Annotated in this window: 193 protein-coding genes, 4 tRNA genes, 3 rRNA genes and 2 pseudogenes (2 of these 202 only partly in view); 94 read left to right on the forward strand and 108 right to left on the reverse strand. The window is 39.5% G+C overall.

Translation table 11 applies throughout. The features are described 5' to 3' along the window. The 7 genes from DMP02_RS05755 to DMP02_RS05790 form a co-directional block, all read right to left on the reverse strand. On the reverse strand, nt 1-1,273 hold the 5' portion of the coding sequence (locus DMP02_RS05755) for a 3-hydroxyacyl-CoA dehydrogenase NAD-binding domain-containing protein (RefSeq protein WP_232019628.1). The gene continues 698 nt to the left of window position 1, outside the view; 1,273 of the gene's 1,971 nt are visible here — the first part of the coding sequence; the start codon lies at nt 1,271-1,273; its stop codon lies beyond the left edge, outside the window. Beyond that, nucleotides 1,270-2,598: an acetyl-CoA C-acetyltransferase gene (locus tag DMP02_RS05760; protein ID WP_126323202.1), complete on the reverse strand. Its 1,329-nt coding sequence runs from the start codon at nt 2,596-2,598 to the stop codon at nt 1,270-1,272. The genes DMP02_RS05755 and DMP02_RS05760 overlap by 4 nt, the downstream gene beginning before the upstream one ends. Before the next feature lie 51 nt (nt 2,599-2,649). Further along, nucleotides 2,650-4,911, reverse strand: a complete 2,262-nt coding sequence (locus DMP02_RS05765) for an acyl-CoA dehydrogenase (protein ID WP_126323203.1) — start codon at nt 4,909-4,911, stop codon at nt 2,650-2,652. 27 nt (nt 4,912-4,938) lie between these two features. Next, nucleotides 4,939-5,409, reverse strand: coding sequence for a pilus assembly PilX family protein (locus DMP02_RS05770; RefSeq protein WP_126323204.1), 471 nt, complete (start codon nt 5,407-5,409; stop codon nt 4,939-4,941). Nucleotides 5,410-6,182: 773 nt separating this feature from the next. Continuing rightward, a complete protein-coding gene (locus tag DMP02_RS05780; protein WP_126323206.1) occupies nt 6,183-6,524 on the reverse strand; it encodes a hypothetical protein in 342 nt (113 codons plus the stop codon). A gap of 142 nt (nt 6,525-6,666) precedes the next feature. Beyond that, nucleotides 6,667-7,515, reverse strand: coding sequence for a PilW family protein (locus DMP02_RS05785; protein WP_126323207.1), 849 nt, complete (start codon nt 7,513-7,515; stop codon nt 6,667-6,669). Next, the gene (locus tag DMP02_RS05790) at nt 7,512-7,892 is read right to left on the reverse strand and encodes a type IV pilus modification PilV family protein (RefSeq protein ID WP_126323208.1); all 381 of its coding nucleotides are present in this window, start codon (nt 7,890-7,892) and stop codon (nt 7,512-7,514) included. Before DMP02_RS05790 ends, DMP02_RS05785 begins: the two co-directional genes overlap by 4 nt. A 160-nt stretch (nt 7,893-8,052) precedes the next feature. On the opposite strand from DMP02_RS05790, the gene DMP02_RS05795 reads away from it, so the two are divergent. Further along, nucleotides 8,053-8,424 (forward strand): hypothetical protein, encoded by a 372-nt coding sequence (locus DMP02_RS05795; RefSeq protein ID WP_126323209.1) that lies wholly within the window; start codon nt 8,053-8,055, stop codon nt 8,422-8,424. A gap of 66 nt (nt 8,425-8,490) precedes the next feature. On the opposite strand, the gene DMP02_RS05800 is transcribed toward DMP02_RS05795, so the two are convergent. Then, the gene (locus tag DMP02_RS05800; protein ID WP_126323210.1) at nt 8,491-9,981 is read right to left on the reverse strand and encodes a leucyl aminopeptidase; all 1,491 of its coding nucleotides are present in this window, start codon (nt 9,979-9,981) and stop codon (nt 8,491-8,493) included. 147 nt (nt 9,982-10,128) lie between these two features. On the opposite strand from DMP02_RS05800, the gene lptF reads away from it, so the two are divergent. The 4 genes from lptF to DMP02_RS05820 all read left to right on the forward strand — a co-directional run bounded on the left by lptF (nt 10,129) and on the right by DMP02_RS05820 (nt 14,680). Then, a complete protein-coding gene (gene lptF, locus DMP02_RS05805) occupies nt 10,129-11,241 on the forward strand; it encodes an LPS export ABC transporter permease LptF (protein ID WP_126323211.1) in 1,113 nt (370 codons plus the stop codon). Nucleotides 11,242-11,381: 140 nt separating this feature from the next. Continuing rightward, complete coding sequence (lptG, locus tag DMP02_RS05810) at nt 11,382-12,449, forward strand: LPS export ABC transporter permease LptG (protein WP_126323212.1); 1,068 nt, start codon at nt 11,382-11,384, stop codon at nt 12,447-12,449. Nucleotides 12,450-12,594: 145 nt separating this feature from the next. Next, entirely contained in the window at nt 12,595-14,214 is a 1,620-nt protein-coding gene (locus tag DMP02_RS05815) for an NAD+ synthase (protein ID WP_126323213.1), read from the forward strand. A 241-nt stretch (nt 14,215-14,455) separates the two neighbouring features. Then, nucleotides 14,456-14,680, forward strand: coding sequence for a DUF807 family protein (locus tag DMP02_RS05820; protein WP_126323214.1), 225 nt, complete (start codon nt 14,456-14,458; stop codon nt 14,678-14,680). 449 nt (nt 14,681-15,129) lie between these two features. On the opposite strand, the gene DMP02_RS05830 is transcribed toward DMP02_RS05820, so the two are convergent. Continuing rightward, complete coding sequence (locus DMP02_RS05830; RefSeq protein WP_126323216.1) at nt 15,130-15,888, reverse strand: outer membrane protein assembly factor BamD; 759 nt, start codon at nt 15,886-15,888, stop codon at nt 15,130-15,132. A 124-nt stretch (nt 15,889-16,012) separates the two neighbouring features. Beyond that, complete coding sequence (locus DMP02_RS05835; protein WP_126323217.1) at nt 16,013-16,228, reverse strand: YgaP-like transmembrane domain; 216 nt, start codon at nt 16,226-16,228, stop codon at nt 16,013-16,015. A 134-nt stretch (nt 16,229-16,362) separates the two neighbouring features. On the opposite strand from DMP02_RS05835, the gene rluD reads away from it, so the two are divergent. From rluD to DMP02_RS05850, 3 genes are all read left to right on the forward strand, one after another. Continuing rightward, complete coding sequence (gene rluD / locus DMP02_RS05840) at nt 16,363-17,331, forward strand: 23S rRNA pseudouridine(1911/1915/1917) synthase RluD (RefSeq protein ID WP_126323218.1); 969 nt, start codon at nt 16,363-16,365, stop codon at nt 17,329-17,331. Continuing rightward, entirely contained in the window at nt 17,324-18,055 is a 732-nt protein-coding gene (gene pgeF / locus DMP02_RS05845; protein WP_126323219.1) for a peptidoglycan editing factor PgeF, read from the forward strand. Before rluD ends, pgeF begins: the two co-directional genes overlap by 8 nt. 154 nt (nt 18,056-18,209) lie before the next feature. Continuing rightward, nucleotides 18,210-18,767, forward strand: coding sequence for a hypothetical protein (locus DMP02_RS05850; RefSeq protein WP_126323220.1), 558 nt, complete (start codon nt 18,210-18,212; stop codon nt 18,765-18,767). A 197-nt stretch (nt 18,768-18,964) separates the two neighbouring features. Here DMP02_RS05850 and DMP02_RS05855 read toward each other — a convergent pair whose 3' ends face one another. The 3 genes from DMP02_RS05855 to DMP02_RS05865 all read right to left on the reverse strand — a co-directional run bounded on the left by DMP02_RS05855 (nt 18,965) and on the right by DMP02_RS05865 (nt 21,200). Further along, nucleotides 18,965-19,309: a hypothetical protein gene (locus tag DMP02_RS05855; RefSeq protein WP_126323221.1), complete on the reverse strand. Its 345-nt coding sequence runs from the start codon at nt 19,307-19,309 to the stop codon at nt 18,965-18,967. A gap of 160 nt (nt 19,310-19,469) precedes the next feature. After that, on the reverse strand, nt 19,470-20,744 hold the full coding sequence (locus tag DMP02_RS05860) for an HlyC/CorC family transporter (RefSeq protein ID WP_126323222.1): 1,275 nt from the start codon (nt 20,742-20,744) through the stop codon (nt 19,470-19,472). Nucleotides 20,745-20,762: 18 nt separating this feature from the next. Further along, nucleotides 20,763-21,200 (reverse strand): cytochrome c biogenesis protein CcsA, encoded by a 438-nt coding sequence (locus DMP02_RS05865; RefSeq protein ID WP_126323223.1) that lies wholly within the window; start codon nt 21,198-21,200, stop codon nt 20,763-20,765. 212 nt (nt 21,201-21,412) lie between these two features. Here DMP02_RS05865 and ffh point away from each other — a divergent pair, with 212 nt between their 5' ends. The 6 genes from ffh to DMP02_RS05895 all read left to right on the forward strand — a co-directional run bounded on the left by ffh (nt 21,413) and on the right by DMP02_RS05895 (nt 25,389). Then, nucleotides 21,413-22,765, forward strand: coding sequence for a signal recognition particle protein (ffh, locus tag DMP02_RS05870; protein WP_126323515.1), 1,353 nt, complete (start codon nt 21,413-21,415; stop codon nt 22,763-22,765). 99 nt (nt 22,766-22,864) lie between these two features. Further along, nucleotides 22,865-23,152: a 30S ribosomal protein S16 gene (gene rpsP / locus DMP02_RS05875; RefSeq protein WP_126323224.1), complete on the forward strand. Its 288-nt coding sequence runs from the start codon at nt 22,865-22,867 to the stop codon at nt 23,150-23,152. 42 nt (nt 23,153-23,194) lie between these two features. Next, nucleotides 23,195-23,704: a ribosome maturation factor RimM gene (gene rimM, locus DMP02_RS05880; RefSeq protein WP_126323225.1), complete on the forward strand. Its 510-nt coding sequence runs from the start codon at nt 23,195-23,197 to the stop codon at nt 23,702-23,704. After that, nucleotides 23,704-24,435: a tRNA (guanosine(37)-N1)-methyltransferase TrmD gene (gene trmD, locus DMP02_RS05885; RefSeq protein WP_126323226.1), complete on the forward strand. Its 732-nt coding sequence runs from the start codon at nt 23,704-23,706 to the stop codon at nt 24,433-24,435. Before rimM ends, trmD begins: the two co-directional genes overlap by 1 nt. A gap of 16 nt (nt 24,436-24,451) precedes the next feature. Then, nucleotides 24,452-24,862: a 50S ribosomal protein L19 gene (gene rplS / locus DMP02_RS05890; protein ID WP_126323227.1), complete on the forward strand. Its 411-nt coding sequence runs from the start codon at nt 24,452-24,454 to the stop codon at nt 24,860-24,862. Between the two features lie 86 nt (nt 24,863-24,948). Beyond that, entirely contained in the window at nt 24,949-25,389 is a 441-nt protein-coding gene (locus tag DMP02_RS05895; RefSeq protein WP_197720794.1) for a methylated-DNA--[protein]-cysteine S-methyltransferase, read from the forward strand. 490 nt (nt 25,390-25,879) lie between these two features. Here the strand turns inward: DMP02_RS05895 and DMP02_RS05900 are convergent, their stop codons facing one another. Beyond that, on the reverse strand, nt 25,880-28,195 hold the full coding sequence (locus DMP02_RS05900) for a DNA internalization-related competence protein ComEC/Rec2 (protein ID WP_126323228.1): 2,316 nt from the start codon (nt 28,193-28,195) through the stop codon (nt 25,880-25,882). 200 nt (nt 28,196-28,395) lie between these two features. Beyond that, nucleotides 28,396-29,406, reverse strand: coding sequence for an inorganic phosphate transporter (locus DMP02_RS05905; RefSeq protein ID WP_126323229.1), 1,011 nt, complete (start codon nt 29,404-29,406; stop codon nt 28,396-28,398). A gap of 236 nt (nt 29,407-29,642) precedes the next feature. Here DMP02_RS05905 and dapE point away from each other — a divergent pair, with 236 nt between their 5' ends. Beyond that, nucleotides 29,643-30,776 (forward strand): succinyl-diaminopimelate desuccinylase, encoded by a 1,134-nt coding sequence (dapE, locus tag DMP02_RS05910; RefSeq protein WP_126323230.1) that lies wholly within the window; start codon nt 29,643-29,645, stop codon nt 30,774-30,776. A gap of 215 nt (nt 30,777-30,991) precedes the next feature. On the opposite strand, the gene DMP02_RS05915 is transcribed toward dapE, so the two are convergent. The 4 genes from DMP02_RS05915 to gltA all read right to left on the reverse strand — a co-directional run bounded on the left by DMP02_RS05915 (nt 30,992) and on the right by gltA (nt 34,432). Then, nucleotides 30,992-31,666 (reverse strand): murein L,D-transpeptidase catalytic domain family protein, encoded by a 675-nt coding sequence (locus tag DMP02_RS05915; protein ID WP_126323231.1) that lies wholly within the window; start codon nt 31,664-31,666, stop codon nt 30,992-30,994. Nucleotides 31,667-31,773: 107 nt separating this feature from the next. Then, nucleotides 31,774-32,355 (reverse strand): SEL1-like repeat protein, encoded by a 582-nt coding sequence (locus tag DMP02_RS05920; RefSeq protein ID WP_126323232.1) that lies wholly within the window; start codon nt 32,353-32,355, stop codon nt 31,774-31,776. Between the two features lie 124 nt (nt 32,356-32,479). Continuing rightward, nucleotides 32,480-32,800, reverse strand: a complete 321-nt coding sequence (locus DMP02_RS05925) for a hypothetical protein (RefSeq protein ID WP_232019629.1) — start codon at nt 32,798-32,800, stop codon at nt 32,480-32,482. Nucleotides 32,801-33,139: 339 nt separating this feature from the next. After that, entirely contained in the window at nt 33,140-34,432 is a 1,293-nt protein-coding gene (gltA, locus tag DMP02_RS05930; protein ID WP_408608714.1) for a citrate synthase, read from the reverse strand. 234 nt (nt 34,433-34,666) lie between these two features. Here gltA and rluC point away from each other — a divergent pair, with 234 nt between their 5' ends. After that, nucleotides 34,667-35,611: a 23S rRNA pseudouridine(955/2504/2580) synthase RluC gene (gene rluC / locus DMP02_RS05935; protein WP_126323234.1), complete on the forward strand. Its 945-nt coding sequence runs from the start codon at nt 34,667-34,669 to the stop codon at nt 35,609-35,611. Here rluC and adk read toward each other — a convergent pair. Beyond that, complete coding sequence (gene adk / locus DMP02_RS05940) at nt 35,608-36,273, reverse strand: adenylate kinase (protein WP_126323235.1); 666 nt, start codon at nt 36,271-36,273, stop codon at nt 35,608-35,610. The two genes, rluC and adk, sit on opposite strands and share 4 nt — an antisense overlap. A gap of 262 nt (nt 36,274-36,535) precedes the next feature. Here adk and DMP02_RS05945 point away from each other — a divergent pair, with 262 nt between their 5' ends. The 6 genes from DMP02_RS05945 to xseA are packed head-to-tail and all read left to right on the forward strand — an operon-like array spanning nt 36,536 to nt 43,800. Continuing rightward, complete coding sequence (locus tag DMP02_RS05945) at nt 36,536-37,315, forward strand: 3'-5' exonuclease (RefSeq protein ID WP_126323236.1); 780 nt, start codon at nt 36,536-36,538, stop codon at nt 37,313-37,315. Next, the gene (locus DMP02_RS07270; protein ID WP_197720795.1) at nt 37,303-38,112 is read left to right on the forward strand and encodes a TRAM domain-containing protein; all 810 of its coding nucleotides are present in this window, start codon (nt 37,303-37,305) and stop codon (nt 38,110-38,112) included. Before DMP02_RS05945 ends, DMP02_RS07270 begins: the two co-directional genes overlap by 13 nt. Further along, a complete protein-coding gene (rlmD, locus tag DMP02_RS07275) occupies nt 38,102-38,632 on the forward strand; it encodes a 23S rRNA (uracil(1939)-C(5))-methyltransferase RlmD (protein ID WP_197720796.1) in 531 nt (176 codons plus the stop codon). Before DMP02_RS07270 ends, rlmD begins: the two co-directional genes overlap by 11 nt. A gap of 5 nt (nt 38,633-38,637) precedes the next feature. Further along, nucleotides 38,638-40,137: a D-alanyl-D-alanine carboxypeptidase/D-alanyl-D-alanine endopeptidase gene (dacB, locus tag DMP02_RS05955; protein ID WP_126323237.1), complete on the forward strand. Its 1,500-nt coding sequence runs from the start codon at nt 38,638-38,640 to the stop codon at nt 40,135-40,137. A 36-nt stretch (nt 40,138-40,173) separates the two neighbouring features. Then, nucleotides 40,174-42,384, forward strand: coding sequence for a GTP diphosphokinase (gene relA / locus DMP02_RS05960; RefSeq protein ID WP_126323238.1), 2,211 nt, complete (start codon nt 40,174-40,176; stop codon nt 42,382-42,384). 57 nt (nt 42,385-42,441) lie between these two features. Continuing rightward, a complete protein-coding gene (gene xseA / locus DMP02_RS07280; RefSeq protein WP_232019630.1) occupies nt 42,442-43,800 on the forward strand; it encodes an exodeoxyribonuclease VII large subunit in 1,359 nt (452 codons plus the stop codon). A 122-nt stretch (nt 43,801-43,922) separates the two neighbouring features. Here the strand turns inward: xseA and topA are convergent, their stop codons facing one another. The 3 genes from topA to ppa all read right to left on the reverse strand — a co-directional run bounded on the left by topA (nt 43,923) and on the right by ppa (nt 48,062). Next, on the reverse strand, nt 43,923-46,226 hold the full coding sequence (gene topA / locus DMP02_RS05970; protein ID WP_126323239.1) for a type I DNA topoisomerase: 2,304 nt from the start codon (nt 46,224-46,226) through the stop codon (nt 43,923-43,925). Between the two features lie 2 nt (nt 46,227-46,228). Continuing rightward, on the reverse strand, nt 46,229-47,467 hold the full coding sequence (dprA, locus tag DMP02_RS05975; RefSeq protein WP_126323240.1) for a DNA-processing protein DprA: 1,239 nt from the start codon (nt 47,465-47,467) through the stop codon (nt 46,229-46,231). A 67-nt stretch (nt 47,468-47,534) separates the two neighbouring features. After that, a complete protein-coding gene (gene ppa / locus DMP02_RS05980; RefSeq protein ID WP_126323241.1) occupies nt 47,535-48,062 on the reverse strand; it encodes an inorganic diphosphatase in 528 nt (175 codons plus the stop codon). A gap of 88 nt (nt 48,063-48,150) precedes the next feature. Here ppa and DMP02_RS05985 point away from each other — a divergent pair, with 88 nt between their 5' ends. From DMP02_RS05985 to nhaA, 7 genes are all read left to right on the forward strand, one after another. Beyond that, nucleotides 48,151-48,492 carry a histidine triad nucleotide-binding protein gene (locus DMP02_RS05985; protein ID WP_126323242.1) on the forward strand — a complete coding sequence of 114 codons (342 nt, stop codon included), beginning with the start codon at nt 48,151-48,153 and terminating at the stop codon, nt 48,490-48,492. A gap of 211 nt (nt 48,493-48,703) precedes the next feature. Next, on the forward strand, nt 48,704-49,258 hold the full coding sequence (locus DMP02_RS05990; RefSeq protein ID WP_126323243.1) for a transglycosylase SLT domain-containing protein: 555 nt from the start codon (nt 48,704-48,706) through the stop codon (nt 49,256-49,258). Between the two features lie 19 nt (nt 49,259-49,277). Further along, nucleotides 49,278-49,718, forward strand: coding sequence for a DNA polymerase III subunit chi (locus DMP02_RS05995; RefSeq protein WP_126323244.1), 441 nt, complete (start codon nt 49,278-49,280; stop codon nt 49,716-49,718). Continuing rightward, entirely contained in the window at nt 49,712-52,486 is a 2,775-nt protein-coding gene (locus DMP02_RS06000; protein ID WP_126323245.1) for a valine--tRNA ligase, read from the forward strand. The genes DMP02_RS05995 and DMP02_RS06000 overlap by 7 nt, the downstream gene beginning before the upstream one ends. Before the next feature lie 217 nt (nt 52,487-52,703). Further along, nucleotides 52,704-53,138, forward strand: a complete 435-nt coding sequence (locus DMP02_RS06005; RefSeq protein WP_126323246.1) for a DUF3757 domain-containing protein — start codon at nt 52,704-52,706, stop codon at nt 53,136-53,138. 176 nt (nt 53,139-53,314) lie between these two features. Beyond that, nucleotides 53,315-54,034, forward strand: coding sequence for a DNA polymerase III subunit epsilon (gene dnaQ / locus DMP02_RS06010; protein ID WP_126323247.1), 720 nt, complete (start codon nt 53,315-53,317; stop codon nt 54,032-54,034). Continuing rightward, nucleotides 54,035-55,201 (forward strand): Na+/H+ antiporter NhaA, encoded by a 1,167-nt coding sequence (gene nhaA, locus DMP02_RS06015; protein ID WP_126323248.1) that lies wholly within the window; start codon nt 54,035-54,037, stop codon nt 55,199-55,201. 254 nt (nt 55,202-55,455) lie between these two features. Here the strand turns inward: nhaA and hemE are convergent, their stop codons facing one another. The 5 genes from hemE to pilM form a co-directional block, all read right to left on the reverse strand. Continuing rightward, complete coding sequence (gene hemE, locus DMP02_RS06020) at nt 55,456-56,526, reverse strand: uroporphyrinogen decarboxylase (RefSeq protein WP_126323249.1); 1,071 nt, start codon at nt 56,524-56,526, stop codon at nt 55,456-55,458. Between the two features lie 3 nt (nt 56,527-56,529). Continuing rightward, nucleotides 56,530-57,666, reverse strand: a complete 1,137-nt coding sequence (locus DMP02_RS06025) for an FUSC family protein (protein WP_126323250.1) — start codon at nt 57,664-57,666, stop codon at nt 56,530-56,532. 149 nt (nt 57,667-57,815) lie between these two features. Next, entirely contained in the window at nt 57,816-59,141 is a 1,326-nt protein-coding gene (locus DMP02_RS06030) for a type IV pilus secretin PilQ (protein ID WP_126323251.1), read from the reverse strand. An 11-nt stretch (nt 59,142-59,152) separates the two neighbouring features. Beyond that, the gene (locus DMP02_RS06035; protein WP_172593996.1) at nt 59,153-59,503 is read right to left on the reverse strand and encodes a pilus assembly protein PilP; all 351 of its coding nucleotides are present in this window, start codon (nt 59,501-59,503) and stop codon (nt 59,153-59,155) included. Nucleotides 59,504-59,698: 195 nt separating this feature from the next. Then, nucleotides 59,699-60,664 (reverse strand): type IV pilus biogenesis protein PilM, encoded by a 966-nt coding sequence (gene pilM, locus DMP02_RS06040; RefSeq protein ID WP_126323253.1) that lies wholly within the window; start codon nt 60,662-60,664, stop codon nt 59,699-59,701. A 327-nt stretch (nt 60,665-60,991) separates the two neighbouring features. On the opposite strand from pilM, the gene DMP02_RS06045 reads away from it, so the two are divergent. Next, nucleotides 60,992-63,421, forward strand: a complete 2,430-nt coding sequence (locus DMP02_RS06045; protein ID WP_232019631.1) for a penicillin-binding protein 1A — start codon at nt 60,992-60,994, stop codon at nt 63,419-63,421. 32 nt (nt 63,422-63,453) lie between these two features. Here the strand turns inward: DMP02_RS06045 and DMP02_RS06050 are convergent, their stop codons facing one another. Beyond that, nucleotides 63,454-63,885, reverse strand: a complete 432-nt coding sequence (locus DMP02_RS06050; RefSeq protein WP_126323254.1) for a TlpA family protein disulfide reductase — start codon at nt 63,883-63,885, stop codon at nt 63,454-63,456. Between the two features lie 360 nt (nt 63,886-64,245). Here DMP02_RS06050 and DMP02_RS07485 point away from each other — a divergent pair, with 360 nt between their 5' ends. The 5 genes from DMP02_RS07485 to uvrD all read left to right on the forward strand — a co-directional run bounded on the left by DMP02_RS07485 (nt 64,246) and on the right by uvrD (nt 69,277). Beyond that, a complete protein-coding gene (locus tag DMP02_RS07485; RefSeq protein ID WP_269471426.1) occupies nt 64,246-64,497 on the forward strand; it encodes an ATP-binding cassette domain-containing protein in 252 nt (83 codons plus the stop codon). Beyond that, the gene (locus tag DMP02_RS06055) at nt 64,484-64,993 is read left to right on the forward strand and encodes an ATP-binding cassette domain-containing protein (RefSeq protein ID WP_269471427.1); all 510 of its coding nucleotides are present in this window, start codon (nt 64,484-64,486) and stop codon (nt 64,991-64,993) included. Before DMP02_RS07485 ends, DMP02_RS06055 begins: the two co-directional genes overlap by 14 nt. Continuing rightward, nucleotides 64,993-65,760 (forward strand): ABC transporter permease, encoded by a 768-nt coding sequence (locus DMP02_RS06060; RefSeq protein WP_126323255.1) that lies wholly within the window; start codon nt 64,993-64,995, stop codon nt 65,758-65,760. The genes DMP02_RS06055 and DMP02_RS06060 overlap by 1 nt, the downstream gene beginning before the upstream one ends. Nucleotides 65,761-65,765: 5 nt before the next feature. Further along, on the forward strand, nt 65,766-66,707 hold the full coding sequence (locus DMP02_RS06065) for an ABC transporter substrate-binding protein (protein ID WP_126323256.1): 942 nt from the start codon (nt 65,766-65,768) through the stop codon (nt 66,705-66,707). Between the two features lie 392 nt (nt 66,708-67,099). Further along, entirely contained in the window at nt 67,100-69,277 is a 2,178-nt protein-coding gene (uvrD, locus tag DMP02_RS06070) for a DNA helicase II (RefSeq protein ID WP_126323257.1), read from the forward strand. Nucleotides 69,278-69,336: 59 nt separating this feature from the next. On the opposite strand, the gene DMP02_RS06075 is transcribed toward uvrD, so the two are convergent. Continuing rightward, on the reverse strand, nt 69,337-69,960 hold the full coding sequence (locus DMP02_RS06075; RefSeq protein WP_126323258.1) for a Smr/MutS family protein: 624 nt from the start codon (nt 69,958-69,960) through the stop codon (nt 69,337-69,339). A 116-nt stretch (nt 69,961-70,076) separates the two neighbouring features. Here DMP02_RS06075 and DMP02_RS06080 point away from each other — a divergent pair, with 116 nt between their 5' ends. From DMP02_RS06080 to DMP02_RS06100, 5 genes are all read left to right on the forward strand, one after another. Further along, complete coding sequence (locus tag DMP02_RS06080) at nt 70,077-71,246, forward strand: penicillin-binding protein activator (protein WP_126323259.1); 1,170 nt, start codon at nt 70,077-70,079, stop codon at nt 71,244-71,246. Beyond that, entirely contained in the window at nt 71,246-71,650 is a 405-nt protein-coding gene (locus DMP02_RS06085) for a YraN family protein (RefSeq protein WP_126323518.1), read from the forward strand. Before DMP02_RS06080 ends, DMP02_RS06085 begins: the two co-directional genes overlap by 1 nt. Before the next feature lie 3 nt (nt 71,651-71,653). Further along, a complete protein-coding gene (locus DMP02_RS06090; protein ID WP_126323260.1) occupies nt 71,654-72,241 on the forward strand; it encodes a phosphoheptose isomerase in 588 nt (195 codons plus the stop codon). A gap of 1 nt (nt 72,242) precedes the next feature. Then, nucleotides 72,243-72,932 (forward strand): M15 family metallopeptidase, encoded by a 690-nt coding sequence (locus tag DMP02_RS06095; protein ID WP_126323261.1) that lies wholly within the window; start codon nt 72,243-72,245, stop codon nt 72,930-72,932. Nucleotides 72,933-73,205: 273 nt separating this feature from the next. Next, nucleotides 73,206-74,195 (forward strand): hypothetical protein, encoded by a 990-nt coding sequence (locus DMP02_RS06100; protein WP_126323262.1) that lies wholly within the window; start codon nt 73,206-73,208, stop codon nt 74,193-74,195. Between the two features lie 19 nt (nt 74,196-74,214). On the opposite strand, the gene DMP02_RS06105 is transcribed toward DMP02_RS06100, so the two are convergent. The 5 genes from DMP02_RS06105 to DMP02_RS07400 are packed head-to-tail and all read right to left on the reverse strand — an operon-like array spanning nt 74,215 to nt 78,564. Then, nucleotides 74,215-75,078 (reverse strand): scabin-related ADP-ribosyltransferase, encoded by an 864-nt coding sequence (locus tag DMP02_RS06105; protein ID WP_126323263.1) that lies wholly within the window; start codon nt 75,076-75,078, stop codon nt 74,215-74,217. Between the two features lie 58 nt (nt 75,079-75,136). After that, a complete protein-coding gene (locus DMP02_RS06110; RefSeq protein ID WP_126323264.1) occupies nt 75,137-75,787 on the reverse strand; it encodes a histidine phosphatase family protein in 651 nt (216 codons plus the stop codon). An 11-nt stretch (nt 75,788-75,798) separates the two neighbouring features. Next, nucleotides 75,799-76,587 carry a 3-deoxy-manno-octulosonate cytidylyltransferase gene (gene kdsB, locus DMP02_RS06115; RefSeq protein WP_126323265.1) on the reverse strand — a complete coding sequence of 263 codons (789 nt, stop codon included), beginning with the start codon at nt 76,585-76,587 and terminating at the stop codon, nt 75,799-75,801. Further along, nucleotides 76,584-78,341 carry an acetate--CoA ligase gene (acs, locus tag DMP02_RS06120; protein ID WP_232019632.1) on the reverse strand — a complete coding sequence of 586 codons (1,758 nt, stop codon included), beginning with the start codon at nt 78,339-78,341 and terminating at the stop codon, nt 76,584-76,586. Before acs ends, kdsB begins: the two co-directional genes overlap by 4 nt. Continuing rightward, complete coding sequence (locus DMP02_RS07400; RefSeq protein ID WP_232019633.1) at nt 78,292-78,564, reverse strand: acetyl-coenzyme A synthetase N-terminal domain-containing protein; 273 nt, start codon at nt 78,562-78,564, stop codon at nt 78,292-78,294. The genes acs and DMP02_RS07400 overlap by 50 nt, the downstream gene beginning before the upstream one ends. Nucleotides 78,565-78,760: 196 nt before the next feature. On the opposite strand from DMP02_RS07400, the gene DMP02_RS06125 reads away from it, so the two are divergent. After that, nucleotides 78,761-78,928, forward strand: coding sequence for a DUF1328 family protein (locus DMP02_RS06125; RefSeq protein WP_126323266.1), 168 nt, complete (start codon nt 78,761-78,763; stop codon nt 78,926-78,928). Nucleotides 78,929-78,961: 33 nt separating this feature from the next. Here DMP02_RS06125 and tgt read toward each other — a convergent pair whose 3' ends face one another. Together tgt and DMP02_RS06135 are read right to left on the reverse strand one after the other, a co-directional pair. Continuing rightward, the gene (tgt, locus tag DMP02_RS06130) at nt 78,962-80,128 is read right to left on the reverse strand and encodes a tRNA guanosine(34) transglycosylase Tgt (RefSeq protein ID WP_126323267.1); all 1,167 of its coding nucleotides are present in this window, start codon (nt 80,126-80,128) and stop codon (nt 78,962-78,964) included. Beyond that, nucleotides 80,121-80,873, reverse strand: a complete 753-nt coding sequence (locus DMP02_RS06135) for an RNA methyltransferase (protein ID WP_126323268.1) — start codon at nt 80,871-80,873, stop codon at nt 80,121-80,123. Before DMP02_RS06135 ends, tgt begins: the two co-directional genes overlap by 8 nt. A gap of 99 nt (nt 80,874-80,972) precedes the next feature. Between DMP02_RS06135 and DMP02_RS06140 the strand changes: the two genes are divergently transcribed. Then, entirely contained in the window at nt 80,973-81,776 is an 804-nt protein-coding gene (locus DMP02_RS06140) for an inositol monophosphatase family protein (RefSeq protein ID WP_126323269.1), read from the forward strand. A gap of 16 nt (nt 81,777-81,792) precedes the next feature. On the opposite strand, the gene secF is transcribed toward DMP02_RS06140, so the two are convergent. From secF to DMP02_RS06185, 9 genes are all read right to left on the reverse strand, one after another. Then, nucleotides 81,793-82,704, reverse strand: coding sequence for a protein translocase subunit SecF (secF, locus tag DMP02_RS06145; RefSeq protein WP_126323270.1), 912 nt, complete (start codon nt 82,702-82,704; stop codon nt 81,793-81,795). Nucleotides 82,705-82,716: 12 nt separating this feature from the next. Continuing rightward, a complete protein-coding gene (secD, locus tag DMP02_RS06150) occupies nt 82,717-84,579 on the reverse strand; it encodes a protein translocase subunit SecD (RefSeq protein WP_126323271.1) in 1,863 nt (620 codons plus the stop codon). 164 nt (nt 84,580-84,743) lie between these two features. Continuing rightward, nucleotides 84,744-85,079, reverse strand: a complete 336-nt coding sequence (yajC, locus tag DMP02_RS06155) for a preprotein translocase subunit YajC (RefSeq protein ID WP_126323272.1) — start codon at nt 85,077-85,079, stop codon at nt 84,744-84,746. Nucleotides 85,080-85,204: 125 nt separating this feature from the next. Continuing rightward, nucleotides 85,205-86,251: a tRNA preQ1(34) S-adenosylmethionine ribosyltransferase-isomerase QueA gene (queA, locus tag DMP02_RS06160; protein ID WP_126323273.1), complete on the reverse strand. Its 1,047-nt coding sequence runs from the start codon at nt 86,249-86,251 to the stop codon at nt 85,205-85,207. Nucleotides 86,252-86,302: 51 nt separating this feature from the next. Next, a 5S ribosomal RNA gene (rrf, locus tag DMP02_RS06165) occupies nt 86,303-86,419 on the reverse strand. Nucleotides 86,420-86,672: 253 nt separating this feature from the next. Next, a 23S ribosomal RNA gene (locus tag DMP02_RS06170) occupies nt 86,673-89,952 on the reverse strand. Nucleotides 89,953-90,459: 507 nt separating this feature from the next. After that, nucleotides 90,460-90,536 (reverse strand) — tRNA-Ala (locus DMP02_RS06175). Nucleotides 90,537-90,550: 14 nt separating this feature from the next. Then, nucleotides 90,551-90,627: transfer RNA gene (locus DMP02_RS06180), tRNA-Ile, on the reverse strand. 140 nt (nt 90,628-90,767) lie between these two features. After that, nucleotides 90,768-92,409: ribosomal RNA gene (locus DMP02_RS06185) — 16S ribosomal RNA — on the reverse strand. The 16S, 23S and 5S rRNA genes sit together here with 2 tRNA genes alongside, the layout of an rRNA operon. Nucleotides 92,410-92,747: 338 nt before the next feature. Here DMP02_RS06185 and nagZ point away from each other — a divergent pair. The 4 genes from nagZ to rho all read left to right on the forward strand — a co-directional run bounded on the left by nagZ (nt 92,748) and on the right by rho (nt 96,261). After that, nucleotides 92,748-93,770 carry a beta-N-acetylhexosaminidase gene (nagZ, locus tag DMP02_RS06190; RefSeq protein WP_172593997.1) on the forward strand — a complete coding sequence of 341 codons (1,023 nt, stop codon included), beginning with the start codon at nt 92,748-92,750 and terminating at the stop codon, nt 93,768-93,770. A 9-nt stretch (nt 93,771-93,779) separates the two neighbouring features. Then, on the forward strand, nt 93,780-94,346 hold the full coding sequence (locus DMP02_RS06195; protein WP_126323275.1) for a hypoxanthine-guanine phosphoribosyltransferase: 567 nt from the start codon (nt 93,780-93,782) through the stop codon (nt 94,344-94,346). Nucleotides 94,347-94,395: 49 nt separating this feature from the next. Then, a complete protein-coding gene (trxA, locus tag DMP02_RS06200) occupies nt 94,396-94,728 on the forward strand; it encodes a thioredoxin TrxA (protein ID WP_126323276.1) in 333 nt (110 codons plus the stop codon). Nucleotides 94,729-94,995: 267 nt separating this feature from the next. Continuing rightward, a complete protein-coding gene (rho, locus tag DMP02_RS06205; protein ID WP_126323277.1) occupies nt 94,996-96,261 on the forward strand; it encodes a transcription termination factor Rho in 1,266 nt (421 codons plus the stop codon). A gap of 61 nt (nt 96,262-96,322) precedes the next feature. On the opposite strand, the gene DMP02_RS06210 is transcribed toward rho, so the two are convergent. The 3 genes from DMP02_RS06210 to DMP02_RS06215 all read right to left on the reverse strand — a co-directional run bounded on the left by DMP02_RS06210 (nt 96,323) and on the right by DMP02_RS06215 (nt 98,092). Further along, a complete protein-coding gene (locus tag DMP02_RS06210) occupies nt 96,323-96,916 on the reverse strand; it encodes a disulfide bond formation protein B (protein ID WP_197720797.1) in 594 nt (197 codons plus the stop codon). A gap of 1 nt (nt 96,917) precedes the next feature. Then, nucleotides 96,918-97,070: a DUF5993 family protein gene (locus tag DMP02_RS07550; protein ID WP_408608707.1), complete on the reverse strand. Its 153-nt coding sequence runs from the start codon at nt 97,068-97,070 to the stop codon at nt 96,918-96,920. A 77-nt stretch (nt 97,071-97,147) separates the two neighbouring features. Continuing rightward, entirely contained in the window at nt 97,148-98,092 is a 945-nt protein-coding gene (locus DMP02_RS06215) for an L-threonylcarbamoyladenylate synthase (RefSeq protein ID WP_126323278.1), read from the reverse strand. A 246-nt stretch (nt 98,093-98,338) separates the two neighbouring features. Here DMP02_RS06215 and DMP02_RS06220 point away from each other — a divergent pair, with 246 nt between their 5' ends. The 6 genes from DMP02_RS06220 (at nt 98,339) to murB (ending at nt 105,000) form a co-directional block, all read left to right on the forward strand. Continuing rightward, on the forward strand, nt 98,339-99,010 hold the full coding sequence (locus tag DMP02_RS06220) for an SCO family protein (protein WP_126323279.1): 672 nt from the start codon (nt 98,339-98,341) through the stop codon (nt 99,008-99,010). Nucleotides 99,011-99,024: 14 nt separating this feature from the next. Continuing rightward, nucleotides 99,025-100,107 carry a tRNA 2-thiouridine(34) synthase MnmA gene (mnmA, locus tag DMP02_RS06225; RefSeq protein ID WP_126323280.1) on the forward strand — a complete coding sequence of 361 codons (1,083 nt, stop codon included), beginning with the start codon at nt 99,025-99,027 and terminating at the stop codon, nt 100,105-100,107. Next, entirely contained in the window at nt 100,094-101,464 is a 1,371-nt protein-coding gene (gene murD, locus DMP02_RS06230; protein WP_126323281.1) for a UDP-N-acetylmuramoyl-L-alanine--D-glutamate ligase, read from the forward strand. Before mnmA ends, murD begins: the two co-directional genes overlap by 14 nt. Nucleotide 101,465: 1 nt before the next feature. Further along, nucleotides 101,466-102,614 (forward strand): putative lipid II flippase FtsW, encoded by a 1,149-nt coding sequence (gene ftsW / locus DMP02_RS06235; protein WP_126323282.1) that lies wholly within the window; start codon nt 101,466-101,468, stop codon nt 102,612-102,614. Between the two features lie 76 nt (nt 102,615-102,690). Next, nucleotides 102,691-104,115 carry a UDP-N-acetylmuramate--L-alanine ligase gene (gene murC, locus DMP02_RS06240; protein ID WP_408608715.1) on the forward strand — a complete coding sequence of 475 codons (1,425 nt, stop codon included), beginning with the start codon at nt 102,691-102,693 and terminating at the stop codon, nt 104,113-104,115. 3 nt (nt 104,116-104,118) lie between these two features. Further along, a complete protein-coding gene (gene murB, locus DMP02_RS06245; protein ID WP_126323284.1) occupies nt 104,119-105,000 on the forward strand; it encodes a UDP-N-acetylmuramate dehydrogenase in 882 nt (293 codons plus the stop codon). Here the strand turns inward: murB and DMP02_RS06250 are convergent. After that, nucleotides 104,995-106,560: an APC family permease gene (locus tag DMP02_RS06250; protein WP_126323285.1), complete on the reverse strand. Its 1,566-nt coding sequence runs from the start codon at nt 106,558-106,560 to the stop codon at nt 104,995-104,997. The genes murB and DMP02_RS06250 overlap by 6 nt on opposite strands. An 86-nt stretch (nt 106,561-106,646) precedes the next feature. Next, on the reverse strand, nt 106,647-107,366 hold the full coding sequence (rph, locus tag DMP02_RS06255) for a ribonuclease PH (RefSeq protein ID WP_126323286.1): 720 nt from the start codon (nt 107,364-107,366) through the stop codon (nt 106,647-106,649). An 89-nt stretch (nt 107,367-107,455) separates the two neighbouring features. Between rph and DMP02_RS06260 the strand changes: the two genes are divergently transcribed. The 3 genes from DMP02_RS06260 to DMP02_RS06270 all read left to right on the forward strand — a co-directional run bounded on the left by DMP02_RS06260 (nt 107,456) and on the right by DMP02_RS06270 (nt 109,606). After that, complete coding sequence (locus DMP02_RS06260) at nt 107,456-108,307, forward strand: YicC/YloC family endoribonuclease (RefSeq protein WP_172593998.1); 852 nt, start codon at nt 107,456-107,458, stop codon at nt 108,305-108,307. 3 nt (nt 108,308-108,310) lie between these two features. Further along, nucleotides 108,311-108,943: a guanylate kinase gene (gene gmk / locus DMP02_RS06265; protein WP_126323288.1), complete on the forward strand. Its 633-nt coding sequence runs from the start codon at nt 108,311-108,313 to the stop codon at nt 108,941-108,943. Between the two features lie 117 nt (nt 108,944-109,060). Beyond that, a complete protein-coding gene (locus DMP02_RS06270) occupies nt 109,061-109,606 on the forward strand; it encodes a phospholipase D family nuclease (protein ID WP_232019634.1) in 546 nt (181 codons plus the stop codon). Here the strand turns inward: DMP02_RS06270 and DMP02_RS06275 are convergent. From DMP02_RS06275 to DMP02_RS06285, 3 genes are all read right to left on the reverse strand, one after another. Next, nucleotides 109,579-112,641 carry an efflux RND transporter permease subunit gene (locus DMP02_RS06275; protein WP_126323289.1) on the reverse strand — a complete coding sequence of 1,021 codons (3,063 nt, stop codon included), beginning with the start codon at nt 112,639-112,641 and terminating at the stop codon, nt 109,579-109,581. The genes DMP02_RS06270 and DMP02_RS06275 overlap by 28 nt on opposite strands. A 51-nt stretch (nt 112,642-112,692) precedes the next feature. Further along, nucleotides 112,693-113,844: an efflux RND transporter periplasmic adaptor subunit gene (locus DMP02_RS06280; protein WP_197720798.1), complete on the reverse strand. Its 1,152-nt coding sequence runs from the start codon at nt 113,842-113,844 to the stop codon at nt 112,693-112,695. Between the two features lie 175 nt (nt 113,845-114,019). Then, a complete protein-coding gene (locus DMP02_RS06285; protein ID WP_126323290.1) occupies nt 114,020-115,513 on the reverse strand; it encodes an efflux transporter outer membrane subunit in 1,494 nt (497 codons plus the stop codon). A 291-nt stretch (nt 115,514-115,804) separates the two neighbouring features. Between DMP02_RS06285 and DMP02_RS06290 the strand changes: the two genes are divergently transcribed. Then, nucleotides 115,805-116,710 carry a DMT family transporter gene (locus tag DMP02_RS06290; RefSeq protein WP_126323291.1) on the forward strand — a complete coding sequence of 302 codons (906 nt, stop codon included), beginning with the start codon at nt 115,805-115,807 and terminating at the stop codon, nt 116,708-116,710. Between the two features lie 45 nt (nt 116,711-116,755). Here DMP02_RS06290 and DMP02_RS06295 read toward each other — a convergent pair whose 3' ends face one another. Genes DMP02_RS06295 through DMP02_RS06305 form a run of 3 tightly spaced genes read right to left on the reverse strand, consistent with a single transcriptional unit; the run spans nt 116,756 to nt 121,138 of the window. Beyond that, nucleotides 116,756-117,559, reverse strand: a complete 804-nt coding sequence (locus DMP02_RS06295; RefSeq protein WP_126323292.1) for a hypothetical protein — start codon at nt 117,557-117,559, stop codon at nt 116,756-116,758. A 47-nt stretch (nt 117,560-117,606) separates the two neighbouring features. After that, nucleotides 117,607-120,246, reverse strand: coding sequence for an aminopeptidase N (pepN, locus tag DMP02_RS06300; protein ID WP_126323293.1), 2,640 nt, complete (start codon nt 120,244-120,246; stop codon nt 117,607-117,609). A gap of 13 nt (nt 120,247-120,259) precedes the next feature. Then, complete coding sequence (locus DMP02_RS06305) at nt 120,260-121,138, reverse strand: DMT family transporter (RefSeq protein WP_145985133.1); 879 nt, start codon at nt 121,136-121,138, stop codon at nt 120,260-120,262. A gap of 194 nt (nt 121,139-121,332) precedes the next feature. On the opposite strand from DMP02_RS06305, the gene dapB reads away from it, so the two are divergent. From dapB to DMP02_RS06320, 3 genes are all read left to right on the forward strand, one after another. After that, a complete protein-coding gene (dapB, locus tag DMP02_RS06310; RefSeq protein WP_126323295.1) occupies nt 121,333-122,067 on the forward strand; it encodes a 4-hydroxy-tetrahydrodipicolinate reductase in 735 nt (244 codons plus the stop codon). Then, nucleotides 122,064-122,702, forward strand: a complete 639-nt coding sequence (rsmG, locus tag DMP02_RS06315) for a 16S rRNA (guanine(527)-N(7))-methyltransferase RsmG (protein ID WP_126323296.1) — start codon at nt 122,064-122,066, stop codon at nt 122,700-122,702. The genes dapB and rsmG overlap by 4 nt, the downstream gene beginning before the upstream one ends. A 148-nt stretch (nt 122,703-122,850) precedes the next feature. Next, a tRNA-Arg gene (locus tag DMP02_RS06320) sits at nt 122,851-122,927 on the forward strand. Nucleotides 122,928-123,187: 260 nt separating this feature from the next. On the opposite strand, the gene DMP02_RS07555 is transcribed toward DMP02_RS06320, so the two are convergent. From DMP02_RS07555 to DMP02_RS06375, 11 genes are all read right to left on the reverse strand, one after another. Next, entirely contained in the window at nt 123,188-123,352 is a 165-nt protein-coding gene (locus DMP02_RS07555; protein ID WP_126323297.1) for a transposase family protein, read from the reverse strand. 53 nt (nt 123,353-123,405) lie between these two features. Further along, nucleotides 123,406-129,351 carry a pentapeptide repeat-containing protein gene (locus DMP02_RS06330; RefSeq protein ID WP_172593999.1) on the reverse strand — a complete coding sequence of 1,982 codons (5,946 nt, stop codon included), beginning with the start codon at nt 129,349-129,351 and terminating at the stop codon, nt 123,406-123,408. A 26-nt stretch (nt 129,352-129,377) separates the two neighbouring features. Beyond that, nucleotides 129,378-130,739 carry a pentapeptide repeat-containing protein gene (locus tag DMP02_RS06335; RefSeq protein ID WP_126323299.1) on the reverse strand — a complete coding sequence of 454 codons (1,362 nt, stop codon included), beginning with the start codon at nt 130,737-130,739 and terminating at the stop codon, nt 129,378-129,380. Between the two features lie 75 nt (nt 130,740-130,814). Next, the gene (locus DMP02_RS06340) at nt 130,815-131,345 is read right to left on the reverse strand and encodes a hypothetical protein (RefSeq protein ID WP_126323300.1); all 531 of its coding nucleotides are present in this window, start codon (nt 131,343-131,345) and stop codon (nt 130,815-130,817) included. A gap of 523 nt (nt 131,346-131,868) precedes the next feature. Next, nucleotides 131,869-134,022: a hypothetical protein gene (locus DMP02_RS06345; RefSeq protein WP_172594000.1), complete on the reverse strand. Its 2,154-nt coding sequence runs from the start codon at nt 134,020-134,022 to the stop codon at nt 131,869-131,871. Beyond that, a complete protein-coding gene (locus DMP02_RS06350; protein WP_172594001.1) occupies nt 133,995-134,171 on the reverse strand; it encodes a hypothetical protein in 177 nt (58 codons plus the stop codon). Before DMP02_RS06350 ends, DMP02_RS06345 begins: the two co-directional genes overlap by 28 nt. Nucleotides 134,172-134,173: 2 nt before the next feature. Further along, nucleotides 134,174-135,970, reverse strand: a complete 1,797-nt coding sequence (locus DMP02_RS06355) for a hypothetical protein (protein ID WP_126323303.1) — start codon at nt 135,968-135,970, stop codon at nt 134,174-134,176. After that, entirely contained in the window at nt 135,967-139,143 is a 3,177-nt protein-coding gene (locus tag DMP02_RS06360) for a pentapeptide repeat-containing protein (protein ID WP_126323304.1), read from the reverse strand. The genes DMP02_RS06355 and DMP02_RS06360 overlap by 4 nt, the downstream gene beginning before the upstream one ends. Then, nucleotides 139,137-139,982 (reverse strand): hypothetical protein, encoded by an 846-nt coding sequence (locus DMP02_RS06365; RefSeq protein WP_126323305.1) that lies wholly within the window; start codon nt 139,980-139,982, stop codon nt 139,137-139,139. The genes DMP02_RS06360 and DMP02_RS06365 overlap by 7 nt, the downstream gene beginning before the upstream one ends. Nucleotides 139,983-140,216: 234 nt before the next feature. Further along, nucleotides 140,217-140,507 carry a hypothetical protein gene (locus DMP02_RS06370; protein ID WP_126323306.1) on the reverse strand — a complete coding sequence of 97 codons (291 nt, stop codon included), beginning with the start codon at nt 140,505-140,507 and terminating at the stop codon, nt 140,217-140,219. Between the two features lie 107 nt (nt 140,508-140,614). Beyond that, nucleotides 140,615-142,843, reverse strand: coding sequence for a hypothetical protein (locus tag DMP02_RS06375; protein WP_126323307.1), 2,229 nt, complete (start codon nt 142,841-142,843; stop codon nt 140,615-140,617). A gap of 560 nt (nt 142,844-143,403) precedes the next feature. Here DMP02_RS06375 and DMP02_RS06380 point away from each other — a divergent pair. From DMP02_RS06380 to DMP02_RS06390, 3 genes are all read left to right on the forward strand, one after another. Further along, on the forward strand, nt 143,404-148,854 hold the full coding sequence (locus DMP02_RS06380; protein ID WP_126323308.1) for an ankyrin repeat domain-containing protein: 5,451 nt from the start codon (nt 143,404-143,406) through the stop codon (nt 148,852-148,854). A 187-nt stretch (nt 148,855-149,041) separates the two neighbouring features. Continuing rightward, on the forward strand, nt 149,042-152,254 hold the full coding sequence (locus tag DMP02_RS06385) for a hypothetical protein (RefSeq protein WP_126323309.1): 3,213 nt from the start codon (nt 149,042-149,044) through the stop codon (nt 152,252-152,254). Beyond that, a complete protein-coding gene (locus DMP02_RS06390; protein WP_126323310.1) occupies nt 152,241-153,914 on the forward strand; it encodes a hypothetical protein in 1,674 nt (557 codons plus the stop codon). The genes DMP02_RS06385 and DMP02_RS06390 overlap by 14 nt, the downstream gene beginning before the upstream one ends. Nucleotides 153,915-154,218: 304 nt before the next feature. Here the strand turns inward: DMP02_RS06390 and phrB are convergent, their stop codons facing one another. Next, entirely contained in the window at nt 154,219-155,634 is a 1,416-nt protein-coding gene (phrB, locus tag DMP02_RS06395; protein WP_126323311.1) for a deoxyribodipyrimidine photo-lyase, read from the reverse strand. A 129-nt stretch (nt 155,635-155,763) separates the two neighbouring features. Here phrB and DMP02_RS06400 point away from each other — a divergent pair, with 129 nt between their 5' ends. Then, complete coding sequence (locus DMP02_RS06400; RefSeq protein ID WP_126323312.1) at nt 155,764-156,426, forward strand: HAD family hydrolase; 663 nt, start codon at nt 155,764-155,766, stop codon at nt 156,424-156,426. Here the strand turns inward: DMP02_RS06400 and DMP02_RS06405 are convergent. Further along, nucleotides 156,413-157,066 carry a riboflavin synthase subunit alpha gene (locus tag DMP02_RS06405; RefSeq protein ID WP_126323313.1) on the reverse strand — a complete coding sequence of 218 codons (654 nt, stop codon included), beginning with the start codon at nt 157,064-157,066 and terminating at the stop codon, nt 156,413-156,415. The genes DMP02_RS06400 and DMP02_RS06405 overlap by 14 nt on opposite strands. A gap of 2 nt (nt 157,067-157,068) precedes the next feature. Continuing rightward, complete coding sequence (gene waaA / locus DMP02_RS06410) at nt 157,069-158,337, reverse strand: lipid IV(A) 3-deoxy-D-manno-octulosonic acid transferase (protein ID WP_126323314.1); 1,269 nt, start codon at nt 158,335-158,337, stop codon at nt 157,069-157,071. A gap of 117 nt (nt 158,338-158,454) precedes the next feature. Here waaA and djlA point away from each other — a divergent pair, with 117 nt between their 5' ends. The 5 genes from djlA to DMP02_RS06435 are packed head-to-tail and all read left to right on the forward strand — an operon-like array spanning nt 158,455 to nt 164,294. Then, a complete protein-coding gene (djlA, locus tag DMP02_RS06415; RefSeq protein WP_126323315.1) occupies nt 158,455-159,285 on the forward strand; it encodes a co-chaperone DjlA in 831 nt (276 codons plus the stop codon). Then, a complete protein-coding gene (rpe, locus tag DMP02_RS06420) occupies nt 159,285-159,968 on the forward strand; it encodes a ribulose-phosphate 3-epimerase (protein ID WP_126323316.1) in 684 nt (227 codons plus the stop codon). Before djlA ends, rpe begins: the two co-directional genes overlap by 1 nt. Nucleotide 159,969: 1 nt before the next feature. Continuing rightward, nucleotides 159,970-160,362 (forward strand): hypothetical protein, encoded by a 393-nt coding sequence (locus tag DMP02_RS06425; RefSeq protein WP_126323317.1) that lies wholly within the window; start codon nt 159,970-159,972, stop codon nt 160,360-160,362. Between the two features lie 38 nt (nt 160,363-160,400). Further along, nucleotides 160,401-162,989 (forward strand): LPS-assembly protein LptD, encoded by a 2,589-nt coding sequence (locus DMP02_RS06430; RefSeq protein ID WP_232019636.1) that lies wholly within the window; start codon nt 160,401-160,403, stop codon nt 162,987-162,989. 9 nt (nt 162,990-162,998) lie between these two features. After that, complete coding sequence (locus DMP02_RS06435) at nt 162,999-164,294, forward strand: peptidylprolyl isomerase (protein ID WP_126323318.1); 1,296 nt, start codon at nt 162,999-163,001, stop codon at nt 164,292-164,294. Between the two features lie 29 nt (nt 164,295-164,323). Here DMP02_RS06435 and DMP02_RS06440 read toward each other — a convergent pair whose 3' ends face one another. The 4 genes and pseudogenes from DMP02_RS06440 to mnmG all read right to left on the reverse strand — a co-directional run bounded on the left by DMP02_RS06440 (nt 164,324) and on the right by mnmG (nt 172,396). Beyond that, entirely contained in the window at nt 164,324-165,133 is an 810-nt protein-coding gene (locus tag DMP02_RS06440; RefSeq protein ID WP_126323319.1) for a hypothetical protein, read from the reverse strand. A 574-nt stretch (nt 165,134-165,707) separates the two neighbouring features. Then, entirely contained in the window at nt 165,708-166,952 is a 1,245-nt protein-coding gene (locus DMP02_RS06445) for a hypothetical protein (protein ID WP_126323320.1), read from the reverse strand. A gap of 90 nt (nt 166,953-167,042) precedes the next feature. Continuing rightward, nucleotides 167,043-170,504, reverse strand: a pseudogene (gene mfd / locus DMP02_RS06450) (transcription-repair coupling factor). Nucleotides 170,505-170,509: 5 nt separating this feature from the next. After that, on the reverse strand, nt 170,510-172,396 hold the full coding sequence (gene mnmG, locus DMP02_RS06460) for a tRNA uridine-5-carboxymethylaminomethyl(34) synthesis enzyme MnmG (RefSeq protein ID WP_126323323.1): 1,887 nt from the start codon (nt 172,394-172,396) through the stop codon (nt 170,510-170,512). A 260-nt stretch (nt 172,397-172,656) separates the two neighbouring features. Between mnmG and DMP02_RS06465 the strand changes: the two genes are divergently transcribed. Together DMP02_RS06465 and DMP02_RS06470 are read left to right on the forward strand one after the other, a co-directional pair. Beyond that, entirely contained in the window at nt 172,657-173,412 is a 756-nt protein-coding gene (locus tag DMP02_RS06465) for an FKBP-type peptidyl-prolyl cis-trans isomerase N-terminal domain-containing protein (RefSeq protein ID WP_126323324.1), read from the forward strand. A gap of 179 nt (nt 173,413-173,591) precedes the next feature. Beyond that, entirely contained in the window at nt 173,592-173,804 is a 213-nt protein-coding gene (locus tag DMP02_RS06470) for a CsbD family protein (RefSeq protein ID WP_126323325.1), read from the forward strand. A gap of 51 nt (nt 173,805-173,855) precedes the next feature. Here DMP02_RS06470 and tilS read toward each other — a convergent pair whose 3' ends face one another. Genes tilS through DMP02_RS06485 form a run of 3 tightly spaced genes read right to left on the reverse strand, consistent with a single transcriptional unit; the run spans nt 173,856 to nt 176,467 of the window. Continuing rightward, the gene (gene tilS, locus DMP02_RS06475; RefSeq protein WP_126323326.1) at nt 173,856-175,211 is read right to left on the reverse strand and encodes a tRNA lysidine(34) synthetase TilS; all 1,356 of its coding nucleotides are present in this window, start codon (nt 175,209-175,211) and stop codon (nt 173,856-173,858) included. A 12-nt stretch (nt 175,212-175,223) separates the two neighbouring features. Further along, nucleotides 175,224-176,171, reverse strand: coding sequence for an acetyl-CoA carboxylase carboxyltransferase subunit alpha (locus DMP02_RS06480; protein WP_126323327.1), 948 nt, complete (start codon nt 176,169-176,171; stop codon nt 175,224-175,226). Nucleotides 176,172-176,173: 2 nt separating this feature from the next. Then, nucleotides 176,174-176,467, reverse strand: coding sequence for a PA3496 family putative envelope integrity protein (locus tag DMP02_RS06485; protein WP_126323328.1), 294 nt, complete (start codon nt 176,465-176,467; stop codon nt 176,174-176,176). Nucleotides 176,468-176,550: 83 nt separating this feature from the next. Here DMP02_RS06485 and DMP02_RS06490 point away from each other — a divergent pair, with 83 nt between their 5' ends. Continuing rightward, nucleotides 176,551-177,135 carry a uracil-DNA glycosylase family protein gene (locus tag DMP02_RS06490; protein WP_126323329.1) on the forward strand — a complete coding sequence of 195 codons (585 nt, stop codon included), beginning with the start codon at nt 176,551-176,553 and terminating at the stop codon, nt 177,133-177,135. Here the strand turns inward: DMP02_RS06490 and DMP02_RS06495 are convergent. Further along, the gene (locus tag DMP02_RS06495; RefSeq protein ID WP_126323330.1) at nt 177,132-177,587 is read right to left on the reverse strand and encodes an Hsp20/alpha crystallin family protein; all 456 of its coding nucleotides are present in this window, start codon (nt 177,585-177,587) and stop codon (nt 177,132-177,134) included. The genes DMP02_RS06490 and DMP02_RS06495 overlap by 4 nt on opposite strands. 266 nt (nt 177,588-177,853) lie before the next feature. Between DMP02_RS06495 and DMP02_RS06500 the strand changes: the two genes are divergently transcribed. From DMP02_RS06500 to speB, 11 genes are all read left to right on the forward strand, one after another. Then, nucleotides 177,854-178,183: a (2Fe-2S) ferredoxin domain-containing protein gene (locus DMP02_RS06500; RefSeq protein ID WP_126323331.1), complete on the forward strand. Its 330-nt coding sequence runs from the start codon at nt 177,854-177,856 to the stop codon at nt 178,181-178,183. Next, nucleotides 178,164-179,072, forward strand: coding sequence for an LpxL/LpxP family Kdo(2)-lipid IV(A) lauroyl/palmitoleoyl acyltransferase (lpxL, locus tag DMP02_RS06505; RefSeq protein ID WP_126323332.1), 909 nt, complete (start codon nt 178,164-178,166; stop codon nt 179,070-179,072). The genes DMP02_RS06500 and lpxL overlap by 20 nt, the downstream gene beginning before the upstream one ends. 11 nt (nt 179,073-179,083) lie before the next feature. Further along, nucleotides 179,084-180,280 carry an amino acid permease gene (locus DMP02_RS06510; protein ID WP_126323333.1) on the forward strand — a complete coding sequence of 399 codons (1,197 nt, stop codon included), beginning with the start codon at nt 179,084-179,086 and terminating at the stop codon, nt 180,278-180,280. Nucleotides 180,281-180,301: 21 nt separating this feature from the next. Beyond that, entirely contained in the window at nt 180,302-181,498 is a 1,197-nt protein-coding gene (locus DMP02_RS06515) for an amino acid permease (RefSeq protein ID WP_126323334.1), read from the forward strand. Between the two features lie 36 nt (nt 181,499-181,534). Continuing rightward, nucleotides 181,535-183,532, forward strand: a complete 1,998-nt coding sequence (tkt, locus tag DMP02_RS06520) for a transketolase (protein WP_126323335.1) — start codon at nt 181,535-181,537, stop codon at nt 183,530-183,532. Nucleotides 183,533-183,552: 20 nt separating this feature from the next. Beyond that, nucleotides 183,553-184,566 (forward strand): type I glyceraldehyde-3-phosphate dehydrogenase, encoded by a 1,014-nt coding sequence (gene gap / locus DMP02_RS06525; protein WP_126323336.1) that lies wholly within the window; start codon nt 183,553-183,555, stop codon nt 184,564-184,566. 152 nt (nt 184,567-184,718) lie between these two features. Beyond that, a complete protein-coding gene (gene rpoZ, locus DMP02_RS06530; protein WP_126323337.1) occupies nt 184,719-184,949 on the forward strand; it encodes a DNA-directed RNA polymerase subunit omega in 231 nt (76 codons plus the stop codon). 20 nt (nt 184,950-184,969) lie between these two features. After that, nucleotides 184,970-187,090 (forward strand): RelA/SpoT family protein, encoded by a 2,121-nt coding sequence (locus DMP02_RS06535; RefSeq protein ID WP_126323338.1) that lies wholly within the window; start codon nt 184,970-184,972, stop codon nt 187,088-187,090. Between the two features lie 157 nt (nt 187,091-187,247). Then, nucleotides 187,248-188,414 (forward strand): type III PLP-dependent enzyme, encoded by a 1,167-nt coding sequence (locus DMP02_RS06540; RefSeq protein ID WP_126323339.1) that lies wholly within the window; start codon nt 187,248-187,250, stop codon nt 188,412-188,414. A gap of 46 nt (nt 188,415-188,460) precedes the next feature. Continuing rightward, on the forward strand, nt 188,461-189,513 hold the full coding sequence (locus DMP02_RS06545) for a 1,9-bis(guanidino)-5-aza-nonane synthase (RefSeq protein WP_126323340.1): 1,053 nt from the start codon (nt 188,461-188,463) through the stop codon (nt 189,511-189,513). After that, nucleotides 189,513-190,394, forward strand: a complete 882-nt coding sequence (speB, locus tag DMP02_RS06550; protein WP_126323341.1) for an agmatinase — start codon at nt 189,513-189,515, stop codon at nt 190,392-190,394. Before DMP02_RS06545 ends, speB begins: the two co-directional genes overlap by 1 nt. A 47-nt stretch (nt 190,395-190,441) precedes the next feature. Here the strand turns inward: speB and panC are convergent, their stop codons facing one another. Then, nucleotides 190,442-191,224, reverse strand: a complete 783-nt coding sequence (gene panC / locus DMP02_RS06555) for a pantoate--beta-alanine ligase (RefSeq protein ID WP_126323342.1) — start codon at nt 191,222-191,224, stop codon at nt 190,442-190,444. Further along, a complete protein-coding gene (gene panB / locus DMP02_RS06560; protein WP_126323343.1) occupies nt 191,208-191,993 on the reverse strand; it encodes a 3-methyl-2-oxobutanoate hydroxymethyltransferase in 786 nt (261 codons plus the stop codon). The genes panC and panB overlap by 17 nt, the downstream gene beginning before the upstream one ends. 365 nt (nt 191,994-192,358) lie before the next feature. On the opposite strand from panB, the gene waaC reads away from it, so the two are divergent. Beyond that, nucleotides 192,359-193,306: a lipopolysaccharide heptosyltransferase I gene (gene waaC / locus DMP02_RS06565; RefSeq protein WP_126323344.1), complete on the forward strand. Its 948-nt coding sequence runs from the start codon at nt 192,359-192,361 to the stop codon at nt 193,304-193,306. Here waaC and DMP02_RS06570 read toward each other — a convergent pair. Further along, nucleotides 193,293-193,862 (reverse strand): hypothetical protein, encoded by a 570-nt coding sequence (locus DMP02_RS06570; protein WP_126323345.1) that lies wholly within the window; start codon nt 193,860-193,862, stop codon nt 193,293-193,295. The genes waaC and DMP02_RS06570 overlap by 14 nt on opposite strands. 64 nt (nt 193,863-193,926) lie before the next feature. On the opposite strand from DMP02_RS06570, the gene DMP02_RS06575 reads away from it, so the two are divergent. Beyond that, nucleotides 193,927-195,936 carry a primosomal protein N' gene (locus DMP02_RS06575; RefSeq protein WP_126323346.1) on the forward strand — a complete coding sequence of 670 codons (2,010 nt, stop codon included), beginning with the start codon at nt 193,927-193,929 and terminating at the stop codon, nt 195,934-195,936. A gap of 5 nt (nt 195,937-195,941) precedes the next feature. Here DMP02_RS06575 and DMP02_RS06580 read toward each other — a convergent pair whose 3' ends face one another. From DMP02_RS06580 to DMP02_RS06615, 8 genes are all read right to left on the reverse strand, one after another. After that, entirely contained in the window at nt 195,942-196,718 is a 777-nt protein-coding gene (locus tag DMP02_RS06580; protein WP_126323347.1) for an outer membrane protein, read from the reverse strand. A gap of 78 nt (nt 196,719-196,796) precedes the next feature. Next, entirely contained in the window at nt 196,797-198,170 is a 1,374-nt protein-coding gene (locus DMP02_RS06585; RefSeq protein WP_126323348.1) for an L-serine ammonia-lyase, read from the reverse strand. A gap of 63 nt (nt 198,171-198,233) precedes the next feature. Beyond that, entirely contained in the window at nt 198,234-199,526 is a 1,293-nt protein-coding gene (locus tag DMP02_RS06590) for a hypothetical protein (RefSeq protein ID WP_126323349.1), read from the reverse strand. Nucleotides 199,527-199,624: 98 nt separating this feature from the next. After that, nucleotides 199,625-200,053 carry a lytic transglycosylase domain-containing protein gene (locus DMP02_RS06595; protein WP_126323350.1) on the reverse strand — a complete coding sequence of 143 codons (429 nt, stop codon included), beginning with the start codon at nt 200,051-200,053 and terminating at the stop codon, nt 199,625-199,627. Further along, nucleotides 200,050-201,444, reverse strand: coding sequence for an amino acid permease (locus tag DMP02_RS06600; RefSeq protein WP_126323351.1), 1,395 nt, complete (start codon nt 201,442-201,444; stop codon nt 200,050-200,052). Before DMP02_RS06600 ends, DMP02_RS06595 begins: the two co-directional genes overlap by 4 nt. 7 nt (nt 201,445-201,451) lie before the next feature. After that, nucleotides 201,452-201,934, reverse strand: a complete 483-nt coding sequence (lspA, locus tag DMP02_RS06605; protein ID WP_126323352.1) for a signal peptidase II — start codon at nt 201,932-201,934, stop codon at nt 201,452-201,454. A gap of 170 nt (nt 201,935-202,104) precedes the next feature. Continuing rightward, nucleotides 202,105-204,951, reverse strand: a complete 2,847-nt coding sequence (gene ileS, locus DMP02_RS06610) for an isoleucine--tRNA ligase (RefSeq protein ID WP_126323353.1) — start codon at nt 204,949-204,951, stop codon at nt 202,105-202,107. A 98-nt stretch (nt 204,952-205,049) separates the two neighbouring features. Further along, complete coding sequence (locus tag DMP02_RS06615) at nt 205,050-205,499, reverse strand: pilin (RefSeq protein WP_126323354.1); 450 nt, start codon at nt 205,497-205,499, stop codon at nt 205,050-205,052. 238 nt (nt 205,500-205,737) lie between these two features. Here DMP02_RS06615 and DMP02_RS06620 point away from each other — a divergent pair, with 238 nt between their 5' ends. Both DMP02_RS06620 and DMP02_RS06625 read left to right on the forward strand, forming a co-directional pair. Beyond that, nucleotides 205,738-205,965, forward strand: coding sequence for a hypothetical protein (locus DMP02_RS06620; RefSeq protein WP_126323355.1), 228 nt, complete (start codon nt 205,738-205,740; stop codon nt 205,963-205,965). A gap of 114 nt (nt 205,966-206,079) precedes the next feature. Next, nucleotides 206,080-206,155, forward strand: a tRNA-Thr gene (locus DMP02_RS06625). Nucleotides 206,156-206,336: 181 nt separating this feature from the next. Here the strand turns inward: DMP02_RS06625 and DMP02_RS06630 are convergent. The 6 genes and pseudogenes from DMP02_RS06630 to DMP02_RS06655 all read right to left on the reverse strand — a co-directional run bounded on the left by DMP02_RS06630 (nt 206,337) and on the right by DMP02_RS06655 (nt 210,680). Further along, on the reverse strand, nt 206,337-206,807 hold the full coding sequence (locus DMP02_RS06630) for an outer membrane protein (RefSeq protein ID WP_232019637.1): 471 nt from the start codon (nt 206,805-206,807) through the stop codon (nt 206,337-206,339). Nucleotides 206,808-207,261: 454 nt separating this feature from the next. Continuing rightward, a pseudogene (locus tag DMP02_RS06635) lies at nt 207,262-207,534 on the reverse strand (ankyrin repeat domain-containing protein); the annotation flags it as partial. Between the two features lie 28 nt (nt 207,535-207,562). Beyond that, complete coding sequence (locus DMP02_RS06640) at nt 207,563-208,567, reverse strand: ankyrin repeat domain-containing protein (protein ID WP_126323358.1); 1,005 nt, start codon at nt 208,565-208,567, stop codon at nt 207,563-207,565. A gap of 335 nt (nt 208,568-208,902) precedes the next feature. Beyond that, nucleotides 208,903-209,451: a peroxiredoxin gene (locus DMP02_RS06645; RefSeq protein WP_126323523.1), complete on the reverse strand. Its 549-nt coding sequence runs from the start codon at nt 209,449-209,451 to the stop codon at nt 208,903-208,905. A 135-nt stretch (nt 209,452-209,586) separates the two neighbouring features. Further along, nucleotides 209,587-210,429, reverse strand: coding sequence for a polyprenyl synthetase family protein (locus DMP02_RS06650; protein WP_126323359.1), 843 nt, complete (start codon nt 210,427-210,429; stop codon nt 209,587-209,589). Beyond that, nucleotides 210,429-210,680, reverse strand: a complete 252-nt coding sequence (locus DMP02_RS06655; RefSeq protein WP_126323360.1) for an exodeoxyribonuclease VII small subunit — start codon at nt 210,678-210,680, stop codon at nt 210,429-210,431. Before DMP02_RS06655 ends, DMP02_RS06650 begins: the two co-directional genes overlap by 1 nt. Nucleotides 210,681-210,843: 163 nt before the next feature. Here DMP02_RS06655 and DMP02_RS06660 point away from each other — a divergent pair, with 163 nt between their 5' ends. Further along, nucleotides 210,844-212,208, forward strand: a complete 1,365-nt coding sequence (locus tag DMP02_RS06660; protein ID WP_126323361.1) for a M16 family metallopeptidase — start codon at nt 210,844-210,846, stop codon at nt 212,206-212,208. Next, entirely contained in the window at nt 212,198-213,520 is a 1,323-nt protein-coding gene (locus DMP02_RS06665) for a M16 family metallopeptidase (protein ID WP_126323362.1), read from the forward strand. The genes DMP02_RS06660 and DMP02_RS06665 overlap by 11 nt, the downstream gene beginning before the upstream one ends. Before the next feature lie 25 nt (nt 213,521-213,545). On the opposite strand, the gene DMP02_RS07250 is transcribed toward DMP02_RS06665, so the two are convergent. Further along, nucleotides 213,546-213,707 carry a hypothetical protein gene (locus DMP02_RS07250; protein WP_172594003.1) on the reverse strand — a complete coding sequence of 54 codons (162 nt, stop codon included), beginning with the start codon at nt 213,705-213,707 and terminating at the stop codon, nt 213,546-213,548. A gap of 583 nt (nt 213,708-214,290) precedes the next feature. On the opposite strand from DMP02_RS07250, the gene DMP02_RS06670 reads away from it, so the two are divergent. Then, complete coding sequence (locus tag DMP02_RS06670) at nt 214,291-214,683, forward strand: hypothetical protein (RefSeq protein ID WP_126323363.1); 393 nt, start codon at nt 214,291-214,293, stop codon at nt 214,681-214,683. A gap of 223 nt (nt 214,684-214,906) precedes the next feature. Here DMP02_RS06670 and hemL read toward each other — a convergent pair whose 3' ends face one another. Next, nucleotides 214,907-216,217: a glutamate-1-semialdehyde 2,1-aminomutase gene (gene hemL, locus DMP02_RS06675; RefSeq protein WP_126323364.1), complete on the reverse strand. Its 1,311-nt coding sequence runs from the start codon at nt 216,215-216,217 to the stop codon at nt 214,907-214,909. Between the two features lie 368 nt (nt 216,218-216,585). Between hemL and mrdA the strand changes: the two genes are divergently transcribed. Continuing rightward, the gene (gene mrdA, locus DMP02_RS06680; RefSeq protein WP_232019639.1) at nt 216,586-218,526 is read left to right on the forward strand and encodes a penicillin-binding protein 2; all 1,941 of its coding nucleotides are present in this window, start codon (nt 216,586-216,588) and stop codon (nt 218,524-218,526) included. A 135-nt stretch (nt 218,527-218,661) separates the two neighbouring features. After that, on the forward strand, nt 218,662-218,952 hold the full coding sequence (gene rpsT / locus DMP02_RS06685) for a 30S ribosomal protein S20 (RefSeq protein WP_126323366.1): 291 nt from the start codon (nt 218,662-218,664) through the stop codon (nt 218,950-218,952). 5 nt (nt 218,953-218,957) lie between these two features. Here rpsT and DMP02_RS06690 read toward each other — a convergent pair whose 3' ends face one another. The 3 genes from DMP02_RS06690 to coq7 are packed head-to-tail and all read right to left on the reverse strand — an operon-like array spanning nt 218,958 to nt 221,554. Continuing rightward, nucleotides 218,958-219,812, reverse strand: coding sequence for a Rossmann-like and DUF2520 domain-containing protein (locus tag DMP02_RS06690; protein WP_126323367.1), 855 nt, complete (start codon nt 219,810-219,812; stop codon nt 218,958-218,960). Nucleotides 219,813-219,828: 16 nt separating this feature from the next. Then, a complete protein-coding gene (locus tag DMP02_RS06695) occupies nt 219,829-220,905 on the reverse strand; it encodes a mechanosensitive ion channel family protein (RefSeq protein WP_126323368.1) in 1,077 nt (358 codons plus the stop codon). A 13-nt stretch (nt 220,906-220,918) separates the two neighbouring features. Then, nucleotides 220,919-221,554, reverse strand: a complete 636-nt coding sequence (gene coq7 / locus DMP02_RS06700) for a 2-polyprenyl-3-methyl-6-methoxy-1,4-benzoquinone monooxygenase (protein WP_126323524.1) — start codon at nt 221,552-221,554, stop codon at nt 220,919-220,921. A gap of 87 nt (nt 221,555-221,641) precedes the next feature. Between coq7 and DMP02_RS06705 the strand changes: the two genes are divergently transcribed. Next, nucleotides 221,642-222,994, forward strand: a complete 1,353-nt coding sequence (locus DMP02_RS06705) for a trypsin-like peptidase domain-containing protein (protein WP_126323369.1) — start codon at nt 221,642-221,644, stop codon at nt 222,992-222,994. A 159-nt stretch (nt 222,995-223,153) separates the two neighbouring features. On the opposite strand, the gene coaBC is transcribed toward DMP02_RS06705, so the two are convergent. The 7 genes from coaBC to grxD all read right to left on the reverse strand — a co-directional run bounded on the left by coaBC (nt 223,154) and on the right by grxD (nt 229,667). Beyond that, nucleotides 223,154-224,350 (reverse strand): bifunctional phosphopantothenoylcysteine decarboxylase/phosphopantothenate--cysteine ligase CoaBC, encoded by a 1,197-nt coding sequence (gene coaBC / locus DMP02_RS06710; RefSeq protein ID WP_197720799.1) that lies wholly within the window; start codon nt 224,348-224,350, stop codon nt 223,154-223,156. An 85-nt stretch (nt 224,351-224,435) separates the two neighbouring features. Beyond that, nucleotides 224,436-225,965: an LbtU family siderophore porin gene (locus tag DMP02_RS06715; protein WP_126323371.1), complete on the reverse strand. Its 1,530-nt coding sequence runs from the start codon at nt 225,963-225,965 to the stop codon at nt 224,436-224,438. Between the two features lie 87 nt (nt 225,966-226,052). Continuing rightward, the gene (locus DMP02_RS06720) at nt 226,053-226,778 is read right to left on the reverse strand and encodes a TerC family protein (protein ID WP_126323372.1); all 726 of its coding nucleotides are present in this window, start codon (nt 226,776-226,778) and stop codon (nt 226,053-226,055) included. A 10-nt stretch (nt 226,779-226,788) separates the two neighbouring features. Beyond that, nucleotides 226,789-227,103, reverse strand: coding sequence for a virulence factor (locus DMP02_RS06725; RefSeq protein WP_126323373.1), 315 nt, complete (start codon nt 227,101-227,103; stop codon nt 226,789-226,791). A gap of 7 nt (nt 227,104-227,110) precedes the next feature. Beyond that, on the reverse strand, nt 227,111-227,326 hold the full coding sequence (locus DMP02_RS06730; RefSeq protein ID WP_126323374.1) for a DUF5397 family protein: 216 nt from the start codon (nt 227,324-227,326) through the stop codon (nt 227,111-227,113). Between the two features lie 133 nt (nt 227,327-227,459). After that, entirely contained in the window at nt 227,460-228,845 is a 1,386-nt protein-coding gene (locus DMP02_RS06735; RefSeq protein ID WP_232019640.1) for an LbtU family siderophore porin, read from the reverse strand. A gap of 498 nt (nt 228,846-229,343) precedes the next feature. Next, entirely contained in the window at nt 229,344-229,667 is a 324-nt protein-coding gene (grxD, locus tag DMP02_RS06740) for a Grx4 family monothiol glutaredoxin (RefSeq protein ID WP_126323376.1), read from the reverse strand. A gap of 158 nt (nt 229,668-229,825) precedes the next feature. Here grxD and DMP02_RS06745 point away from each other — a divergent pair, with 158 nt between their 5' ends. Both DMP02_RS06745 and DMP02_RS06750 read left to right on the forward strand, forming a co-directional pair. Next, nucleotides 229,826-230,410 carry a superoxide dismutase gene (locus DMP02_RS06745; protein ID WP_126323377.1) on the forward strand — a complete coding sequence of 195 codons (585 nt, stop codon included), beginning with the start codon at nt 229,826-229,828 and terminating at the stop codon, nt 230,408-230,410. Next, on the forward strand, nt 230,410-230,686 hold the 5' end (the start) of the coding sequence (locus DMP02_RS06750) for an aspartate aminotransferase family protein (protein WP_197720800.1). Its footprint extends 938 nt past the window's final position; only the first 277 of its 1,215 coding nucleotides appear in the window; its start codon is at nt 230,410-230,412; the stop codon falls past the right edge of the window. Before DMP02_RS06745 ends, DMP02_RS06750 begins: the two co-directional genes overlap by 1 nt.

Below are 230,686 nucleotides of genomic sequence, written 5' to 3' on the forward strand. Positions count from 1 at the left end.
GTTGAATGTCTTCTAATACAATACTGGAAGTATTGGTTGCTAAAATCGTATCCGGCTTAACTTGTGCTTCTAATTGGCGAAATAAATTCTGTTTTACTGTTAAATCTTCAAACACCGCTTCAATCACTAAATCGGCACGACGAATACCATAACCCGCCACATCGGGAAATAATCTATCCATTGCCATTTGAATAGCACGCGGTTTTTTTAAACGTTTTTTAAATAAAGTATATGCTCGCCCTATAGCCGGTGCTAAATATTTAGGTTCCCTATCCTGTAAGGTGACAAAAATACCTTGCAATGCACACCAAGCGGCAATATCACCGCCCATCGTACCGGCCCCTACCACATGAACATGTTTAAAAGTCCCGGTATATTTTTTACCAAGCCGGCTTAAACGTTCTCGTAAAAAATAAATATGAATTAAATGACGTGCAGTGGGTGTCATCGCTAATTGACTTAAGGATTCCGCTTCATCCAAAAATGCTTTATCGGATACGCCGACTTTTCGCCAATGCGCTAACATTTGATAAGGCGCTGGATAATGTTGTGGATTTACCTTGGCCACTAAACCACGATGAAAAATGCTAGCAATTCCATTTCTTACCCATGCAAGGTTACTTAAATTTTTCCAACTAAATCCCGCTGATCGTTTTTGCAAATGGGCATAATATAAAGCAGCTACTTCAGCATGTCGTTCGGGAACAACACAATCCACTAACCCCACTTTAGCCGCCGCTTGAGCAGACAACATTTTTCCGGTTAACATTAATTGCAGTGCATTAACAGCGCCCAATAAACGAGGTAACCGAACGGTACCCCCCCAACCCGGATGAATACCTAATCTCACTTCGGGTAATCCAAAACGAGTCTGTGGATTATCAATAGCAATACGATAACGACAAGCTAGCGCTAGCTCCAAACCACCCCCTAAACAAAACCCTTTGATTAACACAACGGTAGGTATTTTTAGAGCAGCCAATTGATCAAACACTAATTGACCTTGGCGAATAAAATCAAAGACTTCTTTTTCACTGGTTAAAAAACTGATGGTTTGAATATCAGCGCCGACAATAAAGCTATTCGGTTTGCCCGATGTAATAATCAAACCATGAATAGACTTATCTTCTGCAATATCGGTTAATAATCCCGCTAATTCGACTAATACATTTTTGTCGATTGTATTCACAGCACTATTTTTTTTATCAAAATAAAGCCAAGTAATATTTTCCTTCTGTTCAAGTCGCCAATGTTGCGTATTTTTTTCCATCATGCCGCTCCTTTTGCACTAGCTACATTTTCAAGTAAAAGTGCACCACCCTGCCCACCGCCGATACACAAGGTTGCTATACCTAAACGCGCTTGTTTTCGTTTTAAAATATGCGCTAGATGCAAAACAATTCGTGCACCACTGGCGCCTACCGGATGACCCATGGCAATCGCACCACCATCAATATTAATAGTCGATGGATCAAGTTCGCCTAATGCCTGAGATAACCCTAATTCTGTTTTACAATACTCACTGTCTTTCCAAGCTGCTAAGCAAGCCAACACTTGACCTGCAAAAGCTTCATTAATTTCCCAAAAATTAATGGCGTTAAAAGCAAGTTGCTGTTTTTTTAATAAGATGGAAACTGCATGCACCGGGCCCAAACCCATTTCACTGGGATCAACCGCCGCCCATGCGACATCGACAATGCGTGCCAATATCGGCAAGCGGTATTGCTGCACAGCTTTTTCGCTGGCTAAAATTAAAAAAGCCGCACCATCCGTCACCTGAGAACTATTACCCGGCGTCACTAAACCAAAAGGTTTATCAAAAAAAGGTTTTAAGCTGCTAAGTTTTTCTAAACTGCTATCCCTACGCAAACCATTATCATACGCATAATAATGATTATCTTCGTCGTAAATGGCATTGATTTCGTCTTTAAAAACGCCCGCATCCTGTGCTGTGGCCAAACGCTGATGACTTTGTAATGACCACTCATCCATTTGCCGGCGTGTAATACCAAATCGATGGGCAATGATTTCTGCGGTTTGCCCCATGGATAAACCTACAATCGGATCGGTTAATCCGCGTAATAAAGCAATAATGGGTGTTACATAGTTTAATCGAAACTGACTTAAAACGCGTAACCGCACCGCAAAGCTTTTAGCTGAATTCCAGTGCGCTAAAAAAGTACTCATTTCTGGCTTAAATAATAACGGCGCCTGGCTCATCGCTTCTGTACCACCCGCTAAAACCAGATCATAACGCCCACAAGCAATATCTAAGGCGGCACTATCTAAGGCTTGCAATCCCGATGCACAATTTCGTTGCACGGTATAAGCAGGCACCGACTTTCCACAACCTAAACGTAAAGCAATCACACGACTAATATTCGTTTCATCTGGGCTAGACATCACACAACCTGTGACCACTTCACCCAATTGTTCTGGGATAAACGCTTGGCGCGCCAACAAATAACGACTGGCTTGAATAGCGAGATCCGAAGCTGAAAACTTTCCTGGTTCGCCACGCACTTTTAACCACGGTGTACGCATACCATCCACAATATAAACCGGCCGTGCAAAACTTGATCTCACATTTGACTGCATAATTCCTCCATTACCTGGATTGCCACGCGCTTCGCGCTCGCAATGACGAAACTAAAATTCATCGACCTGCATACTGTCTTGTTGCAGCGTTTCAGCTGCCAGAAATTGTTCTGCTTCAGCACGGCTAAGCATATTATGCTTCACTGCGTATTCTAGCTGTTGCTCAATATTCCAGGATTTATCTATGCCGTGTTTTTTTAATTGCCTGATTTTCTGTCTAATGGTCGCTATCTTCATCCATTCCGTAAAAGCAAGTTCCATACGCCCTGTTGTATCTTCCCTACCTCGGCCTAAATAACAATCTTGCGTCATTCGATCACGAAAGGCAGAAATTTGCTTCATAGGCTCAAGCAACTGAGCATCCAGTTTATCACTCGCTAGTTGAAAAGATCGCCCCAAAGGAAACACAATAAAATGTAATAATCGACCTAAAAAATAGGAAGGGGAATTCATAAAGAATTTTTCAAAAGCAATTTGGATATGGTAAAGGCAGTATTTTAAATTCCATTCTAAGTAGTCATCATCTTCTGCGGAAGCATATTCCTGATAATAACGCAACGCACTCGAAGCAAGATAAAGATAGCTTAAGACATCGCCTAAGCGGGCAGAAAGACGTTCCCTACGTTTTATACTTCCGCCTAAAACTAACAACGTGATATCAGTTACGAATGCCAAGGCAGCAGACATTCTCGATAACTGACAATAATAATATCTGAACTTATGCAAAGGACTTTTCACAAACAAACGTCCTATGCCAAAAGCAAAACTAAATGTTTTTATTAAGTTCTTAAACACATAACCAACATGACTGGCTAATAATTTGTCTAAAGATCGAATATCATTTTTTTGAATCGCTTTAACCTCGTCCATTAAAAAAGGATGACAACGCACAGCACCTTGACCAAATATAATCAGGTTTCGTGTTAAGATATTAGCGCCTTCCACCGTGATAGAAATAGGTATGGCGATATAGCCTTGTGCTAAGTAATTACGCGGTCCTAATTGAATCCCGCGTCCGCCATGAATATCCATCGCATCATTAACAATCGTTCGCGCCAACTCTGTCATGTGATATTTTGCAATAGAGGAAGCTAATGCTGGCTTTAATGAAGCATCCACTGCCGTGACCGTAAAGCGACGTGTTGCTTCCATTAAATAAGTTAAGCCAGCCATTCTCGCCAGTGCCGCTTCTACGCCTTCAAACCTAAGCAGCGGCTGATTAAACTGCTCTCGTAAAACACTATAAGCCCCTGTCATTCTATAAGCCAATTGGGTTTGCGCCGCACTCACCGCTGGCAAAGAAATACCACGCCCGATAGATAAACATTCTATTAACATTCGCCAACCTTGGCCTAACATTTTTTCTCCACCAATAACAAAACTAAGTGGAATAAAAACATCTTTACCACGCACAGGACCATTCAAAAAAGCAAGCCCCATGGGCGAATGACGGTGCCCCACTTCAACGCCTTCCAGATTAGAAGGTACTAAGGCAACGGTAATACCTATCTGCGCACTTGAGCCAATTAAATGATCTGGATCAAATAATTTAAATGCAATACCTATCACGGTGGCAATAGGCGCTAAAGTAATATAACGTTTATTAAAACTAAGTCGAATACCTAAAATTTCTTTATCTTTGTATTTTCCTTTACATACAATGCCACTATCGGTAATGGCCGTTGCATCGCTACCGGCTTTTGCAGACGTTAACGCAAAACAAGGAATTTCCTGGCCTGCCGCTAAACGAGGTAAATAATAATCTTTCTGATCTTCGGTACCATAGTGCAGTAATAATTCTGCAGGACCCAAGGAATTAGGAACCAATACGGTGACAGACGCACTGACAGAACGTGTTGCAATTTTTAAAACAACACTCGAATGTGCTAAAGCAGAAAAACCTAATCCGCCGTATTTTTTGGGAATAACCATGCCAAAAAATTTATTCTGTTTTATGTTATCCCATACAGCGGGAGGCAAATCGTGATATTTAGTTAAAATTTCATAATCATTCAACATACTACACAAAGCTTCTACCTGATTATCTAAAAAACTTTGTTCTTCTGCCGTTAATACCGATAAAGGAATTTTATGTAGCGCTTGCCAATCTGGCTTGCCACGAAACAAATCTTTTTCCCACCACATATCGCCGGCTTCTAAAACCACTTCTTCCGTTTTACTAATCGATGGAAGCGCTTTTTTCAACGTGGGAAATAACGGGTTTACCAATAAAGAACGGCGCAATAAAGGGATACTCAAGATCATTATTACGCTTAGAATAACAAGGCCTAAACTAAATAATAGATAGCACATACACTACGATCATCCATTGTATAGAATTTAGTATTTATTTAATTCTCGCCACGAACTACGACCTTCCTTTATCGGCTTTTCTTCATTCTCTGCACATTTTTTATTTATTTTTTTGGCATAAGTCGTTTGCAAGACAAGTGCTTGTCGCTGGGCTTGCTTTGCTCTCGCTGTGATACGGTAGTAATAAACTATTTGTTGAGCACTACAAAAAGGCAACCCGATACGTTCAGCATCATGCTGAACCTGATAACCCGCATAGCTAAAGCTACCCTGCAAATGACTTCTTGCCCCTAGATTAGCTAATTGAACTTCCGCCATTTTCAACCCGGTTTCAGCTGCCCAAAACTGCTGTGAAGCCATAGCGTAATTTTGACCCATCCGCAATTCAAGATGTGTACTATTTAACAAGCTCAACACCATCAAACTTATCATTAAAAGAAAAAACAATACAGTGACTAATATAAAACCACGCTGAATATTTGTACTAAAAAGAGCCATACCCACACTCCACCGCTACTGCTAGCGTTTTTCTATTAGGAGATTATGGTAACGGGGAAATTACCACTATTGCTTGGTTAACGAGAGTCTTGGATAAGTAAATTCTTAGCTATGTTGGCCGAATCAATAGGCCATTTCATTTAAAAATGAAACAATAATAGATTTTTTAGCTAAAATTTTAATCAATTAACTTAAACTTTAAGGTTATTTTCTTATCCAAGACTCGCGTTGGTTAGGCTTTTTTGTGCTTTATTAGCATCAAGGGAAAATTGAGAAGACGCTGATAACCGAGAATCAGCTAGCTTACTAGCTAGCCATTGAGCGTTAGATTCAGGGATCATCCCTTCGAAGCTCGCTCCAACTCGCCAATAACGCTCTCCCCCGAAGAAGGTAAACTTGAAGGGTACAAGCCCAGGTCGTACCGATGGTACCCAAGTTGTCTACTCTGCTCATGATTATAAAAACAAGTAAGATCGCTAGAATTAGATGAGAGAACCATAGTGTCGTTACCAACAGAGGGTATATGGTTTTCAGGCAAATTTGCCCTTTCCTCAACCAAACCTCTCTCAGTCGTTAGGTAAATTCCAATCAATTCCTTAAGGTCTTTTCTGATCTCGTCTAAATTGAGAGGCTTCCAATTTTTACCTTTTATCTTATCCCAAAACCATTGCCCACATTTAGGTGCTAATAAAGATGACAGCGGATGGATAGTTAAAAATAACTTTGAAATTACTGCACTCGTAAAAATAATAACAAGAGAATTTGGCAGCATACTAAAACCAAAAAAAACTAAAACAAACCAATGCAGCAACTGAAGTTAATGACAACCCAACCTCTATCAATCTATGAGCCCAATAACCCGCTATAGTAGAAAAATTGTTTTTCGTATACTTAGCCAATACTTCTAGTAGCTTAGTGTTTTCAGGGTTCTGCTCTAATTTTGCTAACGCTGCCTCAACCAGCGCTAACTCACAATATCGAGGCAGTAAAGACTCTTCTACTGCTAAAATAAACATGCCATTAAAATCCTTTTTAAATTGAAAAGCTAACGACTGTCCTTTTAGATTTAGCTCAAATTTATTTATATAATTTTCTGAGAATCTAAATATTTTCATAGTCAGTAACTTCTCATTTTATAATTTTAAAATAATCTTCTTGTTAATTTAATTATTGCATAATTATGCAATAATTTATACTATGAAACGCTGTGAAATATTTTTGCTCATTTCATAATTTAACAATTAATTTGTTTATAATTTATATACCTCGTTCACGTAATCCAACAACATGCGTCCACTCACTCCCTAAAGATTTTTTATCCTGCAAAACGAGGGTAATTTCAACACTACGCACATCAGACCATTTCTTTATCGGCTGCGGGTGCATATAAAGTAGACGTCCATTCGCTGTATTTCGTACCCCCAATCGAACGGACATTTTTTCTATGCCTTCGACTAACTCAATGGGATTATGGGCAGATCTGTTTAAATTACGACGATATAAAGCAAAAATAGCATTGCCTTTATGATTTAGTCGTCCTGTATTTCCAATATAGTAAACAATTTTATTTAAAAACCCCACTTCACTGTCGCGCTGATAACGATGTTGTAAATTGAATTGTCCCCACTGAAAAGCCTCTGCATGCTGGCAATCGCTAATCAAACATTTATCCTGAGAATGAAACGGCGACTCGCCTACTAAAGAAATAGTGCCGCCTTGCGCAAATTTCACAGAGCGCGTATCTGGATCGAGAAACTGAATTAAAATAATATCGCTATGAGGTTTAGCTTCCGGTAAATAAGGAAGATCCGAATGTGTTGTAGCAAAACCTGCTTGCCAAACTAATAAACTATTATCCGGTGTTAACTGCGTATTGAGCGGAAAAAAATTAATTAATCGCACACAGCCAATTAAACCTGCCATGCGAATATCACGGCTCAACCCATTAAAAGCAATTCGCACACTGGTTTGAACAGCATTTAAACGCTGTATTAAATAATAGGTCTTCTTACACTGCACAAAAATTTCTATTAGCACACTACTAAGAAACAAAGCCAGGGTTAACGCAATGAGTAGCTCAAGTAGCGTATGGCCTTGCTGCCTCATAGCCGAAATAGTAATTGCAATGAACGCTTAAACTGCGGATGGTAATAAAGAGAACGCCAGCTGATTTTATATTGATAATCGTCGCCTTGTTTTGTTAAAAACGCTTCGCCTTCAGGAAAAATTTTAGCAATATTCTCTTCTGCTAAATGCAATTGCGCTTGAATACAGGCTTGATCACCACAACTGTACACACGTTCAGCTAATTCATTATTTTTCAAATCAGCTAAGTTGATAAAATAAGCCTGTTCACTGGTACGCAACGCCATTAATTGACTTTGCGTAAAACCGAGTAACCCAACACTCAAAATAAATAACGATAACATGACTTCGGTTAAACTAAATCCTTGTTGTGCTTTTTTATTTATTAAAATCAACATCTCTATTAATTTAAAAAATCTTTATTGCATTAAAAAATTATTATATAAATAATAAAATAATTACTCAATGATAAACTAACTCTAGAAAAACTTTCTTTTTTCAAAAAATCATAAGTAGAATAGCAAGTTCTATTTTTAAAAATAACAAGGCAATCATGGTATGAAAAAAATATTAGCGAGTTTAGTAATAACCACTTTACTACTTTCTGCTTGTGCAGGAAAAACCCCTAATCCTATTCCTCAACATCAACCTGGAGATGAACTCCTAACGTGTTCCCAAATCAAACAAGAACTGTTAGATAATCGAGTCAAAGTGATGAATCTTATTCCTAAAGAAAATAAGATGGGTAAAAACATTGCATTAGGCGTTGCAGGCGCTTTTGTTATTGTTCCTTGGTTCTTTATGGATTTTTCTGATGCTGAGCGTGTAGAAATACAAGGCTACCAATTACGTGACAATTGGCTTCGATCACTTTCTATTAAGAAAAAATGCGGCGCTTTACCTGCTTCGATTAGATTCCAAGGTCAATAGTCATCTAAATAAAGAGGTAAATAATCATTTATTTACCTCTTTAAAAACCTTCTCCAAACAACGTTTTTAAGAAATACGATTCAATAAAAACTGCACTAACAAGGATACCGGCCGACCGGTTGCTGCTTTATTTTGACCACTTCTCCACGCTGTGCCGGCAATATCTAAATGTGCCCAACGAAATTTCTTGGTGAAACGGGAAAGAAAACAAGCGGCAGTAATGCTTTTACCACCACCAACACCAATGTTTGAAATATCTGCGATATTACTATCGATCTGTTCTTGATAATCATCCCATAAAGGTAAAGCCCATATTCTATCGTGACTCTGCTCACCTGCTTTTTCTAACTCATTTGTTAACGTCGAATCGTTACTCATTAATCCGGTTGCAACAGCCCCCAACGCAATAATAATAGCGCCGGTTAAGGTCGCCATATCGATGACCACATCCGGTTCAAAACGTTCGCTATAGGTTAATGCATCAGCCAAAATCAAACGGCCTTCCGCATCCGTATTAATCACTTCAATCGTTTGCCCCGAAAGACTTTTGATAATATCGCCAGGTTTGACGGCGGATCCGCTAGGTAAATTTTCGGTCAGCGGCATAATACCCACCACATTAATAGGCAGTTTGAGCAGAGCAATCGCTTTAAGCGTACCTAGTACACTCGCCGCGCCAGCCATATCAAATTTCATTTCTTCCAGACCCGCTGCTGGCTTGATACAGATACCACCCGAATCAAAGGTAACACCCTTACCGACTAATACCACTGGTTTCTGATCTTTTTTAGCACCGTTATACTCGAGCACAACAAAGTGTGGCGGCTGCTCTGAACCTTGAGCCACCGCTAATAAGGCACCCATACCTTCTTTTTCTATAGCGTCCTTTTTTAACACCTGAATATCGAGTTCAACTTCTTTAGCTAAGGCTTTGGCTTGCTCAGCCATATAATGTGGGGTACAGATATTAGCCGGTGAATTAGCCAAATCTTTAGTGAGCTTGATGCCGGTAATGATGGCAACTGCCTGTTTTATAGCTTCCTCTGCCTTAGCTGAATCGGCTGAAGCCACATTAAAAACAAATTCTTTAGGCGCAGAAAAAGCAGGTTTATCAGCCTTTTTAGTTTTAAATTGATCAAAGCTATAAAAACAATCTTCGATTAATTCAATGCTTTGCCGAACTTTAGTATAAGCATCTAAGCCCTTTACTTCTAAATCGGTTAAGTAGTTAACCACGCGATCCCATTTCGCCGATTTAACCACACTGGCCACACAGCAGGTTATTTTACGAAAATCGGATGGTTTAAGCTTCCCTTCTTCACCACAGTAAACAAACAGAATACGTGCGCTAGAAACACCGGGGATAGAATACAGTAATAAGCTTCTGCCTATTTCTTCCACCAGATCGTTTTTGGCTAATAGGTTACGGATAGCACCTTGGCTCGCTTGATCTAATTGTTCTGCAATCTTAGAAAGCTTTTTATTTTGAAAAACACCCACGATAAAGCAATCGGCCTGTTCTTTAGCGGGTTCTATTGATGTTAGAGCGTAGTGCATGGGGTTCCCCTTATTCTACTTGATTAAAACTAAGCCTATAGTCTACTCAAATTTTAGTTATTTACTAGGTTTGGCCTTATACTGGATATAGCCCACCCTTTATGAAATAATTTCTACTCTTCTTGGGCTTCGAGCTTAACCTAAAAAATGATCCTTTTTCGCTATCTAACTCGTGAAGTATTAGCCAGCCTTTTGCTCATTACTAGCCTTCTACTCTTTATTTTGATGAGTAATGAGTTTGTGCATTACTTGAACCAGGTTGCCGGTGGAAAATTTGCAGTCGGCATATTGTGGAAATTAATTATCCTGGAATCACCCCGTTTTTTAGCTATTCTACTTCCTTTCAGCCTATTTCTAGCTATTTTATTCACCTATGGTCGACTTTATGCCGATTATGAAATGACCACGCTGAATGCTTGCGGCTTCAGCTTAGGTCAACTCACATTAATGACCTTACCACTGGTTATTTTCCTTAGTGTGATCATCGCAATTTTAAATCTTTGGTTAAATCCCGAGCTATTGAGCTACCGTAATAAGTTACTGGCTCAAACAGGAACAGCGATTGAATTACAAACGGTACAACCCGGCAGTTTTCAACAAACGAATGGCGGACAGCGCATTATTTACGTAGAAAGTATTTCTGGGGATCATAAAGCCGTCAAAAATCTTTTTATGGCACAAATTAATAAGCAGCAACCTGCTTCTGCCATCACACCTTGGACTATACTCAGCGCCAATAGCGGCTATCAAATGATAAGCCCTAAAACAAAAGAAGCTTTTTTTGTGGCTGTAAACGGCAGACGGTATGAGGGAATACCAGGGACAAAAGAATATTATATTACCCAATTTACTAATTATGGCGTCCGTATAGACTCGCACGTCGGCACCGTCAATAATCCGCAAGAGTCTATATCGAGTCTTGCTTTATGGCATGCTGATCAGCCAAACAAAGCAAGCTTTTTTTCTGAATTACAATGGCGACTATCTGCCCCTATTGCCACCTTGCTCTTAGCATTTCTTGCGATTCCTTTAAGCCGTGTTAATCCGCGTCAAGGAAAATATCTACATTTATTACCTGCCATTACTGTTTATATTTTGTATCTTAATCTATTACTGTTTGGACGTAATTGGATTGAAAATGGCGATATTTCTTATAGCTGGGGCCTTTGGTGGATACATGGCTTGTTAATCATTATTATACTCCTTGCCTGGTGTTACGCCTTGGGTTGGAATCGAATCAAATACATTCTTCGCCTTTGAATTTTTGGCGGCGTTCCCGCTCAACTCGCCATCCTCATGTATGTTGTATACACTGCGGTGGCTTCGTTTTGTGCTCGGCCTTGCCAAAAATCCAATTGCTGTGAATGCATCCCATGAATCAACTTAATTAAATTTAGACGATGAAAATAATAGAGCGCTACCTCGGTAAAACCATCATTAGCACGACCTTGTCGGTACTCGGTGTTTTACTCGCTCTTTTTGCCTTGATTCAATTAATCGCTGAAACGCGTGATATTGGTTCGGGGAACTACACCTTACTAAGTGCTTTCTATTATGTTTTCCTCACATTACCTTCACAATTTTATACTTTCTCACCGATTGCTATTTTATTAGGGACTATCCTTGGCCTAGGTTTATTAGCAAGACATAGTGAATTAATTATTTTAAATGCCAGTGGCGTTTCTCTCTATCAAATAGCGTGGTGTTTATTTAAATCTACGTTACTGATTGTTTTTTTCACTGTCTTAATCGGTGAAGGTATCGCACCACGCGCGGCTAATCTTGCCGAAAGTCATAAAACGTTTCTAACTACTCGTGGTCAAACTTTAATGACACAACAAGGAGCATTATGGATCCGAGATGGACATAACTTTATTTACATTCAATCTATTCTAAATCCAACCCATTTGACTCAAGTTAGCCGTTATCAATTCGATGACCATAACAATTTACTGAATGCCAGTTTTGCAAAACAAGTGAATTATGAAAATAATAACTGGCAAGCTTATGATGTTGTCACTAGCCATCTTAGCCCTAAACAAGTGACAAGCCATCAGTCCCAACAGGAAACTTGGCCATTCTCTTTTAGTCCAAAGCTACTCAATATTTCGATTATCTTGCCGGAGCAAATGTCCCTCAGACAGCTCAATGAATATATTCACTATCGACAAAAAAATCTGCTGAATACCAGTCAATATTCGCTTGCCTTTTGGCAACGACTACTGCAGCCCTTTGCTATCTGGCTCATGATGTTTTTAGCCATCCCTTTTACTTTTAAGCATTTAAGAAGTTTAGCCACCAGTTTGCGTACTATTGCCGGTGTTGTGGTTGGGTTTGGCTTTTATCTTTTAAATGAATTCTTTGGCCCTTTTGCTATTGTCTATCAATGGCCTCCTCTCTTAGCAGCTTTACTGCCATTGATTATTTTTACACTCATTGCCGCATTATTAATGTATTGGGCAAAATAGGTTATATTATATATTCACAGCCATTGGATTTTTGGCAAGGCGCCGCGAAAATGAAGCAACCGCAGTGTATTAGTCATACATGAGGATTGCGAATTGAGCGGGAACGCCGCCAAAAGTTCAAGGGCGAAGAGTATAGAGGTTATCAATGTCATCTGTGTTAAAAATCGCTATTGGACAATTTAATTTCTTAGTAGGAAGCATTGAAGCCAATACACAAAAAATCCTTGATGTCATTAAAGAGGCTAAACAAGCCAAGGCAGACCTACTGGTTTTTCCTGAACTTGCACTCTGTGGTTATCCGCCTGAAGATCTTTTGCTGCGTGAGGATTTTAAGCAGCAAATTAAAAATGCCTTAAAAATAATTCAAGCACAAGCAAACGGTATTTCTATTTTATTAGGACATCCTGATTATACTGAACAAGGCATTTATAATGCCGCCAGTTTAATGGCGAATAAAAAAATCGTTACCACCTATCATAAACAGTGCTTACCTAATTACGGTGTTTTTGACGAACGTCGTTATTTTAAACCCGGTAATTCACTTGGCTTAATTAAAATAAAGGATATTTCCATTGGTATCTTAATCTGTGAAGATCTTTGGCATCCTGGCCCTATCTTGTCTGCAAAACATGCCGGCGCTGAATTAATCATTTGCATTAATGCTTCTCCTTTTGATGAAACAAAAGCACAAGAACGCATCAGTGCTTTGCAGATAAATATTGCGCAGACAAACCTGCCTGTTCTTTATGTACACGGCGTAAGCGGACAAGACGATTTAGTGTTTGATGGGGGTTCTCTTGCTTTTGATTCACAGGGTACACTCACTGCACATGCCGGTTTTTTTACGGAAAAATTATGGTTAGTTGATTTTAAACCAACTGAACATGCTTTTATTTCCCAAGCATTACCTGCTGATCAATCCGTCGAAGCATTAATCTATCAAGCGCTCGTCTTAGCCGTGCGCGATTACGTAGACAAAAATCACTTCCCAGGTGTTTTACTCGGTCTTTCGGGCGGTATTGATTCAGCACTAGTGCTAGCTATTGCAGTGGATGCACTCGGAAAAGATCGTGTGCATGCCGTCACACTACCTTCTCGATTTACTTCTGAACTTAGCTTGCAGATTGCATCAAAACTCGCTGAAACACTGGCGGTACAATTGACAACACTTTCTATTGAAGCCAGTTTTTGCGCTTTTTTAACGACATTAAATTTAGATCCGCAACAACCGCCAGCAGGCATCACTACGGAGAATATTCAAGCACGTTGCCGTGCTGTGTTATTGATGGCGCTTTCGAATCAAAGCGGTGATTTATTATTAAATGCGAGCAATAAAAGTGAGTTAGCGGTGGGTTATGCCACTTTATACGGGGATATGGCGGGAGGATTTGCGGTCATCAAAGATGTACCTAAAATGATGGTTTACAAACTTGCCCATTATCGCAATAGCATTACACCTGTTTTTCCTAAAGAACTGCTTGCTCGCGCACCCAGCGCAGAATTAGCATCTGATCAACGCGATGAAGATTCGCTGCCACCTTACTCAGAATTAGATCCTATTCTAGCGCTTTATGTGGAACAAGATAAAAGTGTAGCGGATATCGTAGCCGCCGGTTTTAAGAAAGAAATGGTAGAAAGAATTATTAAATTAGTTGATCGTAGTGAATATAAACGTCGTCAAATAGCGGTAGGTCCTCGTACAACAACACGTGCCTTTGGTCGTGAACGCCGTTATCCGATTAGCTCGGGTTTCTTTCCAGATTAAAAGCCATAGCGAGAAGCAACACACCCTACATCGTTCATTCGCTCATCGAGCATTTTATTTTTTTAAATAATAAACAAATCATCTCTCGTTATTTTTATTTCTTAAAATACCAGCTATAGCAGTAGCCTATTTTGCAGTTTTAACTAAAAAATAAACTTTATACTGATCCGTATAAAAATAATAATTTCATAAAGTTTATCGAAAACGATATCAGTATTTTAATTTAAATAAGGAGAAAATCATGTTAGACGCTGGATTAACGTTCCCGGGAACAGGTGCCATAGGTGCCATGAATGTCAGCAGTTATTTTGGTAATAAAATGGCGATTCAAGCCGTCAACGTAAATAAGATTGCCATTGGCCAGTACTCGGTTACTTTTTTTAGTGCTCGTGACCTCAAACCGACACAACCACCTGCAGTAAATCTTACTATACAAGATAATACAGGAACGATTTTTATTGCTTAGCTGCTACAGCCCGTACAATTTACATTTAATCCCAACGCGAAAGATTTTAAATGGCAACTCCAACTACAAATTGTGTGTCAGAAAATCAATCCTTCCCTCAATGTGTTGATTCTAGGCAATTATCCTGTTCTAGTCGCTGCAGATCCTCAGCAAATTATGGTTTCTATCCAGCAAATGGACAGCATAAGAAATGAGGATGAGGATAAGAAAATGTATAACCCAGCGATGCCTACCAAGTTTCCACCAACAGTTATTACTCATACAGAGGCAAGAAAAGCTTTCTACGATTCTCTAGAAAATGAGGACAATATAATATCGATACCGTGGGGGGCGCAGGCGCAGTTAAGTCAACTAGATTAATTAAAAATATTTAACGCTTCCGCCAGAATAATTTAGATAAAGAGAGAGAGGTACGGTATAGAGATAGCGTTGGCCTGAGTAGGCCGCCTTTATTCTAAAGTTGCATTGGGAAAATTAAGTTGCAATAGCGCTAAACTTTGATTGGCTAGATCTTCCAAACCTAAAATCCGGTAAGCTTTAATCATAATGATTAAAGCCTGCTCCACTTCCGGCGCGCCTTGATACTGTTGCACGACTTCATTCGCCCGATTAGCGGCAGCAACATAGGCTTTCTTTCTAAAATAATAATCGGCAATATGTAGATCATAACTTGCAAATAAATTGCGTAAGTAGATCATACGTTGTCTGGCATCCGCAGCATAACGACTATTCGGATAGCGACTAATTAATTGCTCAAACTCCTGATAAGCCACACGCATGCTGCCCGGATCACGCATTGATAAATCAATAGGCACATAACGTAAATACCAACCTCTATCCTGATCCATATCGGCTAAAGCACACATGTAATACGCATAGTCAATCGCTTTGCTATTCGGGTAAACATGTATAAACCGTTCTGCCGCTGCTTTGGCCGAAGGCGCGTCCCCATGTTGGTAATAGCTATAGATAAGCTCTAGTTGTGCTTGTTCTGAATAGCGATTAAAAGGATAAACAACATCTAACGCTTCATAGTTCTTAATTGCATGCGCATAATTTCGATTCGCCAGTGATTCTTTTGCACTTTGATAAATTTGTCCCACGGACTGCCCTTGATAAGCAACCAGCGGATCACTCGACTTAGTCGCACAAGCACTCAATAAAACAGTCACTAGACTTATAAAAAAAACAAAATTAAATAATTTCACAATATAGATAACGCTCTGGCTAATTATTTTTTATAAGCCATTAAGAAAGTAAACATTAAGTGACTTTGAAATCTGTTTTCAAAGTCACTTAATTTATTATTGTACGATTTGACTTTATGGTTGGTTAGTCCCGCTTACGAAAAATCTCATTCAACTTAAATTTCTCTGCTAATATGGGAATACCACACCATCCGATTATTCCTTCTACGATCAGAATAACACCCACTAAAAACGCAAATAATTTTCCAAGGCCTAATAAGACGCCGATCAATAAAACAACACCAATAACTAAGCGTGTAATACGCTCATTACCTTGGATATTGCTCGCTACATTCAACATAGATAGTATCCTCTATTAAGTAATAACAAAAAGGCATCGCTCCCGAGAACATTATATACCCATAACGCTTAATTTTGCGAATTCACAAAATCAGGGCTAGCTTTTCTAAATAGGGGCGGTATAACTTTACTTTTATGAAAAACACAACCCAAACGGTTAATTACCAGGTTATTGTGCCTGAACACTTAGCCGAAAAACGACTTGACCAAATTCTGAGTGCATTATTCCCTGCTTATTCTCGATCCCGCTTGCAAAGCTGGATTCGCAGCCAACAGATTTTAGTCGACCAACAAATCAAACGCCCTCGCGATAAAATTAAGGCCGGTGCGTTGATTACTATCGCCGCCACGCTGCCAGAAGAAACTAAATGGGAAGCTCAATCTATCCCGCTTGATATTGTTTATGAAGATGAAACCTTACTGGTAGTTAATAAACCAGCAGGTTTAGTCACGCACCCCGCTGTAGGCAACCCTGACAAAACATTGCTCAATGCACTATTGCATCATTGCCCACCACTAAAACAACTTCCTAGAGCCGGCATCATTCATCGGCTTGATAAAGACACATCTGGCTTATTAGTTATTCCTAAAACGTTGAATGCCCACACCCAATTGGTTAAACAGCTTCAGGCGCGGACGATTCAAAGAGATTATTATGCTGTTGTTGAAGGCGTGTTAATCTCAGGCGGAACGGTCAACGCCCCTATTGGCAGGCATCCTAAATTGCGCAAAAAAATGGCGGTCAATACCTTCAGCGGCAAAGAAGCTGTTTCTCATTACCGCGTTATTGAGCGCTTTGCTCACCATACGCTCATAAAAGTTCAACTGGAAACGGGTCGTACCCATCAGATCCGTGTCCATATGGCACATATTCATCATCCCTTAGTCGGTGATAAAACCTACCGCGGTCGTCTTCAATTACCCAAAAAAGCCGGCCCCGAATTGATAAGTTGTTTGCGACAATTCTCTAGACAAGCGTTGCATGCCGAGCATTTAAAACTGATCCACCCTCTGTCGCAGGAAGTCATTGAATGGCAAGCACCGTTACCAGAAGATATGATTAAGCTAATCAATTGCCTGCGTGAAGACAAAAAACATGCTTGATTTCATCATTCCTGATTGGCCTGCGCCACCCTGGATTAAAGCCGCCACCACCACACGTCAGGGTGGATTTAGCGCTGCTCCTTTTGATAGCCTGAACCTAGGTCAAACGGTGGGCGATGACCTTGACTGTGTGCTTAAAAACCAAGCTCTGCTGAAGGAATCGCTCGGGCTAAGTAAAGACCCTCTCTGGCTCAAACAAACCCATGGAACCAAGGTTATTTCAGCTAATCATACTGCTGATCGATCCGCTGATGCGGTAGTTGCCAATGAACCTCAATCCGTATGTGCGGTATTAACCGCTGATTGCCTGCCGCTATTGGTTTGTAGCAAAACACGACACTGTGTCGCGGCCATTCATGCGGGTTGGAAAGGTTTAGTTGCTGGTGTGATAGAAAACAGCATTAAAGCATTAGCCTGTCCAGCTGAGGATTTATTAGTCTGGTTAGGCCCTGCCATCGGCCCTCGAGCCTTTGTGGTAGGAGAAGACGTTTTCTGGCAGTTTGTGAAAAAAAGACCAGAATTCAAGGTGGCTTTTGAAAAAATAGGCAATAAACAATGGTTAGCTAATCTTTACCAGCTGGCCAGACTGCACTTAAATAAGCTAGGAATAGGCGCCATTTATGGTGGTCAGCATTGTACTTACACCAATAAGACGCAATTCTTTTCCTTTCGTCGCGATAAGCTAACCGGACGCCAAGCTAGCCTGATTTGGATCCACCAATAAATACCCCCTCCCTTTAGTAACTCCTTGAGAAACTAAGCAACAGACCAGCCTTTCAAAGCCCATTATTGTTCTTTTATTGTACAAAAATACCCTAATCCCCTATAATATTGATCAATAAAGGCACAATAATTAAAAATAATAATAATCACACGCTATGCCTACTCTACCTCGCTATTTGATAGCCTCCCTATTTGGGTTATTAGCTACACCTCTTTTTGCTACGCCTCTACCCAAGGGAAACTTTTCTGTGGGATCCTCTCAGCCTATCGATGATAAGCGCTGGGGAATACTCGTCTATCACAGCTGGATGACCAGCAATAACATTGGTGCCGTGCTAACTTGGCAAGACGTCCATTTAAAATATGGAACGATGAACTCGGTCGACTTATCCTATCAACTAGCACCGCAAAATCCATTACGTCGCTTTTTTCAACCCCTGGTTAGCACTGTTGAAGTAGCAGGCAATATAACCCAACGACGTGATCCCAATGGCTTAATTTATGAATTTGACCCTTATTTAAATTTTCGCTGGAAAAATTTTCCTTGGAATAATATTGTTGCGACAACGATGTCTATCGGTGATGGGATTTCTTATGCAACGGGTCTCCCGCTGCGCGAAGAACATGATTCAACTAATAATAATGCCAAACATCTACTCAATTTTTTAGTGTTGGAAGCCAGCTTTGCTGCACCCCAACATCCCGATTTATAGTTTGTTGTACGTGTTAATCATCGCTGCGGTGCCTGGGGACTCTTCGGCGCTGGTAATTTAAGTTCTAATGCAATGGGTGTAGGAATACGCTATTTATTTTAATCCTTTTGTAAATTTATATCGCCCCGTACTTGAATTTTCAGCTGTGCTACTGAAAATTCAATGGCTGTGAGATATAAAAAAGAGCAATAAAACCATTAAGCGCTGGGCGTTGGCGCCTTAGACAGCACTTCTGTTTTTAACCCATCTTCTTCTACTTCTTTAAAAAAGGCAGGCTCTCCTAACATTGAAGAAGCTGAAGTTTTCTCTTTTTGTTTCTCTTCACGAGAACCCAACTGAACTTTTGGTCCTTTTGTATTATTTAACAAATTAGCAGGATTAATCATTCCGGTTTTTTTTTCAGAAGAATTTAATATTTCATCTGTTATATGTACTTCATCATTCTTACAGCTACCGTAGCGATAGTTTCCACTATAAGCGCCAGACATACTTCTTCTTCCACGTCCATTTATAAAATTTTGTATCCGTTTAGGGCGACCCATTTTCTCTAACCTTAAATAAAATTAAAATATTAAATAAAATATTAAATAAAATATTAAATAAAATATTAAATAAAATATTAAATAAAATATTAAATAAAATATTACTACTTAGTATAGCAACTATTCATTTTTTTCAAAAATTTTTTTAAAAAAGGAATTTTTATTTTTTAGAAAGAGAAGATGGAAGTAAAGTTGGAAATATTTTCACCGTTTTAATTCGATTGTTTTTTACTGCAATCACTTCCATTCTTTTATTTTCTAAGTGCAAGACAGCACCTATTTTGGGAATGACTTCAAGCTGTTCGATGATAAGCCCACTGAGTGTTTTTGGACCGCGTAGAGGCAAATCGTAATTTAACTGTCGATTTAAATCACGTAACGCGATACCTCCATCCACTAAGTAACTACCGTCCGCTTGAAGGGTAATTGCTCTACGCATTAAGGCAGTATCAGTTGTAAATTCTCCAACGATTTCTTCTAAAATATCTTCTAAGGTAATCAAGCCTTGAATTTCCCCATATTCATTTACAACCAACCCAATACGGTGTTTCTCGCGGCGGAAATTAAGTAATTGACTATTTAATGCGGTTGCTTCCGGTATAAAGTGAACTTCTTCAGCCGCATTAATTAACACTTCTTTGCTTAATTGCTGCTCGCTTAAACTATTTAAAACCCTGCGAAAATGTAAAATACCAATAATGTCGTCGATAGATCGGCGATAAATAGGTAAGCGCGTGTATTGGCTCTTAATTAAATCCTTTAAAATTTCCTCCCAGGGTTTATTGATATCAATACCACTAATTTCCTGCCTAGGTATCATGATATCTTCCACCGTTACTTTCTCTAGCTCTAATACTTTTAACAACATGCTTTGATAATCTCGCGGCATATGGCCTGTGCCTTCCCGTAATAAGCTAGCTAGTTCGTCCCTAGACAACTGCTCAACACGTAGCTTAGGAACTTTCACCCCAAATAAACGCAAACTCGCATTAGCGATTAAACTGGTTATCCATACAAATGGATACAAAACATGTAGTAAAATAATCAGTGGCCAAACCGAAAAAAATGCAATTGGCAAGGGATACAAGGTTGCTAACGTCTTTGGCGCAACCTCACAAAAAACTAATACCACAAACGTTAGTGCAAGCGTTGCAAAAAAAACGCTTCCTTCCCCAAAACATTGGATAGCGATAAGCGTTGCCACCGCCGCTGCTAAGATATCCGCAAATGTTCCGCACAAGAGAATAACACCCAACAAGCGATCGGGTTGTTTTAATAAATCTTGCACTCGCTTTGCTAAGTAATGATTATGTCGAACTAAGTGCCGCAACCGGTATCGATTGATCGATAACATGGCGGCTTCTGCCAAAGAAAAAAAGACAGCGCATAGCAATAAAACGACTAATACGCTAATAAGAAATTTAAGTGAATGCACGTATTAAGTTTTCCCTTTTTAGAGTGTAGGCATGAGTAGAATGGCCCCTAAATAAATTCCCCCAATGAGGCCAACACCTATGAGGGTCCAACGTATAGCTACTTTTCCACGCCATCCAAAATAGCTTCTACCGATTAATAGCATTAAAAGCACGAACCATGCCACTATCGACAAAAGTGTTTTCTGCCATACCCCCTCTAACGAGATGGAATGAAATAAAATTAAACTAGAAACTAAGACCAATGTTAATAAAATAATGGCAATAGAAATTAAAATAAATAAATACGTTTCCATGACCTCAAGAGGCGGAAAATAATGCATAAAACGGATGGGTTGCTTCGCTTTTAGCATCCGCTCTTGGCTCGCTAATAAGAGTGCCTGAAGTGCTGCCATACATAAAACAATGAGCACCAGCGTGGACAAAAAAAAGTGAATGGGTTCAGCGCAGGAAGCCATAATGATGTTTACCTACCTCTAGAAGCTGATACAATAACAGAATTTTTTAGCGCATTCATTATCGCCCTTATCAGTAGCAAGTAAAATTAAGGGTATACTCGCAGCAATGGGATTTTTGGCAAGTGCCGCAAAGAGGATGGCGAATTGAGCGAGAACGCAGCAAAAAATTCAAGTGTGAAGAGTATTTAGAAATAACTGAGAAGCAGGAAACCATGTTTGATAACCTAACTGAACGCTTAACTCGCTCTTTTAAAAATATTCGAGGGCAAGGTCGATTAAGCGAAAATAATATTAGAGACAGTTTACGCGAAGTAAAAAAAGCCTTAATTGAAGCCGACGTCGCTTATCCGGCGGTTAAAGCCATCACTGAGCAAGTGCGGCAACAAGCACTGGGGCAAGAAGTAATGACCAGCTTAACGCCCGGCCAGGCATTTATAAAGATCGTTAACAATACCCTCACCCAAATAATGGGAGAAAGCGTCTCTGAGCTAAATCTCTCTACGACCCCTCCCGCCGTTATCCTAATGGCAGGTCTACAAGGCTCAGGAAAAACAACAACTACTGCCAAGCTAGCCTATTGGCTAAAAGAACAAAAAAATAAATCAGTTTTGGTCACCAGTACCGATATTCATCGCCCAGCCGCTATTTTACAACTTGAAAATCTAGCCCAATCCATCGATGTTGGCTTTCATCCGAGTGATAGCTCTCAAACACCTAGCCACATTGCACAAACAGCTATTCAATCGGCACGAATTAAAGGGATAGATGTCGTTATCATCGATACCGCCGGTCGATTACACATTGATGCCGCAATGATGGATGAGATTCGAACGGTACATAAAGTCAGTGCGCCTATAGAAACCTTATTCGTTCTCGATAGTATGATGGGACAAGAAGCGGCAAAAACTGCCAAAGCTTTCGATGAAACCATCCCACTAACCGGTATTGTTCTGACTAAGCTGGATGGTGACGCGCGTGGAGGAGCCGCTTTATCTGTAAAATTTACGGTAGGAAAACCGATTAAATTTATAGGGGCTGGAGAAAAGATATCAGCCCTTGAACCGTTTTATCCAGATAGAATTGCCTCACGTATTCTAGGCATGGGTGACGTGCTCTCATTGGTTGAAGAAGTACAACGGCATGTCGATCAAAAGTCTGTGCAAAAGCTTAATCAAAAACTTCAGAAAGGGAAAAAATTTGATTTAGAGGACTTCCTAAGCCAGCTACAACAAATGGATAAAATGGGGGGAATGTCACAGTTTTTAGATAAGCTCCCCGGTGGGAATGCAGCTCTACTCGCCTCCGCTAAAAACTCGCTGAATGAAAAATTAACGGTACAGATGAAAGCCATGCTCTTTTCTATGACCAAAAAAGAACGACTCTTCCCTGACCTCATCCAGGGATCACGAAAGCGACGTATTGCGGCGGGTTCCGGCACCCAAATCCAAGACGTTAATCGTCTATTGAAGCAATTTTATCAAATGCAGAAAATGATGAAGCGTTTTTCTAAGCCCGGCAGCATGAGTAAACTCCTGCAAGGGCTACAAAATCAGCACCCTCGATAGCCCTTCCCAAATGGTTAAAATTTGAGTAGAATCGGCGGATTCAATCTAATTGAACCCTATTGATTTTTAGATATTTATAAAGAGAGGAAGACTTATTTCATGGTCACCATTCGTTTAGCACGAGGCGGTAGTAAAAAACATCCTTTTTACCATATCGTTGCAACAGACAGCCGTCAGCCACGTGATGGGCGCTATATTGAGCGCTTAGGCTACTATAATCCTATGCCTGCAGGTAATGACGTGCCTTTAGAACTTAATGATGAGCGGGTTAAATACTGGCTCTCTCAAGGCGCTCAACCTTCGCAAGAAGTCAAAAATCTGATTAAAAAAGCGGCGAAAGCGGTTAAGCCTAGCAAAGACGCCGATAAAACCGAAGCAGCGGCTTAAATATAGATTGCCGCGCGTCTTTGACACTCGCAATGACGATTTATGATAAAGAAGAAGTGGGTTCTCGTGGGTTCCGTAGGCAAGCCTCATGGTATTAAAGGCTGGATAAAAATAAACTCCTATACAGAACCCCTAAGCAATATCCTTCTCTATCAACCGTGGCACTTATCAGCCTCTGAAAAAGAACCATGCGCTGTTGAGATACGACAACATCAAATGCAAGACCAGCGTCTGGTCGTACAATTTGCCGACTGTCAAACCCCTGAAGAAGCTCGCCTGTTTACTAACCGTAAAATCTATGTTGAACGTAAGCAATTTTCTGCCCTTGCTCCTCAAGAATACTATTGGGCTGACCTAGAAGGCCTAGAGGTCTATACCTGCGAAAATACTTATTTAGGTATTGTTCAAAAACTCCTTGAGACGGGTTCCAATGATGTCCTCGTCGTCCAAGGTGAAAAAAGGTACCTCATTCCCTTTTTACTCGATAACACAATCAAATCCATTGATCTAGAACAGAAAAAAATGCTCGTCGATTGGGATCCTGACTTCTAATGGATATCCAAGTTATTAGTTTATTCCCGGAGATGTTTAAGGCATTGGACTCAAGCATTCCAGGCCGTGCGCAAAAACAAGGGCTTATCCAGCTTTCTTATTTAAATCCCAGAGATTTCACCCCTGATAAACACAAAACAGTTGATGATAAACCTTATGGTGGCGGACCTGGGATGGTCATGAAATTTCAACCATTGCAGGCAGCGATACACGCTGCAAAACAACGATATCAAGGCCCTGTCTGTTATCTATCAGCCCAGGGAAAACCGTTTGACCAAGCAGCCGCCCAAACATTAAGCCAACGTAAAAGCCTCATTTTAATAGCCGGTCGCTATGAAGGGGTTGATCAGCGCCTTATTGACCAAGAAGTCGATGAAGAATGGTCTGTAGGAGATTTTATTTTAAGTGGCGGTGAGCTCGCCGCTATGTGCCTGATAGACGCTATCGTGCGTCTACTTGAAGGCGCACTAGGTGACTCGGAATCCGCTTTGCAAGATTCTTTCAGCCAGTCGCTGTTAGAATACCCCCAATACACCCGCCCAGCCGAAATAGACAACCTGGCGGTGCCCGCCATTTTGCTTGAGGGTGATCATGCAGCCATTTCACGCTGGCGCTTGAAACAGGCTCTAGGCCGAACCTGGCAAAGACGCCCTGATTTACTAAAAAAGCATATACTTAGCGCGCAAGAGCAGGTATTATTGGCCGAATTCATCCGTGAGCATAGCGAATAAGATTGGAGTTAGTGAGATGAGTAACCTCATACAAGCAATTGAACAAGAACAAATGACAGCACAAAACTTTCCCGAGTTTCGGGCCGGTGACACTGTAATCGTAAAGGTCAAAGTAAAAGAAGGTAATCGTGAGCGATTACAGGCCTTTGAAGGCGTCGTTATCGCACGCCGTAATCGTGAATTTAATTCGTCTTTTACCGTCAGAAAGATTTCTCACGGTGAAGGTGTAGAACGTGTTTTCGCACTTTATAGCCCTTTAATAGCTGGGATAGAAATAAAGCGTCGCGGTGACGTTCGCAAAGCAAAACTCTACCACTTAAGAAGTCTTCGTGGTAAAGCCGCTCGTATTAAAGAGAAATTAGAAGGCGTTAAACAACAAGCTCCTGTAGCTGTAGAAAACGTCGATACCCCTCCTACCGCGGAATAAATATTCCAATAGCTAAACCGCTGCCCTAGAAAAATCCAGGGTAGCGGTTTATACTCTTCACCCTTGAATTTAAAGATCACCAGGCCTTGTCTAAAAACGACTCTTTTCATATTGCCATTGTTAACACACCCTTTGGAAAAATAAGAATCTCCGCCGGAGAATATCTTACACGCATTGAATTCCTCACAGAGGAGATTCCTTTACGTTCTCCCAAAACCATATTTATTCAGCAAATTGTTTATGAGTTAAACAGTTATTTTAAAGATCCATCTTTTAAATTTACTATTCCTTATCAAATGGCTGGAACGGATTTCCAAAAACGTGTATGGAGTGCTTTAAGTACCCTTCCTATGGGTACAACCATTACCTATGGTGAATTAGCCCAAAAATTAAAAACCGGCGCAAGGGCTATTGGTCAAGCTTGCCGCACAAACCCATTACCCTTATTCATTCCTTGTCACCGTGTACTTTCTCAACACGGACTCGGTGGTTTTAGTGGTGATCGCACCGGAAAAAAATCGCGATAAAACAATGGCTGTTAAATCATGAAGTACGCTAAAAACCAATCATTTCACTGCAAATACAAAATTATTTTACGTGCAATACTGTTTAAAAATATTCTAAACTTTAAAGCACAATTAATTTAAGCAATAACTAAAAAATGTCATTCCGTATTTTATCGCTACACATGCCGTGTAAGTATTAGCGCAAACTTGTGTAAGCGATAACGGAAGCCATCAAACAGCCATTGTAATAAATAATAAATTTGTTAATCTATGTCTTGTGTGTTGCTGATGGTCTTGATGGATCAAGAATTTAGTCTTTCAATAGTAGTGTAATTATTCTTGAATAACTAATTAGCAAAGCACTGGATCGGATAGGATATCCACGCTCTAGTTTATAGGGTGTTAGCAAGGATGCTACAGGGATGTCACCCACCAACACAGATATACCCCCTTGGGCCGTTTTACGGCCCTTTTTATTTTAATAAGTATTAAAATAAAAAGTTTAACTCACTTAATTTTGCCAAAAATGCTGATCCTTCTGGTGGTAACTCTCTATCGGTATAACATTAGAATTTGGGTTTAATTTTAGCATTACCATTCCATCCAAAGCCGTATCATAAGTTATTGATCCTAGACGCTGATAACGCTGTAACACAATATCATGAGGAAATTTAAATTGGTTACGATAACCAGTCGCAAACAATGCTATTTTCGGCTTAACTTTATTTAAAAATTCAATGCTAGACGAGGTTTTACTACCATGATGTGGAACCACTAAAATAGTACTGGATAATTGATCGCTTGCATGATGAACCAAATAATCTTCTGTCTCTTTTTCAATATCACCCGTTAATAAAATACTATTTTTAGTATTACTTATCTTCAATACACAAGAACTATTATTCCCCAAATAAGCTGTATTGGCAGAAGGGTATAATACGGCAAAATCAACTTGATCCCATTGCCAACGAGTATTTTCCTCACAAAATTTAGCGCGTTCCGGCAAAAATTTTTGCGGAACACTACTGATTATCTGAGCGACTGGCATTTGTTTTAATAAGCTTCTTGCGCCCCCTATATGATCATTATCACCATGGCTCACCATCAACATATCAAGCTGGTGAATACCACTGTTCTGTAAAAAGGGAATAAGCACCGCACGTCCCGCATCAAACGATCGATTTGGCCCCGTATCATAAACTAAAATGTGATGCTGGGTTTGTACTACCGTCGCCAACCCTTGCCCTACATCGAGAAGATTAAGCCAAATCTCACCCTGCTTTGGCCCCTCAGGTCTCCAGTAAAATAAAGGTAATAAATAAACCACACTCAAAAAACGTCCTGGAAATCCTTTTGGCGCTAAGAGCAGTAATACGCCTAGTAAACTTGCCGTCAATATCCAAGGAGTTACTATAAAAGTAGTGGATTGTGTCCATTCTAAGGTTGAAAAATACGTCAGCAGTTGCCACAAACATTCAAGCAATCTTTCTGCTAAAATTAACAAATTATTTCCCCAGGAAGGAATTAATAGTGTTAAGAATCCTCCCAAAAGTGCCATGGGCAAGATGATAAAACCGACCGATGGAATAGCTATCGCATTGGCAATAAAACTTAACCAAGAGATTTGCTGAAAAAATAAGGCTGATAAAGGAATCAAACCAATTCCAACACTATATTGTGTCCTTACCCAAGAACGCCAACCCTTTGTTGACTGAACGCGACCTAATGCCGCATAAAAAATAAAAGCCACCGCCATAAAAGAAAGCCAAAAACTAGCTGATAAAACTGAAAAAGGCGAGCACACCAAAATAATCAATAATGCATAATTAAAAGCATAACCTGAAGGAAGATTTCGTCTAGATAAATTTGCTGCTAAAAATACAAGCAGCATCAATAAAGCTCTTTGAATGGGTAAAGCAAATCCAGCCAAGATACTATAAAACACAGCAAACACGCCCGTTAATCCAGCTGCTACTTGAGAAGCAGGCATAAAAAGCGTTGCATAAGGAATACGGCAGTAAACAAAACGTGTTATAAAATAAATAATGCCCGCGATAAAAGCGAGATGCAGTCCTGAAATAGCAAATAAATGATTAGTACCGGTTCCACGCATCACATTCCATTGCGCATCAGTAATATCATAGCGAACCCCTGTTGTTAATGCGCTAATTAGCCCTAGCAAAGGATAATCGTTTAAAGATTTTTTTATATTCCGGGTTAACTTTTCTCTTAAATGATCAATACCATAATAAAACCTTGCCGATTGGATTAAGCGAGGATGAAATTTATCTAAAATATAACCTGTAGCCTGGATATTCTGTTGAAATAATGCCGCTTGATAATCAAAACTACCCGGATTCCAAAATGCACGTGGTCGTTTTAAACGAATAGCAAATTGCCACACCTCACCCTTCTTTAATTGCGGAGGATGATAGGAATGACTATAGCGATAGCCACTTAAGCGAACCCGTAAGGGATAATTGATAGGAAATTTGGTTGCTATTTCTTGAATAAGGAAATCAAAACGAAGTTGATGAACGTGATATTCAGGAATAGAAATTATCGTCCCTGTTACCAACAGGGTTTTTCCCTCCAGTGCTGACGGTAAATAATGCTGCATTCTATGCTGTGCAACTATCAACACCCACAACAGTCCTACCAGGAAAGCAATCAACAACGGGAATAAAAAAACAATGCGACGGCGGAAGAAAATAAGTAAAAAGCTACTGATTGCAACAATACAGCCAACCCGTTGCAGTGAAGGCAAAGAGGAAAGATGTGTAATTCCTATTACAGCAATTAGAAACCCTAACGTCCATCGGGTCATAAACTTTTTTAATCATTATTATTCTTTAAAACTTTAACCAAGTTATGCATTAATGTAAATAGACGTAATAGGCTGTCATTGCGAGCGCGAAGCGCGTGGCAATCCAGTAACATTACTTAACTTTTTCCTGGATGGCCACGGCCTTCACTACTCGTTCCGGCCTCGCCATGACGTGTTTCTATTATTACAAAGAAAAAGTTTTAATGAATGCCTAAATGAAAGAATATTTCGAGCGCCATAACCGCGGCAGCAACAAATCCTGCGGCAGGAATAGTGAGTACCCATGCCCAAACAATACGGCGTACCGTTGGCCAATGTGTATTTAACCATCCATTACTGGTGCCTGCGCCGAGAATAGAACCTGTTACGGTATGTGTTGTAGAAACAGGAATACCCATATCTGTTGCCGCAAACAGTGTTAATGCCGCACCTGACGCCGCGCAAGCGCCACTCAATGGAGTTAATTGCGTCAGCTTGCTACCCATGGTGTGAATGATACGCCATCCGCCCATGAGCGTTCCTAATCCCATCACAAAGTTACAAGAAATAACAACCCAAAATGGGATATAGAAGTGGCCATTCAAAAGTCCTGCTGAAAATAACAAGACCGCAATAATACCCATGGTTTTTTGGGCGTCATTACCACCGTGACCTAAGCTTAATAAAGCCGCTGCAATGAATTGAGCACGCTTAGCCCATCGTTCTGCTTTAATAGAATTCACATCTTCTAATAAAAAATTAGAAGTTTTTATCAGTAGCCAACTGATGAATAAACCTAATACCGGTGATAAAACAATAGCAATTAAGACGGGAAGTAAACCATGCCAATTCAAAACACCCCAACCACCTCCAACAAGCGCCGCACCTACTAATCCCCCTATTAACCCATGCGATGAGCTGGAGGGTAAACCAAAATACCAGGTCAACAGGTTCCAAATAATAGCGCCGACAAGCGCTGCAAGAATAAGGTAAGGCGTCACAATATGTGGCTCAATTAATCCTGAACCAATGGTTGTTGCCACATTGAGGTGAAAAAATAAGAAAGCAATAAAATTAAAGAAAGCAGCCCATAGAACGGCCGTAAACGGTTTTAAAACCTTTGTTGCCACCATGATGGCAACCGAATTGGCAGCATCATGAAACCCATTGATAAAATCAAATACAAACGCTAAAAAGACAACAAAATAAATAAACACAAAGGCGCTAGTCATTCAACGTTTCTTTCCATCCACCTAAATCGCTACCGAGTATACACGACGTTTATAAGCTTCGCACTCGGGTGCTTGTTTTAAACAAAATAGGGAATCATGAGGCACTATCGCAATAACAATAGTTTTTTGGATTTTACCCATTTATTTTAAAAACCTAGTTTTATGTAACATTCTATTATTTCCTCGGGTCTTCGCTTTAACGTACAATTACCCAGAAAAATCATAGGACCTGATTTATGTTATCGCTTATTGAACTCACACAGCAACTTATTGCATGCCCTTCTGTAACACCTAAAGATGCAGGTTGTCAAACTCTCTTAACTGAACCTTTACAGCATTTAGATTTCCGAATTGAACACTTACCGTTTGTAGATGTCAATAATTTCTGGGCTAGACGTGGCACAAAAGCACCTTTATTTGTTTTTGCAGGGCATACAGACGTTGTGCCGCCTGGCCCGCTAGAGAAATGGGATACACCACCTTTTGAATCTAATATTCGTAATGGCCTTCTTTATGGCCGTGGCAGCGCGGATATGAAAGGCAGTCTCGCCGCCATGTTAATCGCTTGCAAAAAGTTTATTTCACAACATCCTAACCACCTCGGTTCTATCGCTTGGTTAATTACCAGTGATGAAGAAGGTCCTAGTATTAACGGCACCGCAAAAGTCATTGAAACCTTAAAAAATAGAAAGGAAAAAATTGATTATTGCTTAGTCGGAGAACCTACTTGCGAAGAAAAATTAGGCGATACTTTAAAAATAGGTAGACGTGGCTCACTATCAGGTCACTTAATCATACAAGGAAAACAAGGTCATATTGCCTATCCACAATTAACTAAAAATCCTATTCATCTCTTTTCCTCTGCCCTGGTTGAATTACTCAACACCGCCTGGGATGACAATCCGATTAATCCAGATTTCCAAACAACCAGTTTTCAACTCTCAAATATCAACGCCGGTACGGGTGCAGAAAACGTCATTCCAGATAATTTAGACGTTAAATTCAATTTCCGTTACTCACCGGTTACCAGCGCTGAAAAATTACAAGCCATGTTAATCCGTTGTTTAGACAAACATAAATTAGATTATCAGCTGAATTGGCAACATGGTGGTAAACCTTTCCTCAGCACTGAAGGTAAATTACGCATGGCAGCGATTTCCAGCATAAAAGAAATAACAGGACATTCACCTTCTATTTCTACAACGGGCGGTATTTCAGATGCGCGCTTTATTGCTGCTGGAGGAACTGAGGTCGTGGAATTTGGACCTTGTAACCGAAGTATTCATCAAATTAATGAATGTGTTTCGATCGCTGATTTAGAAAAATTAGCTTTAATTTATGAATCATTATTAAAAAAAATATTACTTTAAATATCAATTTCACTAAAATTATGCGAGAAGCTGTCATTGCGAGCGCGATCAGCGCGCGGCAATCCAGAAACAGGTAACTAAAAAAATTTAACTTGCTGGATGGCCACGCTCACTGCGTTCGCTCGCCATGACGGTGGTTTTTTTTACTGCCACCAAAAGCCATTTTTTCACAAAAAAAAAGCAGCCCTAAGGCTGCTCTACGTTATCTCAAACGTTTATGAAAGAAACTGAGATTTTGATAACCACGATGGGTCAGGATAGTAAGCAACTACAAGCGTACCGTCCTTAATCGTATGGATTAATGAATCGGCAATCGCTGGAATTACCGCGAAACAACCCCAACTTCTTCCTAAGCGACCATGCGCTTGAGCAAATTGTGCTGTCGCATAATCAGCTCTATGGAAGACGATATCGCGAGATTCCGCTTTATCGTTAAATCCTTTATCTAATCCTTTTACTCGTAATGAATAACCGTGTTTACCACCATAGGTCGACTCGGTTAAAAACACACCTAAACTTGACGCTAAACTTCCTGGATTATCAGAGAAGTTATTCGCATAGTTAGCACCACTATTTTGTCCATGAGCAACGTAATCGTTGAAAAGGACCGTGTGCTTGTTTAAGTCTAATACCCAAAGTCTTCGAGCCGTTGAAGGCTTCGTAAAATCGACAATAGTTAAGACTCGTTGTTTATCTAAACCTTGTTGTCTTGCTTTGGAGTAAGCCTCTAAACCAACCTGCAAAGCTTTAGGACTAAGTCCTGGGGCTTTACTACGAAACTGATTTATCTCATTCTGGACGTTTAAGTCGTTTGTAGGGCTAGCGCTTACAGCCATCGTAAAAAGACCACTGGCTAGGAGTAACAAACTCGTTATTTTCTTTGATATCACTATAACAACCTCCTCCCCGCTATTAAGCAAAGGAATAGCCACTATAGCACAATTCGCACAAAAAATGAACGTTTTTGTCCCACAAACCCGCGTAAAAGGCTTACATTTTACCCTTTGTAAGCCCTTAAAGCAGAAAAAAACTCGGGGGAATTTAATTTGAGCATATCGAAAATCTGAGTGGCTTTAGCCCAAGCCTGCTCTAAATCAATACTTTCTAAAACAAGCTGATAGCCTTTTTCCAGGTTAGGTTTACTTCCCCAGCCATGGATATAAGCCATTCCTAATAAACGACGTGCTAAAGGATAGCCCTGTTCGTCAGCCGCTTGTAAATAGACCCTGGATTCCTCAAAAAAAGACTGAGCATAGGCTTTAGGCTTATTCGTCTTATAGAGTGGGTTCCGAGCGATACCCTCCCAAAATTTCCCATAATTCAATAAACACTCAGCAAGCAAATATTGTGCCCTGGAATCCCCAAAACTAGCAATGACCCGATAACACTCTAAGGCATGGAATTCTGCATAAGGTAAGTCTTTATCAAAGCGGCATTTTTCATAGAATTCAGCCATCGCATAAAAGGCCTGAATTAATGCCTTAAGTCGACTATCTGACCCTTCTGATTCATAAAGCTTATGTAATTTATGAAGTCTTTTTTGCAGTCGATTGAACTGTAATTTTTGGAGAATATTCATAAGGTGTGTGAAATACAAAAAAGGGAACAAAAAATCATTTTCTTTTCCCTGCTTAAGTATTTTGGATCTATTTATTTTAATTGATGCGACACAGTTTTTTCAGAATACCTGACCCTACTACCATTTAGGACATTTTTCTTGGCCTGCCACGTTTTCTCATACCAGAGCGTTTATTAGCTGTTTTAGCACGTCGACCTGCCATTATCATTCGCTGCGAGGCTTTGGAAAGCTTTTTCCCAAACTTAGCCTTGGCAAGGGCTAGTGCCTTATAGTTAGCTTCCATCTTTTTACGCTCTATTTTGACAACCTTTTCTAGCGCTTTTTGATAAGCTTCTTGTGATGCAACCTTTAGCTTCTCTTTAAAATCTGCTTTTAACAACGCAATTTTAGTACGTAAAGCTTTATGGATTGCACGGGCATTCTGAGCTGCTTTATTACGCTGCATTTTTTTAGCTGCGCTGAGAGGTGGTCTACCTCGTTTCTTTTTTATTTGTGTTAAAGTTACCATAATTTTAATTTCCTTTTGTTTAAGTTAATAGAAAGAAATTAGCGTCCTCCTGTAAATTAAAAGTAATTATCCGGGTTTTACACTCCATTTTAAAGCTAAGAATATAACTCTCTACTTTAATGCGCAATATTATATATACTTTAAATGAAGTTCAGCAATAGGCTAATTGCAAAATACTCGGAACGCTGAGTAAATTAAACGACTTTAATTTACAAATCCTCAGTAGTTTAACGCATTAACATTAATTAATGAGTATATGATCCTATTTATGGGGATTTATTTTCTATTTTCAAGAGAAATAAAATCGCGTTGCATTTCTCCACAATACAATTGTCGTGGTCTTGCAATACGACGTTTAGGATCGGCTATCATTTCTTCCCAATGTGAAACCCAGCCCACCGTACGTGCCAAGGCAAAAATAACCGTAAACATATTCGTTGGGATACCTAATGCACTTAATGTGATACCTGAATAGAAATCAACATTAGGATAGAGCTTCTTCTCAATAAAGTAAGGGTCTTCTAAAGCAATTTTTTCTAAAGCTAGAGCAAGCTTAAACAAAGGCGCTTCTCTTTGGCCTGTTTCTTCTAATACTTCGTGGCAGGTTTCTCGCATAACCTTAGCCCTAGGATCATAATTTTTATAGACACGATGCCCAAAACCCATTAAACGAAATGAATCGTTTGGATCTTTGGCTTTTTGTATATACTTTTTGATATGCGTGATATCGCCTATTTCATGTAGCATAGTTAAACACGCTTCATTAGCACCACCGTGGGCAGGCCCCCATAGCGCAGCAATCCCTGCAGAAATACAAGCGTACGGATTAGCACCGGTTGAACCCGCCATTCTCACTGTGGATGTCGAAGCATTTTGTTCATGATCGGCATGCAAAATAAAAATTCTATCTAACGCTCGAGCTAAAACAGGATTAGGACATTTATTTTCTGTCGGTACACCAAACATCATATGCAAGAAATTTTCAGCGTAGCTTAAATCGTTAGCGGGATACATAAAAGGTAAACCCGTAGAATACTTGTAACACATAGCCGCCAAGGTGGGCATTTTAGCAATCAAACGTAAAGCTGCTAATTTTCGGTGTTCTTCATTGTTAATATCTAAGGACTCATGATAAAACGCAGATAAAGCGCCTACCACGCCGACCATAATAGCCATGGGATGGGCGTCTCTACGAAATCCATTAAAGAAATGGCGTAGTTGTTCATGCACCATCGTATGATTATTAATGTGCTTATTAAACTCTTCTTTTTCTGATGCACTTGGCAATTCGCCATGAAGTAGTAAATAAGCAATTTCAATAAAATCAGACTTTTCTGCCAGTTGTGCGATAGGGTAGCCTCGGTAAAGTAGCTGACCTTTCTCTCCATCGATGAAAGTGATCTTTGATCTACATGCCGCCGTCGATAAAAACCCGGGGTCATATGAAAATACGTTACTTTTTGCTAACTGTGTTACATCAATAACATCTGGCCCTAATGTACCCTTATAAACTGGTAATTCAATGGGAGACAAATTTTTGATAGTCAATGTTGTAGCTTGGGTCATAATGGCCTCATAGTTATATACTCTTAGCCCTTGAATCGTTTGCTGCATTTTCGCGGCACCTTGCCAAAAATCCAATGGTTGGTGAGTATAAATTAATACGTAGCTATCTAAAGCACTTAATTATTTAAAAACGCCTGTGATTATACCGCAGAGAGCTGATAATTAGCCTATTTATTCTTAATATTTCATCAAAATAATTAGATAGATATGCAATTTTTATGTTAGATTAACGACATTGTGCAAACTATTCAACACTTAACTGTGGCAGCAGACCAGGTTGGTCAGCGCCTAGACAACTATTTACTCTCTAGACTCAAAGGGTTACCTAAAAGTCGCCTTTACCGGATTATACGGAAAGGCGAAGTGCGTGTTAATAAAAAACGCGTAAAGCCCGACTATCGCTTAGAAATAGATGATGTGATACGCATCCCGCCCTTGCGTCTTGCAACCCCCAATGCCAAAATTTCTCCCAACGAAAAATTAATCGCCTTATTTGAAAAATCCATTATTTTTGAAGACAAAAACTTTCTGGCAATTAATAAGCCGTCTGGAATAGCCGTTCATGGCGGCAGTGGAATACAGCTCGGTGTCATTGAAACATTACGCGCCTTACGACCACAGCAAAAATTTTTAGAATTAGTTCATCGTTTGGATCGTGATACTTCAGGTTGTTTATTGATTGCGAAAAAAAGCAGTATCTTGAAAGAATTGCATGAATTACTGAGAACCGGGGGTGACATCAAAAAAACCTACCTGGCGTTAGTGGCCGGCCATTGGCCCTCGTCTTTAAAAAAGATTGATGTTCCTCTCCATAAAAATCAATTACAATCTGGAGAACGTATCGTCCGTGTCCATGAGTCCGGAAAAAACTGTTTAACTGAATTCCATCCTATTCAATCTTTTGCTGATACAACACTTATAGAAGCCATGCCGATTACGGGTCGCACGCATCAAATCCGCGTGCATGCTCAATATGCCAAACACCCTATTATTGGCGATGAAAAATACGGTGATAAATCAGCTAATAAAAAAATGCGTGAATTAGGTTGCAAACGATTATTTCTGCATGCCAGTGAACTCGAATTTTATCTTCCTTCAATAGAACAACGTTTTCAATTAAAAGCAGAACTGCCTCCTGATTTAAACCATTGTTTGAAGCACTTAAGCGAAAAAAAGGATTAAGACGCTGATTTACTGAGCTCAGCAAGTATTCGATCACGCACTTCCAATACCTCTGCCTGACCATTCACTTGTATAAAATGAGGCGCTCCCTCATCACCGCGACGTTGCCAATCCTGATAATAATCTATTAATGGTTTTGTCTGCCTACGATAGACCTGCAAACGCTCCCGAACGGTTTCTTCACAATCATCTTCTCGCTGAATCAAATCCTCTCCTGTCACATCATCTTTATTGGGAATACGAGGCGGGTTATAGATAAGGTGATAAATACGTCCCGAGCCTGGATGAATACGGCGACCACTTAAACGTTTAACAATTTCCTCGTCATCAACAGCAATTTCAATCACAAAATCGATAAGAATATGATTTTTCCGGATCGCTTCAGCTTGGGGTAAGGTACGGGGAAAACCGTCGAATAAAAAACCATTTTTACAATCCGCGTTACTAATTCGATCTTCAACCAGCGCAATAATAACCGCATCTGGCACTAGCTGACCCGCATCCATCATAGCCTTCGCCTGCAAACCCACCGCTGTTCCTTGATTGACAGCCGTGCGTAGCATATCGCCGGTAGAAATTTGCGGAATATGATAATGGTCGGTGATAAATTTTGCCTGTGTACCTTTCCCTGCGCCAGGACTACCTAATAAAATAATTCTCATGATGCTATTTTTATCTCAAAATAAATTTCTATGCTGTTTCGCACCTTCAAGCACAATGTGCGTAGTATGCCTTCAGTATTCGGCAGAAACTAGCCAAACCGCTAAAAATATGTTTTTATTCCTAAAAAATCGTTCCCTAGGCAAGCTAACTGATTTTTCCAAGTAATAGGCCCAGCTTCTAAAGAATTCTACTATAAAAACAAGAACCCTTGATATACTCCTGAGTAAAACCCATCGCTTATCTTTAAACTATTATTGCCCTATGAACATTTTTGTTTTTGATATTGAAACGGTCCCTGATACAAACAGCGGCCGCCTTCTTTATCAGCTGGAAAGTGCAAGCGACAAAGAAGTTGCTGAGACTATGGTAAAAAAACGCCAGGAAAAAACCGGCTCTACCTCGACCTTCCTGCCCCATCACCTACAGCGTATTGTGGCTATTTCAGGCGTCTTACGCAGTAGAGATCAATTCAAAATTGCCTCTTTTGGCGATGTAAACTCCAGTGAAGAACACCTTATCGAATCCTTTTTCAAATGCCTCGAAAAATATCTACCTATACTTGTTTCTTGGAATGGTAGTGGATTTGATCTCCCTGTTTTACATTACCGTGCGCTATTACACGGCATTAGTAGCCCTAGTTATTGGAATCATGGCGATGATGGGGATGCGAGTTTTCGTTGGAATAACTACCTTAGCCGCTATCACTATCGCCACAGTGATTTGATGGATATATTAGCTGGCTACCAAAGCCGTTCAAATGCTCCACTCACAGAAATTGCACTTATGTTAGGCTTGCCTGGCAAGCTAGGTATGGATGGATCCCAAGTATGGGACTACTTTTTAGAGGGAAAACGTCAGGCGATTCGAGATTACTGTGAAACTGACGTGCTCAATACCTATTTAATTTATCTTCGATTTGAACTAATACGTGGGAAATTAACCCCTGAAGCCTACCGAAAAGAATGTGACACTGCACGAGAATGCATTATCCAAGAAAAAAAACCTCACTTTGAAGAATTTGTAAAAACATGGAAAAAATAAATAACGCCGCCGAAAATTCAAATACGAAAACTATACCTGTTTCTATTATAGGGCTTTCTCATGAAGGCCGTGGCATTGCTCACATCAATGGAAAAACAAGCTTTGTACAAGATGCCTTACCCGGCGAAAGTGTGTTAGTTGAAATCACTAAAAAACACCGTCAATATGACGAGGCAAGAACCACTGCGATTTTAAAACGCTCTCCAGATCGTGTAACGCCAAAATGCATCCACTATGGCATCTGTGGCGGATGTAGCCTGCAACATCTAAATACGGATGCGCAATTAAAACATAAAGAAAAAACCCTATTAGAGCAACTGGCGCATATCGCAGGAACACAGCCTAATATCTTGTTACCGCCACTCAAGGGCCCAAGTTGGGGCTACCGACGCCGCGCACGCTTAGGTGTCAAGTACGTTGCCAAAAAACAAGCGGTCCTGGTTGGTTTTCGAGAAAAAAATGGACGCTACTTGGCTCAATTAAAAAGCTGTGAAACTCTAGCACCTAGAATAGCGCAGCTCATATCACCGTTACAGCAACTTATTAGTACATTGAAAGCCTATCAGACTATCCCACAAATCGAAGCCTCATTAGGCGATGAGGATTTGGCATTGGTTTTTAGACACTTAACCCCCTTGGATAGCGAAGATCGCACAAAACTCAAGGCTTTTGCTAAGGAATATCAGCTGCAGCTTTATTTACAACCGGGCAATGAAAGTACAATGCACTGTATCTGGCCCGAAATAAAACCAAAATCACTTAGATCAGCCAAGCAAACCACTGGAGTTGCTCTTTGAACCTCACGATTTTATTCAAATCAATGCGACTATCAATCAATCCATGATAAACCGCGCTATAGAATTGCTCGCACCCAATTTCAGCGATCGGATATTGGATTTGTTTTGTGGATTAGGTAATTTTAGCTTAGCTCTTGCGACACAGTGCCAATCTGTCATCGGTATAGAAGGGTCTCCAGAACTTGTAGCGCGTGCCAGAGAAAATGCCATGCATAATACGATTTCCAACGTCCAGTTTCATACCGCCGATCTATCAAACCCCATCAGCAAACAAAGCTGGTCACAACAGCGCTTTAATAAGCTATTATTAGATCCACCTCGTTCTGGCGCTCTTGAGATTATCCAGCAAATTGCATCTTGGCCAATAGAACGTATTGTGTACGTATCCTGTAATTCAGCAAGCCTTGCGCGTGACGCTGGCGAATTAATAAAACAAAGCTATACCCTAGAACAAGCGGGCGTTATGGATATGTTTCCGCACACACAACATAGTGAAACGATTTGTTTATTTACTAGATAGGTAGTATGAATAGACTAAAACTGTTCTGTCAGAAAATACGCCGGGTTGTTTTATGGCCAATCTTTCTATTGCTTAGTCTTTTAGCACCCGCTACACAAAGTTTTGCCATGTATGATGAAAATGGCTACCAAGCAAATTCGCCCAGCCTTCAAGCAAATTTGAACAGTATTATCAGTCGTTTCAAAGGCTTCCAGGTCGGAGTTTCTGTTCAGTCGCTCAGCACCGGAAGGGTATTATATCAATACCATGCCAATCATGGCTTTGTTCCTGCTAGCACCTTAAAATTATTTACCGGCATTGCTGCTCTGGATTATTTAGGTCCGTATTATCAATTTAAAACTCGCTTTCTAACCAATCCCGCAGCCAAAGTCATCGATGGTGTTTTAACAGGCAATCTTTATATTAAATTTAGCGGCGACCCTTATCTAACATTAGAAGATCTTAAAGACATGTTGGATAGTTTGGGCGATCAAAAAATTACAAAAGTACAAGGAAATATCGTTATTGATGATACGGCTAGCGATCGGAGCACCTGGCCGCCCGGACGTGTTATTGATGATAAGGTATTTTGTTACGCCGCACCTGTTACGGCAACCATTATTAATCGTAATTGCTTTAGCGTGAGTGTAAAACCGAACAAGTTACCTCACCCTACTGTCGTAAAAAGTAATAGTAACCTTGGCATTGTCATCGACAATCAAGCCGTTACAAAACGTTTAAGACGACCTAGCTACTCATTAGCTTTAAAACCTACAGAGGCACACGAAAATAATCACTACACGTTAAGGGGTTATTTATCCCCAAAGATGGGGCCTTTATCTTTTGCGGTTGCGTTGCAAAATCCAAATCTCGCGACCTATGATATTGTGGCAGGATTACTAAAAAAATATTCTATTCAATATACTAATCTCATTTATGGCAAAACGCCGCCGATGGCTAAAACCTTAGCCGAAAATAGCTCGCCTGAATTGGCATTTTTAATAAAAAATATGCTAAAAAAATCTGATAATTTAATTGCAGATAGCTTATTAAAAAAATTAGGCGAAAAATATTTTTCTGCACAAGGAAGCTGGAAAACAGGACGCAGTGCCATTCAAGCCATTCTTGCCAGTAAAACAGATATTGATTTTAGGCATGTTGTTCTAATCGACGGCTCTGGTTTATCCAGAGATAATATCGTTACACCCAATGCCTTTGTTAAGTTACTTAACTTTGCCTATAAAAAACTACCGGACAGTGCTTTACTTTTTGAATCATTACCAAGCTCGGGCCGAGATGGAACACTAAAACACCGCTTAGGCGGCCCTGTATTAGGTAGAATCCATGCAAAAACAGGCAGTATGCACGGTATTAGTAGCCTAGCCGGTTATGTCCGAACTTCAAATAATCAAATTTTAGCTTTTTCTATCTTAGTGAATGATCCTATTCCTGGCAAAAACAATCAAGGAGGATACCGTTTGCTTGAAAATCGAATTTGTGAGTTCTTAGCCAGAACTGCCGTATAAACCATAAATAATCGTTAAAAATAAGGAATAATCATTATGGTTAAAATAAAAAATTCTCTTTACTTAAACGAAGACAGCAGTATCAATTTAGAAGCCTGGTTACATCATGCCGCGATGCAACGTAATCCAGAAGATTTTAAGCTCATCCGTCAAGCCTGCATTTTAAGTCAAATTGTTGGTGAAACAAAAGTAACGCCTACCAATGTCTCTTGTTTGCAACAAGGATTGACCATGGCAGAAATTCTTTTGGACTTGCACCTTGATAAAGAAACCATAGCCGCTGCTTTAATCTATAGTGGCGCCAATTATGCCGAGCTCTGCCTAGAAACCATTGACGAACATTTAGGTCTACCGGTTACTAAGCTCATCGAAGGCGTAACACAAATGGATGCCATCCGTATTTCCAGTACCGCTACACCTGTTTACCAAACCCAACTAGAAAACACGCGCAAAATGTTACTTGCGATGGTAAAAGATATGCGTGTTGTTTTAATTAAATTAGCCGAACGCCTAGCCACTATACGTACACTCGATAATCTAGAAGAAGAAGCAAGGCAATCTTATGCCAGAGAAACACTGGACATTTATGCACCTCTGGCTAACCGTTTGGGCGTAGGCCAATTACAGTGGGAACTTGAAGATCTTGCTTTACATTATTTAGAACCCGAAGTTTATGGAAAAATAGCTCGCTTATTACAGGAACGTTTAGTCGATAGAGAAGCCTATGTCCAAGACTTAATTGCAGGATTGCGTAAGGTCTTGGAAAATGCACATTTACAAAACTTTCAATTACATGGTCGAGTCAAACATATCCATAGCATTTACCGAAAAATGCAACAGAAAAAATTAGAATTTGAAGAACTATATGATTTAAATGCAATCCGTATTTTAGTCAATACCGTTAAAGATTGTTATAACGCCTTAAGTATTATCCATGGTCTATGGCCACCGATTAATGGGCAGTTTGATGATTATATCGCTACCCCAAAATCGAATGGCTATCGCTCCATTCATACCGCTGTGTTAGGCCCTCATCAAAAAAGACTAGAGATACAGATTCGTACGCATCAAATGCACCAAGAATCAGAACATGGTTTGGCAGCACATTGGCAATATAAAGAAAGCTCTCAACAAAAAATCGGTTATCAAACTAAAATAGCCTGGTTACGACAAGTACTCGAATGGCAAAAAGAATTAGTCAAGCAAGGCAAAGCAACCGTACCGGGGCTTACTACTATTTTAGATGACAGAATCTATGTCTTTACACCGAATGGCGATATTGTCGATCTACCCAAGGGGTCAACACCGCTCGATTTTGCCTATCATATTCATAGCGAAATTGGACATCGTTGCCGTGGAGCAAAAATTAATGGCGCAATCGTCCCTCTGACTTATCAATTAAAAACCAGTGAACAAGTTGAAATCCTGACAACAAAACAAGGTTCTCCAAGCCGAGATTGGTTAAACCCTAATCTCGGCTATCTATTTACAGCGCGTGCAAAAGCGAAAGCACACCATTGGTTTAAAAGCCAAGATTACGATCAGCATATTACTGATGGACAAACTTTATTAGATAAAGAATGCCAACGCCTTGGACTAGTCGCCGTCGATCAAGAACAATTAGCACATAAGCTTCATTTCAAAACTAAAAAAGAATTATTAGCGGCATTAGGCAGTGGTGATCTACGCATTACACAACTTTTGAATGCTATACAAACCAAAGAACATCTATCCGAAGCCAGAATGCTAATTGAACCAGAAATTTTGCTAGGGAAACCACGTAGCACCTTACCTGAAGGCATCACAATTGCCGGCGTTACTGATCTTTTGACTCAAACAGCAGGCTGTTGTAAACCCGTGCATGGTGATCCTATCCGCGGATTCATTACTCAAGGTCGTGGCATTGTTTTACACCGCGATGACTGCACACATTTATTAAACCTTGAATCGGATAAGCAGGATCGTTTAGTGAATGCCGATTGGGGTAAAGAAATTAGCCAAGTCTACCCGGTGGACCTCTGTGTAGAAGCCTATGATCGCCCTGGACTCGTACGTGATGTTTCGACACTTATTGCAAACGAAAAAATTAATTTGATTGCGTTGACATTATCAAGTAATAAAATAGAACCTAAAGCCTTTATGAAATTAACAATCGAGATCCCCAGTTTAACCTCGCTCAGTAAAGTCTTAGACCGTATTAAACAGATACCCAATGTGATAGAAGTGAAACGGCAAGTGGTTAATTAATATGAATTCGAATGTCATTGCGAGCGCCGCTGGCGCGCGGCAATCTAGGAAATAATAATGACAATTCATTTATCAGAAAGAAAAAAATCAGTATTGAGCTCAGATGACATAATCTATAGTATCTCTGAGCTCAATCAAATGGTACAAAACTTATTAGAAGATGCCTTTTTACCGCTTTGGATAGAAGGAGAAATTTCTAATTTTGCTTGTCCTAGTTCAGGACATTGGTATTTTTCTTTAAAAGACAAAAATGCCCAAGTGCGATGCGCTCTCTTTCAGGGACGCCATCGCCATTCGGGACTATACTCACAGCAATCGGGTTTTCGGCAAGGCGCCGCAAAAATGAGCAACCGGAGTGTATATAACATACATGAGGATTGCGGATTGAGCGGGAACACAGCCGAAAATTCGAGTGCGAAGAGTATACAACCGAAAGATGGCATGCAAGTCCTGGTACGTGCCAAAATCAGCCTTTATCCGGCACGTGGTGAATTCCAATTAATTGTTGACCAAATGGAACTTGCAGGTGAAGGTGCGCTGCGCAAAGCCTTTGAACAATTAAAAGCTAAATTGGCCACAGAAGGTTTATTTGAAAATTACCACAAAAAATCTTTGCCTAAATTTCCTAAAACGATTGGTGTTATCACCTCAGAAACCGGTGCCGCACTTCGAGATATCTGTGTCATCTTAAAAAGACGCTTTGCATCTATTGCTATTATTATTTATCCCTGCCTCGTTCAAGGAAAAACAGCCGCCGCGCAAATTGCGGCACAAATCCAACGTGCCAATCAACGTCAAGAGTGTGATGTTTTAATTTTAGCACGTGGTGGAGGATCATTAGAGGATCTCTGGTGTTTTAATGAAGAAATTGTCGCTAGAGCCATTTTTAACAGTCAATTACCTCTTGTTAGCGCCATAGGCCATGAAACTGACTTTACTATTGCAGATTTTATAGCCGATCAACGGGCAGCAACATCCTCCATGGCCGCTCAGTTAGTAAGCCCGGATATACAGGAATACCAACCGCTTTTAGCCAAAACCAGGCAACGTTTAACTAACATCATACAACAGGCTATAAATCGTTATCATCAACAACTTGAAAACCTTGCTAAACGCTTACGCCACCCACGCCAACGTTTACAAGACAACGCACAGCGCTTAGATGATTTAACGCAACGTTTAACATTAAACATGAAAACACAATTAGAAATGCGCCAACAAAAACTATCAGGGCTATCCCGCACGCTACATGCTGTTAGCCCTCTTGCTAGCCTAGCGCGCGGTTATGCGGTGATTAAAAATGTTAAAACCCGACAAATCATCCGTGAAATCCGTGACGTCACAATTGGCGATCGAGTTGTTGCTGAAATTGCTAACGGGAAGCTTTTATGCCAGGTTGAGGATCTTCTTGATTAACCTCATCGTTTTTGCCGTTTCTCTCTATAAAAAAACTTTCTGAAAAACCGCTGTAGGATCGCCGCTACTTTTATTCTTTAATGTTGTTTTCATTTTTCATAGCGCTCCTTGTCATCAATAATTTACTCTACGGGTGCAGCCTCCATAGGCTCCGCATATCCACACTCTTTACGTGGGCACACTTTTTCGGTACCACGTCGCTTGGTTGTCTTGATCGTCATCACTGGCCACGCACAACGTGGACAAGCTTGCTCAATCGGCTCATTCCATACTGCATAGGTACAAGTTGGATAAGTAGAACACGAATAAAAAATCTTACCGTAACGTGATTTCCGTTTCAGTAAGCTGCCTTTATGGCATTCAGGACATTCAATACCCGTATCAGCCGGTTTTTCTAAAGGTTCTATATGTTTACATTTTGGATAATAACTACAGCCAATAAATTTGCCATAACGGCCTATTTTGATATGTAAAGCATGGCCACAGTCAGGGCAAACGCGACCTTCTACAACTTCCGGCTCACTTGCCGTTGTCACTTCACCTTCCATATTACGTGTATAGTCACAATCTGGATAACCCGAGCAACCAATAAACCGTCCTCGTTTTCCTAAACGTATTGATAAAGCTTTGCCGCATTTAGGACAGTTTTCATCTAAAGCTTCTTGCGTTACATCTTTACGCTGCACGGTTTCTTCTGTAGTTTCTACTAATGTTTTAAACGGCATCCAAAAATCCTTCAACAAAGGCACCCACTCTTGCTCTCCCCTGGAAATTTGATCCAGCTTGTCTTCTAATCGTGCGGTAAAGTCATAATCGACATATTGCATAAAGTAACGCGTTAAAAACTTATTCACCACACGTCCAACATCGGTGGGTTTAAAACGCTTTTGATCCAGTATAACGTATTCGCGATTTTGTAAGGTTGAAATAATAGGCACGTACGTTGAAGGACGACCAATATCCCGCTCTTCTAAGGCTTTAACTAAACTTGCTTCACTATATCGTGGTGGTGGTTCAGTAAAATGTTGATCCGCACTGATGTCTATTAAGTCAACGACATCACCTTCTTTCAGCGGCGGTAGCATGCTCCCTTCTTCATCTGATTTCGCTTTGCTTTCATCTTGGCTTTCAAGATAAACCGCCATAAAACCCGGATGAACAATGGTAGAACCATTCGCACGGAAACAATGATCGGAAGTATCCTTCGCTCTCAAATCCACAGCAACCGTATTAATCGTCGCATGGATCATCTGTGAAGCAACAGTACGCTTCCATATTAATTCGTAGAGCTTGCGCTGCTCAGGCGTTAAATGTGCTTTTATGTCTTCAGGTGCATATTCAACATGGGTAGGACGAATTGCTTCATGCGCTTCTTGTGCATTACGACTCTTCGTACGAAACTGACGCGGTGACTCAGGTACTTCATTCTCGCCATAACGTTGTACAATATATCCACGAATTGATTCTAAGGCTTCATTAGAAAGATGAACCGAATCGGTACGCATATAAGTAATCAAACCGACGGCGCCTTCACCTACATCAATCCCTTCATAAAGTTGTTGCGCCAAACGCATCGTTCGCTGTGCCGTAAAACCCAGTTTACGTCCGGCTTCTTGTTGTAAAGTAGACGTCGTAAAAGGAGCTGTTGGATTACGCTTGCGTTGTTTCTTTTCAACTTTTGTGACTAACAAATGGCCTTGCGCCATTTTTTCCAAACTGCTTTTTATTGTTTCTGCTTGAGCTTGTGTTGTGATACTAAACTGCTCAAGTTTTTCATGGTTATATTCGATCAAACGTGCAAAAAAATTCTGTTGTTCAGCCTGCGTATTCGCCGTTAGTGTCCAATATTCCTGCGTTTTAAACGCTTCTATTTCTTCTTCGCGTTCAACAATTAAGCGTAATGCAGGACTCTGTACACGCCCTGCCGATAATCCACGACGTACTTTCTTCCACAGTAGTGGCGATAGCGTAAAACCAACCAGATAGTCTAAAGCGCGACGTGCTTGCTGCGCATTGACCAAATCCATCGCAATATCACGCGGATTGGCCACGGCGGCTTTAACAGCCGCCTTGGTGATTTCATGAAAAACAACGCGGTAGACGGGTTTATCTTTTAAGGCTTTTTTAGCTTTAAGAATTTCATAAACATGCCAAGCGATAGCCTCGCCCTCTCGATCAGGGTCAGTTGCCAGATAAAGTGCATCGGCCGCTTTAAATGCCTTAATGATCATATCCACATGCTTGGCATTCTTCTCGATAAGCGCATAGGTCATCGCAAAATCATGCGCTGGATCGACTGCCCCCTCTTTAGGGAGTAAATCACGAACGTGCCCATAGGAAGCGAGGACTTCGAAATCCTTACCTAAATATTTTTTAATTGTTTTAGCCTTCGCAGGCGATTCAACAATCAATAGATTCTTTGCCATATTTATTTCCTGGTATAACCCCCGGGGACCGCACTAATATAACCTTGTAACTCAAGTAAGGCTAAACGAGCAAGTAGTCTATCTGCCGTCAAGCCAGTTCGCATGACTAAGCTGTCGATTGTCGTCCTTTCAAAGTCCAGGCACTCTACAAGCTTTATATCGTCAGAATCAAGCCCAGATTTTGAATCGAGTCTATCTGTTACTGCAGAACTATCTTCTATAGGGCCCATTGCTACATTAAGCAAGCCAGTTGCAAAAGATAACCCAAGCAAAATATCATAGCTACTTTCAACCAGGGTAGCGCCTTGTTTTAACAACGCATGGCAACCCCGACTCAGAGGGTTAGCAATAGAACCCGGTACAGCAAAAACCTCACGTCCTTGCTCAGCCGCATAGCGTGCCGTAATTAAGGAACCGCTTCTCATCGCCGCCTCAATAACAACAACGCCCATACTTAATCCACTAATAATTCGATTACGACGTGGAAAATGTTCTGCTCTTGGCGGTGCATCAGGAAAAAACTCAGAAACAAGTGCGCCTCCTTTTTCTATTATCTGTAACGCTAACCCTCGGTGACAACGAGGATAAATTTCAGTAATGCCGGAACCTAAAACAGCGATTGTTTTACCACCTGTGGCTAAACACCCTTGATGACTTGCGCCATCAATACCGCGCGCTAAACCACTAACAATAATAAATCCTTGCTGACTTAACTCATTCGCAAAGCGATAAGCTATTTCTAAACCTATGGGTGAGGGTTGACGCGCCCCCACCATAGCCAATTGATAATCTTGAAGAAGGGAAACATCACCTTCAATAAATAAAATTAAAGGCGGGGAAGCTATTTCACGTAATAAAGGAGGATAAAGAACGTCCTGCCAATGCAGGATATGCCGCCCCGGCTTTTCTCGCCAAGCTAGGCAAGCATCAACACGTTTCCAATCAGGTTTTTTTAATCCTGTTATTAAAGCGTTGCTAATACCTAGCGCAGATAATGCTGTATGGGATGCTGCGAGCAGTGCGGCAGGTGTTGAAAAAACCTCAAGTAATTTCAACACCGTTGCAAAACCACAGGAAGGCACCGTATAAAGTGCTAACCAGTCACGTAGTGTACTCTTCGCACTTGAATTTTCGGCTGTGTTCCCGCTCAGTTCGCAATCCTCATGTATTCCATATACACTGCGGTTGCTCACTGATCCGGCGCCTTGCCGAAAATCCCATTGCTGTGAGTACTCATCCATGAAAAACCTTTCCAAACGGCTGTTATTTTTGTTTATTGCCCCCGCATGACGCTACGCAATGTTTTCGTTATTTGTAACGTTTAATGCTCGTCAAAATTTCTTCTTGAGCTGCTTCGACGCCCTTCCACTCTTTCACTTTAACCCATTTATTTTTTTCAAGATCCTTATAATGCTCAAAAAAATGCTTAATGCTATCGGTTAGTTGTGAAGGTAAATCTTTCCAGGTCTTTACCCCATGATAAAGTGTTGACAGCTTATCAACGGGAACCGCTAAAATCTTTGCATCAATACCGGATTCATCTTTCATTTCCAACATCCCAACGGGTCTGCAGGCAATGACACAGCCAATCAATAAAGGGAATGGCGCAACAACCAACACATCAACGGGATCCCCGTCTTCTGATAAGGTTTGAGGCACATAACCATAGTTGCAGGGATAGTACATGGCTGTACCTAAGAATCGGTCTACGCACAAAGCACCTGTCTCTTTATCGACCTCATATTTAATGGGATCACTATGACTAGGAATTTCTATCACTACATTGATTTCATCCGGCGTTTTTTTACCTGGGCCAATTTTAACAAGCGCGCTCATCGTTTATATTTCCTAAAAGTTTCTTTTAAAGCATAATCATAACAAAATTGACGCCTTAAACCATCCCAATCTTAGTCATAGGAAGCTTATGGACTGTATTTTTTGTAAAATAATTAAAGGTGAATTGCCCACTGAGAAAGTTTATGAAGATGAAAATATCCTAGCGTTCAACGATCTCCACCCACGTGCTCCTATTCATCAACTGATTGTCCCCAAAAAACATATCGCTACCTTAAACGATTTGACTGAAGAGGATACTGAACTGGTTGGAACCATGGTACAAACGGCACGCCACTTGGCAGACAAAGCGGCTATTTCCAAATCAGGCTATCGTACCGTTTTCAATTGTAACAAGGATGGCGGGCAAGAGATTATGCATTTGCACTTGCACCTTCTAGGGGGACGCGCCCTGCACTGGCCTCCCGGTTAGCAGATGCCTAAAGTGCTTGCCAATCCAAGAGCGCTGTGGGTATATTTCTGTATAAGAATAATTTTATACTCTTCGCACTTGAATGTTTGTCTGCGTTCCCGCTCAACTCGCCATCCTCATGTATCATGTATACACTTCGGTGGCTTCGTTTTCGCGGCGCCTTGCCAAACATCCTATTGCTGTGAGTATATAACCTTGAAGAGAAAAAACGATGGATTTAGTCACACTCATTTTAGCTTGCAGTCTCTATGCAGACAATACAGTCCCCTATGCTATGGTACAAGCAGGAAGTGGAAATAAGCCATTGTTCGTCACGGTAGATAATCAAGCGAAACAATTTAAAACAGAACCTGAAGCCATTGCTTATACCCAAGCAAAAATAGCACAAGGCAAAAAGGTCAATATTGGCTTAATGCAAATTTCCAGCCAATGGCTCCCAGAAGTGGGTGCTCATGCGGCGGATTTATTCCGACCCTGTAAAAACATGGTCATCGCCACACAAATTATGAATAAGTTACGCCTACAATGCCAAACGTTAGCGGCACATAATCCAACACTCAATGTTCAAACGTGTATGCTATCGATGTATAAAACAGGAAATACGCAAGCTGGAATTACTTTTGCAAACACCGTGATTGCGTATGCTGACAATCACCCTTTTTCCCCTTTAGCTGAAAAAGCACGCGATCCCGGTATGTTAGCAGCTGCCGCAAAACCCAAACCCGCTGCACTAGCCGCCAATATAACACCGAGTGAAGCTTCATAAAAGATGAGTGATAATACATATGCCAACGGTTGATTTTTATTTATTAAATACCTCTAGCAAACAAGATAGCTACCGTTTTCTCTGTCGTTTAGTAGAAAAAGCCTATCAACAGCAAAATCATGCTTATATTCACACCAGTTCTTTAGAAGAAGCACAATGCCTAGATGATTTATTATGGACATTTAGAGATATCAGTTTCATTCCACATCAAATAGGCGAAACAAGCAATGCTTTGTTTCCGCCTTCTATCCTAATTGGTACCGACAAGCCCAAACAACAGTCAGCGGATATTTTATTTAATCTTACACAAGAAGCACCACCTTTTTTCAGCGAATTTTCACGCATCATTGAAGTAGTCTGCGAAGAAAAAGATCATAAAATACAAGCGCGTAAAAAATACAAAGTTTATAAAGAACAAAACTGTCCGTTAACGACACACAACATAAGCTTAGCATGCTAGATAAAACCTATAACTCAAAACAGATTGAAGCCACGTGGCGCAAACGTTGGGAAAATAACACCTATTTTCAACCCAGTGGAAAAGGAGACGCGTACTGTATTGTGCTACCCCCTCCCAATGTGACCGGTAGTCTACATATGGGGCATGGCTTTCAAGTCACATTAATGGATGCTTTGATCCGTTATCAGCGCATGTGTGGAAAAAATGTATTGTGGCAAGGCGGTACAGATCATGCCGGTATTGCCACACAAATGGTGGTTGAACGCCAACTATTGGCACAAGGAAAAACACGCCACGATTTAGGACGAGAAAAATTCTTAGAAGCTGTTTGGGAATGGAAAACCAAATCGGGGGGCATAATTACTCAGCAATTACGTTGCATGGGCGCATCCATTGATTGGTCGCGCGAACGCTTTACGCGTGATCCTGCGTTTTCAACCGCCGTAGAAAAAGTATTCGTTGATTTATACCAAAAGGGTTTGATCTATAGAGGAAAACGCTTAGTCAATTGGGATCCACAATTATTAACCGCTGTCTCTGATCTGGAAGTTATTAATCAAGAAGAACAAGGCAGCCTATGGACTATTCTTTATCCGCTTGCCGATTCACCCGATGTATTTTTATCAGTGGCTACAACACGACCAGAAACTTTATTAGGTGATGTGGCCGTTGCCGTCCACCCTGATGATCCACGCTTTCAAAAATTCATTGGTAAACAATTACAACTGCCCTTAAGCAATCGACTAATTCCTATCGTTGCCGATAACAGTGTCGATCCTACTTTTGGTAGTGGCTGCGTTAAAATTACACCTGCACATGATTTTAATGATTATGCCTTAGCACAACGCCATCATTTAGAAAGTATTAATATTTTCACGTCTAACGCCCATCTCAATGAATCGGTGCCAACACCTTATCAAGGATTAGAACGTTTTGAAGCACGACAAAGAATCGTCAAAGATTTAGAAGCGCTGGGATTATTAGAAAAAATAGAAGCGCATACCTTAAAAATTCCGCGGGGTGATCGCTCTGGTGTTATTATAGAACCCTACCTCACTGATCAATGGTTTATGTCGATGAAGCCATTGGCAAAACCTGCGATTGACGCCATTCATAATGAAGAACTTGATTTTATCCCTGAGACCTGGAGAAAAGTTTCTTTACAGTGGCTAGAAAACATCGAAGATTGGTGTATTAGCCGACAACTTTGGTGGGGACATCGAATACCAGCTTGGTACGATGCAGAAGGTGAAATCTATGTAGGACAGGATGAGAATAGCGTTCGAAAACATTATGCACTTCCTGATTCAGTCATACTTAAACAAGATGAAGATGTGCTAGACACCTGGTTTTCATCTGCTTTATGGCCTTTTGTTACCTTGGGTTGGCCAACCTCAACCCAGGAATTAAAAACTTTTTATCCAACCAATGTGTTAGTAACGGGTTTTGATATCATTTTTTTCTGGGTCGTACGCATGCTGATGATGGGCTTACACTTTATGGGTGAAGTTCCCTTTAAGCAGGTTTATGTAACCGGACTTATCCGCGATCATGACGGGCAGAAAATGTCTAAATCCAAAGGAAATGTTTTAGATCCACTCGACGTGACACAAGGTATTAGTTTAGAGGAATTAATCAAAAAACGCTGCCAAGGTCTGATGCAACCCCAGATGGCGAAAAAAATCGAGCAAGCGACACGTCAACAATTTCCTAAAGGTATTGCGGCTTTTGGCATGGATGCATTGCGTTTTACTTATTGCGCGCTTGCTTCACCCACGCGTGATATTCGTTTTGATTTAAATCGCACCGAAGGTTATCGCAATTTTTGTAATAAACTCTGGAATGCCGCACGTTTTGTGCTCATGCATACCGAAAATCAAGCGGCTTGTAGTATACCTACTCACTTATCAATGCCAGTAAACCGTGCGTTTCGTTCACAATTACAATCTACCACGGCAGCTATGCATGCCCATTTTCAAACATATCGCTTTGATTTAATGGCACAGACCATCTACGAATTTATTTGGAATGAATTCTGTGATTGGTATTTAGAATTAGCTAAGCCCATTTTACTCAAAGCAGATACACCTGAACAACAACAAGAAACACGTGCTAATTTAATCGAAATATTAGAAATCTGTTTGCGCTTATTGCATCCTTTAATGCCCTTTATTACCGAAGAAATTTGGCAATCGATTGCGCCTCTGGCTGGAAAAACCGGCGAAACAATCATGCTACAAACATATCCACGCATTGATGAAGCGAGAAAAGATCCTTCTGCTGAAGCGTCTTTAGCATGGATTAAGCAAGTAGTTACTACGATACGTACCCTTCGTAGCGAAATGGGCATAGCACCTGGAAAAAGAATTCCTCTGTTATTAGCTAAAGGTAATAAGCAAGATCGTGAAAATAGCGTGCTGTTTGCCGCGGATATTATCAATCTAGCTAAACTCAGCGACATAAATTGGCTTGATGAAAAAAATAATAACGCCGCCGTGGGGCTCAGCACCATGGGCTTAGTTGATACATTGGAAATACTAATTCCGATGGCGGGACTCATTGATACCAGCGCAGAAATACAACGCCTAGAAAAAGAAATTAATAAAATTGCACAAGAAATTGAACGTGCGCAGTCTAAATTAAGCAACAAGGCGTTTATACGCAATGCGCCCTCTGAAATTGTTGAGCAAGAGAACAAACGCCTCAGTGATTTTACTGCTCAACAATTGAAATTACAGCAACAGTTACAAAGTTTACAAAAAATATAAGTAGTCCGTCATTGCGAGCGCCGCAGGCGCGTGGCAATCTAGAAAATACAGTACTGGATGGCCACGGCTGTCACTTCGTTCCAGCCTCGCCATGACAGCTTCAGGCGTTTTTCAGGAGAAATTTTTTCTATATTTAGTGTTATTACTCTCTATATAAGACCATAGACAAAATAAATCATTAAAAATATAATAATTTTTTAGAAAAAAAGGAGTTTCTATGCAAATACTAAAAACAACATTAGCAATCCTGCTTGCTATATCTATTAATCCCGTTTGTTACGCATTTTCTAGTATTGTCAGTAACCCAGATTCCTCAAATACCTGTCCTGCAGAAAATATTATTCAACAAATAGGAACCACTTACACGGCACCGGGTGGCTGGACTGGACAAGTTCAAAAAAACCCTGGAAAGATTAAAGCATTTGAGATGGTTCTCTACAAACCTAACGATACGGATCATCCTTTTAAGGAAGGTCAATTACTTCGCTGTAGCTATAAATTAGATAATGATACTCATGTAGATTTACGGCTATCTATCTCAAATGATAAAGCACATATAAGTGATCCTACAAATTGGGAAGCGGCTTACGGTGGAAATCAGTATGATTGTAGCAAAAGCCGGTTAGCATGTAAGTTTAATTTGGCTAAATAATTCAAAAAACATAGACGGCCCTGATATTATCATAAACTTTATTAGTGCAATCTAAACATTTTTTATAATTAAAAGCTAAATTTTTATTATAATAAGTAAAGTTTACAGGACTGGCCATTTCCAGTCCTAATGCGTAATATATTAGACATAAATCACTTTTAATTTATTTTTATATTATGCGCCAAATCATTTTAGATACCGAAACAACGGGTAGAGAAATCAGCGCTGGGCACCGCGTCATTGAAATTGGCTGCCTTGAACTCATCGATCGTCGATTAACAAAGCGGCATTTTCATTGTTATCTGAATCCAGGTCGCGACAGCGAGGCAGGCGCACTGGCTGTGCATGGCTTAACTAGCGAATTTCTTCAAGACAAGCCCTTATTTTCATCTATTGTTGATGAATTATTAGAATTCCTCAACGGCGCTGAACTAATTATCCATAATGCACCGTTTGATCTTGCTTTTCTCGATAATGAAATACAATTAACGAAAAAAAATTACAAAAAAGTCACTCATTATTGCCAAGTATTGGATACACTTCCTTTGGCACGGCAACTTCACCCTGGGCAACGTAATAGTTTAGATGCCTTATGTAAACGTTACGAGATCGATAACTCTAAACGTGATAAGCACGGCGCACTACTCGATGCTGAACTACTAGCACGCGTTTATCTTGCAATGACCGGCGGTCAAACCAATCTATTTGACGATAATGCCGTCATTAATCATTCTCTCATCTCTACCGAAAATAAAAAGAGCATCACTATGCACGAACTTCCAGTCCTTTATGCAAACACAGAAGAGCTAAATGCGCACAACCGCTGTTTATCAACGATTCATAAAACGACAGGTCGTTGCTTATGGTCTAACAGTGATTCAAAGGATATTCATTAAATGCGCAAGTTATTTAATCAGTTTACACAACTACAAACAGCTGGCGGAATACTTTTAGGTATTGCGACACTGATTGCTTTATTTCTCGCAAACTCTCCTTTAGATACCTATTACCAAAACCTATTACAGTTAACACTCAGCTTAGGAAACCTGCATCTCTCATTTTTACACTTCGTTAACGATGGCTTAATGACTATTTTCTTTTTTTTAGTCAGTTTAGAAATAAAGCGTGAGTTGATACAAGGTGAACTTAATAGTATAGATAAAGCGCTGTTACCTACGATGGCAGCCATCGGCGGAATGATAGTACCCGCACTTTTCTATTTGCTTATTACGCACGGACATTCTGAATACACACCAGGTTGGGCCATCCCTATGGCAACCGATATCGCTTTTTCCTTAGGTGTACTCTCTCTACTTAATAAAAAAATTCCTAATTCCTTAAAGATTTTTTTAACCGCCTTAGCTATTATCGACGATTTGGGCGCTATACTTGTTATTGCAATTTTTTACACACAACAGATCGGTTGGCTTTACTTAATCTTGGCTTTTGCTTGCCTCATTGCCTTAATCGTGTTGAACTATTTTAATATTAATCGCTTTCTGCCCTATCTGCTATTCGCACTCCCTTTATGGCTTTTCATTCTTAAATCTGGCGTGCATGCAACTATTGCGGGCGTACTATTTGGCCTCACTATTCCATTACGCTCCATCAAGCAACAGCCCTCTTTATTAAAGAAATTAGAGCACCAATTACATCCTTGGATCGCTTATGCCATTTTGCCAGTTTTTGCCTTTGCTAATGCAGGCTTATCGTTTGCTGGATTGCATTGGAATACATTAGCCCATCCTTTGCCGTTAGGAATTATTGCAGGATTATTTCTTGGTAAACAGTTTGGAATTCTTAGTGCAAGTTGGTTAGCTGTAAAAGCTAAGTGGGCAAAATTACCCCATCAAGCAAACTGGCAACATATCTACGGAACCGCTTTAATTTGCGGAATTGGTTTTACCATGAGTTTGTTTATTGCTAACCTTGCTTTCACTGCGAACGAAACTTCATCTTTGGTACGTTTAGGTATCTTAAGTGGCTCTGCTTTATCCGGTATTCTTGGCTATTTGATGTTATTTTTTAATAATACCAAACCATCTAAGATAGAAGTTCGATAAAAGTGATGGTTAAAAAAAGATTTCTCTGATTAAAATTTCGCGACAGATAATCTATATGAGTAACGCACCCATTATAAGTTGTCTTGAGTTTATTAAAAAATACATAATGGGCTATTTTATCAATTTTGCTAAATCGTTTTGAAAAACATCATCTAAATTGAGCTATTTTTATAGAGGGCTACCTTCATTGAACATAAACTCTCTATTTTATACTACGATTGATCACTATTTAGCGAAAGTAGCGCTTAATAGACTTAAGAAGAGATCGTATGAAATGTCGCGCTTAATTCGTGTACTGCATCTACTAATACTTTTACTTTATCCGGCGAAGTAAATTGAGAAATACCATGACCTAAATTAAATATATGCCCTGTGCCAGTTCCATAAGCACTAAGAATAGTGCTTACTTCTTCACGTATTCGTTCATCTGTACCAAAAAGCACGGCCGGATCCATATTACCTTGTAAAGCAACTTTACTGCCTACACGTCGCCTGGCCTGTGCTAAATCAATCGTCCAATCTAAACCAATGGCATCACATGCTGAATCAGCTATTTTCTCTAAGCAAAACCCACCACCTTTAGTAAATAATACGACCGGTATTTTCTCTTGGTTATGCTCACGCGTAAGACCCGCAATTATTTGCGTCATATAATCCAATGAAAAAGCTTGATAAGCCGAAGGTGTTAATAATCCACCCCAGGTATCAAAGATCATAATCGCTTGCACACCGGATGCTATCTGTGCATTAAGATACTGCGTAATGGCTTTTGTTAATGTATTTAATAAAGAATGAAGTGCTTGTGGCTCTTGGTAAAGCAATGTCTTAGCTTGTCTAAACTCTCTGCTCCCTTCACCCTCCAACATATAACACGCTAATGTCCAAGGACTGCCCGAAAATCCAATTAAAGGCACTTTATTATTGATCTCGCGTCTACACAATGAAACAGCGTCACACACATAACGCAATTCTTGCATCGGATCAGGAATTTTTAATGCTTTAATATCGGCTACTGTCTTAAGGGGTTTATGGAATTTGGGGCCCTCACCCTCTACAAAATAAAGTCCTAACCCCATTGCGTCAGGAATCGTTAAAATATCAGAAAAAAGAATAGCCGCGTCTAATTCAAATCGTTCTAAAGGTTGTAATGTGACTTCACACGCTAGTTCAGGCGTTTTACACAGCGTTAAAAAATCTCCCGCTTTTTTACGCGTTGCACAGTATTCAGGTAAATATCGGCCTGCCTGACGCATGATCCAAACGGGTGTTCGATCAACAGGTTGCCGAAAAAAAGCACGTATTAAACGATGGGATGAATGGTTCATAGTTTAGATTTTTTTTATTAAATGGTTTGTTTCTGTTAATTGGTTTAATAAATTCCCTGCTGCAAAAATAAATAAATCAATCGCTAATTTATCAGAGTCTGTACTGATAAATGGACTGAGTTCTTGATGTACTTCGTTTTTCCACTTTAATATGCTTGCCAAGGTAGTAACAGGATATTCACTTTCTTTATCATTAAGCTGTTCGATAAGCGCTTCAAATAATTTATCGCTGCGATCATAAATCTTTTGCACCCGCGCTTGTTGATTAATATTCACACGCATTTCTTCAGAAAAACTCATTAATGCGTTTTTCATCAAACTAACCCAACGTAAAATTTCACGCTCTGAGCGCAGAATAGCCTTAAACACATGCGCTAACGAAGAACGGCCAAACGATTCTCGCATGACTTCATCAAGTAATTTACTTTGGCTACTAAATCGACTAATGACTTTATCTTCATAAGCTTCATAGCTCTTTTCAGCATCTATAGAATAAAACCCTTTTAATTGCTGAGAAATTTTCTGCAGGTTTTTTAAGGTATTTAATACAATATAACGTAATTGTGTTCTGGAATGTAAAGGCCAAATAAAACGTGACACTAACAAAGCAATCACGATCCCCAAACTAATCTCAAGAAAACGGCTTAATACATTAGCATAACTCGGATTTATGCCAATCAAGATAATCACTGTGGTGACAGCACCTAAAGCCCCCGCTTCACTCAAATAACTGGGGCTATCTGCAATATAGCTAAATAAAGCCGTGGTAAGACATAATATTAAAGTAGTCCAAATAACGGAAGGATAAGCCAGCCAAAGCGTAAGCGCTGCAATACAGGCACCTAAAACAGTACCTAAAAAGCGCATATACGATTTTTGTATAATGGCACCCACGCGAGATTGGGCGCACATCACCACTAAAATACTAATTAATACCCATTGTCCATTTTGGGGGAAATGGAAGATGCGTACAATAAATACACCTAATAAAAAGGCAATAGCCGTCTTTAGGCTATGAATCAGCCTATTATTATCTAATTTAGGGAATCGAAACCATTGAATCCAGTTCATAGCATGAAAATACCGTATACCGGGCTTTAGGTAAACCTCAGTAATAGGTTTGCTGACAAGAAAACTCATGCTCCTTCTACGACATCGTCATGGCGAGCGAATGAAATGAGCGTGGCCATCCAGTTTACTTGACTTCCTGGATTGCTTCGCACCTTCGGTGCTCGCAATGACGAGTTCTAACTACTAAACAGAATAAACGTCGTTAATACGCTTAAAAATTAAGTGGGTAAAATAGTGGGCGTTAAAAATATTAAAAGTTCATTACATTTTTCGCTTGTTTCTTTATAAGAAAATAAGCGACCTATTATGGGCAGAGAACCTAAAAAGGGGATACGCTCAATCGATTGATTCTGCATATGCTCATATATCCCTCCCAACACCACCGTTTCACCATCGTTGATGATAACTTGGGTTTTAATGCCTCGCTTATGAATAGCCGGCGTACCGGACACCGTGAACGTACTAGGCTGATCTTGGTTGACCACTAAATCAAGCATTAACTGATGATTGGGCAATACTTGGGGCGTTACGCTTAAGGATAATACGGCTGGTTGAAATTGAATAACGGTATCGCCTCCTTCTTTTTTTTGATACGGAATGTCTTCTCCCGCTTGTATAGAAGCAGGCATTTGATCGGCTGTCATTAGGTGCGGTGTAGAAATAATTTTTAACTCCCCTTCATTTTCTAAAGCGGTTAACTCCAAATCTAAAAAGATATTTTTGACAATTTTCATTAAATTAAGTTGCACTTTTCCATGTTTTATTTCTGAAAAAGGCAAATCCATATTTAAGTCTGGCATAGAACTCCTTAAAGAAGGCTTAGAATGCGATGAAGTAACATCTGATGAAGATAATATCTTAAATCCAAATTTAGCACCCAGCTCACTTGCTTTTATTTTGTCTACATTGACAATTCGTGCCTCTATCGCTATTTGTTTAATAGGCCTATCAAATTGCCTAATAACTTTTTCTATTTGAATAAGTCTTTCCTTGGAATCTCTCACCCATAAACTATTTCCTCGTTTATCCACATTAACACTACCCTTTGGAGATAAAATATTATTATTTTTATCCTTGAGTAAATCTGCCAGTAGAGTTGCTTTGCTATACTGAATTTGTATTAATTTTCCCAGCATAGGGCTTAAGGCCTGTCGCTCACTATTTATTTTTAATTTTTCTTTATCGCGCTGTAAAAACTCACTTTGCGGCAGTATAAACCAGCTATTTTTGATAGGGCGCTTAACTAAATTTTTCGATTGCAAAATAATATCGAACGCCTGTTCCCAAGGAATATCATTTAAATGTAAACTTAAATTACCTTGCACCTTATCATCTACAATTAAGTTAAACTCTCCAAATTCTGCTAATAACTGTAACGCAGCACGTACTTTAATATCTTGAAAGTTTAATGAGAGGTGTGTACCTATCATGTCTTTACTTGATTGGGAATCTACTGGAGATGAATTAGCCGCTAATGTCCGATAGGATACAAAAAAAACCAAACAAACTATGATAATTTTACTCAGAAAAGAGAAGTAACACATACTAAAACTTCCTAGTTATTTAGGTTTAATTCTATTTTTTTATTATCCATTCCATTAATAATTATTCTTTTTTCATCGATAAAAATAACATGTCCTCGCTCTAACCCGAGTTCATCATTTACTTCAACTTTATAAAAATGCTTATTGGGTAATTTTAGCAACGCCCATTTTTTTTCAATAAAACCTCCACGAAAAAAGCCAACCATTTTAAACTGTGTAATTGAATAATTTTTTAAAACATTTTTATCCGCAAATTTAAGGTTTTTATTATTTATTCCACTCATTCTAAATTGAATAAATTTTTCTTGTTCTTTTTTTAATTTTTCAATGCAAAGAGAAAGTGAGCTAATCCGATCATTCAATCTACTCTTATGAAACTTTAACTGCTTAATTTGATCGGCTAAAAAGAAATTCAATAGCACCGCTGATAAAAAAAGCAGCCATACTAATCCGGACAGAAAAAAACTTAACCCGAACTTTTTCTGTTTATAATGCGGCCCTTTGCAAGCTAATAAATTGATTCCCTTCATTATAAATCCCTTAGAAAATTTTCTAAGCTATATCGCTCTCAAAGCTAAACCAAAACTTAAAAATAAACTTGGAAATAGCTTTTTAAATTCTTTTACATTCAAACTATCCAAAGAAAACAATGATGTTTCCCATGCTACTGTTGCTGTATTTAGGCCTAAAAAACCATGTAATCTTTTTACTAAAAATTTTAATACCGGAAGATTAGAACCTATAAAAAAAAGCTTATCCCACTTAAAATAAGGACGACATAAAAAAATGGCATTAATAAACCGTTTCGTTTGTTGCAATACAGCTTCGGTATTAGAAAAGACTATCCTTTCACTACAACTCCGTAATTGTCTAGTCTGGTCTAAAAACAAAATTGTTAATTGAGCCATCCCAACATCAATAAGCATGTAGGATTCTGTCGTGCTTGAAGAATAAAAATGAAAATATGCGCGCTCTACTGCATGCGAATTTATTTCAATAAACAGGGGAGCTAAATTGGCTTGATGAAGAATGTCTAAACGGGCATCTAAATGCTCTTTACGACAGGCAACTAACAATACATTAAGATAACTTACATCTTCTTCCTGCTGATTATCAAAAATTTGATAATCAAAATACATAGCATCTAAAGGGTAAGGAATATGCTCTTCTATAGCTAAATTAATGGCAACGTCAATATTCTCTGCCGCCGAACAATCAATACGAAGCCACTTACTATTGACTAAGGTATCGGGAAGCGCTGCTACACAATACCTGGAATAAATAGCTGCTTTTTCTAACAGCTCCTTAATAGCTGTTATTAATAATGATTTGGATTTAATATCATTATTCTGGATATTGCCGAATGGAATCGCTTTTACAGTATAATTTTTTAGCTCATAAGGCACACTAACATCACCGCACCATCGTAAGACGACACATTTAATGGCTGAATACCCTATATCTAACCCTATTATGTCATTTTTCGACCTAGCTACTCTTAATCTATCCCTAATCAAGCGCATTGTTTAATTATACTCTTCGCATTTGAATTTTTTGCTGCGTTCCAGCTCGGTTCGCAATCCTCATGTATGCTGTATACACTGCGGTTGCTCTCCTTCGCGGCGCCTTGCCGAAAATCCAACTGCTGTGAGTATCTTATTCGGCAATGGAAATAAACACCACTCCTTATTATGCATTCAAATAAAAAACTGTCAATTATCCAAAATATAATTAAATGACAGACTGATCAATTGTTAATCTAAATTTATATACCCTTATATACTTGACATGATTAGGACATTAATAAAAAGATGCGATATCATGACATAAGCTAATTAATGCCCCTCATTATGAAAAAACGCCCTTCTGTTTTACGCAATCTACTGTTGATGCTAATAAGCCTCTTCATTACGCTTATTGTAGTGGCCAGCTTGGTCTATTTATATCTAGATAAACAGCTACCTGATGTCGATGAATTAAAATCTGTACAGCTACCTATTCCTATGCGGATTTATACCAGCGAGGGTCAACCGATTGCTGAATTCGGGGAACTACATCGGAATTTGGTCAGATTAAATGAAGTACCGACATTAATGGTTAAAGCTTTTTTAGCCACGGAAGATCAACGTTTTTTAGAACATCATGGTGTCGATTTTTATGGTTTATTACGTGCCGCTAGCGAATTACTAATAACGGGCACAAAAGTGCAAGGTGGTAGTACGATCACCATGCAAGTAGCGCGTAACTTTTATTTGTCACGCGAAAAAACATTTTTACGTAAATTTACTGAAATTCTTTTATCCCTCAAAATAGAACGTGAGTTTAGCAAAGATCAAATTCTAGAACTTTATCTTAATAAAATTTACTTAGGTAATCGAGCCTACGGAATTGCTGCCGCTGCACAAGTTTATTTTGATAAAGCGCTTAATCAACTTACATTGCCTGAAATGGCAACGATTGCAGGCCTACCTAAAGCACCCTCCGCTATTAATCCTATCGTTAATCCTATTGCTGCAAGGCAACGACGTGACCACGTCTTAGCCCGTATGTTTGAACTCGGTTATATATCAAAACCGGTTTATGAAACCGCTATTCAAACACCTATGCAAACACGCCCTGATACTGAAACCAGTGGCATGTTAAAAGCACCGTATGTCGCTGAAATGGTTCGCGACATGATGTATAAAAGTTTTGGCGATGATATTTATACGAAAGGATATAATGTTTATACAACACTTAATGCAACTCAACAAATAGCCGCGAATAATGCCTTATCTAAGGCGTTATTTGCCTATGATCGTCGACATGGCTATAGAGGACCTGAAAAAAATATAGGTCCCTTAGATCCTAAAAAGCTGGCGCTTGCATTAAATACATTGCATCGGATCCCTTCTGTTAATGGCTTACAAGCTGCCATTGTTACACTCGTAACAAATGAAGGCGTCATGGCTTTATTAGCGAATCATCAGGCTATTCTTATTCCTTGGACGGGTCTTGCTTGGACAATACCTCAATTGGATACCACGCAACTCACTGCTCCTCCCGAAGCTTTAAAAGATAAAGTCCATATTGGCGATATCATACGTGTGCAGAATCAAAACAATATCTGGCAACTTGCGCAAATACCTAAAGTACAAGGCGCATTGATTGCTTTAAATCCTCAAAATGGTGCCATAAGCGCATTAGTAGGTGGATTTGATTATAACTTAAGTAAGTTCAACCGCGTCATTCAAGCTGAACGACAACCCGGCTCTGGCTTTAAACCTTTTATTTATGCCGCTGCCTTAGCTAAAGGTTATACGCTTGCTAATGTATTTAATGATGCACCTTTGGTATTTGATATACCTGGACGCGATGAGCCTTGGCGCCCACAAAATGATAACCACATTTTTAGCGGCCCCACTCGTTTACGTGTAGCTTTAGCGAAATCTATTAATCTGGTTTCAGTCCGTTTATTGCAAGCCATTGATGTGCCTTATGTCTTATCTTATGCAAAACGCTTTGGATTCAATGCAAAAAAATTACCGCGCAATCTTTCGCTCGCATTAGGCACCGGTGAAGTAACACCTATCGAATTAGCACGTGCTTATGCCGTGTTTGCTAATGGCGGTTATCGTATTACACCTTATTTGATTGATCATATTACCAATGAACAAGGGGACGTTATTTACCAAGCCGAACCTAAAATAGCGTGTAAAGATTGTTTGACGGGTAAAATTGAAACACCAGCACCCAATGCAAAAGATAATCCTTATGCACCACAAGCTATCCCTGCTGACATTGCTTTTTTAACGACATCCGCGCTAAAAGATGTTATTCGCTACGGTACAGGCTATCAGGCAAGAAGCTTAGGTCGTAGTGATCTTGCCGGAAAAACAGGAACGACGAGTGATTATGTGGACACCTGGTTTTCTGGTTTTAATAGTGATTTGGTTGCGACTGTTTGGATAGGCTTTGATCAACCTACGTCTGTGCTTGAATATGGCGCAAAAACAGCCTTACCGATGTGGATAGACTTTATGCGCGTCGCACTGCAAGGTAAACCTGAAAGAACAATGCCTCAACCACCTGATATCATTACTGCTAGTATCGATCCAATGACAGGTTATTTACTTCCAGAAGGTACACCCGGTTCTATTTTGGAATATTTCCGTCAAGATAATTTACCAAAAACACCCAGCGAGGAAGATCTGTCAAACTTCCCATCGCCCGACAACACGGATAATCAAACGGGCACTGAATCAGAACCCGCTAATATAAAACAGAACCCGCTAATATAAAAGATAACACAAGTAGTGAACCATTATTTTAATTAACGCAGTGCGTTCTCTATATCCTGTCTGCTCTGTGAACCCGTTAATACGTGTTTTAAGCCACCATCAGGCCCTATTATAAGCATGGTGGGTAACCCACGAATTCTACCTAGTTTAAAATGTCCTTTTGGATCATGTCTTAAGGTAGGAAAAGCAACGCCACTCTGTTGAATATGTTTAGATAAATTGCCGTCATCATCATAGTTAAACCCGAACATAACCACGTCATTAGTATGCGCTTTATAAAAAGCGTTTAGCTCGGGTATTTCTCCCATACAAATACTACACCAGGTTGCCCAATAGCTGATAACAACCCACTTACCTTTATAATCTGAAAAATTAATAGGTTTTTCTACAATAGAAGAAAATGCAGCGGTAGAAAATAAAGCTAGTACGCCTGCCAAAATAAGCGATTGAAAAGCTCTGGACATAATACTCCCCAAAAAACCAAATCATTAAATTGATTAAACGTTAACTTTTAGAATAACTCAAGCCCAAGGCAAAAAAGTGCGTAAAATTAATACAAAATTACCTTGTTTGTTCTTTTATTTTCATCACAAGCTTGTTAGTATTTGCTTCACTTAGGGGTGCCTATTGATATTTATTGAATAGAAAACCAAGTATTTTAATTGATTTCTAGGCGAATTGACTTTGAGAAGCGGAGTGTACACAAAGTACATGAGCATCGGAAAAGGCAATTCAACAACGAAAGCGATTAAAAGACGAAGGTTTTAGGCTGAGAAATACCCTTTATAAACCTGATCGAGGTAGTTCTCGCGTAGGAAAAGTATATGAAAAACTCGCCTGCCATTACAATAAGTAATGCTTGTTTACAATATCAAAATCAAATTTTATTTGATCAGCTCAATTTTCACATCCCTGCTGGTCAAACCACGTGTTTACTTGGACCCAGTGGCATTGGAAAAACAAGTTTTCTACAACTTATCGCCAAACTAAACACATCTGCTTACGCAGATATCACTGCCAGCGACCAACAAAGCTTACAATCGCGTATCGCGTATCGCCTATATGCCACAATCTAATGCACTGTTACCTTGGCTTAGTGTTGAAAAAAATGCGTTACTCGGTTATCGATTACGCGGCAGAAAACATTCCACTGAAATTGCTGAAGCAAAAACGCTGCTGCAGCAATTCGGACTCAATCATGCCTTAAAAAAATATCCAGCCCAATTATCCGGCGGCATGCAACAACGCGTTGCATTAGCAAGAGTATTACTAGAAAACAAACCCATTATTTTAATGGATGAACCTTTTTCATCATTAGATACTATTACCCGCTACCAACTACAAACGCTCTCCGCACAATCGCTCACACTTCGCACGGTATTATTAATCACACACGATCCTTTAGAAGCGCTTCGTTTAGGCCACCACATTGCAATTATGTCAGGCCAGCCTGCACAAATTGAATATATAAATTTAGCATTATTAGACGATCCTCCACCACGCTCACTGAATAATCCCAACTTATTGCAATGGCAAAGCAAATTATTAGATCGCTTAAAGGAAACCTATTAATGCGCTTATTTATACGGGGAATATTAGTTACTTCTACTTTATTGTTAATTTGGCAATGTACTGTCGTTGCTTTACAACTACCAAGTTATCTATTACCTACTCCTTTACAAGTGCTCAGTAGTTTAACCACACACCGTGCACTCATTATGACAAATCTGCTACCTACATTGATAGAAACCCTGCTTGGTTTACTCTTCGGTATTTTATTTGGTATTAGTTTAGCACTCAGCATGAGTTTATTTCGTCCCGTTCATTCGCTCCTATTGCCTCTTTTATTGATCAGTCAAGCATTACCCGTATTTGCCATTGCTCCCTTACTCGTTATTTGGTTTGGTTATGGCGTCACTGCAAAGATAGCCACAACCACATTAATGCTATTCTTTCCGATTGCTAATAATTTTTTAGATGGTTTAAAAAAAACATCGCAACATTATTTGGATAATGCACAATTGATGGGTGCTAACCGTTGGCGAATGCTTTATCACATCCGTATTCCTGCTGCATTACCACAGCTTGCTTCGGGAATACGATTAGCGACGGCAATGGCGCCTTTGGGTGCTGTCATTGGCGAATGGGTGGGTTCGAATAAAGGATTAGGCTTTTTATTACTAAGTAGTAATGCTCAAATGCAAATCGATTTGATGTTTGCTACATTATGGATACTTATTTTATTAACCATTTCTATTTATTTTATAATCGATAAACTCTTATATTTTTCTATGCCTTGGCTCGTTATACAACAATACAACCCACAGCACAGCATTTAAAATTTATGCCTAAAATAACTCGCTTTGTTTTTATGGTATTATTTTTAATGCCTAACTATGTCAACGCAAAACCATTAACACTGATCTTAGACTGGTTAGTGAACCCCAATCATGCCGCCATTTTTATTGCGCAAGAGCAAGGATTTTTCCGACAACAAGGTATCAATGTTAATATTATTGTTCCTGCTGAACCAGATGATGGTGCTAAGCTTGTTGCCGCAGGTCGTGCCGATCTCGCTATTACGTATCAACCCCAATTAGTAGTACAAGCAGCGCAAGGTTTACCTCTAGTACGCATGGCCACTCTCATCGATAAACCTTTAAATTGTTTAGTCGTAAGAAAAGAAAGTGGAATTGATAGCATTGCGGATCTAAAAGGAAAAAAAATCGGTTATACCTCAAATGTAGAAGGCACTTTAGCTTTAGAGACACTTCTAAAAAAAGCAGGGTTAACTCTCAAGGATGTAGAAGCTATCAATATCCAATATAATTTGACACAAGCACTGCTATCAAAACGCGTAGATGCGATTGTTAACGTGATGCGTAATGTAGAACCATTACAATTGCAGTTTTCTGGCCAGCCAGTAACCCTATTTCCTGTCGACGCGGTGATGCCTTCTTATGATGAGTTAATTATTGTGACCAATCACCATGAACTAACTGACCCACGTTTAAAAAAATTCTTAATCGCGCTGCAACAAGCCAGTGATTATTTACTAAAAAACCCTGAAAAAAGCTGGCAATTATTTGCCAAAAATAATCCTACTTTAAATAATGAATTAACCCATCAGATTTGGCAAACGACTTTATCTTATTTGGCACGTCATCCTGCTCAACTTAATCAAGAAAATTATCAATCTTTTTCCTATTTTCTTTATGAACAAAAAGTCGTTCCAAGAAAAATGCCTATCCAGAATTATGCGATACAAATTCAACCACTAAAATAAAACAGGGATTATTTATGCTATTAATTGCTATTGATTTCGATCACACGATTGTAAATGGGCAGACACACATGAAAATTATGCAAAAAAAAATATACGGTAATTCCCGCTGATGAAAACGGTTTCTATCTATCCTATATTGAACAAAAAGTTCAATTACTCAGAGCAAAAGAATACGAAGCTTCATTAAACTTTAAATGCTTTTTTTGCCCACCCTCTTTTTTTAAAAAGAAATCATTCCCTTTAAAAACAAGTATGGTAAACGATGTTCCATCAGTTAGCTATAAAAACAGTTAAGCTTTGGCTGTAACACTTCATCTTTCTTAAAACAAAAAATATGCTTTTCTATCTTATCCCTTAAATATTTTATCAAAGTCCGTTACAATCTCTAACCTATGAATAATCAAGAAAGTTTATTAGCCTCCCTGAATGAAGCTCAACAAAAAGTGGTATCGGCCCCTGAAGGCCACTTACTCGTGCTGGCAGGTGCGGGCAGTGGAAAGACTCGCGTATTAGTCCATCGCATTGCCTGGCTTATCGATATTGAGCATATTTCTCCACATAATATCCTTGCTGTCACCTTTACTAATAAAGCCGCAGGAGAGATGCGCCATCGTTTGGAAACCTTAGTCGACCTACCGATAAAAATGATGTGGGTAGGTACTTTCCATGGACTTGCACACCGCCTACTACGTCAACACTGGGAAGCCGCCGGGTTACCACAAGCCTTTCAAATTCTAGATAGTGATGATCAACACCGTATTATTAAACGAATTATTGCTAGTCTCAATCTAGATGAAGCACAGTGGGTACCTAAAAAAATTCAATGGTTTATTAATCAACAAAAAGATGCAGGCATTCGACCTAATCAAGTAGCCAATGCGAATGATCCGTATAACAAAACCTTAATCCGTGTTTATCAAGCCTATGAAGACATCTGTGCCCGTAATGGTGCCGTTGACTTTGCGGAACTGCTGTTAAGAAGCTATGAGCTTTTTACCAAAAATCCCGATATCTTAGAACACTATCAAGCACGATTTCGTCACATTTTAGTCGACGAGTTTCAAGATACGAATACTATTCAATATGCCTGGTTAAAATTACTCTGCGGCGATCAAAATTGTTTAATGATCGTTGGCGACGATGATCAGTCTATCTATGGTTGGCGCGGCGCCAAGGTAGAAAACATTCATCGATTTAAAAAAGATTTCCCAAATAATCAGATCATTAAGCTTGAACAAAATTATCGTTCCACCGGTGTCATTTTAGCAGCATCCAATGCATTAATTTCACATAACGATGGCCGCCTGGGTAAAAAACTATGGAGCAGCGGTGATCAAGGTGAATTAATATCTCTTTATGGTGCATTTAATGATCTAGACGAAGCGCGCTTTATCGTCGATCGAATAAAACAAGATGTAAAAAAAGGATTCCAGTTCAATGAGAATGCTATTTTATATCGCTCTAATGCGCAATCTCGCGTATTAGAAGAAGCATTAATCCGCGCACAAATTCCTTATCGCATCTACGGTGGGCTACGCTTTTTTGAACGTGCTGAAATCAAAGATGCCTTAGCTTATTTACGTTTGATCGCGAATCGAAACGATGATCAAGCCTTTGAACGCGTCGTTAACACGCCCACGCGAGGCATTGGCGATCAAACCGTGCAAACACTACGCACAGAGGCACGAAGCCAAAGCATTTCCTTATGGGAATCTTCACAGCAATTATTATCCAGTAACACGCTATCCGCTCGCGCAGCCAATGCATTAACAGCCTTTTTACAGTTGATTGATCAAATAGACGAAGAAACAAAAACATTATCGCTTTCTGAGCAAACCGAGCAAGCCCTTTATAGCAGTGGTTTATTTGCACATTATAAAAAAGAAAAAGGTGAACGTGGTCAGGCGCGGATCGAGAACCTTGAAGAACTTGTGAATGCCACACGTCAATTTACACCAGAAGATGATAGCCTTTCCATACTATCCGCCTTTTTAGCGCACGTTGCATTGGAGTCGGGTGAGCATCAAGCGAATAACTCAGAAAATTGTGTACAATTAATGACCTTACACTCGGCGAAAGGACTTGAGTTTCCACAAGTATTTTTATGCGGCATGGAAGAAGGTTTGTTTCCACATCATATGTCCCATGACGAGCCCGGCCGCTTAGAAGAAGAACGTCGTTTATGTTATGTGGGTATAACACGCGCTATGCGGAAACTTTATCTAACTTACGCAGAAGTACGTCGCTTACATGGCACAGAAAGTCAGCATCGGCCTTCACGATTTATTTCTGAAATTCCAAAAGAACTCTTAGATGAAGTGCGGCTAAAAACACAAATAATACGGCCTACCCAATTACATTCTATAAAAAGCACGCGCCAAAAAAGCCAAACAATAATTGGCGATACAGGATTATGCTTAGGACAAGAGGTAATGCACCCTACCTTTGGTGAAGGCGTTATTATTGATGCCGATGGTCACGGCGGGCATACCCGACTGCAGGTTAAATTTAATAAAGTAGGTACAAAATGGCTAGTCGCAAGTTTTGCTAAGCTTGCCGTTCGTAATTAAAAAAGCCTTGGCCTTTCGTCATTGCGAGCGCGAAGCGCGCGGCAATCTAGTAACATAATTTAATTTTTCCTAGATGGCCACGGCCGCAACAAAGTTTCGGCCTCGCCATGACGATTAAATGACTTTGCCAGTAGTATATAAACAGCGCCCCTTCCTCCGTCTCTAGGTTGTGCCGATGAAAATGCTAATACCCAAGGAATTTGTGGTAACCAGTAATTAATATGATTTTTTAATTTTGGCCCCGTTTGGCTTAACTGCCCTTTTCCATGAATAACTTGTACACACCGAAAATTTGATTGGCGACATTCTGTCAGAAAATGAACGGTGGCTAAACGTGCCTGTTCTATGGTCATTCCATGTAAATCTAAGCACGCTGATCGAATTATTTCGCCGCGAATTAATTGCTTGATCACTTTGCTTTGCGGACCCGGTCTTTTATAAAATAATTTATCTTCGGCTGCTATTGTTTGCTCTACCGGATCCGCAAGCGACTGAAGTAAATCCTTATCAATTTCATGTACTTTTTTGCTCTTAGATACAAACTTACTCGAGGTATTTAACCCCGATTTTTTTTTTGCAGAAACTTTTTTTAACGCTGGCAATTGTTTTATACGCTTAACGTCTTTCATCGCATTGCGAAAAAAAATGAGATCATCGTCATCCGGTGGAAAATAGCGTGACACAAAGTACTCGGTTTATAAAAAAATCTGTAGAAGCAATGCTATAACATTGCGTTACCCTATCTGAATAAACTACTATTATTAGTAGTACTGGTTAAAATTTGACGAGTGATACGAAGATGCCTTCCTTATTTTTACGAATATTCTTTTTAATTACGTTGTTATTCACATGCTCCTATTTAATAGGATGTGGCCAAAACTCTGTCCATGCGCCATCGCCTATTGCCACAAACACGCTATCGGAGAGCATATCTAACGGTAATACTCAATTAGGCACTCCGCAAATTATTTCTTTACTCGTTCCATTACAAGGCCCATTAAGCGGCGTTGGCCAAGCGGTTAAGCAAGGCTTTCTGGCTGCTGCTGCGCAAACAAATCAAAACAAACCTCAAATTATCGTCATTGATACTACCAAAGAACCCACTATCCAAGCCGCCTATGACCAGGCTTTGGCACAAAAGGCTCAGTTTGTCGTAGGCCCACTACTTAAACCACAAGTCCAAACACTTGCTGGTTTACAATTGAGCACCCCCATACTTGCGCTCAATTATTTAAATTCTGATATTAGTACGCCTCCCGAATTATTCCAATTTGGTTTATCACCTTTAGATGAAGCGCGACAAGCAGCTCAGCACGCTTGGAAAAGTGGTCGCCGTTCTGCGCTAATTATGACCTTAAGCGATAATTGGGGCACTCAAATAGGACAAACGTTTGCTGATGAATGGAAAAGCTTAGGTGGAACCGTTGCCGATCGCCTAACATTAGCTCAAAGTTCTTCGGCATTAACACGGCAGATAAGTCATTTTCTTCAATTTAAGCCACCACATGACAGACGCACCGATTTTGATGTTATTTTTTTAGCCAGTAATCCCAAAGTAGGTCGGCAAGTTATCCCTTTATTGAAGTTCTACTATGCAGGCGATATTCCTGTCTATGCCACAGCGGCAATTTATACCGGCCTACCCAACCGTCGTTTAGATAACGATCTCAATCAAGTTATTTTCTGTAGCGCACCTTGGACACTCGGGCAAAACTCACCAAATCCTTTACTGTATGAACAGCTATTGGTGTCTGCTAATTCACCTGGGTTTTTTAGACGACACCGTAGCTATTATGCCCTAGGTGTTGATGCATTCCATATTACTCAACAGTTAGCCTATTTAAACCAATCCTTAACGCAAACCTTGCCGGGTGCAACAGGTGAGCTTACATTAAATAAACAACGTCGTATCGTTCGCCAACTGACGTGTGCACAATTTCGTAAAGGCCATGTAACCTTAATCAATTGATGGCGCTTATTTCTAAAAACCTGGGAAAACAAGCTGAAGACTTTGCCTATCGTTATTTAAAAGCCCAAGGTCTATGCCTTATTACTCGCAATTATGCCTGTCGCCTAGGAGAAATTGACTTGATTATGCAAGATAAAGAAATGCTTGTTTTTGTCGAGGTTCGCTATCGCCAGCAACACCGGTTTGGGCATAGCTTAGAAACAGTCGATGCATATAAACAAACTAAATTGATTAAAACTGCCGAGTATTATCTACAATCTAACCCTAGATTCGCAGAAATTCCCTGTCGTTTTGATGTACTGGGCATTTCTGCTGGCAAACCCTCCTCTCTACTGCAAAAGCTTAGGCCTTCCCAGCATTACCCCGCTCAAGTAGAATGGCTTAAAAACGCATTCTCTAGGTAATTTATGGATCTTCTGGCACGTATTAAAACTCACTTTGAAGAAAGTATTAAAACTAAAACTCTCGCTTTAGAGGAGCTTCCAGCAATAATACTTGCAGCAAGCCAGCTATTCGTTGCTTGTCTAATGAATAATAATAAGATTCTTGTCTGTGGCAATGGCGGTTCTGCGGCTGATTCTCAGCATTTCGCCTCAGAACTTATTAATCGGTTTGAAATAGAACGCCCTAGCTTACCCGCTATTGCGCTTACCACAGATACCTCCACAATTACTTCCATTGCAAATGACTATAGCTATAATGAAATTTTCGCTAAACAAATCCGTGCGCTTGGCCAAGACGGAGATATTTTACTACTGATTTCAACCAGTGGTAATTCAGAAAGTATACTATATGCATGCAAAGCAGCACAAAGTAGAGGCTTAAAAATAATTGCGTTGACAGGTAAAGATGGAGGTTCACTAGCAAGCTTGTTAAACTCTGCTGATATTGAAATACGTGTCTCAGGCTCATCCACCGCACGCATACAAGAAACACACTTATTAATTATCCATTGTTTGTGCGATCTCATCGACAAGCAACTCTTTGGTCAATAACATGCATAGAATAGTAGTTCAAAAACTTCTACTACTTTTTTACACATTTTTTTTCTTCACTATCAATAGTTACGCAACAGAAAAAACCAGCAATTTTGTAGCATTAAAAAGTCAAGCCCCCTCTATTCAAGAAGATATTCGATATGTTACATCGAATAATTTTATGGGTCGCCCCATCATGGGATATAAAAATCCCATTTGTATTTTGACAAAGCAAGCGGCCATAGCTTTATTGCATGTACAAAACGTACTCAATAAAAATAATCTAGGATTGCGCGTTTTTGATTGTTATAGACCACAAATGGCTGTAGATGACTTTTTCCAATGGAGCCAGAACCCTAACGATCAAAAAATGAAAGCGGAGTATTATCCACATATCAATAAAAGCGAATTATTTCAGCGCAATTACATTGCCCATCGTTCAGGACATAGTCGCGGCAGTACAGTAGACCTAACGATCATTGATTTAAAAACCAACGAGCCGCTTGATATGGGGACTCCTTTTGATTTTTTAGATCCATTATCCCAGCCATCCAATCGAAGTGTCAGCCCAGAACAATTTAAAAATCGCATGCTGTTGCAAACACTGATGCGAGAAGCTGGCTTTAGTTCACTAAAAAATGAATGGTGGCATTTTAGCTTACGAAATGAGCCCTATAAACATATATATTTTAATTTTCCTGTCGCATAATTACTAAAATAAGATAAGTTTTTCAGAAAACTTACTATTTTGGCAAAACTGACGCTTTTCCTCTTCTTTACTTAATTGAATTTTTAACGCCCATTCAGTCCAAAGCCCTTCTTTAAGATTCTATAACATAATTATATTAATCATATGGCCTATTATTTAATATTTTCTTAATAAAAAAGCGATAGACTAAACGCGTAGAAAATTTAATAGTTAAAAAAGGTAAATTCTTACGATTAGAAACCAAATTATAACTTAGTTTAATGAGGAGTTTATATGGCACATCCATCTGCAGAATTTAGGCCTAATAAAAAAATATTTAATTTTAACCCTCAAGAAACAGAAGCAAATTCTTTTATCACGCATATTTTATTGGAAATGCTCGGAGCCGATAAGCTTGCTGAATTGCGAACAAAGCAGGAACGGCTGGATTCCCTTTTTAAAAAAATCGATAACGCCGATGATCAGGAAAAAATGCAGTTTAAGGCTGAAATACATAAGTTAAAAGGTGAACTCGCTTTAGCGGCCGCAGAAAAAGTAATTGAAAAAATAAGTTTTACCTTCGCTGGTTTTGATATTGACAAAAAACCTATACCTTCTGCACTCGTTGAGGACTCTGAGAATATATTAGAAAATCGGATTTTATCTTTACTTGCTAAATGTTACTTATCTGCTCAAATTTATTCTGTTTTTAATATAACCGATAATGAATTTGATGCTTTATCTCAAAAATCATCAGAAAATAGAACATCTACAGAAGAGCGTAAATATAATAAGCTATTAAATTTATTAGGCAAAGTTCTTAAAATTGAAAAATTATTAAGGAATTCTGATACAACTCATGAAGTATTGACTACTGCGCTAGTACAAATAAAAGCCATGGAAAAAAAAGCAACAACAGTGTCTAACTTATTAACTCCCTTAGTTGCTGTTCCTTCGGAAGATGTAGAAAAAACGCATTCATTAAAAAATACTCGCCGTCTTTTTAGTCTACTTAGGGAGGTACTTGAGGAAATCATTTATTCTATACCTAATCTTATAACAGGAACCAAATCGGTTTCTTTTGTTGAGCCCTATTCACCCAATCTTTCTTCTATAGGAACATATAGCCCTATAGCCGAAGAGCTAACTACACCCAAGTCAAGTTCTGTTAATATTCACACTAGCTTTTTTGGAAAAAACCCAAGAACAGCCGGCCTGATGGGTAAAAATCTGCTGGATGAAACCACAGAAGATAACTCCAAATATTTAGTACGTAGTCTATAGAACAGATTGAGTCAGCGAACTAAAGCCCTATTATATTATGAGTAGGGCTTTTTTCGATTTCATCCGGTTTAATGCTAGCCATGTACACTGGATTCTCACGCCACAACCATGATCTACCATCTGTTGACTCATAAACACCACGAATATATTCAGGGCTAATAGCGCCTTTAACGTTAACTTCTTTATCTTGCAAGGCATTAAAACGATCTTGATGAAAAACACCAGAAAAACTTAAACCACGTGCTTGTCCTGTTTTTAAAATATCAAAACCATCTGCTCCTTGATAATCAATAAGATAGACATAGCGAGGCTTCTGATCATAGGCAGAACATTTAAATAGGGCACGAATATATTTTAATATTAAATTTTCCCTGCGCATTGGATAGTTAATCGCAGCAAAAAAATCTTTACTAGTAGATATACCGATAGTTCCTGTATAATATTTGAGATAGTCTGAATAAGACTTTGACGGGCTTCTCTCTTTAAATCCAGATTTAAAAATGACCTCAGGTGGTCGCGTATCACCACGCTTGAGTGAACTGGTATAGTGCTTTATAGCCTTTGGCGTAAAACAATCCCACTCAATATCTTTAAAAGATTCTGAACTTTTTAACTCATCCATAAAGTAATTGTTAAAAGAATGATTGTTAAAGGCCGCTGTGTTAGTGATAAAGTGATTAATCACTACCGTCAATGCTGAAACGCTATCTTGTTCTTCCGCGAGTGCTTTGTGTAGTCTAACTAATACAGGATATTCTTTAAAAGAATGCCTATATTTTGTAAAAAAAGTCGGCATACAGCCTTGTCTTGGCTTTCTTTTACAATAATTTTCTAACGCATTTAAGTAACATTGTAGTAATTCATTTTTTTTATTTTTGGCCATTAATATAAAACCTTACATTAAATGACCTCTATACTAGGTTATAATGCTTAAAGCTTTATTAAAAAAAACCATATAAACAATATTCGGGTTTTTTATTCCAAAATTTAACCTGCCATCCTTGAGAATCATGCTCAAATAAACAAATATTACCTGTACTTACTTTAAAAGTATTATTCTGAATATGTTGCGTAAACGCACCTGGGATCAATTGCAAAAAATAACGTAAGCGCCCGTTACTCGTAACAACAAGAACCGCATCGTCTGCTGCGTATTTTTTTATTAAATCGTCTGTAAATGCCTTAATTTCGCTGAAAATAATGTCAGGAGAATCTAGCCAATCGGCTTCTTTTGGCCATTGACTTAATTTCTCCCAAGCAACCAATGCGTCAGCATCACCTTGCGCCTGAATCTCTACATTACTCAAGCCAGACCACTTTCCATAATCAATTTCATTTAAACGAGGATCAATCATCGGTTTTAGTGAAGAATGAAGCTCCTCTACAATAATTTTAGCGTAATTGTTTGTTCTGCTCAGAGGACCACAGTAAATTGCTTTTAAATTTAAACCGACTTCTTGAATAACATGCGCTAAATTTTTAGCTTGTTGAATACCTGAATCAACCAGTGGCAAATCTTCTCTTGCCCCCACCCATACGGGCGTTTCTCCAGGGGAGAAGGTATTGCCGTGTCTAGAAAAAATTATTTTCATATCATCAATATCTATTTAATTTCTACTAATTCACCTTCTTTATCAATAATCAATTCCACACGCTTCACATCATCAGGGCTATCAATAGAGGCATGTGTACGACCTTTATAATCGACCATCACCACTCGAATAGCGACGCCATTTTCTAACAATCGCAATTGTTCAAGCCCTTCAAGGATTTCTAATGGCATGGCAGAAAGCGTCGTATATTTTTCCAATGTTACATAACGGTACGCATACAGACCAATATGCCGATACAGCGGGGGATTTTCCATCATAGTATCTCTCAGGTAAGGGATCATGCTTTTGGAAAAATACAAGGCATTATCGTCTTTATCACAGACAACCATAGTCCCGCCCACTTCGCCTTTTAATTTGTCTGCCTGCATACTGGCGTACTGATCTCGTGTTATGCGCGTCGCTGGCGTTGTCATCGCTATATTAGAATTTGCCAACATCGTATCGATCAATGCCTGAATAATCCACGGTGGTGTTAAAACCGCATCACCTTGCAAGTTAAAAATAATCTCCGGTTTTTCATTTAACGTAGAAATAGCATTAAACACACGTGCCGTTCCATTTTCACAAGCTTCAGTCATGATGACTTTTGCACCAAACGCAACTGCATGGGATTGAATATCTGCATGATCAGTCGCAATATAAACCTCGTCAATCTGTTTAACTGATTTAGCAATACACCAAACCCTATAAAGCAAGCTGTGGCCTTTAATTGGTGTTAATGGCTTGCCTGGAAAGCGACCTGAATGGTAGCGTGCGGGAATAACAATAATAGCTTTCATACGTGTTGATTATCTCTACCTTTCTTTTGTAATTCCATTAATACTGAAAAATCTTCCAGGGTAGAAACATCTTGATTAATCTGGCGATTAGCTGCAACGTCACGTAATAAACGACGCATAATTTTTCCTGATCGCGTTTTAGGTAACGAGACGGTAAAAATAAGTTGTTTTGGCTGCGCTAAAGGACCGATTGTATTTCGCACTTGATTAATAATTTTATCTTTTAATACTGGGGAAGCGACGGCGGCATCACACAACGTAACAAATGCTGTAATCGCCTGACCCGTTGTTTTATCAGGTATCGCTACCACCGCTGCTTCCGCAACAGAAGGATAACTCAGTAAAGCAGATTCGATCTCAGCCGTACCTAAACGATGCCCCGACACTTTAATCACATCATCTACACGCCCCAAAATCCAAATGTAACCTTGTTCATCGTAATGCGCGCTATCCCCTGAAAAATACACATGAGAAATTTGACTCCAATATTGTTCTGCATAACGTTCAGGATCATTCCAAATGCCACGCAGCATACTAGGCCATGGCTGGCGAATCACTAAAGCACCTCCTTGTCCTAAAGGAACTGATTCACCTGAAGAAGGATCCACAATATCAACCACCACACCCGGCAAAGGTTTAGCAACTGAACCTGGTTTTGTTGCAGTCGTGCCTGGCAGTGGCGAAATCATAATAGCGCCTGTTTCAGTTTGCCACCATGTATCTACAATGGGACAACGCTCTTTACCTATTTTTTTTGAATACCAAACCCAAGCCTCTGGATTTAATGGTTCACCTACGCTACCTAATAAGCGTAAAGAAGAGAGATCGCTCCCCTCTATCCATTCATCGCCCCATTTCATAAATGAACGAACCGCTGTCGGCGCCGTATAGAAAATACTAACTTTATACTTATCAATAAATTTCCAAAAACGACTGGGGTCAGGCCAGTTAGGTGCACCTTCATAAATAACCATGCTCGCCGCATTTAATAACGGGCCATAAACAACATACGTATGCCCTGTAATCCAGCCAACATCCGCTGTACACCAATAAATATCTTCTGGTTTTAAATCAAATACTATTTTCGACGTATAATAAGCACCCACCATGTAACCGGCAGTACTGTGAAAAATTCCTTTCGGTACACCCGTAGAACCTGAAGTATAAAGAATAAAAAGCACATCCTCGCTATCTAACGGTTCAGCAACACAATCGATTGGCTGTGATTGGATCAAATCATGCCACCAAATATCACGCTTAGGTTTTAAAGAAATGGGCTCTTGGGTACGCTGATAAACAATCACTTTTTCTACATGCGTACAAGCCACTAATGCTTCATCTACCACAGATTTTAGCGGGATAACCTTGCCGCGCCTATAACCGCCATCAGCCGTAATGACGCATTTCGTTTTAGAATCCTGAATGCGGCTTTCTAACGCTTGTACAGAATAACCACCAAAAACCACATTATGAATAACACCGAGACGAGCACAAGCTAACACGGCAATGATGAGCTCTGGAATTAAAGGCATGTAAAGCGTAACAAAATCCGCTTTTTTTATTCCCAGCGTTTTTAACCCATTAGCAAATTGGCAAACTGCCTCATGCAACGCTTGATAAGTTAATTGGCGTTGTTCGCCTGGTTCACCTTCCCAAATCAATGCCGGCTTATCAGCATATTGCGCTAAATGTCGATCCAAACAGTTAACAGTTATAAGCAATATTCGTCTTTCCACCTTCAAACCAAGTCGCATAGGGTTCTTTCCACGTTAAAACCTTATCCCATGGTTTAAGCCAATCAAGCTCCCCAGCAATCTCGGCCCAAAATTGTTCAGGATGCTCAATCGAATAGCGGTATATTTGTTCATAATCTGCCATTGATTTAATAGCCGCCTTCTCAGCAAAGTGTGGAGGGGGAGGAAAAACACGCGTTTCATTCAATACAGAACTCACGATTTGTGATTCGCTGATAGGCATAACTTTGCTCTCCTTTATTGATGTAGCATTTTATACGCTTCGCACTTGAATTTTCAGCTGCGAGTCTACTTACGAAACCCGCTAATTAACTAAAAATATAAATTTCTTCCTTACAAAGGCTAGAACCCAACTTGCGACTACTCGATTCATCAACTAACCTTAAAGCTCAAGGAAATTTAATAGGGGAGAAAACACGATGTTAATGTGGGCTTTTATATTTCTAGCCATTGCTATCATAGCGGCTATTGTGGGATACACCGGTGTTTTTATAGCCGCTGCAGGCATTGCTAAAATCATCTTTCTCATATTCATTATATTGGCGATTATTTCATTTATAACGATGTTGTTCCGCAGACGACCATAAGGATCTAAACACGCTAACCACAAAAATAAGAAATTACTCTTCAGTTCGCTCCGCAAGAATCAAAGCGCGTAGTTGCTCGCAAACTGTCTGCATAATGAAAATATTATGAATACATGCCAATTGGCTATAAAGAGACGATCCTTGTTTAAATAAAAAACGCAAATACGCGCGGCTGAAGTGTAAGCAAGTATAACATAAACAACCTTCTAAAATAGGTCTGTCATCTTTTGCATAAATCGCTTTCCCAATAAACAACCTGCCATTTTGTTCTTCACTAAGAAACGTTATCCAGTCGGCTGTTTTACTTATTTTTCCATGGTATAACCCACCATGCCGTGCATTTCGTGTCGGTGCAACACAGTCAAATAAGTCTATACCTTTTTTAACCACGTCAATTAAATCTTGTGGGTTAAGACCTACACCCATCGTATATCGCACTTTATTAGCCGGCAATAAAGGACGTACCCAATCAATGACTTCACCGGTTTTCTGCATATTAAAACCAATGACTTCTCCACCTATAGCAATACCTTCGAGATCGGCGTCAACAATAAAGCGTGCGCTTTGCTCTCGAAGGTCTTGAAAACTACCACCTTGAACAATGCCAAACAACGCTTGTTTATACCCATAAGCAGAATAAGGTGATGCTAGATAGGTTTCTTTTGACTCTAATAACCAACGATGTGTACGCTCCATGGCCGGCAATGCCGCTTCTCTTCCACCTTGTTCCGGCGTACATTCATCGAATGCCATAATAATATCAGCACCGATAATTTTCTGTGTTTCTATAGAGCTTTTTGGCGTTAAATGAATAACTTTCCCATTGATGGGATGTTTAAAATGCGCACCTTCTGAATCAATGCGACAAATTTTTGAATTTTTAGATAAACTAAATACTTGGAACCCACCGCTATCCGTTAGCATCGGTTTATTCCACGCCATCAAACGATGCATACCACCACTTGCTTTTATCACATCCATTCCCGGGTTAAGCAACATATGATAGGTATTCCCACCTAAAATAATTTGTGAACCGGCATGAATAAGATCATCGGGTGTCATGTGATTAACAAACGCCCGTGTTCCTACAGGCATAAACGTCGGCGTGGTCAGTATTCCATGCGGTGTTGTTATTTCCATTACTCTAGCGGAAGTCGCTTTGCTCGCTTTAATAAGCCGTGACGAAAATTGATTATTCATCATTTATTTTATGGCTACTAGCCAGCAGTTTTTTTTGCGTTGCACTCAATACACCCCGTAAAATCTTTACTTCGGTTACATCCAATTCAGCACGACTAAATAAACGACGCAAACGATCCATAATTTGCTGACTACGAACAGGTTGCAAAAAATTAACTGACTTTAATACGCTTTCTAAATGCTGGTAAAAATATTCAAGTTGTTCTACCTTCGCTAAATCCCTTTGCTTAATTACCGTGGCTTTTTTATTTAAGAAAGCCACTCGAAGCTCATAACAAACAATTTGTACGGCCGATGCAAGGTTTAAGGAACTATAAACCGTATTAGCAGGAATGGTAATTTGAAAATGGCATTGCTGCAACTCTTGATTGCTCAAGCCACAACGTTCACACCCAAACAAAATAGCGATTTCTTGCTGTGGCATTTCAGTTATTTTTTCCGCGGCTTCACGAGCCGCTAAAGATACCCAATTAAGCTCACGCACTCGTGTACTCGTGCCAAAGACTAAATGACAATCCTTGAGCGCCTCTTCTAGCGTATCAACCACCACGGTGTTTGCCAAAACATCTAAGGCGTTACTAGCCCTCACAGATGCTTTACGATGAGGAAAAGCCTCCGGCGCAACCAGATAAAGATGCCTTAACCCCATCGTCTTCATGGCTCGCGCGGCAGCACCAATATTACCGGGGTCACTGGGATTAACTAAAACGATACGGATTCGCGCAAGAAGCTCTGGTAGGGTCATTTATAATGTTATTTAATAAAAACAAACTTATGGTATCATCCTTCCTAATTCAAAGACATATACTCACAGCAACACGCTTTTTACCCTAAACAAACGACAATGCATCCTTTTTTAAATATCGCCGACCGTGCTGCTCGACAAGCAGGAAAAATCATTTTAGACGGCCTAAACCGTTTAGACCGCATAAGGCTACACAAAAAAGAGGATAATCGCGGCATCGTCACAGAAATCGATCTAAAAGCTGAAAAAGCGATTATCGAGATAATCCAAGAGGCTTACCCTCGCCATGGCATCATGGCTGAAGAAAGCAATAGTATTGATGGTACAGACTATCTCTGGATCATCGATCCTTTAGATGGCACCAGTAACTTCATCCATGATTTTCCTCACTTCGCTGTTTCTATTGCCATTAAAAACCAAGAGAAAAATAAAATTGAGTATGCTCTCGTCTATGACCCTTTGCGACAAGAAACATTTTCCGCATCACGGGGCCAAGGTGCTTATTTAAATAATACACAACGTTTCACCCGCCGTTTACGCGTCAGTGACCGTACAAGCATCGAAGAGTCACTTTTAGGGATTTCAATCCCCTCTAGAGGAGGACTCAATACCTTAGCCTCTTCGCTTAACAAAGAAGCACTACGCCATATGATGGCTCAAGCCAGCGGTATCCGCCGTACCGGCTCAGCTGTTCTTGATCTGGCTTATGTAGCCGCTGGCCGTTTAGATGCCACATTAGAGCTTAATCTTGAACCTTGGGATATGGCGGCGGGAATTTTACTCATTCAAGAAGCAGGCGGAATCGTCTGTGATTTAAAGGGTGGCGAAAATTACTTCGAAACAGGTCATATTATCGGCGCAAATCCAAAGCTCTGCCCCTTATTACTAAAAGCAATTCAATAGTAAGCTTTCTTCTAAATTAAGGTCTAGAATCAACTTCTTTGGAAGTAGGTAACAAATTACTTCTATCAAGACCCAACGCAACCGCTAAAGCGCCTGCCACATAAATAGAAGAGTAAGTTCCCACCACTATTCCTATCACTAAAGCCAGTGCAAAACTATGAATCATAGGACCACCAAAAATACACAATGAAAGCACAACAAAAAGCGTAGTAGCTGATGTCATAATGGTTCTTGATAAGGTTTGGTTGATTGAAAGATTAACCACTTCAACCGCGGTATTTTTGCGCATTTTACGAAAGTTTTCACGGATTCTATCAAAGATAACGATCGTATCATTAAGAGAATAACCAATGACGGCTAATATAGCGGCAAGTGCTGTTAAATTAAACTCAATATGAAATAAAGAAAAAATACCTAAAATTAAAATAGGATCATGAATTAAAGCAACCGCCGCCCCGATGGCAAATCGATATTCAAAACGTAGCGCGATGTAAATCATGATACCCAATAAAGCAATAAATACCGCTAAAGCACCTTGCGTAGCCAATTCACGCCCTACTTGTGGGCCAATAAATTCAAGTTGTTTTAATTGAGCGCCTGGAAATGCCTGAATAATCTGAGTAGCTAAATTATGCTGAGTAGTCTTTTGATCAGCGAGACTTATTAATACATCCTGTGATGTGCCATAACTCTGTACCAGCGCATCTTTAAACCCAAGCTGTTCTAATGTATGACGAATTTTAGGTAGCTCTACCGAATGCTTAAACGAAATTTGTAATTGACTACCGCCTGTAAAATCTAATCCCCAATGCAAACCCTTAGTTAATAGCGAAATAACTGAAATTAACATAAGAATTAATGACAGAGTCGCTGCCCAACGTTGCAACCCTAAAAAATCAATATGGGTTTGTTTTTTAAAAAATTCCATAATGAATTCTCGCTATATACCTATGGGTAAGTGTTTGACTGTTCGGCCACCAAACCAAGCATTAACCAGTGCCCGTGTTAACATAACGCCTGTTAACATAGAGGTAAGTAACCCCAATGTCAGAGTAACAGCAAAGCCTTTAATAGAGCCTGTTCCAATCCCAAACAAAACTAACGCCGCAATCAGTGTTGTCACATTGGCATCAATAATAGTTGCTAGTGCACGATCATAACCCGCATGAATACTCGCTTGCGGTGAAGCACCATTGCGTAACTCTTCACGAATACGCTCGAATATCAATACATTGGCATCAACAGCCATACCGACGGTTAATACAATTCCTGCCATACCTGGCAACGTTAAGGTCATCCCTAATAGGGACAATAATGCAACCAATAAAACAACATTCATCGCTAAAGCAATGTCTGCAATCACCCCAAATACACCATAATAAATCGCCATAAAAATAATGGCTAAAATAAGTCCAATAACAATAGAGATAAATCCCTTATGAATATTCTCTGCACCTAATTGCGGACCGATGGTTCGCTGTTCAACTACATAAATAGGTGCCGGCAATGCCCCTGCACGTAATAATAAGGAAAGATTAAGTGCCTCTTGCGTGTTCGTTAAGCCAGTCACTTGGAAGTTCGGTGGAAGCGCTGTTTGAATGGTTGCAATGCTAATCACCCGCTCTATTTTTCGCGGAATATGAATGATCTCACCATTCACTGACTTGGTTGTTGATTTAGTTTCTACATACACAATGGCTAAAGGTTTACCGACATTTTCACCGGTAATACGATGAAAATAACTCTCTCCGCCACCACCCAGGCTAATACTGACCGCAGAACGGCCAGACTCGTCAAAACTGGTTGAAGAATCAGTAATTGAATTACCCGTTAAAATAATTTCTTTGTTTAATAAAACAGGTTGGTTTTGATAATGATACAGTTCAAAACCCGACGGTATAGCGCCCGAGGTTTGTGCACTACGTGCATCATGCGTTACATCAACTAAACGAAACTCTATGGTCGCTGTTCCGCCTAAAATTTGTTGAGCACGCGCAATATCTTGAACACCGGGCAAATCAACTAAAATTCTATTTCTGCCTTGTTGCTGAACGATAGGTTCGGCAACACCCAGCTCATTAATCCGGTTGCGTAAGGTATTAATCGTTTGATCAATCGCCGATTGCCGCAAGTTAGTCAAGCCTTGTTCTGTCCACTGTAAAGAAAGCTGATAATGCTGATTAACCGTTTGTGTAGTAAATAGAAATTCAGGAAACTGGCGTTCTAATAAAGATTTAGCTTTATTTAAACTATTTGCATCAGGAAAAACAAGATTCAACTGCTGATCCACAGGAATTAATTCAGTATACCGAATATTAGCTTGCTGTAGGTTTTCGCCAATATTTTTCATCAGCCCTTGCATTCGCTGTGCAATAACACTGTTAACATCTACTTCTAGTGCAAAATGCACACCACCTCGCAGATCGAGGCCTAATTTCATGGGCAGAGCTCCAATGGCTTGCATCCATTTTGGCGTAGAAGACAGCAAATTAACGGCGACTGTATAATCATCACCTAAGGCAACCGATAAAATATCCTTTGCTTTAAGCTGCACATCCGTATTGTTAAAACGCAAAAAAATAGTTTGTTTATCAAGTTCTTGGCTAATAGGGTGAATCCGCCCTGTTTTAATAAGCTGTTCCACTTTGGCATTCAAAAACCCCATATCAGTATTCACTGTAGCAACAGGGGAAATCTGAACAGCAGGTTGTTCAGGAAAAAGATTGGGAATGGCGTAGATGAATCCAATCACTACGAGCAAAACCAATAAAATATTCTTCCAAAGTGGATATTTATTCAGCATAAAGACTAACTAAAACCTCACGAAAATGTTTTCAATTGTGCTAGGATGAGACAAAAAGCGCTGTTTATCGAGTATCGTAACGCAGCATACATACGCGTATGTGAGTAACGAAACGTAGATAAACAGATGATTTTTGGCCAGCATCGTGCAATTGAAGACATTTTCTAAACTGTTCCCTTGGGTAATACACTAGCAATCGCCGCTTTTTGCATTTTAATTTCAACATTTTCAGCAATTTTTAGAGTAACTAAATCGTCTCTAAGCGCTGTTATCTTGCCTACCATACCGCCGGTTGTGATAACTTCGTCGCCCATCGCTAAACTAGCCATTAACTGGCGATGCTCTTTTGCCCGTTTCGCTTGTGGACGCCACAGTAGTAAATAAAAAATAACCACAAAACCTAATAAAATAAGAATTTGCGAAAACCCACCGCCTTGTGGTGCTGTAGAAGTCGTAGTAGCTGCTGATTCAGCTAAAGCGTTGCTGATAAAAAAACTCATTATTCTCTCCTCAATTAAGACGGCCGATGACCTGAAAGATATGCAATTTACCTGGTTCCCCTGGTATTCGCAAATATTGCACTTTAAAGTTGCTCTTTATCTAGCAATACGACTCTAAAGTCGTTCTAGCCAACCCACAGGGCATCCCCATAGCTAAAGAAACGATATTGATGGTTAATCGCTTGCTGATACGCGTGCATAACGGATTGATATCCCGCAAAGGCACAAACCAGCATCAATAAAGTTGATGTAGGTAAATGGAAATTAGTTATCAATGCATCAACACAATGAAAAGAAAAACCTGGATAAATAAAAAGCTTGGTTTCGCCTTGAAATGGCGCAACAAATCCCTTGCTTGCCACGGTTTCTAAACTCCTTACCGTGGTTGTCCCTACGGCAATCACTCGTTTACCTTGCCGTTTTGTTTCCGCTATTTTTTGACAAACTTCCGCAGAAACAGTCACCGTTTCAGAATGCATCAGGTGATCTTCGAGCTTTTCCGTACGAATCGGCTGAAAAGTTCCTGAGCCTACATGCAACGTAATGAAGGCTATATTGACACCTTTATTTCGTAGCTGAGTTAAGAGTTCCTCATCAAAGTGCAACCCAGCAGTAGGTGCGGCAACCGCACCTGGTGTTTGCGCAAAAATAGTTTGATAACGCTCTTTATCAAAATTTTCATCTTGGCGCTGTAAATAAGGGGGAAGAGGCATATGGCCAATTGCATTAAGCAACGCTAAGATAGAATCTACCTTATCTAAAAGCTGTAATTCAAATAAGTTTTCCGTTCGGTTTGTTATTTCTAGCCTTATCTCATTTTCTAAATGTAACTGAGTACCTATTTTTAATGATTTACTTGATTTTAAATGTGCTAAAATACGCTCCTCATCTAAAATACGCTCAATTAAAATTTCAACCTTGCCACCCGTTGGCTTATGCGCAAATAAACGCGCAGGAATGACTTTCGTATCGTTTAAGACCAAAAGATCGCCTGGATTAATTAACGTTAAAATATCTTTAAATTTTTTATGCTCAACCGTTTTTGTTTGCTTATTCAAACACATTAAACGACTATCCGTACGTTGTTGTGTAGGGTACGCAGCAATAAGTTCTGGCGGCAAATCATAAAAAAAATCAGCCACTGAATAATGTATAGATGAAGAACTTGTCATAAGAAAAAAGTTAAAAAAAACCCGCTTGTTAGCGGGTTTTTAGATTAAGAAGCCTGGCAATGCCCTACTTTCCCATGGGGGAAACCCCAAAGTATCATTGGCGCAGAGTAGTTTCACTTCTGAGTTCGGAATGGGATCAGGTGGGACCTACTCGCTAAGGTCGCCAGGCAATCGTTAATTCCCGTCATGGCGAGCTCACGTGAGTGAGCGTGGCCATCTCCAGCATGTACTTTATTGAGTAATCTAATTACCCTGTCTACTAGATTGCCACGCGCTTAAAGCGCTCGCAATGACGAAAATAATTCTTTTTTGTGTATCAAAACAAATAATCTGTAAAAAGTTTTTTATCGTATCGCTTGTTTGTGGTATGCCTACATTCAACAACCAACTTAGTTTTCTTAAAAGTAACCAGTTGGATTCTCAAATCAAGCCTCACGGTTAATTAGTATGGGTTAGCTCAATACATTACTGCACTTACACATCCCACCTATCGACGTTGTCGTCTACAACAAACCTTTAGGAGAATTAAATTCTCGGGAGATCTTATCTTGAGGGGGGCTTCCCGCTTAGATGCTTTCAGCGGTTATCCCGTCGGTACGTAGCTACCCGGCTATGCTTCTGGCGAAACAACCGGACCACCAGCGGTACCTCCACGCCGGTCCTCTCGTACTAGGCGTAGCTCCTCTCAAATCTCCAGCGCCCACGGCAGATAGGGACCGAACTGTCTCACGACGTTCTGAACCCAGCTCGCGTACCACTTTAAATGGCGAACAGCCATACCCTTGGGACCTGCTTCAGCCCCAGGATGTGATGAGCCGACATCGAGGTGCCAAACACCGCCGTCGATATGAACTCTTGGGCGGTATCAGCCTGTTATCCCCGGCGTACCTTTTATTCGTTAAGCGATGGCCCTTCCATTCGGAACCACCGGATCACTATGACTTGCTTTCGCACCTGCTCGACGTGTTTGTCTCGCAGTCAAGCACCCTTGTGCCATTACACGCAATGCGCGATGTCCGACCGCGCTGAGGGTACCTTCGTGCTCCTCCGTTACTCTTTAGGAGGAGACCGCCCCAGTCAAACTACCCACCATACACGGTCCCCACGCTCGATTAGAACGCTAGGTTAGAACTCCGACTTTCACAGGGTGGTATTTCACCTTCCGACTCCACGCATTCTAGCGAACGCGCTTCAAAGTCTCCCACCTAGGCTACACAGTCAAATTCAAAGTTCAGTGTAAAGCTGTAGTAAAGGTGCACGGGGTCTTTCCGTCTTGCCGCGGGTACGCTGCATCTTCACAGCGATTTCAATTTCACTGAGTCTTGGGTGGAGACAGTGTGGCTGTCGTTACGCCATTCGTGCAGGTCGGAACTTACCCGACAAGGAATTTCGCAATATTAGGACCGTTATAGTTACGGCCGCCGTTTACCGGGGCTTCGATCCGCAGCTTCACCTGCGCTGACATGGCTCTTAAGGTTTCTCTTCGAGTTATTATTCTCTCTACTTTGTTCTTAAAAGCCATCTCAGCGCAAGTTAACCACTTCAATTAACCTTCCGGCACCGGGCAGGCGTCACACCCTATACTTCCTCTTTCGAGTTCGCAGAGTGCTGTGTTTTTGATAAACAGTCGCAACCACCAGTTTCTTTCAACCTCCTTCAGCTTATGGAGTAAATCCACTCACCAAAAAAGGTGCACCTTCTCCCGAAGTTACGGTGCCAATTTGCCTAGTTCCTTCACCCAAGTTGTCTCATCGCCTTAGTATTTTCTACCTGTCCACCTGTGTCGGTTTGCGGTACGGTTCTAACAGACCTGAAGTTTAGAGAGTTTTCCTGGAAGCAGGGCATCAGTGACTTCTCTTTTATCCGAAGATAATCGATCGTCATCGCGTCTCAAGATTAACGAAACTCCGGATTTTCCTAGAATTTCTCTCTACTCGCTTAAACCGGAACTACCAGTCTCCGGCCCACTTAGCCTTCTTCGTCCTCCCATCACAGTCTGTCAAAGTACAGGAATATTAACCTGTTTCCCATCGACTACGCGTTTCCGCCTCGCCTTAGGGGCCGACTCACCCTGCGTCGATTACCGTTGCGCAGGAATCCTGGGACTTTCGGCGTGCGGGGTTTTCACCCGCATTATCGTTACTCATGTCAGCATTCGCACTTCGGATACCTCCAGCAACCTTTACAAGTCACCTTCGACGGCTTACCGAACGCTCCTCTACCACGTAACCAATCCGTAGATTAGTTACATTCACTGCTTCAGTATTAGGTTTGAGCCCCGTTCATTCTTCCGCGCAGACCGATTCGACCAGTGAGCTATTACGCTTTCTTTAAAGGATGGCTGCTTCTAAGCCAACCTCCTGGCTGTTTAAACCTTTCCACTACGTTTCACACTTAACCTAATTTTGGGACTTTAGCAGGTGATCTGGGTTGTTTCCCTTTTCACGACGGACGTTAGCACCCGCCGTGTGTCTCCCGTGCAACATGACTCAGGTATTCGAAGTTTGCATCGGCTCAGTAAGTCGGGATGACCCCCTTACCGAAACAGTGCTCTACCCCCTGGTCACTAACACGAGGCGCTACCTCAATAGCTTTCGAGGAGAACCAGCTATCTCCGAGCTTGTTTAGCCTTTCACTCCTAGCCACACCTCATCCCCATCTTTTGCAACAGATGTGGGTTCGGGCCTCCACTTCGTGTTACCGAAGCTTCACCCTGGACATGGCTAGCTCGCTCGGTTTCGGGTCGACTCCTAGCGACTCAACGCCCTTTTAAGACTCGGTTTCCCTTCGCCTACCCTATTCGGTTAAGCTTGCCACTAAAAGTCACTCGCTGACCCATTATACAAAAGGTACGCAGTCATCCCGCACTTAAATCACTTTAAACTCTCTTTGATTCGTTCAAACAAGAAACTTTTCGCTCTACCATCTTGTTTCAAATGATATTCACGTTTTCTTGCTGCTGATAACGTTAAATAAGCTTCATAATAAACAATTTTCCATTGTCTATTTTTTGTAGACTTATTTTTACCTGTATTGTGTGATACCAAACGATTTTTTAGATCGCTCGTACACCCAAGATAGTAATTGTCTTTATCAGCTAGATTTTGCAATACATAAACATAATGCATTATCTTTCTCAAAGTGATTTAAGTGCGGGACTCCTACTGCTTGTACGCAGACGGTTTCAGGTTCTATTTCACTCCCCTCACCGGGGTTCTTTTCGCCTTTCCCTCACGGTACTGGTTCACTATCGGTCAGTCGAGAGTATTTAGCCTTGGAGGATGGTCCCCCCATCTTCAGACAGGATTTCTCGTGCCCCGCCCTACTTGTTTTCACGCTTAGTACCATAAACAAATTTTCACTGACGGGGCTATCACCCTCTATGGCCACTCTTTCCAGAGTGTTTGGTTAACTTGTCTACTATCTCGTGAAGGCTATTCCACGTTCGCTCGCCGCTACTTGCAGAATCTCATTTGATTTCTTTTCCTCGAGGTACTTAGATGTTTCAGTTCCCTCGGTTCGCTTTATTAACCTATGTATTCAGTTAATAATGACCTATATAAAATAGATCGGGTTTCCCCATTCAGATATCTCCGGATCAAAGTTTGTTTGCCAACTCCCCGAAGCTTTTCGCAGGCTTCCACGTCTTTCATCGCCTTCGACTGCCAAGGCATCCACCTTCTGCGCTTATTCACTTGATTTGAGAACCCAACTCGTTACTTTTATACTAATCGGCGTCTTTTATTCTATTTCTTCGTTGGACTCGCATTTCCGGTGCTCATGTACCACAAGTACACTCCACTCCTCAATACTCATCCGCCTTAAACTAGAACAATATACTTGATTAGTACTTTATAATTGAATTGAATTCCTCTCGTTCTGGTTCTTTATTTTCGCTGAATGCAACATACCCGAAATTATTTATAAAAATAATTTCATTTACTTGACACTCATAGCACTTCATTAATTTTTCTTTTTCTTGCGAAGTTAAATCATTAATTCCGTTCTATAAGCAATTTTTTTTGGAAGATAATTAGTAAGAATTTTACTTCTCTTTTCATTACCTTCGCGCCTTCTTACAGATTCTTGTCTTGTTAATGAACGCTACTATTAATGCCTAAGACATTAATTTGATTCCAACCTTCCGTAGTTTTATTGTTTTTCTTCCCTGTTACTCTTTTATTCTTTTTCGGGACTGTACCTTTTCATGGTGGAGCCAGTCGGATTCGAACCGACCACCCCCTGCGTGCAAAGCAGGTGCTCTAGCCAAATGAGCTATGGCCCCATGTCTTCCACTCGTGGTGGGTCTGGGTGGACTTGAACCACCGACCCCACGCTTATCAAGCGTGTGCTCTAACCAGCTGAGCTACAGACCCGTAAACTTTTTCACTCCGGTCTACTTCATCGTCATTGCGAGCGCGAAGCGCGCGGCAATCTAGGACGATTTTTCTTCCAACAGTTAAGCAATGTGTGTGAGCGCTTGGGCGCTTAGGGTTTTTGTTTTCTTATTTTATAATAAGGAGGTGATCCAGCCGCAGGTTCCCCTACGGCTACCTTGTTACGACTTCACCCCAGTCATGAATCCTACCGTGGTCGGCGATCCCCTTTCGGTTAATCTACCGCCTTCTGGTAAAACCCACTCCCATGGTGTGACGGGCGGTGTGTACAAGGCCCGAGAACGTATTCACCGCGACTTGCTGATTCGCGATTACTAGCGATTCCAACTTCATGGAGTCGAGTTGCAGACTCCAATCCGGACTACGAAACGTTTTACAGGATTGGCTCCCCCTCGCGGGTTGGCTTCCTTCTGTACGCTCCATTGTAGCACGTGTGTAGCCCTACCCATAAAGGCCATGATGACTTGACGTGGTCCCCACCTTCCTCCGGTTTATCACCGGCAGTCTCCTTTAAGTTCCCAGCTTTACCTGTTGGCAATAAAGGATAAGGGTTGCGCTCGTTACGGGACTTAACCCAACATCTCACGACACGAGCTGACGACAGCCATGCAGCACCTGTCTCTTAGTTCCTTTCGGCACTCGAGCATCTCTGCTCAATACTAAGGATGTCAAGGGTAGGTAAGGTTCTTCGGGTTGCATCGAATTAAACCACATGCTCCACCGCTTGTGCGGGCCCCCGTCAATTTCTTTGAGTTTTAACCTTGCGGCCGTACTCCCCAGGCGGAGAACTTAACGCGTTAGCTTCGCTACGTCGCGCAGAACCGAAGTCCCACGCCTCACAGCCAGTTCTCATCGTTTACCGCGTGGACTACCAGGGTATCTAATCCTGTTTGCTCCCCACGCCTTCGCGCCTCAGTGTCAGTTAAGAGCCAGGTTGTCGCCTTCGCCACTGATGTTCTTTCCGATATCTACGCATTTCACCGCTACACCGGAAATTCCACAACCCTCTCTCTCACTCTAGTCAACCCGTTTTCGACGCCATTCCCAGGTTAAGCCCGGGGATTTCACATCAAACCTAGTCAACCACCTACACGCCCTTTACGCCCAGTCATTCTGATTAACGCTTGCACCCTCTGTATTACCGCGGCTGCTGGCACAGAGTTAGCCGGTGCTTATTCTGTGGGTACCGTCACAGTAATCGAATATTCCTCGATTACCTTTCTTTCCCACCTAAAGTGCTTTACAACCCGAAGGCCTTCTTCACACACGCGGTATCGCTGGATCAGGGTTTCCCCCATTGTCCAAGATTCCCCACTGCTGCCTCCCGTAGGAGTCTGGGCCGTGTCTCAGTCCCAGTGTGGCTGGTCATCCTCTCAGACCAGCTACGGATCGTCGCCTTGGTAGGCCTTTACCCCACCAACTAGCTAATCCGACGTAGGCTCAACCTAGAGCGCAAGGCCCCGAAGGGTCCCCTGCTTTGATTTCTCAATATTATGCGGTATTAGCACGCGTTTCCGCGTGTTATCCCACTCTCCAGGACAGATTCCTACCTATTACTCACCCGTCCGCCACTCGCCATCATCCCGCACTTAACTTAGATTCTTATACCCCTCTCTCATTTTCAGTTTTTCACACAAACGTGAAAAATACCAAAATAATTCAGGCAATCTGAGTTAAGTGCGGGACATGCTGCCGTTCGACTTGCATGTGTTAGGCATACCGCCAGCGTTCAATCTGAGCCAGAATCAAACTCTTCACTTCTTTGTTTAATTCCGCTCACTCAATTCTATGATCTCTCATTCAAATCAAGCGCTCGGTTTGTGAATACTTATAACTATCGGCTTTTACACCAACAGCCCTCGCATCCACTCTCGACCAAGCGCCCACACACTTTGCTTACTGCTTACTTTGTTAATGACCATCCCAAAAAAAGAGGCCTCTTTAGCCTCTCTTTCTCTCTCAGGCGTAACACCCAAGAGCCGCGCATTCTACTCCATATGCATTCTTTGTCAAGAGGAATTTTATTAGAAAAAGTTTGTTATCATTATCGCCATGAGTACTACCTTTTCCCTTGTAAAAACTTTGAAGTAATCCTACCTATGGGCCCTCTTATTTTAGACTTAAACGGACTTGAGCTTTCCTCTGAAGAACGAGAAATACTCAAACATCCACAGATTGGCGGCATTATCTTTTTTGCACGCAACTATGAATCACCTCAGCAACTGCTGGACCTCATATCACAAATTCGCAATAGCAGTAATCAGCGGTTGCTTTTAACCGTTGATCAAGAAGGTGGGCGTGTGCAACGTTTCCTTTCTGGGTTTACTCAGCTTCCTGCCTTAGGGAAGATTGGCCAACTTTATGAAAAGAACCCCTCACAAGCAGCTCAGCTTGCTGAACTACACGGCTGGTTGATGGCCAGCGAACTATTATCATTAGGAATAGATTTAAGCTTTGCCCCTCTCCTAGACTTAAACAATGGGCATAACCAAGTCATTGGCGCGCGTGCCTTCCATGGCAACCCCGCCATCGTTACCAGCTTAGGACGTCATATTATTCAAGGTATCAACGATGCGGGCCTATGCACCGTCGGGAAACATTTCCCAGGGCACGGCGCAGTTACCCGCGACACCCATACCCACCTTGCAGTAGATACCAGAGATTACAAAACCATTGAGAATGATGACTTAATTCCATTTACCCAATTAAGTCCTTATCTAGATGGCATCATGGCCTCACATATCGTCTACAGCGAAGTCGACCCATTACCTTGTGGATTTTCTTCATCCTGGCTACAAACTATTTTGCGAAAAAAACTCAATTTCTCGGGTGCTATTTTTACAGATGATTTATCTATGCAAGCTGTCAAAGCGTTAGGGGATGTTACAGAACGAGTTCAACTTGCCCTGCGAGCGGGATGCGACGGTATATTAGTTTGTAATAACCGAGAAGATGCTATTTCCGCATTAGATTATTTAGAAAACAGTGCCCCATCGAATAAAACTACAGCGAAGCGCTTGCAAAAATTATTTCCTCGTCGCACACTAGAGCCCGCTTTATTACGACAAAGCACTGCTTGGCACGATGCTGTCAATCAACTCAGCAAATTAAATGATAATTAGGTTTCATTCATGCAAATTCCAACTCAAATCCAAGAAGTAAAAGAAAAAGCAACGTGCCTTTTTACAAAAGAAGCCATTGAAGCCAATCTCGATAAAATTGCCAAAGAAATCAGTGAAAAATTAGGTGAGAGCAATCCGGTTGTTTTATGTGTTCTAATTGGCGGTTTAATTCCAGCAGGTAATCTCTTGCCCCGGCTTGATTTCCCTTTAGAGCTAGACTATATCCATGCTACACGTTATGCCAACGAAAAACTGGGTAATACTGAAATAAATTGGGTAGCAAAGCCTCGTGTTTCTTTGAAAAACCGCAACGTGTTAATTATTGAAGATATATTAGACGGTGGCTTGACATTAGCCGCTATCGTTGAGTATTGTCGCCAACAAGGCGCAAGTGCCGTTTATACAGCGGTATTACTGGATAAGCAAAAGGTAACACGTGTGCCTGGCGGTATACAGTCTGCAGATTTTACGGCCATTACGATGGACAATGGCTTTGTTTTTGGGTATGGGATGGACTATGACGGCTATTTACGAAATGCGCCCGGTATTTATGTTGTATCGCCTGAACACGAATAATAACTTCAACTTGCCAAATCATTTATTTTGAGGTCAAATAGTCATTCTTATGAGTAATGAATCAATTATCACTCTCAGTGATGCTTCCTTTGAAGAAACAGTTTTAAAATCCAAATTGCCTGTATTGGTTGACTTCTGGGCCGAGTGGTGTGGCCCTTGCAAACAGCTTATGCCTATTGTAACCGAGCTAGCCAAAGAGTATGTTGGAAAAATAACAATTGGCAAATTAAACGTTGACGAAAACCAAGCTACCCCAGCAAAATACGGTGTACGTGGTATCCCTACGTTAATTCTCTTTAAAGATGGAAAAGCACTTGCCACTAAAGTCGGGGCTTTATCAAAATCACAGTTAGCCACTTTTATAGATAGTCATCTTGCTTAAGCAGATAACTATGTTTCTACTTAGAATTAATAAGTAGAATGAGCATTAAGGTAATTACTATTTTTCACTGTATTAGGAACTGCATAAATTGATAGCAGCGTTACATGCTACCCATATATAGGAGTTATATTTAGTTATATCCTTGTGTAGGATATAACGTGAATAGATTTTAAATATCTTCGAATTCCCGAAATTATATTTCTTTTGTTTTTAAATATCCCATAACCACTAACTAGAAAATTTTCCTTTTATGAAAGAAACAACATTATGAATTTAACTGAACTTAAAAAAAACTCACCGGCAGAACTTGTTACAATAGCTGAAGAATTAAAAATAGACGGTCTTGGCCGCCTTCATAAAAAGGATATGATCTTTTCTATCCTTAAAGCACATGCGAAACGAGGCGAGGATATTTATGGTGCTGGGGTACTAGAAATACTACCCGATGGGTTTGGGTTTTTACGCTCTTCAGAAGGTTCTTATCTTGCGGGGCCTGATGACATTTATGTCTCCCCTAGCCAAATCCGCCGATTCAATCTTCATACCGGCGACACTGTTTCTGGAAAAATTCGTCCTCCCAAAGAAAGTGAACGCTACTTTGCTTTACTCAAAGTAGACGAAATTAATTTTGATACGCCAGATAATGCTAAGAATCGCGTTTTATTTGAAAATTTAACCCCTTTATTTCCCGATGAGCGTCTCTGCCTAGAACGTGGAAACGGTAGCACAGAAGATATTACAGCTCGGGTTATTGATTTAGTTGCACCCACCGGAAAAGGCCAGCGGGGGATCATTGTATCACCACCTAAAGCTGGAAAAACAATGATGATGCAAAACATTGCACAATCTATCGTACATAATTGTGCTGAATGTTATTTAATTGTTTTATTAATTGATGAACGCCCTGAAGAAGTAACCGATATGCGGCGCTCTGTTAAGGGCGAAAGAGTAGAAGTCATTGCCAGTACTTTCGATGAGCCTGCTACACGCCATGTTCAAGTAGCCGAAATTGTCATTGAAAAAGCAAAGCGTCTTGTCGAACATAAAAAAGATGTGGTGATTTTACTGGATTCCATGACACGTTTAGCACGTGCTTACAATACCGTGATTCCTTCTTCTGGGAAGGTGTTAACCGGCGGTGTCGATGCCAATGCATTACAACGCCCTAAACGTTTCTTTGGTGCTGCACGTAACATTGAAGAAGGTGGTAGCTTAACCATTATCTCAACCGCACTGGTTGATACCGGCTCAAAAATGGATGATGTTATCTATGAAGAATTCAAGGGTACAGGTAATATGGAAATTCACCTTGATCGCCGAATTGCAGAGAAACGTATTTACCCCGCTATCCATTTAAATCGTTCCGGTACACGACGCGAAGAACTTCTGGCAAAACCTGACGTATTACAAAAAATGTGGATTTTACGTAAAATTCTCCAATCAATGGATGAAATTGCAGCGATGGAATTCTTAATCGATCGCTTAAAGGCTACTAAAACCAATAATGAATTTTTTGATTCGATGAAGAAATAAAACTCTTTATTTACCAAATAAACCTAGTCACTACACGCTAAAAGCGCGTAGTGACTAGGCTTTAAGTATGCGTAGGATGAACCTCGACTAATTGAATCTCATATTTAACTGGATTTTCAGGACATGCCTTAAGTCCACATTCAAGATAAGTAGAAATACCATTAAAAACCGTCAAAAGAAAAACTACCGCAAACGCAAGATGCGTTAACAATTGTAACGTTTTGCTTTTAAACACACCACTCGGTATCTCTGAATATTGCGGGGAAATACTAAAAATAATGGCGATATAAATAATGACGCCTACACACAAAAGAAAAACCCACGTATATAAATGCAGCCCAAAAACAGAAGAACCATAACCTGGATCACCCGGTATGACATGCAAAAATATCTGACGTACCGACATTGCCGCTGTTAATAAGGCTGCAAGCAACGAAAGTGTGTAATGGCCCGGGTGAATATTAAACTTTACATTAAGCAAAAAACCAAACGCGATCGCTAAAATTCCAATACGCTGCAATATACATAAAGGACAGGGTAATTCGTGAAAAATCAGTTGTAATGCAAACGCAATAAGCAATAAAAGGCAAAGTCCCAATGCATCAAGTGCATTAAAGATTTTAATGATTTTAGCAACTTTATGAGGTTCCATCATATTAAAACTGCAAAGCTAGCTGGTCAGTCAGATGATGCAGGAAGACAAACGCTGTCGCTAGAAAAAAGAAAATAAATAGGCCAATAGAAAGCCGCCTTTGATTAAACCAGGCCAGTAATACACAAATACTATAGATAAAAAATAGAGCTAACATCCGCTTTCCCTGCAAATGATAATATTAAGTTAGACTATATTTTTAAAAAAATCTATCTAGCAGACCATCAGCACATTTTAGCTTTGTAATAAAGCACGTATTCCTGCCCATGTCTCATTCATAGGTAACGATTCAATTAAAATTTGACTGGTTGTGTTTCTTTTGGCCTCATGCAAACATAGATATAATACACGTCCATAATCACTTGCCTCTTCAGGCATCGGGATCCAAATCAGATTAACATGGCTAATACGCGCAGGCTGTCGTGCCAATACTGTTATTGATGTTCCTTGGTTCAAATAGTGATACACTGTATTTTCCAGCTCATCCCTTTCTACCTGCCTTAATGGCAATCGGATACGGCCAAACACAGAAGCATCAACTATTAGCTCCGAATCTATCACTCTTTGTATCGCTTGTTGTGAAATAGCACCTAATCTTAAGATATGTGGAATATCAAATGAAACGTCCACAATTGTTGATTCAATACCAATCGAGCAGGTACCTCCATCAACTATCGCATCAAGCTTATCAGCAAACGTTTGCCTGACATGTAGGGATTGTGTAGGGCTAAGATGTGTAGAACGATTGGCTGAAGGAGCCGCTAAACCCCCAGCAAATGCCTGCAAGATTGCCTGCGCAATCGGATGATCGGGGACCCTCAAACCAATTTTAGACCCTCCTCCGGTCAGCTCAGATAAAACTGATTCCTTTTTATTAAAGATTAAAGTCAGAGGACCTGGCCAAAAATAATTAGCCAATCGTTGCGCAAGTGGAGAAACATCATTTGTCCACTCAGCTAGATCATAATTTTGAGGCAATAAAACACTTAAGGGCTGGGTTAAAGGACGAGCTTTAAGTCTAAATATCCGCTTAACAGCGGATACATTTCTAGCATCCCCTGCCAGGGCATAAACCGTCTCCGTTGGAAAGGCAATAACCCCCCCTTGCTGCAAAGAGAACACCAGTTTCTGTAGCTGCGCCTCAGGCATTATGTTTACTTTTTCTTTAGCTATTTTCATCTGGTTTTTTCTATACCAGAAAAAAACAGGCTAAACAAGCATAATCCTAGCCGCCACTCGTCACTAAAGCGAATATAATTATAAGCTGAATACTCTCTTACTTCATAAGCGATTTGTAGTTGCAGCAATCCACTTATTAAAGCAAACTAAAGGCGTAGCAACGATAGAACCCTTTCATTATTCGAACTCTTATTGGCTCATGCCGTTTTTTCTACTCGTGAACCATTCTTTAATGAGGAGCATTGGATGCCTTACCCTTCTTCTAAAAATAACGTTTTGCCGTTGGTATGTTTCACCGTCATTGCCCTTGTGTTAGGCCTTGGCTTTAACGCATGGTATACCGTAAAACATAAGATAAACTTACCCACCTCGGGCACGCAAATCAGTCACCCACAAAGGATCCCTGAGTTCCTACTGACCGAAGGTTCGGGCGACCCCTTTACGAACCATAGTTTAAAAGGTCACTATAGTTTTCTTTTTTTTGGCGACACACAGGCACATTACCCCATGAGCATGCTCTCACATCTCTATACACAGTTTGAGAAAGAGAAGCTCCCACTACCTCAAATTGTCTTTATTACCCTAAACCCAAAGCACGATAAGCAAAAAATAGTCGCCGATTATGTAAAAACGTTTAATCCAGCATTCAAAGGTGTAACAGGCCCTTTGGTGGGCATTCAGCAGTTGAGCAAGCAAATGGGTGTTGTTTATATCCAAGCTCAGCAAAACAATCCCCACGATAAAAACCATCCAATTGACCATAACGGCACCCTCTATCTCATCAATCCTGCTGGACAGCTCATTGCCGTCTTTTCTCCACCTCATAAAAAAGATACCATTGCTCAGAACTATAAGGCTCTAATGCGAGTACAACAGGTAGCTAATACAAGCGACCCTAGAGCCCACAACAAGCTATAACAAATAAATTCGCTATGAAAAAACGTGTCATCGTGGGCTTATCAGGGGGAGTAGATTCCTCTGTAGCCGCTTTATTACTGAAAAAGCAAGGTTATGACGTCCAAGGCTTGTTTATGAAGAATTGGGAAGAGGACGATACCGAAGATTATTGTTCAGCAAGCACTGATATTGCTGATGCACAAGCCGTTTGTGATCATCTGTCTATTCCGCTACATACGATCAATTTTGCAGCCGAATACTGGGACCGTGTTTTTGCCCATTTTTTAAAAGAATATCAAGCAGGTCGCACACCTAACCCGGATATCCTTTGTAACAAAGAAATTAAATTTAAAGCTTTTCTAGAATACGCTATACAACAAGGCGCCGATTTTATTGCTACCGGCCATTATGCAGGCATATCTTTTGCGAATAATGACTATCAATTACTTAAAAGTACTGATAAAAATAAGGATCAAACTTATTTTCTATACACCTTAGGACAAGAACAATTAAGCAAAACCTTATTCCCACTCGCTTTGCTTAATAAAACAGAAATACGAAAAATCGCTGCGCAAGCCGGATTATTGAATCATAATAAAAAGGATAGCACTGGCATTTGCTTTATTGGCGAACGAAAATTCAAACGCTTCTTACAAAATTATTTACCAGCGCAACCCGGCGATATTGAAACCCAAGAAGGAAAACACATAGGCCAACACGACGGACTTATGTTCTATACCATTGGACAACGACAAGGTCTTGGCATCGGTGGCCTAAAAAAAACTGAACTAACACCCTGGTATGTGGCTGATAAAGCGCTGGACCGCAATGCCCTAATCGTGGTGCAAGGTCGCGGGCATCCTGCACTTTATTCCACTGTCCTTATTTGCGAACAACTGCACTGGGTTAATGAGCAACCACCGGCCTTCCCTTTTACTTGTACTGCAAAAATCCGCTATAGACAGCTTGAGACACCTTGCAATGTTATGCTGGATTCAGAAAACAAGCTGCGTGTTGAATTTGAGCAAGCGCAATGGGCTATTACACCCGGCCAATCGATCGTTTTCTATCAAGGTGCACGCTGCTTAGGAGGAGGAATTATTCATGGCTCGGTTTAATGCTTCTCACCGGCGATTAATTATTGGCTTAGGTGAAACTGGGCTTTCCTGTGCCCGTTATTTTAGTCGCCATCGTTTGTGGCGAAAACGTTTTGCATTATTAGATAGCCGTTTAGATCCACCACTTTTAGCAACGTTTAAGAAAGAATTTCCTCACGTGCCACTGTACTTAGGTCCTTTCGATCCGCAATTGTTAGAACAAGCAAAAGAATTAATTGTGAGCCCAGGCATCGATTTAAATGAACCTGTTATTGCTAATACAATCGCTAAAACCGGCATACGTCCTATCGGTGATATTGAATTGTTTGCTCAAAAAGCACGTGCCCCCATTATTGCAATCACCGGTACCAATGCAAAAGGAACCGTAACTACCTTATTTGGTGATATGATCCATGCTTCACAACGCACGGCGAAAGTAGGCGGAAATATCGGCAAACCGGCTCTAGATTTATTAAAAGGCGCTAAACCCAGTTTCTACGTATTAGAAATTTCTAGCTTTCAATTGCAAACCACTTATTCACTCCAGGCAAAAATCGCAACGATTCTGAATATTAGCCCGGATCATCTGGATCGACATAAAACTCTAGAAAACTATACTCAAACAAAACAACGTATTTACCAACGTTGTAAAACGGCGGTGTGGAATCAAGATGATCCTAATACACACCCACACAACCAGTTTAAACCAAAACAAATCCTCAGTTTTGGTTTAAAAATGGTAAAACCTAATTCAGAAAAGTTTGGCCTTCAACTATCAAACAAAAAAATTTACTTAGCGAAAGGCAACAAACGTCTCATACCTGTTGATAAACTTTTTATCAAAGGAAAACATAATTGGGCCAATGCCCTTGCCGCATTAACCATCGGAGAAGCCATTCAACTTCCACTAGCCTCAATGCTGGAAGCTTTATGCCAATTTAAAGGTCTAACGCACCGTTGCCAATGGATTAAAGAAGAGAAAGGCGTCACCTGGTATAACGATTCCAAAGCAACCAATGTTGGTGCAACCATGGCCGCCTTGCAAGGTTTAGGCCCTGCAACTCGAGGAAAAATTGTTTTAATTGCTGGCGGCCTGGGAAAAGGCGCTAACTTCAATCTTTTAAAACACAGCGTTAAAACACATGTCAAAACAGCTATATTAATTGGCCAAGACGCTCCTTTATTAAAAACAGCATTGGAGCATGACACATTAACGCAAGATGCCCGTGACTTAGCACACGCTGTTTCATTGGCACAACAAGCCGCCTCACCAGGAGATGCTGTATTGCTATCGCCCGCCTGTGCGAGCATGGATATGTTCAAAAATTATGAAGAACGTGGCAATGTTTTTGCGCAGCTAGTACGAGGAGAACCTTAACATGGCTAAAGCGATTCAACAGGAGGATTCCGTTATTCTCTATGATCGCACGTTACTTTTTTCAATTTTAACGTTATTAGCATTTGGCCTCTTAATGGTCGCCTCTACCTCGATTGTCATCTCGGAACGTCAATACGGCCAAGCTTTCCACTACTTTTTCCATCAATTATTTTATTTGATATTAGGCATAGGAACAGGGGCTGTTATTTTCCAAATAAAAACAGATTATTGGAAACAAATAAGTCTTGCACTTCTAGTGTTAAGTATCGCTTTACTCGTCGTCGTTTTATTGCCTGGCATTGGGAGGCAGGTTAATGGCAGTATGCGTTGGCTTGGATTTGGTCCTTTTGGCCTGCAAGTATCTGAATTCGTAAAATTAACGATGATCATTTACTTAGCCGGCTATCTACTCCGTCAAGAAAAACAAGTACAAACACAAATACGCGGATTTCTAAAACCACTACTAGTGCTCGCAATTATTACGTTTTTATTATTACGTGAACCCGATTTTGGTGCAGCCACTGTTATTTTAGTCACTAGCCTTGGCATGTTGTTTTTAGCCGGCGTACGAATTTGGCAGTTTGCGATCCTCTTTACCGGCGTGGTATTTATTTTAGGTATCCTTGCTATTAGCTCACCTTATCGTTTAGCCCGTTTAACGACCTTTCTTAACCCTTGGGCAAATCAATTTGACTCCGGTTATCAGTTAACACAATCTTTAATTGCATTTGGACGCGGCGGCTGGTTTGGCGTCGGCCTTGGTGAAAGCATACAGAAATTATTTTATCTTCCAGAAGCGCATACCGATTTTTTATTTGCTGTATTAACCGAAGAATTAGGCCTTATTGGCGGATTATTTATGGTCTTATTATTTTCGGTATTAGTATGGCGCGCCTTACGTATCGGCCAACGTTGTTTTAATGCAGGACAACGTTTTTCTGCTTATCTGGCTTATGGCATTGGTTTAAATATCGCCCTGCAAGTCATGATCAACATTGGCGTCAATATGGGTGTACTCCCCACTAAAGGATTAACACTCCCTTTAATGAGTTACGGTGGCAGTAGTTTACTGATTACCTGTATGATGCTTTCGCTATTATTACGCATCGATTATGAATATCGCCTAGCTGAATTTGGCTATCGTGAGTAAGCCACCCTCTTAGGATAGGTTGAGCCTATCTACAACTAATGACACAATACGCCCATCTCCTTACAAGATATAGGCCATCTCCATGAAAAACCCTTTTGTAGACCACCAAATGGGCCGTATTCAGCATCTTCATTTCGTTGGCATCGGCGGTGCTGGCATGGGCGGTATTGCCGAAATCCTACTCAATGAGGGTTACACGGTTTCGGGCTCTGATCTACAAGAAAACAGCATGACCCAACATTTGCAACAGTTAGGTGCACAATTCAACCGTGGCCATAAAGCGAAACATATTGATAAAGCGGATGTGATCATCTATTCCAGTGCCGTGCCAAAAGATAATGTAGAAATTATGAAAGCGCGGCAAACGCATATCCCGGTGGTCCCTAGAGCCTTAATGCTTGCTGAATTAATGCGGTTTCGCTATGGGATTGCTGTCGCAGGCACGCATGGAAAAACAACCACCACCAGTTTGGTAGCTAGTCTATTAAGAGAAGCAGGACTTGATCCTACCTTTGTGATTGGTGGCTGCCTTAATAGCACTAATACGCATGCACGCTTAGGTTCAGGCCGCTATTTAGTTGCTGAAGCCGATGAAAGCGACGCTTCTTTTCTTTATTTAAAACCTATGGTGGCTATCATCACCAATATTGATGCCGATCACATGGGTACTTATGACGGAAATTTTCAGCGGCTCAAACAAAGCTTTATAGAATTTTTACGTCATTTACCCTTTTATGGCTTAGCGATTGTCTGTGTAGATGATCCGATTATACGTTCTATTCTTCCTGAAGTGATGCGTCCTGTTATTACATACGGTTTCAGTAAAGATGCCGATATACGAATTACTTCTTTTAAACAAAAAGAAATTAAAAATCACTTTAGCGTTTTACGCAAAAATCAAAAACCATTAAATATCACCTTAAATTTACCGGGACAACATAATGCCTTGAATGCTGTCGCAAGTATTGCGGTTGCGACTGAATTAAATATTGCTGACGACGTGATTCAAACTGCTTTAGCTAAATTTAGTGGTGTTGATCGACGTTTTCAAATCCTCGGTGAATTTTGTGTTAAAAAAGGGCGGGTTTTATTAATCGATGATTATGGTCATCATCCTAGTGAAATTGCGGCTACTTTAAAAACGATTCGCGCAGCTTGGCCCGATCGACGCTTGGTAATGACTTATCAACCACACCGTTACACGCGCACACGTGATTTATTTAATGAATTTGTCACAGTATTAGCGGATGTAGATCATTTGCTGTTATTAGATGTGTATTCGGCCGGAGAAACAGCTATTCCTGGTGCTGATAGCCTGGCCCTATCAGAACACATTCGCCAACGCTCCGATTTAAATCCTACGGTTGTTGCCGACAAAAAACATTTATCACGCAATTTGCACGACATCCTTGAAAATAACGATGTACTTTTACTACAAGGTGCAGGTGACATTGGCAGTATTGCACAACAACTTGCCCTATCCGAATTCAGTATGGATTAAATAATGCAGGAACCCCGTGGTCGTTTACTAGAAAATGTTTCGCTCTCAAATTACACATCGTGGCGCGTTGGAGGTCCTGCGCAACGTCTTTATATCCCTAAAAATAGCGATGATCTGATTAACTTCCTAAAACAATTACCACCCAAAGAACCTGTGTTATTTTTAGGTTTAGGAAGTAATACCTTAATACGTGATGGCGGTATTAAAGCAACTGTGGTTATTACTCAAGGCGCTCTGAGTAAACTAGAGTTGTTAGAACCTACTGTGATTCGCGCAGAAGCAGGCGTCGCGTCACCTGCATTTGCACGATTTTCTGCAAGAAAAAACTTAAATGGTGCCGAATTTTTAGCAGGTATTCCTGGCACTATCGGCGGTGCTTTAGCCATGAATGCGGGCTGCAATGGTTCAGAAACGTGGGAAATCGTCAAAGCAGTAGAAACTATTAATAGACATGGAGAAAAAAAACTTCGCCGTCCCAGCAACTACCAAATCGCTTACCGTAGTGTCAATGTTTTTCCCGATGAATTTTATCTAGCCGCCCATTTCCAGCTAAATCCAGGTAACAAGGAAGAATCTTTAGAAAAAATTCGATCGCTATTAGCACACCGTACTGCGACACAACCGACCAATGAACCCAGTTGCGGTTCTGTATTTCGCAATCCTGAAAATGATTACGCGGCGCGCCTTATTGAAAGTAGTGGATTAAAAGGCCTAAAAATAGGGGGGGCCTCTGTTTCTACTAAACATGCTAATTTTATTGTCAACGAAAACCAGGCAACTGCTGCCGATATTGAAGCGCTAATAGAAAAAATTAGTGGTGCCGTTTTTAAAAAACATCATATTCAACTTATTCGCGAAGTTCATATTATTGGCGATAAGTTATAAATCTTGTAATTGCTTATTCATCAACTCAAATGATTCTTGTTCTGCCGCATCCTTCACCAAACAATGCTGCGATAAATACAACATGAAAAGACTAAATGGAAAAATCAGCAGCATATCTAAAGGAAACCTTAATAAACCCATACCACCAAAAGACCCTAAATAAGATAATAATAACAACAACGTTACATAAGAAAAAAACCAATATAAACTTAGCTTATTCGAAAATCGGGTATTGCGGTGATAAAAAAAATAGATAATACTCCCTACCATAATGGCTAGATAGAGTTTCCAAATCACTGGGAATCCACACCAATAAAGCATTAAATTACAAACAAAAAAAGCACCGTAACAAATAACAAAACTATTATCGAGTCTAAACGGACGATATTGCTCAGAACGCAGTTTACGTAATGCTAATAAGCAGACCGGCCCAACACCATAAGAAAAAATGCTCGCTGAAGCTAGAAATGCCACCATTTTTTGCCATCCTGGAAAAGGCAAAAATGATAATGCACCCACCAAAAAGTTAGCATATAAGGTCATATATGGAATTTGATACCTATTCACTTTTAAAAAAAGTGACGGTAAATATTTATTAAGTGCCATACCATACAAAATACGCGAAGTAGCAGCGGTATAAACCAAGGTTGTACCTAAAGGAGAAAAAGCGGCATCAAACAGTAATAAAGTAGCGACCAAGCTCAGTCCTAATAAAAGTGTTAAACCCACTAACGGACCACTATCGCCTGGAAACGTCAACGGATGCCAACCCTGTTGTAGATATATTTTTGGAATTGCCATTAAAAAAGCAAGCTGCAAGGTAAAATATAAAATTAACCCAACTAAAATTGCACCTAACATAGCAATAGGAATCGTTTTTTGCGGATTTTTCACTTCCCCTGCCAACATTAAGCCATTTTGAAAACCAGTAAAAGCAAAAGCAATACCACCCGCTGATAGTGCAGAAAATATTTGCATCCAACTTTCTTCTGTGGTCAATGTTAAATGAATATTCTCAAAAGAAGGCGATGCATGCATCAACGACACAATAGCAATTGAGGGAAGAATAAATTTTATGATGCTGGCATATTTATTACATTCAGTCAGAAATTTAATGCCATACGTATTAAGTAATACAATGGCAAACATAATCGCTAACGCAGCGACATATCCTATAGGAGAAAGCTTGAAATAATAGGCTTCTTTAACGAGTAATGCGGAAAAGAAATGGCTGCTATATTGCAAAATGGCTTGAATTTCTATCGGTGTCATCACCACGTAAGATAGCCAAGTGACCCAAGAAAATAAAAACCCAACCTCCCGACCATGGGTAAATGTCGGATAATTAGACATTCCACCGGATAATGGCAGCATTGCGCCTAATTCGCACAGCGGCAACGCGATCAATAGCATAAAAACGGCGGCGATAACCCAGCTTACCAATGCATTCGGCCCCGCCATTTTCGCTCCAAGAAAAGGCGTAAACAACCATCCTGAGCCGATCATACCGCCAGCAGCAGCAATGAGTATACTCGTCGTAGAAATATCGCGTTTTAACAAGTTAATCTCCGTATCATTCGCTAATTTTTAGCGTCGTGGATGCTGATCCTACCCATCAAGGATAGCAAATATATGAGAAAAAACTGTTACGAAATACCTAAACTTTCCTTTTGCTTTGTAAATAATTGCTTGATTCCGGATTCTGCTAAGCTCAACAAAGCATCAAACTCTTGCTTTAAAAAAGCCTTTTTCTCTGCAGTTGCTTGAAATTCAATAAATTCACCCTGCTCTGTCATGACGACATTCATATCCGTATCAGCCGTAGAATCCTCGACATAATCAAGATCTAAAATCGGCGTACCCTTGTAAAGCCCTACAGAAACCGCGGCTACCAGAAAACGCATCGGGTTTTGCTTAGTCTCACCTTTTTTATTCATCGCAGCCAGTGCATCAGCTAAAGCAACACAAGCGCCTGTGATGGCTGCCGTACGTGTGCCACCATCAGCTTGAATCACATCGCAATCCAATAAAATAGTATTTTCACCTAATTGTTTTAGATCAACACTCGTGCGCAGCGCTCGACCAATCAAACGCTGAATCTCTAAGGTTCGACCAGATTGCTTACCACGACTCGCCTCTCGCTCCATACGTGAATGGGTTGAGCGTGGCAACATCCCATATTCTGCAGTAAGCCAACCTTGGCCAGAACCCTTTAAAAACTTAGGTACACCCGCAATAACACTGGCATTGCAGATCACCTTGGTATGACCGAATTCAATTAATACGGATCCTTCGGCATGCTGGGTATAAGCACGTGTGATCTGAATAGCGCGCAGCGCATCAGCAGGACGTGAAGTAGAACGCATCATTATTTTCCTTCTATATTTATTACATAAGACTGATTAGAATAGCCCTCATTATACTTTTTAAATTAACGATTAACATGATTTGTAGCATGACGGCTTTTGCCAGAAAAGAACAACAAACGGAGTGGGGACATACTACTTGGGAGTTACGCAGTGTTAATCACCGCTATTTAGATATTAGTTTCTCTTTACCGGAGTCCTTGAGTTATCTAGAACCCTTGCTACGCAAACGGCTAAACCAACAGATACGACGAGGCAGAGTCGATGTAAGGCTGCGTTATAAACCACCTGCTAATAAAGCAATTCCTATTGAGATTAATGAAGATCTTGCCAACGCTATTATCCAAACCCATAAACAACTAGCTACTCTCACCCAAACTTCTAGCCCCTTAAACCCTATTGAATTATTACGTTGGCCACAGTTGCTAAAGCTTCCTGACATCGCTTACGAAACGCTACAATCGGACTTACTTGCTTTGTTTTCAGAAACCCTGACTGATTTATGTGTAACGCGAACCCAGGAAGGAAAAGCTATTCTTGAGGTCATCGATCAGCGTTTAACAAAGCTACAACGCCTAATCAACACGATCAAAGAACAATTGCCTATTATTCTTTCACTACAACGTGAAAAAACCTTGGCGCGCCTATCTGATATCCAAATGAATTTAGACCCTAACCGTTTAGAACAGGAAATGCTATTATTCACTCAAAAAATGGATGTGGCAGAAGAATTAGATCGCTTACAGATTCATGTTAATGAATTTAAAAAACTGCTTAAGAAACCAGCACAGGGCAAACAATTGGATTTTTTGCTCCAAGAACTCAATCGAGAAGCGAATACCTTAGCCTCTAAATCACTTAATGCAGACCTCAGTTTAATGGCAGTTAATTTAAAAGTTTTAATTGAAGAAATACGTGAACAAGTGCAAAACGTCGAGTAACTTATGAAAATTCCTGGTACGCTTTATATTATCTCAGCACCTTCCGGTGGCGGCAAAACCAGTTTAGTGAATGCATTGCTGGAATCGGTATCGAACTTAGAAGTTTCCATTTCCTATACAACGCGCGCGCCTAGACCGGGTGAAAAAGAAGGGGTTGATTATCATTTTGTTGATGAAGCACAGTTTAAACGGTTTAAAAAAAAACAGGCCTTTCTAGAAGATGCCACAGTTTTTGGTCATTATTATGCGACCTCTGTCACCTGGGTTACTAAAAAAATAGAAGCGGGCATTGACATTATTTTAGAAATTGATTGGCAAGGCGCACGGCAAATTAGAGAGAAAATGCCTGAATCTATCGGTATATTTATCATTCCACCTTCCTGGGAAACCTTGGAAAAAAGATTACGGCTCAGAGCACAAGATGAAGAAAGTGTCATTAAAAAACGTATGGCTGACGCAAAAGCAGAACTAGAACATTTTGATGAATATGATTACTTAATTCTTAATGATAATTTTTCAAATGCACTGGCCGATTTGAATGCCATTCTCAGAGTGCGTCGTCTACGCAGTGGTATTCAAAAACGGGAACTTGCTCCATTACTAAAGGATTTATTAAAACAGCCCTTTTCAAACTAATTGATGTTAACTCATATTCGTCATGGCAAGCGAATACAATGAGCATGGCCATCCAGTTTATGAAGTTTAGATTGCCACGCGCTTCGCTGTCATTGCGAGCGAAGCGCGGCAATCGCAATGACAATAGATGATTTATTGATGTTAAAACCTTTATTAATTTGTTTCTTATTACTTGCTCCATTTTATACCACCATAAGTCAAGCAAGTACGGCTAGCTGCCCTCGCATACAAGTTTGTTTCACTCCTGGACAAAATTGTACTATGCAAATTACCGATGTATTAGATAACGCAAAAAAATCTATTGCTGTACAAGCTTATAGTTTTACTTCAGTACCCATCGCGAAACATCTTGTTGAGGCAAGAAAACGCGGTGTTGTTGTTAAAGTCATCCTAGATAAAAGTCAAAAATCACAAAAATATAGTGCTTCACGCTTTTTACTCAATCAACACATTCCTGTGTGGATCGATTACAAACCGGCGATTGCGCATAACAAAATTATGATCATTGATGAAAAAGAAGTTATCACTGGCTCCTTTAATTTCACCAAGGCTGCACAAAACAAAAATGCTGAAAATGTATTAATTATTCGAGATCTAACACTTGCAAAACGCTACATGGAAAACTGGCAACGACGTCAAGCCGCTTCTGAAGTATTTGGTTGATAATGATCCTGAGCCAAAAATAAATACATAGCCGGCACTACAAACAAAGTAAATAAGGTACCAATTGAAATCCCTGTCGCAATAACTAATCCAATATTAAAGCGACTAATAGCACCTGCACCCGTCGCTAATATCAATGGAATAACACCTAATACCATAGAAGCAGTTGTCATCAGAATAGGTCTTAATCGAATACCCGCTGCCATTTGCACAGCTTCTCGCTTAGCGTGACCTTCTTTTTGCAGATCATTAGCAAATTGTACGATTAAAATACCGTGTTTACTGATCAAACCAATTAATGTCACTAAACCCACTTCCGTATAGATATTTAAACTTGCGCCACCAATTCCTAAACTAATAAAAATAAGTGCACCGCAAATCGACATCGGAACACTAATAAGAATAATTAAAGGATCCCTAAAACTTTCAAATTGTGCCGCTAAACAAAGAAAAATAATAACCAATGCTAGAAAAAAAGTTAATATCAATGCGCTACTTTCTTGCTGATATTGGCGTGACTGCGCGGCATAATCAATACCATAACCTTCTGGGAATATTTTTCCTGCCATATTTTTCAGTCCCTGAAGCGCATCGCCCATCGTCACGCCCGGAAAAGCCACGGCTGAAATAGTGGCTGAATTAAGTTGCTGGAAATGATTAATCGATTCAGGAACAACGGTCGTTTTCAAACGTGCAATGGTTGACAATGGAATAGACGAGCCATTGGGTAACATTAAATAATAATTAAGTATTTGATTAGCATTTAAACGCTGACTACGCATTACTTGCGGTATAACTTGATAAGAACGACCAGAAAAATCAAAATAATTAATATAGCCTTCGCTTAAAGCAGAAGCCAATACACTACCGACGTCTGCCATACTTAATCCAAGTTGTGCTGCTTTGTCACGATCAAGTTGAATCGCTGTTTGCGCCTTATCAATTTTAAGATCAGTATCCAAATAAACAAATAATCCACTCTTACGCGCTTCATCTAATAAACGTTGCGACACCTCATTCAATTTATCGTAACTATCTGTCGTTGTAATAACAAACTGCACAGGTAACCCACTTCCACCACCGGGCAATGATGGTTTTTGAAAAGCCGCAACGCGTGCCCCAGCGATGTGAGAAAATAATTGTTGTACCACGGGTTGTAGCTGATTTGTCGTACGTTTACGCTCATCCCATGGTTTAAAAACCATACCACCAATGCTGCTATTTAATCCGTTAACGCCGTCTAACTGAAAAACGTGATCAGTTTCAGGAAACTGCTCAAATATTTTAAATACTTGCTTCGAATAAAGCTGGGTTTGCTCTAAGCTTGCATTGGGTGCGGCGGTTAATAAGCTAATGATAAGCCCCTGGTCTTCTTGTGGGGTTAATTCACTTTTAGACGTAGCATAAAGAAAATAGATACTGGATAAAATAATAATAGCGAAAACACCAGTGACGCACACATTATCTAATGAACTATGTAAAAAACATTCATAAATATCACGGATTTTTTCGAACTGACGATCAATAAAAACAACAAAACCAGGGTTATTATTATCTTTTGTGGGCTTTAACGATTTAGAACACATCATCGGTGACAATGTTAATGCGATAATGGCTGATATTGCTACCGCACCGGCTAAAGTAAAAGCAAACTCAGTAAAAAGAGCGCCGGTTAGACCACCCATAAAACCAATCGGCACATAGACTGCAACCAACACAACCGAAATTGAAATAATAGGAATGGCTAATTCTCTGGCACCTTTTATTGCTGCATTAAACGGCGTCTCTCCTGCTTCGATATGTCTAAAAATATTTTCTACAATAATAATGGCATCATCTACCACTAAACCAATCGCTAATACTAGTGCTAATAAAGTCAATAAGTTGATGGTGTATCCCAGTAATAACATAATAAGAAAACTGCCAATTAACGAAAGTGGCATTGCAATAACAGGAATAACAACCGAACGTATAGAACCTAGAAAAATAAAAATAACCGCAGTTACGATAATTAAGGCTTCAATTAAGCTATGAATAACCTCGCTGATAGCGCTATTAATATAACGACTTTCATCATAAACAATCTCGCCTTTAAGTCCTTGCGGTAATTGTTGTTGAATATTAGGAAAAGCTTTTCTAACATTTTTAATAACTGATAGCACATTGGCAGTCGGCGCTACTTTTATACCAATATAAACGGCAGGTTTATTATCAAATTTAACGGCCGTATCGTAATTTTGCGCACCGAGCGTGACTTTAGCCACGTCTTTTAAACGAATAATCGCACCATTTTTTGCTTTAACAATCAGATTTTTAAATTCTTCTACTGTTTTCAATCCCGTTTCGATCGTTAGATCAACCGTTATCATTTCGCCTTTGGTGCGACCCACCGCCGCAATGAAATCATTATTGGCTAAAGCGATCGCCACTTCATTGGCGGTAATACCATAAGAAACTAGCTTGGCTGGGTCCAACCATGCACGTAAAGCAAACTGCCTCTGACCCAATATTTCTGCTTGCTGCACACCATCAATGGATTGCAACTTAGGCTGTACGACTCGAACAAGATAATCAGTGACATTATTACTCGCGAGTTGTTGGCTATAAAACCCGAGATACATTGAATCAATCGTTTCTCCCACCGTAATACTGAGCGTGGGTTGCTGAGAGGCTTTAGGTAATTGATTCAGTACGGCGTTTACTTTGGTATTAACTTCCGTTAGCGCCCTATTGGGATCATAATTAAGACGCAGATTAGCTTGAATAGAACTGCTACCTTGCGTACTACTCGAGGTTAAATAATCAATGCCTTGCGCTTGTGCAATAGAGTTTTCTAAAGGTGTGGTTATAAATCCAGCTACTAACGCAGGATCTGCCCCCGTATAAACCGTCGACACCGTAATCACCGCATTTTCTGTAAAAGGATATTGACGGATTTGCAATAAGCTTAATGAGCGTATGCCTAATACAAAAATTAGCAAGCTAATTACCGTTGCTAATACAGGCCGTTTAATAAATATATCTGTAAACCGCATTCGTCATCCTTGACTATCAGCTCTTTTAGATTCCTTTAAATTCGCTTTACTCTATTCATCAATAACCATAGGCGCCATTTTATCTTGTGGAACCACTGAGTTATTGATCACAATTAAGCTACCATTCTTTAATTTAAGTTGGCCGCTAGTAACCACCGTCTCGCCTTCTTTAAGTCCTTTTAGCACAGCAATTTGATCACCTCTTTTATCACCTGTCTCTACAAAAGTTTGTAATACACTAAGAATAGGATTACCTTTTTTATCTTTACCTTTTTGCTGCACAATATACGCTATTTCACCATAAGGATTAAAACTGATCGCTGTTTGAGGTAACGTCAAATAGCGCTGCGGTGTACCGGTTTCAACTTCCGCCGATATAAACATGCCTGGATATAATTCAGACTGAGCATTCTCAACAGTTGCTTCGACTTCAACATTACGTGTCGTTGAATCTACTATAGGATTAATAGTAGTAATTGCTGCAGCAAATGTCTTATCCGGATAAGTATCCGTTTTAATTTTAACGGTAGATCCTATATGTAATTGAACTAAATTTTGTTGAGGCACATAAAAATCGGCATATAGTGGATCCAATGCCTGTAGTGTGACTACTTGGTCACCGGCATTAAGGTATTGTCCTGGATTCACAGCAGAAATACCTAAACGCCCCGCAAAAGGAGCAACCAAGGTTTTTTTGGCAACGATTGCTGCTTGTTGCGCTACTTGTGCTTGTAAATTCTTTAGATTTTGCTCATCTGCATCCAATACGGCTTTACTGATCGCTTTTATCGCAAATTGTGCACTATCACGATGATAAGTAATCTCAGATAACTTCTCTTGTGCCTCTAACGCATGTAATAAAGCGACATCAGAATCTGCATTAAGTTGTACCAACACATCGCCTTGTTTAACTTCTGCACCCGGCTTAAAGTAAATCGTGCGCACTAAACCAGCTAATTCAGTTGTCACATTCACACCTTTTACCGCACGTAAACTACCGTACGTTAACAATGATGGCTGCCAGTCTTGATAATGCACTGGCATCGCAGAAACCGTTACTACAGGTGCTGTATTATTTTGCATCGCACGATTAATTAACATTCTTTTAAACAACTGAAACCCAAAAATACACGTAAACAATAACCCCACGCTGACTAACATAATAACCATCGGTTTTCGTAGCTGTTCTCTCCAATTATTCATTTTTCCCCTACCCCCATAAAACGATAAAACCGAGTATTTTGTTTTAGTTCTAGGCGGATTGGCTTTGAGAAGTGGAATGTACATGCAAGTACATGAGCATCGGAAAAGCCAACTCTGCGGTCAAAGTCGCAGGGCGGCGTCCAACAACAAAATAAAACAAAAGACGAAGGCTTTTTTAGCAATTCCACCATCCACCTCCCAATGCCTGATATAATGCCGCCGTATCTGTATAACGACTGGCTTGTGCTTGAATAAGGCTAATACGCGTTTGCTGATATTGCCGCTGTGCATCTAATAAAGAAAGATAATTAATGCCGCCTAATTTAAACTGTTGACGTGTTAAATTTAAATTAGCACGTGCCGCTAACTCTGCCTGTTTTTGTGCGCGTAACTCGCGCGCATCTGCTTCTAAGGCACGTAATGTATCCGCTACGTTTTGAAACGCTTGCAGTACCACTTGCTGATACTGTGCCGCGGCTTGATCATAAGCAGCAAACGCAGCACGACGTTGTGCTATTAAAGTACCTCCTCTAAATAACGGTTGCAGTAATCCACTTCCTATACTCCATAACTTACTTTGTGAAGCAAAAAGTCGATTCCCTACGGAATTTGATTCTCCATAAGTACCATTAATCGAAAATTGCGGATATAAATTAGCCGTGGCAACACCTACTTGTGCATTAGCCGCCTTCCATAAGGCTTCGGCAGCACGTACATCGGGTCGATGACGAACTAATGCCGAAGGAATATTTAAAGGAAGCTGTGTGGGTAACCTTAATTCACTTAAATCAATGTTGGGAATACGGCTACAGCTAGGGAATGAACCTACTAAAACAGCTAATGCGTTGCGTGTCTGTTCTTTACTTTTTTCTAATGGCGGCAATGTCGCACGTGTCTGTGCAACCTGTGTTTGCTGTTGTAATACCTCCACGCCGGAAACACCACCTAATTCGAATTGCTGCTTAATAATTTTCAACTGTTCTTCCTGCTCTAAAATCAATCGTTTGGTAACGCTAATTTGTGTTTGCAAAGATGCTAACGCGATGGTTGAAGTAACGATATTTCCTGTCAGACTTAAATAGGCAGCTTTCCATTCATAATCTTGATAATCAACTTGTGCTTTTAATGCTTCTATCTCACGTCGTGTCCCACCAAAAATATCAAGTAAATAAGAAACATTCACTGAAGCATTAAAAAGATTAAATACACTTCCCAAGGGCGTATTACTGGCTGTTACCGTACTATCTGCTGTATTTGAATTAAAAACTCCTGTACTGGACCCACGCTGAGCGGAAAGTTGTGCGGTGAATGCGGGATATAAATTACCTATACCGGCATTAAGATTTTCTTCTGCCTCTCTCAATACTGCTTTTGCTGCTATTAAATTAGGACTATTGGAAAGTCCTCTACAAACCAATTTGTTTAATTTTTTTGAATGAAATGAACGCCACCATTGGGGTGGAACATTAGCGCCACAAATAAAATGTTGTGATGCGCCCGCATGCCCTTGCGTGCTTACCGTTCTATGTAACCAAGGTGATTCTGTATAATGTTTTACTTGAGGCGCTTCAGCGGGCTTGAAATCAGGCCCTACCAGGCAAGCATTAAGACTAGCTAATAGCAAAATAATGATGAACGCTTGACAAGCGGACTTGTAAGAAAAGTACATGGCTTGTACAACCTATCTCCTAGGATAAAACTTTAGTCCGATTCCTTCAGCTTCTTTGCCCGATATCAGCACGCACTAACTTTATATTTCTTACATTGATGATAGTCGATATTTTCAGGAACTTAGCGATTTAAGCAGCACACCTAGAGTATCAACGCTATATAGAGTCTGACTATAAAAGAAACATTTAATTCACTATTTAACCAATACTATGCTTTAATTACCAGGAGAAAACTTGCCCTTTTAGGCCTATTCTAATAATAAACAGGAAGAAATTTTTAGGGGTCATGTATGTCTATAGAGACAACGTCCACGATTGGTTCTGAAAAAAAACGTAAGTTTGCCATGTTTTATTTAATAATAGGTGCCGTAGCCATCGGTTTTGCCCCTATCTTTGTTCGTTTAAGCGAAGTAGGGCCTATTGCCACGGCATTCTGGCGAGTTGCTATTGCCTTTCCTATTTTAACTTTGCTTTCCTTGGGCCAAGGCTCAACCTATCCTACTGATGCAGAAGTACCCAATTTTAAAGATTATTTATGGATATTATTTGCAGGTATTTTATTTGGTGGTGATTTAGCCACCTGGCATTTATCTATTCAATATACGACCATTGCTAATTCAACATTACTGGCTAACTTCTCCCCTGTACTTATCGCTTTATGGGGATGGGCGGTATTACATAAACCGCCACAAAAAAAATTAGTCATTGGTTTATTATTCGCTATTGTAGGTGTCGCTATTTTAATCAGCCCTCACTTACATATGGATAAACGCACTGCCGCTGGTGACGGATTGGCTTTCATCACTGCATTTTTCTATGCGGGTTATTTGTTAGTGCTCAACCGCTCGCGTAAGAAATTTACAGCTGCTACCAGTATGGCAATTTCTACTTTTTCCAGCATGTTAACACTGCTTATTATCACTTACTTTTCTGGCGAATCTTTCTTGCCGCACACGGGAATGGCCTGGATCATTTTAATTGCATTGGCATTGTTTTCTCACATACTCGGCCAAGGTCTTATTGCTTATGCCTTACCATATCTTCCAGTTACTTTTGCTTCAACCGCTTTATTAGTACAACCTATGGTTGCCGCTATGGCCGGATGGCTTTTGTTTTCAGAATACCTATCCTTAATCCAAATGTCAGGCATTCTGATCGCTTTAGTCGGTATTTTTTTAGCGAAGCAAACTACTTAAATAATTTCTAAACTAAACACTAAGTGTTTAGCAAGCTGTTATAGATTATTTATAACACACCCTATCCCTATCATATAAGCTATCCCCTACATTATTATTTGTCGCCTCTCGAACTGGCAAGGCATTGCCATTGAAGAATAGCGAAGAATAAGGCGGAGGGTAAAGTGAAGGTTGAGTAGCAGGTTCCTCACTTATCTGAAACCCTCCCACGCTATTAATTTTTTCACTCGCCGTTACTTCGTTTGTTTCTCTCGCCTTAGACTCATTGATCAGTGAAATAAGATCGCTTTCAAGGCATTTTTCAAGCCCTCCTAGCTGTTCATTGAATAAAGGTATACTTTCTATACCCTGTTTTACAAAATAAGTACCAACAAACGAAAAAAAAGCAGCTGCAAAAAATAAGGCCAAAGGCAATACACTGGGAGAAAGACAGAGAAAGGGTAATAAAACCGCTGTAATAATAATATAATTGAATAGAATAGAGATAAAACCTACACACCCTGACTGTCCAACCGCACTCTTTATTTTATCCATTCTACAATAGGTCGTATACTTCCCTAAAGACTCTAATAATCCAAAATTTTCGGGATTTTTTTCTAAACAAGCTAAGGACTCTCTAACTAATCCTAATTTACAATTAGTATATTTGGACAATGCCTTTTCATTTAATTCTATGCATATTACCGCCACACGTCCTATTTGTTGTATCTGTTTTATTTCTGGTATTGTTAGCCTGAAATCTCTTAATCTACTATTAATATCAAATATAAAACGTGGCAGAAAAAGCATCAACCGCTTTTCATGATATTCTGCAAATATATATTCCTTTTTCTCTTTGTTTAAATCCATTGTAATAATCCCTCTATTAAGTAGTCTAACATCCTATCCGGTTAATATTAACCCACTAAACTTTTACTGGCAATTTCATAAACATCCGGTGAAACACCGGTCGTTTTAACAATACATTCTAATTGTTCACGCATTAATTCACGCCGCGTCTTATCAAATCGCTGCCAGCGGGTCAGCGGCCGCAACAATCGTGCAGCTATCTGAGGATTTAATTTATCCAAATGTTGTATTTGTTCACTTAAAAAAACATAACCCCCACCTGAAATCTGATGAAATTGCGCTTGATTTCCTGTACAAAACGCACCAATCAGTGATCTAATTTTATTAGGATTTTTCCAATCGAAAGCAGGATGTTTTAATAAATCTTTAACATGCTGCAATGTATCACCCAACGGCGCATATGCCTGTATCGCAAGCCATTTGCAGACAATTAATGTATTAGTTTTGTATTTTTCATAAAAATCATTTAAAAACTGTGCACTTTCAGACACATTATTATTTACTAATTCACTCAAAGCACTCACACTGTCGGTTATATTATCAGCTTTTTGATATTGTGAAATAGCCAGATTGTTAATAGCCGTATCCTTTAATAGCATTAAATAATTTAAACAGGTATTTTTTACACGACGCTGCGCTTGTGCTGTTTCATTAAACGTATAGGGTTTAAAATCTTGATAGGTCTTATAAAGTTTTAATAATTGAACACGCAAATCATGCGCAATTTTTTCACGCAACCAGAGACGGGTGTTATGTATGCCATCTACATCAACTACTTTCATTTGCTCTGAAAAATAAGCTTCGCTTGGTAAATTCAATAATTCCGCAAATAAAGCATTATTTTCTTTGGTAATATTCGTCAATAATCCTTGATAGGACTCGATCAATAAATTAGCTGATTCATCAGATGCCGATGGCTGCTCAAGTCGGCGCATGACGATACGGTTCGCCAATTGCTGAACCGCATCCCAGCGATTAAAATAATCACTATCGTTCTGCATCAAAAAGGCTAAATCTTTATCGCTATACGCTACATAAAGCTTTACCGGTGCTGAAAAATTTCTTAGCAAGGAAGGTACTGGTTTGCTGTCAATATTAACAAACTGGAAATGCTGCTCTGTTTCTTTGATAGTTAATACACGTTGTTTATCAACAACCTGCGATTCTCCTGTTAGTTGTAAAGCGAATGCTTGGCCTTCTGCATCGAGTAAAGCCATTGCTAAAGGAAGATAAAAAGGTTTTTTGGTAAGCTGATTCGGCGTAGGCGGACAGCTTTGCTTAACGATTAAATCAAATGTTTTTGCTTCCGGTTTATAATGATATTCAATATATAATTCTGGTGTCCCTGATTGTTTATACCATAAACGAAATTGCTGCAAATCATAGCCACTACCTTCTTCAATAGATTGAATAAAGTCTTCGATCGTCACGGCTTGTCCATCATGGCGTTCAAAATAAATATCCATGCCTTTACGGAATAATTCAGGCCCCACCAATACTTTCATCATACGAATCACTTCAGCACCTTTTTCATAGATCGTCATCGTATAAAAATTATTGATTTCAATATAAGAATCAGGCTGTACTGGATGTGCCAAAGGACCTGCATCTTCTGAAAACTGCAAGCTGCGTAGTAATTTTACCGTATTAATTCGCTCAATAGCGGCTGACCCAATCGTCTCACTAAATTCCTGCTCACGAAAAACAGTTAAACCTTCTTTAAGACTTAATTGAAACCAATCTCGGCAGGTAATTCTATCCCCTGTCCAATTATGAAAATATTCGTGCCCTACCACCTTGGTTACATAACTATAATCTGAATCTGTCGCGCTCTCCGGATCCGCCAAAACTGTTTGCGAGTTAAAAATATTAAGTCCTTTATTTTCCATCGCTCCCATATTGAAATCATCAATAACAGCGATCATAAAAATATCTAAATCATATTCACGCCCATACGCTTGTTCATCCCACGCCATTGCCTTTTTCAGCGAATCCATGGCGTGATAACATTTTTCTTTTTGACCTTTTTCAAAAAATATTTGTAAGGTCACTTTACGCGCTGATTTAGTAACAAATTTATCTTGAATAAACTCTAGATTTCCTGCTACCAATGCAAATAAATAACTGGGCTTTTTAAAAGGATCTTTCCAAGTAACCGAATGTTGATTATTAGCTAATTCCTTGGTCGAAATTTTATTTCCATTAGACAGTAACACGGGATATCGTGTTTTATCCGCAACAATCGTTGTCGTGTAAGAAGCCAAAACATCAGGTCGATCGAGAAAATAGGTAATACGCCGAAATCCCTCTGCCTCACATTGCGTACAAAAAATACTTCGTGAGACATAAAGTCCACTTAGGGAAGTATTTGCACTAGGTTTAATCTGTGTTTCTAGATTTAAACTAAATTCACGGGGAACCTTATCAATCGTTAATTCTGTGGCACTAAATTTATATTCATTTTCGGATAAAAGACGATCATTCAGCTTAATAGAAATTAATTCTAATTGCTCGCCATTCAAAATTAATGGGCTCGATTGTTCTTCTGCATCAGAATTACGTGAAATCGTTAAATGTGAACTAACCTTAGTTGAGGTTTCATCCAATAAAAAACATAAGTCAACCGTTTTAATCAAAAAATCAGGGGGTGTATAATCACGTAAAAATGTCGTTTTAGCTTCTGTCATAAATTTTCACTGCTCATTTTATAGGTACATTTGATTCGCGTATTAAACTAACTAAACTGGGTAACACTAAACTAAATAAAAGCAGCATTCCCCCATAAATCGTTGTCTTAGAAAGCAATTCACGATTAATCAAAAATCCAAATATACTTGCAAATACAGGCTCTAAAGCAAATATCAATGCCGCTTTTGGGGCACTGCTAAACTTCTGATATTTATTTTGTAGATAATAAGCAAGGCTGGTTGCAAAAATAGCGCAAAATAAAATCCCAATTAAGGCTTTAGGTTGAAAAGCAAAAGAAAAATTATGCCCTTCGGCTAATAAAGCCACAAAAGGTATTGTGAAAAAAAGTTGGTAAAACGCTAACAACTTATAATGCTCTGTTGTTTGGGTCAATCGCTGTAGATAAGTAATTTGTAAAGAAAAACTCAAGGCACCTGCAAAAACCCATAGATCACCGTTACTTAAATGAAAATGGCTCATGCCAGTTAAGACATACAGGCCTAAAAAACCTATTAATGCGCACACCCTATCTAAACCAGTGGGTTTATTTAATCCAAACAATGGCGCTAAAAAAGGCACCAAAATAACACTCGCACCGGTAATAAAAGCAGCGCGTGCTGAATTAACGGTTTCTAAACCAATCGTCTGGCAAAGGTAAGCCGCCGCATTAAGCATGCCAATAATAAGACTACCTAAAAGTACAGGCTTTGTCGTTTTATAAAATAAGTTATAAGCCATCGGCAATAAAATTAAGGTAGCTATCACAAAGCGTAAGCTAACGAATACAAAGGGATCGACCTCTGTTAATGCATTTCGAGTCACGGGGAAAGTAACACCCCACATCAGGGTTGCTAAGACTAAATAGAGATTGGCTTTGCTAGATAATTTCATAAAATAGAGTATAGTCACTCCTTATCGCTGCAACAATAGACCCTTATATACTCACAGCAATGGGATTTTCGGCAAGGCGCCGTGATAATGAGCGGCCGCAGTGTATTCATCATACATGAGGATTGCGAGTTGAGCGGGAACGCCGCCGAAAATTCTAGTGCGAAAAATATAAATTAACTTAAGGAGAACTTGGTGTGTCCATTCACGTGCTTGTTAATGGCGCCTCAGGGCGTATGGGAAAAACCGCTGTCATGGCTATTCGCCAAGATAGTACATTTGAATTGGCAGGCGAAACAGATAGCACGGATGATCTCAAACAAGCTATTCATACCAATCGCGCCGATGTTGTTGTTGACTTCACCAATGCCTCCGTCGTATTTGAAAATTCAAAAACAATTATTGAGCAAGGGGCTCATCCTGTTATTGGCACCAGCGGACTTCTTCCGGATCAAATTAAAGAACTACAAGAAATATGCACTAAAAAACAGTTAGGGGGCATTATTGCACCTAATTTCTGTATTTCAGCACTATTAATGATGCGATTTGCTGAACAGGCCGCGCAGTATTTTTCAGAGGTTGAAATTATCGAAACCCATCATGAAAAAAAACTCGATGCACCTTCCGGTACGGCCATAAAAACAGCTGAAATGATCGCTGGCGCAAGAAAAACAAATCCACAGCCTAAAAAAATACATGAAACATTAGCTGGTGCGCGGGGCGCGTGCAAAGATAAAATCCCTATCCATTCATTACGACTTCCAGGTTTTTTAGCAAAACAAGAAGTTATATTTGGTCATCTGGGGGGCAATCTGGTTATTGCGCATGAAACGATTGATCGAGAAGCCTTTATGCCAGGTGTATTACTAGCCTGTAAAAAAGTCATGGCTTTAAAAAAATTAATTTACGGATTAGAATCGCTGCTTATATGATGAATGCTGCTCAATTACACACCAATTTGCAAAAGCAATTAACACAAAACCATCTGACATTCAGCGAGCCTGTCGTTGCTAAACTGACGGATTACCTATTGTTACTTGAGAAATGGGGGCAAGTTTATAACTTGACCAGCATACGCGACCCTAACCTAATGATTCCAAAACACATATTAGATAGTCTTTCCATTAGCCCTTACTTACAAGGGACTCGTGTGCTGGATGTTGGAACAGGCGCGGGTTTACCAGGCATTCCCTTAGCATTAACACATCCCAACTGTCATTTCACATTATTGGATAGTAATGGGAAAAAAACCCGATTTATTACCCATGTGATACAAAAATTAGCGATTTCTAATATCGATATTATACAAACGCGTGTGGAACAATTTCAGACAAACATTTGTTTTGATTCCATCATTACCCGCGCCTTTACCTCTTTAACTGATTTTTTAAAAAAAACCCAACATCTAGCCTGTCAAAAAGGGATTTTTTTATCTATGAAAGGCCAATACCCCACTGAAGAAATCAATCAATTAGATGCTACGTTTTCTGTTATGTCCGTGAACCCCATTCAGATCCACGGACTCAATGAAAAACGCCATGTTATTGTAATAAAATTACAGCCTTAATGTTTGGAGCTCGTGTGGGTTACTTGCTGCATTTTGCTTGGACACCAAAGCCCAATTTTAGATTCTCGGTATGGATATCAAATTACGGTGCAGAGGGCCTAGCTGGATGAATAGCAAACTGTTAGAATGCGGAGCCTTTCGGGATCATGCGCTCGTAGCTCAGCTGGATAGAGTACCAGGCTTCGAACCTGGGTGTCGGGGGTTCGAGTCCCTCCGAGCGCACCAGTAAAATCAAGCACTTACACTATTTTCGAACCAATCTAAGAAATCCCTTGCGCGACCTTGATTTTCTATCCTATTGTTAGGCATTCTTAGCAATGAGGTCTTTTGATCCATAACGAACCCAATCAACAAAGCACTTTTCAAAAATTTCAGGGTCCAGAGCCCTAAAAAATCTCCTCAAGGTATCATCGATAGAAGCTCACTGCTTATACGGAAAATATTTCCTGAAATAAGACAGTTTTGTTTTACCAAATAGTTCTAAATCATTCCAAATAACCCGCGACCATTCCACAAAAAGCTATTAAAAGCAGCTCTTCTACACAATAACGTTTGTTTCTTGCTATTCGGTGGTCCGGAATCTCTTTGAAAAAATCAATGAATCCTTCTAGCTTATTTTGCATCTCAAGCCTCTTCTCTTTCTCGGCCATGATAGCTTACTACTTTTTTATAACCTCTCTATACCCCTTACTCTTTTAACTTTTTATATGAGGTGGCCCTGGGCTGTTGCTTTGATAATGCCGTTGCTGAGTGTTTTTTCCATCGCTGTCTCCAAACAAACCGGGTTAGAAAAAAATAAACTTTTGAAGGATACGGCAACACAAGTAAACGGACTTAAACCTTTATTTTGTTTAAGTTTTTTTTCTTTTTTTATATAGCTGGTTTCTTCAGCTTCAAATAAAAAACTTTCTTTTAGCTTTAAAATGAATAGTTTTCTTTTTAACGATTCAATAGAATTCGACAAATCTTTAATAAAGTTATTAATAAGCTTATTTATACTTTGTAAAGAGGCCTGTTGAAAAATCTTTTTGCTTAGATCCGCTTGCAACTGGATAAATAAATGTTCTTCTTCCTCTATTTTATTTAAATAAAAATTAGGTAGACTGACTTTTATTTTTTCTACTATCATGAGTGCTTTAACCGTTGATTCAAAATAACTTAAGCCGGTTTGTTCACGGGCAACGTAAAATTTTCTGCCGGTCTGTCTAAAAAATAAAGTACTAACTAATTGTAATCCCCCTAAAAAATCCCATTCGGCAGTCGCACGTAGACTACGTTTTTCTCTACTTGTTGTGTTTAACCCTACTGGACTGCTAGAATTAGTATTAGTGAGAATCTGTTGTTTATCCACTAAAACGATATCTAAATAAGAAAGTAGTGAATTAAGTAATTCAGGTCGCTGTCCAGTAAAAAAAGACGCTAAAATTTGTATTGTTCTTTCAGGTCTATTCGTTCTACTAGCATGCATTTTTTTTAAAAAAAATGTAATTCTTTCTTTAGGCAAAAATGGAAAACAAGCGGAAACTTTTTCAAAAGAGTTTGTGTTTAAGTATCCCAGCTGAAAGCGTAAAAATAAAATATCCAGTAATAAATAACTATTTTTAGGCAAACGTAAGCTTTGCAACGGCTCGCTAGCATGAAATTTCACATAATTTTGCACAAATTCTTTTAAATCAAATTGATTTTTAAATAGCAAACAATCCGATATGGCGTCAACCTGACTCAACAAACCTTGGCTTGCAACAAGCACCGTAAACTCAGTGACTAAATTTTTATCATAGTGATCGAGTATTTGCCTTAGGTAATAAGCCAATATTTTTTCATTGATATAAATTTGCAACGCTTGAATATCCGAAAAGGAATATTTATCTAAATTATCAAATACAAGCTGATTAGCTTGTCTAAATTTTATCCGTGAAATTCGATGCGAAGGTTCTTGCCAGTTCTTGATAATCAGCACAGCATTCGCTGAGTTAAAATAAAAATATAAGTCATTTTCAACAGATTTTACTTCGACATAGCTTGATACCAAATTTAGTTGCACAACACCTAACTGATACTTTTTTTCGTTAATAGAATGACTCGTTTCATGCGTGGAATCTAACCAGCGTTGATTATGGTATATCTCAACTAATTTATCCTCAGAAAAATCAAGCCAATAAGATTTAATTAACTGCGTATACGTATTTTGTAGGAACTGCTGATAGTCAATACTCCATTTTGACAACTCATTTAAATTCAAATAGTCCAAATAGCTTGCATCAGAAAAATAAATCTGTAAATCCTTCCAGCTTTTATCGAAAAGAAAGAAATCACTAAAAAAAATGATAAATTTTTCATACGCTAAGACAAGATCAAACTTTTCCCTATAAAAACTCGTACTATTTAATGGAGCTTCTATAACGACATGTGCATGCTTAACCATTTGCGCTTTATCTATTATGACAGGCATTTGACTATAGACCGAATGATAGTAAGGGATTAAACGTGAATAGAGCCTATTCACTTCCGGATACCATAAATTTTTCTGACTATCCAGGATAGCGAAGTGCTGATAACAAGGTGCTTTAAAATAATCTAGCACATGAATTTTGCATGAACTCATTTCCCGATCGGGAATAAGTAGCAAATCATCTTGTCTTCTTTCTACTTGAATAGTTTCTATAGCAATAGGTAATGTAATAATATCTAGATTATTATCTATCGCATTGTTGTCAATAAAATATGAACCATTGTGTTGTAACGATTCGATATCCATACTATAAATATCGGCGCCGGCTTTTCCTTGAGCAAAACTAATCTTTTTATTTAGAGGAATAATATCGGCTTGCTGTGTTGCAAAAATATAGACAGACTCTACAGCCAAAGTTATACTATTTTTCACTTTAAGAATATTATAGACTCTATATTGAGGCTTACTTTTCAATATCAATTGAGATTGATTAAGGATGGCCTGTCTATCTTGCAAGGTCGTTTCAGCGTGTAGACTAAAATGAGCGATCTCAATAAACGCTTCTTTCTCGGTCGCTTCCTTTTCCTTGAAAAAACCTTCTAATTGTTCCAATAATTCAACCTGAATGATATTTTTATATTTATCGACAAAATTAAAAATAGACGTTTGGTTTTCTAATAAATAATTATTTATCTCTAAATGAAATGACTGTTGTTTACTGGGTTCAATATGCGACTCTGATGCAATAGAAACCTCAAAAATCAATTTATTTTCTCGAGGATAATACCGTAACTGAGAAAGCTCTTGCAAAATAGCGCTATCGCTAAAAATCAAGTAAACTTGTGGCGCACTGATAAATAAAGAAGTCGTACCTAAACTCGGTTTAACGTAATAAATAATTTCTTGAGAAAATTGCCCCTCCACCTGCATATATCCACTAAGCACAACGCGAGTGCAAGCTTCGATCCGATCCGGATAAATCGCTGTACCTCCACCACTTTCCACCTGTAAATTAGTTTCCGTCGATTGGCAACTGATATAATCGGTTCTGCCCGTACGGCCAATAAAATAATTAAGTTCCTCTACAAATACGGTATTTTCACGATATTCCAACATAAAACGAGTCGGCGATTGCTGAAACTGTTGAATCACAAATTGATTTGCCGCTTCTTCCATGAGCCCAAACGCTAGAAAATAGGGTTTAATATAAAAAAATAAACTACCTACAAGTTGGCGACTATCCAAGATATTGAGTGCATTTCTTCCAGAACGAATTTCACCATTAAAACGCATATCCAATAAAAAAAATAAATTGCTTGTATCATCGGCGGCAAATAAAGTCGTATTACCGAGGTGATTCACTAGAAAAATATTTTCCCAAAAAGAGCTTGCATGAATAACTCCAGTTTTTATGTTATTTAACATAATATGCATGCAAGGCTTGGTATTGTTTTTAATAACCCTGCTTTCAGCCAGGGTCAAAACAGCTGCATTTTCGCAATAAAATCCATACTGTTTCTCATTATGATAACGCTGTTCAGGAATGCCTTGATAAGCAGGCTGACAAATGATTTCTCCATCCAGCTCAGTGATATCCGGTACAACATTATCAGGATACTGCCATTGCTTGTGACGCAAATCGATAACCGTCTTTTCATCGTTTTCTAAACCAAACGCACACGCGTTACTCATACCATCCTGCAAATAACGCATTTGTAGATAATCCCAGGCCTGTTTAGCCATCGCCTTGTATTTATCAAATTGAGTACGAACTAAAGAGACATCCTGAGGCACTGGCTGTGCGACAGCACCATGCCAAAATAAACGAAATTTTTGATCCGCGCTTAATGGGTAGGCTTTATATTCTATCACAGCACTGCTACCACTATACGTAACACTGACGATAATAATCAGTACAGCAGCAGCAACACCCACACCGGTAGAAGCTGAAGTAGCCGCTAAACTGCCGGTCATTATTAAGGATCCACCTGAAATAGCAATCGAAGCAATGCTATCGCGCCATGCTTTACTGCCATACTCAGCTTGGCTTAATTCAATGGAGCCTAATACCATACCCAACACATCAAAAAAGCTCCCCGGCAATACAGCAAAGGTGCGTAACATCGGTTTACCAAAACGTAACTGTTTGAGTTTATCCGGTGCTAATTTGAGTAATTTAGCCTCTAATAGCGGGGAAAAAAACGACAAAGTAATTTCACCGGTATTTAACAGCACTCCCACCGTATCTCGCTGCCAAGCCGCATTACCGAGAAAATAAACACTGCTAAGCCATTGAAAAGATACACTGGCACGTATTAAATTTTTAATAAGCGGCTTGCTTTTTATTATTCCCTTTTCACCCAGTAGTGATAATATTTCATCACGCTCTTGGTTTAGTAGCGCTAAAGGCCCATTCTGCGAATCAATATCATTATGAGCAAAATAGCCACCGGAACTCGAAAGCTTAGCTTGTAACTGATAAATTTTATTTCTAAGCGGTTGACTGCCAACTAATAAAATTTTTTTACTCAGCTTAAGCAGGCTAATAAATAGCGCTTGCCTGGTATAATCACGCCTAAACACACTTAAACAACGCTTTGCTCTTAAACTAAGACGATTATTTTTGATTAAATCGCTTAGCATTTCCGAGCTTATTTTTAATTCCGCATCAATTAAATAGCCTGGACCTTGTATCGTTTGTGGATAAAACTGCGCACCTAGATCATAGAGTTGAACGCGTGTATAACTTTCCCCCTCCAACATCAGTGGTCCCATGGATTTGTCCTGCCTTGCTAAACGCGTGCGTTCAGACTCTAGCGCTTGGGTAAAAAATAGCGGAAGCGAGGCAATGTGTTGTTTAAAATTGATTTTTTCTACTAAAAATGAATGATTAACCAGCGCATAACTAGAAATAATTTTTTTAAAAAAAATTGATAATTCAGAAAGCGAAGTCAGCTGCCTAGCCCATACCGAATTCGTGTCAAAAACACTGTAATAAGTATCTTTTCTATACACCGCAATCACGTGATTTTTTAAAACCAAATGATAAAAAAAATCTCCTAATGTTTCTTGCATAAGCTGCGTAAATGTATGAAAGTTTCTCCTGCCCACTACCTCACTGACCTCGTCCGGCAAACTACGTTCATTCAAGTTTACACCTTGCTCTAAACTCACTAAGGCACGATCGAAGGCATGTAAATCAGCGACCTCTCGGCGGCTGAGTTCACCTAAATTAAGGTAGCGTTGATAAAGCTCGCTGCTAATTTGTAAATTCTTTAGAAAAATTTCATGAAAATTTTGCTGATACGCGATTGAAAATGCGTAGGTAATCGCGACGCAGCGACCATCCACGGCAACGTGTGCTTGTCCATAAGCCGGCAAATACCACCCTTGTTGTACTGTTTGTAGCTTTATGCTTGAATCCTTTGCTTGAGTCAGTTTAAGTAATTTAATAAAAATGTCTTGTTTAGATTGCAAAGACTGGATGTTTCGTGCTTCGGAGTGTATTTGCTCACCTGACAATGAAGTGCTTAGCGGTGCATGACGTAATTGCTGTTTATAACCTAACAAGCTAAGCTGCTTAAAATCTATTTCTGTCAATTCTACCGCTGCGAAATTAATATTTTGCATTTGGCAAGCTTTAAAGTTAACAATGGATAATTTAATTTGCTTAAAAGTCGCGTAATTTAAATTGCAAGTATCAAACTTAAGGCGTGATAATCTTTCCCACTGGTCATGCGACAAACGTCGTATCCCATTACCAAAAAAAGCATTAGAAAAATCACACGCTTTAAATTCAATATTGATGACAGAAACAAAGTTAGCCTCGGAAAAATCTAGTCCCGTCAGCTGCATTGGAGAAAATGGATTGGTATAACGTAAATCTAATATGCAATGACTAAAATCATGTACACCGGCATTAACAAACACCATAAAATTCTCTAAGTTAAGCTGTGCCCCTCGTATTTTAGTTTCAGCATTGATAAGTGAATTGGATAAAAGACTCGTTGTTAATCGTGCATAACTCAAATCAGCGCTCTGTAAGGAAGCGCCCGCTAGATTAGTCGCACGTAAATCGGCATGGACCAAACGTGCTTCTTTAAACGAAGCACCGAAAAAATTTAAATTTTGCAAATTAACCCGCTCGAAATTAGCTTGAGAAAAATCACAGTTGATAAATGAAACGCCATTTACCAAAGCAAGACGTTGAAAATTAACTTCTCTTAAGTCACAATGCGAAAAAATTTTATCCAGTTTTTTTCCTTGACAGCTTGAAAAGAACTGCTAGAAAAAACAGCCCCTCTCACATCAACCTCTGAAAAACTAGGGCTATAAAATAAAACTTTTCTTAAATCTGTATGCAGAAAAGAAACTTTTTCTAACTTATTAAAAAAAGCAACATTATCTAGTCGCGCTTCGTCAAACTGACAGTCTAAAATACTGGCAGAAAACGTTGCTTCGCGTAAATCAGCACCTGAAAAATCCAAATGATGGAGATAGATAACGGGATAAATTTTAGGAAATTCTATTTTTTTAAAAAAATAAAACTGCTTTGCCAATAAGGTCCTAAAAAAATCGCTGGTCATGCCGCTTATTTCATGTATATTTACTAATCCGGTTAAACTCGTTAAATCTTTTGCAATCAGTGTATATTTTTCTACGCTTTTAAAAGCAGTCATTAAGCTTTCTTGCACTAAACTGCGAATCGTTTTATCGCCCACTGCTTTAATAAAATCAAGCTGCATCGCCTCGGGTAAATGGCCGAGCAAACTCACTAAAGGGCGAGCGTCCTTTAATTTTTTGACAAAATCAATAATACGTGTTTGATCCACCCATTGCCAAATAACTTGCTTATTCGTCGGATGCATCACCGCAAGCAATTGATTTAAATCCGTTAAGTAACTAATAAAATAATCTAATTTTGGCTTAGCAAAATTATTCTTTAAAAAAATCTCTAACGCGAGTAATGCATTTTTTTGTCCTAAAAAACTAACCAGTCTAATACGTTGCTGTTCGATGCTTATCCAACTTAGCAGTATGCAGCCTGAAAACATACGATATTCATTTCCATCATTCTTTATTTTTCGGCTCGCTTCCACCACTAACCAGGAGCGCTGTAATAAACGTTCGCTGACCGTAATCAATAAAGCCTCCGCACTGCGTAGGGTTCCATCATTAAAAGAAAAAATTTCTTCTAACTGAAAGCCTTTATCACTACCCAACAAATTGAGTTGATTCAGAATACGCTCTTTTTGCTGAATAAAACTAGAACTGGTTTCTATAATATTTAGAAATGTCTGATGAAATTGAGTTGAAAAAAAATAGGTCAATTCAAATGGAGTCAGTTTTTCATATAAGGCATGCATATAATCATTCACAATCAGTGTTTTTTTATATAAATCCATTGTTTTAAACAGTCTTATACCTGGATCCGATATGACATCAATAGGAAGACCTTCTAATCTTGCTTGCGTTAATAAATAGCGATTTGCATGAATTTCAATTTCCACTGGACTATATTCAATCAATTGACAGAGTAATACTTGATAACTTGGCCAAATACCCAACGGAGAATTAGCAGCCACTTCCTGCGCCAGACCCGTTATGTATAAACGTAACCACTGTTTAGGCTGATTGGCTGTACTTAAATGCTCTTGCAGTTACAAGGCCGTCATTTGAATTCGGGTAAAACAGCCATCGGCACAATGCAATAAGCCTTCGTCAGATAAAAGATTAATCATCATTAATCGACGTAGCTCGGGATCAATATCTGTATTCTGAATCAGCACTGCAATAATCTCGAGATTTTTTTTACCATCGCTATATAAAATGATTCTTCTATTCGAATAAAAATCACTTTTAAGTCGATCTAAAAAAATAGAAAGACTTTCCTTGGCTGAAAAACCATCGACATTATCCGGTAACAGTATATTTTCTTTCTCCACCCAGGTAATCATTGCTGCCAGCGTTGTTTCTAACTCTTGTTTAAACTGCTCAAATTCAGGTGAGGTTAAAAATACTTCGAATTCTTGTTGGTTTTTTTTACCCAGATAATAAACAGGAAGTTTATTTTTGGAATAATGATAGAGATTGGATTGTATTGATAATTGCAATAATATTTGTGTTTTTTGCAGCGTACTGTCGCTGGCAACAGATAAAATTTTTTTACCTAACAAGGGGTTTAGCGGCATAATAGTCCTTAGAATGTGTCTTCAAATGCACGATGACGGTCAAAAAAGTAAGTAGTCGTCCCTGAAAAACTCCTTTAGCCGTCATGGCGAGGCTGGAACTTTGTTTCGACCGTAGCAATCCAGGAAAAAACTAGTCTTTTCACTGGATTGCCGCGTCCCGCACCTATCTTAAGCATGTTCAATAACAGAAGTAACTCATACAACTGTCATACTTTCTGTGAAGATAGGTGCGGGACTCGCAATGACAAACGGTTCCTCCATCCGCCTTAGTAAACCGAGCAAGTTTAATAAGGCGCCTCTTTACTGGCAACTTCAATATATAAATGACGGGCGGACGCATTCGTTTTTCGGTTAACTCGAACTTTGGTTTTTGGATTCGTTTTGCAAGCTTTCTCCCTATCTCGTTTCAAAGCTTGCAAAAGCTTATCCCATAAAATCAACTTTGTTACTTCTTTTATAGCGCTTTATCATTTTTCAGGGTCGACTAAGTACCCAGTTGCCACCCCTCACGAAAGGCTTAAATTTACAGTTGAAAAGACCGAAAATAATGTGTCTCATTTGAAATTAAGGGAATAAGCTGTTCTAAAAAATCATTAAACAAAACCCGCGGGTTTATTTCATCTACCTGTGCCATTAGTTTGCTCATATCGCGCTGCATACAGAGAAAAAATTCGTCCTGATCTAAAATAAACCTGAGTAAAGCAGAATCATGTATAATTTCAGCTAAATAGCTACGGAAACGGTCTACAATCACTAAAGCACTTTGTAATGCTTCGTTTTCATCAGGCGGGCTAGCCATTTCTCTATAGTAACGAAATCCTTTATAACGAAATAAAGTCAGTGTGAATAACTGCAGCACGTCTTGAAATAGGCTTACACCATGTGCCGCATTAAAATAAACAGGCGCAATTTTTTTCGGAATTTTCTCGTTTGCTTGACTATTCGAAAAAAAACCATGTCTTAACCATAAATAAAAAGAGTGTCCTTGTTCTAAAAACCAAGAGGATGGGTTTCGCATTCGATTCGCTTGCGAAGCAACTGGCGGAAACTTTATTTCACGAAAAAAATCCCTGTTCTTTATGGATCGTTTAAAATGGCGTGTACTGTTAAATTGTGTTTCTTGGATAGGAGTCGGTAAATTAAGTTGTTGACAAAATTTAGCAGTCAAATTATCCATTTCATTTTCTGTCCATTCTACTATCGCTATACAAGTTTGATCTGCGCCTAAATCTAAGTGGTTATTTACTAAATTTCTAATCGCTTGAATGCTTGCTTGCGGAAATAAATAAAAACAATTGCTGAGAACGCTTAAAACTATTTCATTGCTTATCGCACGAGCGATGAGTAAAACGCTTATACGAATTAACGCTGAATAGTTTTCTTCAATGAAATATTGGAGCAAATCCTCGCCTGTCATTGAAGCAATTGATACCGTCACAAATTGCGAAAGTTTCGTATTGGAAGTGAATCCTAAGCATTCACTCAGTAAATTCTGTTTCTTCGCCAATCCTGCCGAAGCAAGCAGTAAAATGAGTGCGTTAACTAATTGACTATCCTGCTGCGCTAAATAACCATCTAATTTAGATGATAAAATTCCTTGATTAAGTCGTTGTTCAAGTTTTTTATACTCTGTCAACTGAAAATGCTCTATTCCAAATAGCGTAACCGGAAATTCATGCAAAAAATGTATACGCGCTATGCGGTGAATAGGATTATGCCAATTTTTAATAGTTAATAATGCTTCTTTTTGGCGAAAAAATAGCATCAAATCATTATTGTCCACACTGAGCTTGATTTGTTCCGGAAAAAAATCAAGCTCAAGGACGGCAGTTTGTCTTTCATCCGGATCTAAAGTAACACTATCATTTTGATGCTGAGGGCCTAAGAATTTTTGATTATGATAAATCAATTTTTTTTCTTGAAAATTTAATGTAATTAAATAAAATTTAATTTCATTTTCCTGAAACACGCTGATTTCATCTTGATAGTCAAGACTTAGCTCAGCCAATGCCAATATATCGTTATAAACTAGATAAACGTCATCTTTTCGGAAATAAATAGTAAAGGATGGCCAAGTAATTTTTTCAGAAAAATAATCTTTAAATTTGATTGAAAATTCTAGCTGATTTTCAGCCACTGACTCGATCAGTAGGAGATCCTGCTGCTGACGGTAAAAAAAGATGCGTTCTGAATGGGCTGCTAAAACAATAAGCGCATTATTAACTAAACTCTCGGCTACTATATTAAAAAATGATTGTTTTTCTGTTGAAAAATAATAAGGATAAAATTGCAGTGTTTCCGTCTCTGCTCGATATAAAGGAAGCCATAAATAATCCTCTGTATGCTTTGTTTTTAAGGAAAAATGTTGGTATTGTCCATGCTTAAAAAAATCTTCTACCTGCACCGTTAAGCTATTAGCGATTTGTGATGTTACTATGGATAAGTTTATGCGTAAATTGTCTATATTCTTAGCTAACGTAATAGCATTATAGTCTAAATTAACCTCAAAAATATCCATAAGGTCATCTATTGCGTAATTATTAATTATTATCGTCAGGTTGTTTCGTTGAGTAAATTCATTAATATCTAAGGAATAAACATCCTGACCTTCTCCTGCACTGGCATAGTAGGTATCAGGATTTAACATTATCACATCGTCTTCTTGACTACCAAACATATAAATTTTTTTTCTGTTCCTACATGGCTAGCCTGAATTAATCCATAGACTCTAAAATTAGCATTTACCACCGCAATGCTTGCATACCATTGTGTTATTTCTAATGGGGTTTGCAAAGGTGTCGTATTTTGCAAACAGAACAACGACACCGTCAGATTTGTTTCGGGTGTTGTGGGTAAAATAATTCTTGCTTGAATTTCACTGTGAAATTTATCCAAGATAACAAAGCCGTTAAATAATGCTGTAGCTCTACGGTAAAAGGAGCGGTATTATTTTTATCCGCTTGCGACTGTACAACCCAAATTAATTGATTATTATCTATTTGATAGTGAATAGAGTCAGTCTCCATTAAGAGTGCGCTGTGTTCAAATATTAAAAAAATACGCGGGGCACCGATATAGAAACGTGCATAGCCTGGTAAACGTGTATCCACATGATAATAAGCGGCTTCACTGAGATTGCCGCGGATATCTACATGACCGGATACAACAGCGCGCTGACAAGCCACCAGTATATCCGGACGATGTGCCGATTGCCCGCCTTGTGTATCCAGTATGCGTAACTGAGGCTGCTGACGACAATCAATCCAATCGGTATTTTTTATCATCCCACGATAATAGTTAATTGCGTCCGTTGTAATCGCAGTCGGTGTATCTTGGGTAAAAAAGAAATCTGTGTTAATAAATTTTTGATATAGGGTTGCATAAAATGCATCTGTCATCGTCGAAAAAAGAATAAGTTTTTTTCCAATAAAAACCGTAAGTTCCGTTAGCAATCCCGATAAATCCAACATATTTTTAGCCGAAAGACCACCATATATGGAGCCATAAAAGGTTTTATCATATAAAAGAAAAAAATTATTGGTAAAGTTACCGCCGTATAACTTGGTTGTTCCGGTTTGATTAATAAAAAAAACATTTTCCCAGGCCGAAGTCCCATAAATAACGCCCCCTGTTATCAGATCTAAATCGATATAAACACGCGGATAATCTTCACAGACCAGAGAAGGAAAATTTTCATCTTGTTGCTCAAGACTGATATTTTGTGCCTGATACCAGGGAAAAGACGTATTATAAAACCATGCTAAGCGCCGCTCATCAGTAAGCCCTAAACCGTTATAGCATGTAAAACCCTGGCGAATTATGGGTTGCTCCTGACAATGAAGACGCGCTTCATCACAGGTAGGCAAACAAACATGGCGCGTGAACGAACTGGGCACGTCTGGTAATATTTTTTCTAAATGATTCGCTGTATAATAACGTAAATCAATATAGGCCTGGTCCGGCATCAGCCGTGGCTCTTCAATTTCTGGATTGGTAGGCTGCACAAAATAGGCCGCCCAGACCGGAAAATAAGCATAAACTCTACGGGTTTGAGTGGGCACAATTGATTTTCTAATGATTTCGATTTTTCCCAGGCCCGTAATATAAGCAATAGTATTTTGGCTATGACGTTGTAGATTATTCCAGCTATAGTCTGCTAAACGATTAAGAAAATCTTTTTTAGTTTTAATCACTTCAACATCCGCAGGCGCCGCTTGCGAAGCGACCCCATGCCAAAACACACGAAATTTTTGTTCCAAACTTAAGGGATAATTTTGGTATTCTATTAATAAACTCGCACCAGCATACGATAATTCAGCGAAAATAAAAACAACGGCTGTTACTCCTCCTGTGACTCTTAAAGAAGTACGCGCCACTTGTGTGAGCATTGGACTTAGAGAGCGTACGGTTAATACCGAGGAAACGCTGATCGAGCTGCTAGATAAAACAAGCGAAGCAAAACTATCACGCCAAGTTTTATCGTTTATCTCTGCTTGCGTTAATGCCGTGGCGCTTAAAGCAAGCGAAAGAATATCAAAAATACTGCTAGGAATAACTAGCACGCTGCTTTGTAATACACGTCCTGGTAAATAACGCGCCTGTTTCGGAGAAAATGATTGAATCATTTTTTTTCAAGCAAAGGAGAAATAAACAAAGAAAACCCAAGCTCCGATCCACCCAACAAAAATCCGCTGACATCTTGCTGATACAAACTATTAATGAGTTGATAACTACTGCGTGTGATTTGGAAGGTATTAAGCCAGCGTGAAAATCGACTGTCTGGATTAGGCTCAGTTAAGCGAGCCTGTTCTTTAGATAAAAAATTGATAAACTCTGTTTCGCTAGCAGGCAATAAATCATCTAAAGCTTGTTGGCGTTTTAAATGGCTAAGATCGTCTGCTTGATTAAACCAAAATTTTAATATCCTCATCTTCGTTTGATCACGCTGACTACCCTCCGTAGGGATAGTCCGAAGTAGATGGGCAGCTGCCTGGAGACGTTTTTGATCGTTAAGTAAAAAATAATTATGTAAGCGTGTAAAAAAAACGTCTGCATGTAAGGCAAGTTGCCCACTCGCAAGATAACTTTGCAAAGCTTCACTGCTTAAGGACAGCTTAGCATGCAAACGCTGACTTGCACCGCGCAAACCTTCCGGATAAAAATACAATCCGGCATCATACAGCTCGAGACGGGTTAATGATTTGCCTTGTAAATGCAAACTTCCCTGTTCACTATCTTGTCGTTCCAGACGATGTCTTTCGCTTTCTATTTCCTGAGTTAAAAATAGTGGGCTAGCTAAATTTGCGTTATTAACCGAGAATTTTTCGACTAAAAATTTTATATCACCTTCTTTATTTTTAAAATAATAATCCTGCACATAGATAAACAAATCAGCTAAATTACTGACGTCTTGAATCCAAATTTGATTCACATCAAAAAATCCATATTTTCCTGCAAACGAATAAAATCCAAAAACGTGCGTTTCATCAACTAAATGTAAAAAGAAATCGTTTGGTAAATTTAAAATCAGTAGCGGTAATTCATTTAAACTTTTTCGCCAAGACATCTCGATGAGGTCCGCAGGTAAGCTATGTCCAGGCATCACCTGTTTATCTAAGCTATCCATAAAATAATTAAAATTAAGGACATCTTCTAATTCTTGGTGACTTAAATCCTGTTGGCCTCGCAAATAGAAATTACCTGCTACCTGTAAATTCTTTAAAAAAATATCTGCGGTATTTAAAGCAATGGCTTGTGATAAAGCACGGGTAATAGCAACGCAACGCCCAGCTACCTGGAAGTTTGCCTGCTGATAAGCAAGTAAATACCAATTTGGCTCAATAGAGACTAATTTTGCGCCAGGAATATAAACATTTTTCATTTTTAATAATTTTATATAATTCGACTGACGCTTTTTAGTCGCTTGTATTTGTTGTTCTTTGGCCGAATATAAATTTTTTTCTGAAGTAATAAGCTCATACCCTTTAATTTTATCGGCATAGCCTATACGCTGAAATTCTGCACAAGCAGCCTCATTCAATTTAATAGGGCCAAAATACCATCCTTCTGTCAACGAGCTTGCAAAGTTAAACTGTAGCATTTTTACATGATGAAAAGTGGATTCGCTCAGATCGCAGCGTTCAAAATCCGTTTGACTTAAAAGCCCCCACTCTTCTACACTCACCGACGTTAAATACTTACCAAATAAACAATGTTTAAAGCTGCAATCCTCAAAGATAATATTATGGATCGCATTAAATTTAGCTAATTCAAAATTAAGATTTTTTAAGCGCACAAGCTGATTTTTGTTGATTAAACTCAACTCTGCTTCACTAAAATCTTTAATACCTGCTTGCTCAAATTTTAAAAAAATGTTCCAATCTAAAATCGCACCTTGTACTTTGGTAAAGGAATCTATCTTGATCTTGTCTAAACTCGCACCCAATAAGTTAGCTTTACGCAAATTTGCTCCAGATAAATCTGCACCATCTAAAATGGCATACGTCAAGTCTGCCCCTTCTAAATTAGCCTTGGCAAAATTTACGCCGGATAAATTAATCCAACGTAAATCAACCCCCATTAAATTAGCTTGCGAAAAATCAAATTGATAGGGATGGTCAATCGATCTTAACGCTAATCTAAAATCGACTTCACGCAAATCAGCACCTAAAAAACTCCTGTTATATTTTTTCAATGTAATAAAAGACTGAGTGGAGAAACGTGCCTGAAAAAAATCCACTGCGAGTAATACTCCACGCGGTTCAAAACGTACCCGGCGTAAATCGACATAGCGAAATGAGATATGATCCATTGGCGATGAAAACGACACGTCAGTTAAATCTGCATGGTCAAATTTACAGTAACGTATGCTGGCTAAAAAGCTTGTATAGCGTAAATTGGCATAGGAAAAATCAATGTTTTGTAAATAAAGGATAGGAAATAGCTGATAAAATGTAAGACTATTAAAAGTTTTAAAGCCAGATTGGAGCAAGCTTTGTATTAATAATTGACTTCTATCTAAAAATTTTTTTTGATCTAAATACGGTAAAAAATGAGTTGAAAATCTCGGTGCGCTGCTTAGAAAATCAAATAGGCTGTGCGTTGAATATAAGCTACGCTGTATAAGTAGACGAATTTGCTCATAACCACAAAGGTCTATAAAAAATTTTTTTTCATTTTCATTAAATTCGTTAAAAATAAGTAAAAAAAATGTTGGCGATTTTAATTTAGCAACGAAATTCGTGATATGCATAGGGCTTACCCAACGCCATAGTTGCTGTCTTTCTGACGCGGGCACGCTAATTAATAAGTGATGAAAATCGACTAAGGAATAAATAAAATTATCGAGATAATAAGTATGAAAATAGTTGCTTAAAACAGGCTTTAAGCGCTGAAAGGGTGTTTCTTCTGTTTGAATAAAGTAAATTAAACGCTTACGTTCTCCTTCTAAACTGATCCAACTTAAACGAATTTCACGCGGATAAATTCTAAAATTTATCCCGATTTGTTTTTTATCGCCAATCATTGGCAATTCAAACCAATCCTTTTCAATAAAACGTTCAGACAAAGTAAGCATTAAATTTTCTTGAGCTTTCAATTGACCATCTTCCGGCGAAAATATTTCCTCCAATTTAAAATGTTTATCTAATCCAATCTGATCAAGCATAGCCATCGCTTTCGTAGTCTGATCAACAAAGCTCGCATCGCTTTGTTGATTCAATAATAAATCATGATAAATCTTCTCACTAAAATAACGTATTACCCCATACGGCGTTACTTCTCTGGCTAAACTCAGCACAAAACTTTTCGCAATTTCTCTGCGTTGTTGCGTAAAATTCTATTAAAAATAACGACATTACCATCAGTAGGAATATTGATCGGATAATCATATTGTTCAGCCAAATTTAACAAATAACGATTCGCATGAATCTCTGCCTCTTCTAATGCATAGCCACTTAATTTACACACCAGCGCCTGATAGGATAAGCGTATTTCGGGAAGTGATGTAGCGGCTACCTCATGCGCTACTTCTGTCACATAAGTACGTAGCCATTTGTTAGGAAAATTTTTCTGTTGGCGAAATGTTTCAAACTGATCAACCGCTGCTAATAAACGTGTATAACAACCGTCTGCACACTGCAACAAAGCATCATCTTCTAATAAATTTAGTATAATTTTTTTTCGTTGCTCTAAAGAAATAGTCTCATCTATTACACTTAACGCAATGATTTCTATAGCTTTTTTTCCATCTGCATATAAAACAGTTCTTCTATCGGAATAAAAATCACTTGTTAAACGACTACAAAAAATCTTTAGGCTATCCTCCGCTGTTATATTCGGTTCTCCATCTGAAAAACTGGATGAAACTTCTATTTGATTTTCTTTTATCCAATCAATAATAATTTGTATTGTTTTTGTTAGTTCTTCTTTTAAAATGGTAAATTGTTCTGTTTGCAAAAAATAATTTAATTCATAGTTTTTATTTTTCCCTAAATAATAGGCAGGCAATTTTCCTTCTGGATAAGCATATAATTTTGTACAAATTAACTGATTAAATTCCGTATTTCTTTGCTTAATGTCTTCTGTTGGAACGGATACACTGAAAAATTTAGCAGAAAATAGTTTATTTTTTATCATACGATTATTTTCCCTGTAATGACGACACGCCCTAGTACAGGGCTGACGGATCCTGCCGCATTCGGCACCCTGTATTGCTAAATCGCAACATAGGGAACCCGCCTACGCGTCACCCGTCGGATAGCTTGCTAATACAGACGAAAAAGTATAGCAAGATCATGACGATGAATTCAAACGGTAGCACTTGAAAATAATTAAGCACATTTTCAAGTGCCATAGGTATACTCCCAACTTTTAGTGGGCTTTTAGCAGAGATAAAGTAGAATAACTCTTAGCACGCTCCTTTATTTGTTTATAGTTTTTGTTATGTTCCTGTATATAACGTAAATGCTTAACGTCGCTACCCGTTTTTGCTGAATACCATTTATTTTTAATAAATAATTCTTTTAACTTTTCAAGCAAACGTGGTTTTTCTTGGCGGCGTGCCTCTAATATTTCTTCATTTTTTATAAAGCTTGCATTAATCATTTCATAAGCCTTATACGCCGTAGCATGTGCTTTAGGATCCACTAACCATTGTTCCAAAACTTAATATAATTCTATGCGGTTAATTTACCCCCTCATATGGGGGAGACCCCTCAACTGCGGCATAAGAGAATAACGTATAGGCTAGCTCCTTGTTATTTGAGATTTTATGTTGCTAGGTAGGCAGATTCTGAGTTGTTGCTATTCTCGATGGCTGTTTGAATTGTTTTATCTAATGTAGCAAGCTTTTTAGCTGAATTTGTATTGTTAAAAAATAAAAATTTCCCGGATATACCTTTATGAATTAATCCTGCCGCTACATAAAAAATGCCTAACCCCAGGATAGCTAGGGCTAAATTACCTAATACTTGTTTCCAGCCACGATGTTTTTCTAATTCTGGTTTAGCGGTTTGAATGGCTTGGAAACACTGTTCCCTAAAAGTCTGCGTGCTAATCTTTTTTTTATCAAAATCTTCAGCACTATTTTTTATTTTAGTATATAAAGTTTCTGCACAAACCGCAGCTTGATGATAACCCCGTTTTTCTAATTCATCTGCTTTCTTTTTAATAACTTTGAGTTGTATAAAAAGACAATCAAGGGAAGCATTAGAAACTTCTACTAATAGATCATTGGATAATAGTTCCAATATTTCCGTTGTGTGCGGGTCCTCCCTTTGTAAGATTTCTCTTCTCTGAGGTCGGAAATTTCTATAAAAATCCCCTAAGCAATTTTTAGGTAAGACGCGAATAAGATTTGAATGATTATTTTCTTGTATAATTGCGGCTAATTTATCCTCATATGCTATATAAATCTTATCTTTGATATCTTCAGAGACACAATAAGATAAAAGCGTATAAAAACCATTTTTTTCCCTAATAAGATTCTCCGTTATTCCACTTTCTATTAGAAGTAGAATAAGTTTATCTCGCCGATCAGCGGTCAGTTGATTCGCTAGCACACAAACATCATTAACTTTTGGCTTAATAATTTTAGGCAACACTTTTGTTAAGTGAGTATAAAAAATTTTATCCTGAAAGTTATCCAAGGGTAATCGTTTTAATATAGCACCTAAAATATCTTTGTCTTGAATAATAGCTGATATCTTTTCTTCACTATTGAGCCAAGTAGCTAATTTTTTTGTGGGGATAGCATTAATGAATCTCAAAATTGAATTTTTGTTATTAATTATTAAAAACGATAGGGCGGTATTTTCTAGATTTTCTTGAATAGCGTTGTAAGCAGCTAATTTAGTAACATCACTTAGTTCTGATATAATAGGTAATATTTTTTTCCATGTGTCAATAGTTAAATTTTTAAAATCCTCCTTTTCGTGTACGAGAAAAATTTTATAGGGATTCTTTTCTGAGTCTATGTCTACTATCGCGGCATCTTCTTTTTGCGCTTTCTCGGTGTAATAAGACAATGCGGGGAAAATTCCTTGCTTTGAAGTAGCAGAATAAATGGCTTTCTCTTCTTCGACGCTAAGTTGTATGTCGTTTGTTTGGGATGCGTCTTCTAATTTGGTTTTAATGCTATTAAAATAACCATTTAATTCATCAGAATCGATTGCTATCCTATTTATGTGATATACAGGAGGAGATTTAATTGCATACTCCAATACATCCTTGTCTTTAAGATACAGATAAATAGTTCTATGATAGAAAGTGCGATCTGTTTTCTTAGCTAATTTTATTGTATATTTTTCGTTTTGGTAAAATGAAATAGGAATTTGAATATATTTATTGGGATATTTTCCTTTGAGTGCTCGTTCTAAATCTCGTTTTCTAGCCTGAGCTATTAATTTCGATTCTATCGATTCATCAAAAATAACGATTTGTTTGGATGGGTGGCAAAAATCTCGTTCAAGCCTCACTATTGCTTCATTATGTTCACCACCAACTGCTTCACGTATCAAGCTTGAAAAAGAAGTACAAATAACGTTGTTACTAATGTTGGTACGGTCAATAGACATTTGAGCCGCTTTTTCACTGTCAAAATCGTAAGGTCTTTCAAATGTAGACTGATCACGGGTATAAATTCTCTGTGGTTTAACGTTATTAACACTAACCCGAATGCCTACCTCTCCCCTGCCAAATACTGAACCAGGTCTATAGAATCGTTTTGGGTTAGCATAAGTCGTTGCAGTTGGTTTTGTAAATAATGCTTTTTCTTCTGGACTCAATGCAGGTACCCTATGTGCTTTATCCGTTGGTACAACCTCATGGTTACTGTCCCTTAATCGAACGGTATAACCGGCTCTGCTATTTTGTTTTCTATATGGCTGCTGCTGCTCATGACCGGAACTCAAAAGTCCTTCTACAAAATATCCCCAACGCCCCTCCATATTAGCAATATTTTTAAAGATAAATTCTTCCCTTAAGTCGTAGTCTTGCATTTTTAGCTACCTTTACAGAAAAAATTCGAATATATAATTATCTTTTAAAGATATAATAACGAATTATTCTTAAAGATATATTAAGGTTGCTAAATAAAATTTGTGAGCCATTTGCTGTTATTAGTTTAAGGGAGTTCATTAAATTCTATTATCCTGCGAAGGGAATTGTAGACGATTATTAACAGCATGTATTTCAATTTTTATAAAACCCAATTTTTTATAGATGGGGATCGCTTTTCGATTAATAGCGATTACCAACGGTCGATGGTGGTATTTTGGCAGGTTCAGCTGCCTCACCAAAAAGTGATTAGTTTTGCACAAGCTTTTAATCTCGCTTTAAAAACTCGCAACAACGCCATCCTACGCCTTTACTTTTAGTCTTGGATAATATTCATTTTAAATATAATTTAATAAATTTATCGTTTCACGTTTTTCTTTTATTAATTAATTTTCCTTTTCAAGTACGAGCAGTATATAAATTATTTATTTAAATAATAATCATGTTATTATTCTGATAATAAGATGTAGGAAATAGATTTAGTACAATAACAGGAGGTACTATGCCTTTAAAAGTATTAGATAGAAGGAAACGTTTTGCTGCCAATAATATTGAGATCGCCAAGCTGTTTACAGCGATACGTGAACATGGCACAGGGATGCCACCAAAGGACAAAATAAAAAAAATTATAAATTTACTCCGGCAAATCAGTAATATTAATGATGTTGATAGTAATGATTTTAATAATACCCCTTTACATGTTGCTGCACAAAAAGGCCACAAAGCGATAGTTGAGCTGCTTATAAAAAAAAATGCCGGTGTAACGATTAGAAATACACAGGGAAAAACAGCTATTGATTTAGCGAATGAGTTAGCTCTCACACACCTTGATAAGCCAGCCATTCTGCAGTTGTTGCAGCGTATAAACCCACCTTTAAGTTTAAGCCATCTCAATAGGCAATCAGCGGTAAAGACTGAAACCCATGCCGCCGGCGGCTTAAAACACAGTTTACATGGTGCTCTCTATCAGCTCAAATTACATATGCTTTTTTTAAAACGCGGTTTGGAATTCGGTTATTCCTTTCGTTTAGCAGTTGAATGGGATGCAGCTGAAAAATTTGATGATCTTGTTTTTCAATACATGGATAGCAATAAGAAAAAATATCGTTTTTTACAGGCTAAACATAAATTGGATGAAACTAAAAAGATTGGTATCGGAGATTTACTGACTAAAGAAAAAAATGGTGAGTTTAATCTGGAAAAATATTTTGTTTCTTACTTAAAAATTACAAATAATCCAGCATTTAATGGTGAATTTGAGGATTTTATTATTTGTACCAACAGCAATCTCGATTTAGATCGGTCCGTAACAGGTCAAGTAAAATTTAAGCCGATGAGTAGCGGAAAAAACAAAGGAAAACAAATATTGGTGAATAAAATAACAGATCCAGATGCATTTTTTATAGATGGCGGATCAAGATATAAGCTGCAGATAAGCGATGAATTGATTGCGCATTTGGAGAATAGTCAAGAAGTTATTAAGGAAATACAGGGGAAAAAAGTAGATTTAAAAGCAGAGATAAATGAATTTTTAGATAAACTCGTATTGGCCGTAAATCAGCCTAATGAAAAAACATTATCTCAAATCATCACACGAAAGCTAGGTGAGCAGTTTAACTTGATCGATGCTGATTTCATTTATGATCATTTTGAGAAAGAATTATTAGCTTGGATGAAAGAAAAAGGAAAAGAAGGTGCTGAAGGTACATTTTTTACGCTGCAGCAAGGAAATGACTTTTTCAGCTTTGTTAATGAGAAAATCGCTAAATTAAAGATATCGGGTCCGACAGCGATATATAATAAAAAACTAAAAGATTTCGGTGTGGTATTTAATGATAATAGCCTACAAGACATTAATAACTTTCTTCGGCAAGATAATAAGCAGATTTTAAATGTGCTTGCTTCAGGAGAAACTCGATTAAGTGCGATTAAAGTGAATCAAGCCGTTTCTAATCAGCCTTTATATCACCGAGACGATAGCTATATTTTTGTGCCATTAAATAAATTATTGTATTTGCAGCAAACGGTATTAAATGCCTTTCAATCGTCAACGACTGGGAATTTGCTAATTGTTATATGCAAAAATGGCATTGACAATCTATCCGATCTTTATGCAAACCTAAAAACAATTATCAAGGAAAATACCAATAAAAAATTGATTCTGATTACAGAAGGGCGTCATTATTTAACAGATAATTTTATAGCTGGTACAGAACTAACGGGTAAAGTTCAAGAAATTAGTGAGCAATTTTCTAGTTTTTCTGAACTGACAACTGAATCGCAAACACAACTATTAAAACGTTCCGTTAATTTTCAAGGAAGTGTCATTTCATTAAGCGCTGTGGTGGGTACGCAAGAATCGCTTATTGATGGAAAATTACTTGCCCAATTAGTGGACAACGGTGCCGAAATTTTAATAGGTCCTTCTATTCCGCAACTCAGTGAAGAGGAAAAAACTTGTTTTCTAGAACGTACCTTTAGCCAGGTGGAAAAGGAGGGTCGTTTTGTTGAAATCGCTGATAAAGTAGCAGTGATAGTCGGACGTGCGGGTATGGAAAAATCGATTGTTTTGACGTATTTAGCTAATCGGGAAAAAGAAACGTATCCACATCGGTGGGTAATCAAGCTTGATTTAAAGCAGTATAACGTCGCATTGAGCAAGGAAAATTTTGATCATTATAGTTTGGAAAAGGCTATTGACTTTTTAATAAGGCCAATGGATTTAAATTATTTTGATAAAGCATTACTTAAAAAAGGTTTTTATGAGACGAATAGGGTTAGCCTTTTTTTTGATAGATTTGAAAGTATAAGTGCTCATCAGGATAAAATGATTCAACTGCTGAAGCTTTTAAACCGTGATCACCTAGCAAAATTATGGATAACGACACGTCCTTACATTTATCAGAAATTAGAACGGGCGTTATCCGTATCCGCCTATAAACTAAACCCATTATTACCTGATGAACCAAAAGAATTTTTAAAAAAATTTTTCGAGTATAAGTTAAGCGACGCAAATACCCAGCGTTTGACTTTAAGTGTCAATAAATTCTACGAGGCTTTAGTTGAGAAACTTTCCATGGCTGAAAAAATACTATCAGTTCCTCATCAGTTAAAAATAGCGGCGGAAGCCTTGCAAACCAAATTTAAGGAATTTTATAACCATCCACAAACTAAATTTTTATTACCGAATGATTATGACTTACTTGATTTATATGAAGAATATTTTAAAACTAAGTTTGATGTTTATTCCAAGGATATAGAACAGACGATCAGGCCAAGTGAAAAGCTACAATTTAGTGAATTTATTAAAAAACGCACCTACTTAGCTTTTTATACCTTATTTGGTAGCGAAAAATTAGAATTTTTTTATCCTGGAAAAATGGATGACGTAACTCAACTCATTAGAACTATGGAGAACGGTGGCGGTTATGTGGGCGTGGTTGATAACATCATCAATGGTACACCCCAGTTTAGCGATCGTTCTTTTGCTGAATATCTGGCGGCCAAGGCCCTGGTGCTGTTTATTCATAAAAATATCAACCATATTACTGCTTCGCAACGTCAGTTTTTACAGAAAGCTATTTACGATCCGAATAGCGAGCACTTAAGGAATTTTTTTAATTGTGTTCTAACTAAAGATTCAGAGTTGCATCGATTAATTTATCAAGGCGATATCGCAGAAATAAAGCAACGCGTAGCTAATAGACAATTGTATGTTAACACTAAAGATAGTAGTGATAGGTCTGCGCTCAGTCTAGCTGCAAGCGCTGGTGAGGATGAAATAGTCGAATTTCTACTTGCACAGGGTGCATCGGTTTTTCAAGTTGATAAGGTCTTTCAATGGACACCCTTAGCTTTTGCTGATGCCACTTATGGTAATGGCCATAATCGACTTGCTTCTTTAAAAATAATAGATAATTTATTGGAATATGGTAGTGATAAAAAGCATTTACATTCTATCAGAGATTTCTTTTATGACACGGCTAATCGTTTCGATTATGAAAGTGCAGCAGAGTTACTAAGAGAGATCGTTCAAGCGGGACATATGGATTTATTACACGCTTCATTAAAATTCTTTGATGACGCCATGTTAAACCACCATAAAGAAGAATATAGCGAGTTTATTTCTGGAAAATTACTAGCAGATTATGATAAAAATGAAAATACACTGTTACATTATGCCAGTGATGGTGGTTATGAAACGATTGTTTTCTATTTGCTAGAAAAAGGCTCCGATCCGACTATCAAAAACAAATATGGCAAATCGTCCATCGATTTGGTCATCGAAAAATTAAATCAAGTGTCTAATGAAGAACAAAAACAAGCTTATAAAAATATTATAAATAAGCAATTAGATACACTTTATTCCCAAATTGCCGTTTTTTACCAGCAAAGTATTTTTCTTCTTGATTTGGATAGCAGGCCAGACCAAAAAATGCAGTATTATCAGCAACTATTAGCGGATGTATTTATCCAGCTTGATGAGCAACAAATTAAGCAACAAATTAAGAGGTTATGTCGAAAAAGTGTTAAAAGCACAAGCTTGAGTGATTTACAGAAAAAAGTTTATGGAGACATAGCGGTTAAGCTAATAAAAATATCCAGTTCATCAATTAGGGAAAATATAAGACAATGGTTGCTGTCAAAAATTAGTAGCAAACAAACTAGTGAGTTTTCTCAGCAACTTCAGGCCTATGAAAGACTTGTTGCTGAGATAAATATAAATGACGAACCTTCCGCTAAGAGACGCCGTGTAGAAAGGTTGATGCGCTCCCAAAACAGTTTTAATAAGTTCACACGCTTGGTAAAAAGATTCTTTCCCAGTGAAGTGTCTTTGTTCAAAGCACTGAGTCAAGCGGAATTGCTACATGCAGATGTGTTTAGAAAACAGCATTTAAAAACGGCGGGGCATTGTTTACAGCTAACCTATGGCTTTTCTGAGCTTATCTTACGCGGCGAAGAAGCACGCTATGCCAATAATTTACAAACTTTGTCTGAATTAGAAGAACGTATTATTCATCGTCTACCGTTAAGCCGGCGTGAAGAACAAGAGCGAGCTGAGTTTTTAGTCGCACTTCAGCAGTTTGAAACCCAGGACAGATTACCTTCTTGGAGAAAAGAATCAACAAGTTCTGTGAAGTTGGAAGCTTTGATTAATTCGATTGCAGCAATTGAGAAGGATTTTGCTATTCATCTCAGCTTGAAGGGTGGTAATAAAAATCCTGGACATATGTTAGCTATCTATCGCAGAGGCCAGATCTATACTTATTTTGATAGTAATATCGGCTATCTGAGCCAGATTCATGATCAGAGAAATTTTCTGAATTTTGTTCAAGCAAGTATGCGAACCGTCTATGATATAAAACCGCAGCAGACGTTGCTAATGGAACATTATTCTCCGTTAACCGTATTACAAGCAACCCCCTTGAGTCAGCCTTTCATCAGTGAGCGTACTCGACTTTCTCTGCAGGATCAGCAAGGAAAACTGCAGCTAAACGGCCAAGCAATCAGTCGTATACAGCTCTATGATTTGCAATTGAACTACCATGAAGCGGGTAATTTAAATCTACCAGGTCGTTTAATAGATGCTGAAACAATTCCTAACTTAGAAAGCTGGAACCGTCTTAAGCAAGAAAATAAGTTGACTATTTCAACAAGTGCAAGTTTAGAAAATTTAAAGTATTGCTTGAAATCAAAAAGTTTACCTCAGGGTGAGATAGCCATTATGAATGCCATTCATTGGTACGGCGGTACGGCTGATCAGCAACATAAATTCACTGATCTGCTCGCCTTTGCGAATCAGCTGTCACATCAACCATTGACCGATTTACACCATTATGAATTAGACAAGCAATTGGTATCAGCGGGTGAAAAGCATTTAAGGGAAATGAAGCAGAAAAATCCATTGAAAAAAAAATTTACTGAATGCTGGCGGACAACTACTTTTTGCTAAATCCTTTTATGATATTTATCAAACAGAAAATGGATTTGATCTTTTTTTAGGTTATGCTGGACTAGGTTATTCGTTTGCTTCACAAGCGATTGAAAAAGGGCTTATAAAAGGGACATCTAAACTATTAGTAAATTTAGGTAAACAGCCTATTATTCAGGCAGGTCGTGTTACTACCAAGCTAAGATTGGTGCGGGGCACAGCCGGTGTAATCACCGGCGTTTTTGATATTGTTGATCTTGGATTGTCTATTCAGCAGCTTTTAAACGCTGAAAAAGGTACAAAACAATGGCGGGATGCTATAGCGGGCGTCACTATTTCGACTGTGTCGCTGGCTTCTGGTGTGGTTTTAGTAGTAGTGGCGGCACCACCGGGTGTTAACATAGCTGTCGCTTTGACTATTATTACTGCCAGTATGGTTTATCAAGGATTTAGTACACTGGAAGAATATAAAGCATATAGATTAACCATTGATGAAGGATTTCGTTTATTTTGGCATAGTGCAGTATCGATATCACCACCTGATGATATTGAACACCTAACGCTTCAAATAGATAAAATCAATGAATTAGCGAAAGAATATGAACGCTTTTTAGATAGGCTACCTAAGGAAATTTTTGCCATTGGTTTCGGTACGGGCGATATCGTTAGCCATAAAAAAGTAACTGAAGCGGATACCGATAGTACGTGTACACCACCACCTGCATGTAGTAGCAGAATAGGTAACTGTCGGAAGGATAATCGACCAGAACGTTGTTTTGAAAAAGTAGAGTGGTGGGTTTCTAATGAGCCTACACGCGCAACGATTTCTTTACATAAAAAATTTCCTGTTCTCTCTTTATTATCTAGAATGGAGGACATTAAAGATAAAAGTCGCTATCTACCCTCTTCTATTTCCAGCCTATTATTGGGTTTTCCAGATATTGAACCGCCTATTGAATCACTTTATGAGTGTAATAATTCTTTTGTTCTAGGAAATAGCACGCGTATCCAACAAATGAAAAGGCTAAATGATAAGGGTGTTATATTATTAGATTTAAGTTTAATTAGTGCGGGTAAAATACAGGGAAGTCCCGATCACGATACTATTTTTAATATTTACTCAGGTAATGCCACACTGGTGGGTGGTTATAAAATAAATCGTTACAACTTATTAAATGCCACGTTTATAGGCCGTTTAGAGGGAAATGTTGATAGTGTCGATATAGTAGATGCGAGTGGTTTGAGCGGTACGCATCAAACACTTTTTTATAGTGATGAAAGACTACGAATAAAAGAGTATTCAGATAACGATATAACAAGCTTTCGTAAAAATCCCAGGCTATTTATAGAGAATTATTTGTCGATAAAGACAAAACAGATAAATAAAATAGTAGGTCGTTCAGGTCAGCCTGATTATTTCGATTGTTATGGGGATAGTGCTGAGCGTAGCGAGCCTATTTTATTTAATAGTTTGGGTGGAACGGCTGAAACACCGGACGAGATTAGCTGCCAACGGGCTATTTTATCAGGTTATACTAATGTACAGATCAAGGATGATGTATTTTTTAATGTCGATACAAAGCCCAATTATCGTATCAATTTCAATCAAACAGGTCTTATTAACATTGATATAGGCCAGCGTCATTTTCCTGTTTCACTTGCAGTCGATGCGATCTCATTAATAATGCAGAGTGCATTATACTATTTTTTCAATGAAAACTATTTAAAAATAGAATCGCTTATAGCTTCGGGACAATTTCTCACTATTAAACTACAGAATTATTGGAATACAGCAAGTAATGCAAGTAACTATATTTTTGCTGATGAAATCGGTAGTTATCAGATTAATCCGCTATTATCTGAGCCGTCTAGGGAAGAGCAGCCGTTGTTTAGCAGCGATTTTGTTTTAATGGGGAAGATCAATACTCCTCTTTTTAGAACAAATCAACTCGTGACATATTTCAATATCACTTCAGCTAACAATACGCTATTAAGCTTTTTAGAACTTTACCCAGACCTCGATGGGAATAATGCGCTTATATGTATAGGTAGTCAGGAAGCGGATATGATTCCTTTGCTTGACGAGAAGATTGATTTTACATTGGGCGGAGAGGGCGAAGATATTTATTTGGCTCGGAAACAACAGATTTTTCCAATTGAACGAAAAAACACAACACATCCTTTAATCATTATTAATAACGACTCTCAAGATAAAGCACTGGATTTGCTCTTATTGCCTGATACGATAGCAACTATTCACTTAACTCGACAGAATGGAAGCTTACTGATTAAGGATAATAGCTTAGAGAAAGCGTTTCTTGTTAAAGATTACTTTGTAAATAAAAACCATCAGCATTTGGCTTTACAAGATATTTATGGAAATTTATGGATGCCTTATCAAGAAAATGGCTTAGTATCTGGTATTCCTTATTACCGGGCAGTTAAACAAAAAATATTTACTTTAGATGCGGCATTCATCGCACATTATCCTAAAATAGCGATAGAAAGCAGTGATCTTGAAAGTTGGATTTATTATCATGATACCCGTGATTTATTACTGGTAGATGCTAATCGGCAGGAAGAAGGCCTGGCGTTACGTATAAAAGATTTCTATACGGATTCATTAATTAAACTACAATTAAGCTTATTAGCGGTTGAAAATGGTACTTTTATAACAGATACCATGGCGGGAAATAAGTCGATTAAAAGCCATTCTGTTAACGAAAAAGCTAAATTAGCAGTGAATCAACTCACTGTGATGCAGCTGTTAGCAGAAGAACGTATTGAACATTACGTTTATCGTTTTACGGATTTACCTAAACTAATTTATTCGCGCCCATCTGCCAATGAAACCTCTGGCGAGCAAAAATACGTGATCGTACAATTGGATGATATAGCACTACATCATGTGAATGTATCAGTGTTATCTAATCATCTACAGTTGAACCTTTATACAACAAATGAAAAAAATAGTCATATTACTGCTTTATATTGGGATAATCCTTTACATAGAATAAATGAACTCATCATAGACGGTGTGGATATTCAGGGTTTAGAGAAATTTGAGTTAACCGAAATTCAGCATATAGAAAAGGCTATCTATCATGCGCTCTTTAGGGAATTAGTAGCAAGGCAACAAAAAAAAATCAATTTATCTATAGAAATGATAGAGGATTTAAAATTTTTGCTTATTTTACAAGCTCAAGCTGAAAAATCAGCTACAGTGAATTTTTATAAACACTTAGATTTTGCAACGCAAGCGGATTTGAATCAGTTTATTCAGATTTATAAAAATACTTATAGGGACGATGCCACTATCTTACGGCGTTTAGGACAATTGTTTGCAGGTGAATCTGGCGTCAAACAAACGGCTTATTTACTTTGGCATAATAGCAAAAGTCAGTGCAATGGATGTGTCTGAAATAGGCTTAATAGACTTAAAAGCCTATTTTCCACTTATTAATGCAGAAGAAATCGCTTTTTTGTTTCAAGCAGTACGCGTGACAAATAAACTGCCATTGGGATTAATAGAGTCTTTACAACACCGTATTGACAATAAGAAAGTTAATATTCTCAATCAAATTATACGCCAGTTAATGAATTGGCAAAAAGAAAATCAGCGTTTAATCTCTACACCTGGAGTAGAGCAAAATGGACATAGTTTACCTGCCCAGTATCAATCACACAGACTAACTGCAGAAACTAATGCAGTCATGCAGCCTCTTCCCAGCCAAGCAGGAGATCATTCACCTAGCTTATTACCCTGGACATCGATCGGTTTAGCCATAGGTGGGGGGGCTCTTATAGCAGGGGGGATAGGTTTATTTATTATCAGACGGATAAGGGCCCCTAGGCAGCCCAGGATAGGTCTGGAGGAAGTAGCAGCGATGGGTGCGTTATTAGCGGGTGTGCGTCAAGCGCGCGCTGAAGTGCTGAATAATACTTTTGAAAAAGGGGCGTGTCAGCAGCTAGCCAATCATTGGGCAGGTCTGTGTATAGATAACGCCAAGGATGCTGCGTTGGTGTGGTGGAAAAAACGACAGAGTATTGATTGGGTCACCCTATCGGGTCAGGCGGATCATCCTATTCATGATGCCACGGTGCTAACAGTAAACGATGGCAATATAACGATTCAATATGCATCGGGCGATAACCAACCTCTAGTTTTACAGAATCTACCGGCGGAGCTAAATGAAAAGTTTGACCAGCTGGTTCGTACACTATCATCAAACAAAGCACGTTGGCAGTTTACTGAGCGGCAGTGGGCATGGTTTCAGCATCAGCTGTGTCAAACATTTGGCTATATGTTGGGAAGTCATGCGTTACTACATACGCATTGTGGCGATATCTTACAGAAACTAGGATTAAGGATTGACTGGCGAATGCAGGAAGAAAGTCGATTAGTGCAGAGTTGGTTAATGGCATTCAGTCATTTATTCGTACCATCAATTTTTCCTACTTCAGCGATCTCTAGTGTCGGTGCCGCCTTACTGGAGACAGGACTAGTTCATCATGAAACACAGAGTAAGCTGACGTGTTTATTCGGTCGGTATACACCCCAGGCCAAAGGTATTGTGCATGTATTGACAAATTTTCTACAGTTTGGCTGCAATTTGTGGATGCTGGTTAGCAGCGTATTACCGTTTATCTTACGGAAATCACCTGAGTTAGCGATGATCTTAAGCTGGAGTCTACGTTTAGCCTACAGTTATTATAGTCAAGCGGATTGGTCCGGATTTTATTATTGTGTGGGCTTGTTGGTATTACCACAATTGCCGATTGTGCTTGAGATAATAGGTATTCCAGCGACACGCTATCTGGATAAACTAGTAAACGCACTGAGTCAGTTATTTTTAATGGAGAGTTTAGTCCATGCGATAGCGCTGGAGACAGATAATAACCGTGTTGTACAAAGCGAACAAACCTGGAAAGAGACAAATGTGCGTGTAGCTCAAGGTAAGCAACGTGTACAACGGTGGTGTTCTGCAGCGAGTCTTTTTTTCGGAGTTGCTACGACTACAGCCAGTAATGATGAGCAAAATGATGAGCAATTTGTAGACATACCCCTTCACACATTGTAAAACTCCCATTTACGTGCCCGTTTTCAAATAGAGTTTTTCATTATTTTGTTCTGATTTGGTGAGGTGTTTTAAATGCTAATGCCTCATGTGGTCTGGTATGATTATAAGGTTATCCACATGAGTGGGATTCCTCAAAAAATCCTAGCGATGGTGGATAACCTTATACCTTTTATTCTTTACACTACTTACTACTTCCCCTTCCATTTACCTTAATGCCCAGTAAATTAAGATAAAAAGTATATGACTTATACTCAACTCTAATTATAGAGTTCTGTATAGCTTATTTAATTAGTATTAATATAGCTTAAAGCATCTTAAATGCTTTAATTGCTGCTCGCCTCGAAACATTAAGATCGATAATCCGTTTTGGATATTTACAGCGCTTTGCTAAATCTGGCGCACGGCCATAAGGATCATGAATAGCATGTGTATCAAACGCTTTTAATTCAGGACAATATTTTTTAATAAAGTCGCCTTTCGGATCGAAGCGCTCACTTTGCCTTATAGGATTAAAAACACGAAAATATGGCGCCGCATCCGTACCAGTTGAAGCACTCCATTGCCATCCACCATTATTTGCAGCTAAGTCACCATCAATTAGATGGCTTATAAAATAATCCTCACCTAAACGCCAATCAAAAAATAAATTTTTAGTGAAGAACATCGCCACTATCATACGTAAACGATTATGCATCCAACCTGTTTGATTCAATTGTCGCATTGCTGCATCAATAATTGGATAACCCGTCTTTCCATTTTTCCAAGCTAACATTTGCTTGCTATTAAACCGCCATGGTAATTTCTCAGTTTTTAATTGAAACGGTTTATGCATGGAAAGTCTAGGAAAAGCACACAATAGGTGTTTATAAAACTCACGCCAAATTAATTCAGTCATCCAAGTAATTGCACCTTTACTTCCTGTCATTAACTCACCATTGTTTGCAAATATGGCTGACAAAAAACACTCCCTTGCTGATATCATCCCCGCACTTAAATAAGGCGACAATTGACTTGTTGCAAAACAAGCAGGAAAGTCCCGATATTTTTGATAATTAAATAAACTATTTTTTATAAATTGTTTTAGACGACGTCGTGCTTCTTTTTCGCCAGAAGGCCAAATGATTTTGGTAGAAAATCCTATTATATGGCTAGGTACTTCCGTCGACTGAACAATTAGATTTTTATTTTTTTTAGGTAATGGGTTTATTTTTATTTTATTTTCTTGATTCATTAGTTGATAGCACCACGCCTTTCGATAAGGCGTAAAAACAGTAAAATAATTACTTTTTTTCGTCAACACTGTTCCTGGTGCTAAAATAGTTTGATCATGATAACTATTACACTGGATATATTTTTTCTGTAAATAATCACAAATCTGTTTATCCCTACGAAGTTCGTTGAGCTCATATTGCCGATTAAAAAATAAAGTCCCTAAATTATATTTCTTCATATATTCTTGGAATATTTTAGCAATATCAGTTGTTTTATTAACTTGTACAATTACAAGCGGGATATTTCTCTTTTGGAGGGAAGCACTCAACTCTTCTAATCCAGATAACATGAACCGGACTCTACAAGCTGCCATACGGTGCTGCCGCCATAAACCAGCATCAATAACAAAAATACCGACGATGCCATCCGTGCAGCTTTTAGCTGCCTGATAAAGTGCCGTATTATCATGAATACGTATATCTTCTCGAAACCAAACAAGACCTTTCATTAAAATGAATTTACCTCCCTCACTAAATCGCGTTTTCCTTAGCCATAAAATTCATAGTACGCTACAATATTTATATTACTAGCTATTATTAATGCTTTATTTTTAGACGATATTATTCGGCTTTAGACTATGAATAATTATAAACTAATTATCTTTGACTTTGACGGTACACTTTGTGCAACCCACGAAGCAATTCTCTTTTGTATTAAAAAAGCCTATGAAACGCTTGACAAAACTGTCCCCGAGCATGATTTCGCCGATGCAACCATTCGAGAAGGCCTTGGCATGGAAAGCACCCTAAAGGCGCTGAGCCCAAATTTATCAGATGCCGAACTTCAAAAACTACTTGATGCCTACGAAACAATTTATTTAAAAGAAGGGGAACAAAAAAGTGCACCCTTTTCAAAAGCGGATGAGGTATTAGCCGAACTTTATGCTGCAGGTTATATACTCACTGTCGTTAGCAACAAAGCGATTGCCGCTGTTAATACTGCATTAAAGCACTTTGCACTTGAAAAATATATTTCGATAACCGTCGGCGATACTAAAACACTACGTAAAAAGCCTGACCCTATGGCTTATAATGATTTTATTAAAGTAAAATTTCCATTGATAAACCCACGTGAAATATTGATGGTAGGCGATACACCAGCCGATATATTATTCGCACAAAATATTGGCGCTGATTCCTGTTGGGCAGAATATGGCTATGGGGATGCAAAAAGCTGTCGCGCACTCAAGCCCACCTATACCATTAAGCATTTAACCGATATCTTAGCTATTTTACTTTAAGTTGGTTTTCTATTTTTTCCAATCTATGGTAAATATCAGCAAAATGCGATTGTACTGCTTCTACTAAAATCATCGTTTTCATATCGGGCTCTAGATTAACGTGATCGCCAACATTTTTATTGCCAAAATTAGTGACGCGCAATGTTTCAGGAATCAAATAAACCTCAAAACTATTTTCTGCTTTATTCACTACCCCAACCGTTAAACTAGAACCATCCACGGCAATAAAACCTTTGGTTTTAATAAAAGAAAAACATTTATCCGAACATTGTATTGTTAAACACAAATTGTTATTCGTATTTTTTTTTGCAATAATCTCGCCTTTCTCAAACACGTGCCCACTGACTTCATGGCCGCCTATCTCATCATCCAAACCGATACTTCTTTCTACACTCACTTTTTTATTAATAGCAAGTTCACTTAAGGTGGTTTTAGATAAGGTTTCTAACATCGCATCAAAGCCCACCTCAAGTCCATCAATAGAAACGACTGTTTGACACACGCCGTCAATCGCGACGCTTGCACCTTGTTTTAAACCTTTTACCAAGTTTCCATTTAAAATCACGGTGTAATGTAATAACCCTTCTCGTTTAAGCACTGTATTAACGCGAAATAAGCCTTGTGTGATACCAGTAAACATAATTAATTTTCGTGTATGAGATTTTCAATCAGTTTTAGATGTTTTTGCAATGAGCCTTTATTTTCTTCAATAAAATTTTTTGCAGCACTACCCATTTGTTTACGTTTTTGTAGATCAGATAATAGCGTAATAACCTGCTCCTCCAATTCCTTGGCGGTATTAATTTGAATTTCTACACCGCGCTGCTTTAACTGCTCTGTAATCAATGCAAAGTTAAACGTGTAAGGGCCTGTTAGCAAAGCTAATCCCACGGCGGCGGGCTCCAGTGGATTTTGCCCACCTTTCTTTACCAAACTCCCTCCTATGAAAGCAAGATCAGCCGCTGCGTAGAATAAAAGCAATTCTCCCAGTGTATCGCCTACAAAAATATCTGTGGTAGCAGAACAAGGTTTATTCTCACTACGCTTTATTACCTGGTAACCATGGCTTTGATAAAAGTTCTTTAAACGATCCGCGCGATCAATATGCCGAGGTACTGAAACTAACAACACATTAGCCAATTTTTTTCTTAGCTGCGAAAAAGCTTCTAATATCTGCTCTTCTTCACCCTCATGGGTACTCGCTGCTATCCAAACCAGTCGATCGTTTCCCCAATGTTCGCGCAATGCTTGAGCTTGTTCATTGAGTTGCGGCGGAAGCTCCAAATCAAATTTGATACTACCCGTCACATGGACTCGCTCTCGTGGTAATCCCAAATCAACAAACCGATCCGCATCCGCCTGTGTCGCCGCAATCACCTTACTAATACCTCTTAACATCGCTTGCATCAGAGGCAAAATAAGGCGGTAACGTCTTGCTGATCGCGCTGATAAACGGGCATTAGCCAGCACCACAGGCAGCTGGTTCTGATGTGCTGCTACTAACAAATTAGGCCACAATTCTGTTTCCATTAAAATGAGCAAACGCGGTTTGAGTGTTTTAAAAAATCTTTTTAAAACACAGGGAAGATCATAAGGAAAATAAAGCTGTGTAACGCGACTTCCTAGTCCCGCATGAATACAGTTTACCCCACCAATCGTCTCATTCGTCACAATCACAGGGATATTGGGATAACGCTGCTGTAACCCTTTGATCAGAGGAATAGCCGCCATTGACTCCCCAACGGATACGGCATGCAACCAAATCCCCTGTTGCGGTACTGGGCGTAATCCTATACTTAAGCGTTCATGCCAAAATTTAAGTGCGACGGGATTTTTACGACTTTTTACCCATAAACGCAATAAGATAAAAGGCAGCAATAAATAGAAGATTATTGTATATAAGTATCGCATGCCTAAAAAAATTATACATTAATGCGAAAAATCCTCTCAGTCTATCGCCTCGCCGACTTTATGGCAACATAATATCCTGTTAGTCTTAAGCAAAATTTTATAAATCAGGTTTTCAATATGAATATATGGGGTAAGCTCATCGGGGGGTTTTTTGGGTTTTTACTTGCTGGCCCATTCGGACTCATACTCGGTGTTTTCATTGGGCATCTATTTGATCGGGGACTTTCTAGAAATCAGGGCTGGACTTTTTCCTCCATCAATCCTTCGGTTGCACAACAGGTTTTCTTTGACAGCACATTTTCGGTCATGGGGCATATCGCTAAATTAGATGGACGTGTGTCAGAAGCTGAAATTCAAGCGGCACGTGCCATTATGACTCGGCTAGGTTTAACGGAAACCATGCGCAAAAAAGCCATTGACTTATTTAATCAAGGCAAACAGCGCTCTTTTGATTTAGAGAAAACCTTAAAGCACCTTGTCCAAACCTGTCATAGAAACAAAGTATTACTGAAGCTGTTTGTGGAAATACAAATGCAAAGCGCATTGGCCGAACAACCTATCAGTCGTGACAAACAGAAAGTATTACAAAAAATTTATCAATATTTAGGCTTTACTCCCATTAACTTTAGTTTCTTCGAGCATATATTCAATTTTGAACAAGCCTTTAGGCAGCAGTCTAGCCAGCAACAGCAAAAAGGGCACTACCAACACCAATCATCTCACTCCCGACATCAGCTGAATCTGCGCGATGCCTATGCTATCTTAGGGATTCCTGAAAGTGCTTCACCAGCGGAAATTAAAAAAGCTTATCGTAAGTTAATGAGCCAGCATCATCCTGATAAACTTGTATCAAAAGGACTCCCGGAAGAAATGATAAAAATTGCAACCGAGAAAACCCAAAACATTAAGGCCGCTTATGAACGCATCTGCGCGGCGAAGGGGATATAATGTATCCGTGTAAAGAGTATGTGATTTCGGCTTCCATTTTATCTGCTGATATGGGTCACTTAGCTAAAGAAGCCAACGCTGTATTAAAGGCAGGGGCCAATTGGCTACATGTTGATGTCATGGATAATCATTATGTACCCAACCTCACTTTTGGACCGATGGTTTGTGAGGCATTACATAAGCACCTTCCGCATGCTTTTTTAGATGTACACCTGATGGTAGAACCAATCGATGCATTGATCCGTGGTTTTGCTAAAGCAGGTGCCAAACAAATCAGTTTTCATCCCGAAGCAAGCAATGATGTCACTAAAAATCTACAACAAATTCATGTGTTAGGATGTAACGCAGGATTAGCTATCAACCCAAAAACCGATTTAAACTACTTAAATGCTGTTTGGGATCAGCTGGATTTTATACTGATGATGTCTGTCAATCCTGGATTTGCTGCGCAACCCTTTATACCTGAGGTTTTAGATAAAATAACTACTGTTAAACAGCTTATTCAAGAAAAAAACCTAAACATCCGTTTAGGCGTCGATGGCGGTATAAAAGAAAATAATATTGCGACCGTTGCAAATGCGGGCGCTAACACATTTATATTAGGCTCCGCTATTTTTAATTCAGCTGATTATTCAGAAACACTCCATAAACTTCGGCACGCTTTAACAAGCAAGGAAAAATAACATGCGCTCATCACTTTTTATTTCATGCATTTTATGTTTTTTATTAAGCGCCTGTGCTTCGTCTACCGCTTATCAGCAACAAATACAGCACTGGCGAGGAAAGAATATTCAAACACTACGACAACAGTGGGGACAACCGGAAGCAGTCGTAAAACTTGCCAATGGCCATAGACTTTATCAATATATGCGCAAAAGCTTTTCTAGTATTCCTGATGCTAAGCGCCAACCTTTACACACGAATGACACGCTCTTTAAAAGTTATGAAGAACCTTGGCTCAGCAATATAACGATGGTGCGTTACTGCCGTACGACGTTTGAAACTAATAAGCATGGCACTATCATTAATATCAGCTTTAATGGCAATAACTGCCTTGCTTATCGATTTATTCGGTAATAATTTTTAATCATGAAACTAAGTATAAAGACTGCGCTGTGAAACGTAATGAATATAACGGCAACACACGGAATAGCGTAAGCGACAAATCGGTAATTTCCTTACGCGCTATTGCTTGTCTATTCATTGCGGGCGGCCTTATAACGCCAGTCAGTGCAGCAACTGCCGAAAGCACATCCGTTGCACATGAGCTCGGCTGGATACCGGATAAGCTAAGTATTTGTAGAGGCTCCTACCTGGATCCTCTGCACGCTTACGCTAAAATGTCTTTAGCCAACTTTGATCAAGCTTTTACTCATATTGATGCGGCACAATCTCATTTTTCATTTGAGGGCACTTCCACTTTAAGTGGGCATGTTGTTATTACACAACCAGGACGCGTTCTGTATGCGGATAAAGTCTATTTTTATCGTGATCCTGTCTCCGGTAAAATTACTAATATGGATTTACGTGGTGAAATTAAGATCCACGAACCTAATCTATTAATAAAAGCTAAAAAGGCACATTTAGATATTGATAAACAATCCGGTTCAATCACGGATATTATTTATCGCATTTTATTGCGTAGCAGCACTATCTTATTCGGCACAAATGAAAAAATGCCTATTAATGCTTGGGGAACCGCAAGCAATGCAGAACAAAATTATCCGGGCCTGATTACCTTATATGATGCAAATTATACCACCTGCGCACCAACCAATCCTGTTTGGCAATTATCTGCGAAAAAAATAATATTAAATCGGGATACGGGACGAGGTAAAGCCTATAACACCTGGTTAGATTTTAAAGGAACTCCTATTTTTTATAGTCCTTATATTGGGTTTCCCATTGATGATCGTCGCCAATCCGGTTTTTTATTTCCCAATCTGAACAACACCACACAATCCGGTATTGGCATTGGATTTCCTTATTATTGGAATATTACAACAAATTACGATTTCTTATTTACACCGACATTTTTAACTAAACGCGGAATACAATTAAATGGGGAATTGCGTTATCTCACGCGTAAAAGCGAAGGAAGAATAACAGCGACTTATCTTCCCCATGATCGTGCTGCCACTAAACTTGCAGATCAAATTCCTTTTCTTTACCCGAATACGAATCCGCTTATTTTTCCTCGTGACAATCGACGTTCACTCACTTGGCAAGAACAACGCCAATGGTCACCTCGATGGTCCAGCTTTGTTGATTTTAATTGGGTGGGAGATGATTATTATGTAGAAGATTTTAGCAATCCAAACACTATTGCTATTAATCAGCTCGCTCAACACGCTGAGATAAATTATTCAGGGGATATCTGGAATTTCACAACACGTTTAATGCGCTACCAAACACTTCATCCTTTGAACCAAGCACCGGTTAATAATCCTTATAACAGCCTGCCCGAAATCGATTTAAGTAGTAGCACACAGTCATTTCATGGATTTAATTATCAATTGAGCAATCAACTCAATTATTTTCAAGCGTTAAACAATCCTGGTGAATTAGTTCCACCGCCGCAAGCATTACGCCTGAATATTCAACCTTCTATCAGCTATCCTATTCTAGATAAAAGTTATTACATCATTCCTCGCATACAACTAAGCTTAACGCATTACAACATTCGTAACCAAGTGCCGGGATATAAAAGTGCGATTCAACGCACAACACCGTTATTTAGCATTGATAGTGGTTTATATTTTGATCGTCAATTTGATTGGGGTACTCACGCTTATCAACAAACCTTAGAGCCTCGCCTCTTTTATTTGTATGTGCCCTATCGCGATCAAAATAATATTCCTATTTTTGATAGCGCGCTCATCCCTTTTAGTTATGATAACCTTTTTTTGACGAATCGATTCAGTGGCTATGATCGAATCGGGGATGCAAACCAAATTAGTTTTGCTCTAACCACTCGACTGCTCGATCAAACGACTGGAGCAGAAAAACTCAGAGCAAGTATTGGTGAAATCTATTACTTTGAAAACAGACGTGTGGGTTTGTGTAGCCCGCTACAAAATCAACTGAGCACGGCAGGAACATTGTGTGCTAATCCCTTTGTCGTAGGCGCGACCTCACCCACAGCCGAGTTTTCGCCCCTTGCCGGCCAGCTTAATTACAACCTCAGCTCAAAGTGGAGTACAACGGCCGATATCGCCTGGGATCCTTCCAGTCATGAGATTATTAATGCAGCGGCTAATGTACAATATCACCCTTACCCAAACCAGCTCTTTAACATTAACTACGGACGTATTCGTTTTGGTGATGTGTTGCTAACAAATCCTCCCACACCACCTAACAGCTCACAAAATGATTTCAATCGGCTTGGCTTCTCTTTTGCGACGCCACTTAAAAATCAGTGGAGTACTGTAGGAGGATGGAACTATAATTTCAGCCATAATTATTCACAAAGCTTTTTCTATGGACTTCAGTACGATAGTTGTTGCTGGGCATTTCGTGCCGTCGCAGGTCGTACTTTTTATGCTTTAAATCAAAATAGTGACCCTATTTTTAACAATGTTATTTACTTCCAATGGCAGTTCAAAGGCTTGAGTACCATAGGTATCAGTGATATAACCAGCTTTTTGACAAGTAATATTCCTGGCTATACGGATAACTTCCAGTCTAGTGCCAATCTTTTATAGTAGTGAACTATGCATCATTTTAAAAAATTTGTTTCTCTTGTTATTTTATTAAGCAGCTTGCTTGTTTCAATGGCTAGTGCCGCTGAAACCCTGGATCGTATTGTTGCCGTCGTTAATACACACGTTATCACGCAGCAACAGCTTAACGAGCAAATAGAATTAGCACGCCAACAAGCACAAGCCGAAAATAAGCCTATCCCTACTGCCGCCAGTTTTCGCACGGAAGTTCTTAATCATATGATCGATACTGAATTACAGCGTCAATTAGCTGAAACGGCCGGTATGAAAGTGGATGAGGCGGGTTTAGATAAAACAATCGCAAGCATTGCCCAGCGTAATGGTCTCACTGTTGGAGAATTACGTAGTCGACTCGAGCAAGAAAATATACCTTACGCAAAGTATCGACAAAAAATACGTGAACAATTAATTACGGCTCGTTTACAACAAGATGAAGTGGGCCAAAAAATTACTGTGACCCCACAAGAAATAACCGATGCGCTTGCACATATGCCAAAACCTAATTCAGGAAATGCCGCTTATCATATTGAAGATCTGCTAGTACCACTTCCAAATAATCCATCATCAAACGTTTTAGCCACGACCAAACAAGCAGCTTTATCTCTGTTGCAACAAGCAAAAAGTGGCCGCTCTTTCCAACAACTGGTGGAACAACCACAAAATGCATCATTATCCCTATCTGGCGGTGATCTAGGCTGGCGCCCCCTGAATGAATTACCAGATATCTTTCAATCATCGGTACAGTCATTAAAACCAGGCGAAATAGCAGGTCCTATTCAAGCACAAAATGGCTTTCATCTCATTCGTTTGTTAGAGAGCCGTGGAAGCTCAGCAACTGCACCTCGTACCGTCACATCTACACACGTGCGACATATTTTAATTAAAACTTCTCCGTTGGTTAGTAATAAGCAAGCCGAACAACGCCTGAGAGAAATCCGTGCTGAAATTTTACGTGGTGGTAACTTTGCTGACCTGGCAAAAAAATATTCACAAGATCCTGGATCTGCTGTCAAAGGCGGTGATCTAGGCTGGACACTGCCCGGTACATTTGATCCAACCTTTGAAACACAAGAAAACAAACTACCGCTTAATCAGCTTAGTTTACCTTTTCAAACTCAATTCGGTTGGCATTTGATACAGGTCTTAGGCCGCGAACAAAAACTACAAACCACCGAGTCACTCACGCGCGAACAAGCGGCACAATGGGTTTATCAGAAAAAATTTCAACAAGCCTTACAAAACTGGTTACGACAATTACGTCGTCAATCGTACGTAAAAATCATGTAATGTTTGCCAGATTTAATACTCGTAGCTTATTAGAAAAGCAACCTTGCACTACTACACATTTTGACAACATCCTTTATTTCGCCGCTAAAACTACTCAAAGCTGAAATTAAAGAATCAACGTGTGATTTAAAGAATGAAGAAGTTTTCCCAATAAGAGTATTTTCAATGCGATTATCCGCCAATGGCGTAGCAAAAGAAGATCCTAAGTGATCTGAGGCTAGTTCTGTATCCTCTTTTGTTTTGGGAAGAAATGGTCCCCAATCATCGCTATACAGCTTATCTGTAAAAATTAAAGCATTTTCATCTTCTTCTTTTATTTTCACCCAATCATCCTGAGGTTCAAATGTGCATTTACTATATGCTTCATATATATCTGAAAGCATTTCATACGTCCTCTGTGTTCGAAGGGACCTATACCAATGAGGCTGATATAAATTAGGTCCTTTGCTCTTTTTAGTAACGAGATCACGGATCTCATTTATTTTATTAATTAACTCCGTCAATTCACTCTTATCTAAGATGCTATCAATATCAGCTAAACATTTTCGCACTCTCTGCAATCCATCCGGGCATTTAACCGGTCTAAAAAATAAATCCTTCCCCTCTTTATCCCAACCGGTAGAATTAACAATTCGTTTGGTTCTTCGTAACAAAATTTTAGCAAAATAAATTTTGTCTAATGAATTGCTATCTTTATCCAAGCTAATAACTTGTCCATTCTTTAAAGTTGAGTAAGTTTCGTAACATTTATAAGAAACCCAAGCAGCTACGGCAAGAACATAGACACCACCTTTAAAAAGGCCTGATTGAGCAGAAATATCGAAGCTATCATTATCCACCGTATTTCCCGCGTACACAGATTCCTTTTTTTTTGCCTTCCCTAACAACATACCCATCAAAAATTCTGTACCCGAATGATGTTTTCTGACTTCTGCATAGTATTTATAGTTCTCCTGGGTTACACAACCCCATTTGTATAGCGTGTTTAGTAATGCAAAACAAAAATCATTACGGGCTAGGCGTTTTTCTAAATTATGTTCGATTTTTTTTTCTATTTTCCTAGTTAAAAACGAAGCTATTCGGTCCATAAGTGGAAGAATAGTTTTTTTAAAAAGAAAACTGAAAAACTCCGTTATATAGTACGATATGCTACTATAGCTACGGGGAGAGTTGTGCTCTGGCATGTTGAATCACGATATTCTTTGAATTATAAGTTGACTGTAGATGATACCGTGGTTACATTAAAAAATTCTTAAACCCCTTAGAATCCCGAAACAACCCCAGGTCAAACGCATCTTAATTTTTAAGTAGTTGATTTTTGAGGCTTTTCTTCTTTTTAAATTATCGATGAACTTTTTTAACTACTTGATTTAATGGCCTTTTTTCTATTTAGATGCGCTTGTCCTGCTAGCCTTACAAAACAGGTTTTGCAGATGGAACCAACGCTTCTCCGCACGTCTTACGAATAGAGAAAAAATTAATAGAAGCACATGAACGGGTTCGTAATAAAGGGATTTCATCCACTTCTCTATGTGCACGTTGACTTCCAGCTACTATTCGTGATTCTTCTCTCAAATGTTGTACTTCACTTTGTAGTCGACCTATTAACGTGGATTGTTTTGCTAATTCCCCTCTCAGTATATCTATTCGTTCCTTATATAAGGCTTCCAAACGCTGCATTCTTTCATTTAAAGAATCGGCAGAACGAGATTCCCGTGCACGATGTTTATCCAATCGTTCTGGATCAACGTGATGAGAAAAAATTGTATTTAATTTATTTAATATCTTATCGATAGAATCCGAAGCCCCTATTAATTCTGGATTATTTTTAGTTAAATACTGTGCAAATACCGTTAGCCAAAGCACATTAATTTCCAATTGTCTAGATTTTTCTATGTCAGGTTCGTCTAACTCAAATTTACTCTCAAAAAATTCTAGGATTTTTTCAGCAAGTGGATCTGATTTATAAAGCTCATATTTCCCTGGATTATGTGTACAATCCGTAAAAATTTTCCATATTTTTTTAGATTCTTTTTTTAAAAATTTTCTTATCTCTCTATCCTGTTTATTTTTTGGCGCCTTTATCTTCGTTAGTCGACGATGTAGCCGATGAAAAGGTTCTTGTATTTTATCCCACAAACTACTTTCTTTTGATCTACTATAGATTAATTGGAATTTATCTACATTAAAAAGAACCACTAAATCTGAAACCATCTTAAGCATTTCATCGCTTGGCTTATTTCCCATAAAAGCTTTGGCTGATATTTTCGCTCTATTTTTACTTAACGACGTTAACAATCCATACACCCCGGTTACAATAGTTGTTCCTAAAAAACTAATTACCACTGGCGTAGCCACCGCTATAAACGGAAAAAGTGTTAGCGCTGCCGTAATCATCGCTCCTATTTCAATCGCCAACAACATGCGAAGAATTAGGGCTCCTGCTAAATAAGACAATGATTTATAAAACCAACCCTCTTTTTGCCCCACCGACATCCTCGCACTATTACCGAGCGCGCCTGCCATAACAGCCTGTGAAGTTAGCTGTTTGTTTAACTTTCTCCATAAAATTCTACCGTAATCACCTTGTAGCTCTTGGGAATTTCCCACACAATCATTGACTATCAACCTTGCCATAGAAATAGATTCAAGATTCATATTATGATCTCATTTGAATTATTTAGATGGAATTATAGCAAAGGAGACTTAAAAAATTATTAATATAACTTCTATTAATTAATAGAAAAATTAACTTTTAGAAAAAACATTTAATAAATAAATAATATTTTTAATACGAGATTCAGCACTGATTTGCTCAAAAATAAAACGTAACCGGGAGGAGCCATCCAGTTTATATTGTGATGGCTTTTTTTGAACCAGCTGAATAATAACGGCGGGGTTAATTTGCGGCTTTGCACTAAACTCAATAAAACCACTTTGCGGCCCTGCATTTATTTTTTTAATCCCTAATGATTGCGCTAATAATTTTAACTCGGTTATCTGAAATAAATTTTTTATAGCGTTAGGAAATAGCCCGAAACGATCGATCATTTCTACCTGCAGACTCTCTAACGCTTCCTTATTTTTTGCATTCGCAATCCGTTTATAGAGAACTAAACGCGTATGCACATCTGGCAAATAAGGCTCAGGAATTAAGGCCGAAATTTGTAAATCAATTTCTGTTCCGCGATCAGCCACGATATCCGCCAATCTCGGTAGTTTACCGGATTTCAAACTTTTAACTGTTTGCTCTAAAAGCTCCATATACAGTGAAAATCCTATACTGTGTATGTTACCGCTTTGTTGTTCACCTAATAATTCGCCTGCACCACGAATCTCTAAATCATGTGTGGCCAAGGTAAACCCTGCGCCTAAATCTTCTAACGCGCTTAAAGCATCTAAACGTTTGATAGCATCCGCTGTCATGATTTCTTTTGGTGGCGTCATCAAATAAGCATAGGCTTGATGATGCGATCGCCCTACACGCCCACGTAATTGGTGAAGTTGTGCTAAACCAAACTTATCCGCACGATCAATAATAATAGTATTGGCAGACGGTATATCAATACCGGTTTCAATAATCGTCGTGCATACCAATACATTAAAACGCTGATGGTAAAAATCAGCCATAATACGTTCGAGCTCACGCTCGCGTAATTGCCCGTGTGCAATTTGAATCCGCGCTTCGGGTATTAACTCTTCTAGCTCTCTAGCCGTTTTCTCAATGCTTTGTACCTGATTATGTAAGAAATAAACTTGTCCACCACGTAATAATTCACGCAAAATAGCTTCACGTATTAAACGCGCATTACGCAATTGCACAAAGGTTTTGATGGATAAACGACGTGCGGGTGGCGTAGCAATAATCGATAATTCTCGTAATCCCGAAAAAGCCATATTTAAGGTACGTGGAATCGGTGTAGCGGTTAAACTTAAAATATCCACTTCAGCACGTAAGGATTTTAAGCGTTCTTTTTGCTGTACACCAAAACGATGCTCTTCATCAATAATTAATAACCCTAATCGTGTAAATTTTAATTCTTTACTTAATAATTTATGCGTACCAATCAAAATATCTATCGTACCTAACTTTAAACGCTCCTGAATCGTTTTTTGTTCTTTTGCTGAACGAAAACGTGAAATCATTTCTATCTGTACTGGCCATTCTGCAAATCGATCGCTAAAATTCTGATAATGTTGCTGCGCTAACAAAGTCGTAGGAACCAAGATAATCACTTGTTTATTCGACTGTATGGCTAAAAAGGTCGCACGCATAGCTACTTCTGTCTTACCAAAACCTACATCACCGCAGACCAAACGATCCATGGGCTTTGCGGAAGTCATATCCGTAATAACCTGTTCAATGGCTTTTGTTTGATCAGCCGTTTCGGTAAAAGGAAATTGCGCTGAAAAAGCCCTATAGTTTTCATCGGGAAAGCTAAAACTATAACCTTTTTCGGCTTCCCTACGTGCATAAATATCCAGTAAATCGGCAGCAACATCCTGCATCTGTTCGGCCGCTTTTCGCTTCGCTTTTTCCCATTGATCCGAACCCAAACGATGTAAAGGCGCATGTTCGGATTCGCCACCACTGTAGCGACTAATTAAATCCAGCGAAGCAATAGGCACATACAGCTTAGTATTATTAGCATATTCAAGAATCAAGAATTCATTTTCTTGATCACCGACTTTGACATGTTCTAAACCACGATAGCGCCCAATACCATGATCAATATGAACAACGGGACTTCCTATACTGAGCTCTGCTAAATTGCGAATAATCGCTTGGTTATCCGCACTTTTTACTTTTCGTTGTCGCTGTATAACATGCTGGCCAAATAGTTGAGACTCGGTGATTAATACCAACGGTGGCTGAGAAAAATAAAAACCTTCTTCTAAAGGTGCAATCGCAATATGTACGGGATCAGTCGCGTGTAGAAACTCATCCCATGTTTCACAACGTTTAGGCTGAATGGCTAAATCTTTTAATAAATCGAGTAGCAACTCTCTACGCCCTGCACTTTCGGCACAAAATAAAACACGTGCTTTTTCATTTGATAAAAACTCTTTTTAAAAAAGCTGTAAACGATTGCTAGGCTGTTCTAACTTGTGATCAATCGTAATATTTGGAAACACGTTTACTGGAAAATTATACGGCTCAGACTCCTCTCCTAAAGATTTTTGTTGTAACGCAATGCGCGGGAACTGTTTAAGCGCGGCAAACAACTCATCGCTCGCAACATATAATTGTGCCGGTGCCAGTATAGGGCGCTCTACATCATGCCGCAGCTGCTCATAGCGCTCCTTAACTTCTTGGCAAAAATGCTGTGCTGGCTGCTGAATATCATTTATTTCTATAATTAATGCCTTGCTAGGCAAATAATCTAGCAACAACTGTGTTTGTGAAAAAAATAAAGGGAGATAATATTCAATCCCTGCTGGCACATAAGCTTGGCTAACGGCTTCGTAAAGCGGGCAATTTAAGGGATTCCCTATGAAGTTTTCACGCCATTGCTGTCTAAACTGACGAATGGCTGCTTCGGATAAAGGAAACTCTCTAGCCGGTAATAGATCAATTTTTTCTAGCTTTTCTGTAGAACGCTGTGTATCCGGATCAAATTCACGAATACTATCGACTTCATCATCAAGAAAATCAATACGATAAGGGCTATCACTACCCATGGGAAAAATATCTAAAATAGATCCGCGTACCGCGAATTCTCCGCGGGTTAACACTTGCGAAACGCTATGGTAACCCGCCTTTTGCAACCCTTGGCGCATTTCATCAATGCGTCTTTTTTCGCCGCATTGAATCATTAAACCCGTAGATTGAATATAACTTAGCGGAGGCAGCCGTTGCAGCAACGTCGTAATCGGAACTAATAAAATTCCGCGTGTTACATAAGGAAGCTGAGTTAAAGTCAATAAACGCTGTGAAATAATATCTTGGTGCGGTGAGAAATGGTCATAAGGCAAAGTTTCCCAATCAGGAAAATTAAGTACCGTTAACCCGGGTGAAAAAAACTGCAATGCAGCTTCTAAACGATTTGCGGTATGCGTGTCAGGCGTTATTGTTAAAATAACGCCGTCTTGTTTGTTGGCAATCTCGCTTAAAACCAACGCCATACTATCTTGCTGTAGATTGCCTAAACGCAAACGCTGACCGGATTTTTCCGGAATAGAAAAATTAAAAATTTCAGAAGTAGACATTCTTTTTAGCTAGCTATACCAGACTGACGTTTTTTCAAATGTACTCGGAGTAAAGATATAGCTGCCGGAGTTACACCTGAAATGCGCGATGCCTGGCCTAAAGTTAATGGTTTATGTTGAATTAATTTTTCCCGTACTTCATTAGAAAGCCCTTTAACGGTGTAGTAATCTAAATCCATAGGTAATGAAATCGCTTCATAGCGTGCTTGTCGTTGAATTTCATTATGTTGCCGGTCAATATAGCCTTGATATTTTGCTTGAATTTCAACTTGTTCACTCACGGCAACATCTAAAACACCTGGACCTAAGCCTTCTATGTTCATTAAGTTACTATAATTTAATTCAGGTCGTATCAGTAATTCAGAAACACGATAGTCTCGAGCTAAAGGCTGCTGTAAATATACTTCTATCGCCGCACTCACTGATGTTTCTGGTTTGACAGAAAGATTCTGCAGACGTTGTTGCTCTTGCTCTATGCTATCTCGTTTATTACAAACAATTTTCCAGCGATGTTCGTCAATTAAGCCTAACTGATACGCTGATTCGCTTAAGCGTAGATCAGCATTATCTTCTCGAAGCAATAAACGATACTCGGCACGGCTGGTAAACATACGATAAGGTTCTAACGTGCCTTGTGTAATTAAATCATCAATTAAAACCCCTATATAGGCTTCGTCACGCCGTGGTGACCATGCTGATTTTTCTTGCGCTTTTCGCGCCGCATTTAAGCCTGCAATTAACCCCTGCGCGGCCGCTTCTTCGTAACCGGTAGTTCCATTAATTTGACCTGCAAAAAATAAATTTTCTAGGATGCGCGATTCTAATGAAGGAAATAAATCACGCGGATCAAAAAAATCATATTCGATGGCATAACCTGGACGGGTTATATGTACTTGTTCTAAGCCTTTAATACTACGTACTAATTCGACTTGAACTTCAAAAGGTAAACTCGTTGAGATACCATTCGGATACACTTCATGCGTATTAAGCCCTTCCGGCTCAAGAAAAATTTGATGCGCTGTTTTATCAGCAAATCTCACGACTTTATCTTCTATCGATGGACAATAACGCGGCCCTATTCCATCGATCACGCCACTATAAATAGGCGAACGATCTAAGCCTGAACGAATAATTGCATGCGTTGTTTCATTGGTATGCGTAATAAAACAACTAATCTGCGTAGGGTGCTGTTCCACCTTTCCTGAATAAGAAAATACCGGTAAAGGATAGTCACTGGGCTGTTCTAATAGTTGCTTATAATCAATGGTTCGACCATCGAGACGCGGCGGGGTACCTGTTTTTAAGCGATTAATTCGCAAAGGTAATTGACGCAACCGCTCTGCTAAATGCATTGCAGCCGGGTCTCCAGCACGCCCACCTTGTGATTGTTGCAACCCAATATGAATTTTACCGGCTAAAAAAGTCCCCGCCGTTAATACCACCGTCTTTGCATGAAAATGAATCCCTGATTGTGTGACAACGCCTTTAATACAACTTCCTTCCCATAGCAGATCATCCACTGCCTGTTGGAAAATAAGTAGGTTTGCTTGGTTTTCTAATGTCGCACGAATGGCTTGTTTATAGAGATTACGATCCACTTGTGCCCGTGTTGCCCGTACAGCAGGGCCTTTACTAGCATTTAAGGTACGCCATTGTATTCCGGCGTGATCGGCAGCACTTGCCATCACACCGCCTAGTGCATCAATTTCCTTGACCAAATGACTCTTACCAATCCCACCTATAGAAGGATTGCAGGAAAGTTGGCCTAGTGTTTCGATGTTATGTGTCAATAACAGGGTTTTTGCACCCAAACGCGCTGCCGCTAAAGCCGCTTCAGTCCCTGCATGGCCACCACCCACTACAATGACATCAAATTTTTGAGAAAGTTGCATAGTTTATTTTTAGTTATCGCTTGTTTTCCAGCCATGCTATTCGAGCGGCGAAGAGTATACTCAAAGCAATAGGATTTTCGGCAAGGCGCCGCGAAAATGAAGCAACCGGAATGTATAAAACATACATGAGGATTGCGAGTTGAGCGGGAACGCCGCAGAAAATCCTAGTGCGCAGAGTATATAGGATTGAATCTTGCTATACGAGCCATATAAAGGCAATATAACGTTCTTTTAATGCTATTCCCAAGAGGAACAACCCAATGACAAGATTATCCGTCCTTTCTACCCTAACGGCTAGTTTAATCGTTAGTTCATCAGCACTAGCTGCACAGACTACCTCTCCCTCCACGGTTAATCAACTCGGCGCAACAACCCAACATATCAGCTCCACATCCAATCCGAGCAAAGCGCAAATCAGTTACAGTATTGGCGCCGACCTGGGTGAAAATTTTAAGGAGCAAGGAATCGATATTGATCCTACTGAACTCGCTCATGGATTAAAAGATGCAACCCTAGGAAAAACTTCATTATCACAAGCACAAATGGTGGATATTTTGAAAAACTTTCAACAACAACTGATTGCTAAAAAAGAAACTGAATTTAAAGCCGTCAGCGATAAAAACAAACAACAAGGCGATACTTTCTTAGCTGCCAATAAAGCAAAGCCCGGCATCATCACAACAAAAAGCGGCATTCAATATAAAATTATTAATCCCGGTAATGGTGAAGCACCTAGCGATAATTCAATGGTAAAAGTGATGTATACCGGTAAATTTATTGATGGCACTATTTTTGATAAATCGAAAGATCCCGTTACTTTCCCCATTAACAATGTCATTCCCGGCTGGACTGAAGTTTTAAAACTGATGAAACCAGGCGCTGAATTCGAAGTTGCTATTCCCCCACAACTCGCTTACGGTGAACACGGTGTGGATAAAGCCATTGGACCCAATCAAACACTGTTATTTACTATCCATCTCTTGGAAGTAAAAAAAGGCGAAAGTAAATCCGCTTAAATCAAGCAATTAATGCATCATTATTATTCCCGCTTTCGCGGGAATAACTCCCAAACTTGTATCTGAGTAAACTTCCGCTATACTCGAACAGACAAAATTAACTAGTTTTTTGTTTATATCGCTCATACTTCTTGAATATAAATCCTTTAACCCCATTGATATTACATAAGGAGATAGCAATGAATGCAGACGAATTAAAAGGGAAGTGGCAACAACTGGTCGGTAAATTACGCGAACAATGGTCTAAACTTACTGATGATGATTGGCAACAAGTTAAAGGCAATAAAGATCAACTTGTAGGAAAAATTAAAGAACGATATGGCGTCGAAAAAGAAGAAGTGGAAAAACAACTTCGCGACTTTTTTAACAAAAATAAAGACGACCACCAATAAACTGGCAAACCTCATTGCACACTTTTAGGGCGTGCAATGAGGATAAATTTTCTATTCAGACTTTAAACTGATTATATACCCTTGTTCATTGGGCTTAGCCAAATAGCTTGGGTTAACGCCATAATCCGCTACCGCAATAAGCTGCTCCTGGTAATAAATCAAAGGAATTTTTTTACGTTGCCAAGGTGGAACACCCCATTCTTGAAAAAGCTTTTTTAAGGGATGAGAGCCGAGGCGTCCTTGCACATGAAACCGCTCTCCGCCTTGTCGAAAATTAATCGTTACCGACTCTGTCTTAATACGCTCACAAGAAATTCCCTGGCCTTGTGTTCGTTCCGCCATTAAAAAACCTAACGGTGGTAGTGGTAACACCGTTTGTTGCAGGTCCCAGACAATAGGCAAATGAGGTAATTTATTTTCTTTTAATATAATCGGATATAAAAAATCGCGGTAACGACGAATTTGAACACCACCCCAATTGACTTGGGGATTTGCATCACCTTTACTTTCTAACAAAAACTCAATTTGCTGTAATTGCATTTGAGTAGGTAACGGAAAATGTAATTGCTTTAGCCAATAGCGTAAACAATTCCGCCGACGTGCGGGCGTCAAATGAAGTAAATGGGAAATAAGTATATTATTTGATTGTGGATCCCGGACTTTTATCCAATCCTCATAGGCCAGTTCTTCAAGTAGTTGATGTGCTTCTGCCGCATTTTCAGCAACACGTGCTAAGGTTTTACTCGCTTCGGGCCAACGTTGCTGGATGAGTGGTAATACCTGATGGCGCACAAAATTACGATTAAATCGCAAATCGGTATTGCTACTATCTTCTATCCACGTGAGCTGTTGTTCTATAGCATAAGCTTGCAATTCTGCACGCGTAAATTTCAGCAAAGGTCGAATAAGAAATCCATTTGCAAACGGCATGGCCTCAGACATGCTGGCAAGCCCTCGAAGGCCCGCTCCACGCAATGACTGTAACAGTAAGGTTTCAGCCTGATCATCACGATGATGTGCTGTTAATAAACAATCTCCTTTCCCTAATCGTTCAGCCATAACCGCATAGCGTGCTTGTCGTGCATAGGCTTCTGGACTTTCACCCTGCTTTGGTTGAGCATCAACTGCAATTACTTCGCTATGAATGCCCAGCTGGGTACAGGTTTGTTGACACGTATCTGCCCATTGCGCCGCCTCGCTATGCCAACCATGATTAATATGAATAGCGCGCAAACGTGAGGGGGGCACTAGCTGAGAAAGTGCATGTAACAATACCTGTGAATCCAAACCGCCACTATAAGCGACCCAAAAAATGGATTGTGGATATTGCCCCAATAAAATAAGGAGTTTTTTAGGATTAAACATGAGCTGACAATACAAAGCCTGACGTGGCTTGTAAAGCTTCATATAACTTATTAGCTATGTTCCTATTTCTAATAGCTTTTTATAGCGCTGATCCAGTAATTTATCCGTAGAATAACCACGTAATTGCTCACACTGTTGGATGAGCACTCTTTTTAGGCTATCGATCATACTATCCGGATCTCTATGTGCTCCACCCAGCGGCTCTTCAATCACTTGGTCAACTAAGCCTAACTCTAACAAACGTTCTGCCGTCATTGCCATCGCAGCAGCGGCTTCAGGTGCTTTCTCAGCACTTTTCCAAAGAATAGAAGCACAACCTTCCGGAGAGATAACCGAGTACACACTATATTGAAGCATTAGCACGCGATCACTAACGCCGATAGCCAGTGCACCCCCAGAACCACCTTCGCCAATGACGGTAGAGATAATAGGCACTTTAAGCTGAGACATCGCTTGTAAATTAATCGCAATTGCGCCGCTCTGGTTACGCTCTTCCGCATCAATACCAGGATAAGCACCGGGCGTATCAACAAATGTCAAAACAGGTAATTTAAATCGCTCTGCTAGTTCCATTAATCGCAGTGCTTTGCGATAACCTTCGGGTCTAGGCATTCCAAAGTTACGCCGTACTTTTTCTTTTGTACCGCGACCTTTTTGGTGTCCTATCAGCATAACCGGTTGATCGGCTAAACGCGCTAAGCCCCCTATAATCGCCTCATCATCGGCAAATTGTCTATCGCCATGTAATTCATCGAACTCTGTAAAAATCTTATCGACATAATCAAGGAAATAAGGTCGTAGCGGATGACGGGCTAACTGAACGACCTGCCAAGCATTGAGCGAACTAAAAATAGATTGAATCTCTTCAACCCTTCTTTGTTCTAAGCGTTTGATCTCCCCACTCACATTGACTTCGGCATCATTACCCAATTTACGCAGTTCTTCTATTTTCGCTTCAAGTTCTGCGATGGGCTGTTCAAAATCCAAAAACTTACCGTGCATAATTACTCGCTCTTCGTCACATCATTACTTTCCGATGCTTCCGAATCAAATTCATAGTCGAACTCTTCGCGTAATCGCCGTTGCTCTAAATAATCTTCGATAGCGCGTCGCTTTTCTAAAGAAAAGCGCACGGGGGAAATCTTAGATTTTTTATTTAATGCATCTAACGCTAATTCTTCTGGCCATGTATCGAGTTCGTCATCTTCGATCTCTAAGATATCTGGTGATAACTCGGCTTCATCATGCCCATCACCGCTATCTTCTTCTACTAACACATCTGATTCTTTATACTCCATAGATCCTACCTGTAAGCAACCTATTTTAGGGCTTACTTTAGTGGGTGTAGGGCCCCTTTGGCAAGCAGAACTTCTACCTAGCTATGAATAAACTACCATTACTACTTGAACAAATTCGTCAATGCCAACATTGTGCCGCACATTTACCCCTAAAACCCAACCCCATATTACGGGCACAATCACAAAGTCGTTTACTCATTGTAGGGCAAGCGCCTGGAATCCGTGTGCATCAAACAGGCATCCCGTGGAATGATCCCAGTGGCGACCGCTTACGTCAGTGGTTAAACTGCGATAAGAAAACATTCTATGATGAATCAAGAATTGCCATCATCCCAATGGGATTTTGTTATCCGGGAACAGGTCCATCGGGTGATCTCCCGCCTAGAAAAGAATGTGCTCGACATTGGTTAACGCCTCTCCTAGCTGCTCTTCCACATATTCAATTAACCCTACTCATAGGTCAATATGCTCAACAGCATTATCTGAAAGATCGCCGAAAAAAAACCTTAACTGATAATGTAGCCTTTTTTTCAGAATACTTACCTCAGTATTTTCCACTCCCTCATCCATCGCCGCGTAATAATATTTGGTTAAAACGAAATCCGTGGTTTGAAAAAACGGTCGTACCAGCTTTACAAACTATCTGTAGTAAATTACTAGAAAATTAGTCTCTTTTCATTGCTACTTTAATTTTTTTAGACTTCATCTTCTCGCGTTTAGGAATAATAACTTCTAATACCCCATGCTTACCTTCAGCGGTTACCCTATCTGGGTCAGCCGTGTCTGGCAAGGCAAAACGACGATAAAAAGACCCTGTTGAACGCTCTATGCGTGTATAACCGCCTCTTTCTTCTTTTTTCGCACTGGTACGCTCACCCTTGATAGTTAATACGCCATTTTCCATGGCGATTTCTATATCATGCGGATCAACACCAGGAATATCCGCATAAAGTATAAACCTCTCAGGCTCCTCTTTGATATCAACACAGGGTGCCCAATGGCTTGTCTCCACTAATGAATTATCCTCAGGATAGTTTGGCTCAAATAATTGGTCCCATTCTTGAGACAAACGATGCAATTGATGAAGCAAAGAAGGTCTATAGCGAGTGGTATTTGTCACGGTAGTTCTCCTCCCTGAAGTACGTACGACTAGTTTAACCGAAAAAAAGTATTTATAGCTATAACACTTTTAGTGTCACCCATCGCGATGAGGATTTTTAAGGGGAAAATCGCGATTCTCCCCTTAAATGGCGAAGTGGATGCTTTGCTTCTACCCATCATGTAAACGGATATACCGCTCGCTCGTTATTTAATATTACCGTATCTTCAAGTACGAGCGGTATAATCATCAGGACCAAATTTAACTTTCTAACACGCTGACCGCTTATGTCCTACTATCAACAGCATATTTTTCTTTGTATCAACGAACGCGACAATAATAAGGACTGCTGCGCTAAGCGGGGCTCTAAACCCTTGTTAGACTATTTAAAAAGCAAAATAAAACAACTGGATGATAAAGGACAAAAGAAAATACGCGTGAGTGGTGCGGGTTGTTTAGGGCGTTGCAAACTGGGACCCGTGTTAGTTATTTACCCCGAAGCTATCTGGTACCATTGTAAAAGCCCGCAGGATATCGATGAAATCATCGCGCAGCACATAATAAACAAACAACCCGTCGCTCGATTATTATTATCAAATGAAAACCGAACACTTTAATCTGCTACATCCCCGTTATTGGCTCACTTGGCTGGGATTGGGTATTTTATATGCAATAAGTAAACTCCCTTATAAAACACAATTAACGATTGGAAAATATTTAGGTCGTGCGGCATTTTATCCGCTCAAACGCTTTAGACGTATTGCCCGTATTAATCTTGCGCTTTGTTTTCCAAAATTATCCGCGCCGGAACGAGAACAGCTGCTGCATAAACATTTTGAGTCGCTCGGCATGGGCCTCATTGAATCAGCCATGGCATGGTGGGTAGCACCCCACAAATTAGCACCACTGCTGCATGTAGAAGGTTTAGAACATTTACATGACGCCATTGCAAAAAAACAAGGCGTCATCATTTTAAGCGCTCATTTTACGTCATTAGATATTTGCGGACGTTTATTCTCGGCTATTTTTCCCATGTCGGTCGTTTACCGTGAACAAAAAAATCAAGTGATTGACATGCTATTAAAACGACATAGAAATTTTAAGCTGATGCAACCTATTCATCGACACGCCGTACGTCAAATTATTAAAGCACTCAAGAAAAACAACGCTATTTGGTATGCGGCCGATCAAGACTATGGCGCTGCACACAGTATTTTCTCCCCTTTCTTTAATATAGAAACAGCCACCATTACCACGCCTAGCCGCTATGCCAAGCAAACCCATGCGCAAGCCGTCACTTTATTTTATCATCGTCTTACCAATGGAAAAGGCTATCAAATTACGATTAAACCTATTTTAAAAAGTTTTGCTGCACTTGATCCCACAGAGGCAACACTTTATTTTAATAAAACATTAGAAGAAGCGGTTCGTGCCCATCCAGAACAATACCTATGGATTCATCGCCGTTTTAAAACAAGACCCCCTGGCCAAGCCTCTTTTTACTAAAAGTTTAAGTTATGAATAATAAATTGCTCGGTGGCGTTCTACTCATTATTGGTACCAGCATCGGTGGTGGAATGCTTGCTTTACCCATTGCCACCGCACAGTTAGGCTTTATCAACGCCCTTATATTCCTAGTTATTTGCTGGGCCGTTATGACCGCCAGTGCTTTACTCCTTTTAGAAGTTAACCTCTGGCATCCGGTAAACAGTAATTTAATTACTATGGCCAAAACAACCTTAGGTCGTTTTGGCCAAGTGATCGCTTGGGTCAGTTATTTATTATTACTGTACGCCTTATTGGCCGCTTATGTTTCTGGCGGAGGTGATTTTTTACAGCATTTTTTAAATGGGTTTCATATAAAACTGAGCAGTAAAATTGCTACGGGTTTATTTGCTTTTTTATTAAGTATCGTCGTTTATAAAGGTATTCGATCTGTTGATTATGTAAACAGAGGGTTAATGTTTAGTAAACTAGCCGCCACAGGTTTATTAGTTCTGTGTATTTTCCCCTTTGTTTCGGTTGACTATCTTTTAACGCCTGGAAAACTCCATCATCTTCCGGGTGTTATCGCGAGCATTACCGTTATCATCACCTCTTTTGGGTTTGCGGTCATCGTCCCTAGTCTACGCAGCTATTTTAAAAATAATGCGTCACAATTACGTAAAGCTATTCTCATTGGCAGTTTCATTCCATTGGTTTGTTACATTCTGTGGGAATTAGTCATTATGGGTGTTGTACCCTCACAAGGGCCAATTAGTTTAACCGTCATGGCTCACTCAAGCCATTCAAGCAGCGACTTAATTAATGCATTAAGTCAATTACTGCATAAACCACTTATTAACTTTTTAGCAAAAACATTTACCGCCATTTGCCTAGCTACCTCTTTTTTAGGTGTCGCTTTAAGTCTTTTTGATTTTTTAAGCGATGGGTTTGCTATAAAAAAAACCAACTTAAATAAATTAATAATTTATGCACTTACTTTTACACCGCCCTTAATTATTGCTTATCACTACCCTAATGCATTTATTAAAGCCCTATCCTATGCGGGCGTACTTTGCGCCATCCTATTAATAGCGCTCCCCGCTATGATGGCTTGGAGCGGACGCTATATAAAAAAATGTGCATCGGGTTATCAGGTAAGTGGTGGTAAATATTTATTAACTATTTTATTAATGACTTCCTTTTTTCTTATTGCGTTAAGTCTAATTTAACCTGTTATTAACTGGAAAAAAATGAATACTAAACAAATCGGCGGCATTCTCATGATTACCGGCAACGCCATCGGCGGTGGCATGCTGGCATTACCTCTGGCTACGGCACAATCTGGCTTTATTAACTCCACATTATTTTTAATCGGCTGCTGGGCCGTTATGCTCGCGGGTGGTTTACTGATATTAGAAGTCAATCTTTGGTTTCCTGCTAATAGTCATTTAGTCTCTATGGCACGTGCTACCTTAGGACGAGCCGGTGAAATAGTGACGTGGTTATGTTATTTATTATTATTGTATTCTTTGCTTGCTGCTTATATCGCGGGCGGTTCAGATTTCTTACAGGGTTTATTTCAAAAAGCAAACCTACATTTTTCACTCAAGTCGATGACCATTTTATTTGTTCTCGCTTTGGGCTTCATTGTCTATAAAGGGATACGATCCGTCGATACCTTCAATCGTGCATTAATGGGTGGCAAACTACTTATTTATATCCTGCTGATTGTATTAATTTTTCCTTTTCTTTCATCAAAACAGTTACATCAAGGGCAATTTCATTACTTACCAAGCAGCCTTACCATTATGATCACTTCGTTTGGTTTTGCCGCAATCATTCCTAGCTTGCGAAGTTATTTTCACAGTGATGTACAACAACTACGTCGCGTCATTATTTTTGGCAGTCTCATCCCGCTCATTTGTTATATTTTATGGAATGCGGCCATTATGGGCATCATACCGCTTGGTGGTGATTTAGGTCTTGTGCACATTGCGCATGCTAAACAACCTACCAGTGAATTAACAAATACACTCAGCACATTACTCGGTAAAAATCTCATTACCGGACTCGCCTGGGGATTTACATCCATTTGCCTTGCCACTTCTTTTTTAGGCGTAGGGCTCAGCCTAGCTGATTTTTTAAAAGACGGCTTTGCATTAAACAAAACAAAAAAAGGTGAAAGCATAACAACGCTACTTACCTTTCTTCCGCCCTTAATCATTGTTTTATTCTTTCCCGGCGCATTTATGACCGCATTAAATTATGCTGGTATTTGGTGTGCTAGTTTGTTAGCTTTACTTCCGGCACTCATGGCTTGGTCAGGGCGTTATCGTCAACAGAATACTTTTCCTTATCAAGTAGCGGGTGGAAAAATTTTATTAAGTTTGGTAATCCTCGCGGCTACTATTATTATAGTGCATGCGGTTATCGTTGATGTTTTCTAAAATTTATTTAATTGACTGAGCTTCTGGTATTAAAACATGCCTTATCAAAAAAAATGTGCCGATGCCATTCGCGTATTGAGCATGGACGCCGTACAAAAAGCCAATTCAGGTCACCCAGGTATGCCGATGGGAATGGCCGATATTGCGACTGTTTTATGGCAAGATTTTTTAAAACATAATCCCAATAATCCACAATGGCCTGATCGTGATCGTTTTATATTATCCAATGGGCACGGTTCCATGCTGCACTATGCCCTGCTTCACCTGACAGGTTATGATCTTACGTTAGAAGATATTAAACAATTTCGCCAATTACACTCAAAAACACCTGGCCATCCTGAAGTTGGCATAACACCGGGTATAGAAACTACCACCGGTCCATTAGGACAAGGATTTGCTAATGCCGTTGGCATGGCACTAGCTGAACGAAGCTTAGCGGCGCAGTTTAATCGTCCTCACCATGAAATAGTCGATCACTTCACTTATGTATTTATGGGTGATGGCTGTTTAATGGAAGGTATTTCTCATGAAGCCGCGTCATTAGCCGGTTGCTTAGGATTAGGGAAATTAATTGCTTTTTGGGATGATAATAACATCTCCATTGATGGTGATGTCTCAGGCTGGTTTAAAGACAACACGCCGCAACGCTTCGAGGCCTATCACTGGCATGTTATTCCCGATGTCGATGGCCATAATCCTGAGCAACTAAAACAAGCCATTCAACAGGCACGCGCCTTAACCGATAAACCCAGCTTAATTTGCTGTAAAACACATATCGCTTTTGGTGCACCTAACTTAGCGAATAGTCACGAAGCGCACGGGGCACCTTTAGGTGACGAAGAAATAGCGGCCACTAAACAAGGATTGCAATGGGATTATCCTGCTTTTGAAATTCCTGACGATATTTATCAATGCTGGGATGCTCGCGAAAAAGGCACCGCGTTAGAAAACAGCTGGAAAGAAAAATGGCAACGCTATCAACAAACACATCCCGAATTAAGTAAAGAGTTCCAACGCCGAATTAACCGTGCACTTCCTGAAAACTGGTCGGAAAAATCCAGAAAAATCATTTTGGGAACCATTAAAAAATCTGAAAAAATTGCTACACGTAAAGCATCGCAAAACAGCTTAAATGATTTTAGCCCTCTATTACCTGAATTATTAGGTGGCTCAGCGGATTTAACTGAATCTAATTTAACCCTCAACAAAACCTCTGATGTGTTAAATCGAGAAAATCCTGCTGGGAATTACATCCATTATGGTGTTCGAGAATTTGGTATGTCGGCGATGATGAATGGTATCGCACTACATGCTGGATTTATTCCCTATGGCGGCACTTTTTTAGTATTCAGTGATTATGCTCGAAATGCTATTCGCCTCTCAGCATTAATGAAACAGCGCGTTATTTTTGTTTACACACATGATTCTATCGGATTAGGTGAAGATGGCCCTACGCATCAACCTATAGAGCATATCAACAGTTTACGTATGATTCCTGGCCTTTCTGTATGGCGACCTTGTGATGCCGTTGAAACAGCCATCGCGTGGCAGCAAGCCATAGAACATCAAGGGCCTACTTGTTTATTACTCACACGGCAAGCTTTAGCGCCACAAAGCCATTCAGAAACAAGCTTATTCGCTATCAATCGCGGTGCTTACATCCTTCTTGATAGTGAATCTACACCGGAGGCCATTATTATCGCCACGGGTTCTGAAGTAAGCCTCGCTATGAATGCCGCACAATCGCTAAATCAACAAGGAAAAAAAATTCGTGTAGTATCTATGCCATGCAGCGATCGTTTTGCCATACAAGATGTCAGTTATCAACACTCAGTTTTACCTCCTACGATCACGAAACGGCTTGCTATTGAAGCGGGTAATACTGATTTTTGGTATCGCTATGTAGGCTGTGAAGGAAAAGTCATTGGCTTGGATAGATTTGGTGAGTCTGCGCCAGGCGCTACTGTATTTGCAGCATTAGGTTTCACTACTGAACATGCCGTTAAAATACTCAATGAATTATTAGCCACTTAAAAAACAAGGGGAAAACACCGATGAAGACAAAAATTGCTATTAATGGTTATGGACGCATTGGGCGTAATATCCTAAGAGCACTCTTTGAATCACCCAAAAAACACAATATAGAAATTGTAGCAATCAATGATTTAGCTGATATCAACATGAATGCCCACCTCACCCGCTACGATACAACACATGGAAAATTTTCGGGAACCGTGGTTGTTGAAGGCGATCATTTAATTATTAATGACCATCGTATAAAAATGGTTTCAGAGCGTGATCCAGAAAAATTACCTTGGAAAGCACTCAATATCGATGTAGTGCACGAATGCACGGGCTTATTTACTAGCCCTGATAAAGCGGCTAAGCACCTCACAGCCGGTGCAAAAAAAGTAATTATTTCAGCCCCTGCCGGAAAGGACGTGGACGCCACTATTGTCTATGGCGTCAATCACCACACCTTAAAAGCCGATCATAAAATTATTTCTAATGCCTCATGCACGACCAATTGTCTAGCACCTATCGTAAAACCCCTACATGAAAAACTAGGAATCATTCAAGGTTTAATGACCACCATTCACGCCTATACTAACGACCAAGTATTATTAGATACGCATCATAGCGATATGCATCGTGCGCGTTCTGCCACCTCATCCATGATCCCCACAAAAACCGGGGCGGCTAGCGCTGTAGGTCTTGTACTCCCAGAATTGGCCGGCAAATTAGACGGTCTTGCGATACGTGTCCCAACGATTAATGTTTCTCTGGTTGATTTAAGCTTTCAAGCAAAACGGGCAACAACCGTCGCAGAACTGAATCAAATATTGAAACAAGCCTCTCAAGAAGCGTCTCTTAAAGGCATATTGAACTATAGTGAAGAGCCTTTGGTCTCCATTGACTATAACCATAACCCAGCTTCTTCTACCGTCGATGCGACACAAACCCGTGTAATGGGCGATTTTGTGAAGGTATTAGCCTGGTACGACAATGAATGGGGGTTTTCCAATCGAATGCTCGATGTCACTACAGCCCTCATGCAAGCCAGCTAATATCCCTATAGGGCGCAGAGAATGGTATAAAATAAGCCAAATAATGATATAGTATAGCCTATAGATTGAACATTACATCAGGAAACACAGGGTCTATACCACTCATAAATGGGTATAGTAGCAAGAAATTTACTGACGATAGAGAAAAGAATATGGCACGTATTACTGTTGAAGATTGCTTACGAAAAGTTGAAAACCATTTTGAGCTAGTCATTATAGCATCAAAACGCGCAAGGCAAATTGCAAAAGGCGGCATGGCAATGGTTGAGCCTGAAAATGATAAGCCGACTGTCATCGCGCTTAGAGAAATTGCCAGCGGACGACTTAATGAAACTGAAGGAAAATCTGAACTAGAAAGTGGTGCACAAACCACGACTCCATAATAGCTTGGCGGGGATCCTGCATGCATCTGTTTAGTGAACTCAAACAAGAAGCGCAAGAATATTTACCACCCGATCAAGTCGAACGTATCTACCACGCTTATCAATTTGCCGCTAAAGCACATGCTGGCCAACAGCGGCATAGTGGCGATCCTTATATTACTCATCCGCTTGCTGTGGCTAAAATCTTGGCGCAAATGCATATGGATGCACAAACCCTGATCGTTGCACTCCTGCACGATGTCATTGAAGATACCGCTATCGAAAAAAATAGCTTAGCCAACACCTTTGGCCCTGAAATTGCAGAGCTCGTCGATGGTATGAGCAAACTCACCCAAATTCAATTTCAAAGCCGTGCCGAAGCACAAGCAGAAAACTTCCGCAAAATGCTGCTCGCAATGGCAAAAGATATACGTATCATTCTCATTAAGCTGGCGGATCGTTTGCATAATATGCGTACCTTATCCGTTGTTCCGCCGGAAAAACGTCAACGCATTGCGAGAGAAACTCTAGATATCTACGCGCCGATTGCGCAACGTCTAGGAATGCATGCGCTACGTGTTGAACTCGAAGATCTGTGCTTATGGAATCTTCATCCTTGGCGTCATCGTATTTTAGAAACCGCATTACAGAAAACTAGACGAAAACGTAAGGCATTAATAAGCAAGATCGAGGCTGAAATAAAAACTGCTTTTCAAAAAAACCACTTACGTCCCACTGCTATTTGGCAGAAAAAAAAGCATCTTTACCCTATTTATAAAAAAATGCGTGAAAATCATTTAGGGTTTAATGAAATTATTGATATTCCGATTTTTTGCATTCTTGTAGACAATATTGATAGTTGTTATCGTGTTTTAGGTACCGTTCATAATCTCTATAAGCCATTACCCGATCATTTTCATGATTATATAGCCCTACCCAAAGCCAATGGCTACCAAGCCTTACACACTACCTTATTTGGACCTAGCACTTCTATACACATTCAAATCCGCACTACCAGCATGGATAAATGCGCTGAACACGGCATCGTGAGTTATTGGTTAGATCAAAACAAGGAAAGCGAACTTAGGCCGCATTTACGCGCTCGTGAATGGCTAAAACGATTACTTGATATTCAAAAAACAACCTCAAGCTCATTAGAGTTTATAGAAAGTGTCAAAATCGATCTGTTTCCTTCTGATATTTATATTTTTACGCCTAAAGGCGATATCATTGAGCTACCCCAAAAAGCCACACCTATCGATTTTGCCTATGCGATCCACTCGGATATAGGAAACCATTGTGTTACGGTTAAAATTGATCAACAACCTGTCCCCTTAAGTACGGCATTACAAAGTGGCCAAACCGTGGAAATTATGACTGATCCAGAAGCCGTGCCAGACTCACGTTGGTTAAATTTTGTAACTACTGGACGTGCGCGTAGCCATATCCGTCAATTTTTTAAAGCCAAACAACATAACGAAGCCGTTCAACTAGGACAGCGTTTACTCGACAACACATTAAGCCCCCTCGGAAAAGAGAGCACACATCTATCGCCCAAACACAGCACTAAAACATTGAGTAAATTTCATTATGCATCCTTTGAAGATTTACTCGAAGCGATTGGATTAGGCTATGTTCACCCATTAATAATTGCTAGCTCACTGACAAATTTAAAAACAACTGCAAAAAAAGATAGTCCAAGTCCATTACCTTTATTCATTAAGAACGCAGAGAATAGTTTAATTACATTCTCTGAATGCTGCCGTCCTATTCCAGACGATGAGATCATAGGCTTACTCAACGCAGGTCATGGCCTTACAATACACTTACAACGTTGTAAATATGCGGTACGGTTATTGAAAAAAAACAAAGATCGCGCTATTCTCGTACAATGGGAAAAGATTACCGAAGGCTTTTATAAAACTGACCTCTATATTGAAATTTTAAACCAACGCGGCGCTCTTGCGCTTCTAACGAATCGCATTGCTAAAGCAAACACTAACATCGATAACCTCCGAGTTGAAAACCATGATAGAGAACATAGTATTATTCACTTCACACTATCCGTCAGAAATCGAAAGCATCTTGCTAAAATTATTCGCTTACTCCGTACTACTAAAGCTATCGTAAAAATTACACGTCACCGAGCACTTTCGACATAAAACCCATTACAACTGCAAAATAAGTAAATAACTCATCCAAAGCCACCTCTACACAGTCCTTTATTGAAAACGAGCTGGTACTTTTATTGACGTGGGGAGAGTATGTGCTATATTCATTCTCTCTTTCTAATCATCCTGTAGAGAGGTTTTATGCGAAATGAAACTTCAAACTATTGCTAGCATCGCAAAAACTTACCCTACGGAACCTGTTTTTGCCTTTAGACCGGCTAGTTTAACGCGCGCTATCAAGTTTTTTTGCACACAGTTCAATGGGCATATCTTATATGCAGTAAAAACCAACCCTGAAAAACATGTGATCCAATCCATGTACGCACAAGGTATTCGAGCGTTCGATGTAGCTTCCCATGAAGAAATTCGATTGACAAGAGAACTCGCTCCACAGGCCAAACTTTATTTTATGCATCCCATAAAATCGCCCTATGCTATTCAGCAGGCGTATTTTAACTATGGCGTTCGCCATTTTTCATTGGATTCTAGTGAAGAGCTGAATAAAATTTTGCGTGCTACAAAGCATGCGAAAGATCTTTGTCTGCACTTACGTTTAGCGATTCCTCACTCTTTTGCTAAACTTAATCTAGCTGGAAAATTTGGTGTTGGTTTACACCGAGCACCGGGATTATTAAAAAAAATTCGCAAAACTGCTTATAAATTAGGCACTAGTTTCCATGTAGGTTCCCAATGTATGCACCCCGATGCCTATCGTATGGCAATTCGCTTAGCACATAAAGTTTTAAACGATGCCAAAGTGGACATTGATTTTTTTAATGTAGGCGGTGGGTTCCCTTCGATTTATCCAGGAATGGTTCCACCCCCCTTAGAAAATTACTTTACCGCAATACACGAGGAGTTTTTTTCTGTTAAGAGCGATTATCCAGCCATTCAATTGTTGTGTGAGCCAGGACGATCTTTGGTCGCTGAGAGTACCTCGCTAATTGTTTGTGTAGAACTTAGGAAAAAAAATAAACTCTATATTAATGATGGAACTTACGGTAGTTTGTTTGACGCAGGTATTCCTCAATTTAACTTTCCTGTACGGTTGTTATATCAAAAAGATACAACAACTGTAAGTAATTTTCCGTTTAGTTTTTTTGGCCCTACTTGTGATTCATTGGATTATATGAAGGGTCCATTTTATTTGCCGCGCAATATAAAAACTGGCGATTACATTGAAATCGGTCAGTTAGGTGCCTATAGCCGAACGCTATCAACACAATTTAATGGGTTTAAACAACATCCAGGTATTGTTGTAGTCTCAGATGCACCCTTGTTAACCATGTACCCTAGTGAAATAGCAACATACTGATCTCATTTATCTACTTCAATATAAATTGTTAAAATGGGGAATTCTTATGGAAACTCAAACAGACTTGACAAGCCCATTAAAAAATAATTTTTTACAAAAACCGATAGAACACATCGATATTACGCGGTTTGACGCGCGTCCGATAATCGATGCGATGAAATATATGTCTTTTACTTCTCGTGATCTCGCGCGTGCGACACAAATCTTTAATCAAATGTTACGAGATGAAAAGTGCAGTATCATTTTAACTATTGCAGGCTCTACGTCAGCAGGGGGTTGCATGAAGCTCTATGCAGATTTAGTACGATACAATATGGTCGATGCTATTGTAGCAACCGGCGCAAGCATTGTTGACATGGATTTTTTTGAAGCATTAGGTTTTCGTCATTATCAAGGTAGTTCATCATCAAATGATCACCAGTTACGTGATTTATATATCGATCGGATTTATGATACTTATATTGATGAAGAAGAGCTACAACAGTGTGATCATACTATCTTTAAAATAGCTAATACATTAACTCCTCAAGCTTATAGTTCGCGTGAATTTATTCAAGCTATGGGAGCTTATCTTTCCCAGGGTCATGCTAAAAAACAAAATTCCTTAATCCAGCTTGCCTATGAAAAAAATGTTCCCATCTTCTGTCCTGCTTTTACTGACTCTTCAGCTGGTTTTGGTTTAGCGCTCCATCAAGTAAAAAATCCTAAAGCGCATTTAACGATTGATTCAATTCGTGACTTTCGAGAATTGACAGAAATAAAAATTAAAGCGGGAACAACTGGGTTACTGATGATAGGCGGTGGCGTCCCCAAAAATTTTGTGCAAGATACAGTAGTTTGTGCAGAAATCCTTGGTCAGAAAACAGATATGCATAAATATGCTCTTCAGATTACCGTCGCAGATGCACGCGATGGTGCATGTTCCAGCTCAACCTTAAAGGAAGCCTGTTCTTGGGGAAAAGTGGAAACCACTTATGAGCAAATGGTCTACGCCGAAGCAACTTCTGTTCTACCCTTACTCGCCAGTGATGCTTATCATCGTGGTTATTGGCAGCAACGCGCACGACGCCAATACACAAAATTATTTGAAGAAAAATAATGCAAGTTCTTGATCCTGAAATCGCTTTTTTAGGTTTAGCTGCAGAATCTGCGGTGAATTATAAAGCAGCCAAAGCCGTAATTATTCCTTTTGGTTTAGAACATTCTGTTAGCTATGGCTCTGGAACACGCCATGGACCAAAAGCCATAATTCAAGCTTCGCATGAAGTAGAATTATTTGATGAAGCAGTTTGGTGTGAACCTTATCAACGTATCGGTATAGTAACATTGCCAGAACCAACGATTGAAAAAAATATCTCAAAAGCATTAGATCAGCTCCAAAGCTTAGTGGAACAGACATTGCAGTCTAAAAAATTTCCCTTTGTTTTTGGTGGAGAACACTCTATTACTGCGGGTTCAATTCGTCCCTTCATTAAAAGGTACCCTGATCTTATCATTTTACATTTTGATGCCCACGCTGATTTACGTGATGGCTATAAAGGTGAACACTTTTCCCATGCCTCTGCCATCCGTCGCTGTCTCGATTATCCTAACATAGAGGTCGTTTCCATTGGAATCCGCAACATTTCAGTAGAGGAAATTCTATTTTTAGAAAAAAACCTTCACCGAATTCATATCTATTGGGCTAAAGATAAAAAAATTTGGGATCTGCAAGAAATATTTTCTTATTTAGAAAACCGTCCTATTTATCTTACATTTGATGTAGATGGATTTGATGCCAGTTTAATGCCTGCAACAGGTACACCTGAGCCCGGTGGTTTATTTTGGGACGAAGTACAAACCATTATTACAGGAGCAAGTAAACTAGGAAAAATAGTGGGTGCCGATATTAACGAATTAGCACCTATTCCTCATTTTCATAGCTGCGATTTTTTAGCTGCAAAATTAGCTTATCGTATACTTTCCTCAGCTCTTTATTAAGATATACCACCATTTAGTAATACTAGAAGCTACAAAATCTATGCTCTTTATATTTCGTTATTTCTCGCAATTATAAACGATATATTATCAATCAGTCTTACATCGCCTAACCAAACCGCTGCCAAACGCCGGTCCCATTGATCAGCAATATAATCAACCTTAAATCCTAAATTTTCTAGTTGTGTAACCGTTAATGCTGAATTTTGCACTTTTTTTAACATCTGTGCAAAATGGCCTGCTTTTTCACGTTGTTCTGCTGTTAAACATGAATTTCTAGAGCTCAACGCCAATCCATTTTCCGCACGTACGGTTAAACAAGACACAATTTCTGTTTCTAAAAATAGTGCCTGTGCCATTTTTTTTATGAGTAATAATTGCTGATAATCTTTTTCGCCATAATACGCACGTGTCGGTTTAACTATATTTAAATATTTCAACACGACCGTTAACATACCGTTAAAATGACCTGGACGAAATTTTCCTTCCAGCATTTGGCTTAATTCAGTGGTTTCACTAATTTGTATCTGATAATCGTCAGGATAAATAGCTTGTTTATCTAGCAAGAGTAGATAATCAACTTTTTGTTTAGATAATAAGCTTTTGTCTTTTTCTAAGGTACGTGGATAACTGGAAAAGTCTTCATCGCGATTAAATTGTGTAGGGTTAATAAAAATAGCCGCAATAGTCATGTCATTTTCTTGTTGGGAACGCGTACACAAACTTAAGTGACCATCATGCAAATGACCCATGGTATGCACAAAACCAATACTTTTATCGTGTATTTTTTTTCTTAAAACTCGCCATTCAGCAATACTAGTAACAATGTTCATAGCTTGGAAATTCTCTTTGTTTAACGGATTGAACATATTGATTAACACTTTCATTCAGTAAATGACTACCACTTAAGAAGTGTTTGACAAATTTAGCCTTGAAATCCAGGTTTAACCCTAAAAGATCTTGTAATACTAAAACTTGACCATCGGTATCTGAGCCAGCACCAATTCCGATAGTGGCAATATTTAAAAGCTGTGTAATCTCTTTTGCTAAGGGTGCTGGAATACATTCCAGTACCAATGCAAAACAACCTGCTTCTTGTAAGGCTAAAGCATCTTGTTTTAAACGCTCAGCGGCAGCCACGGTTTTTCCTTGAACTTTATAGCCACCTAATACATGAACAAATTGTGGTGTTAAACCTAAATGTCCCATCACGGGAATGCCTGATTCAACTAAATGAGAAATTAAAGTGAGATTCCCTGCGGCACCTTCTAATTTAAGTGCATGTGCACCTGCACGCATTAACGTTTCAGCAGCAGAAACACTTTTAGATAGTGATTTACGATAACTTAAAAAAGGAAGATCGCTGATAATAAACTTATCCCTTGCGCCACGACTCACTGCTGCCGTATGCAGCTCCATCATCGTCAATGTAGCCATCACAGTATCCTTAAAACCATACATGGTCATTGCTAGGCTATCACCTATCAGTAACGCATCAAGCGTAGAATCATTGAGAATTTTTGCCGTGGTATAGTCATAGCAGGTCAATACGGCAATTTTTTCCTGCGCTTGTTTTTTTTGGGTAAAAAGCTGGCTGCTCATTGATAACCACCCTGTAAAATACAGACGTGGCGATGCATCATCACTCTAGGTATCTGTCGCATGATCAAGTCCTCATCATTAGATTCTTTATATGGAATAGTCTCACTTGTCTTTGCCTGATATACTCTCAGCCATTGGATTTTTGGCAAGGCGCCGCGAAAATGAAGCAACCGGCGTGTATAAAACATACATGAGGATTGCGAATTGAGCGGGAACGCAGCAAAAAACTCAAGGACATAAGAGTATAGGTCAAAGCAAGCTCAACTTAGTTTAATGCAGCACCCCCTTCTTCGCAAGCAAGCAAGCAAGCAAGCAAGCACATTTTATGCTAGCTTAACAATCTTTATCTAAACTATGCTTATTTCATGCATGTATTAATCGTAAAAATGTCTTCTATGGGCGATATTATCCATACCTTGCCCGCTATCAATGATGCCAATACCGCATTGCCTGGCATCCAATTTGATTGGGTGACTGAAGAAGCCTTTACCGAAATTCCAATGTGGCATAAAAATGTGAAGCAAGTCATTCCCATCGCTTTACGCCGATGGCGAAAACAAATTTATCAAAGTTTACGAGAACATGAGGTTCAGCAGTTTTATAAACAACTACGACGGCAACACTACGATAAAGTACTTGATGCACAAGGCTCGATCAAAAGTGCCGTCACAACGCGCTTAAGTCGTGGGTATCGGGTAGGCTTCGATAAAAATTCAGTCAGAGAGCTTTTTGCTAATCTAGCTTACCAAAAAACATTTTCCGTACCCTGGAAACAACATGCCATAGCTCGTAGCCGCCAATTATTTGCCAAAGCGTTTGGGTATACTTTAGCTAACACACCGCCTTGCTATGGCATCGATAAAACACATTTACACCTAACAAAATTTACTTTACCCGAAAATTATCTAGTATTTGTGCCCAATGCTAGCTGGTCTGCTAAATGCTGGCCTGAAACCTCTTGGTATTCCCTTGCAGAAAAAACAGCACAAGAAAAAATACCTGTTTTTATTCCCTGGGGTAACGAAGAAGAAAAAAAACGCGCTTCGCGAATTCGTAACAAGCACTCAAATGTGACAGTATTACCCGCATTAAGCTTAACTGAGCTTGCCAGTGTAGTGTTACACGCCAAAGCTGCGGTATGTGTGGATACAGGATTAAGCCATTTAGCCGCTGCTTTAGAAGTTCCCAGCATTACTTTGTATGGGCCAACCGATCCACAATTCATAGGAACAATGGGAACATCACAGATTCATCAACCCTTAGACGCAAGCGTAGAAACTATATGGCAATTGCTTCAAACTATCTTAAACTGAGCTTTAAATCATCTTTTATAGGGTTAGGAAGAGGTAATTCATCAATTTTTTCAGTTTGAGTAGCTTTCTCTTTTCCAAATACATTATTAATAAACAAATTATACTTCCCTAACTCATAGAGAGAAGCTGGATGGTTATAGGCATATTTAAATAAATAAGCACGGGATATTTTATTATCCTGATAAAGCCTCTTTAAAATAGCAGGTTTATCCGCACCTTTTATAGCATTTTGCCAAAGCGCAAACTCTTCTTGGGAAAGAAAATTTGAATAGTGGTTTTTATAATCTTGGTATCTTTCATGTAAAAACAAAATATCTGTAACGCGTTCATTATATTGCACATCCTCATAATAAACGATAGCATGGCACCCGTGTTTATAAACGCGACAAACTGATAATTGATAATTATTAGCCATAATATTAGCTAAGCTATATCCAAAATTATTAAATAAACTTTCTAATGGCTTAGCAGCCTCAAAGGAGAGATTAACATCGTATTCAAACTCCAATAGTTGGCTTTTCTTGTCATAACTTATAGTGTAATTTACGTTTGGCATTGGTTCCTTCTAATTATGGCTATGCTAACTCACATTAATATATTATGCAAGGCTAATTAAATAAATGGCACTTATTCTTCGAATTGCTCTTGCAGTGCCAGTCGCTCACTATTTTGATTATTTAGCGCCAGTAAGTTTACCTTCAATTCCGCTAAAAAAAGGGTTACGCGTATTAGTTCCCTTTGGGAAACAGGAAAAAATAGGCTTTTTGATTGAAGTTAGTGAAACTTCAGAATTACCTACTTCACAGCTAAAAACTGCCATTGCTATTCTCGACCAGACACCACTGCTACCTGATACCTTATTACATTTGCTTGAATGGACAAGCCGCTATTATCACACGCCTTTGGGTGACGCGTTTACAAATGCTTTTCCAACATTATTGAGAAAACCCAAAAAAGGCAAACCCTTATCGCTCGCTGCTATACCTTTAGAAAAAAATGATGCTGTTAAAATTAATTCAACAACCATCACTTTAAATGCTCATCAACTATCAACAGTCACCACCGTAACGCAGTCACTCGGTCAATTTAAACCCTTTTTACTGCATGGTGTGACAGGAAGCGGCAAAACCGAAGTTTATTTTGAAATCATCGCAGCGGTACTCAAACGCAAAAAACAAGTGTTGGTATTGCTACCTGAAATTGGTTTAACGCCGCAAATGCTAGCACGTTTTCAAGAGCGTTTCGCTGCACCTTTGGTGCTATTTCATTCTGGACTCACCGATAAACAACGCTTAAGGCATTGGCTATTAGCTAAAAGTGGCGAAGCGGCCATTATCATGGGTACACGCTCTGCTTTATTTACCCCGCTTCATCGCCCTGGCCTTATTATTATCGATGAAGAACATGATGCGTCGTTTAAACAACAAAAAGGATTACGCTATCATGCACGTGATTTAGCATTGATGCGCGCTAAATTTGAAAATATTCCGATTGTATTAGGATCAGCCACGGCCTCTTTAGAAAGTTTGGCCAATGCAAAACAACAACGATATCATTTTTTATCATTACCAAACCGCGCGGGCTGCGCTATTTTACCGAAACTTCGTTTTATTGATCTACGCCATCAAAAACTTGAACAGGGATTTTCACCCCTACTATTACAAAGCATGGCGCAACATCTAAAAAATCAGAGCCAAGTACTTTTATTTTTAAACCGCCGTGGTTTTGCACCACTGACAATTTGTCACGCCTGTGGATGGACAGCCAATTGCCCACATTGCGATCAAACAATGACTTTTCACAAAAAACCTGCGCATTTACAGTGCCATTATTGTGGATATCGTTGCCCGCTTACTACACATTGTCCTGCTTGCAAAGAACCGCAGTTAGTCGTTTTAGGTCAAGGTACACAGCGCTTAGAAGAAACTTTGAAAAAACATTTTCCGGATGTTGGAATAGTACGACTTGATCGTGATAATACGCAAAAAAAAGGTAGCTTAGAGGACTTATTAAAAAATATACATCAAGGAGACAGTCAGATTTTAATCGGCACGCAAATGCTCGCAAAAGGACATCACTTTCCTAATGTGACCCTGGTTGGTATTTTAGAAGCGGATGCTGGATTATTTAGCGCTGACTTTCGTGCTTTAGAACGAACAGGACAACTTATCATGCAAGTCGCAGGTCGTGCCGGCCGCGCTGATAAACCAGGGGAAGTACTCATTCAAACCCATCATCCCGAACATCCTTTGTTACTGCAGTTAGTAAATGAAGGCTATTTGAATTTTAGTGAAAAATTACTGCAAGAAAGGCAAACAGCCCTGTTACCGCCTTACAGCCATTTAGCATTAGTGCGGGCTGAGGCCATCACATCGGATTATCCATTGGCATTTTTAAATGAAATAAAACAACACGCCACACAGTTACAAAACAATGTTACTGTATTAGGCCCTATTCCTGCTTTATCGCCACGTCGCGCAGGCTATTATCGTGCGCAATTATTACTACAAGCAAACAAACGCAATGATTTACACAGCTTACTAAAACCATTAACCAAATTAATACCGGGTTTAAGTAATCATCGTCGCGTCCGATGGTCTTTGGACGTTGATCCGCTCGAAATTACCTAGCAAAATTAAGCAAAAAGATAGCGCGCCTTTAGGTAAAAGCTATTCGCATGCAAATTGGCATTTTTTAATTCACCCAACGAAAATACAGGCCCAAGACCATTTGCAAATACCTTATCTATCTTATTTTTTCCAAAATCATCAAAGAAGTAACCTAAACTTAGCCAAAAATCATCTTTTACAATAAAATCTACACCTCCACCAACGCTATAACTGAAATCACTCGAGTGGGTTGTAGAACCCGTTAATTGGTTTGCAACCTCAGGTGCATTGACAAATAACTGACTAATTCTATTAAAGGAAGCACCCATACCAGCGGTAAGATAGGGCATGAATCTTTTCCATTTATAGATATCGGCTTTCGTCATAATAAGCCAACTTTCCTGTTGCATCCGGTAAGTATAATCAGTGGTATTAATGGGTGCTGTATTCGAAATTCCAGCTACATTAATTGGCGCCGTATAACGATGCTGCAGACCCACATTTAAATAAGGAAACCATGGAGAATCTTGCGTCCATTGGTAGCCTATTCCAACAAAGAAAAAGGGTGTGCTATAAGAAGTAAGCGTAGTAAGAGTACCAAAAACTAATCCGTTATTCTCTAAAAAACTATTACTACGCGCATAGTCATAGGTTTTACCTACGCCTAAATCAAAATATAAACGGTGCGGATGATGGTAATGTGGCTTGATACAACACGGAATAGGTGCAGCGTAAAGCAACCCCGGCACAAAATATAACAACACGCCCAACACTAAAGCACTGATTACTTTAAAAAAACACATGCTACTTCCCTGTTTATAGCCTAGCTAACTCAAATAAGCTAAATATAGCTTAAAAAACTATAAATGCTATGAGTATAATCAGCACTCTGGTACATTCACCGCTAAGGATTTCGCCAATCCACCTAAGGAAGTTTCTTTATAAATGCTCATCATGTCCCTCCCTGTTACAAACATTGTTTCTATGACTTTATCTAAAGAAACCTTTTTATTTTTACCATCTTCCATTAATGCTAAATAGGCTAGTTTAATTGCTTTTTCTGCGCCCACGCCATTACGTTCAATACAAGGAATCTGTACTAAACCCGCAACAGGATCACAGGTCATTCCTAAATGATGTTCCATTGCCATTTCTGCCGCATTCTCGATTTGTTCTAAAGTGCCTCCTAGCACGGCTGTCAAAGCCCCTGCTGCCATGGAGCAAGCTACACCAACTTCGCCCTGACAACCCACTTCGGCGCCTGATATGGACGCATTAGTTTTATATAACAAGGCAATCGCACCAGCCGTTAATAAAAAATCAGCTATCGTTTTTTCGCTAACGTCTTCATAAAAATGGCGATAATAAGTCAACACGGCTGGAACAATACCGGCTGCACCATTCGTGGGCGCCGTTACAATACGACCACCGGCTGCATTTTCCTCATTCACCGCCATCGCATAAACCGTAGGCCATAAAAAAGAAGCTGTTACTGTAAGCGATTTCGGTGTTTCTTTATTTTTTAGTTTTTTATAAAGTTCGGGTGCGCGACGCTTAACCTGAAGTCCACCGGGTAAGTTTCCTTCAGCATGACAGCCTTTTTCTACACACGCTTGCATAATGTTAGCAATGGCTAGCAAATCAGCACGACTATCTCTATCGGGCGCAAGCGCTTGCTCATTGGCAAGCATAATGTCAGCAATAGTTAATCCATGCTCCTTACATAGACTAAAAAGCGCTTTAGCATTATTAAAAGGATAAGGGACTTTAACGGATGACGAGGGTTTTCCAAATTGTTGCTCAGTAACAATAAAACCACCGCCAATTGAATAATACACTTGGCTTTTTAATAGCTCACCTTGCGCATCAAAAGCAGTAAATCGCATGCCATTGGTGTGTAAAGGCAATAATTCTTTTTGATGGAATAAAAAATCGCTTTGCTCAGAAAAGGGAATGATTTTTTTTCCGCCTAGGTGTATCTGCCGTTGTGCTAAAATTTGCTGGATACGCTCAGGCAATTTCTCAGGAACGACTTTATCAGGCAAATTCCCTTCTAGACCACTTAAGATAGCGCTATCGGTAGCATGGCCACGGCCGGTTAAGGCAAGGCTGCCATAGAGATCGATTTGTACTCTTTGAACTTGGTCCAAAGACAAGTCACTAACAAACTCATAGGCTGCCTTCATAGGCCCTACTGTATGGGAGCTTGACGGACCAATACCAACCGAAAACAAATCAAAAATACTAACCGTCATAAATGCGTCCTCTCATTATTTTAAGCCTATTTTAGCGCTTTTATGGGTGAAAGAAAGCTTTTATTAAATCGACGATACGCGCAAACACCTTGTTTGAATATTTATATAAGCCCCTTCACTGGTAATAGATAAATCCGGCAGCGAAATGCTTAATTTAGGCTTAATAACCTCGCTAAATGCAATGCTATGACGCCGAGTTATTTCACTTGTTTGTTCTACCTGCTCTAAATGACTTAATGTTTTCTGATTAAGATTAGCATTATCTTTATTTTCAGTTTTGGATTTTTCTATTGTATTCGTTTTTTCTGCTTCAGTTGTCTCTGTTTCTATTACGAGGTTAGAAGGGCGCATAACACCATCTATCACACGACCTATTCTTGAAAAAAGTGCTGCAATAACACTCGTGCTGGTAATCGTAATCATAAAAAGTGTAGCACACACTGCAATCGGTGCTACCGCTAAACCACCTGTCAATGCTAAACCAGCAATAATAGTTAACGTTAATAAACATCCCATCACTACGCCTAAAAAAGCACCTCGGTACTCGTGCTTACGTGCTTTTATACGCTCATTTAGCAGCTCATCCTGAGCACCTAAACCATGGTATTTTAAAAAACAATACGCTTTAGAAAAATAATCAAAAAAAGAAGCGGCTGTACTTGTGATACTTAAAACAAATGCTAAGGAAAAAAGCACTTTATGTAACACAAACAGATCAAAAAAAGCTTTACTAATACCCGCTACAGCCACGAAAGGCAAAGCACCTGTAGTGATTAACATCGCAATTAAACTCAAAGAAACTAACAAACCCACAATAGCCCCAACTAAAATGGCTTTTTTTTCTTGTCGTAAACGTGTGCCATCGATGGAGCTACCTAATCGATTAAACAAACCACCCAACGCACAGGCATAGCCTAATATAAAGAGAAAGTATGCAAAATAAGAAAATATATTTAAAAAAGGTACTGCCACATGTAAAGCAATGCAGGCAACAGCCAGTCCCATCCCCAATAACATGCCCACGGGGGTAAACTGCTTTTCTTGAGGGCCTATACGCCTGCTCATCAACGCTTCTGTATTTAAGAGTGTGCTAACCTTTGTTTTTTGCTCATTTTTTGTTTCCTGTGCCGTCAATAAATTTATCAACCGGCCTATATAGGCACCACCCGCTATAAAGCTAGCATATTCTGCGGGAACACTGAGCAAGTTTAAAAACCACTCTGATTCGAGTAGTCCTGGTGTAACAATCAGTAATGGTAGCAATAAAGAGAGTCCCAGCATTGAAACTGCACCAATTGCTAAACGCTCGTTATCGAGTTTGCTTAACTTATCTTTAATTTTGTGTAATCTTGACAAGCCGATGCCCCAACTGTTTTTTAGCAAAAATATATTCTGCTAAGAATAGTGATTTAAACTTAAATAAATATGAAGTTGACTCCGAGCATAGTATTTAGTTACGCATTCCTTGTATTAGAATTGGACAGATAATGAGAAAGTAATTGATAGACTTCAGAAACTTTTTTTTGATAACGATAATTCAACGCCGTTGTATGAGAATGATAACCACCTATACCGCGCCAGGTTGTAGAAGCATTCGCTATATTTTGACTTAGAATCCATGTCCCTACCATCACATTCGCACAAGGATCATATTGCAATTGCTGCTGGGTATAGCCATATTGCTGAATTTTTGCCAGCCAAATAGAATTAATTTGCATGGGGCCATAATCAAAGCTGCCATTTTTATTAGACGAGGCTAAACCAACTCGCCCGCCTTCTATTGCCAAAATAGAAAGAATTAACTTTGCTGGAACATGATAAGTGACCGCCGCCTGGTTAATACATTCAATGGGAACGCCATGAATTTCTAATGCACTTATCATAGGTTTAAACCGCCTTGCGCTTTAGCTACTAAATAAGGCGGTAGACAAAACAATAAAATACCCGCTATTAAAATAGCATCAAATTTCAAAAAACTGTCTGATGCAACACCTACCGGTGGAAAAAAACCAATCATAAATGTCACGGTACAGGCAAGTAAGCCCAAACCCGTAACGACCCAAATACCTAGTTTTCCTCCAGGGATACGATAAACCCTAGATTGACATCCTGATTTATAACGCAAGCGCAAGGCCGCTAAAAATAAAATAATATAAAATAAGACCGCTAATTGTGCCGTCATCACACTTAACAACCAATACGCTTCATTCACAGTAGGAATCAATATAAAAAGGCTGGTTAACAAGGAAACTAAAACACCTTGCAACAATAATAAATTAACTGGCGCACCAAAACGATTGAGCTTTAATAGACATCTTAATCCTTCTACCTTGCTTTCAAAACTAGCAATCAACAGTCCGCGAGTCGGTCCTATTACCCAGGTTGATACACTACATAAACTACCCATAATAATCAGTGCTATCACAATGGGAATAAAGAAATTTAAATGATAATTTGTAAAGAATAGTACATAAGCATCCGTTAAACCCGATAATATATTTAATTGTGATGTTGGGACAATTAAAGCAATCGATAAAGAACCTAATATCAGTGTTAGCAAAATGAGTCCGGCCGACCAAAATAAAGCACGCGGATAATCTTTTTGCGGGTTGCGCACATCGCCGGCGTGCACAGCAGACATTTCTAAACCCATCAAACCAAAAACAATGTTGGTTAAGAAAGCAATATTATTAAAATCTGTTAAATTTGGTAATAACGCATGTGTAGAAAAATGCATCGCTAACGGATTCGCGCCTTTAATCCAAAAAACCGCTAAAGCAATCATAAAAAGCATAGGGATTAAGGTACCAATCAATGCCCCAATGCTGCTAAGCCAGTTGGAAACCCGTAAACCCAAGCAACTTAAACCTGTAACAGACCACCAAATAGCCAATACCAACCCTAAAACAAATCCTTTATGCTGAACTAATTGAGGATTAAATAAATAAGCGACAGCAGCAATAACAAAAGCTAAAATCGTTGGATACCAAACGACGTTATAAACCCATTGTAACCAGATGGCAAACCAACCCCAACGTGCACCAAAAGCAGTACGAATCCAAATATAAGCACCACCCGTGCTTGGCCAAGCGGTTGCAAGCTCCGCTGTAATAAGCGCGGTGGGAATAAAAAAGAAAACCGCTGCCAATAAATAAAAAAAGATAAGCGAATAACCAAACTGCGCCGCCACAGGTAAGGAACGCAAACTATCCACAGCAATAACATTCATCATTGCTAAACTAAAAACGCCCAGTGGTTTAATTGCAGTCTTCATTGGCCAATTATTTTTTTCCGGACTTCTTATAACTGGCGATTACCCACATAATCGCACCAATTGAAATAGCCATATCAGCCACATTAAACGTAGCAAAGTGCCAATAGCCAATACAAAAATCGATAAAATCAACCACGTACCCTAAGGTTAAACGATCATAGAGATTACCGATCGCGCCACCTATAATCAATGCGATAGCACAGCCCACCCATTTAGAAACCCCACCACGATACAATAAGCGCATTAAATAAAGGCTAACGCCTAAACTAATCGCCACAAATAACCAACGTTGCCACCCATCTGCCCAACCTAAAAAGCTAAACGCAGCACCTGGATTGTGTGTCAAAATAAAATTTAAACAAGGAAATACCGGAATAATACTCGAAGAATCTAGCCAATAGCTCATCCATGCCTTACTGACATAATCGAACACAACCACTAAAGCACTTAACCAAAGCCAAGAAAGTTGGCTTGTCTTTCTATTTTGCATAATATTTTATTTTAAAATTGCTGTGAGTATACTCAAAGCAATTGGATTTTCGGCAAGGCGCCGCGAAAGCGAGCAACCGGAGTGTATGTAGAATACATGAGGATTGCGAACTGAGCGGCAACACAGCCGAAAATTCAAGTGCGAAGAGTATATACTATTTTTTATAGGGCTTAAGCGTAACAACGTCTCTCTCCTTTTCCATCGGGAAGATTATCTACACAACGTTGACAAAGCGTAGGATGCTCAACAATTTGGCCTACATCCGAACGCCGATGCCAACAACGTGCACATTTCTCTTTATTTCCCACCGTAGAAATGACTCTTATTCCTATTTCATCATCGTTTATTTTAATCTGAGTCATCGGTTCAGAGGACATTGACGTCACAAGTCGGGCATCCGAAGTAATCAATACAAATCGTAATTCGTTTTGCAGCGCGCTTAAGCATACGGCTAAGCTGGAATCGGGCTTAACATAAAGTTCTACTTCGGCTTCTAAAGAAGAGCCTAATTCACCGGCAATGCGACACTTCTCAATGGCCTTATTGACCTCATTACGTATTTGAATCAATAAATTCCAATAGCTCTGACGATTCCATTGCTGATAAATCGGCTCTAAGGGATCTTGTTCAAACGAAATAGGTAATACATACCATTCGTTTAAAAACACCGTTTTTTCTCTTTCTCCAGGTAAATATTGCCAAATATCTTCCGCTGTAAAACTTAAAATAGGCGCTAGCCAACGTACCATGGCTTCAGCAATATAAAAAAGCGCGGTTTGTGCAGAACGACGCGGGATACTTTCTTTTTGTAAGGTATATTGGCGATCTTTGATAATGTCTAAATAAAAACCACCTAAATCATTAATACAGAAATTATGTAATTTCTGATAGATGCTATGAAATTGAAACTCTTCATAAGCATTAATAATTTCTGTTTGCAGAACATGAGCCCGCTCTATAATCCAACTATCCAACGATAAAAGCTGGTTAGACGAGACGCAATCAGTCGCTGGATCAAAATCATGTAGATTAGCCAATAAAAAACGAACCGTATTACGAATGCGTCTATAGGCTTCTGCGGTACGCTTTAAAATCTCATCCGAGACCGCTATTTCTTTTCTATAATCGGTTGATGAAACCCACAAACGCAAAATATCTGCGCCTAAACTTTGAATGACTTTATCAGGCGCAACCACATTACCTAAGGACTTAGACATTTTGTGTCCTTTTTCATCCACGGTAAAACCATGGGTTAGCACTGTTTTGTAAGGCGCCTTTCCATTCATCGCAACCGATGTTAATAAAGAGGATTGAAACCAACCACGATGCTGATCAGAGCCTTCTAAATATAAATCGGCCGGCCAAGCTAATTCAGGGTTTTGCATTAACACCGCATAGTGTGTCACGCCGGAATCAAACCATACGTCCAAACAATCGCTTAGTTTTTCATATTCTTTTGCTTCTGCTCCTAATAAATCTTCAGCGTTTAAGTCATACCACGCATCGATTCCCTTTTCTTCAACTTGCGCCGCAATTTTCTCTAACAAATCTAAGCTTTTTGGGTGCAACTCCCGCGATGCTTGATGTACAAATAAAGGAATAGGAACACCCCAACTCCGCTGCCGTGAAATACACCAATCTGGTCGATTAGAAACCATCGATTCTATACGCGCTTGACCCCACTCTGGAATCCAATGGACTTGTTTAATAGCGGCTAAACTATCTACACGTAAGCCCTGTTGCTGCATACTGATAAACCATTGTGGCGTTGCACGAAAAATCAATGGTGATTTATGTCGCCAACAGTGCGCATAACTATGTGTTATAGATGCCTCACTTAATAGGTTTTGCTGTTCTTGCAACACTTCAATCATATGTGGCGTTACTTTAAAAACATGTTCCCCAGCGAACAAAGGCGTATCCGGTAAAAAACAACCATTGTCACCGACGGGGTTGGCCAGTGGTAACTTATATTGTTGTGCAACCCAATAATCTTCTAAGCCATGTGCAGGCGCCGTATGTACCGCACCGGTTCCTGCTTCTGTCGTCACATGTTCACCTAAAATAAGCGGCACTTGACGGTGATAAAAGGGGTGCTGCAACAAAATACCTTCGAATACCTTACCTTTCGCTTGGCCTAAGCGTTGATAATCACTTATTTTGTAACGTGCCAAACTTGTCTCTAATAAAGCGTCGGCAAGCAATAAACGCTCTGTTTTGGTTTGGACTAACACATAATCAAGGTCAGCATTTAAAGCCACTGCTTCGTTAGCCGGCAAACTCCAGGGTGTGGTGGTCCAAATAGGAATAACAATAGGACCATGGCCCGTGGGAGCCGTGATTCGATTTAAAAAATCAGCTTCATCGATCACACGAAAACGTACATCAATCGCTAACGAAACTTTATCCGCATATTCCACTTCTGCTTCCGCTAAAGCAGAACCGCAATTAACACACCAATGCACTGGCTTAAAGCCTTGTTGTAAATGTCCTCGGCTAATCACTTGGCCTAAAGCACGAATAATATTCGCTTCAAATTTAAAATCCATGGTTAAGTAGGGATGTTCCCAACCCCCAATAACACCTAAACGTTTAAATTCGTCACGTTGAATAGCAATTTGCTTCTGAGCATATTCTCGACAAGCTTGACGAAAAGCCTTCGCCGTTAACTTACCGCCAACAGCCCCATGTTTTTTCTCAACATTTAATTCAATCGGCAAACCATGACAATCCCAGCCGGGCACGTAAGGCGCATCAAAACCACTCAAGGTTTTGGCTTTCACAATGATATCTTTTAAGATTTTATTAACCGCATGACCAATATGGATGTGCCCATTCGCATAGGGCGGGCCATCATGAAGAATATACTTTGGCTTACCGTGGTTTTTTTCACGCAACTGTTTATAAATCGCTGAAGATTCCCACCGTTTTAAAACGGCCGGCTCTGCATTAGCCAGATTCGCCTTCATAGGGAATTTAGTATGAGGAAGATTTAAGGTATTTTTATAGTCAGTCATGTCATCCGCTCAGGCGCCGAGTTAGCGCGCAGCCTTCCGCCCTTAAATTAAAAGGGTTTAGGATAACATGCTTGAAGCGTGTTCAGTAACAAAAAAAGCTATTCGACCTTACACAAACCCTGTTGCACGCAAGTGCCGCTGATATCCCAGCGTAATTGCCCATCTGCTTGATAAGTGGGGGTTAAGATATAGGTAAATTGATCGAGCTTATTCACGCGAATACGTTGTGAAGTCGCAATAATCTGGCCATTTTTACCCATTTCTACGCTAGCCACATAGCCTTTTGCTGGATCTTGGGCCTTGAGATTATTGGGCAAGCCATTTTGGCCTGGGCCACCGCAAGCACTTAAATTACCGTGTTCTTGTACGCACGTCGCCACGGCTAGCTTGAAAGGCCCCGTCGCTTGAATAACCTCAGAAAACTTAGCGCGGTTACTATAATTTTGATAGCTAGGAATGGCAATCGACGCCAAAATACCAATGATAGCGATAACAATCATAAGCTCCAGTAGCGTAAGCCCACGTTGGTTTTTTCTGATTGTTTTCATCGTCCAGCGCCCCTAACTAAGTTTTATTTCAAATCAAGCTACATTTAAAAATGCAATATAGCCCTCTAGTCTAACAAGGCTTTCTTGTTTAAACCATAGCTTATCTTTCAACCTGTGAAGGCTCCTTCATTTTTCACCACGTATAGCCACTCATTTTGAAGCCAGCTGGCAACCTTCTAGCCGCAGAAGAAAAATAGGGGATGGTAAAAAAGTTGATATATTAACCATTCGAAAGCATGTGCCTAATTTCACAGCGCACGATGCAGTTAATATTGCACAAAAACAAAATTATAAAAAAATCATTTTTTCCTTTTGCCGTTCTGGTAATGACAGTACCCAACTAAAAATCTATCAGGCTAGTAATACCCTCGTATTAGCAAAGCCAGTATTTTATACTTGGGAAAAAATTGAAGAAATGCAGGCCGCCAGATTGGCCGAGGCAAAACCTCGACCTACGCTAGGCTAATATTTATTTTAATGCCACAAAGTGGGTAGCTGGTACAGCCCCTTCATTAAGGGTCTAGAGAGTAAATTGCTAATCGCGCTTAAATTGCCTACAATGCGGGATCTTTTAGAGAAGGCCGATGTAGCTCAGTCGGTAGAGCAACTGATTCGTAATCAGTAGGTCGGACGTTCGATTCGTCTCATCGGCACCAATGAAATCATTAATAATCAACGCCGTGTATCAGGCCCAGGAAATCCGAGAACAGAAAGGATTATTTTCTCTTAGCTTAATAATCGTAATCAACTAGAATTTTTTTAAAAAAATGACCCTTTTTACATTTAGGATGTCACTCAGATTTTTCTAGATTTATAGATAATCACGAATAAATCTTCTTAACCAAATATAAAACGTCCAGTTAACTGAACACTTTGGGACGTCAAATTTCTGAAACTAAAAGGTTGCGCAAGTGAGTTTAAAAAATCATCGCTTCCTATACCTGGTAAAAGTAAAAGCTTATCCACTACAACACGACCAAAATTATTATAATTATATCCTAAGCTTAGCCAAAAATTTTTAATTACTAAAAAATCCAATCCGGCACCCACTTGATAGCTAAAACTAGTCATTTGTAAAGAAGAAGCTGTAGACACTGATATCAATGGATTATCTGGATCAATGAAAGGCGCTTGTTGTTTACTTTCATTCCAAGAAGCACCCAAACCTAGGTTGACATAAGGCATAATGCGGCCCCAGCGATAGATATCCATTTTTAAATTAGCGAGTAGACTATTTTGTGATAATATCTGGTTAGTCGTTGTATTTGTATCTATGAGACCAATAGGAGATAGCACGTTAAAATTCATAGGTATTTTTTTCTGATAAGCATTGCTGTACTGATAGTGCATCCCTACACTGACAAATGGAAAATAAGGTGAATCAGCCTGATAAGCATCCTTCCATACAAAAACGGTTTCTAGTGTGATGTTTTCAGATAAAAGATGTTTATTTGGTGATAATAAGTATGATGTCGTAAAAGGTCCAACCTGGGGATGAAAGATAACTACCGTATAGCCTGCTGCAGGTAAGTGGCTATCGAAGGCCTGACCGAATCCTATGTCAACATACCAATATATTCATGCCTTAGCCCTCCTTGTAATTAACAATATAGTTAATTTTATAAAAACAAATAGGGATGCTTATATTTTCAACAATCATTTAATCTTGATCCCTTACAAAAAAACCCGCATCACGCGGGTTTTTGGTGTTAAATTTTGATTGTTTAAGCCACTTCAGCATTAACCTCAGCCTTGTGCTCAATTAATACTGCCCCAATAGTTTCATGACCACCGAAGGCAACCAGGTGCGTTGCGGTGCATCACTTCTTTTCTTCTCTTTAAAAAAAGTAATGATTTGTTGATTTTTAGCTTGTTCCAGAGGAGTAATCGCACCGTTAAAAGTACCAAGGGTTTGTAGTTTTTTTACCAGGTCAAAAGGAGTCACACCATACTTGTCCTTACTGTTAATATTCGCCCCTTGTTCAACGAGATATTTAACCAGCTCTAAGTGGCTTTTTATAGCAGCTATGTGTAAGGGAGTCCTCTTATTATGCTCTTCAGCATTAACCTCTGCCTTGTCTCTCGATTAACACTGCTGCAATAGCCTCATTACCCTCTAAGGCAACCAAGTGCAAAGGAGTCAGCTTATTAACATCTTTAGCATTAACGAAAGCCCCTTTCTCAATTAATAATTCTACAACAGCCTGGTGCCCATATTCGGCAGCCTGGTGTAAAGGGGTTCTCTTACTTTCATCTTCGACATTAACTTCAGCCTTATTCTTGATTAGCATCGCTGCAATACGCTCGTGACCACCAAAGGCGGCCATGTGTAAGGGGGTTAGCTTGTTAATACTTTTAGCATTAATGGCAGCTCCGTTCTCGATTAACAACTCTACAACAGCCTGGTGACCATGATAAACGGCTAGATATAAAGAGGTCCTTTTATCCTCATCTACAGCATTAACAGCAACCCCTTTCTCGATTAATACCCTGGTAATAACTTCACAACCCGTGCTGGCAGCCACATGTAAGGGGTTCATCTGCTTATTATCTTTAGCATCAACTTCCGCCCTGTTCTCGATCAACACTTTCGCAACGGCCTCATGATCACCGAAAAAAGCTACAGGTAAAGAAGCACTCTGGTTAATAGTGCCATGCGCATTAACTTCAACCTTACTTTCAGTTAATACAGCATCAGCTGCAGCCTCAGTCGCCTCAACAACCCTCCCGAAGAGAACCATATGTAAAGGGGTTCGTTGGTTATAATCTTTAGCATTAACCGCGGCTCCTCTCTTGATTAACAACTCCACAATAGCCTTGTGACCACTAAAGGCAGCCAAGTGTAAAGGAGTTACCTGACGATTATCTTTAGCATTAATCGCGGCCCCTCGCTCGATTAACAGCTCCACCGCAGCTTGGTCACCCGTTGCGACGGCCAGGTGTAACAAGGTTTGCCCCTGATCATTTTTGGCATCAACTTTTGCATCTTCTGCCTTGAACAAAGTCTCAATCAGTTCTTTATAATGATCTTGTTTAGCAACATATTCTAGTTTTTGTAAATTTGGCATAGATCATATCCTTTGTTAAAAATATACTGGATTTTTTTGGGAAATCCTTTGTAAAATTAATAATTAATTTTATATAAAAAAATTATTTTACATAAAAAAACACTTTAAAATATAAAGAATTTTATTTATTTTAATTCTTATTAATTAAATTTTATCCACATAAAAACTTTAACCTTATTAAATAAAAAAGTAAATTAAAATAGTGTTCATCTTGCTCTATCGCAATGCTCTGATTCGTTACACTCTTTGTGTTTTACTCTACTTTGCCTACGAATCATTATAATCCAGTATAAAAAACCCGCATAATGCGGGTTTTTTATTGAGCTTTTAGTTGTTTAAGCAGCTTCAGCAACGTTGATCGTATTTTGCCCGGGCTGCCAGTTACAAGGACAAAGCCCACCGTCTTGTAAAGCACGCAGTATACGTAATACTTCTTCAGGATTACGACCTACACTTAAGTCAGTGACCATATTAAAGCGAATGATACCCTCTGGATCAATAATAAAAGTGGCGCGCTGCGCAACACCCGCTGCACTGTCCAAAATACCTAAGTTATTACATAACTCATGTTTAATATCGCTTAACATAGGAAAAGAAAGGTTGCTTAAGTCTTTATTATATTGGCGCCAAGCACGATGCACAAATTCGCTATCTGTACTACCACCCAATAACACTGCATTATTTTCTTTAAACTGATCATTTAAATCGTTAAAGGCAACAATTTCAGTCGGGCATACAAAGGTAAAATCCTTAGGCCAAAAAAACAGTACTAACCATTTGCCCGGATAAGAATCATAGCTAATTTCAGTAAATGCTTTATTGATATCCGTATCAACGGTGGCTGTAAGTTTAAACTCAGGTAATCTATCCCCTACTTTTAACATCGACATGGTTATTTTCCTCTTTTAAATAAATTTTATGTAGCCTATTAAATTGCTGATATAAACAATTATTTTATATTCTAGTTATTAAAAACGGCTTATTATAGCAGTGTCTGTTTGATTAAAGAAATGAAGGTTCTATTTCAATGACGGGCTTTTACCTAGCAACTGCTCCGAAAATAAATGGCTTAGGCGACAAGTAAACTGTTCGTTAGGAAAACAAGGCAACACTTGCTGCAAGTTTTCTAATGAAGCAAACAAATAATCTTGAAAGCCGTTTTTTGATGCTATTAAACTCTGAGTCTCTACCGCATTATCACTGATATCATCCTGGAGTTGATAGCCTAAACCGATTGCCTGACCTACATGCATTAACACTGCAAGCGCATCGGAAGAGACATCAGCAACAATTCCAGCTAATTCTAAAGAAACAGAAAATAAAGCCCCCGTTTTTAAACGGTAAATAACTTCCAGTTTTTCACGATGTAATGGCCTAGCTAATCCACTGAACTCCATAGCTTGCCCACCAACCATACCACTCGGACCCGCTGCTCTTGCGAGTACGCTTATCATGGTTAGAATTTTCGATGGGGGTAACGGCGCTTTCAGCAATACTTCAAAGGCAAGTGTTTGTAATGCATCGCCAGCTAATAAGGCAATCGCCTCACCAAATACCTTATGACAGCTGGGCTTTCCTCGTCGCCAATCATCATTGTCCATCATGGGTAAATCATCATGGATTAATGAATAAGCATGGATAAGTTCAACAGCACAAGCAGATTGATCGAGTTTCTCTGGCGGGAGACCTAAAGCCTCCCCTAATAAATAAACCAGTAAAGGTCTTAAACGCTTACCGCCATTTAAAACGGAATAACGCATTGCTTCACACAGAGGCTCGGAGAGCACTGAAGAAGACAAATATTCCGCTAAAAATCGATTAATTCGTTGTTGATATTTTTCTAAGGCTTCTTTCGTAGTCACTAGGCAAATTCTTCATCTACTTCAAAGGGCACGAGAGTATCTTTCTGGCCTTTATTAAGCAAGATCTGAACCTTTTGTTCGGCTTGTTTTAGCGTGGTTTGACAGTCTTTTAGCAGATCAATCGCCCGACCAAACTGTTCAAGGGACACTTCTAGCGTCGTATTACCTTGCTCCATTTGTTCGACGATTTTTTCCAGCTCAGTCAAGCCTTTTTCAAAGTCAAAGGCCACATTTTTTTTCATCTTTGACATAGCATATTACCTATTCTGTATAGCAAGGAGTATGAAAGGCCGGCAAAGTGATGTCAAATATTATAAATGTTGTTACTATTAAATAGTTGTTTATTTTATCTCGCCGTTAATAGCACTAAGTAAGCTATTTTAAGGCCGTTCCATTACAAGGAAATCTGATTGAATGCACCTTAAAAAGATTCTTATTTATCTCAGTTTGTTATTATTCCCCTGTTTAAGCCATGCACAAGATGTTCATGAATATCATTTAAAAAATGGACTTCGCTTATTGGTTAAAGAAGATCATCGTGCACCTGTTGTGATTTCAGAGATCTGGTACAAAGTGGGTGCTAGTTATGAGCCTAATGGAATAACAGGCATCTCACACGCCTTAGAACACATGATGTTTCGTGGAACACAAGAATACGGCCCTGGTGTGCTTGAACACATGGTTGCGGCCAATGGTGGCCAACAAAATGCGTTTACGGATAGTGATTTTACGGCGTACTATCAAGAATTTTCCGCTGACAAATTACCTATTAGTTTCAAATTAGAAGCCGATAGAATGCGAAATTTATTACTACGTGAACAAGATTTTGAAAAGGAAATTCAAGTCGTGATGGAAGAACGACGCATGAGAACGGATGATAGTCCACAAGAAACCTTAATAGAACGGCTCAATGCCGCTGCTTTCGTTGCCAGCCCTTACCACCATCCTGTCATAGGATGGAAAAGTGATCTAAAAAATATGACGGCTACCGATCTACGGCAGTGGTATCAAGCATGGTACGCGCCTAATAATGCCATCGTTGTGGTAGTCGGCGATGTGAAACCCGATGCAGTTTACCAATTAGCTGAAAAATATTTTGGCCCTATAAAATCATCGCCACTACCCCCATTAAAACCAATCGATGATATTACGCCATTAGGGCAACAACATCTGGACATTCATGTTCCCGCACAATTACCTTGGCTAGTGATGGCTTATCCTGTACCTGTGATTAAAACGAATCTTAATAGCGCCGATCCTTATGCGTTGGATCTCATTACTGCCCTATTATCCATGGGAAACAGTTCCCGCTTTACTAAAAACTTAGTACGTGGAAGACAAATCGCTGCCGATGCGGATGCTTCGTATAATCCGTTTAGCCGTTTAAATAGTTTATTTTTAATAGATGCAACGCCCGCAGCGGGACATACCCTCGCTGAATTGCAGACAAACTTACTCGATGAAATCAAACAATTACAAACCTATACCGTGAGCAGCGAAGAGCTAACGCGCGCCAAAGAGCAAATAGCCGCAAACAAAATCTACCAAGCCGATTCCATTTCGCAACAAGCTTATGAGCTCGGCAGTTTAGCGGCGGTCAATTTACCTTGGCAATTAGCCGAAGATTATCTCAAACACATTAATGCCATAACACCTCGTCAGATACAAAGTGTTGCAAAAGAATATCTACAATCTAAGCATTTAACCATCGCCTATTTACATCCTTTACCTTTACATTCCACTAATCCTATTAGCCCAAGGTCTTCGCATGTACGCTAAACGTTTTTTTGCCGCCATTTTTTTGTTGTTAGCATTTGCTTTTATAACAGCAAATGCTACGGCTTCCACCTCAGTACTTCCTATTGAGCATTGGACAAGCAAAAGTGGTGTTCCTGTTTATTTTGTTGCCAAGACACAGGTACCTATCGTCGACATTGCTGTGATATTCCACGCAGGATCGGCTTACGATAGTACTTTGCCTGGTATTGCTCAGCTCACGACTCAAATGCTGGATCAAGGCACGCATAATTTCGATGCTAATGAAATCGCCAATCGTTTTGAATCGGCTGGTGCACATTATAATGCGGGAATTAATCAAGACATGGCGATAGTGCAGCTTCGCTCATTGAGTGACCCCCAATTTTTTAATGTCGCTTTCAGTACGTTTGCAGAATTAATTAGCCAAGCTAATTTTCCAGAAGATGCCTTACATCGAGAAAAAAAACAAATCCGAATTACCTTACAACAAGAAAAACAAACCCCCACCGCCATCGCAATAAAAGCATTTTATAAAGACCTATATGCTGAACATCCCTACGCCTCACCCTTATTGGGAACGGCACAAAGCATTGATCAAATTACACACGCGGAACTCATCAATTTTTATCAACGTTATTATGTTGCTCAAAACGCGATGATAGCGATTGTTGGAAATATTACAAAAGAAAAAGCTATTAACCTGGCTGATCAACTCTCATCAGCCCTGCCACGAGGCAGAAAAGTAATACCCTTAGCTAAACCTAACTCTCAATTAAGCAATCAACATTACAAAATTCATTACCCCTCTCAACAATCAACCATCCTCTTAGGACAACTCGGCATCACATTGAAAGATCCGGATTATTTTCCATTGTTAATAGGTAATCAAATTTTAGGTGGTGGCATATTGACCTCACAACTTTTTACAGAAGTAAGAAACAAACGAGGACTTTGTTACGGAATAAGCAGCAGCTTTAATACACTACAAGCAGGCGGTCCCTTTCTCATCGGGTTACAAACCCGTAAAAGCCAAGCATCTACTGCGCTTACCGTGACACAAGCCACTTTAAAAAACTTTATTGAAAAAGGACCGAGTGAACAAGAATTAGTTGCCGCTAAACAAGCATTAATTGGCAGCTTCCCACTCAGCATTGCAAATAATGCCGCTATTTTAGCTAAATTAGAAAAAATAGGCTTCTATGAACTACCTTTAAATTACTTGGATGATTATCGAGAGAAAATTAACAATGTCAGCGTTAAACAAGTACGTGATGCTTTTCAAAAACATATCAATCCAGGAAAATTACTAGTCGTTATGCTGGGTGAAGATTAAGATTAAAAGGATTATAGCCCTATTTTTAAGCTAGCGTGGCTAAAACGATGGTTCGAATGAATTTTCCTTTCATGGGATGTTGCATAAAGCCAAAGATATGTTCTACCCGTTTACGCACTTTCGAACGCCGGCTATTTTCTCGTCCAATGGCAGAGTGCGAAGGAAATTTTTTGATTCGATTAATCATATGGCTTTAATAGGCCATGTCTTTTGTTCTGAACAATAGGCACCATCAGTCCATACCGCTCGAGTGGGTCTCCTTGAGACGATAATTCTGCATAATGATTCGATAAATCAAAGAAGTTCATTTGATATTTCATCTCTAGACCTTTTCTTTTTTTATTCCATCAGTATACGTCTTTTAACTCAATTAATAGAGTTGCCCCTAAGGAACACTTAAGCTAATTCGTTCATAATAAAAGGAAGTCCTTCAGCTTAAAATTTTAGACTCGAAACTCCTGTTTTAGTCTGTGCAGAATATAATTTTTTGAACATTAATTAAAAGAAGAACAAGATATGGATACACCGATAATTTATGTGTCAATTGACTCTAATGTATTTATAAAAGATGTAGTAGAGTTTAAATCGACTATTCCAAAATATTTAAATTCTCCTCTAGAGCAAAACTTGGGTTTCTAAAAAATAGAATAGAGCAAATTTATAATACAATAAAATGCACTTATGGAGAAAATGCCCACTTAATTGTAATTATGAGAGAGGCTTTGATTGGCCCGTCAACTAATGACGTTAGGGTATCTAAAAATATTTTAATGGAAAATCAAGAAAAGTCTGTTGTATACTATATGAAAAATTTAACCATAGGGAAAAATTTAACAATTATTCCAGGAACTCTAGTTTCTTACCAAAAAAACTTTAGCAATCAAACTTCGGTTTTTAACCGAGCTTATGTAATACATGAAGGGGAAGTCTTAGGTTTTCAAGGTAAGCAAAATTTTCATGCAACAGACCTTGAAGGCGTCAATGCCGTTAAATCGGCAGACGATAGCCTTAATTCAACTTTGTTATCTGAGGATCTTCAAGGAAATAAAGCTACCTCGGCTTCGCCGGAATTCTTCAAACTCCCAGCAGCAGTATCGTTACTAACAACGCCACAAATAGAGCCTTCTGCTAACAGTGCAAGGTTGAATAGCGGCACGCGTTGACGAGCAAATCAGTATCCGCTGTAAAGAAGCGATGTGGTAAGAAGGCAGGGACAAAGTGAGTCGGGGTTATGTTCACGAGAAGTTTCAGACAGCATATCCTCAGAATTATTCGTGAAGATTATAATCGACTCACTCTGAATTAATCCCTCTACAAAATTGTTTTTATTCTTGCAATTTTGTCACCGAATGACTTAACTTATACAGTCCTAAGATTAATAATGTTTTAAGAAAGGCTAGGTTCAAGTATTTGTTTTTTTAACTTAGTAAATACTTTCTCTGCTGCATTTAACGTAAAAGAAAGTTCTTCCTCACTATGCGCACTCGAAACAAATCCGGATTCAAAAGGTGAGGGGGCGAAATAAATGCCTTCTGCTAACATTTCATGAAAAAACTGTTTAAATAATAAGGGGTTGCATCGTGCAACTTGTTCATACTGATAAATTTCATTTTCCTCGGTAAAGAAAAGTCCAAATAAACCACCCACGTGATGCCCCTGCAAAGGAATTCCTATTTCTTTAGCGATACGTAATAAACCTTCTACAAGCCTGCGCGTCATCGCACTTAAGTCGCTGTAGAAATCGGGTACGCTCAGCCTTTCTAAAGTGGCTAATCCGGCGGCTACTGAAATAGGATTACCGGACAACGTCCCTGCTTGATAAACAGATCCGTCGGGTGCAAGACAATCCATAATGTCGCTTCGCCCACCCAATGCACCAATAGGTAAACCCCCACCAATAATTTTACCTAAGGTGGTTAAATCAGGTTTTACCGCGTAAAGCGCTTGTGCTCCACCTTGGGCGACTCTAAAGCCGGTGATTACTTCATCAAAAATTAATAAACTTCCATAGTAATTACATAACTCACGTAACCCTTCTAAAAAACCTGAAAGAGGTAATAGGCACCCCATATTGCCTGCTATAGGTTCTACAATAACCGCCGCAATTTCTTTACCATGATGTAAAAATATTTGGTTAACTTGTTCAAGATTATTGAAATCAACACTTAAGGTTTGTTCTACTACTTCTTCAGGAATACCCGCTGAATCCGGTATTGAAAAACTAGCAAGTCCTGACCCTGCTTTTACTAATAAAGCATCTACATGACCGTGGTAACAACCATTAAATTTAAGGATTTTTTTACGACCGGTAAAACCACGTGCAAGACGTACCGCTGTCATGGTTGCTTCTGTGCCCGAATTCATCAGTCGCACTTTTTTTAAATTCGGCATTAGCGTACGAATCTTTTCTGCTAAATCCGCTTCTGCGGCAATAGAAGCACCGAAGCTGAGACCTTTTGCAGCGGCTTCCTGCACAGCCTTAACAACGTTTTCAGGAGCATGTCCTAAAATTAATGCCCCCCATGATCCAACATAATCAATATAGGATTTACCTTGTACATCAAACAGATAGGCTTGATTAGCATGTGAAAAAAACAGGGGTGTCCCACCTACCGCCTTAAAAGAACGTACAGGCGAATTAACGCCACCGGGCATAAATTGTTTAGCGCGTAAAAACAGTTCTTGAGAAGAAGACATAAAATATTGGAATTCTTTACTTTTCTATAAAGTCTAATTAAGTTCTAGATAGTTTAGCTTTGAAGCACCCCATTGAGGTTTTTAATGCTCACTCGTCAAAAGGCTTACAAAGATACCGTTACTGACAAAATACAGTTAGAATCATACTATAGACCTCTTTTGAAACACAGTGTTTTATTGGCCCTTAATCAAAAATTGAGCCTATTCACCCCTTCAAAAGAGAACTTATAAATAACCTCTTACTCTGGCCAAATTATCTCATGCTCAAGTCGATAAATAGGTTTAAAAACACTCGTCAGGAGCACGGATTATTTAAGCGAAGGGCATTTGCCATTCTGATAGGAATAGGATTTTTAACGCTTGTCCTATTGGGTCGTTTAATTTATCTACAACTCTTTCAGCATAACCTGTATACGACCCTGGCTCGACAGAACCAGCTCGGCCTGATCCCCGTTGAACCTAATCGCGGCCTTATTTATGACAGAAACGGTGTTTTACTGGCAGAGAATAAACCAATTTTCAATCTTGTTATTACGCCTGATTTAGTCAGCCACATGGATGAAACCATCACTACGCTCTCTAAAATTATCAAGATTGACTCAGAGGACCTCAAACAATTTGAGCGCCAACGGCGCTTACATCATCGCTTTGAACCCGTCCCTCTGCGCGTTAAATTAACTGAAGAAGAAGTTGCTAAATTTTCCATTGAGCGTTATCGCTTTCCCGGCGTTAGCATACAAGCAGAAATGATTCGTTATTACCCAAGAGGCAACGCTTTTGCCGCTATAGTCGGTTATATGGGCCGAATTAATGAGAAAGAACTACAAACTGTTGACCCTGTTAACTATAGTGCCAGCAACTTTATCGGAAAAACAGGTGTAGAAAAGTATTACGAAGCACAATTGCATGGCACAGTAGGATACCAGCAAGTTGAAACGAATGTGCATGGTCAAATCGTACGTGTTTTAAGACAAACTCAACCTATTTCTGGTAGAAGCCTCGTATTAACCATTGATAGTGGTCTACAAGAATTAGCACAACGAGCTTTAGGCCAGCAGAAAGGGGCTGTCGTTGCGCTAGATCCACGTAACGGGGAAATTTTAGCTTTTGTCAGCAGTCCTAGCTTTGACCCGAACCTCTTTGTTAGCGGCATTAAACAAACAGATTATGATGCATTAAAAAATGCACCAGGCAACCCTTTATATAATCGAGCCTTACGCGGTGCCTATCATCCAGGCTCGACAATTAAGCCTTTTATCAGCATTGAAGCCCTAAGGGATAATGTCATTACACCCTCTTATACGATTCATGATACGGGCGAATTTCAAATTAATGGTAAAGGACGGATTTATCACAATTTTCGCCGCCATTCCTATGGTGATGTCAATTTACTCAAGGCATTAACCGTTTCTTCAGATATCTATTTCTATAATCTAAGTATGCGAATGGGTATTAATCGAATTGACAGTATCCTCCATCAATTTAACTTTGGCTCACCTATAGGCATCGACCTGCCTGATGAAAGTGGTGGTGTATTACCCACTCCAGAGTGGAAGAAAAAATCCTATGGGGAATCCTGGTATCCCGGCGATACCCTTAATTGCGGTATTGGCCAAGGATATTTATTAGTAACGCCTCTGCAATTAGCCTATGCGGTCAGCACACTCGCAAACTGGGGAGAACGCTGGAAACCGCATGTAGTATTAAGCTGGCGCTCAGGTAACGGTGCTATCACGTCTATAGAGCCTGAGCGCTTAGCGCCCATAACCGATGTACCTAAACCTATCTTAAGCTTTATCCGTACGGCTATGCAGCATGTTGTCAATGCTCCTGGCGGAACTGCCGAACGCTTTTTCCCTGGTGCCCCCTATACCTTGGCAGGAAAAACAGGAACTGCTCAAGTTTTTAGTATGAAAAACAATGAGCGCTATGACTCTAAAACAATAGCTACTAAACTACGGGATGATTCCCTATTTATCACCTTTGCCCCCGTTGAGGAGCCGAAAATAGCCCTCGCCATTATTGTGCAAAATAGTGTAACACCGGCGGCAGAAATCGCTCGTCGGCTTCTTGATCACTATTTAATTCCCCCTTCACCTATCCCCACGATTACTTCTCAAGAAGCAATACCTATATCTTCTCCTACTCCTGCTGAACCCTCGAATGCAGCACAATCCAAAGAAAAACCTAGCGAGCCATTGGATCCTTCCCCAGAAGCTGATAAAAACGCCTTAACGCCTCAAAGAAGCCATCAGGATGAAGACAGCAATGATCAGGAGGGCGAAGAAAATGAAACCCCAGAAGAATAACTTGATTGACAAATATCCCGCATAAAGGCATGATTAGTGCTAAAATTCATTGCAATTCGACGTGAGCAACTCGCTTAGCGAGTTGCTCACCAGAGTAGTTTTTTCGTATTACTGATATATCCGGGGACTAGTACATTGGCTAACACAAAACAAGCAAAAAAACGCGTACGACAAGCTGAAAAAAGCCGTCAACATAACGCGAGCTATCGCTCTATGATGCGTACCTACATTAAACGCGTTGTAACAGCAATTGAAGCAGGAAAAGCAACGGAAGCGGACACCGCTTACCAAGTAGCACTTCCTATCATTGACCGTATGGCAACAAGAGGCTTTATCCATAAAAATAAAGCGGCCAGACATAAAAGTCGCTTATTAGCTAGAATTCGCAAATTAAGCCCTGCTGAATCAGAAGCCTCTGCGGCTTAAATCCACTACGACAAAAGCTGCACTAGTGCTTCTTTCAATTCAGGCACTAGCTCAGTCAGTGGTACGGTTGATTTACCCAAACTCTTATACATCTGCTGCAACTCACCGAATGGCTTTAGTACGTGCAGATGTTTTTTCAATGTTTCTTTATCACCCCGTTGAATAGGCCCTGTCAACGCTTTCGAAGCGCTTGTGTCTTTAAGCTTATTTAAAGACTGCATCATCAGGCTATTGGCTAGGGCTTTAGCTAAATCGCAGGGTAACCCTGCTTTTTGATAACAGTCCTCTGCTATCGCCGATAAAGTGACTATATAGTTAGAAGAAAGAACACAGGCCGCATGGTAAAGCGCTTTGGACTCTTTGCTTAGAAGAAATACTTGTGCGCCAATGTCCGCGATTAAGGACGATATTACGGCTAAAGCCCGTACATCACCTTCCAATGAGCAATAAGTCCCCACAAAGTTTTCTACATCCTTCAATGGATTAGAAAAACTAAAGATGGGGTGTACACTCGCTGTATAACAGCCTGTGGCTCTAATACTCTCTAAGCTATCTGATGACTGCAAACCACTCGCATGGAAAACCACACTTCTGGATTTAGGTGCGGCTTGCTCAACTAACTGTTTGCACGCCGTTTCAATGCTGTCATCTGGCGTAGCAATTAAATAAAGATCAGCGGATCTAAACTGTTTTAAGGAATGGCAAGCGGTTCCTTCCCCTATAAAAGCAACCGCGTTTTCTGAGCTACTGATACTGGAATTGTAGATATCTTGAATAAACACCTGATTGGTTTTTTTCAATAAAAAAGCCAGTGTTTTTCCTAAACGACCACAGCCGATGATGTTGAGCTTTAATTTCATACGTAGATTCGTGATGTTATTTGGGTACAGATAATTCAGACTCTTGTGTATTCAAACAAATATTGGTCGGGAAAGCCCACTTAGCGCCATGGCTATGAATGCAGTCCAATAGCTTTAAATGAAGTGTTTGTTGCAATTTTAAAAAATCAGCGCTCTTAACCAATTTAGTAAATGCATTAACGGATATATTAAGCGATGAGTGAGCTAACTCACTCAAATTAACCGTGATAGGGCGTTCCTTATCAATCGCTGCACTTTCTTGTAAAACCGATTGCATCGCTTGCAAAATCGCCGGGATTTTTTCTATATCTTGATAACGTAAACTGATAGTGCACGAGAAACGTCGATGCTTCATTCGCGATCGATTTTCCACCACTAAATTAGAAAATAATGCATTGGGAATATAAACAGGACGGCCATCCGGCGCTAACAAACGACAAACACGCCAACCGATCGCTTGCACTTGACCTTCTACTTTAAGTGCGGGTAACACAATTTGATCGCCTATCACAAAAGGCCTATCTAGAAATAACATTAAACTACCAAAAATATTCGCTAAAAGATCTTTAGCTGCGAACCCAATAAGAATACCGCCCATTCCACCAAATGCTAGTATACCTGCAATGCTTAAGCCAAATAATTGAGATGACGACAAGGCAGTAATAATGACAATAGCTATCTTAGCAATTTGGCTTAGTGCATGAACAAGCGTGGCATCCGCGGTTTTATTTTTACGTTTAAGAAATGCCGCACTATAAAATGTAACAAAACGCCATAAGAACCACGCAAGTAGCGCAATAAAAACGAGGCGACGAAATAATTGGAACTGCTGCGCTTCTAATGCCCAGTGCCAACAAAGCCATTCAAACGAATAAGTCGCACCTATCACGGCAACAAAAATGATTAAAGGTTTATAAAGTGCTTTTACGGATGCACTACTTATAAAATAAGCACCTTGGTCAAAACGCCGAACCATTTTTTTATACAACAGACGTAGGCCAAAACAAAGCAATCCCGTTATGATAAGCGCAATGCAAGCTCTTATGACACAACCCTGTAGTAATATTTTATAAACGGCGTGTAAGGTATTCATTCTTATGTATCTCTTAAATCTTATAGGCAACTAATGTCATAAACTTTGCTAATCCTTGCATACTAAACTGAATAAGCAGCGGTAACGGGATAGCGCCGGATTGCTCCGCCGTTGTCGCATGTTCAATTTCTTCTAAACGCATTTGTTCGACAATAGCACGACTTTTTTTATCATTTAGCGGCAAACGTTGTAAATGCTTATTTAAATGCCTTTCTACTTGATGTTCGGTTTCTGCTAAAAAACCTAGACTTATTTTATCGCCTAATAACCCTGCGATTAATCCCATCAATAGTGCACCGCTATACCAAAAAGCATTTAAATAACTAGGATGTGCCTTTAATTCTTCTAGGCGCTGTTCACACCACTTCAAATGGTCTGCTTCTTCCTGAGCTGCTTCTTGTAATTTCTTCTGAATATTAGATGAACGCGCTGTCAGTGCTTGGCCTTGATATAGCGCCTGCGCGCATACTTCGCCAACATGATTAACACGCATTAGCCCCGCCGCATGACGACGTTCGCTGATACTTAAGGCAGCTTCAGATAGATGAGCCGCTGGATTAGGGCGTGTTGCGAGGGGTATCGTATTAACGGATTGTAAGGCTTTATCTAGCCCTAAAATAACATGATCCCATAAAGAATATTGACGCATAAAAATCAACGACCCAAGCATATTTCATTGGAATAGGGCCAATAAATACGCTAAGCTTAGCGGCTAGCTATTTAGCCACACAAAATTATGAAAAAATTATTATACCGATTATTAGCAAGCTTACTATTAATAATAGGATTTAACGCTCCCTGTTTTGCAAATTGGCCTTTCAGCGTTGCCCAACAAATTAATAATACGAGCATTTCTCAAATATTAAAATCTATCATGCCCGCTGTGGTAAATGTTTCTGTGCAAGGCGATATTCCACCTAACCAATTGCCCCAACCTATTCCTGGCCGCCCTTATCCACGCCATTTTGAAAGCATGGGCTCGGGCGTTATTATCGATGCCAAAAAAGGTTATATTTTAACGAATGCGCACGTTATTCATGAAGCTAAATCGATTACCGTCACATTGGGTGATGGCCGTGTCTTCAAAGCGACGCTTAAAGGCGCTGATCCCGCTTCCGATATTGCTTTACTCATTATCACACCAGACCACTTAACCCAAATCCCATTGGGAAACTCAGATAATTTAAAAGTAGGCGACTTTGTTGCTGCAATTGGAAATCCTTTTGGCCTCAATCAAACAGTTACATCAGGTATTGTTAGTGCATTACAACGCACGGGCTTAGGTATAGAGGGTTATGAAAACTTTATTCAAACCGATGCGCCGATTAATCCAGGTAATTCAGGCGGTGCTTTAATTAACTTAAAAGGTGAATTAATCGGGATCAATACCGCTATACTCGCATCAAACACCAATGCGGGTAATATTGGTATTGGTTTTGCTATCCCCGTTAATATGGCACACGGTGTTATGCAACAATTAGCTGAATATGGTTCGGTACGTCGTGGATTGATGGGTGTTTTAGTTCAAGATCTAACACCCGCCCTAGCAAATGCATTTCATCTTCCTTCGAGTACAGACGGTGCTTTAGTCACTCAAGTACCTGCCTACTCTCCTGCCACAACTGCGGGCATACAAACTGGAGATATTATTCAATCAATCAATAACATAACCATCCATAATGCGGGTCAAGTAAAAAATATTGTTGGCATGTTAAGAGTCGATGATAAAGTCAGCATAAGACTGTTACGAAAAGGAAAAACAATCAATACTGAATTGAAACTGAAGGATCCTAAACAATATAAACAAGCCGCTGAATGCGATAATCCCTTCCTCTACGGAATGGTGCTACGTAACTTTGACCAAACCGTTACAGGTCAAGGGCATCTGATCGGCGTTGAAGTGATTAATATTGACGAAGACAGCATGGCTTGGCATGCCGGTATCCGTCCCGGCGATGTAATAACATCTGCCAATCAAGTCATTGTCATTAATGTCGAACAATTACAAAAAATCGCAAAAGAAAGTAAAAATGAATTATTAGTTAATGTGTTGTCACGTGCGGGTGTAAGGTTCATTATCATCAAATAGTGGGCATGAATTCGTCATGACAAAACTCAAACAAAGTAAATGTCGTAGCAAACCAAAAATAAGGCCTTTCACTGGATTGTTAAACGCTCCGCTGTTATTGCGACCGCAGCGTGGCAATCGCCATAACGAGTCCAGGCGATCATCACAACATCTCAACAACTAGTTTTTTTTTGTTAAATGCTGTTCAATAGTTTCTAATAATCGCTGTGCAATCAGTCTTTTAGGTGCCTTTTCTAAATAAATAGGCGGTTCTTTAGATAAAATAGTAACTGCATTTTCATCACTATCGAAACCAATATCACTTTGGCTGACGTCATTCACGACCATTAAATCAGCACCTTTTCTTAAACGCTTCTCTTCAGCAAAACGGAATATGTCCGCTGTTTCAGCAGAAAAACCAACGATAAGCGGCTTAGGTTCATCCATTTGGCCAACCATTGCTAAAATATCGTTAGTTAATTTTAAATTTAAAGTTAAATGATTCGCTATCTTTTTAATTTTTTGCAAGCAAGGTTCGGCTACGTGATAATCCACTATGGCAGCGGTACTAATAAAAACATCCTTTTTAACGATTTGCGCTTGAACAGCTCCCTGCATTTCTGCCGCTGTTTTAACCGCAATAAATTTGCATTTTTCAGGTGGTTTTAAAGCAACAGGACCACTAATCAGTGTAACGCTTGCACCAGCATCGATAGCAGCTTGCGCTAAAGCAAAACCCATCTTACCTGAGCTACGATTAGATAAGTAACGAATAGGATCAATGGGCTCTTGTGTAGGGCCTGCTGTTATCAAAATATGCTGGTCTTTTAAAAAAGGAGCTAAAAACACATTCGCCAAACTTCTTACAATCTCTGCAGGTTCTAGCATGCGGCCCAAGCCAACATCGCCACAAGCTTGACTACCTTCTGCGGGCCCTAGAAATAAACATTCTCGCTCTTTGAGTTTACGCAGATTAGCCTGTGTCGCCACATTGGCCCACATGGCTTGATTCATAGCCGGCGCTACAACGATTTTTGCGTGAGATGCCAAACAAAGAGTGCTCAGCAAATCATCTGCAAAACCATAGGCCAATTTAGCAAGGAAATTCGCTGTAGCAGGCGCAATTAAAATACAATCTGGCCAACGTGCTAGCTCAATATGACTCATGGCAGCTTCTGCCTCGGAGTCCATGAGTTGCTCATAAACTTTATGTTGCGAAACAGCTTGGAGCGTAAGGGGTGTTACAAAAGCTCTGCCGCCAGCGGTTAATACTACCCTGACTTCATAGTCTTGTTCTTTGAGTTTTCGGATTAAATCCGGGATTTTGTAGGCTGCGATACTACCAGTAATACCTAACAAAATACGACGCTTTCGCATGTTTTTCATGCTATTAACATAACAAAAAGGGGCACGGAAGTCATGCCCCTTTTTTATTGAAAACCTAAATAAAAGTTTATAAAGGTTAGAAGTATAGACCTATCTGGAATGTAACCGTATTTCCACTATTGCCGGTACCGGTAATAGGATTCAAGCCTGTGCTGCCTGTCGCTACATCGGTTGTTTTATAATCGATGTCATGGCGGAACTCGATACTTTCGATGGTGTCCTTCCAAATAGAGGTACTTGCCGTTGCACTATAACGCTTTTGAGGAATCAACAGTGCTAAGGCATCTTTAGAGTGGTCATAACCAACAATAAATGCACTTGGCTTGTCCCAAGCAGCAAACTTATAAGCAACTTCTGTATGGAACGCAGAGGGTTTAGCACCTTTCTGATTAAATGATAACGTTGATGCAGAAAATGTGCTTGCCGCCGTAACGTATTCAGCCGTTAAGCTAACGGGGCCTACGGATAATGTACCACGTCCATCTAAACCGCCCACCGGGTTAAGTACTTCTGTTCCGTCATTGGTGGCAAATCCATTAAAGGTATTATTTCCAGAGTTGCCGTTATGTTGCATACCCACTGCATCAGCAATGCTACGAATATAACTACCGGCTAAATCCAGACTCCATTTAGGTTTTTTGAAAGTATAATCAACATTTGCACCATAATTATGCAACCCATTATTCCCTATCGAAGTCCGGGTAGGACCTCTAAACACAAAAGCAGCTAAATTCAAATTATTTTCCGCATTCAATTCCTTAGAGAAACCGATAGAAATTGCTCTTGCTTTCGTTCTACCTAAGGTTTTTGTAAATGGATCGCTGATCATCGCTGATGAATATTGACCAAATGGCATATAGAACTGACCAATAGTTCCGTATACTGGGAATTCAGCCAGATTTCCAACGGTCAAAAATCCACGCTCTAAAAACACATTTGAATTATCGATACGGCGTGGCGATGTAGAAGGCGGGCTGTTGTCATAGACAAATGCAATAAGACCCGTCACCCATTTATTCACTAAAATTTCGGTATCAAGCTCAATACCCGTCAGATCAATATCGTTTATCGATCCATTGTGGAAGTTTCCACCAAAATCATCCGCATGAATAACTTGCGCTTCAACCTTACCACTCAGATTAATAATAGGGGTATTAGACCAGGGATGATTACCTTCTGGATGTAGGTAGTTCCAAAGCTGCTTGCGTTGTTGAAGCAAGTAAAGATCTTCATTGACGTAAGGCTGGTTGACCACCAAATCGGATGCATTATATTCCGAATTGATCCCAATATAAGGAGAACTAACCACCGGGGTACCTAAAATAAAGACAGGGTGATTAGGATCCGCGATAACCTTAACATCAGGCTGTTGTAATGGCTGAGGCTGGCCCGCCACTCTTCTTTGAGACGGTTTCTTCTTGAGTGTAGCCACCTGACCTTGGAGATGCTGTATCTGTGACTCTAAAGCTTGGGTACGCGCCGCCAATTTTCTAACGAGTTGATCATTATTCGTTGTCTGATCAGCCGCTAAAGCGACATTTCCCTGTAATCCTAACCAACAAACACTTGCTGCCAGTGCTGTTAATTTATACTTTTTGCTTGACATACAAAGACCTTATTATTTGGAATAAGCAGTGGGTCTCCTATTTATCAAAAAAAACAAGGTAATGCAAGCTTATTTTCCATTAATGGGTCACTTGTTTATTCTTTTCCGCCAACGGGCAGCCAAAATGTTCAACCATTCTACAAAGACTGAAAAGGCAATGGCAAAGTAGAGATATCCTCTGGGTACATGTAACCCAAAACCATCCGCCACCAATACCAGTCCTATCAGTAATAGAAAACTTAAACCAAGAATTTTTAAGCTCGGGTAGGTATTAATAAATTGGCTCAATGGTCCACTGGCCCAAATCATCAAGGTAATCGCTATGATAATAGCGAGCGCCATCACTATAAATTCCTGCGCCATTCCTACGGCAGTAATCACACTATCTAAAGAAAAAATAATATCCAGCAGCATGATTTGGATAATAACGAACGAAAACCGTGAAAATCGCCGCAGTGCACCCGCTTTTTCATCGATTGAACTGACATTTAAATGAAGCTCGCTCGTCCCCTTTGCCAATAAAAACACCCCACCAGCAATTAATATCAGATCTCGCCCTGAAAAAGTGTGTCCCGCAAGCGTAAAAAGGGGGTTGGTAAATCGGGTCATCCATGTAATGGTGGCTAACAATAAGAGGCGTGTTAGACACGCCAATATTAAACCAAATTGCCGGGCAAATTTCTGCTGCGGAACAGGCAACCTATTGGTTATTAAGGAAATAAAAACTAGGTTGTCAATTCCAAGAACGATTTCTAAGGCGGTTAAGGTAAGTAGGCTTATCCAGGTTTCTGGGAAAAAAAATAATTCGAACATATTAGCTTAGTTAAACTGTCTCTAAAGAAGAAGGAATACGAACAGATCCCTTGTTTATTATTTTAGTGAAATCAGACCACTGCTCTATTTTAAATGCTCGAATATCTCTTACTGCTTTAGGAAACCAAGACAATGACCTCAACTGAAAAACTGCTTCAAATAAATTCGACATATCTTCATTATCATTCACATACAAACTACCTTGCGCCCACTTGAACCCAAATTGATTTAATGTATTCGCTATGTCGTTATAGGCTTGAGAAACGCCTTTAGGATGATATTTATTGGTATCCGATACAATTAAATCAAAAGCCAGTGCATACATTAATACGTTACTCCAACGGATCGTTTAAAATATGCGAAAAAGGATATTCTAAGTTTTCCTTTGTCTCAAAAATATGGATATTCATTAATATCTCACCTTCATTTGATTCCCGACTAATGCCTATAACTTGGTAAACAGGACCATAGGGACCAAATCGACGAAACGTGTTTTTTACTTGTTCAGGCGAAATTTTATAGGTGGAAATATTCAATTGGCGAAGCATGACATACCTTTATAAATCTACTGTTTAATTTTATATGATTCGATCCTATTCGCCTACTTAAATTTATACTCTGTTACGCACAAAAAAGCCCACTTTAGTGGGCTTTGAAGATAAACGTATTTAATTATTTAGTTTAAGCAAATTTAATGCTGGCACGTAATTGACCGAAGGTAGATTTACCATTCGTGGCTCCTAGATGCACTAAAGCCCCGTCGGCGTCAAGAATAGCGCCTTCACCTACATTGTAATCTCTGTCTTGAACAACAGCAACACCCATATCAAACCATTTAGCCATATTGACCAAATAATCTATATAGATACGTTTCTTAGGTAAGAAAGTCGCTAAATGGGTTGTTTGCTGCCAACCTAAAGCCACACGTGATTGATGTGCTTTCACAGGGAAAGTCAATCCGGCTTCTAAGCCCCAGACATTAGGTTTGCCTAAGAAACCAGGTACAACTGTTTGTCCTGAAGGCGTCGAGCCATTGATAAACACAGGATTAGCTAAACTGCGCGTTGTAGCAACATAATGACCATTCACATCAAAAGGTCCAAATGCCATATCAGCGTTCACATCCCAAGCAGGAACCTTTTGATTAGGTAACCCTGGTACGCTTGCGCCTGTTACGAGGGAGTTGAGATAATAGGAAGATAATAAATTAGAATCTGCAATGTTAGCAATCCAACCTGCATCTACATTAATTTTAGTACTCAACAATTTCAAACCAAACCCTATGTCAACACCACCGTTTTGAATACGGCGTGTAGAACCACCGTCACTTAACTTAGGATTACCCGCAAAAGTATAAGCCGAACCATAGAAACCATTCGGCATAACAAACCCTAATTGAGCGACAGTTTGATTAATTTCAGTAAACAACTGGGTTGGGTTTTCGCTTTGTACAAACGCATAAGGATCATACTGACCAAACGGTACGTATTCTTTACCGACACGAAGATAAATCGGTGAAGCTTGGAAGTTACCGATGGTCGCATAGGCTGTATCTAGATTGGTCCGGTTAACGGGATGGTATACAAATAGCGAATTAGCAATATTATAAACGCCATTAGAACCTGGTACACCAGTCAATGAAGAATAAACTAAGGACATCATCGCTGTTACCCAGTTATTAACGCGGGCATCAACGAATAAATTAGCATTATTCAATAATAAATCACTGGCTCGACCCGAAGAAGGAACCATGATCAAATTACCAGGATCAGCAACCGCCGTAGTGGGAACAAAAGCTGGGTTAAACGTTAAAAAAACCGGTGGGCGGTTAGGAAGATAAGCATCTGTGTTTATCCAACCACTGAGGTTAATTCTACAAGTCCAACCGCAAGGCTGATCAAATCCACCAGGTTGATTTTGATCAAGTATCAGATCTGCTTTATTTGCTTGGTCGCGCATCACATCTAACTGATACGAAGTGTCCATATAATACGGCGCTGCCAAAACAGGTGCGCTAAGCCCAAGTGCTACGAGTGAAGCAACTATCGTCTTGAGTTTCATACTCATCCATCTCCTTAATAGGTTATCTACTTAACATTAAACTTAATTTTATATCTGCAACCCACCGATAAAATTGGAATAGGCGGCATTCATAAAAATAATTCAAACACGGCCTTTATCGCTTGTTATTCCCTACCAAGGCTGTTTAATTTCCATTCCTGCCTGTCAAGGCGATATCGGCGAAAATTAAACAACCCTGGTCTTGGTACCGCTATACATTCTTTTAATTAACTGTTTCGCAAACTCTAAACAATAAACTTGCTTAGCGGGTTACCAGAACCTTATATACTTTATTATTTTTTTGATTTTTCAGCTATTTGGCAGGCACAAGATTTTGTTATTTTTGCTGAAAATTGCTGCATATCAAGCATTAGATATACTATTGCGTTTTATACCTAACACAACGACTGGTGTCAATGGTTTTTTGTAAAAACATCACGTTAATCTAATGCTTAAAAAGAAACCTTGCCAATTACAAGAAAATAGATGGCAAATCTATTAAAATCAAGTTTCTGATATTTTTTTCTGCAACTCACCTGTTTTATAGAGTTGCTCAATGACATCGCAACCCCCGATCAGCTCACCCTTATAATACAGTTGCGGAAACGTCGGCCACTGTGAATAGCGTTTTAACTCCTCACGAAGATCATTATTTTCCAAGATATTAACGTGTGCAAATTTTGTCCCACACGCCTTTAGCGCTTGCACTACGCGTGCTGAAAAACCACAACGCGGATGGTCGGGCGTCCCTTTCATATATAAAATAAGCGTATATTCAGCAAGCTGCTGCTTAATCATTTCTAAGGTATTTTGTGTTTTACTTTCCATTATTGCCTCAAAAGCTCTGGTCAACCATTATTGATTACATTATTAAAAACTTCATGCCCCAAGTACGAAGCGCATATAAAGCTTGCCTTATGATCACTCGGATTTTAAAATCACGCAAGCAATTTTAGCGTTTTTAAAAATAAACGAGGATCTCGCACATGAAACACGAACTACCCACCCTACCCTATAGCTTAGATGCCCTAGCGCCCACACTTTCTAAAGAAACTTTAGAATATCACTACGGCAAACATCATAAAGCTTATGTGGATAAACTCAACGAACTCATTCCAGGCACTGAGTTTGCTGAACTATCCCTGGAAGATATTATAAAAAAAGCCCCCGCAGGCCCTATCTTCAATAATGCAGCCCAAATATGGAATCATACTTTCTATTGGCACAGCATGACACCTGAAAGTACAAAAAATAAACCGCATGGTGCATTAGCTAGCGATATAGATAAAACATTTGGATCCTTTGAAAAATTCAAAGAAGCTTTTAATAAAGCCGCTGTTGCTCAATTTGGCTCCGGATGGGCCTGGTTAATTAAAGACGGCCAGGGTCTGAGCATTCAAACCACTAGTAATGCCGCTACCCCTTTTAAGGATGGAAAAATCTGTTTAATGACCTGTGACGTCTGGGAACATGCTTACTACATTGATTACCGTAACGCCCGTCCCAAATACTTAGAAAAATTCTGGGAATTAGTGGATTGGGACTTTGCTAGCAAAAACTTCGGCAAATAATGAACTCAAACAACCCCCAACATTCCACTTCTAACTTAATGCCGATTTATCCCAATCGCCTAGCGATCGCCTTTGAACGAGGCCAAGGAGTTTGGCTATGGGATAAAGACGGTGAAAAATACTTAGATGCCTTAGCAGGAATTGCCGTCTGTGGTTTAGGCCACTCACATCCCGCTGTGACCAAAACCTTCTGTGAGCAAGCTGGAAAATTGATTCATGTCTCTAATACCTATCAAATTCCTGAACAAGAAACGCTCGCTAGCGCTTTAGCACGCA

This window comes from Candidatus Rickettsiella viridis (assembly GCF_003966755.1).
GTDB classification, from domain to species: domain Bacteria; phylum Pseudomonadota; class Gammaproteobacteria; order Diplorickettsiales; family Diplorickettsiaceae; genus Rickettsiella_B; species Rickettsiella_B viridis.

Coding starts and splice junctions, on each gene's coding strand:
- DMP02_RS06295 (WP_126323292.1), bottom strand. CDS start 117,559: ATGGATTTAAACAAAGAGAAAAAGGAATATATATTTGCAGAATATCAT.
- DMP02_RS06690 (WP_126323367.1), bottom strand. CDS start 219,812: ATGAAATTAAAGCTCAACATCATCGGCTGTGGTCGTTTAGGAAAAACA.
- DMP02_RS06210 (WP_197720797.1), bottom strand. CDS start 96,916: ATGATGGAACCTCATAAAGTTGCTAAAATCATTAAAATCTTTAATGCA.
- DMP02_RS06515 (WP_126323334.1), top strand. CDS start 180,302: ATGAATACTAAACAAATCGGCGGCATTCTCATGATTACCGGCAACGCC.
- DMP02_RS06480 (WP_126323327.1), bottom strand. CDS start 176,171: ATGCACGGTAAGTTTTTGGATTTTGAACAGCCCATCGCAGAACTTGAA.
- hemL (WP_126323364.1), bottom strand. CDS start 216,217: ATGTCTTCTTCTCAAGAACTGTTTTTACGCGCTAAACAATTTATGCCC.
- kdsB (WP_126323265.1), bottom strand. CDS start 76,587: ATGAAAGCTATTATTGTTATTCCCGCACGCTACCATTCAGGTCGCTTT.
- queA (WP_126323273.1), bottom strand. CDS start 86,251: ATGACAAGTTCTTCATCTATACATTATTCAGTGGCTGATTTTTTTTAT.
- DMP02_RS05925 (WP_232019629.1), bottom strand. CDS start 32,800: ATGCAGCGTAATAAAGCAGCTCAGAATGCCCGTGCAATCCATAAAGCT.
- rluD (WP_126323218.1), top strand. CDS start 16,363: ATGAAAAACACAACCCAAACGGTTAATTACCAGGTTATTGTGCCTGAA.
- rpe (WP_126323316.1), top strand. CDS start 159,285: ATGTATCCGTGTAAAGAGTATGTGATTTCGGCTTCCATTTTATCTGCT.
- DMP02_RS06110 (WP_126323264.1), bottom strand. CDS start 75,787: ATGAAAATAATTTTTTCTAGACACGGCAATACCTTCTCCCCTGGAGAA.
- gmk (WP_126323288.1), top strand. CDS start 108,311: ATGAAAATTCCTGGTACGCTTTATATTATCTCAGCACCTTCCGGTGGC.
- trxA (WP_126323276.1), top strand. CDS start 94,396: ATGAGTAATGAATCAATTATCACTCTCAGTGATGCTTCCTTTGAAGAA.
- DMP02_RS06135 (WP_126323268.1), bottom strand. CDS start 80,873: ATGACCCTACCAGAGCTTCTTGCGCGAATCCGTATCGTTTTAGTTAAT.
- nhaA (WP_126323248.1), top strand. CDS start 54,035: ATGCGCAAGTTATTTAATCAGTTTACACAACTACAAACAGCTGGCGGA.
- DMP02_RS05770 (WP_126323204.1), bottom strand. CDS start 5,409: ATGGCTCTTTTTAGTACAAATATTCAGCGTGGTTTTATATTAGTCACT.
- DMP02_RS07550 (WP_408608707.1), bottom strand. CDS start 97,070: ATGTTAGCTCTATTTTTTATCTATAGTATTTGTGTATTACTGGCCTGG.
- DMP02_RS06500 (WP_126323331.1), top strand. CDS start 177,854: ATGTCCTACTATCAACAGCATATTTTTCTTTGTATCAACGAACGCGAC.
- hemE (WP_126323249.1), bottom strand. CDS start 56,526: ATGAACCATTCATCCCATCGTTTAATACGTGCTTTTTTTCGGCAACCT.
- DMP02_RS06400 (WP_126323312.1), top strand. CDS start 155,764: ATGAATAATTATAAACTAATTATCTTTGACTTTGACGGTACACTTTGT.
- DMP02_RS06705 (WP_126323369.1), top strand. CDS start 221,642: ATGAAAAAATTATTATACCGATTATTAGCAAGCTTACTATTAATAATA.
- coaBC (WP_197720799.1), bottom strand. CDS start 224,350: ATGCGAAAGCGTCGTATTTTGTTAGGTATTACTGGTAGTATCGCAGCC.
- DMP02_RS06510 (WP_126323333.1), top strand. CDS start 179,084: ATGAATAATAAATTGCTCGGTGGCGTTCTACTCATTATTGGTACCAGC.
- secF (WP_126323270.1), bottom strand. CDS start 82,704: ATGGAATTTTTTAAAAAACAAACCCATATTGATTTTTTAGGGTTGCAA.
- DMP02_RS05795 (WP_126323209.1), top strand. CDS start 8,053: ATGAAAAAAATATTAGCGAGTTTAGTAATAACCACTTTACTACTTTCT.
- DMP02_RS06485 (WP_126323328.1), bottom strand. CDS start 176,467: ATGGAGTATAAAGAATCAGATGTGTTAGTAGAAGAAGATAGCGGTGAT.
- DMP02_RS06640 (WP_126323358.1), bottom strand. CDS start 208,567: ATGCCAAATTTACAAAAACTAGAATATGTTGCTAAACAAGATCATTAT.
- DMP02_RS06630 (WP_232019637.1), bottom strand. CDS start 206,807: ATGAATTTTAACGTGCTATCTCCTATTGGTCTCATAGATACAAATACA.
- DMP02_RS05905 (WP_126323229.1), bottom strand. CDS start 29,406: ATGACTAGCGCCTTTGTGTTTATTTATTTTGTTGTCTTTTTAGCGTTT.
- topA (WP_126323239.1), bottom strand. CDS start 46,226: ATGGCAAAGAATCTATTGATTGTTGAATCGCCTGCGAAGGCTAAAACA.
- DMP02_RS06600 (WP_126323351.1), bottom strand. CDS start 201,444: ATGAAGACTGCAATTAAACCACTGGGCGTTTTTAGTTTAGCAATGATG.
- ileS (WP_126323353.1), bottom strand. CDS start 204,951: ATGACTGACTATAAAAATACCTTAAATCTTCCTCATACTAAATTCCCT.
- dprA (WP_126323240.1), bottom strand. CDS start 47,467: ATGGATGAGTACTCACAGCAATGGGATTTTCGGCAAGGCGCCGGATCA.
- DMP02_RS05780 (WP_126323206.1), bottom strand. CDS start 6,524: ATGAAAATATTTAGATTCTCAGAAAATTATATAAATAAATTTGAGCTA.
- DMP02_RS06570 (WP_126323345.1), bottom strand. CDS start 193,862: ATGCCAAACGTAAATTACACTATAAGTTATGACAAGAAAAGCCAACTA.
- DMP02_RS06125 (WP_126323266.1), top strand. CDS start 78,761: ATGTTAATGTGGGCTTTTATATTTCTAGCCATTGCTATCATAGCGGCT.
- uvrD (WP_126323257.1), top strand. CDS start 67,100: ATGAATAATCAAGAAAGTTTATTAGCCTCCCTGAATGAAGCTCAACAA.
- panC (WP_126323342.1), bottom strand. CDS start 191,224: ATGAACATTGTTACTAGTATTGCTGAATGGCGAGTTTTAAGAAAAAAA.
- DMP02_RS06050 (WP_126323254.1), bottom strand. CDS start 63,885: ATGTCCAGAGCTTTTCAATCGCTTATTTTGGCAGGCGTACTAGCTTTA.
- DMP02_RS06220 (WP_126323279.1), top strand. CDS start 98,339: ATGCCTTACCCTTCTTCTAAAAATAACGTTTTGCCGTTGGTATGTTTC.
- DMP02_RS05760 (WP_126323202.1), bottom strand. CDS start 2,598: ATGCAGTCAAATGTGAGATCAAGTTTTGCACGGCCGGTTTATATTGTG.
- rpsP (WP_126323224.1), top strand. CDS start 22,865: ATGGTCACCATTCGTTTAGCACGAGGCGGTAGTAAAAAACATCCTTTT.
- DMP02_RS06055 (WP_269471427.1), top strand. CDS start 64,484: ATGCCACAATCTAATGCACTGTTACCTTGGCTTAGTGTTGAAAAAAAT.
- DMP02_RS06275 (WP_126323289.1), bottom strand. CDS start 112,641: ATGCGGTTTACAGATATATTTATTAAACGGCCTGTATTAGCAACGGTA.
- waaC (WP_126323344.1), top strand. CDS start 192,359: ATGCATGTATTAATCGTAAAAATGTCTTCTATGGGCGATATTATCCAT.
- DMP02_RS06270 (WP_232019634.1), top strand. CDS start 109,061: ATGACAATAGATGATTTATTGATGTTAAAACCTTTATTAATTTGTTTC.
- murB (WP_126323284.1), top strand. CDS start 104,119: ATGCAGGAACCCCGTGGTCGTTTACTAGAAAATGTTTCGCTCTCAAAT.
- murD (WP_126323281.1), top strand. CDS start 100,094: ATGGCTCGGTTTAATGCTTCTCACCGGCGATTAATTATTGGCTTAGGT.
- DMP02_RS06095 (WP_126323261.1), top strand. CDS start 72,243: ATGCATAGAATAGTAGTTCAAAAACTTCTACTACTTTTTTACACATTT.
- DMP02_RS06195 (WP_126323275.1), top strand. CDS start 93,780: ATGCAAATTCCAACTCAAATCCAAGAAGTAAAAGAAAAAGCAACGTGC.
- DMP02_RS06030 (WP_126323251.1), bottom strand. CDS start 59,141: ATGTGTTACTTCTCTTTTCTGAGTAAAATTATCATAGTTTGTTTGGTT.
- ppa (WP_126323241.1), bottom strand. CDS start 48,062: ATGAGCGCGCTTGTTAAAATTGGCCCAGGTAAAAAAACGCCGGATGAA.
- DMP02_RS06215 (WP_126323278.1), bottom strand. CDS start 98,092: ATGAAAATAGCTAAAGAAAAAGTAAACATAATGCCTGAGGCGCAGCTA.
- tgt (WP_126323267.1), bottom strand. CDS start 80,128: ATGAATAATCAATTTTCGTCACGGCTTATTAAAGCGAGCAAAGCGACT.
- DMP02_RS05815 (WP_126323213.1), top strand. CDS start 12,595: ATGTCATCTGTGTTAAAAATCGCTATTGGACAATTTAATTTCTTAGTA.
- DMP02_RS06025 (WP_126323250.1), bottom strand. CDS start 57,666: ATGAGTTTTCTTGTCAGCAAACCTATTACTGAGGTTTACCTAAAGCCC.
- pepN (WP_126323293.1), bottom strand. CDS start 120,246: ATGACAGAAGCTAAAACGACATTTTTACGTGATTATACACCCCCTGAT.
- DMP02_RS06615 (WP_126323354.1), bottom strand. CDS start 205,499: ATGAAAACAATCAGAAAAAACCAACGTGGGCTTACGCTACTGGAGCTT.
- DMP02_RS06585 (WP_126323348.1), bottom strand. CDS start 198,170: ATGACGGTTAGTATTTTTGATTTGTTTTCGGTTGGTATTGGTCCGTCA.
- waaA (WP_126323314.1), bottom strand. CDS start 158,337: ATGCGATACTTATATACAATAATCTTCTATTTATTGCTGCCTTTTATC.
- rsmG (WP_126323296.1), top strand. CDS start 122,064: ATGATGAATGCTGCTCAATTACACACCAATTTGCAAAAGCAATTAACA.
- xseA (WP_232019630.1), top strand. CDS start 42,442: ATGACAATTCATTTATCAGAAAGAAAAAAATCAGTATTGAGCTCAGAT.
- DMP02_RS06645 (WP_126323523.1), bottom strand. CDS start 209,451: ATGTTAAAAGTAGGGGATAGATTACCTGAGTTTAAACTTACAGCCACC.
- DMP02_RS06490 (WP_126323329.1), top strand. CDS start 176,551: ATGAATAAACTACCATTACTACTTGAACAAATTCGTCAATGCCAACAT.
- DMP02_RS06140 (WP_126323269.1), top strand. CDS start 80,973: ATGCATCCTTTTTTAAATATCGCCGACCGTGCTGCTCGACAAGCAGGA.
- secD (WP_126323271.1), bottom strand. CDS start 84,579: ATGCTGAATAAATATCCACTTTGGAAGAATATTTTATTGGTTTTGCTC.
- DMP02_RS06060 (WP_126323255.1), top strand. CDS start 64,993: ATGCGCTTATTTATACGGGGAATATTAGTTACTTCTACTTTATTGTTA.
- DMP02_RS06470 (WP_126323325.1), top strand. CDS start 173,592: ATGAATGCAGACGAATTAAAAGGGAAGTGGCAACAACTGGTCGGTAAA.
- DMP02_RS05785 (WP_126323207.1), bottom strand. CDS start 7,515: ATGAGGCAGCAAGGCCATACGCTACTTGAGCTACTCATTGCGTTAACC.
- DMP02_RS05820 (WP_126323214.1), top strand. CDS start 14,456: ATGTTAGACGCTGGATTAACGTTCCCGGGAACAGGTGCCATAGGTGCC.
- relA (WP_126323238.1), top strand. CDS start 40,174: ATGGTTAAAATAAAAAATTCTCTTTACTTAAACGAAGACAGCAGTATC.
- DMP02_RS06345 (WP_172594000.1), bottom strand. CDS start 134,022: ATGTTTGGTAGTCAAGAAGACGATGTGATAATGTTAAATCCTGATACC.
- dacB (WP_126323237.1), top strand. CDS start 38,638: ATGAATAGACTAAAACTGTTCTGTCAGAAAATACGCCGGGTTGTTTTA.
- DMP02_RS06655 (WP_126323360.1), bottom strand. CDS start 210,680: ATGTCAAAGATGAAAAAAAATGTGGCCTTTGACTTTGAAAAAGGCTTG.
- lptF (WP_126323211.1), top strand. CDS start 10,129: ATGATCCTTTTTCGCTATCTAACTCGTGAAGTATTAGCCAGCCTTTTG.
- DMP02_RS06535 (WP_126323338.1), top strand. CDS start 184,970: ATGCATCTGTTTAGTGAACTCAAACAAGAAGCGCAAGAATATTTACCA.
- DMP02_RS07485 (WP_269471426.1), top strand. CDS start 64,246: ATGAAAAACTCGCCTGCCATTACAATAAGTAATGCTTGTTTACAATAT.
- DMP02_RS06065 (WP_126323256.1), top strand. CDS start 65,766: ATGCCTAAAATAACTCGCTTTGTTTTTATGGTATTATTTTTAATGCCT.
- DMP02_RS06720 (WP_126323372.1), bottom strand. CDS start 226,778: ATGTTCGAATTATTTTTTTTCCCAGAAACCTGGATAAGCCTACTTACC.
- pgeF (WP_126323219.1), top strand. CDS start 17,324: ATGCTTGATTTCATCATTCCTGATTGGCCTGCGCCACCCTGGATTAAA.
- DMP02_RS05835 (WP_126323217.1), bottom strand. CDS start 16,228: ATGTTGAATGTAGCGAGCAATATCCAAGGTAATGAGCGTATTACACGC.
- phrB (WP_126323311.1), bottom strand. CDS start 155,634: ATGAAAGGTCTTGTTTGGTTTCGAGAAGATATACGTATTCATGATAAT.
- DMP02_RS05945 (WP_126323236.1), top strand. CDS start 36,536: ATGAACATTTTTGTTTTTGATATTGAAACGGTCCCTGATACAAACAGC.
- DMP02_RS06005 (WP_126323246.1), top strand. CDS start 52,704: ATGCAAATACTAAAAACAACATTAGCAATCCTGCTTGCTATATCTATT.
- DMP02_RS06280 (WP_197720798.1), bottom strand. CDS start 113,844: ATGAATAATTGGAGAGAACAGCTACGAAAACCGATGGTTATTATGTTA.
- DMP02_RS06435 (WP_126323318.1), top strand. CDS start 162,999: ATGCATCATTTTAAAAAATTTGTTTCTCTTGTTATTTTATTAAGCAGC.
- DMP02_RS06090 (WP_126323260.1), top strand. CDS start 71,654: ATGGATCTTCTGGCACGTATTAAAACTCACTTTGAAGAAAGTATTAAA.
- DMP02_RS06375 (WP_126323307.1), bottom strand. CDS start 142,843: ATGCAAGACTACGACTTAAGGGAAGAATTTATCTTTAAAAATATTGCT.
- lpxL (WP_126323332.1), top strand. CDS start 178,164: ATGAAAACCGAACACTTTAATCTGCTACATCCCCGTTATTGGCTCACT.
- DMP02_RS05985 (WP_126323242.1), top strand. CDS start 48,151: ATGGACTGTATTTTTTGTAAAATAATTAAAGGTGAATTGCCCACTGAG.
- DMP02_RS06445 (WP_126323320.1), bottom strand. CDS start 166,952: ATGAATCTTGAATCTATTTCTATGGCAAGGTTGATAGTCAATGATTGT.
- rplS (WP_126323227.1), top strand. CDS start 24,452: ATGAGTAACCTCATACAAGCAATTGAACAAGAACAAATGACAGCACAA.
- nagZ (WP_172593997.1), top strand. CDS start 92,748: ATGGGCCCTCTTATTTTAGACTTAAACGGACTTGAGCTTTCCTCTGAA.
- coq7 (WP_126323524.1), bottom strand. CDS start 221,554: ATGCGTCAATATTCTTTATGGGATCATGTTATTTTAGGGCTAGATAAA.
- DMP02_RS05900 (WP_126323228.1), bottom strand. CDS start 28,195: ATGACCCGATGGACGTTAGGGTTTCTAATTGCTGTAATAGGAATTACA.
- DMP02_RS06365 (WP_126323305.1), bottom strand. CDS start 139,982: ATGATAAAAAATAAACTATTTTCTGCTAAATTTTTCAGTGTATCCGTT.
- DMP02_RS06465 (WP_126323324.1), top strand. CDS start 172,657: ATGACAAGATTATCCGTCCTTTCTACCCTAACGGCTAGTTTAATCGTT.
- lptG (WP_126323212.1), top strand. CDS start 11,382: ATGAAAATAATAGAGCGCTACCTCGGTAAAACCATCATTAGCACGACC.
- dapE (WP_126323230.1), top strand. CDS start 29,643: ATGTTATCGCTTATTGAACTCACACAGCAACTTATTGCATGCCCTTCT.
- ffh (WP_126323515.1), top strand. CDS start 21,413: ATGTTTGATAACCTAACTGAACGCTTAACTCGCTCTTTTAAAAATATT.
- DMP02_RS06735 (WP_232019640.1), bottom strand. CDS start 228,845: ATGAGTATGAAACTCAAGACGATAGTTGCTTCACTCGTAGCACTTGGG.
- tkt (WP_126323335.1), top strand. CDS start 181,535: ATGCCTTATCAAAAAAAATGTGCCGATGCCATTCGCGTATTGAGCATG.
- grxD (WP_126323376.1), bottom strand. CDS start 229,667: ATGGAAAGTAAAACACAAAATACCTTAGAAATGATTAAGCAGCAGCTT.
- DMP02_RS06390 (WP_126323310.1), top strand. CDS start 152,241: ATGGATGTGTCTGAAATAGGCTTAATAGACTTAAAAGCCTATTTTCCA.
- rph (WP_126323286.1), bottom strand. CDS start 107,366: ATGCGTTCTACTTCACGTCCTGCTGATGCGCTGCGCGCTATTCAGATC.
- DMP02_RS05800 (WP_126323210.1), bottom strand. CDS start 9,981: ATGCACTACGCTCTAACATCAATAGAACCCGCTAAAGAACAGGCCGAT.
- DMP02_RS05765 (WP_126323203.1), bottom strand. CDS start 4,911: ATGTGCTATCTATTATTTAGTTTAGGCCTTGTTATTCTAAGCGTAATA.
- rho (WP_126323277.1), top strand. CDS start 94,996: ATGAATTTAACTGAACTTAAAAAAAACTCACCGGCAGAACTTGTTACA.
- DMP02_RS06305 (WP_145985133.1), bottom strand. CDS start 121,138: ATGAAATTATCTAGCAAAGCCAATCTCTATTTAGTCTTAGCAACCCTG.
- DMP02_RS06085 (WP_126323518.1), top strand. CDS start 71,246: ATGGCGCTTATTTCTAAAAACCTGGGAAAACAAGCTGAAGACTTTGCC.
- speB (WP_126323341.1), top strand. CDS start 189,513: ATGCAAGTTCTTGATCCTGAAATCGCTTTTTTAGGTTTAGCTGCAGAA.
- DMP02_RS05920 (WP_126323232.1), bottom strand. CDS start 32,355: ATGAATATTCTCCAAAAATTACAGTTCAATCGACTGCAAAAAAGACTT.
- DMP02_RS06355 (WP_126323303.1), bottom strand. CDS start 135,970: ATGATTCAATCATTTTCTCCGAAACAGGCGCGTTATTTACCAGGACGT.
- DMP02_RS06425 (WP_126323317.1), top strand. CDS start 159,970: ATGCGCTCATCACTTTTTATTTCATGCATTTTATGTTTTTTATTAAGC.
- yajC (WP_126323272.1), bottom strand. CDS start 85,079: ATGAGTTTTTTTATCAGCAACGCTTTAGCTGAATCAGCAGCTACTACG.
- DMP02_RS06100 (WP_126323262.1), top strand. CDS start 73,206: ATGGCACATCCATCTGCAGAATTTAGGCCTAATAAAAAAATATTTAAT.
- DMP02_RS06725 (WP_126323373.1), bottom strand. CDS start 227,103: ATGTATGCACTGGCTTTTGATTTAATTGTATCGGATACCAATAAATAT.
- DMP02_RS07270 (WP_197720795.1), top strand. CDS start 37,303: ATGGAAAAAATAAATAACGCCGCCGAAAATTCAAATACGAAAACTATA.
- DMP02_RS06105 (WP_126323263.1), bottom strand. CDS start 75,078: ATGGCCAAAAATAAAAAAAATGAATTACTACAATGTTACTTAAATGCG.
- DMP02_RS07400 (WP_232019633.1), bottom strand. CDS start 78,564: ATGCCTATCAGCGAATCACAAATCGTGAGTTCTGTATTGAATGAAACG.
- DMP02_RS06580 (WP_126323347.1), bottom strand. CDS start 196,718: ATGTGTTTTTTTAAAGTAATCAGTGCTTTAGTGTTGGGCGTGTTGTTA.
- adk (WP_126323235.1), bottom strand. CDS start 36,273: ATGAGAATTATTTTATTAGGTAGTCCTGGCGCAGGGAAAGGTACACAG.
- DMP02_RS06575 (WP_126323346.1), top strand. CDS start 193,927: ATGGCACTTATTCTTCGAATTGCTCTTGCAGTGCCAGTCGCTCACTAT.
- DMP02_RS06045 (WP_232019631.1), top strand. CDS start 60,992: ATGAAAAAACGCCCTTCTGTTTTACGCAATCTACTGTTGATGCTAATA.
- DMP02_RS07250 (WP_172594003.1), bottom strand. CDS start 213,707: ATGATTAATCGAATCAAAAAATTTCCTTCGCACTCTGCCATTGGACGA.
- DMP02_RS06000 (WP_126323245.1), top strand. CDS start 49,712: ATGCTAGATAAAACCTATAACTCAAAACAGATTGAAGCCACGTGGCGC.
- DMP02_RS06260 (WP_172593998.1), top strand. CDS start 107,456: ATGACGGCTTTTGCCAGAAAAGAACAACAAACGGAGTGGGGACATACT.
- DMP02_RS06595 (WP_126323350.1), bottom strand. CDS start 200,053: ATGATAAGTGCATTAGAAATTCATGGCGTTCCCATTGAATGTATTAAC.
- DMP02_RS06540 (WP_126323339.1), top strand. CDS start 187,248: ATGAAACTTCAAACTATTGCTAGCATCGCAAAAACTTACCCTACGGAA.
- DMP02_RS05850 (WP_126323220.1), top strand. CDS start 18,210: ATGCCTACTCTACCTCGCTATTTGATAGCCTCCCTATTTGGGTTATTA.
- DMP02_RS06290 (WP_126323291.1), top strand. CDS start 115,805: ATGTCTATAGAGACAACGTCCACGATTGGTTCTGAAAAAAAACGTAAG.
- DMP02_RS06695 (WP_126323368.1), bottom strand. CDS start 220,905: ATGAATACCTTACACGCCGTTTATAAAATATTACTACAGGGTTGTGTC.
- rimM (WP_126323225.1), top strand. CDS start 23,195: ATGATAAAGAAGAAGTGGGTTCTCGTGGGTTCCGTAGGCAAGCCTCAT.
- gap (WP_126323336.1), top strand. CDS start 183,553: ATGAAGACAAAAATTGCTATTAATGGTTATGGACGCATTGGGCGTAAT.
- DMP02_RS05865 (WP_126323223.1), bottom strand. CDS start 21,200: ATGGCTTCCTGCGCTGAACCCATTCACTTTTTTTTGTCCACGCTGGTG.
- DMP02_RS06745 (WP_126323377.1), top strand. CDS start 229,826: ATGAAACACGAACTACCCACCCTACCCTATAGCTTAGATGCCCTAGCG.
- tilS (WP_126323326.1), bottom strand. CDS start 175,211: ATGAAGCTTTACAAGCCACGTCAGGCTTTGTATTGTCAGCTCATGTTT.
- acs (WP_232019632.1), bottom strand. CDS start 78,341: ATGCGACTTGGTTTGAAGGTGGAAAGACGAATATTGCTTATAACTGTT.
- DMP02_RS05995 (WP_126323244.1), top strand. CDS start 49,278: ATGCCAACGGTTGATTTTTATTTATTAAATACCTCTAGCAAACAAGAT.
- dnaQ (WP_126323247.1), top strand. CDS start 53,315: ATGCGCCAAATCATTTTAGATACCGAAACAACGGGTAGAGAAATCAGC.
- DMP02_RS07555 (WP_126323297.1), bottom strand. CDS start 123,352: ATGGCCGAGAAAGAGAAGAGGCTTGAGATGCAAAATAAGCTAGAAGGA.
- DMP02_RS06285 (WP_126323290.1), bottom strand. CDS start 115,513: ATGTACTTTTCTTACAAGTCCGCTTGTCAAGCGTTCATCATTATTTTG.
- DMP02_RS06340 (WP_126323300.1), bottom strand. CDS start 131,345: ATGCCGCTAAACCCCTTGTTAGGTAAAAAAATTTTATCTGTTGCCAGC.
- mnmA (WP_126323280.1), top strand. CDS start 99,025: ATGAAAAAACGTGTCATCGTGGGCTTATCAGGGGGAGTAGATTCCTCT.
- DMP02_RS06730 (WP_126323374.1), bottom strand. CDS start 227,326: ATGCTTCGCCAATTGAATATTTCCACCTATAAAATTTCGCCTGAACAA.
- DMP02_RS05990 (WP_126323243.1), top strand. CDS start 48,704: ATGGATTTAGTCACACTCATTTTAGCTTGCAGTCTCTATGCAGACAAT.
- panB (WP_126323343.1), bottom strand. CDS start 191,993: ATGAGCAGCCAGCTTTTTACCCAAAAAAAACAAGCGCAGGAAAAAATT.
- DMP02_RS06405 (WP_126323313.1), bottom strand. CDS start 157,066: ATGTTTACTGGTATCACACAAGGCTTATTTCGCGTTAATACAGTGCTT.
- djlA (WP_126323315.1), top strand. CDS start 158,455: ATGAATATATGGGGTAAGCTCATCGGGGGGTTTTTTGGGTTTTTACTT.
- DMP02_RS06660 (WP_126323361.1), top strand. CDS start 210,844: ATGCACCTTAAAAAGATTCTTATTTATCTCAGTTTGTTATTATTCCCC.
- DMP02_RS06380 (WP_126323308.1), top strand. CDS start 143,404: ATGCCTTTAAAAGTATTAGATAGAAGGAAACGTTTTGCTGCCAATAAT.
- DMP02_RS06670 (WP_126323363.1), top strand. CDS start 214,291: ATGGAAAATCAAGAAAAGTCTGTTGTATACTATATGAAAAATTTAACC.
- mnmG (WP_126323323.1), bottom strand. CDS start 172,396: ATGCAACTTTCTCAAAAATTTGATGTCATTGTAGTGGGTGGTGGCCAT.
- DMP02_RS06080 (WP_126323259.1), top strand. CDS start 70,077: ATGCCTTCCTTATTTTTACGAATATTCTTTTTAATTACGTTGTTATTC.
- trmD (WP_126323226.1), top strand. CDS start 23,704: ATGGATATCCAAGTTATTAGTTTATTCCCGGAGATGTTTAAGGCATTG.
- pilM (WP_126323253.1), bottom strand. CDS start 60,664: ATGCGCTTGATTAGGGATAGATTAAGAGTAGCTAGGTCGAAAAATGAC.
- DMP02_RS05855 (WP_126323221.1), bottom strand. CDS start 19,309: ATGGGTCGCCCTAAACGGATACAAAATTTTATAAATGGACGTGGAAGA.
- lspA (WP_126323352.1), bottom strand. CDS start 201,934: ATGCAAAATAGAAAGACAAGCCAACTTTCTTGGCTTTGGTTAAGTGCT.
- DMP02_RS06665 (WP_126323362.1), top strand. CDS start 212,198: ATGTACGCTAAACGTTTTTTTGCCGCCATTTTTTTGTTGTTAGCATTT.
- DMP02_RS06715 (WP_126323371.1), bottom strand. CDS start 225,965: ATGTCAAGCAAAAAGTATAAATTAACAGCACTGGCAGCAAGTGTTTGT.
- ftsW (WP_126323282.1), top strand. CDS start 101,466: ATGGCTAAAGCGATTCAACAGGAGGATTCCGTTATTCTCTATGATCGC.
- rpoZ (WP_126323337.1), top strand. CDS start 184,719: ATGGCACGTATTACTGTTGAAGATTGCTTACGAAAAGTTGAAAACCAT.
- DMP02_RS05790 (WP_126323208.1), bottom strand. CDS start 7,892: ATGTTGATTTTAATAAATAAAAAAGCACAACAAGGATTTAGTTTAACC.
- DMP02_RS06545 (WP_126323340.1), top strand. CDS start 188,461: ATGGAAACTCAAACAGACTTGACAAGCCCATTAAAAAATAATTTTTTA.